A 226,893-nucleotide genomic window follows, 5' to 3' on the forward strand; every position below is an offset into this window, starting at 1 on the left:
CTTGCACGCAGGAGGTCAGCGGTTCGATCCCGCTTGGCTCCACCACCCCCTACCGCTTGGTAGTGCTACCGTGTCAAAGCTTAGAAATGAATATTCGCGTCGAATATTGATTTCTGAACTTTTTCAGAATCGTTCTTTAAAAATTTGGGTATGTGATAGAAATAGACTGAATGACACTTTCACTGGTGTTTATTCAGGCTAAGGTAAAATTTGTGAGTTTCTCTTAAGACTTTAAGAGTATTGCGAATTTTCGGCGAATGTCGTCTTCACAGTATAACCAGATTGCTTGGGGTTATATGGTCAAGTGAAGAAGCGCATACGGTGGATGCCTTGGCAGTCAGAGGCGATGAAAGACGTGGTAGCCTGCGATAAGCTTCGGGGAGTCGGCAAACAGACTTTGATCCGGAGATCTCTGAATGGGGGAACCCACTCAGCATAAGCTGAGTATCTTGTACTGAATACATAGGTGCAAGAGGCGAACCAGGGGAACTGAAACATCTAAGTACCCTGAGGAAAAGAAATCAACCGAGATTCCCTTAGTAGTGGCGAGCGAACGGGGACTAGCCCTTAAGTGGCTTTGAGATTAGCGGAACGCTCTGGAAAGTGCGGCCATAGTGGGTGATAGCCCTGTACGCGAAAATCTCTTAGTCATGAAATCGAGTAGGACGGAGCACGAGAAACTTTGTCTGAATATGGGGGGACCATCCTCCAAGGCTAAATACTACTGACTGACCGATAGTGAACCAGTACCGTGAGGGAAAGGCGAAAAGAACCCCGGAGAGGGGAGTGAAATAGAACCTGAAACCGTATGCGTACAAGCAGTGGGAGCCTACTTTGTTAGGTGACTGCGTACCTTTTGTATAATGGGTCAGCGACTTATATTCAGTGGCGAGCTTAACCGAATAGGGGAGGCGTAGCGAAAGCGAGTCTTAATAGGGCGTTTAGTCGCTGGGTATAGACCCGAAACCGGGCGATCTATCCATGGGCAGGTTGAAGGTTAGGTAACACTGACTGGAGGACCGAACCGACTACCGTTGAAAAGTTAGCGGATGACCTGTGGATCGGAGTGAAAGGCTAATCAAGCTCGGAGATAGCTGGTTCTCCTCGAAAGCTATTTAGGTAGCGCCTCATGTATCACTGTAGGGGGTAGAGCACTGTTTCGGCTAGGGGGTCATCCCGACTTACCAAACCGATGCAAACTCCGAATACCTACAAGTGCCGAGCATGGGAGACACACGGCGGGTGCTAACGTCCGTCGTGAAAAGGGAAACAACCCAGACCGTCAGCTAAGGTCCCAAAGTCATGGTTAAGTGGGAAACGATGTGGGAAGGCTTAGACAGCTAGGAGGTTGGCTTAGAAGCAGCCACCCTTTAAAGAAAGCGTAATAGCTCACTAGTCGAGTCGGCCTGCGCGGAAGATGTAACGGGGCTCAAACCATGCACCGAAGCTACGGGTGTCACTTAGGTGACGCGGTAGAGGAGCGTTCTGTAAGCCTGTGAAGGTGAGTTGAGAAGCTTGCTGGAGGTATCAGAAGTGCGAATGCTGACATGAGTAACGACAATGGGAGTGAAAAACTCCCACGCCGAAAGACCAAGGTTTCCTGCGCAACGTTAATCGACGCAGGGTTAGTCGGTCCCTAAGGCGAGGCTGAAAAGCGTAGTCGATGGAAAACAGGTTAATATTCCTGTACTTCTAGTTATTGCGATGGAGGGACGGAGAAGGCTAGGCCAGCTTGGCGTTGGTTGTCCAAGTTTAAGGTGGTAGGCTGAGATCTTAGGTAAATCCGGGATCTTAAGGCCGAGAGCTGATGACGAGTTGCCTTTAGGCGACGAAGTGGTTGATGCCATGCTTCCAAGAAAAGCTTCTAAGCTTCAGATAACTAGGAACCGTACCCCAAACCGACACAGGTGGTTGGGTAGAGAATACCAAGGCGCTTGAGAGAACTCGGGTGAAGGAACTAGGCAAAATGGCACCGTAACTTCGGGAGAAGGTGCGCCGGTGAGGGTGAAGGACTTGCTCCGTAAGCCCATGCCGGTCGAAGATACCAGGCCGCTGCGACTGTTTATTAAAAACACAGCACTCTGCAAACACGAAAGTGGACGTATAGGGTGTGACGCCTGCCCGGTGCCGGAAGGTTAATTGATGGGGTTAGCTAACGCGAAGCTCTTGATCGAAGCCCCGGTAAACGGCGGCCGTAACTATAACGGTCCTAAGGTAGCGAAATTCCTTGTCGGGTAAGTTCCGACCTGCACGAATGGCGTAACGATGGCGGCGCTGTCTCCACCCGAGACTCAGTGAAATTGAAATCGCTGTGAAGATGCAGTGTATCCGCGGCTAGACGGAAAGACCCCGTGAACCTTTACTATAGCTTTGCACTGGACTTTGAATTTGCTTGTGTAGGATAGGTGGGAGGCTTTGAAGCGTGGACGCCAGTTCGCGTGGAGCCATCCTTGAAATACCACCCTGGCAACTTTGAGGTTCTAACTCAGGTCCGTTATCCGGATCGAGGACAGTGTATGGTGGGTAGTTTGACTGGGGCGGTCTCCTCCTAAAGAGTAACGGAGGAGTACGAAGGTGCGCTCAGACCGGTCGGAAATCGGTCGTAGAGTATAAAGGCAAAAGCGCGCTTGACTGCGAGACAGACACGTCGAGCAGGTACGAAAGTAGGTCTTAGTGATCCGGTGGTTCTGTATGGAAGGGCCATCGCTCAACGGATAAAAGGTACTCCGGGGATAACAGGCTGATACCGCCCAAGAGTTCATATCGACGGCGGTGTTTGGCACCTCGATGTCGGCTCATCACATCCTGGGGCTGAAGCCGGTCCCAAGGGTATGGCTGTTCGCCATTTAAAGTGGTACGCGAGCTGGGTTTAGAACGTCGTGAGACAGTTCGGTCCCTATCTGCCGTGGACGTTTGAGATTTGAGAGGGGCTGCTCCTAGTACGAGAGGACCGGAGTGGACGAACCTCTGGTGTTCCGGTTGTCACGCCAGTGGCATTGCCGGGTAGCTATGTTCGGGAGAGATAACCGCTGAAAGCATCTAAGCGGGAAACTTGCCTCAAGATGAGATCTCACTGGAACCTTGAGTTCCCTGAAGGGCCGTCGAAGACTACGACGTTGATAGGTTGGGTGTGTAAGCGCTGTGAGGCGTTGAGCTAACCAATACTAATTGCCCGTGAGGCTTGACCATATAACACCCAAGCAATCTGCAACGCAGATTGTGGTGGTGAAGACGAAAGTCACCGAAAGTTTGCAAAACCACAAAGTCACATACCCAATTCGCTGGAGTGTCTAACAAGACCTTCTGGCAACAGAATTTCTTGACGACCATAGAGCATTGGAACCACCTGATCCCATCCCGAACTCAGCAGTGAAACGATGCATCGCCGATGGTAGTGTGGGGTTTCCCCATGTGAGAGTAGGTCATCGTCAAGATTAAATTCCGAAACCCCTATCTGCGTACGCAGGTAGGGGTTTTGTCTTTCCCGCGCTAGTAACGCTCTTGCTATGTTTCAGTCATGAAACACAGAGAAATAATCAATCAGTTAGAATAGCGCTCTTATGTAAACTCAGAAGTTCGCTATGTCCGACCCTGTCGATTCACATCAGCTTGCCGACTTACCCCTGGATCAGCTGGTGGGGTGTCACGAATGTGACCTGCTGATGCGCAAGCCAGTGCTCAAGCTGGATGAAAAAGCACACTGCCCACGCTGCGGCTATGAGCTCTATGCCCATCGGCATAACGTCGTCCAGCGCAGCCTGGCATTGGTGATAGCCGCCTTGCTGCTCTACGTCCCGGCAAACTTCCTTCCCATCATGCAACTGCATCTGCTTGGTCAAAGTTCAGACGACACTGTATGGACCGGCGTGGTTGGCTTGTACAACACCGGTATGACCGAAGTGGCGGTGGTGGTATTTCTCTGCAGTATGGCCATTCCTCTGCTCAAGCTGTTGTGTCAGTTGGCGGTACTACTGAGCATTCGCCTGAATATCGGGCGCAGTTACGGTTTGTTGCTTTATCGGATTTATCACCACTTGCGTGATTGGGGCATGCTCGAGGTTTATTTCATGGGCGTGCTGGTTGCCATGGTCAAGCTGGTTGACCTGGCGGAGCTAAGTCTCGGCCTGGGTCTGGTCTGTTTTATCAGCCTGTTACTGGTGCAGGTATGGCTGGAGGTGGTGATGTCGCCCCACCAGATCTGGAGTGCTTTATCGGGGGAAGACCTGCATGCGTGCGATTGATGCCGGGATTCTGATTTGTGGCGAATGTCATGAGCTGAATCGCCAGGAGCCAGAAACTGACTCGCAGACCTGCAGCCGTTGTGGCGCAAAGGTACATGCGCGGCGGCCAAACAGCCTGACGCGGACCTGGGCGCTGCTGCTCACGTCGGCCATTTTGTACATCCCCGCCAACGTGCTACCGATCATGACGGTCAGTGCGCTGGGGCAGGGCAGCCCAGACACCATCATGTCTGGCGTTATCACCTTGATGAAGCACGGCATGTTGCCCATTGCGGCGGTGGTGTTCATCGCCAGTATTCTGGTGCCTACCTTCAAATTGGTCGGTATCGGGCTGCTGCTCTACTCGGTGCAACGGCACCAGCCGTTGTCTGCCCGGCAACGGATTTTGATGTACCGCTTCATTGAATTCATCGGACGCTGGTCGATGCTGGACATCTTCGTGATCGCCATCCTGGTGGCGGTGGTGAATTTCGGCAGGATCGCCAGTGTCGAAGCCAATCTGGGCGCCGTCGCCTTCGCCAGTGTGGTGATTTTGACGATGCTCGCTGCAGTAACTTTCGATCCCCGACTGATTTGGGATAACACGGAGTCGGATGACGACCATGAGTGATTTGCCTACGGCTAGAACCCGCCCAGCGTCTAACTGGTCGGCTATATGGATTTTGCCCCTGATTGCCCTGGTCATAGGGGGCTGGCTCGGCTGGCAGGCCTACAGAGACTCAGGCGTGAACATCCAGGTTCGCTTTGAAAGCGGTGAAGGCATCGTTGCCAACAAGACCGAAGTAGTCTTCAAAGGCATGTCGGTGGGTAAGGTCAAGGAGTTGATACTTGATGCCAGTGGCAGCAAGACGGGTGTCATCGCGACCATCGAGATGAACAAGGAAGCAGAGCCTCACCTCAATACCGGCACACGCTTCTGGCTGGTGAAACCGAGTGTCAGTCTGGCCGGTATCACCGGGCTGGAGACGCTGGTGTCAGGTAACTACATTGCCGTGAGCCCTGGAACGGGGGAGCCGACCAAGCGTTTCAAAGCGTTGGATGAGGCGCCGCCGCTGTCTGATAGCGAGCCTGGTTTGCACCTGACCCTCAAAGCCGATCGGTTAGGTTCGCTCAACCGTGACAGTCCGGTGTTTTATAAACAGATTCAGGTAGGGCGGGTGAAGAGCTATCGCCTTGCAGAAGACCAGGGCACGGTAGAGATCAAAGTCTTTATCGAACCGGCCTACAGCAACCTGGTGCGCAAACACACGCGCTTCTGGAACGCCAGCGGCATCAGTATCGACGCCGGTCTGTCCGGGGTGAAAGTGCGCAGTGAGTCGCTGGCCAGCATCGTCGCCGGCGGTATTGCCTTTGCCACACCAGAGCACCGCAAGGACAGCCCGCCGACGGATCCTAGCCTGCCGTTCCGCTTGTTCGAGGACTTCGATGCAGCGCAGGCGGGTATTAAGGTCAAGGTCAAACTGAGCGATTTTGAAGGCCTGCAGGCCGGACGTACGCCGGTGATGTACAAAGGCATCCAGGTCGGCTCGCTGAAAACCCTGAAAGTCGACGCTGACCTGACCAGCGCCGTAGCTGAATTGACGCTGGACCCTCTGGCAGAAGATTACCTGGTGGATGGCACTCAGTTCTGGGTGGTTAAGCCGTCGATCTCCCTGGCCGGGATCACTGGCTTGGAAGCCTTGGTAAAGGGTAATTACATTGCTATCCGTCCGGGTGACAAGGGTGCCACTCCGCAGCGCGAGTTCGAAGCGCGAGAGAAGGCTCCGCCGCTCGATCTGAAAGCGCCGGGGCTGCACCTGGTGCTGTTCAGTGACAACCTCGGTTCGCTGGAGGTGGGTAGTCCAGTGCTCTACCGTCAGGTCAAGGTCGGTACCGTGCAGAGCTACCAGTTCTCGAAAAAGAGTAAGCGCCTGCTGATCGGTGTGCACATCGAGAAGGAGTATGCCAACCTGGTAAACGGTTCGACGCGCTTCTGGAATGCCAGCGGTATCACCCTTACCGGTGGATTGTCGGGTATCCAGATCAAGAGCGAATCGCTGCAGAGTCTGATGGCCGGTGGTATCGCGTTTGATACGCCAACCCCGAATGTACCGCTCAAGCGCCGTATTCCAAGTTTCCGCTTGCATGAAAACCAGGAGTCGGCAAACCGCAGTGGCACCACGGTAACCATTCGAGTGGAGCGTGCGGACGGTCTCAAGGTCGGCACCCCGGTGCGCTTCAAAGGCCTTGATGTCGGCAAGGTCGAGCAGGTCGATCTGACCGATGACCTGCAGGCAGTTGTGCTCAAGGCGCGTATTACTGAAGTGCCAGAGCGTATTGCGCGCGAAGGTACGCAGTTCTGGGTGGTCAAGCCGGCCTTGGGTATCGTTAAGACCGCGAACCTGGAAACCTTGGTGACCGGGCAGTATCTGGAAGTACAGCCTGCAGCGAAGAATCTGGGACCTCAACGGGTGTTCACCGCCTTGGCGCAGGCGCCAGACTTCTCGGCGCGTGAGCCGGGGTTGGCATTGGTACTAAGTGCGCCGCGGCGTGGGTCGATCAAGCCAGGTGTGCCGGTGACCTATCGCGAGATTCCGGTTGGCAAGGTCACTGGATTCGAGTTGGGGCAGACTGCAGACCGGGTGCTCATTCATATCCTGATCGAGCCGCGCTATGCCGCGCTGGTGCGTGGTGGCAGCCGCTTCTGGAACAGCAGTGGCTTCGGCTTTGACTTTGGCTTGTTCAAGGGCGCTACGGTGCGTACCGAGTCGTTGGAAACCCTGATCGAGGGTGGTATTGCCTTCGCGACGCCAGATGGCGAGAAGATGGGCAATCCGGCTCGGCCGCAGCAGACGTTCGCCTTGTTCGATAAGGCTGAAGATGAATGGCTGCAGTGGGCGCCGAAGATTCAGATTGGTAAGTAATCTATCGCGGGGCAAGCCCGCTCCTACAGGATTTCCTCCTGTAGGAGCGGGCTTGCCCCGCGAAGACAAATCGCAGGCAATAAAAAACCGACCCTAGGGTCGGTTTTTTAACAAGCGTGTCGCTTAGGCAGCTGCAGCTTCTTTCAGCGCCTTGATGTGGCCATTCAGACGGCCTTTATGGCGAGCAGCCTTGTTCTTGTGGATGATGCCTTTATCGGCCATACGGTCGATAACTGGCACAGCCAGGATGTAAGCAGCTTGCGCTTTTTCGGCGTCTTTTGCGTCGATGGCTTTAACTACATTCTTGATGTAGGTGCGAACCATGGAACGCAGGCTGGCGTTGTGGCTGCGACGCTTCTCAGCCTGTTTTGCACGTTTTTTGGCGGAAGGTGAGTTGGCCACCGTCGAGCTCCTCGAAAGACTTGGTAAATAGCAAACAAAATAGGCCGCGAATCATGCCGATGAGTTAATCGGTTGTCAAGGGCACTTGCATGGATCCGCTGAGTGGTTGTTCCTGAGAAGGGAGTGATTCCCTTCTGCGGTACGACCTGTAAACTCGGGAGTTTTTGCTCTGCTTGCGTTGCGGCGCGGAGTATCGCACAACTGAGCGCTTTCCGGCACAGCCCTTTATCTTAAGGCGTAAAAATCTTTCAATGAATCTTCTGAAATCCCTGGCCGCCGTCAGCTCCATCACCATGATTTCCCGGGTATTGGGCTTTGTCCGCGACACTATCCTGGCGCGGGTGTTCGGTGCCGGTGTGGCAACCGACGCCTTCTTCATTGCCTTCAAACTGCCCAACCTGCTGCGCCGGATATTCGCCGAAGGCGCGTTTTCCCAGGCTTTCGTACCCATTCTGGCCGAGTACAAAACTCAGCAGGGCGAGGAAGCGACGCGTACCTTCGTTGCCTACGTCAGTGGTCTGCTGACCCTGGTGCTGGCACTGGTCACCGCGCTCGGCATACTGGCGGCGCCCTGGGTGGTGTGGGTCACGGCGCCGGGCTTTGTCGACAACAGCGAAAAATTTCAGCTCACCACTGACCTGCTGCGGGTGACCTTTCCTTATATATTGCTGATCTCGCTGTCGTCGCTGGCCGGGGCGATCCTCAATACCTGGAACCGCTTTTCGGTACCCGCCTTTGTCCCGACCTTGCTCAACGTGGCGATGATCGCCTTCACCCTGTTCCTCACGCCGTACTTCGATCCGCCGATCATGGCGTTGGCCTGGGGTGTGCTGGCAGGTGGCCTGGCACAGCTGTTGTACCAACTGCCGCACCTGAAAAAAATCGGCATGCTGGTACTGCCGCGCCTGAATCTGCGCGATACCGGCGTCTGGCGGGTGCTCAAGCAGATGTTGCCGGCCATCCTCGGGGTGTCGGTGAGCCAGATCTCGTTGATCATCAACACTATCTTTGCCTCGTTCCTGGTCGCAGGTTCGGTGTCCTGGATGTACTACGCCGACCGCCTGATGGAGTTGCCTTCCGGGGTGCTTGGTGTAGCCCTTGGCACCATTTTGCTGCCGACCCTGGCCAAGACCTACGCCAACCGCGACCGTCAGGAGTACTCGCGGATTCTCGACTGGGGCCTGCGCCTGTGTTTCCTGCTGGTGCTACCGTGCACTCTGGCGATGGCGATCCTGGCTGAACCGTTGACCGTGGCGCTGTTTCAGTACGGCAAGTTCTCGGCATTCGATGCCGCCATGACCCAGCGTGCGTTGATCGCCTATTCGGTCGGCCTGCTGGCAATCATTCTGGTCAAGGTGCTGGCACCTGGCTTCTATGCGCAGCAGAACATTCGTACTCCGGTTAAAATCGCCATCTTTACCCTGGTCTGCACCCAGCTGTTCAACCTGATGTTCATTACCCACCTGCAACACGCGGGCTTGGCACTGGCCATCAGCCTCGGCGCCTGCTTGAATGCCGGCCTGTTGTACTGGAAGCTGCGTCAGCAGCAACTGTTCCAGCCGCAACCGGGCTGGGGCAAATTCCTGAGCAAGCTGGTGCTGGCCGTGGTGTTGATGTCGGCGGTATTGCTGGTAGGGATGCATTACATGCCGGCCTGGGTAGAAGGGCAGATGCTTGAGCGTTTCCTGCGCCTGGGCGTGCTGATTCTGGCCGGTGTACTGACTTATTTCGGCAGTCTGTTTGTGTTCGGTTTCCGCCCGCGCGACTTCGCGCGCAAGGCATTGCATTGAGCCGCGAACATGGCCAGACGTCGGTTTTATCTATTCCACACCTCGGGGTGACGCTGCTGCCTGTCGCCAGCGCCCGGGTGTGGTTATAATCGACCACTTTATGAGCAAGAAGCGCGTTATGCAGCTGGTTCGAGGCCTTCACAACCTACGCCCCCAGCACCGGGGCTGTGTCGCCACCATTGGCAACTTCGACGGTGTTCACCGTGGCCACCAGGCAATCCTGGCGCGCCTGCGTGAGCGTGCGGTAGCGCTGGGCGTGCCCAGCTGCGTGGTGATTTTCGAGCCGCAACCGCGCGAGTACTTTGCTCCGGACACCGCGCCGGCCCGCCTGGCCCGCCTGCGTGACAAAGTCGCGCTGCTGGCCGCCGAAGGCGTAGACCGGGTGTTGTGTCTGGCGTTCAATCAGCGCCTGAGCAAACTCAGCGCCGCCGAGTTCGTCGACACCATTCTGGTCGATGGTCTGGGTGTCAAACACCTGGAAGTCGGTGATGATTTCCGTTTTGGCTGTGATCGGGTCGGTGACTTCGAGTTTCTCCAGCAAGCCGGGCTGAGCCAGGGCTTCACCGTAGAAGCCGCGCAAACCGTCGAGCAGGAAGGCCTGCGCATCAGCAGCACACAGGTGCGTAATGCCCTGGCCAAGGCTGATTTCGCGCTGGCTGAACGCCTGCTCGGGCGCCCGTACCAGATCAGCGGCCGCGTGCTGCATGGGCAGAAGCTGGCTCGCCAGCTCGGGACGCCGACAGCCAACATACAACTCAAGCGCCATCGTGTGCCGCTGACCGGCGTCTATCTGGTCAGCGTCGAACTTGATGGCAAAGCCTGGCCAGGCGTCGCCAACATCGGCGTACGGCCAACCGTTTCCGGTGATGGCCGTGCCCACCTGGAAGTGCATATCCTGGATTTTGCCGGCGATCTTTATGGCCGGCGTCTGACGGTGGAGTTCCACCACAAGCTGCGCGACGAGCAGCGTTTCGCCTCCCTGGAGGCGCTGAAGTCGGCGATCGATGCGGATATCGCCGCCGCACGTGCCCATTGGCACGCTCAACCGCTAACGAAGAGCCTGAAATGACCGACTATAAAGCCACGCTAAACCTTCCGGACACCGCCTTCCCAATGAAGGCCGGCCTGCCACAGCGCGAACCGCAGATTCTGCAGCGCTGGGACAGCATTGGCCTGTACCAGAAGCTGCGTGAAATTGGCAAGGATCGTCCGAAGTTCGTGCTGCACGACGGCCCGCCTTATGCCAACGGCAAGATTCACATCGGTCATGCGCTGAACAAGATTCTCAAGGACATGATTGTCCGTTCCAAGACCCTCTCCGGTTTCGACGCCCCGTACGTCCCGGGCTGGGACTGCCACGGTCTGCCGATCGAGCACAAGGTGGAAGTCACCCACGGCAAGCACCTGACTGCCGACCAGACCCGCGAGCTGTGCCGCGCCTACGCCGCCGAGCAGATCGAAGGCCAGAAAACCGAGTTCATCCGCCTGGGTGTACTGGGTGATTGGGACAACCCATACAAGACCATGAACTTTGCCAACGAGGCCGGCGAAATCCGCGCCCTGGCCGAGATGGTCAAGCACGGATTCGTGTTCAAGGGCCTCAAGCCGGTCAACTGGTGTTTCGATTGCGGTTCGGCCCTGGCTGAAGCCGAGGTTGAATACGCCGACAAGAAATCGCAGACCATCGACGTCGCCTTCCCGGTTGTCGACCAGGACAAACTGGCCAACGCCTTCGGCCTGGCTGAGCTGGCCAAGCCGGCGGCGATCGTGATCTGGACCACCACCCCGTGGACCATCCCGGCTAACCAGGCGTTGAACGTTCATCCAGAGTTCAAATACGCGCTGGTCGATGTTGGCGACAAACTGCTGGTGCTGGCTGAAGAGCTGGTCGAGTCTTGCCTCAAGCGTTACGCGCTGGAAGGTTCGGTCGTTGCTACCGCTGCGGGTTCGGCCCTGGAGCTGATCAACTTCCGTCATCCGTTCTACGATCGCCTGTCGCCGGTGTACCTGGCTGACTACGTAGAGCTGGGTGCCGGTACCGGTGTGGTTCACTCCGCCCCGGCGTACGGTGAAGACGACTTCGTCACCTGCAAGCGCTATGGCATGGTCAATGACGAGATCCTGACCCCGGTACAAAGCAACGGCGTCTACGTTCCGTCGCTGGAATTCTTTGGCGGCCAGTTCATCTGGAAAGCCAACCCGGCGATCGTCGACAAGCTCTCGGAAGTCGGTGCGCTGATGCACACCGAAACCATCAGCCACAGCTACATGCACTGCTGGCGTCACAAAACCCCGTTGATCTACCGCGCTACCGCGCAGTGGTTTGTCGGTATGGACAAGCAGCCAGACAACGGCGACACCCTGCGCAAGCGTGCGGTCAAAGCCATCGAAGAAACCAAGTTCGTGCCGGCCTGGGGCCAGGCGCGCCTGCATTCGATGATCGCCAACCGCCCAGACTGGTGCATCTCGCGTCAGCGTAACTGGGGTGTGCCGATTCCGTTCTTCCTCAACAAGCAAACCGGCGAGCTGCACCCGCGCACCGTCGAGCTGATGGAAGAAGTGGCCAAGCGCGTCGAGAAAGAAGGTATCGAAGCCTGGTTCAAGCTCGACGCCGCCGAACTGATCGGTGAAGAAGCCGCTCAGTACGACAAGATCGCCGACACCCTCGACGTCTGGTTCGACTCCGGTACTACGCACTGGCACGTACTGCGTGGCTCGCACAGCATCGGCCACGAAACCGGCCCGCGTGCCGACCTGTACCTGGAAGGTTCCGACCAGCACCGCGGCTGGTTCCATTCCTCGCTGCTGACCGGCTGCGCCATCGACAACCATGCGCCGTACCGCGAACTGCTGACGCACGGTTTCACCGTTGACGAAAACGGCCGCAAAATGTCCAAGTCGCTGGGTAACACCATCGAGCCGCAGAAGGTCAACGACACCCTCGGCGCCGACATTCTGCGCCTGTGGGTTTCGGCCACCGACTACTCCGGTGAAATGGCGGTTTCCGAGCAGATCTTGCAGCGCAGCGCCGACGCCTACCGGCGTATCCGCAACACTGCGCGCTTCCTGCTCTCCAACCTGTCCGGCTTCGACCCGGCGCGCGATCTGCTGCCGGCCGAAGACATGCTGGCGCTGGACCGTTGGGCCGTCGACCGTACCCTGCTGCTGCAGCGTGAGCTGGAAGAGCACTACGGCGAATACCGCTTCTGGAACGTCTACTCGAAGATCCACAACTTCTGCGTGCAGGAGCTGGGTGGCTTCTATCTGGACATCATCAAGGACCGTCAGTACACCACTGGTGCCAACAGTGTTGCCCGCCGTTCCTGCCAGACCGCGCTGTACCACATCAGCGAAGCGCTGGTGCGCTGGATCGCGCCGATCCTGGCGTTCACCGCTGACGAGCTGTGGCAGTACCTGCCGGGCGAGCGCAACGAGTCGGTCATGCTCAACACCTGGTACCAGGGTCTGACCGAGCTGCCGGAAGGCTTCGAACTGGGTCGCGCCTACTGGGACCGCGTCATGGCTGCGAAAACCGCAGTCAACAAAGAACTGGAGAACCAGCGTTCGGCCAAGGCCATCGGTGGCAACCTGCAAGCCGAAGTCACGCTGTTTGCCGACGAAGGCCTGAGCGCCGATCTGGCCAAGCTTGGCGATGAGCTGCGCTTCGTGCTGATCACCTCGGCGGCAAGCGTTGCGCCGTTTGTTCAAGCACCGGCCGATACCGTTGAAACCGAAGTCCCGGGCTTGAAGCTCAAAGTGGTCAAGTCCGGTCATGCCAAGTGCGGCCGTTGCTGGCACTTCCGGGCTGACGTCGGGGCTAACCCAGAGCATCCGGAAATCTGCGCCCGTTGCGCTGACAACATCAGCGGTAAAGGCGAGGTGCGCCACTATGCCTAACCCTGCCGCAGGGCGCTTCGGGCGCCTTGGCTGGCTCTGGCTGAGCCTGCTGGTCCTGGTCCTTGACCAGGCCAGCAAGTTCTACTTCGAGAGCACACTGAGCCTGTACCAGCAGATCGTGGTCATTCCTGACTATTTCAGCTGGACCCTGGCCTATAACACCGGTGCAGCCTTCAGCTTCCTGGCCGACAGTTCCGGTTGGCAGCGCTGGTTGTTTGCCCTGATCGCCCTGGTGGTCAGCGCTGTACTGGTGGTCTGGCTCAAGCGCCTGGGGCGCAACGAGACCTGGCTGGCGGTGGCGCTGGCATTGGTGCTGGGCGGTGCGCTGGGTAACCTGTATGACCGCATTGTGCTTGGCCATGTGGTCGACTTTATCCTCGTCCATTGGCAGAACCGCTGGTATTTCCCGGCCTTCAACGTCGCCGACAGTGCCATTACCGTCGGTGCGGTGATGCTGGCGCTGGATATGTTCAAGAGTAAGAAGTCCGGAGAACCCGTCCATGACTGAGACCCGAATCGGCCAGAACACCGAAGTCAAATTGCACTTCGCGCTGCATCTGGAAAACGGCGATACCGTCGATAGCACCTTCGACAAGGCGCCAGCGGTGTTCAAAGTGGGCGACGGTAACCTGCTGCCTGGTTTTGAAGCGGCGATCTTCGGCTTCAAGGCCGGCGACAAGCGCACCGTCACCGTCGCACCGGAAAACGCCTTCGGTCAGCCCAATCCGCAAAACGTGCAGGTTATGCCACGCTCGCAGTTCAACGACATGGAGCTTTCCGAAGGTCTGCTGGTGATCTTCAACGACGCTGCCAATGCCGAGCTGCCCGGTGTGGTCAAGGCCTTTGACGATGCCCAGGTGACCATCGATTTCAATCATCCACTGGCCGGCAAGACCCTGAGCTTCGAGGTACAAATCCTCGAAGTCACGGCGCTTTGAGCCTGGAGCCGAGCATGCAAATCAAACTCGCCAACCCCCGTGGCTTCTGCGCGGGCGTGGATCGGGCGATCGAGATCGTCAACCGCGCCCTGGAAGTGTTCGGCCCGCCGATCTATGTGCGTCACGAAGTGGTGCACAACAAGTTCGTGGTCGAAGACCTGCGCGCCCGCGGTGCCATTTTTGTCGAAGAACTGGATCAGGTGCCGGATAACGTCATCGTTATCTTCAGCGCCCACGGCGTTTCCCAGGCGGTCCGCCAGGAAGCCGCCGGGCGTGGCTTGAAGGTCTTCGATGCCACCTGCCCGCTGGTGACCAAGGTGCATATCGAAGTCGCGCGCTACAGCCGCGACGGTCGCGAATGCATCCTGATCGGCCACGAAGGCCACCCGGAAGTCGAAGGCACCATGGGTCAGTACGACGCCAGCAATGGCGGCGCGATCTATCTGGTCGAAGACGAAGACGATGTCGCCACGCTGCAGGTCAATGACCCGGACAAACTGGCGTTCGTTACCCAGACCACCCTGTCGATGGATGACACCAGCCGCGTCATCGATGCTCTGCGTAAGCGCTTCCCGAATATCGGCGGGCCGCGCAAAGATGACATCTGCTATGCCACCCAGAACCGTCAGGATGCGGTCAAGCAATTGGCCAACGAGTGCGATGTGGTCCTGGTTGTCGGCAGCCCAAACAGCTCCAACTCCAACCGCCTGCGCGAACTGGCCGAGCGCATGTCGACCCCTGCCTACCTGATCGACGGTGCCGAAGACCTGCAGAAAAGCTGGTTCGACGGTGTCGAGCGCATCGGTATCACCGCAGGTGCTTCGGCACCGGAAGTGTTGGTGCGCGGGGTGATCGAGCAGCTCAGAGCCTGGGGTGCTACCGGCGCTGAAGAGCTCGATGGCCGTGAAGAGAACATCACCTTCTCAATGCCCAAGGAATTGCGCGTTCGTTCACTGACCTGACCCGGCAGCCGCGCACAGCGGCTGTTCGATCAAGTCGTCACGCAGGCTGACCCGTCCGCTGCGTGACAGCACCACCCGGTACTGACTCAGTGCTTCGGGACGTTGGCAAACATACAACGTCCCGGCCTGAAACCCACCCGATTCCAGCACCGCTACACCCAGGCCACTGAAGCGTACTTGGCGGGCCACCGGTCGATTGCCAACGATCACCGTTCTTCCGTTGTTGCGCCGTTCAAGCAATAGTTCCGCGCTGTCGTGCTCATCCAGCAGCATCCTCCAGCCTTTGCTCCAATCTGATTCCAGTGCCTCCAGGCGCACTGTGCTATTGCGCGCCAGTGCTTCGCTGCGCGCGCTACGCAGTGCCTGCGCCAGATCATTGGCCACAGCCTGCCGCTGTAGCCCGGCACTCATGTTGTTGTAGGCCGGAATACCCAGCTGTGTCAGCAGCCCCAGCAGGGCCAAAGCGAGCAATAGCTGGATCAGTGTTACGCCCTGTTGCTTCACCGTGCATTCCTCCCTGGAAGTGCTTCGCTATAGATTCGAAGCGCGTGACGCTGGCGTCCAGTCAGCCGGATTGGCAAAGGGTTGTTGAAAAGTCGCGGGAGGTTGGCCATGGATGGCGGGCAACAACAAGGTATGACGTTGATTGAAGTGTTGGTGGCAATGACGGTGCTGGGGTTGGGACTGTTTGCGGCCGCTGGCTTGCAAGTAAGGGCACTGCAGACGACTGAAAGCGCGTTGCACACCACTCAGTCGGCTTATGTTGAATACGGCACGCTTGAGCTGAACCGTGCTGGCGCAGCGCTGAACGATGAGGCGCAGCGGCCATGAGCAGACAAATGGGTTTCAGCCTGCTGGAGGTGCTGCTGGCCCTGAGCCTGGGGTTGCTGTTGTTACTGGGTGCCACCCGCCTGTTTGTTGCAGCGAGTCAGTCCTGGCAGGCACAAGCAGCCTCGGCACATATGCAGGAGGATGCCCGTCAGGCCTTGCAGCGCCTGGCCCAGAGCATTCGCATGAGCGCAATGTTCGGCTGCTTGCGCGACGATGCCATGGTTTTTCACGATCCCTCGGCTCGCGAGGCCTTTGCGCAGCCGCTGCGGCTAATGCGTGGTGTGGATGGGCGTTTACAGCGCTTAAGCCTGATCAGTGCCGATGTCGCCCACACCACTGGCGAACCTGACTGGACCCTGGTGACCGATTGCCAGACGCAGGCCAGCGTGCATGCTGGTGTGATGGCGCCTGGACCGGGACAGTTTGCCGTGCCCCTGCGCCGCCAGCACTATCGCCTGGTCGCCAATGAACTGCATCTGCGTAGCGCTGCGGCCAATGGTGTATTGGTCGAGGGCGTTGGTGATCTACAGATCGAGCTGCTCAGGGACAGCAATCTGGCCATCGCCGCTGTGCGCCTGGAATTGACCATGATCGACCCGCAGCAACGGGTCAGGCCACAGACTTACCGAATGAGCATCGCTCTGGGTAACCCGGTATTTGGCTCATGACGCTGTGCGCCAGGGGTTTGCAGCGCGGCCTGGTATTGCTGGTGAGCCTGACCTTGGTCCTGTTGCTGGGGCTGCTGGGGATGTCAGCGATGGGCAGTGCGACCCAGCAGGAACGCATGACGCGTAACCTGCTGAGCAGCCTGCAGGCGTTCGAGCAGGCGCAGCAGTTGCTACAGCAGGTAGAGGCGAAAGCGCCGGTTCAGGGTTTACCGCGCTGCGGGTTTTGCCTGCCGCCGCCGGAAGCCGGGTTCGTTATCCACAGCGGTGTCTATTCAGGCAAAGGGGCCAGTTCCGGTTTGCTTTGGCAGGCAACTGACAGCGGCTTTTATCTCATTCAGCCTTTGGGGCAGAGCAGCCAGGCCAGAAATATGCCGCAGGGGCAGGAGGTCAATCTCTATCGCGTCACTGTGGTCGGGCGAAGCGGCACCGGCCGTAGTGTCTTGGAGAGTGTGCTTGCCCAGCCGGTTGGGCCACAACCAGCACCGGCGCGGCGTATTCTCTGGCGACAGCGGTACTGAGGATTGAACTCATGAAGAAGCAGAAAGGATTGAGCCTGATCGAACTGTTGATTGTCATCGCTGTGGTCGGCATTCTGGCGAGCATTGCTTTCCCCAGTTACCGCGACCAGGTCCGAAAAGCGGCGCGCACAGAAGTCGTTGGTGTGCTGCTAACCACTGCCCAGCAACTTGAACGCCACTACACGCGTGCGGGCCAGTACAGCGACACGGACGAACTGGTGTTGCCTTTGACCGCTGGCACCGCTCATTACCGCTTGCAGGCGGTGCGCGACACGACGTCATTCACCCTGTTGGCACGACGCCTGCCCGGTGGCCTGATGATGGCCGACGTCTGTGGTGACTATGCGCTTGACCAGGCGGGCGTGCGCGGCAATCCCGGCAGTCCCGGGGATTTCACTGATGGTTGCTGGGGTGGCTGAAGCCTTTCGCGATTTACTTTAGAAGTTGGATCGATAGATGACCAAGCAAGTAGTAATAGTCGGCGGTGGCGTAATCGGCCTGCTGACGGCGTTTAACCTGGCCGCCGAGGTCGAGCAGGTGGTGCTGTGTGATCGCGGTGAGCTGGGGCAGGAGTCGTCCTGGGCTGGCGGCGGCATCGTTTCACCGCTCTATCCTTGGCGCTATAGCCCGGCGGTGACTGCGCTGGCGCACTGGTCGCAGGACTTTTATCCACAGCTGGGTGAGCGTCTTTTTGCCAGCACCGGCGTTGACCCCGAAGTGCATACCACCGGCCTGTACTGGCTGGATCTGGACGATGAGGCCGAGGCCCTGGCCTGGGCCGAGCGGGAAGGGCGCCCACTGAGCGCAGTGGATATCGCTGCCGCTTATGACGCCGTGCCGGTGATCGGCCCAGGCTTCCAGCGGGCCATCTACATGGCGGGCGTGGCCAATGTGCGTAACCCGCGCTTGGTCAAATCGCTCAAGGCAGCCTTGCAGGTAATGCCGAACGTCAGTATTCGCGAACACTGTGAGATTAGCGGCTTCAGCCGTCAGGGCGAGCGAATTACCGGTGTCGAAACCACTGATGGGGTCATTGAAGGTGACCACGTAGTGCTGACGGCTGGCGCCTGGAGTGGTGACCTGCTGCGTCCACTGGGCCTGGAGTTGCCGGTTGAGCCGGTGAAAGGGCAGATGATTCTGTATAAGTGCGCGGAAGATTTCCTGCCGAGCATGGTGCTGGCCAAAGGGCGTTACGCCATCCCGCGGCGTGACGGGCATATTTTGGTGGGCAGTACCCTGGAACATGCCGGCTACGACAAAACCCCGACTGCAGAGGCGCTGGAGAGCCTCAAGGCTTCGGCCATCGAACTGCTTCCGGCCCTGGCTAACGCCACGCCGGTTGGGCATTGGGCTGGTTTGCGCCCCGGCTCGCCTGAAGGTATTCCGTACATCGGCGAAGTGCCGGGCTGGCAAGGCTTGTGGCTGAACTGCGGGCACTATCGCAACGGCCTGGTGCTGGCGCCGGCCTCCTGCCAGTTGTTTGCCGACCTGTTGCTGGGCCGAGAGCCAATCATCGACCCGCAGCCCTACGCGCCAGCAGGCCGACTCGAGAAGGCATAGATACGCCTGTAGGAGCGGGCTTGCCCCGCGATTGCGATCTGTCTGTCACATCGCATCGCGGGGCAAGCCCGCTCCAACCAGCGCTCAGCGTTTGTCGCCAGGCCCTTGTTCCAGGTGCGCCTGGCTGCAATACCACTGGCTACCCCGGTGCAGGGCGCGGTCATTGGGCAGGTGCACGCCGCAATGGGCGCAACGCACCATCTTCAACGGGTCTTCCAGGCTGTTATCGGGGGAGGCTGCGTTGCTGGCCTTGAACTTGCGCCACAGCCAGAAAGCAGCGGCAATCAGGGCGATCCAGAAAAGTAGGCGAACCATGGTGTCCAGCTTTGTCAGTGTAGAGCTCCAATTCTAGGGCTCAGGCATAAAAAAAGGGAGGCCTGGGCCTCCCTTTATCTGTTGCAGTTGTAATCAGTCGAACACGCCAAAGGTCATGTAGCTGAACCAGGAGCGGTCGTCGTTGTTGCCTTCCGCTTCGTGTTCCTCTTCTTCGACGGCATCACCGTCTTTAGGCAGTAGTTCGGCCGGAATCGCTTCCTTGGCGTCTTCGTACTGCTTGATCACGTCCTGGTTGGCGCGGGTTTCGCCCGGCGGCAGCGGCGTTTCGGTTTCGATCAGGCCCAGGGTGGCCTTGGACAGCCACGAACGGTTGTCGGCTTCATCCTGCTTAGGCTGGAACTGACCATCGACCAGGCTCGGGTGATCCGGGTAGTTGAGTTTCAGGGTTTCCAGGCTGGTAGCCGCCAGTTCGTCCAGGTGCAGGCGCATGTAGGCCTCGGTCATCACCGCCAGGCCGTCGCCGACCGATGGGGTTTCCTGGAAGTTCTCTACCACATAACGGCCACGGTTAGCCGCAGCGACATAGGCCTGACGGCTCAGGTAATAGTCGGCAACGTGGATCTCGTAGGACGCCAACAGGTTGCGCAGGTAGATCATGCGCTGTTTGGCGTCTGGCGAGTAACGGCTGTTAGGGAAGCGGCTGGTCAGCTGGGCGAACTCGTTGTACGAGTCGCGGGCAGCGCCCGGGTCACGCTTGGTCATGTCCAGCGGCAGGAAACGCGCCAGCAGGCCACGGTCCTGGTCGAAAGAGGTCAAGCCCTTGAGGTAGTAGGCGTAGTCGACGTTCGGGTGCTGAGGGTGCAAACGAATGAAACGCTCGGCGGCCGACTTGGCGGCTTCAGGTTCGGCGTTCTTGTAGTTCGCGTAGATCAGCTCAAGCTGTGCCTGATCGGCATAGCGACCAAACGGATAGCGCGATTCCAGCGCTTTGAGCTTGCTGGTGGCGCTGGTATAGCTATGGTTGTCCAGATCGGCCTGCGCCTGCTGGTACAGCTCGGCTTCGCTCAGGTTTTCGTCGACGACTTCCTTCGAAGAACAAGCAGCGGTCAGTCCGAGGATGGCGATCAGCAGCAGGTGTTTCACTTGCATGGCGGCTTGCGTCCCTATGACGGCCGCTGTCTTGGGCGTGGCCGTCCTGTTATGATGAGCACCCCGATGAAACTTGCGGGGCAAAAGACGTCGTATTTAACCACAAGCGTGCAGCCGAAACCAAAGGCTGTGCCGCCCGCTGATTCGAGCATGTCCGAGATCATTCAACTTAGCGCAGAGGTGCCGTCCGAATTGGGCGGGCAACGCCTCGACCAAGTCGCCGCCCAATTGTTCGCTGAGCACTCGCGCTCGCGCCTTTCCACCTGGATCAAGGAGGGGCGCCTGACGGTCGATGGCGCGGTCCTGCGTCCACGCGATATCGTCCATGGCGGCTCGCTGCTGGCCCTTGAGGCCGAGCAGGAAGCCCAGGGCGAGTGGGTGGCCCAGGATATCGAACTGGATATCGTCTACGAAGACGACCACATCCTGGTGATCAACAAGCCGGCCGGGCTTGTCGTGCACCCGGCTGCCGGTCACGCCGACGGTACCCTGCTCAACGCCTTGCTGCACCACGTGCCGGACATCATCAACGTACCGCGTGCCGGTATCGTCCATCGGCTGGACAAAGACACCACTGGTCTGATGGTGGTGGCCAAGACCATCCAGGCGCAAACCCAGCTGGTTGCCCAGTTGCAGAGCCGCAGCGTCAGCCGCATCTATGAATGCATCGTGATCGGTGTGGTCACGGCAGGCGGCAAGATCAACGCGCCGATCGGTCGTCACGGTGGCCAGCGCCAGCGCATGGCGGTCACCGAGGGCGGTAAGCCAGCGGTCAGCCACTACCGCGTGCTGGAGCGTTTCCGTTCGCACACGCATGTGCGGGTCAAGCTGGAAACCGGGCGTACCCACCAGATTCGCGTGCACATGGCCCATGTGAACTTCCCGCTGGTCGGCGATCCGGTCTACGGTGGTCGCTTCCGTATTCCACCGGCAGCCAGCCAGACCATGGTCGAAGCGCTCAAGACCTTCCCGCGTCAGGCCCTGCATGCGCGTTTCCTGGAGCTGGATCACCCAGTGACCGGCGAGCGCATGGGCTGGGAGTCGTCGCTGCCGGACGATTTTGTCTGGCTGCTGTCGCTGCTCAAGCAAGACCGTGAGGCGTTCGTCGGATGAGTGAGCTGACGCATGCGCTGCTGACCCCGGACTGGCCTGCGCCAGCCTCGGTGCGCGCGTGCGTCACCACCCGAGAGGGCGGGGTCAGCCTGCCGCCCTATGAAAGCTTCAACCTTGGTGACCACGTGGGTGATGAGCCCGCTGCGGTCGCCGAGAACCGCCGCCGCCTGACAGCCGAGTTCAACATCCAGCCCGCCTGGCTCAAGCAGGTGCATGGTGTGGTAGTGGCCGATGCCAACCCGGCGGTTATCGCCGAAGCCGACGCCAGTTGGACCGCCACGCCCGGTATCGCCTGTACGGTGATGACCGCTGATTGCCTGCCATTGCTGTTTTGCGACCGTGCCGGCACTCGCGTTGCGGCGGCTCATGCTGGCTGGCGCGGCTTGGCCAACGGCGTAATCGAAGCCACCCTCGACCGTTTGGCTGTGCCGCCGGAAGAGGTATTGGTATGGCTGGGCCCGGCAATTGGCCCGCAAGCCTTCGAGGTTGGGCTGGAGGTGCGCGATGCGTTCACGACCGTTCATCCGGAAACTGCCCAAGCCTTCGTCCCCGGTGTACGTGCCGATAAGCTGATGGCCGACATCTATAAGCTGGCGCGCCTGCGCCTCGCTGCACGCGGCGTACAGGCCGTGTATGGCGGTGGTTTCTGCACCGTCAGCGACCCACGCTTCTATTCTTACCGGCGCACCCCGCAAGGCGGGCGCTTCGCCTCATTGATCTGGCTGGCGCCACGCTGACCTGAATCAACCCCGCTAAGCTTGAATCCTCCAGAATCACCCTTATCTAATGGGGTATCTCTGGCAGGTTTATCTTCATCAGGTGTGTCCATCGCTCCGGCCTGCCCATAAAGGAAGGTAACTTATGCGAATAGACCGTTTGACCAGCAAGCTACAGTTAGCTTTATCCGATTCCCAATCCCTGGCCGTTGGTATGGACCATCCCGCCATCGAGCCTGCGCACCTGTTGCAAGCCTTGATCGATCAGCAAGGTGGCTCGATCAAGCCGCTGCTGATGCAGGTCGGCTTTGACGTCAACAGCCTGCGCAAAGCGCTGAGCAAAGAGCTCGACCAACTGCCGAAAATCCAGAACCCGACCGGTGACGTGAACATGTCGCAGGATCTGGCGCGTCTGCTCAACCAGGCAGACCGTCTGGCCCAGCAGAAGGGCGACCAGTTTATCTCCAGCGAACTGGTGTTGCTCGCCGCCATGGACGAGAACAGCAAACTGGGCAAATTGTTGCTCAGCCAGGGTGTCACCAAAAAAGCCCTGGAAAACGCCATCAGCAACCTGCGCGGTGGCGAAGCTGTCAACGACCCGAACGCCGAGGAGTCGCGTCAGGCCCTGGACAAGTACACCGTCGACCTGACCAAGCGTGCCGAAGACGGCAAGCTTGACCCAGTCATCGGCCGTGACGACGAAATCCGCCGCACCATTCAGGTGTTGCAACGCCGGACCAAAAACAACCCGGTGCTGATCGGTGAGCCAGGTGTGGGTAAAACCGCCATCGCCGAAGGCCTGGCCCAGCGCATCATCAATGGTGAAGTGCCCGATGGCCTGAAAGGCAAGCGTCTGCTGTCGCTGGACATGGGGGCGCTGATTGCCGGTGCCAAGTTCCGCGGTGAGTTCGAAGAGCGCCTTAAAGCACTGCTCAATGAACTGTCCAAGCAGGAAGGGCAGATCATTCTGTTCATCGACGAACTGCACACCATGGTCGGCGCCGGTAAGGGCGAAGGCTCCATGGATGCCGGCAACATGCTCAAACCCGCCCTGGCGCGTGGTGAGCTGCATTGTGTCGGTGCAACGACGCTGAACGAGTACCGTCAGTACATCGAGAAAGATGCCGCCCTTGAGCGACGCTTCCAGAAAGTACTGGTAGAAGAGCCGAGCGAAGAAGACACCATTGCCATCCTGCGTGGCCTCAAAGAGCGTTATGAGGTGCACCACAAGGTGGCGATCACCGACGGCGCGATCATCGCCGCGGCCAAGCTCAGCCATCGTTACATCACTGATCGGCAGTTGCCGGACAAGGCGATCGACCTGATCGACGAAGCGGCCAGCCGCATTCGTATGGAGATCGACTCCAAGCCTGAAGTGCTCGACCGTCTGGAGCGCCGCCTGATTCAACTGAAGGTTGAATCCCAGGCGCTGAAGAAAGAAGACGACGAAGCGGCGCTCAAGCGTCTGGAGAAGCTCACCGAAGAAATTGCCCGGCTGGAGCGTGAGTACGCTGATCTGGAAGAAGTCTGGACCTCGGAAAAAGCCGAAGTACAGGGTTCGGCACAGATCCAGCAGAAAATCGAACAGGCCCGCCAGGAGCTGGAAACCGCACGACGTAAAGGCGACCTCAGCCGCATGGCCGAGCTGCAGTACGGGGTGATCCCGGATCTGGAGCGCAGCCTGCAGATGGTTGACCAGCACGGCAAGGCCGAGAACCAGTTGCTGCGCAACAAGGTGACGGAAGAAGAGATTGCCGAAGTCGTGTCCAAATGGACCGGTATTCCTGTGGCCAAGATGCTGGAAGGCGAGCGGGAAAAACTGCTGAAAATGGAAAGCCTGCTGCACGAGCGCGTGATTGGTCAGGAAGAAGCCGTTGTCGCGGTCTCCAACGCCGTACGCCGTTCGCGCGCTGGGTTGTCGGACCCGAACCGGCCTAGCGGCTCGTTCCTGTTCCTCGGCCCGACCGGGGTGGGTAAAACCGAGCTGTGCAAAGCCCTGGCCGAGTTCCTGTTCGACACCGAAGAGGCGATGGTGCGTATCGACATGTCCGAGTTCATGGAGAAACATTCCGTGGCACGGCTGATCGGTGCTCCACCAGGCTATGTCGGCTATGAAGAGGGCGGTTACCTGACTGAAGCGGTACGCCGTAAGCCTTATGCTGTAGTGCTGCTCGATGAAGTCGAGAAGGCGCACCCGGATGTCTTCAACGTGCTGCTGCAGGTACTGGAAGACGGTCGCCTGACCGACAGCCACGGACGCACGGTGGACTTCCGCAATACCGTGATCGTGATGACCTCCAACCTGGGGTCGGCACAGATCCAGGACCTGGTGGGTGATCGTGAAGCGCAACGGGCGGCAGTGATGGACGCAGTGGGCTCGCATTTCCGCCCCGAGTTCATCAACCGTATCGATGAAGTCGTGGTGTTCGAGCCGCTGGGACGCGATCAGATTGCCGGCATCACCAAGATCCAGTTGGGCCGTCTGCGTAGCCGTCTGGCTGAGCGCGACCTGAGCCTGGAGCTGAGCGACGAGGCGCTGGATAAACTGATTGCGGTTGGCTACGACCCGGTCTACGGCGCACGGCCACTGAAACGGGCAATTCAGCGCTGGATCGAAAACCCGTTGGCGCAGCTGATTCTGGCGGGCAAGTTCTTGCCGGGCACAGTAATTACTGCCAAGGTCGAGGGCGAGGAAATCGTCTTCGCCTGACCTTTCATAGGGTTAAATCAAGGCCTCGATATTCGAGGCCTTTTTTTTCTTTGCATTTTTTCTCCAGTGCTTGTAAAGTGCGCCCCGCTGTATGTCACCCCGCAGCTTCCCAGCAAAATCGGGAATCTGAAAAAAAGTTGCAAATCAGTAAGTTGAATGCAAATTAGGGGTTGACAAGGGTTTTGAAGGTTGTAGAATAGCGCGCCTCAGAGACATGAACGCAGCGATGCACAAGGTCGAAGAGTTCGAAGCGGTAGAGATACAGTTTTCGAAATTGCTGTAACGAAGTTTGTAGTTCCGCGATAGCTCAGTCGGTAGAGCAAATGACTGTTAATCATTGGGTCCCTGGTTCGAGTCCAGGTCGCGGAGCCAATTTCGGGGTGTAGCGCAGTCCGGTAGCGCGCCTGCTTTGGGAGCAGGATGTCAGGAGTTCGAATCCCCTCACCCCGACCATATTTGGGTCGTTAGCTCAGTTGGTAGAGCAGTTGGCTTTTAACCAATTGGTCGTAGGTTCGAATCCTACACGACCCACCATTTTCGAGTCCGGTTCGCTGGATTTGGATCTTAAAAGATCAGTTCGCCATTAGCGGCTGGTCAACGAAAAAAAGGCGCCGTAACGGGTGCTTTTTTTTTACCGGGGTGTAGCGCAGTCCGGTAGCGCGCCTGCTTTGGGAGCAGGATGTCAGGAGTTCGAATCCCCTCACCCCGACCATATTCAGAAAAAAGGGCACCTTGCAAAAGGTGCCCTTTTTTCGTTTCTGCATTACCTCCGCTGTAGGAGCGGGCTTGCCCCGCGAACGCGGTGTGTCAGGCAAACCGCGATCGCGGGGCAAGCCCGCTCCTACCGGTGTGTAGGCGTTAGTGCAGCTTCAGGCGTGGTTCGGTACCGCGACCAATCCGGCTACCCAGCATCAACATCAACGTACGGAACGTGCCATATAGCGCCATCTGGTGCATGCGGTACAGCGACACGTAGAACATCCGCGCCAACCAGCCTTCAAGCATCACGCTACCGGTCAGGTTGCCCATCAGGTTACCCACCGCCGAGAACCGCGACAGCGATACCAGCGAGCCGTAGTCGCGGTAGGCGTAGGTTGGCAACGGCTTGCCCTCCAGGCGCGCCTTCAACGACTTGGCCAGCATCGAGGCCTGCTGGTGAGCCGCCTGGGCCCGTGGCGGCACGTTGCGGTCGCTACCCGGCTGCGGGCAAGCGGCGCAGTCGCCAAAGGCAAAGATATCGTCATCCAGGGTGGTCTGCAGGGTAGGGCGCACCACCAACTGATTGATCCGGTTGGTTTCCAGGCCATCGATGTCCTTGAGGAAGCCTGGTGCACGAATACCCGCCGCCCAGACTTTGAGGCTCGCCGGGATCACATCGCCATTGCTGGTTTTCAGCTCGGTTGCCGTCACTTCACTGACCGAGGCATTGGTCATCACCGTAACGCCGAGTTTTTCCAGGGTCTGGTGCACCGGCACGCTGATGCGCTCAGGCAGCGCCGGCAGCACCCGCGGGCCTGCTTCGATCAGGGTAATGTGCATGTCCTTGGGCTGGATGCGATCCAGGCCATAGGCGGCCAGTTCGTGCGCGGCGTGGTGCAGTTCGGCAGCCAGTTCCACGCCCGTGGCACCGGCACCGACAATCGCCACGCTGATGGTTTCGTTGGCCTGATCTCCGGCATGGGCGCGCAGGTAGTGGTTGAGCAGTTGCTGATGGAAGCGCTCTGCCTGCTTGCGGGTATCGAGGAACAGGCAGTGCTGGGCCGCGCCGAGGGTGCCGAAATCGTTGGTGTTACTGCCTACAGCAATCACCAGCGTGTCGTAGCCCAGCGTGCGCGCAGGCAGCAGCTCGCGGCCCTCTTCATCGAGGGTAGCGGCCAGCTGGATCTGTTTGCCCTCGCGGTCCAGGCCACTCATGCGGCCGAGTTGGAACTGGAAGTGATTCCACTTGGCCTGAGCCACGTAGTTCAGTTCGTCTTCCGAGGAGTTCAGCGAGCCTGCGGCCACTTCGTGCAGCAGGGGTTTCCAGATGTGAGTCAGGTTGGCATCGACCAGGGTGATGCTGGCGCTGCCTTTTTTGCCCAGGGTTTTACCCAGGCGGGTCGCCAGTTCCAGGCCGCCAGCGCCGCCGCCGACAATCACGATACGGTGAGTCATGGAGATATCTCATAAGGTTTACGGAATTCTGGTCGTGAGTCATCGGCCGCTCAGGGCGGGCGGTTTGGGCGAGCGCTAGGCAGCTCATAGCACCAGGTTACTCAGGAGGCGGCTCAACAGGCCCAGGCCAACGGTCACGAGCACCACCATCCAAAGGAGCAGCCACGGCCGAAAAGGCTTGCGCTCGACTTGATGTTGGGGTGCTTGCAGGTATTGATCGACACGACGTTGGTCTTCGGGATTCAGGCGGCTGGTCATGAGGGCCTCGTCAGGTAGACGCTTGTGACTGAAGGGACGCTACAGGGTTCACTGTAGTTGTTTACGCAAGCCCCATCGTGCAGTCACGCACGGTCGTGATGACGAATGATTGCGCTTTGTATCACCGCCGGGCAATTTATGCCATTACGCGTTGGCAGGGGGCCAGCTCAGAGGCTGATTCCAACATCGAAAACAATGCTGCGCCCCAGGTTGCTGCGCAGAAAGTCGGGTGCATCGGGGTGGGCGAACAGCACCCTGGCGAAGGTTGGCCCCACTAGCGAAAGCGAACGCCAGCCCTGGCGCAGGTATTCGGTGGGCGGTGGAAAGTGGCTGTTCAGATCGAGCACTTCGCGCTTGAGGCTGGCGAAGGCGATGATATCCAACTCGCTCAGGTCAAGGCCGCGTTCCTGATAGTTATGGGACTTCTTGCGCAAGGTCGGCGCCAAACGCTGTAACAATTCCTGAGCGCTGATCCGCCGTGGCCGGGCCTCGCGGCGCACCAACTGGCTCAACGAAAAGGCACTGCGTCGCCGCTGCAACTCTTCGCGCCATTCGTCGTTAAGGCGGCGGCCTTCGTCGAGGACGAAAAACACCTCAAAGGCCGCATCGCGAAACAATACGTCAGGCGGCTCTTGCCCGGCGGGGGTGAAGTCCTCGCTACGGTAAGGAATGTTCAAGCCTTGCAACAGGCGCTGGCAAACCCAACGCTCGCGTTCCCACTTGCGGGCATTGGAGAGAAACGCATTGGCTTGTTCGGCCTGAATGGTAAGCAGGCGCAGGTAATCTGAGTCGTCCATGGGGACAAGCTTAGCGTTCAATTGTGTCTGCATGAACAAAGTCGCTTACATGCCTTCTGCTGGGCCAGTTGGCGCGCGGTAGATTTGCTGTGTTCGTTGACGATCAAACTGCGTACCAGTTGGTTTCTGAATTTCCAGGCTTTCTTGTCTTTGCACTTTGGACGCTACTTTTCCCAGGTTGTACTCATTGGTGATGGCGTTAAAGTTGATCGCTTGAGCGCTTTGTTTTCTTTCGATCAGGATCTGCAGATTGCTGCGCACCCCGGTCGGTAAGTTCTGGATTTTGTCGACGTCCTTGCCGTTGTTATCAACGATGTTTTTGGTGCACTCCATATAGCAGGGCGGGGCTGGTTCGAAGGGGTAGGACAAGCAGTAACAGTCGGCTTGGGCATGTGAGTTCAAAAGGCCGAGGCCCAGAAGTGTCCAGGGCAGTATTTTCATTGCTTGTCTCCTGCACGCAGCTTTGTGAGAAATATCCAGGCCAGGGTGTACCCGGTGAGCCAGATGGCAAAAAAAGCCAGTGACCACAGCAAGTAGGAACGTTGATCGGCATACAAATTGTTGATCAGCTCGGAAATAACATCGATGGAGCTGGGGTTGAAGCGTGTTGCCAGGTAACTACCGACTAGCTGATTTCCCAGATAAATGGAGTAGGCAAGACCAGCCCAGCCGGGTAAGAACAACAGGTAAAGCAATCGGAGGGGCCAGCTGTCAGGCCGGTTGTGCGACGTACCAATGATGACGGCCACTGTGGCTCCGCCGATTGCCACCGCCCAGCCGGAAAGCACGGTGGAGCTGTCGAGAACTTCTTTGAGAATGCTGGGTAAGTCAGTCATGGTGTATCCCTCCTGGCATTATTTGTTTACCGTCGGCAGGGCGATTTCACTAAACGGCATGGGCATCACAATCTCTGAATCCTTTGGCAGGGTGGTGCGCACAATCCGGTACATCGCCGGTTCGTCTTTCTCGCCGCGTAACACTTTGGGATCGTCCAGTTCGCCGCCAAAGAAATCTTCCCAGTGACACAGCACCACCAGCCGCGGTTGAGTCAGTGCGATCAGCGCCTGTGGATATTTTTTCACGTTGACCCACGATGCCACTGGCAAGATGGCGACATCGATGCGTCGCTTATCACCCAAATCGGGAGGGAAACCGTAAGGTGCATCGCTTGAGCTGTCCTGAAAGTGGATGCGATATGCGGTTTTACCGCTTTCATCCAGCAGGTCCACCAGCCAGGCCAGGGTCTGGCCTTCCTTCCAGTTCCAAAAGGCCTTGGGCAATGCCTTCAGGTCTTGGCTGTAGCTGCCGCCCATCAAGTCCACACCGGTGACATTCGGGGCATGACTGCTCTGGATCGGCATGGCGCGGATGGCGCCTTTGCTTGAGGTGAACCAGCCGTTGTCACGGGCAACCGGGCGCGGGCCGTTGGGGCCGGGTAGCCAGGCCATTTTCGCCTCGGCGTCTTCGAACTTGCGCGTAGCCGGCACTTCGGCTCGTAGGATGTGCCCGGCGGTACGGGAACCATAGAAGGTGGCGTTGGGCGTTTTATGGTTCATCACCCAGGCCACATCGAGCAGGTGATCGTAGTGGGCGTGGCCGACCAGCAGCATGGTTGCTTCCGGGATGTTCGGCATCCTTTCGTCGATCTGCTGGATATCGGGCCTTAGCCAGAACAGTTGCAGCAGTGAAGGGCGGCTGAAGAACGGATCAAACACCACCGCTTCATCACGCCAGCGCAGCACAAACCCGGCCACGCCAAAGAACTCCAGCTTAGGCTTGGCCAGATTTTGCTGATCCGCTGGTTTAATCGAGCCAAGTTCGCTCAGGTCCTGGGCGCACCCGGTCGTGATCAGTACCAGCACCATGAACATCCAGCGCATTGCAGTTCCTCCGACGCCTATTCAACGCGATTCGCTCACCGTGACGCGTGCGCAGCCCTGGTTGTTGCCGTACAGGTAGGTGGTAAAAAACGGCCAGTTCACCGATTCATTGACGTAAAAGAACAGCGGGCCATCCGCCTGTGCGGTAAAGCTGCTGCTGAACACCCGGCCACCTTCGACGGGTACTGCGTCAGGCGGGCAGCGCCAAGCCTTGGGCCATTTTGTGATGGTTGGCCCGCCATTTTCGCAAAGCTCCGGCGGCAGAGCGGGGGGCGGCCTGATTGCAAGTGCATAGCTGTTGCTGTCGTTGGCGCCGACTTGCACCATGGTCAGGAACCACGGCTGGTCAGTGTGCCGGCGTGTCGGGCCTGAGATTGCGATGGCCCACGAGGTGGGGAACTTGAGCGGGCATTCGTAGCCGCCCGGATTGGCTGGCGTGTTTTTATCGCTCCAGCGCCATTGCTCGGGTACTTGCAGGGTGACCTGATAGGTGTGGCCCTTGTGCACCTGCAGGCCGGAATAGGCGCAAGGGTCACGGGTGTCGAACCAGAAGGTGGTCTGCCCGTTGTCGCTACCACCTTGCGCCTGGCACAGGTCGCTTGACGAAGCGCCCCAGGCGAACAGCGGCTGGCCCAGCAGCATCATGCCACCGGCCAGAATGGCCAGTACAAACACAAAGGGCAGCAGCTGATAGCCAAGGAAATACATGAACGCCTTGTAGGCCGCATGCGTGCGTAACTGATGGATGGCCCGGTCGCGCAGCGTAGGTTTTTTCAGCGCTGGCATCGCGGCTACTGAGCTGGGTTTGAGTGGTGCAATGCCGTACCAGACCCGGCGCATCTTGTCCCGGATCATCGTGTCCAGGCGCTTACCCCAGGCCATGCAGATCAACAGCGCCAACAGCAGCGGCAAAAACACATTCGGGTTGCTGGCAAAAGAGGCCGTCCAGGTACTGGCGAATGCAGGCAGCACATAATCGAGCAGGCGCACAGGTTTGCTCAGCATGCACAGGGTTTCCTGACAACTGCCCCGTGCAGGCGCAAACAGCGGCATGGCCACCAGCGCCAACGACACGAACAGTGTCAGAAAGTACGCAACACGGCGCCGCCACACGGTGTTGTAAACATCTTCGCGGGCCGCCCTGAAGCCCTTCATCCAGCGCCTGGGTACGCCATCTGGATGGACATTGCCTTGCCTGGCATCCATCTGCGTCAGGTATTGCTCGACATTGCAGATGCTGCCGTCGATGCGTACCACGGAAAAATTCGGCGGCAGGCTAATCGGCGCGTAGCCGTCGGGATCGACCCTGATGCGCCGCAACACGCTTTCATGCACCTTGGTCCTGGGTACCCTGACCATATCGGTGCGATTGAGCCGGTCGATGCGCCGCGGGTTGTAGCAGTAGTAACTGGCGATACCGTGGCGCGAGTCATAGAGCTTGCCGTTCTCGTCCGACAGGGCGATCAGTTCGTTCCAGATCGAGGGTTCCAGGCGCAAACCGTGTTTGTCGGCCTCGCTCATGATCCACTGCAACGGCACATAAGACAGGCTGTCGTCGGCGTAGCCGCCACCAACGTTGGCGTGCATACCGCAAAACCACACCTGGCTGATGCGTTCACCGTCAATGTGGCGGCTGCGCCGGTTGGCATTCGGCACGCCCTGCTCGGGGTATTGCGGGTCGGGCGCTTCGTTCCACAAGCGTGGGTAAAAGGCATTGCGCTCGTCATCCAGCGCCAGTGCATGGCGCGCGTGGCGAACCCTGGGGCTGAGGTTGTAATCGCGCATGGTCAGCGGCCAGATGAACTTATCGATGGCGCGCGTGAGTTGATCCACCGGCAAGCCGTAAGCATCAACGGTGTCCCACAAGCCAAGGAATTCGACTTCTATCGGCGCGTCAGAGTCTGGCAGGCCAATACGTTCGGCCTCACGGTAAGGGGTATTGCCACGGACTAGATCCTTGACTGCAAGGAAGCGGTCGCGCAAGTCCCTGAGTAGTTTTATCCCCCAGTGGCTGGGGAAGCGCTCACGGCGAAAGGCGCGATAGGCGTCCCAGGCCAGACGCTCAAGGTCGCTCTCGCTGCCGCGATAGCGCAGCAGGCCTTGGGTCATGATCAGGCCGATCAACACCCTGACGGTAAACGCACCGCGGCTGAAGCCGAACACGTAGATCTTGTCGCCCGGCGTATACATTCGGCAGAGGAACAGGTACAGGTCGATGACATTGCGCGCCAGCCCGACACCAAAACCACCGCCCGCCAGCGCCAGCGGCTTGAACGCCGAGGTGCCGACACCGTCATCGTAGAAGGCGAACTGCCTGGGTTGTTGCGGATTGGCTGGGTCGCTGAGATCGACTGCCTGGTACAGCCGCCAGACATTGGTCTTGAACAGTTTCCCGGCGCTGTTGCCGGTACCGTCTGAAAACAGCACAAGATGCTTGGGCATGACCAACTCCTTGCAAAGGAGCGTCAGGACTGCCCACGACTGCTTATCCAGTGGCCTGCGCCAGTGTCGATAGTCTGAGCATAGTCGAAGGCCAACGCCGTGAGCGCGTGGCTTGAGGTGTAGACTGCCGATAAAGTCTTGGAAGAAGGGCTGCGCGACCGTGATTGATGCTCAAGTGCTGTCTGACCTTAGCCTGACCGTCGGGTGGGTCGGCTATGTCGTTGTGCTGGTGTGGGCAATGGCGCGTACGCGCTGGGTCGAGCTGTTCACCGACAGCCGCCGTCAGCACTTGCTGTTCGGCACGGTGTTCGCGCTGTTTGCCTTGTGGCTGGTACGTCGCGACTTCGACAACGGTGTGTCGTACCACTTCATCGGCATGACCGCCGTGACCTTGCTACTGGACTGGCCGCTGGCAATTGTTGGCGGCTTGCTGGCGCAGATCGGGTTGATCTTGCTTGGCCGTCAGGACCTCGCCGCCATGGGCGTCAACGGCCTGTTGTTCATCGGCCTGCCGGTGCTGGTCACCGAGGTCTGCGCAATCCTTGTGGAGCGCGCGCAGCCACGCAACCTGTTCGTGTACATCTTCTGCTCGGGATTTTTTGCCGCTGCCCTGGCGGCACTGCTGTGCCTGCTGCTTGGCCTGGGGCTGCTGTGGTTCGACGGGCGCTTCGTGATGCCGGAGTGGATCGAAGACTTTATCGGCTACCTGTGGCTGATCATCTTTCCCGAGGCCTTTATCAACGGCATGGTGGTCAGCGCACTGGTGGTGTTTTGCCCGGAGTGGCTGGAAACCTTCAACCGCACCCGCTATTTGCAGGCGCCGTGGAAGGATGACGACTCCGGGCGCTGAGGATCAGTGGTGAGCGCGCGGATCGAGCTCGCCGGAAAACAGCTCGTCTTCAGCGTCCGGGGCTACCGGGATCTTGTGTTCTTCAGCGGCCCAGGCGCCCAGGTCGATTAACTTGCAGCGATCGGAACAGAACGGCCGGAACGGGCTGGCTGCGTTCCATTCAACGGGGGCGCCACAGGTTGGGCATTCAACGGTCAGGGGTTGGCTCATGCTTGGCCTCCTCGCAAAGTCAGGTAAAAGTGGTGCAGGCGGTCGACCTCCGAGTGCAGCCAGTTCAGGTCGCGGTCATTGACCAGCACATCGTGGGCATGGCGCAGGCGCTCTTCACGGCTGGCCTGGGCCTTGAGAATGGCCTCGACCTGCTCGGGGCTGGTCTGATCGCGTAGCAGGGTGCGCTGTACCTGCAATTCTTGCGGGGCATCAATAACCAACAGACGCTGGGTGCGCTGGTACTGCCCCGACTCGACCATCAGCGGCGAGACGAACACCGCATAAGGCGACTCGGCCTTGGCCAGGTAACTGAAAATCTCCTGACCGATCAACGGATGCAGCAGCGCTTCCAGCCAGCGCCGTTGCTCCGGGTTGCTGAAAATCAGCTGGCGCAGTGCCGCGCGGTCCAGTTGCCCGTCTTCCTGTAGCACGCCGGGGCCGAAGTGCTCGACGATCCGCGCCAGCGCCGGACGCCCGGGCTCGACCACCCAGCGTGCTGCCTGATCGGCATCGACCAGATGCACACCCAGTTCGACAAAACGTTGGGCAGCGGCGCTTTTGCCACTGCCGATGCCGCCGGTAAGGCCGAGAATCCAGGGAGTGAAAGCAGCGGTGGTCATCACAATCCAGAGAATTTCAGATAAGAAGCGGTTATTTGACCACCCCAGAGCAGCGCGATCCAGCCCGCGATGGCCAGATAAGGACCAAAGGGAATCGGCGTGCTGGTCTTCAATCCTTTCGCGCGCAACAGAATCAGGCCAATCAGCGCGCCCAACAGCGACGACATCAGCAATGTCTGCGGCAGAATCTGCCAGCCGCCCCAAGCCCCAATCAGCGCCAGCAACTTGAAGTCGCCGTAGCCCATGCCTTCTTTACCGGTGATGAACTTGAACAGCCAGAACACCGACCACAGGCTCAAATAGCCCGCAACCGCACCCCACAGCGCATCTTCCAGTGGCACGAACAGCTCAAAGGCATTGACGATAAGCCCCAGCCACAACAGCGGGAATACCAGAGCATCGGGCAGTAACCGGTGCTCGATATCGATCAGGCTCATCGCCAGTAGCCCCCAGCTGAGGAGCATCAGCGCCAGTGCTGCAGCGCTGGCGCCCAGCCTCCAGGCAACAAATACCGTCAGCACCGCACAGCCCAGTTCCACCAGCGGATAGCGCGGACTGATGGCGCTGCGGCAACTGCTGCAGCGCCCGCGCAGTAACACATAACTGAGCAGCGGAATATTTTCCCAGGCGCGAATACGGTGGCCACAGTGCGGGCAATGTGAGGCGGGGAGGAACAGATCGTAGCGCTCGGCGGCCTGCACTTCGGGCAAATCCAGCACCTCCCGAGCCTCTGCCTGCCACTGGCGTTGCAGCATCAGCGGCAAGCGATGCACCAGCACATTGAGAAAGCTGCCGACGATCAGCCCCAGCAGCAGGGCAACGCTCAAGTACAACAGCGGCTGGCTGGCCAGCGTATCCATCAAGTCCATGTTCAGATCACACTACCCAACTGAAAGATTGGCAGGTACATGGCGATCACCAGGCTGCCCACCAGCAGCCCGAGAATCAACACGATCAGAGGTTCGAGCAAACTGGCCAGGTTATCGAGTGAGCGTTCGATGGCGCTTTCATAATGGCTGGCGACTCTGGCGAGCATATCGTCCAGCGTACCGCCTGTCTCGCCAATGGCGCACATCTGTTGCATCAGCCGCGGAAACAGCCCGCTGTAAGCCATCGTCTGACTCAACGACTGACCACTGGCCAGATCCTTGCGCAAGCGCAGTACCGCTTGTTCATATAACGGATTACCACAGGCACCGGCCACCGGCCCCAGCGCCTCCAGCAGCGGTACACCGGCCGCGTACGAGGTGGCCAGGGTACGAGCGAAACGGGCCAGCGCAGCATGGCTGAGCAAAGCGCCGAACACCGGCAGCTTCAACGCCTGATGCAGGCACCACAAACGAAACCCGGGCTGGCGCTGATAGGTGCGGTGCAAACCCCAGGCACCCGCGAGCACACACAGCAATAACCCGCCAGCGTACTGCCCCAACCAGTCGGAAAGGCCAATCACCCGCCGGGTGAATGCTGGCAGCTCAGCGCCGAAGCCGTTGAACATCGCCTGAAACTGCGGCACCACCTCAAGCAGCAACAGCGCGGAAACGCCAAGCCCGGTCAGCAGCACAATCAGTGGATAACGCATCGCCTTGTTCAACCGTGCCCGCAGTGCCTGGCGTTGCTCCTGTAGGTTGGCGACCTGTTCAAGCACCGTGTCCAGGCTGCCGGATTGCTCACCGGCGGCAATCAGATTGCAGTAGAGCGCATCGAAATACTGAGGGTGTTTGCGCAAGGTATCCGCCAGATTACATCCCGCACTGATATCGGCCTTCAGCGTACCCAGCAGCGCAACCAGTGCCGGATTGCTGCTGCTCTGGGCAATCACCTCGAACGCCTGCAGCAGCGCGATCCCCGAGCCGATCAAACTGGCCAGCTGGCGGCTGAACTGGCTGAGCTCGCGAGCACCCAGCTTGCCCTGCCTGCGCCACAGTTGCGTCCGCACCCGCTCGATGTTGCCGGGGCGAATGCCGCGCTTGCGCAGTTCCACACGCAGCAGGGCAGGACTGTGCCCGCGGCTTTCGCCTCGCACCAATGCGCCCTGCGCCGTCGTGCCTTGCCAGGTGTAGCTGTAGGTTTTCTTGGTCATCGCGACATCCTTGTGGCGTGGCCCGCACAAACCCGGAAACAGCTTCGCGGCTCGTGCGGCGGGCAGGAGTGCCCGCTGCTCACTAGAGTAGTCGAGCCGGTATGAATGAATGACAGGCGCAGGGTGACAAAAAGTGTCTATTCGGGCCTACTGGCGCGCTTGTTGGCAGCCTGCGCCGAAGTGCGGCTGAGCAGAACCAATTTTGTGAGGGAGACCGTCCATGAAAGGGCAACGTGGCATTACCTTGATCGAACTGATGATCGTCGTAGCGATCATCGGCATCCTGGCGACCATCGCCTTACCGATGTACACCAACCACCAGATCCGCAGCAAAGCGACCTCCGCCCTGGTGGAAATCAGCGCGCTGAAAACCCCGTTCGACCTGCGCATGAACGAAGGCAAAGACGTCACCGATGTCACCGCCCTGGGCGGCCAGGCCACCACCAGCAACTGCAGCATCACCGCCACCGGTACAGCCGCCACAGGCGTTGGCAGCATCGTCTGCACCCTGGTAGACGCCCCAGCCATCGCCGTCGGCAAAACCCTCACCTGGGCCCGCACCAGCACAGGCTGGACCTGCACCAGCACCCTCGAAGAAGACCTCGCCCCCGCCGGCTGCAAGCCCGCAAAAAGCGCCCCGGCACAGTGAGCAATAGCTGTTATTAAACAGTGATTTGCGTAAGTGATTCGGCAGTGGTAGCGTTGGTGCCACGCCGGTGTAGCTCAGTCGGTAGAGCAGCGCACTCGTAACGCGAAGGTCGCAGGTTCGATTCCTGTCTCCGGCACCACATCCAGCTCCGATGCAGCTTTTGTTGCAGTCGAGCCCCCCAAAAGCCCGCCTCACGCGGGCTTTTTTGTCTCTTCTAGGCTCCGCCCCGCGAATTGTCTTGGCTGGCAGTTAGCACCCGGTGGGCAACTGTCTTGCACTACCTGTGGGAGCGGGCTTGCCCCGCGAACACGGGCGAAGCCCGTGCCTTTCACCGCAGTGCCTGCTTCGCGGGTCAAGCCCGCTCCCACTGACCCGTGCTGCCCACTGCTATGGCGGGACGATGTAGGGAGGGGGGAGAAGAAGTAGATATGGCAGCGTTGATCTAAATTGTTTAATGAAACCAACTTATGTAAGTCGCTTCGCACTACATAAGTCGCTGTTGCCTGACTTTCTATTCTCAAGAATGTAGCTAGAATGTTGATGTGGCAGGAATCAATAACACATTTATTAATTTTTGCATGGCTTCTAATCGCTGGTTATAAATACGCACATAAGTAGCGAGCAGCTGTAGCGAACCGTAGACAACAAGTTACGGTCTTCTTTCGAGGGCCCGAGAGTCTGTTGGGTTCGCTCAATAGAACCAATAACTCGTGTCCTTAGGGGCTGTTTTTCATCGATTGTGTGGGTCGACGCATGGCAGTGAGGCTGAAGTTTCTAACCGAGGATGAGCAAGAGATCGCGCTTGCGCTGAGGTATTGGGCCATGGACGAGGAGGGGGCCTATCTTGAGCGTGTGAGCGATCTAGTGCCCTTTCGAGAGATCACTCAACCTGGTGCAGTCGCTAAGTTTGTTCGTCAGATTTGTTGGGCCTATGACGAGAATCAAGTTTGCCGGGTGTGTAATAAGGCAATGCGAGTTAATGGCCGAACCGATGCCAAAAAAACACCTCAGCGATCCTATCACCCTTGTCACGACTGTCAGGAGCGCGAACGGGAAGAACAAGATAAAAGAGCGGCTGCGCAAAGGGCCGAGCTGGAAAAACAGCTTGCACCTTATATCGCACGCGCTCGGACTATAGCGATTTCCTACATTGATTTGACTGATGACGCGGCACTTATCCTTCAGGCAATTCACGCGTTGGTCGGGCAACGACTTACTCAGGGGACATTCAATCGGGTCGACTGCGATGAGTTAACCCCAATGGGGGCGGATGACTTCATTGATCGCTTGTATGCGCAAGATATTCTTGAAGACGATCCCACTGCTGCCTGCGCTGAGGCCTATTTTATTAAAGATGGGACGGTCTGGCACAAAAAATCTCTGGCGCACTATTTTCTTCCGCCAGATACCAGGCTAGGAGGAGCAGAGGATGCTTTCAGCTTATTGCTTGAACGAGAATTTTCTGATGCAGAGGCACTGACTAATCTCTGGCTAGACTACGCTGTTACCGACGTGATGAGGTACCTACACTATCAATGTTCGATGCATAACCAAATCCTTGAATTTGAGGCTATTAAAAAGATCGAGGGTACGGCACGGCACGGGCTGCGAAAATATAGCGTCGCGCAATTGTGGTTCATTATGTGGAAGGTTGTCCGGGATGCCGCTGCACTAGCGAGTCGTAGTTATTACAGTCGAGAGAAAGCGGTAGCAACGATACCGACTAAGGTTCGAAAGCAATTGGAAATTGCAGACCAAGGCAGCGAGCTGCGTAATGACTGGTCTCGTCCTGAATCTCACATCACCGGTTCGTTAGGAATGATATTCAACTCTAAATTTGATTTAGATGAGTTTTCCACGGGGGCAAAGGTTATTGAAATGTTCACCCGCCTTGGGAATAAAAAAAGAGGTGGTGTTGAACTCAATGAATTGGCTGTAGCGTTTATGAAGGGAACGTTGGAAAACCAGAGCTCACTCCCAGCGTTGGAAGCGTTCACTGAAATGGTTCGGGCTGGGTTGTCGACCGGGGATGCGCTGATGGAAACTATTACTCGCAATCCAGAGTTGTTTCGGTAAGTTAATTTATCGCTTTGACCTGGAAGTTGTACGAGTCCCAATGCTTATTGAGTGACGTGTTTTGGATTTTCAGTCACCGAAAGTGTTTGATATATGGTGTGCTGATTTGCTCTCATATTCTCCTCGGTACTGTGAATTGGAACATAAATAAAGTCAGGGAGACGTTACATGTTTTTAGGTCGAGTGCCGTCATGGCAGCAGATTGAAGACCGTATAACCAGCCAGATGGGTTACCAAGGGGGGGCGAGTTTTCGAACCCACTTCAACGAATACGTGGCCTCCGTGTCGCTGAACATTCGTCGCGTCAACAGTGTCAGAACTGCATTCATCCACGCGGAATGGAAAGCCGCCGAGCTGTTACGGAAACGTTTTTCCGAGCTTGATATTTCCAGCATCCTTCACGAGCTGCTAAGTGTCGTTACTCAAATGGCGATGATTGTCGCGGGCAGCGTTCTTACCGGGGGAGCAATCGGCGCAGGCGTAGGGGCTTTTGCTGGTGGTGCAGGTGCCATCCCAATGGGAGCTGCAGGTGCCGCAATGGGCCTTCAAGTCAGCACCTGGATCTTGGGAGTATTGGGCTTAACGTCCATTGCTGAATTTTTCGTAGAGGGTTTGCCTGCCATTGGCAAATACTACGTGGACGGCATCAATATCGCATGGGAGGGCACACAGGGGGATGATGGATTAAGTCCATACAGCCGCGATGACCCCTTCGCGCAGCACAGAGCGACTCATCAGATTGCATTAGGGCATGTAGAGGTGGTTGCCCTGCTGCTGGGTGCCATCGTCGATTACCTTACCCGTGGTCGGGGAAATGCACATGTTCTTGCCCAGGAAATGCGCGCCAGTGGTAAAGGGGCACGGTTAGGCGAATGGATGCTCAAGCATGAAGACGCGCTGAAAAAGCGCCCCGACCTGCAATCCTCATCATCTCGCAAAGCTACGATTGGTCGGCAGGAGCCGCCGCCGAGCCGTCCAGTTGAAAAAGACAATGGCCCGACCAAAGGCAAGCCATACACTATGCCGCACCATGACGTCGAGTGCTTCAAGGCTGACAAGATGCCGGCCTCTAAAGTTGGAGAATTCGAGCGACAGTTAAAGGGTCAAGAGGACGGGCTGAATCGGCTGACGGTTGATGAGTATTTAGAGAATATCGCCAATCCGGTTAAGCGTAGCCAAACGGCTGCCAGACGGGCTCGAAAAGATTTACAAGCCAGCTTGCAAACACGACTTCAAAGGGAATATTCGAAAACGATGGGCCCCGTAGCTGCGAAAGCAGAGAGTGTAAAAAAAGCCAAGGAAACGATGTCAAACCTTGCAGGACTTCACAACCCTGATCTGAGCGCTGGCGGGAACGATATCATCGCTGATTTCGGTGATCGACAAGTAAATTCCAGTATAGGCCCTCAGTGGGGACCAAAAATAAAAAATTTGAAGAGGGCAGTGGAGGCCGTGCCAGAAACTTTGCGCGGTGACACCTATCTAAATGTCAAGCTTCATAAATGTTAAGGGGAAAAGCAATGGATGAAGTGTTTTCAATTTTTTTAAAAAACTTTGGCGGACGTATTGACCGGCAGGAAGTACCACTGTCAAGCATTGAGTTCTATAGAGGCAAGCTGCCCAATAAGTTGTTGGAATATTGGGCCGAACACGGTTGGTGCGGTTACGGTGAGGGAATTTTCTGGATAGTGAACCCGCAAGAGTACGATGGGGTGGTAGCGTCCTGGATTGAAGGGACGAGTTTTGAAGAGCGAGATACCTACCACCTGATTGCCCGCAGTGCCTTTGGCGACTTGTACCTATGGGGAGAAAAAACAGGATTTTCGCTTAAAATTACCAGCTGTATTTCTCGGTGTGTTATTCACGACTTTGAAATTACAAGTGAGGAAATGGATAGAGAGCTACAAAATTTTCTTCTATCTACAGAAGTTGAGTACAACGATTTCGATGATTTGTTCAAGCCGACGAAGAAAAAGCTCGGCACGTTGCGCCATGATGAAATGTATGGTTTTGTTCCAGCGTTAATGCTTGGTGGATCGGCATCCCTTGATCATGTTGAGAAACTAAAAGCAGTCGAGCATTTAATCCTGCTGTCCCAGCTTGCAGAGCTTGAGCCATATAGCTTTTAAGGCATACATTCGGGCACGCAGCCTGAAGTATTAAATCCAGTTGCCACTTATGCAGCAGCAACTGATCGATTTCACTCGCCCGCTGCGTCGGCAGGCGTGTGTGGATCGCTCAACGTCAGCTTACATAAATGCTAGCCGGAAAAGGTGATGCCAATGGATAGAGTGTTTGCCAGGATCATAGAAAAATTTGGTGCTCCGATTGACCGACAGGAGGTGCCATCGTCGAGTATTGAGCGTTATCGAGGAAAGTTGCCAGACCAGCTATTGGTGTATTGGGCCGAGCATGGATGGTGTGGTTATGGTGATGGTGCTTTCTGGCTGGTCAACCCACAAGAGTATGAGGGGGTTGTGGCATCTTGGCTTGAAGGGACGCCGCTTGAAAAACTTGACTCGTATCACTTGATTGCCCGAAGCGCCTTTGGTGACCTTTATTTTTGGGGAGAAAAAACAGGCGCCTCCTTAAATATAACAAGCATTCTTTCTAGGTATTTGACTTTTAGCTCCGCTCTTGGCGATGAGCAAATGGACAAGCAGTTGAGAAACTTCTTGCTCACAAGGGATTTAGAGAGCAATGATTATGGCCGGCTATTGAAGCCGGCGAAGAAAAAGCTTGGAGTATTAAGTCACGATGAAATGTATGGTTTTGTTCCTGCATTGATGCTTGGTGGGGCGGATACTCTCGAACATCTTGGGAAGGTAAAAGCGGTAGAGCATCTTACGCTACTTTCACAGATCGCCGAGCTTCAGCCTTATGGTTTTTCAGATATTTAAGTCGGCGGACTGGAGTAGAATTTAAAATCCTTTAGAGCATACGCCGCTAAGTTACAAGAAAAGCCAAGCAGAAATGGACACGCCGCCCCACTGCTTGAGGATGTGCTATCAACGACAAGGAGTCCGTTTATGAAGATGAATACGTTGGTTCCAGAGATGATTGTCTCTGACTTAAAACGAAGCCTGGATTTTTACTGCCAGATCCTGGGCTTCCAAGTTGAATACGAACGCCCAGAAGACAACTTCACCTTCCTGTCCTTTCAAGGGAGCCAATTGATGCTGGAGCAGGATGACATGGAGGAGTCTCCATGGCGTGTTGGTCCTCTTTTAGCTCCCTATGGTCGAGGGATGAATCTTTCAATTCGGTGCTCTGATGCCAACGCGTTGGCCAAGACCATCGAAGATGCTGGTATTGAATTGCGCAGACCCATTCAAGAGTGTTGGTACCGAGATAACGAGCGTCTGCACGGCGAGCTGAATTTCTTGGTACTCGATCCAGATGGCTATCTTTTGCGTTTCGCTCAAAGCTTAGGCTTCAGAGCCGTCGAGCATCAATCGAGCACGCCATAGCGGATCTATGAAACGCGGAGTTGACGCGAGCCGTTTCGCGGCAGGATCAGCGCCTGGCATGAAACCAAACGCTCAGCGTGGGGCGGTGCACTTCCGTCTCCGCCCTGGTGGCGTTATCCCGGGCGATGCTTCAAGCCTGAACCGCCTCCACCCTATTGCGCCCAGCCGATTTGCCCTTGTAAAGCGCAAGATCAGCCCGCGCAATGGCAGTACTGAGTGCCTCTTCAGCTCTGTACTGAGTGATGCCGATGGACAGTGTCACACCAACTTTGGTGTCGGCACTGTCCAACCGCATCGCTTGTATCGTGTTGCGTATACGTTCAGCAGTTTCCGCAGCCTGCTCAAGATTGGTATCCGGCAATACCGCAAGAAACTCCTCACCACCCCAGCGGCCAATAAAATCCTGTTCGCGCATCAAGCTCTGGAATAAACGGCTTACTGCAGTCAGCACCCGGTCACCCACATCATGTCCGTGCCGATCGTTGATCTGTTTGAAGTGATCTATGTCCATCAACATCAAAGTGAGGTTAGTGGGGCGTCTGTTGTGGCGCGCCAGTAGTTTTTCGGTGAGTGCAATCATCTGGCGGCGGTTGAGCAGGCCGGTCAGTGAGTCTGTGGTTGCCATCTGCGACAGGCTGTTATGCGCGCGGGTAACGGTGATCACGTAGAACAATGCGAGGTAGCTGAACATGAAGAACACAACGGTCAAGTTGAAGATGTTCACACCCAACAGAGCGTTTGAAGGGATCGGTTGTAGGGGTTCGATGTACCACATGAGCACATGCAACCCGGCATAGTAGGACCACAGGCAGGCCGCGAGGATCCAGGCGCTGCGGGCCTGCATGGTGACGAACAGGGCGGGCACGAACATAAGCAGATAGTAGTGAAAGCCACTGTCCCAGCCGATCAGTACCGTTCCCAACCCTACATGCACCAGCACTTCTGTTTGTATCAGGCGGAATGCAAGCAGGTTACGTCGGCGCTTGAAGGCGCGATAGGCGCACACGTACATAGTGACGCTGATCACGTTGATCCAGGCCAGGATCGGTGAGTCCAGAAACAGGAAGATGAAGAAAAAGGCGACATCCACGCTGCCGGCTAACTGGCAGCAACGCATGGACAGTTGCCAGAATTCGGGGCGTGCGTTGCGCTTGTAGGGCGTGTTGGGCGGCAATCCTTGCATGGCATTCGCTTCCTCGAGTCCGGTGATGAGTCCCGGTTTCAAGAGGTGACTGCATGCCCGGTGGCCAAAGTGTAAAAATCGCGTTACACCAGGAATGTAGGCCAACAATACGAGGCGCGGCCGGTAATATCCAGCGCTACAAAAACGGGAACGATTCAGTAATGAGTCGGTGCGTGGGGCGTGCCAGCTCAGGCGTGACCGCTAAGTCATGGCGTAGAGCCTTGCAGCAATCAAAAGGACTGAATGTGAGTGAGTTACCGGCGGCCAATGCTGGCCATGATGATGTGACGCGCAAGAAGATCCGGGCGGCCGTCTTATCGTTACAAGTTGGTGATGGGCCATATTTCGGGCTGGGATACGGAGTGGTTTTACCATTTGCCGTTTCCGTTTGCGTCGGTTGAATGGTTTGACATTGGTTTGACGGAGTTGGCGCCTTCGCAGGGGCGGTTGCTTGCACGGGCAGTCATTGACCATAGCGATGATATTGCGCAGGTGGTTACGCGGATTGGTTTCGAGTCTGAAGTGCGTGCGGATGTGCTGAGGATCTGGGGATATCTGCCCAAGTCGTTTGAAGATTTTCCGCCGGTATGATCCAGGCTTGGGGTAGGAGCGGGCTTGCCCCGCGATTGCGCTATGACTGACAAATCTTAATCGCGGGGCAAGCCCGCTCCTACCGATCCGCGAAGCTCGCATCGAGCGGGCTTCGCTGGGCTCCGGTCTTCATCACCACGGCGAGTACCACCGCCTGAGTTCCCACCCCACTGGGTTAGCGAAGCAATGCAGGATCAAACACCCAAAAATCAGCCACTGCAGTGATGGGGACCCAATGTAAAGATCAGGAACGTACCCAATAAACAAAAGATATTCTCTTTTAAACCACCTCAGATGATAGGTTAAGAAGAATAGATTGAAGGCCAGGCAAGCGAAAGACTTCAGATAGCCTAACTTCGGCCCAGAAAGCCGGAATCTCAAGTAGTAAGCCACTGCTACAGCTATAAGCGAAACACTTATGTACAGCGACAGAATCATTTTTTTGTCTCTACGTAAACCTGCTCACCGGTCAACATATCGATACCTACTTCAAACACAATTGCCCCTTTGCTCATGTTTGTGTAAGAGCGAACGTAGTCAGATGGCATATATTTGAACAGTCTCCATGCATCTAGTTTTAATACCATCCGGGTCATCCCATAAACGGACAGCCCAATATCTAACACCCCATAAGCGATATTTCCGTCTCGCGTGGTACCGCCCATAGACTTCGAAACGGCCTGATACCCTTTTCGAACCAAACCCTCACTGTCCGAACGCCCTGTTAATAAGTTTTCACCATTCTCGTAAACGTTGTTCGCACCATGCGCAATCATCGGGAGGCCCGCCACACCGCAAAGCACAATCGCTGGGCTGGCGCAGATTGTCGCTCCAGCAGCTAACTGGAATAACCCCGCAATCAGCCCGGCGCCTTTCCTGCCAATTTCCACTGATTGGTCGATCAGGCTCCTCTGTTCGTTCTGGATCTCCAGCAGAGCCTCATCCGGTGTTTTCTTCCCGTTGGCTACATCATCGATGATGCTTTTGGCGTAATAGGCTATTTCTCGGTTGAACTGCGTGCGAACTACACCATCCTTGATATGCATTGCGGCGAGTGTGCAGGCCTGTTTGGTCAGCACGCTTGCGGCTTCGCAGGCCTCCCAGTAGTCATTGGGTTCAACTTGTAATGGGGAAGGGCGTGGAGTCATTGATCCGCGCCCCAGTAGGCATAAGCACTGGTACCGGCGATGTGATGGGTCCAGCGGATGGTCTGATAACGTAGCGAGAGTACTTCCTGGCCTTCCGTTTCGTTCTGCAGAATCGCGTGAGGGACATCCGATACCAGTTCGGCTACCTGGCCGCCTTTAATCTCGACGCTGTAGTAGTTCTCCTGTCCGCCGTTTGCACCGACCCGATAGAAGTGGATCTTGCATTCGACCTCTTCTCGGGAGGCCAAGGCCTGAGCAAGCAAGGGCGATGACTTGTCGATAGCCTTGGTAATGACTATGGGGAGATGAGTGGGATGAGTGGAATTATCGACATTGATCATGCTGTGGCTGAACGACAACACCATGATTTCATCGGTATGCCCGCTCTGGCATTTGTTACCGATGGAGTCGGGGGTTGAACAACCAGCGGAAATCAAACCTTGTTGCTTACCGGTTATAGTCATGTAGCCGTGACTGGCCATAGGCGCCACTCCTTGTAATCGAAGTAGGCAGGCTAGCCATGTAGGCGGATCTCTGTATGTAGGCATCATCCTTGTGGCCGGTAGGACGATGCCTTAATGATAAGTACCCCCATTCCGGCGCAATATGAATTGCGAGCACTCCGGGCCTCTTAAGAGTGGTGGCCTGCGAAATGTTCTTTTGCTTTGGGATTATGGTTGTGTGGGAGTGTTGGTGCTGGGCGTGACAGATTCTGGTAGGAGCGGGCTTGCCCCGCGATTGCGATGTGCCTGACAAAACGCTATCGCGGGGCAAGCCCGCTCCTACCAACAGTGGTGGGCTGCATGTAACATCTGCGCTTTTCACCGCAAGCTGCTTCGAGTCAGGCTATGCGGGGTATTCGAAGGGCATTATAAGCCCTCATTTTTTTGCTGGGGCGATGGATGAAACAAGGGCCAGTTTGGGCACTGATAGTGATGGTCGTGATGTTGGCGGGCTGCGCTACTGCACCACCTCGAGATCAGAACAATCTCTGCAATATTTTCCGCGAGTACCCCGATTGGTATGAAGACTCGCTGGAGATGCAACAGAGGTTCGGTACGCCACAAAATGTGGCAATGGCAATCATGAAGCAGGAAAGCAGTTTCGTGCACGACGCGCTGCCACCCCGTGATTATCTGCTGTGGGTCATTCCGTGGGGGCGGGTAAGTTCGGCTTACGGTTATGCACAGGCCCAAGATCCGGTCTGGGGCGAGTACAAAGATGACGGCAATGGCGGCTCGCGTGACAACTTTGACGACGCGATCATGTTTATTGGCTGGTACACCGCAGGCACCCAGAAGCAACTGGGAATTTCCAAGTGGGACACCTATAACCAGTACCTGGCGTACCACGAGGGGCGCGGTGGTTTTAGCCGCGGCAGTTATCGCAGCAAACCCTGGCTGATGCAGGTTGCGCGTAAAGTCGAGCAACAGTCGAAGATTTACGGCGCGCAACTCAAGCAGTGCAGAGCAGAGCTTGAGGACAACAGCGGCTGGTTCTGAAGCAATGCATTGGGCCTCTGCTATTATCGCGCCATCATGGATTGGAGGTAGCGATGCTCATTGGTGATCATCTGGTATCAGCGCGGTGCGGTTACACCCACCATGGCTTGTATCTGGGCGGTGGCATGGTCATTCATTACTCGGGGTTGGCAGATGGCCTGTCCAGTGGCCCGATTGAAATCACCACTATGAACGCGTTCAGTGGAGGAGGCAGTGTCTCCATTTTCCCGCACCCACGCGCTTTGCATAACCTTGCGCAACGGCTGGCACGGGCGATGAGTAGGCTCGGGGAAAACCGCTACAACCTGGTCACCAATAACTGCGAGCATTTCGTTAATTGGTGTATCGACGGGATATCTGTCAGTGAACAGGTAAATCGCGGATGGCGGATCGTGGCCATGACTGCGGCGACGGCAAGTCCAATCGCTGGCGTGTTGGTAGGTGGGGTGGGCGCTCTGATCACCGCTAAGAAAGCGGCTCTGTCATCGGATCAATCCGTTTAAGTTGATGTGCTTGATTCGGTCTTTGAACCTTCAAGTACCGGCACTTCCATCATTGCATGCGCGACATCTTCAACTAACGCTTTGGCCATGCCGCTCAGATAATGAGCGGCCAAAACCATGGCCTCGTCCTGCTCGAACAACACATGCTGGGTGAGTTTGCTTACACAGCCCATCAGTAAAGCCGCTTGTTCCATCACAAACTGCGCATCGTGCCCTGGCTCCACGCGGAACAAGCGTTCAGTTCGGCTTTCGTGCTCGCCTTCACCAAACATTCCGACGCCGGTTGTTTTAAAACCTTCTTCGCTCATTTGTTGCGCTCCTGGCATGCGCCAAGCGGCCAGCCTTGCCGCAGCAAGGCTGGCGCTCAAACTCAGTGCTGTGACTGAACCTTGCTCAACGCCAGTTCCACCAGGCGGTGGGCGTTGTCGATTTCGTGCAGGGCGGCCAAGCTCAATGCCTGGCAAGAGGCGCAGGAGTGAAGCAGGACTGTTTGATGCGACACCGTCAGTGCGCACACGAGGTATTCGGAGATCTGGACGAGTATGTCTTCGAGGGTGTGGTGAGTATGGATGGGTGGGTCAGGAACGATTTTTAGCATGGCAAACTCCGACATCGGTGGAGCTGCCACGTCTCTGCTGTCAAACAAATGGGTGGCAGCTGTACGCGGGTTGACAGACCGAGGATATCGGAACTCGGCGCACACGAATGTGCCCCACGCACAGCCGCCATAAAGCGATGAGCATGTGATCCGAACTCAGAAATCGGCCTGTCAAAACCGGTCGTTGAAATTGACAACGACAGGCCGAGACTAGAACCCAAGCGGGATCACTGCAATGCCTTGAAGGCGGCAAAAGTATGCTTGGGAAATGGACTACATGGAATCAGGAAAATACGACAACTTCACAGGTTTCTTCGGTCTGCGTGGTAGGAGCGGGCTTGCCCCGCGATAGCGATTTGTCGGTCAGATCGCATCGCGGGGCAAGCCCGCTCCTACCGAGTGTTACCAGCCGAATAGCTCAGAGGAATTGCGGGTACTTACTTCGGCCAACTGTTCCACCTCAATCCCGATAATCGCTGCCAGCGCCGCCGCAATCTGCGGCAGGTGTTCGGGGCTGTTGCGCTGCCCGGCAAACATCGCCGGGGCCATGTCGGGGGCGTCGGTTTCCAGCACCAGGCTGTCCAGTGGCAACTGCGGCAGCACTTTGTGCAAACGCAGGGCCTGAGGCCAGGTGGCAGCGCCGCCGAGGCCGAGTTTGAACCCCAGTTTGTGGTATTCGCGGGCTTCTTCAACGCTGCCGGCAAAGGCGTGGATGATGCCGCCCCGTGGCAGTTTGAAGCGTTTGAGGGTGGCAATCACCGCAGCATGGCTGCGGCGCACGTGGAGCAGGGCAGGCAGGTTGAAGTCGACGGCCAGTTGCAGCTGGGCTTCGAAGCACTGCTGCTGGCGTTCGCGGTCCAGCTCCGGCAGGTAGTAGTCCAGGCCGAATTCGCCGACGGCACATAGCTGGCGCTCACCACGCAGACGGCTCAGCCAGTCGCCGAGTTGTTGAACGTGTTCGGGGCGGTGCTGATCGATGTACACCGGGTGCAGGCCGAACGCGGCGTACAGCTGCGGGTCGCTTTGTACCAGCTCCCACACCCGCTGCCAGTTGCTCTGGTACACCCCCAGCACCACCATGCGCTCGACACCCGCAGCCCTGGCGTTGGCCAGCAGGGCCGTGCGGTCAGGGTCGAAATCCGGAAAATCCAGATGGGTGTGGGTGTCGATCAGGCGCATGTTCAGGCCTTGATGATTCGCTGTTTGAAGGTTCGACTTACGGCATGTACGCCGGGTTCGTAGTGCTTGTCTTCAACGGCGGCCAGGGCCAGCTTGAGGGCGATCTCGGCCATGACGCCATGTTGCTGGGCCATGGCGTTGACCGGCAGCGGCAGGAAGTCGAGCAACTGGTTGTCACCGAAGGTACCCAACTGCAGGCTGCGCGAGTCTTCCGGGCGCGCTTGCAGTACGTCGAACACGCCTTGCAGCAGCACGTAGGAGGTGGTCACCAGAGCGTCCGGCAGGCCGCCCAGTTCGCTGATCAGTTGGGTCATCAAGCGCTGGCCGCACTCGCGGCTGAAGGCTTCACCCTGGTAGCGGCTGACGTTGCCGTTGAAACCCTGCAGGGCATCGTCGAAACCACCGGCACGTGCCTGGCTGACACTCAGCTCTGGGCGGGCGCCGATCAGGGCGATGTGCGCAGGCTCGGTAGCGAGCAGGCTGCGGGTCAGTTGCTGACTGGCGTTACGGTCGTCGCTGACTACCGAGCAGAAATGCGCCGGGTCCAGGCTACGGTCGATGGCGATAACCGGCAGGCCTTTGGCTTGCAGTTGGCGATAGCTGTCGTCATCGGCCGGCAGGCAGCTGGCCACAAACAGCGCATCGCAACGCCGGGCACGGAACAGCTGCTGCAACTGGCGCTCGCTGTCGGGCTGGTCGTCGCTGCTGGCAATCAGCAGTTGATAGCCTTTGGCCCGGGCACCTTGTTCCAGTTGCTTGGCAATGCGTGCGTAGCTGGGGTTTTCCAGGTCCGGGAGAATGAACCCCAGGGTCTTGGTGTGTCGGCTACGCAGGCCGGCAGCCTGTGGGTTGGGGGTGAAGCCATGGGCTTCCACCACCGCACGCACACGTTCCACCGTGCTGCTGCTGATGCGTTGCTGTTCGGCCTTGCCATTGATGACATAGCTGGCAGTGGTCACGGACACACCGGCCAGACGCGCGATATCGCTGAGTTTCACCGCAAATTCCTTGTTATACCGGGGCTGTTTGCACAGCCTGACCGGGGATTGTCGCCGATTCTGCGATCACGGCGCAGACGACCATTGTCGCAATTGTCCGACAAGATGGGGCTTCATTGATCGAAGATTATCGAGTAACGTGCTCACAATTCTAGATTAAACGTTTCAGCAGGCGACTTTTCTGCCCAACCATCGCCTGCCAAGGGCTCAGTGCAACTGGCCCTGTGCTGAATAATTCACAACAATACCTCAGTACCCACCTGGTGCTGTAAAGGAGAAGGACATGCTCGAGCTCACTGTAGAGCAGATATCCATGGGCCAGTCGGCTGTGGATAAGGCCGCGGCGCTGCAGCTTTTAGCCGAGCATCTGGTCCGTGACGGCCTGGTGGCCGACGGTTATCTGGCCGGCCTGCAGGCCCGTGAGGCGCAGGGTTCGACTTTTCTTGGCCAGGGCATTGCTATCCCGCATGGCACCCCGCAAACCCGTGACCAAGTGTTTACCACCGGCGTGCGTTTGCTGCAGTTTCCCGAGGGTGTGGACTGGGGCGATGGCCAGCGGGTGTACCTGGCCATTGGTATCGCTGCGCGCTCCGATGAACACCTGCGGTTGTTGCAACTGCTGACCCGCGCCCTGGGTGAAACCGATCTGGCCGAGGCGTTGCGCCGGGCCAGCAGCGCTGAGGCGCTGCTCAAACTGCTGCAAGGCGCGCCGCAGGAGCTGGCGCTGGATGCGCAGATGATCGGCCTGGGGGTTGCTGCCGAAGACTTCGACGAGCTGGTCTGGCGCGCCGCCCGTTTGTTACAGCGTGCCGATTGCGTCAGCGGCGGCTTTGCCGGGGTGCTGCAACAGGTTGAACCGTTGCCGCTGGGTGAAGGCCTGTGGTGGCTGCACAGCGAGCAGGCCGTGCGTCAGCCGGGGCTGGCTTTTGTCACACCGCAGCAGCCGCTGCGTTTCCGTGATCAACCGCTGCTTGGCGTGTTCTGCCTGGCCAGCCTGGGCGCGGCCCATCAGGCGCTGCTTGAGCGCCTGTGCACCCTGCTGATCGAAGGCCGTGGCCAGGAGCTGTGCCGCGCAACCAGCAGCCGAACGGTATTGGAGGTGCTGGGCGGTGAAGTGCCGGCCGACTGGCCCAGCGTGCGCATCGGCCTGGCCAATGCTCACGGCTTGCACGCGCGCCCGGCCAAGGTGCTGGCGCAATTGGCCAAAGCTTTTGACGGTGAAATCCGTCTGCGGTTGGTCGACAGTGGCCAAGCCGCAGTATCGGCAAAAAGCCTGAGTAAGCTGCTGAGCCTCGGTGCGCGGCGCGGTCAGGTGCTGGAGATCATAGCCGAACCGCATGTGGCCGCCGATGCGCTGCCGGCCTTGCGCGCGGCCATTGAAGAGGGCCTGGGCGAAGAAATCGAGGCGCTGGCGGCAGCTCCTGAAGCAGTGCCTGAGCCGTTACCGGAGCCTGAGCTGCAGGCACCTGCAGAAGGTGCCGTGATTCAGGGTGTGGCTGCCGCACCGGGTATCGCCTGCGGTCCGGCGTACATTCAGGTGCAACGTGAGTTCGACTATGCGCTGCGCGGTGAATCGCTGCCGGTTGAGCGCACGCGTTTGCAGCAGGCGCTGGCGGCGGTGAATGCCGAGATCGCCGCGCTGATCCAGCGCAGTCAGGCCAAGGCGATTGGCGAGATCTTTATCACCCATCAGGAAATGCTCGCCGATCCCGAGCTGGCCGACGAAGTCGACCTGCGCCTGCGCCAGGGCGAAAGTGCGCCAGCGGCATGGATGGCAGTGATCGATGCCGCAGCACGCCAGCAAGAAGCCTTGCACGACGCCTTGCTCGCCGAGCGTGCCGCCGACCTGCGTGACATTGGTCGCCGCGTGCTCGCCCAGCTGTGTGGTGAGGCGGATCAGCCTGCGCCCGAACAACCTTATGTGCTGGTGATGGAGGAGGTTGGCCCCTCGGATGTCGCCCGCCTGGACCCAACGCGGGTGGCCGGCATCCTCACCGCGCGTGGCGGTGCCACCGCGCATAGCGCCATCGTTGCCCGTGCACTGGGCATACCGGCGGTGGTCGGTGCCGGTGATGCGGTGCTGTTGATTGCATCGGGTACCGAGCTGTTGCTCGATGGTCAGCGCGGGCGCTTGCAGGTAGCGCCGCCAGCCGATGAACTGCAGCGCGCCCTGGCCGAACGCGAACGCCGCGAACAGCGTCTGCAACAGGCCCGCGCCCATCGCCTGGAACCGGCAGTTACCCGTGACGGCCACGCCATCGAGGTGTGCGCCAACATCGGTGAAAGCAAAGGCATCGAGGCGGTGGTCGATCACGGTGCCGAAGGCGTCGGCCTGTTACGCACCGAGCTGATTTTCATGGCGCACCAACAGGCGCCGGACGAAGCCGTGCAAGAGGCCGAGTACCGCCGCGTGCTCGATGGTTTGGACGGTCGGCCGCTGGTGGTGCGTACCCTGGACGTCGGCGGTGACAAGCCGCTGCCGTATTGGCCGATTGCCCAGGAAGAAAACCCGTTTCTCGGCGTGCGCGGTATTCGCCTGACCCTGCAGCGTCCACAGGTGATGGAAAGCCAGTTGCGCGCCTTGCTGCGTGCAGCCGGTGATCGGCCGCTGCGGATCATGTTCCCGATGGTCGGCCAGCTTGAAGAATGGCGGCAGGCGCGGGCCATGGTCGAGCGCCTGCGTGAAGAAATCAGCGTCACGGATTTGCAACTGGGCATCATGGTCGAGGTACCGTCAGCGGCGTTGCTGGCCCCGGTGCTGGCGCAGGAAGTGGATTTCTTCAGCATCGGCACCAACGACCTGACGCAATACACCCTGGCCATCGACCGCGGGCATCCGAGCCTCTCGGCACAGGCCGACGGTCTGCACCCGGCGGTGCTGCAACTGATCGACATCACCGTACGCGCCGCCCATGCCCACGGCAAATGGGTGGGCGTGTGCGGCGAGCTGGCGGCTGATCCGCAAGCAGTCGCGGTATTGCTGGGCCTGGGCGTCGATGAGTTGAGCGTGGCGGCGCGCAGCATTGCCGAGGTCAAGGCCCAGGTACGAGAACTGAATTTTGAACACGCCCGGCAGCTTGCTCAGCAAGCCTTGCTGCAGGGCAGTGCCAGCGCCGTACGGGCGCTGGTGGAGAGCAATTGAATGGCCAGGATACTCACCCTCACTCTCAACCCGGCACTGGATCTGACGGTCAGCCTTGATGCGCTGCACAGCGGTCAGGTCAATCGCAGTCAGGCTCAGCACAGCCATGCGGCGGGCAAGGGCCTGAATGTTGCGCAGGTGCTGGCTGACCTTGGCCACCAGGTGACCGTCGGCGGTTTTCTCGGCGCCGATAACCTGCAGCCGTTCGAGGCGCTGATCACCCGCCGAGGCTTTGCCGACTGCTTTGTACGCGTGCCCGGTGAAACCCGTTGCAACATCAAACTGGTCGAAGCCGATGGCCGTGTCACCGACATCAACGGGCCCGGCCCACAGGTGGATGAGCAAGCCTGTGAGCAATTGCTGGCCAAGCTTGCGTACCTGGCGCCGGGGCACGATGCGGTGGTGGTGGCAGGCAGTTTGCCGCGTGGTATCAGCCCGCAATGGTTGCAGCAGTTGCTTGCGCAGCTCAAGGCCATGGGCATGAAGGTCGCCCTCGACAGCAGCGGTGAAGCCCTGCGTGCCGGGCTGCGCAGTGCGCCTTGGCTGGTCAAACCCAATACCGATGAGTTGGGCGAAATGCTTGGCCGAGGCGTGCACAGTTTTGCCGAGCAGCAGGCCGCGGCCCGTGAGCTGATCGCCCAAGGCGTGGAGCATGTGGTGGTGTCCCAGGGTGAGCAGGGGGTCAATTGGTTCCAGCCAGGGCGAGCGCTCAGCGCGGTGCCGCCACGGGTAAAGGTCGCCAGCACGGTTGGTGCGGGTGATTCGTTGTTGGCGGGCATGGTCCACGGCCTGCTCAGTGCCGCTAGCTCGGAAGCCACGTTGCGCCTGGCCACCGCGATTGCCGCGCAGGCGGTTACCCAGATCGGATTTGGCATCAACGACCGGGCGCAGCTGGCGCAACTGCAACACGACGTGCGCCTGAGCGAAGAACAACAAGAGGGTTGCAGATGAACATCGCCATCGTCACCGCCTGCCCCAATGGCCAGGTTTCCAGCGTGCTCAGTGCGCGTTTGCTGGAGGCCGCCGCGCAACGTCTGGGCTGGAGCACCAGTGTTGAAGTGCATGATCCGCAACAACCGCAACGCCAATTGTCGGCAGCGGTGATTGCTGCGGCTGATTGGGTGCTGGTGGTCAGCACAGGTCCTCTGGACTTGCAGCGCTTTGCCGGCAAACGCTTGTTCCAGAGCACCCCAGCCCAGGCGTTGAGCGATACGCAACATTACCTCACTCAGGCGGCATCGCAGGCTGAGGTGTATCAGCCCACCACCCAGACGCAACCGAGCGCTCAGCCGCGCAGCGCCAAAATCGTCGCCATCACCGCCTGCCCGACCGGTGTCGCGCACACCTTCATGGCTGCCGAGGCGTTGCAGCAGGCGGCACAGCAACTGGGTTATCAACTCACGGTCGAGACCCAGGGCTCGGTCGGTGCGCGTAACCCATTGCCGCCTGCGGCCATCGCTGAGGCGGATGTGGTGCTGCTTGCCGCCGATATCGAGGTGCCAACCGAACGCTTTGCCGGTAAGCGCATTTATCGCTGCGGTACCGGCGTTGCCTTGAAACAGGCCCAGGCCACCTTGAACAAGGCCCTGGCGGAAGGCCGTGAAGAGTCCGCCGCGCAAAGCACCGCTGCCAGCACCACTGGAAGCGAGAAAACCGGGGTGTACAAGCATCTGCTGACCGGTGTGTCGTTCATGCTGCCGATGGTGGTAGCGGGCGGTTTGCTGATCGCCTTGTCGTTCGTATTCGGCATTGAAGCGTTCAAAGAGCCCGGTACCTTGCCTGCGGCACTGATGCAGATTGGCGGTGAGGCGGCGTTCAAACTCATGGTGCCGCTGCTGGCCGGGTACATCGCCTACTCGATTGCCGACCGCCCAGGGCTTGCGCCCGGGATGATCGGCGGCTTGCTGGCGAGCACCTTGGGTGCCGGGTTTATTGGCGGTATCGTCGCCGGTTTTCTAGCCGGTTACAGCGCCAAGGCCATCAGCCGTTGGGTGCGTTTGCCCAGCAGCCTGGAGGCGCTCAAACCGATCCTGATCATTCCGCTGCTGGCCAGCCTGTTCACCGGCCTGGTGATGATTTATGTGGTGGGCCAGCCGGTGGCGGGCATGCTGGCCGGGCTTACACATTTTCTCGACAGCATGGGCACCACCAATGCGATTCTGCTCGGTGTGCTGCTGGGCGGGATGATGTGTGTAGACCTGGGCGGGCCGATCAACAAGGCCGCGTATGCGTTCTCGGTGGGCCTGCTGGCGTCGCAGAGCTATGCACCGATGGCGGCGACCATGGCGGCCGGGATGGTGCCGCCGATTGGCCTGGGCATTGCCAGTTTTATCGCTCGGCGCAAATTTGCGCAGAGTGAGCGCGAGGCGGGTAAAGCGGCGTTTGTACTGGGCTTGTGCTTTATCTCCGAAGGCGCGATTCCGTTTGCCGCCAAAGACCCGCTGCGGGTGATTCCGGCGAGTATTGCCGGTGGTGCGCTGACCGGGGCGCTGTCGATGTATTTTGGCTGCAAGCTGATGGCACCGCATGGTGGGCTGTTCGTCATGCTGATACCTAATGCCATCAACCATGCCTTGCTGTACCTGCTGGCGATCGTTGCGGGCAGCCTGCTGACGGCCTTGCTGTATGCCGTACTCAAACGCAGCGAAGTACAGGAGCTGGCGGTACAACCAGGGTAGGTGGGAGCGGGCTTGCCCCGCGAGGCGATGTGGCTGACAGACCGCTATCGCGGGGCAAGCCCGCTCCTACCGTGTCTTATCGTTTTGCGTTTCTTAGTGGCACCAGCAGATCACCGAGGCCGTTGTGGTCGATCTCGTGCATCAAGGCCAACAAACCACCCAGTTCACCCTGGGGAAAACCCTGGCGGGCAAACCAGGCCAGGTAATGGCCGGGCAGGTCGGCGATCAGCCGGCCTTTGTATTTGCCAAACGGCATTTCACGGGTAACCAACAGTTGCAGCTTCTCGGGGTTCATGCACGCGGATTCTCAAGAGGATGCCGCGAACATACATGCAATCTGCATGAAGGCCAAAGGACAGTTCATGCAGATCGCTTGCACCTTGAGAGTTCAATTAATCGTAAGTCGTTGAAAATTATAGAGATAATTCGAAGCAACAGGCTGGCATGAACACTGCTCCGTATTCCTGCATCTTTTCTCGTGCAAAGGAGTAATGGTCATGACCAATCCCAACAAAGACGCTGTTTCGGTACTCAACGACCTGATCGAATTCAGCAAGGATGGCGAGAAGGGTTTTAAAACCTCGGCCGAAGATGTGAGCAATCCTGAGCTGAAAACCTTCTTCCTCAAGCTCGCCAGCGATTGCGGCACCGCGGCTTCCGAACTGCAGCATCAGGTGCGAGCCCTGGGCGGCGATCCAGAGACTTCCACCAGCATCAGCGGTGATCTGCACCGCAAATGGGTCGACCTCAAGTCGAAGCTCACCGGCAAGGATGAAGAAGCCGTGCTCAATGAGGTGGAGCGCGGTGAAGACCACGCCCTGAAGGCCTACAAGCATGCGCTGGAGAAACTCACCAAGCTGACCCTGGCACCAGGTAGTGAGGTCTATGCCTTGGTCGAGCGTCAGTACCATGGCGTGCAGCGCAACCATGATCAGGTCAAGGTCTTGCGTAACAACGCGCGGGCGCGCTCTTAAACCGCCGTTTCCACCCGGTTGCGGCCGTTGCGTTTGGCGCAGTACAGCGCTTCGTCAGCATTGCCCAGCAAGGTCGCCAGGTCTTGCTGGGTATCGGGGGTGTAGCAGCCAATGCCAATGCTGACGGTCACCGGGGCGGTGTCATCACCGAACAGCGGCAAGGCTTCGATACTGCGACGAATACGCTCAGCCAGGATCTGCGCGCCCTGGCGTTCGGTCTCTGGCAATACCACCAGAAACTCTTCGCCGCCGTAACGCGCGGCCAGGTCGGCCGGGCGGCGGATGCTGCGAGCGATGGCGCTGGCCACCTGACGCAAGGCGTCGTCACCGCCCTGATGGCCATGACGTTCGTTGAACGCTTTGAAGTGATCGACATCCACCATCAACACTGCCAGCGGTCGCTGGTTGCGTTGTGCCCGTGACCATTCGCGGCGCAGCACCTGGTCGAGTTGGCGACGGTTGGCAAGGCCGGTAAGGCTATCGGTGGCGGCCAGTTCTGCCAGGTCTTGCTCAGCGCAATGGCGACGACGCAGCTCGCGGCCCAGCAGCAAGGTCAGCCAGAGAATGCCCACGCACAGCACCCCCGTGGCACCGCCCACCAGCAAGGCGGTGCGCCGCCATGCCTCGAACACTTCGTCACTGGAGCGCGCCACCACCACGATCAGCGGCAGGTCGGCGACCCGGGCAAAAGTGTAGAGCCGGGGCTTGCCGGTACTCCCGGAGAAACCGGCAAAGCTGCCGCTACCATCGGCGATCAGGCGTTTGAAGTTGGGGCGGTCGGCGAAGTTGGCGCCGACCCGTGCTTCTTCGGGGATGTTCGATTGCCGTGCCAGCAGCACCCCGTCGGTGTTCATCAGGTTGATGCTGCTCTCATTACCGATGTCCAGGCGTTTGAACAAGTCGGTGAAGTACGACAGGCGCAGGGCGCCTGCAGCCACCCCGGCAAAGTCGCCGTTGGCATCGGAAATGCGCCGGCTGAAGCTGATGCACCAGTCCAAATCGCCCAGGCGTGCCTTGAACGGTGGGCTGATCACCATGCCCAGGTCGGCATGTTGGCGATGCGCCTGAAAGACTTTGCTGTCGGCAAAGTTGGCCTGGCGCGGCGTCATGCTGGTGGAGTCGGCCACCACATTACCTTGCGCATCCAGCCAGAGCATGTCGCCACGCACCGGCATGGCGAAGGCCTGATTGAACAACAGATTTTGTCGCAGCGCAGGCGACAGGGTATTCAGGTCGGGCTGTTGCACCGCCCAGATCAGGCCGCGGAGTGACAGGTCGTAGAGTTCGACATTGCGCTGAATGTCGCTCTCGATCAGTTGCACGATGTTGCTCGCCGAACGGCTGGCGCTTTGTTCAACGTTGATCCGCTCGCGCATCAGCAGGTAGCTGACGATGGCGACAATGGCGAGCACCGCAAGGCAACTGCCCAGGTTCAGGATCAGCTCCGGATGAGACTTGTAAAGTGCCGATCGCTGGGATCGAGAGGGCAAAGTCATGGTCGCTGCAGCGGAAAACCCCGAAAAGAGTGGCGGCGCAGGTGCGCGGCGGCGGTATTTTAGGGGGCACAGGATTGTCGGACAAGGACTTTGGTCGGCGGGAGGATAGAGCTGGCGAGATCGCCAGCTCTGGTACGGCAAGGATCAGAAAATGTTCAGCGGGTAATCGATGATCACCCGGTACTCGTCAACATCGTTGTCGATCTGCGAGTAACCCTGGCTGCCACGGTGGCTGGCCCAGCGCAGCAACACCGAGAGGTCTTTGAGCTGGCCTTCCTGGAAGACGTACTGCAGGTCGAAGTCGCGTTCCCAGTGCTGGGCGTTTTCGCCTTCGGGGTTATACCAGTGCTCGCCGTAGCCGACGCTGTTGGGATCGACCTTGGTCAGGTCCAGCTCACCGCGGGAGTAGGAAATGATCGAGGTCAGGCCGGGAATGCCCTGACCGGCGAAGTCGTAGGCGTATTTAAGCTTCCACGAGCGCTCGTTGGGGCCGTTGAAGTCCGAATACATCTGCGAGTTGTCCAGGTACACGCTGTCGCCCTGGTTGATGTAGTCGAATGGCGTGTTGCCGTTGACCCGCTGGTACACCGCGGTCAGGCTGTTGTAGCCGACGTTGACGGTGAAGTGCAGGCTGTAGGTGTTGTTGTCGATGTTGCCCAGCAGCGCCTGGCCGGTGTCCTGGGTGTGGTAGAAGTGCAGGCCCGGGTTGAGGCTGACCAGGTCGTTGACCTTGTAGGTGTAGTCGAGGTCGAAGTAGTACTGGTTCCAGATGTCCTTGAGCTCGGAGGCGTACAGGCTCGAGGTCAGGTTCGGCGTGCCGCTCCAGGCCATGCCGGCCCAGCTCAGGTGGCTGCTCTCACGGTCGTCCGGCAGGGCGCCGTAGAACGTATCGATACGGCGGTGGCCGCTCTGGTTGTACGGCTTGGTGAAGCTGGCTTGACCGCCTTCAAGCATCAGGCCCTCGATGCTGTTGTTGGTCAGGCTCACGCCGCGGAAGGTTTGCGGCAGCATGCGCGACTCACCACCGGCGATCACCGGGTTGGTCAGAAACAGGTCGCCAGCCTTGAGTTCGGTGTCGAACGCTTTGAGTTTGACCGCTGCACCCGCCGTCGAGAACGAATCGGGGGCTTTGCCCGGTTCGCCATCGCCCTGGGTGTTGATCGGCAGGATGCTGCTACCGGAAGTGCCTGCGCCGCCGTCGAGTTTCAAACCGAGCATGCCATGCACATCCAGGCCGAAGCCGACGGTGCCTTGGGTATAACCCGATTCAAATTTACCGAGAAAGCCCTGTCCCCATTCCCGATTGTCATTCACGCCACGGTTCAACTGGTTACGGTTGAGGTAGTAGTTGCGTGCATGCACGTTCAGGCTGGACCCTTCGATAAAACCGTCGGCCTTTTCCTCTTCGGCCTGTACGTTGAAGGGGATCGTTGCAGCCAGTGCAACGAACAGGGGGGTGAAGCGTAAAGCAGTGTTCACCGGGTGGTACTCCTTGAGGTGAAAGTAAGGCAGTTTTTATTGTGCGAAAGGTGATCTTGTTTTGAACAAACGAACCCGCAGACCGGTACTTTTCGACACACGAAAAAAAGCCGCTAATAAATAGCGGCTTTGAAAGACAACCGTACTGGCGCTCAAGTCACCTGTGCGATCACCAAAGGAGTCGAAGGGTACAACGGCGTGTCGCTCAGCTCTCGGCGGCGTCACGCGAGGAAGCCTTGGAAACGGTCTGTTCTGCGGTCTCGGAGGCTTGCTCGGACTGGGCGGCAAAGGCCTCGCGCGCTTGTTCGTGAACAGCGGCCAGTTCAGCATTGCGAGCAACGAACGCCTGGGATTCCTCGGCCATGGCCAGAGGCGACAATAACAGGGAAGACAGGACGAAAACGCTGGCAACACCCATACTGTTGGACATTTGAAACAACCTTCTTGCGGTGTAAGTGTTAAGTAGGTCCGAGTAAATTAGTCGGAAACACCGGCAAGAAAAAGTTACTTTTTCGAGAAGTACTATTGCGTTTAGGGTAATAGTCGATCATCTGGTGGGAGCGGGCTTGCCCCGCGATGCATTTTGCCTGACACACCGCAATCGCGGGGCAAGCCCGCTCCCACAGGGGTTCAGGTCGGCAGCACAATTCCGAAGGTGTTGGCCCCCGCCTGGCTACGCACGAACACGCTGCCACCATGCATCAGCGCAATGGCCTTGACGATCGCCAGCCCCAGGCCGTGGTTGCCACTGCCGCTGCTGCGCGCCGCATCTACTCGGTAGAAGCGTTCGAACAGCATCGGCAAATGTTCCTGATCGATAGCCGGTCCCGGATTGCTCACGGCAATGCTGATCTGCCCGTCTTGCTGCTCGATCCGTACCTGTATCACCTGCTGTGGCGCGGTGTGTTGCACGGCGTTGTTCAGCAGGTTGATCAACGCCCGGCGCAGTTGCGCCTTCTCGATATGCGCCTGGGCATCGCCACTGACCTCAACCCGTACCTGGGCATCCTCAAGGATGTAATCCAGGTAATCGAGGGTTGCCGCCACTTCGTCAGCCAGCGAACTGCAGGTCAGTGCGGTGGCTTTGCTGCCCTGGTCGGCGCTGGCCAGGAACAGCATGTCGTTGATGATGGTGCGCAGGCGTTCCAGTTCTTCCAGGTTCGATTGCAGCACCTCGAAGTAATGCTCGGCACTGCGTCCCCGGGTCAGCGCTACTTGGGTCTGGCCAATCAGGTTGGTCAGCGGCGAGCGCAGTTCGTGGGCCACGTCGGCGTTGAACGCTTCAAGGCGTGTATAGGCTTGATCGACGCGCTCCAGTGTGGAGTTGAAGGCGCTGGCGAACTGCGCCACTTCCGGCGGCAGGTCGGCTAGCTGCAGGCGCCCGCTCAGGCGTGGTGGCGCCAGTTTCTGCGCTTCGGCCGAAAGGCTGCGCAGCGGCCTCAGGCCGATCCGTGCCACCCAGTAGCCAAGCAAGGAGGCCAGCAACACACCGAACACCGACAGGCTGATAATCGCCACCAGCAGGGTGTGTTGGGTTTGCCAGAAGGTCTCGGTGTCGATGGCAATCAGAAAGCGAAGCGCTGGGCGCACACCCATCGGCGGCAGTTCACTGACCAGCACTTTGTACGGGTAGGGGCTGTCGGCCAGGCGCAGGTCGCGCATGCCCAGCGAGCCTTGGGCGAAGTCACGGAGGCTGGCGTCGGGTTGGCCGAACTCGTACGGGCTGTGCCCACTGACCACCCAGAAACGGATGCGGCGGTCTTCTTCACCCAGCAGGTTGAGCTTGTTGGTGATCTTGGCCCAATGCTCGGGTGTGTCGTAGCGGGTCAGCGATGATTCCAACACGCTGAAGCGCGCTTCCAGTTCGGCAGCCGGCAACAGGTCGAGGCTGCGGTCTACCTGTTTGTACAACGCGCTGCCGATCAGCAGGAATACACCTAGCGCCACCAAGGTGAACAACGCGCTCAGGCGCAGGGCGATGGAGTTAGTCGGCACGGCTTTCCAGAACATAACCCATGCCTCGGATGGTGTGCAGCAGCTTGGTCTCGAACGGGCCGTCGAGCTTGGCCCGCAGGCGTTTGATCGCCACTTCGACAACGTTGGCGTCACTGTCGAAATTGATGTCCCAGACCAGCTCGGCGATGGCGGTCTTGGAAAGAATTTCGCCCTGGCGCCGGGCCAGGACGCTGAGCAGCGAGAACTCTTTGGCGGTCAGTTCCAGGCGTTGCCCGGCACGGCTGGCCTTGCGGCTGATCAAGTCTACCCAGAGGTCGGCGACCTGGATCTGTACCGGCTCGTGGCTACCGCTGCGGCGGGTCAGGGCTTGCAGGCGGGCGACCAGTTCGAGGAACGAGAACGGCTTGCCGAGGTAGTCATCGGCGCCTTCGCGCAGGCCGTGAATGCGGTCTTCCACGCGTTCGCGGGCGGTGAGCATGATCACCGGGGTTTGCTTGCGCGCACGCAGGGCACGCAGCACGCCGTAACCGTCCAGGCCGGGAAGCATGACGTCGAGGACGATCACCGCATAGTCACCTTCCAGCGCCAGGTGCAGGCCATCGATACCGTCGCGGGCCAGGTCGACGGTAAAGCCTTGTTCAGTCAGACCGCGGTGCAGGTAATCGGCGGTCTTTTCTTCATCTTCAATAATCAGCACACGCATAGTCGTTTCTCAACTGGCAGTGGCCTGCGCCACTTTTTCAGGCGCCTGACGCCGGTGGAACAGCCGTTCCAGGGCCAAGTATATGATCGGTGTGGTGAACAGTGTCAGCGCTTGGCTCACCAACAAACCGCCGACCACGGCGATGCCCAGCGGCTGGCGCAGCTCCGCCCCGGCACCCACGCCGAACATCAGCGGCACCGCGCCGAGCAGCGCGGCGAGGGTGGTCATCATGATCGGCCGGAAGCGGGTCAGGCAGGCTTGATGGATGGCCTGCTCGGGGCTCATGCCCAGGGTGCGTTGAGCATCGAGGGCAAAGTCGATGAGCAGGATGCCGTTTTTCTTGACGATCCCAATCAGCAGGACGATGCCGATCAGGCCCATGATGCTGAAGTCCTGGCCGCTCAGCCAGAGCAACGCCAAGGCGCCGAGCCCGGCGGAGGGCAGGGTGGAGATGATGGTCAGCGGGTGCACGAAGCTTTCGTACAGCACGCCAAGGATGATGTACACCGCCACCAGCGCCGCGAGGATCAGCCAGGGTTGGCTCGACAGCGAACTCTGGAAGGCCTGCGCTGCGCCCTGGAAGTTGCCAATGATCGAGTCGGGCATGCCCAGCTCGCGCTGGGTGCGTTCGAGGATCTGCACCGCATCGCCCAGCGCCACGCCGGGGGCCAGGTTGAACGACAGGTTGGCCGCCGGGAACAGGCCGTCATGGCTGATCGACAACGGCCCGGTGCTCGGTGGTGCGACTTTGGCCAGCACCGACAGCGGCACCATTTCGCCGCTCAGCGGTGAGCGCAGGTAGAAATAGTTCAGGCTTTCCGCTTTGCCGCGCTGGCGGGCGTCGAGTTCAAGGATCACCTTGTACTGGTTGGTCTCGGTCTGGAACTCGCTGATCTGGCGTTGGCCAAAGGCGTCGTAGAGTGCCTGGTCGATGTCGGTGGTGGTCAGGCCGAAGCGCGCAGCGGCGCGGCGGTCGATATCGATGCGGGTGACGCTGGCGCCCAGTTGCAGGTCGTTGGACAGGTCGCGAAAGGCCGGATTGGCCTTCAGGCGTTCGGTCAGACGTTGGGTCCACAGGTTCAGGGCGGCACCGTCGTTGCTCTTGAGCACGTACTGGTATTGACTGCGAGTGGGCCCGGAACTGAGGTTGATGTCCTGACCGGCGCGCAGGTACAGCACCACGCCCGGCACCTTGGCCAGTTTCGGGCGCAGGCGATCGATGAACTCGCTGGCGGAAACATCGCGGTCGCCCCGGTCTTTGAGGGCGATCCAGAAGCGGCCGTTGGCGATGGTCTGGTTGCTGCCGGTGACCCCGACCGCATGGGAGAAGGCTTTTACCGCCGGGTCGGCCTCGATGACTTTGGCCAGTGCCTGGTGTTTTTTGATCATGTCCGGGTAGGAGATGTCGGCAGCGCCTTCGGAAGTGCCGAGGATGAACCCGGTGTCTTGCACCGGAAAGAAGCCTTTGGGTATCGCCACATAACCCACCACCGCCAGCGCCAGGGTCACGGCGAAGATCCCCATCATCAGTCGTTGGTGCGCCAGGGCCTTGATCAGCACCCGCTCGTACCAGGCCAGCAGGCGCTCGCCGAAGCTGGCCTTCTGCTGCGCGCGGTGTTGCGGGCGCTCCATGAACAGGGCGCAGAGGGTCGGTGCCAGGGTCAGTGACACCACCACTGAAATCAGGATGGTCGAGGTGGCGGTGAGGGCGAATTCCTTGAACAGACGCCCGACCACACCGCCCATGAACAGCAATGGAATGAACGCCGCCACCAGCGAAAAGCTGATCGAGACCACGGTGAAACCGATCTCTCCGGCCCCCTTGATCGCCGCCTCGCGTTTGCTGTCGCCCGCCTCCAGATGACGGTGGATGTTCTCCACCACCACGATCGCATCGTCGACCACAAAGCCTACGGCAATAACGATGGCCACCAGGGTCAGGTTGTTCAAGCTGAAGCCGAACAGGTACATCAGGGCGAAGCTGGCGGTCAGCGAGACACCGAGCACGCTGGAGACAATCAAGGTTGCCGACCATTGCCGCAGGAACAGCGCCATCACGCCGATCACCAGGGCAACGGCGATCAGCAGGGTGATTTCCACTTCGTGCAGCGAGGCGCGAATGGTCTGGGTGCGGTCGTTGAGCACGGAAACCTGGACCGAGGCGGGCAGCATTTGCTCAAGCCGTGGCAACGCCTCCATCACGCCGTCCACGGTTTCGACAATGTTGGCGCCCGGCTGGCGGAACACCACTAGGTTCAGGCCCTGCTGCTCGCCGGACCAGGCTTTGACGTAGGCGTTTTCCGCGCCGCTGATAACCTTGGCGACATCCTTCAGGTGCACTGGCGCGCCGTCGCGGTAAGAGACGATCAGCTGGGCATATTCATCCGGGTGGAACAGTTGATCGTTGGTGGCCAGGGTCGAGACGCTGCTGTCGCCATACAGCGCACCTTTGGCCAGGTTCAGGCTGGTCTGCTGGATGGCCTGGCGCAGATCGGCGAGGGTCAGGCCGAGGGCGGCGAGTTTTTCCGGCTGCGCTTGCACGCGGATCGCCGGGCGCAATTGGCCGGTAATGTTGATCAGGCCGACCCCTTCGATCTGGCTGAGCTGCCTGGCCAACAGGGTTTCGGCGTAGTCACTCAATTCGTTGGCGGGCATTTGCGCGGAACTGACGGTGAGGATCAGCACCGGGCTGTCGGCCGGGTTGACCTTGCGCCAGGTTGGCGGGCTGGGCATGTCCTGAGGCAGGCGGGCGGTGGCGGTATTGATTGCCGCCTGAACTTCCTGGGCGGCAGTGTCGATGCTTTTTTCCAGGCTGAACTGCAGGATCAGGTTGGTCGAGCCCAGCGCGCTGCTGGAGGTCATCTGGGTCATGCCGGGAATGGCACTGAATTGCACCTCCAGCGGGGTGGCCACTGACGAGGCCATGGTCTCGGGACTGGCGCCGGGTAATTGCGCGGTCACCTGAATGGTCGGGAAGTCGGCCTCGGGCAAGGGCGCGACCGGCAGACGCGGGAAGGCGATAACCCCGAGCAGTACCAGGGCGAAGGTCAGCAGCAGCGTGGCAATCGGGCGGTCGATACACCAGGCCGAAATCGAGCCACGGCTGTTCATGGCTGCTCCCGGCGATTGACCACTTCTTCGGTGGCAGCGTTGTCGGCAGCCACCTCCACCGTGGCGCCCGGCTTGAGCCGTGACTGGCCATCGGAGACCAGCGTGTCACCTTTGCCGATCCCGGCGATGATGTTCAGTGTGCTGTCTTGATACAGCACTTTGACCGGCACACTTTCGACCTTGTTGCCAACCAAGCGGTAAACGAAGTGGCCGTCGATTCCGCGTTGCACCACTTGCGGGGGTACCACCAGGGCATCCTGGTCCAACGCGGTCTGCAGTTTCAGGGTCACCAGTTGCCCGGGCCACAGGTGTGCATCGGGGTTGGCGAACTCGGCTTTGACCCGAATGGTCCCGGTGTTGGCAGCCACCTGATTGTCGATCAGGGTCAGGTGCCCTTCAGCCAGCAACGTGCCGCTGCTGTCGCCATCGCCCTCCAGATAGGCCTGCACAACGGCCGGCGGTTGCGCATGCAGCAGCCCCTGCAAGGTCGGCAGCATGGCTTGTGGCAGGGAAAACTCGACACCGATCGGGTCGATCTGGGTGACGCTGAACAGGCCTTGGGTATCGGTCACCCGTAGGAAGTTACCTTCATCGACGTTGCGGATACCGACCCGGCCGGTCACCGGCGACGCAATCTGCGTGTAAGACAACTGCACCTGGGCTGCAGCAATCGCCGCCTGATTGCCCAGCACCGTGGCTTGCAACTGATTGAACAGGGCTTGCTGTTGATCCAGGGTCTGGCGCGATACGCCATTGTCGGTGCTGAGCAGCTTGTAGCGTTTCAGATCGACACCGGCCACCTGCAACTGCGCCTGGCTCTGGCCTAACTGGGCCTTGGCCTGCTCCAGACTGGCGCGTATGGCGCGGTCATCGATGGTTGCCAGCAGGTCCCCCTGCTTGACCCACTGCCCCTCCTTGACCAGCAAGCGGGTCAGCACCCCTTCAACTTGCGGGCGGATGACCACACTGTGCAGCGACAGCACCGAGCCAATGCCGCTGACATAGCGCGGCACATCCTGCTGCTTGACCGCGACGACCCGCACCGGCACGGCGGGGTTGTGCGCGACTTTCTCATCCCGCGCGCCACCGAACCACCACAAGGCGGCCCCGGCCAGCGCAAACAAGGCAGCACAGATCACAACAGAGCGGGTCTTGATACGCATACAAAAAGTCTCAGGGCGATCCTTACTGTATAGCGGCTGGATCGGGTCAGCAGCGTGACCGCTAACTGACAGCGCTGACAGAAACCCGGTAGGAGCGGGCTTGCCCCGCGATTGCGGTGTGCCAGCCAAATCGCTTCGCGGGGCAAGCCCGCTCCTACAGGAAACGGTGGTGGCAAAGTGCCAAAATCCTGCGCTGGATCAAGGAATCGCGCTTATTTGTCACTAGAGTCGTATGCCCTGCCGATTCTCCCAAAAAACAACGAGTGCCTCCGATGAAGTGCAATATGCCTGTGACCGGTCGCAATGTGGATTATCCCGGTGACGCCAACATCCTTTCTACTACCGACCTCTCCAGTGGGATCACCTATGCCAACGACGACTTCGTCAAGGTCAGTGGTTTCAGCCGTGAAGAGTTGATGGGCAGCGCCCACAACATCGTGCGTCATCCGGATATGCCGCCTCAGGCATTCGAACAGATGTGGCAAACCCTCAAGCGTGGCCAGTCATGGATGGGGCTGGTGAAAAACCGTTGCAAGAACGGTGACCACTATTGGGTCAGTGCCTTTGTTTCGCCGATCGCCAGCCAGGGCCAGACCGTGGAGTACCAGTCGGTGCGCACCAAGCCCAGTGCCGAGCAGATCGAAGCCGCCGAGCGTTGTTATGCACAGCTGCGCAGCGGCAAACGGCCTTGGTGGCAGCGCTTGCCGGTGCTGGGGCTTGGCTGGCAATTATGGGCGGGGGTGACGCTCGGGGTGATGCTGGCCACCGTGCTCAGCCGTTTTCTCCTGCCGGTGTTGCCCTGGCAAGGCCTGGTGGAAGTGCTGCTGGCCAGTGGCTTGAGCGCGCTGGTGATCCTGGCCGTGCTCAAGCCGTTCCAGCGTTTGTGTGCCGAGGCCCTGAGCATCGCTGACAACCCGCTGAGTCAGCAGTTGTACACCGGCAGGCGCGACGGCATCGGCCAGATCGATTTTGCCTTGCGCATGCTCAAGGGCCAGCTCGGCGCGGTGGTCGGGCGGATTGGCGATACTTCCCGGCGCCTGGCCGGGCATACCGGTTCGCTGGCGCAGTCACTGCACAGCAGCCATAGCAGCCATCTGGAGCAGCAGGGCGAAGCGGATCAGATCGCCACGGCGATCCATCAGATGGCGGCCAGCGTCGCCCAGGTGGCCAACAACGCCCAACAAGCCTCGCAAGCAGCCGATCAGGCTGAAGACGAAACCCGCGCCGGCCACCAGTTGGTCGACCTCAATCGCAGCGCCATCCAGAACCTGGCCGACTCGCTGGGCGCCGCCACCGAGGTTATCCACAACCTGCAAAATCACAGCAGCGAGATTACCGGGGTGGTCGAAGTGATTCGCGGGATTGCCGAGCAAACCAACCTGTTGGCGCTCAACGCCGCCATCGAAGCGGCCCGCGCCGGTGATCAGGGCCGTGGTTTTGCCGTGGTCGCCGATGAAGTACGCGGCCTGGCGCAGCGCACGGCGCAATCGACCCATGAGATACAGCGGATGATCAGCGTGTTGCAGGGGGTGGCGCGCGATGCGGTGCAGGTGATGCAGCAGAGCAGCGAGCATGCCGATCACAGTGTCGATCAGGCCCGGCAGGCCGCCAGTGCGCTGGATGGCATCAGCCTGCGGGTCAACCAGATCAGCGAGATGAGTGTGCAGATCGCCGCGGCGGTGGAGCAGCAGAGCCAGGTCAGCGAAAGCATCAACCGCAACATCATCAGTATTCGTCAGGCCAGCGAGTCAACCGTGCAGGTCGGTCAGCAAAGCCACCTCAGTGCCAGTGACGTCGCGGCGCTGGCCGAGGATTTGCGCCGCCTGGCTGCGGAGTTCTGGCGGCGCTGTCACTGAGGTTTTTCAGAAACCGATAAAGGCGTAGTGCCCGGCGGCTTCGCTGTACACCTGGGCACCGTTGGCCTGCAGTTGTTCGCACAGTGCCGGGTCAATCACATGCAAGGTCCAGGGCGTGATCGGCGCTTGTGTGTCTACTTGCTGCAGTGCCTGATCCAAGGCTTGGGTGTCGGGCAGGTAGGCGGTGAAACCGTTGCCTTTCAGGGCACTGGTGTCGATACCCAGGGCCTGGCAGATGGCGACTTTACTGCGGATATCGTCGCGGTCGGCCTGGCGTGAGCGTTCAATCAATTCGGCCAGGCGCCGGTCGACCAGCTGTTGGCCATGTATCAGCACCGGGCCGCTTTGCCAGGCTTCACTGGGGCAGTCTTTGCCTTCAGGGCGCAAGGGAATATGCGGGTTGATTTCCATTGGGTAAATGCGGCACACCAGCGGCCGGCTGTCGTAGATGGTGCACAGGTCGTTGGCGTCCAGGTTGCGGCAACGCTCGGGGTTGAAGGCCGCGAAGGTGATCGCCACCTGCACCTCGGTGCTGCCACAAGGTACCGGCCAGGAGCGGCGCAAGGCGTGTTCGCGTTGATCGGCAGGCAAGCCCAGGCCGTTGGCCAGGAAGGCTTCGATCAGGACGATGACCTGGCCACCCGAGCCCGTCCACTGGCGCGCTTCGCTCAAGGTCAGGGGCACATGGTGGCCAGTGCAGCACTTGCCACAGCCGGTGCAGTCGAAGCGGATATCAGCGGTTTGTGCGGTATTCACGGTTTGGCGGGGGCCCATTCAGTCACGAAGGCCAGGTTGCGCTGGCGCTCGTACAGGCACAGTTCGGTGCCTTTGCGGTTGTTCATGTGTTTTTGCGGGTAACGGCCTTCCAGCAGCAGTGCGCTGTAGCCGACGCGGTCGTCGAATTCGGCAGGCTCGCCCAGCACCTTGACGTTTTTCAGGGTGCTGGCGGCGATGCAGCGCTCGCTCATCTGTGCGTTGTGGTCGTTCCAGGCTTGATCGCTGGAGGCGTGGGCCAGGGAGGTCAAGGCGCTGCAGGCAAGCAGCAGGCTAACAAAGGCTTTCATGAGCGGTACCCCGGTAGGCGATGGGCTCAATTGTGCCTGAGGTTCAGGCACATTCAAGCACGCCGCTCATGAGGTGTGTTTCAGCTTTCTTCGAAGGCAACCGCGCGCGCCGCGACGATCAGGCAGTCGGTCAGTTCCGGTGAGGAGAACTTGGTCAGCACGGCGTTGGCTCCGGCGAGCCGCGCCTTCTCACTGTTCATGGCGCTGTCCAGCGAAGTGTGCAGCAGCACGTAGAGGTGTTTGAAGTCCGGGGTTTCGCGCAGGGTACGGGTGAAGGCAAAGCCGTCCATCTCGGACATTTCGATATCCGAGACCACCACGTTGATCTCCTGGTCAGTGCCTTGCAGCTCCAGCAGGGTGTTGATCGCATCCTTGGCACTGCGTGCAGTGTGGCATTCGATCCCCAGGCCGCGCAGGGTGTGCACCGATTGCTGCAGGGCCACCTGGCTGTCATCGACCACCAAAATGTTGGTGGCAGCCAGCACGGCGGCATCATCGGCGCTCAGTTCGCTGCTGATGGGGTCATGGGCAGGCGGGGAGATGCCATGAATGACTTTCTCGATGTCCAGCACCTGCACCAGGGTGTTGTCGACCCGGGTCACGCCGGTGATAAACGACTTGTTGCCCGAGCCATAGGGCGGCGGTTTGATGTCGGTGCTCAGGCAGTGAACGATCTTGCTCACCGCCTGCACATGCAGGCCCTGCTTGGAGCGGCTGATATCGGTGACGATCAGGCAGCCGCCCTGTGGGTCGAGCAGCGGCTGTTCGCCGATGGCGCGAGACAGGTCGATCACCGACAGCGAGTTGCCGCGCAAGGTCGCCACGCCTTTGACGTGCGGGTGCGACTCCGGCAGTTTGGTCAGCGGCGGGCAGGGGATGATTTCACTGACCTTGAGCAGGTTGATCGCCATCAGCTTGCCGCTGCGCAGGGTGAACAGCAGCAGCGACAGCGAATCGGCGCGGGCATTGTGCGAGGCCATAGGCACCTTCAGGACAGATTCAAAGGGGGGATATGCCGGGTTATCGACCCGCCAGCCCGTGGCTTTAATCGGTTGGCCAAATCAGCGTAGACCCAGACGTTTGGCCAGGCGACCGAGGTTGGCCCGGTCCAGGCCCAACTCGCGGGCGGCGCTGGCCCAGTTGTGCTGATGGCGTTCCAGGCAGCCCTGAATGAGCTGGCGTTGGTAGTCGTCGAGGGCCTGGCGCAGGTCACCCATAGGCAACGAGGTGATTGCCGGCCCCGCCTGCGGTTCAGGGCTGGCCTGCGCTTCGACCGGCTTGAGGTCCAGGTCAGCGGCGTCCAGCGTCAGAATTTTCGGGCGCTGGCGGTGTTGGCCCAGGGCTTTGAGCGCCGAGCGGCCGATCAGGTGCTCCAGTTCGCGCACGTTGCCGGGCCAGTCATAGGCCAGCAATGCCGCCTGTGCTTCTGCGCTCAGGCGCAAACTGCCCAGGCCCATGCGTGAGCGGTTCTGTTCGAGGAAGTAACCGCTGAGCAGCAACACATCGCGCCCGCGTTCACGCAGGGCTGGAACCAGCAGCGGGTAGACACTCAGGCGGTGATAGAAGTCGGCACGGTAGCGCCCGGCGCGCACTTCGTCTGCCAGGTCACGGTTGGTCGCGGCGATCAGGCGCACATCGACGCGGTGCTCCTGGTCCGAGCCCAGGCGTTGCAGCTGACCACTTTGCAGCACGCGCAGCAGCTTGGCTTGCACGGTCAGCGACAGTTCACCGACTTCATCGAGAAACAGCGTACCGCCGTTGGCCAGTTCGAACTTGCCACGGCGTTCACCGACCGCGCCGGTGAAGGCACCGCGCACATGGCCGAACAGCTCGCTTTCCACCAGGGTGTCGGGCAAGGCGGCGCAGTTGAGGCTGATCATCGGTTTGTCGGCACGGCTTGAAGCCTGGTGGATGGCCTGCGCTACCAGCTCCTTGCCGACGCCGGTTTCGCCGTTGATCAAGACGGTCAGGTCACTGCTGCCAACCAGTTGGATTTCTTCAAGCAGGCGCTTTTGCGCTTTACTCTGGCCGATCAGTTCTTTGTATTGCTGGCCGCTGGCCTGGCGATAGACCTCCGCACGCTCATGTTCATCTTCGGCGCGTAACGCCAGGCGTTCGATGCGCTCGGCCACATTGACCGTGGCGGCGGCGAGGCTGGCAAAGGCTTGCAGGGCATCGAGTTCGACCTGCTGAAACTGCTCAGGGTCCAGCGCATCGAGGGTGATCAGGCCCCAGGGTTGCTCATCGACGAACAGCGGGCAGCCCATGCAGTCGTGGACTTCCAGGTGCTGGTGCAGGCCTTCGACCAGCCCGTCATACGGGTCGGGCAGCTCGCTGTCGCTGGCAAAGCGGGTGGGGGCGCTGTGGCTGAGAATGGCCTGGAAGCGCGGGTGTTCGTTGACCTTGAAGCGGCGCCCGAGGGTGTCGGTACTCAAGCCATCGACCGCCAGCGGCACCAGCCACTCGCCATCCAGACGCAGCAGGGCGGCCGCGTCGCAAGGCAGCAGGCTGCGCATGGCTTCCAGCAAACGCCGGTAGCGCTCGCGCTCGGGCAGGTCGCGGGCCAGATCGCTGACCAATGGCAGTAAGGCGGTGAGTAGGGATTTTGCAGTCATAAAGACTCCTGTTGGTCTTATTGACTATATATCAGGGCTAGTCTTTATGACTCATATATTTTTAAGCCATTGATTTTAAACAATAAAAAAGTTGGCACAGAATCTGAATTAGCTCAGGCATTCATCAGAAGCCACAGGCTCAGGAGTCATCCATGCTCAATGCCCAGGATCGTGCAATCGTTAAAGCCACTGTTCCCCTGCTGGAAAGCGGCGGTGAAGCGCTGACGACTCACTTCTACAAAATGATGCTCAGCGAATACCCGCAGGTGCGTCCACTGTTCAACCAGGCTCACCAGGCCAGCGGTGATCAACCGCGCGCCCTGGCCAACGGCGTACTGATGTATGCCCGGCACATCGACCAGCTGGAACAGCTGGGTGGCCTGGTGGGGCAGATTATCAACAAGCATGTGGCCTTGCAGATCCTGCCGGAGCATTACCCGATTGTCGGTAGCTGCCTGTTGCGCGCCATTGAAGAAGTGCTTGGTAAAGAAGTTGCCACCCCTGAAGTCATCGCCGCGTGGGGCGCTGCTTACCAGCAACTGGCCGATATCCTGATTGGTGCCGAGGCCGAGGTTTACGCCCAAAAAGAGGCCGCACCGGGCGGCTGGCGCGGTGCGCGTGAGTTCAAGCTGGCGCAGCGAGTGGAAGAAAGCAGCGAGATCGTGTCCTTCTACTTCGCCCCGGCGGATGGCGGCGCGATTCTCAAGGCCGAACCGGGCCAGTACATCGGCCTGCAGTTGATCATCGATGGCCAGGAACAGCGTCGCAACTATTCGCTGTCGGCGCTGAGCGATGCCGGTCAGTACCGGATCAGCGTCAAGCGCGAAGCCGGTGGCAAGGTGTCGAACTACCTGCACGAGCAACTGGCCGTGGGCGACAGCATCAAACTGTTCCCGCCATCAGGCGAGTTCACCCTGAGCGCCAGCGACAAACCACTGGTGCTGATCAGCGGTGGCGTCGGTATCACCCCGACCTTGCCGATGCTCGAAGCTGCACTGGAAAGTGGCCGGGTGGTGCACTTTATCCACTGCGCACGCAACGGTGCGGTACATGCCTTCCGTGATTGGGTCGACGGCCTGGCGGCGCGTCATCCGCAGGTGAAGCGCTTCTACTGCTACGCCGAAGACGATGGTGTCAGCGAGCCGGCAGATGCCCTGGGCCTGCTCAGTGCAGAACAGCTCAACGCCTGGCTGCCTGCGGAGCGTGACCTGGACGCCTATTTCCTTGGCCCTAAAGGCTTCATGGCGACCATCAAGCGTCATCTCAAAGGCCTCGGTGTGCCTGAACAGCAGAGCCGTTACGAGTTCTTCGGCCCGGCGTCGGCGCTGGAATAAACCGGTTTTCGCACTTTACGCTTGAAAGGACAAGGCACAGCCAGCGATGGCTGTGCCTTGCGGCATTTGGCCGCCTTCTCAAACAGGGCGTCTGGCCTTTTAACTGCATGCAGATAAACCGTCATGCGTGTGGCGCATCATCCTTTCAGCCGTATCAAGGAAACCGAAATCGTGAGCAATAACTGGGCAGATAAAACGCGCAAGGGCTTGCATAGCTCGGCTGATTCGTTGGGCAATTTGTGCGTTGAAGCATTCCACTACCTGGCGCTGTTCGGCATTGGTGCGATTACGGCCTATGCTGCGGTGGCGACCTTCATCGACATGCTCAGCAAAGGGGGCGTGAGTGTCGATGACATTCTCTTGCTGTTTATCTACCTCGAGTTGGGGGCGATGGTTGGGATTTACTTCAAGACCAACCACATGCCGATCCGCTTTCTGTTGTATGTGGCGATTACTGCATTGACTCGCCTGCTGATCGGCGATGTTTCGCACCACAAGGCGCCGGATGTTGGGCTGCTGTATGTGTGTGGCGGTATCTTGCTGTTGGCATTTGCGATTCTGGTGGTGCGCTATGCCTCGTACCAGTACCCCTCGACCAAAGCGATTGATGCCAGCGGCAAAGAGATCGAAGAAAGCAAATAAAACTGTCTTGCACCCTCGGTGGGAGCGGGCTTGCCCCGCGAGGCGATGTGGCTGGTAAACCGCAATCGCGGGGCAAGCCCGCTCCTACCGGCCATAAAAAAGGCGAGCCCAGTGGGCTCGCCTTTTTACCGTCTGCGTCAGGTTGTTCAGCTAATGCTGCGAGCTTGTTCGTTCTCCAGGAATTCTTCCTGCAACAGCCCGTCGTTCTGGGCGCCGTTAACGCTTTGTTGGGCAACCGCACGTTTGCTGCGCAGTTTGCCGTAGAAGTGCTCCAGGGCATGGTTGAGCTTGGTCGCAGCACCCTCGACAGCCTGGTCGAGCGATGCGCAGGTGTGGCTCACGGAAATCGGTTGATGGCCTTTTGGGCGTGCCTCCATCTGGCAGCGTTTGTCGTGCGGACCTGGCTTGGCGCCATTCTCGTCGCGCAGGTGAACCTCAATGCGGGTGAGGTCTTCATCAAATCGTTCGAGCGTGCTTTCTACGGTGCTACGGACCCACTCTTCCAGTCGAATGTTGCCTTGAATATGGTTGTCGCTATTGACTTGGATTTGCATAGTTCAATCCCTTATTCAGCTAGCTCGCAAGAGAATCGATGGGGCCTTTGCGGCCTGTGGAAACCATCGCCTCTTGACTACAAGGTCAGGCACTTGGCGCAACATTTCAAGTCCTTTTGAAAGATAAATTTCTTGTTGCAAAAAGCCCGGCGTCGGCCGGGCTTTTGCATGCGCTGGATCAAAACGCGACGGAAGTCTGCAGGTATACCGTACGAGGCTCACCGACATACTTGCCCTTGTTGTTGTCGTCAAAGGAGCGTGTGTAGTACTGGTGATTGAAGATGTTCTTCACCCCAACGGCGACGTTCAGGTTCGACAGTTGCGGGCCAAAATCATAGCCCGCGCGGCTGCTGAACAGCATGTAGCCGGGGATGCGTCCGGTGCTGCCGTCGGCACTTTCGCTCGAGGTGTTGGCGTTGTCGGCGTACTGGTCGCTCTGGTAGGTGCTGTCCAGATTCAGCTGCCATGGGCCCTCGGTGTAACCGATGCCCAAGGTGCCTTTGTGGCGTGAGGAGAACGGCACACGATTGCCCTTGTTCGGCCCGTCTTCGCGGATTTTCGCATCGACAAAGGCATAGGTCGCATACACGTCGAATCCGGCCAGGGCCGGGTTCAGGCCTTCGAGTGCGTACTTGACGCTGGTCTCGATACCCTGGTGGCGGGTTTCGCCACGGGCAATCACCGAATCGTTGGTCTGGTTGCTTTCGTACTGGTTGTCGAAGTTGATCAGGAACGCGCCGATTTCGGCCTGCAACACCCCATCGTCATAGCGTGTACCCAGTTCCCAGGTGCGCGCTTTTTCCGGTTTGACTTCGCCGCTGCTGACCCGGTTGGGCATCTGGCTGTACTGCACGCTGCCGAACGAGCCTTCGGTATTGGCGTACAGGTTCCAGCTGTCGGTCAGGTGGTACATCACGTTCAGCGCAGGCAGTGCGGTGTTGTAGTCGCCCTGGTAGCGCACGCCGCTGATTTTATTGGCCTGCTCGGAGTCGATCATTTCGTAGCGGATGCCCGGGGTGATGGTCCACTGGCCAATGTCGATGCGGTCATCGAGGAAGATCGCGTGAGCATCGGTGCTGCCCCGGGTGTCTCGGTCTTTGCGGCTGGCGGTGGTAGGCAGTTGATCGGCGCTGATCGGCTCACGGTAGCGCAGTTCGTGGCTGGCTTCGTTGACGTAGCGGTAGCCGACACCCACTTCGTGCCAGCTTTCACCGAGGGCGAAACCTTGCGAAAAGCGTGTCTCGATGCCACGTACCCAGTACTCGCGTGGCGACAGCGAAATGAAGCTGCCCTGGTCCAGGTAGCCGCTGCGCAGGGTCTTGGTGAAGAAGCTGTTGACGCTGAACTGGCGGGCGTCTTCCTTGTAGTCGTAACCGAAGTTGAACATGGTCCGGCGGCCCCAGAACTTGTCTGACAGACGCGTCGACTGATACGGGTCGGCATCGTAGTCGGCGACGCTCAGGCCACCGGGCATCTGCGCTTCACCTTCGTAGTACTGGGCCATGGCGTGCAGGCTGTTGGCTTCGTCGAGTTGCAGCTTGCCTTTGAGGATCAGGTCGTCGATCTGTGTGTCGCTGTGTTCGCGCCAGTCGCCGCCACGGGTGCCGGAGTAGAGCAGGGCGCCGCCCAGGCCGTTGTCGTTGGTGCCGCCAGCGAGCAGGTTGGCGCTGGTCTTGAAGCCGTCATGGCTGGACGACGGGCTGGTCTGGGTCTGGAAACCGGCCTTGACGGTCGGCTCATCAGGAATCGCCCGGGTCACGAAGTTGACGATGCCGCCGACGTTCTGTGGGCCGTAGCGGACCGCACCGCCACCGCGTACCACGTCCACGGCGTCCATGTTGCCCATGCTGATCGGCGCGAACGACAGCTGTGGCTGGCCGTAAGGGGCGAAGGGCACCGGGATGCCGTCCATCAACACCGTGGAGCGCGAGGCCAGGCGCGGGTTGAGGCCGCGAATACCGAAGTTCAGCGCCATGTCGTGGCTGCCGGTGCCGTTGTTGTCGGGGGCGTTGACCCCGGGAATACGGTTGAGCACTTCGCGGGCGGTGGTGGCGCCCTGGCGCTCGAACTCTTCGCGACGAATCACATCGCGGGCGCCGGGGTGTTCGAAGACGTTGTCTTGCTGAGCAACGCCCAGCCAGTCACCGACTACGGTCGAGGTTCCCAGCTCTACCGGGGCATTGGCCGCCGTTGCCGGTTGCAGGCTGAAGGCGTTTTCACCTTCGGCGCGCGCTTGCAGGCCTGTGCCTTGCAGCAATGCATCCAGCCCCTGCTGCGGGCTGTATTGACCCTGCAGGCCGGGGCTTTGCACACCGCTGGTCAACTGCGAGCCAAACGAAATCAGCACGCCACTTTCTCGCCCGAACTGGTTCAGCGCGTTTTCCAGCGACATTGGTGCAATCTGGTAGCTGCGTGCGGCGGCCTGTTCAGCCATGGCGGGAACGGCGGCAACGCTCAGGCCGATACCGAACAGCAGTGTGCGAAGGGCCTGGGCCAACGGGCTTGGTCGAAGGGGCATGCAAGGTGTCCTTGAGAAGGTCAAAGCAAAGGGTTCTGCCTTCTCTGTCACGCGAGATGAAAAAACAGCTCAGCGGATTTGAATTTTTTTCAGGCCCGGGCTTCGACCGTCACCCAGTAGCGGGTAAAGCGTCGCACCCGTACTGGCAGGGCGACTTCCAGCAGGTCGAGAATGCGCTCGCTGTCGGCCAGCGGGTAGCTACCGGAAATCAGTAGTTCGGCCACCTCGGGGGCGCAGTTGAGCTGGCCGCGTCGATAGCGGCCCAGCTCGTCGAGGAAGTCGCCAAGGCGCATGTGCGCGGCCACCAGCATGCCATCGACCCAGGCTCCGGCATTGCTGTCGATTAACTGCGTAGCCTGCCATTGCGGGCCGTTGAAGCGGGCCTGACGACCGGCGCCCAAGGGCTGACCGGCAAGGCTGGCGCTGCCCTGGTGCACACTGAGCTGGCTGTACTGCGGGTACTGGCGCAGGTTGTAGCGGCCCTGCTCGAGCTGCAGCAAGCCGAAGTCAGTCAACAAGCGAAGCGGGCGGGCATCGTCGGCGACGGTCAGTTGAATTTCACCCTCAAGCAGGTGCACCAGGCGTTGCATTGCGTCGAAGCGCACGTCGGCGGCACTGCGGGTATTGAGGTGCAACAGGCTGCCATCGTCGAGTGGCTGGCGACGTCGCTCACCCACCGGGCTGCGGTAGTCGGCGAGCAGGGTTGGCAGCGCGTTGTGCTGCTGCAAGGTCAGGCCCAGGCTGCCGCCCACACCGAGAATCAGCAGGGTCTTGAGCGCCCGGCGGCGGCTGGCCGAATGCGGCGCCTGCAACGCGGCATGGGCCAGCGGTGACGACAACCCGCGCAAGCGCTGGTTGACGTGCTGGATATGCTCCCAGGCCCGGCGGTGTTCTTCATGGGCTTGCAGCCACTGCTGCATGGCCTGCTGCTGACGCGGGTCGAGGGCACCGCTCTGCAGTTCGATCAGCCAGTGCACGGCTTGCTCGGCCACCTGCGGCGAGAACGTCTGTTGGGCGTTGTTCACAGGGCAAAGTAACAGCGCATGGCTGCCTTGTTCAGGTAACGCTTGACCGTGGCCAGCGAGATGTTGAGCTGTGCGGCAATCTCGCCATAACTCAGGCCGTCGACCTGGGCCAGCAGGAAGGCGCGCTTGACCAGCGGCGCCAGGCCATCGAGCAGACGGTCAAGCTCCAGCAAGGTCTCGAAAATGATCGCCCGGTGTTCCTCCGAGGGCGCCAGTTCTTCTGGCAATTGCGCCAGCGCCTGGTAGTAGGCGCGCTCCAGGTCCTGACGGCGGTAGTGGTTGAACAGCACGCGCTTGGCCACGGTGGTGAGGAACGCCCGTGGCTCGTTGAGTACCGGCGTTTCGCGGGCCTGCAGCAGGCGCATGAAGGTGTCTTGTGCCAGATCCGCTGCATTGTCCGGGCAGCCCAGGCGCTGACGCAGCCAGCCGGTCAGCCAGTTGTGATGGGCGTGGTAAAGGCCTTCGAGCAAGGAAGAAGGGGAGGCACTGGGCACCGTGAACACTCCGGCGCCAGGATGCGCAACAGAATAAGAATTGTTCGCATTGTAGTGTTTTCGCTGCCGGTTCGGCAATCAGACGCTGACTGGCGGCAAAACCGGAGGGCTGAAAATGTAAATAACGTAAATAAGCTGTACTCTCATTTGAGAATAAATAGCATTCGCTCCCTGAGAACCTTTACCCAATCTTTACACACTCAGGGAGAGCTCTACGTGTACCCGCTTTTTACCCGATCCTGTCTCGCGCTCACCCTTTGCTCGCTGTACACCAGCCACGCCAGTGCCGATCAGCAGAAACCGATGGAACTGGACAACGTGGTGGTCACCGCCTCCGGTTTCTCCCAGCAGATCAAGGACGCGCCGGCGTCGATTTCGGTAATTACCCGCGAGCAGATCGAGAACAAGTCCTACCGTGATGTCACCGATGCCCTGAAAGATGTACCGGGCGTGGTGGTTACCGGTGGCGCCAGTTCCAGCGATATCAGCATCCGTGGCATGGCCTCCAAGTACACGTTGATGCTGGTCGATGGCAAACGCCAGGACTCGCGGGCCACCCGTCCGAACAGTGACGGAGCCGGGATCGAACAAGGCTGGATGCCGCCCCTTGAGGCGATCGAGCGTATTGAAGTGGTGCGCGGGCCGATGTCGTCGCTGTACGGCTCCGACGCCATGGGCGGGGTGATCAACATCATCACCCGTAAAGTCACGCCGAACTGGTATGGAGGCGTGCGCAGCGAAGCCACCTTCCAGGACCGCTCCGATTCAGGCGACTACAACAGCACCAGCGCGTTCGTCTCCGGGCCGTTGATCGAGAACCTGGTCGGTTTGCAGCTTTATGGGCAAACCTCGAACCGTGACGAAGACGACTTTGCCAACGGCTTCAACGAGCAGAGCACCGACAGCGGTACCGCCAAACTGTCGTTCACTCCTGATGAACATAACGACATCACCTTCGAGGCGGGCAAGTCCGAGCAGGAACGTAATGCGCACAAAGGAAAGTCGGCGCGTTCTTCCGACAGTTTCAGTGACTACGAGCGCACCAACTTCGCGATCAGCCACTCCGGGCGTTGGGACAGCATCACCACCGACAGCTACCTGCAACGCGAGAAGATCGAGAACCCGGGTCGGCGCATGGAGTTGGAGAACACCGTGCTCAATTCGCAGGTGTCATTCTTCAGTGATTCGCACATCACCACCTTTGGCGGCTCGTACAAATACGAAGACCTGAGCGATGAAGGTAACCAGCTGGCCGCGGCCTCCGACGTCAACCAGCTGACCCGTTGGTCCTGGGCATTGTTTGCCGAAGATGAATGGCGTCTGACCGAAACCTTCGCCTTGACCGGCGGCATTCGCATGGACAAAGACGAAAACTACGGTACGCACTGGTCACCACGTTTGTACGGGGTGTATCACCCGACCGAGCACTGGACCGTCAAGGGCGGCGTCTCCAGCGGCTATCGCTCGCCGGATATCCGCGCGGCAGTGGATGACTGGGGGCAGATCACCGGCGGCGGTGGCGATCCGGCAATCATCGTCGGCAACTCCAACCTCAAGCCAGAGAAAAGCCTGAGCCAGGAGATCGGCGTGATCTGGGACAGCCTGGAAGGCTTCTCCACCGGCTTGACCGTGTTCAACACCGACTTCAAAGACAAGATCACCGAAACCCGGCGCTGCACCGACAGCACCGGCGGTGCCTCGGGTCAGTGCCAGATCGGCGGCACCTCGTACAAGTTCATCAGCGACCGGGTGAACGTCGATGAGGCGCAAATGCGTGGTATCGAAGCGACCCTGGACTGGGAAATCACCCAGGCGCTGAAACTCGCCACCAACTACACCTTCACCGACTCCGAGCAGAAGAGCGGCCCGCAGAAGGGCAAGGCCCTGAACCAGATGCCGCGGCACATGGTCAACGCCACCCTCGACTGGCAGACCACCGATCAGCTGGGGACCTGGGCGCGCCTGAACTATCGCGGCAAAACCTCCGACTACCTGGGGCGCACCACCATGTCCGATGGCACACCGTCGTACACCTTCGTTGACCTCGGTGGCACCTATCGGCTGACCAAGAACGTCAAGCTGCTGGCTGGCGTGTACAACGTGTTCAACAAGGAAGTCGACTACGAGAACTACCAGACCGTGCTCGATGGTCGTCGCTACACCGTAGGTATCGACCTGTCGTTCTGACGTAGTGGGCTGCGGCTTTGCTTGTGAGAATATAAATCATTATTATTGGTGACTCTTCACAAGGAATGGATGCCATGAAAAGCAAAGCCGCCGGCTTGCCCCTGAGTTATCGCCTGGCTGTGACTTCACGCTGCCTGGCCGCCGTATTCGGTGGTTATCTGCTGGCGGCCATGGCCAGTGTCTGCGTCACCTTGCTGGCACCGATGCCGAAAGCTGAAGCGGTGCTCAGCGGCATGATGCTGTCATTCCTGTTCTACCTGGTGGCGTTTCTCTGGTGCTTTGCCAGTCGCAGCGCCTGGCAGGCCTGGCAGGGGGTGTTGCTGCCGAGCCTGGTGCTCGGGGTGATCAACGGCCTGGCCTACTGGATGAAGAGCTGATGAAAGAGGGCTTTCGCCAGGCGATGTCCTGGCTGCATACCTGGACCGGACTGATTTTCGGCTGGCTGCTGTTTGCGATTTTCCTGACCGGGACCATGTCTTACTTCAAGGAAGAGATCAATCACTGGGCCAAGCCCGAGGTCAAAGCGCGGGCGCTGGAGCCAATGACCAGCCTGGCCTTGGCGCAAGACTACCTGCAGCAGCACGCACCCAACGCGCGCAGCTGGTTTATCCGCCTGCCCGAGGCGCGTGAACCGGGCTTGAGTGTCGGCTGGAGCGCCGCAGGGGCCGGGCCGCGCGGCTTCATCGACAAAACCCTCGACCCGGCCACCGGCGCTGAGGTGCAGGCGCGGGAAACCCGCGGCGGTGAGTTCTTCTATCGCTTCCACTTCCAGCTGGAAATGCCACACCCCTGGGGCCGCTGGTTGTCGACCTTTGCCGCGCTGATCATGTTCATCGGGCTGGTCACCGGGATCATCATCCACAAGAAGATCTTCAAGGAGTTCTTCACCTTCCGTCCCGGCAAGGGCCAGCGCTCCTGGCTGGACGGGCATAACGCGATTGGCGTTCTGGCGTTGCCGTTTCACTTGATGATCAGCTACAGCAGCCTGGTGATCTTCATGTCGCTGGTGATGCCAGCGAGCATCATTGCCAGCTATGGCGACAACACCCGCGGCTTTTTCAATGACCTGTTCGGCGCGCCTGAACAGCTCAAGGCAGCTGGCACTGCCGCGCCGCTGTTGCCATTGCCGACGCTGTATCAGCAAGTCCAGGAGCAGGCGCCCGGCACTCGCGTGGGCTGGATTGAAGTGCAAAACCCCGGTGATCAGCACGCTCGCGTGCGCTTCTCGTACCATGGCGGTGATCGTATTGCCTACAAGCGTGGCGGTGGCTGGACCTTCGATGGCGTCAACGGCAACCTGCTCGGCGGTAGCAAAGCCGAATCTGCGCCGGTGCTGATCGTCGGCGGCATGTACGGTTTGCACATGGGCAAGTTCGCCGAGCCCTGGCTGCGCTGGTTGTACTTCTTCTTTGGCGTGCTCGGCACGGCAGTCATCGGCACCGGCCTGGTGATGTGGCTGGGCAAGCGTCAGCTCAAACATGCCAAGAGCGGTACGCAGCCGTTCGAGTTGCGTCTGGTGGAAGTGTTGAACATCGCCAGCATGAGTGGCTTGTTGCTGGGCGTGGCGGCGTTCTTCTGGGCCAACCGTTTACTGCCGGTTGGCCTTGAAGGCCGGGCGGGTTGGGAGGTCAACAGCTTCTTCCTGCTGTGGCTGCTGGCGCTGGTACACGCCAGTGTGCGCCCGGGCCGTCGCGCCTGGGCTGAACAACTGTGGCTGGCGGCGCTGCTGTGGGCTGGCTTGCCGCTGCTCAATCAGTTGACCACCGATCAAGGCCTGATGCAGTCGATTCCAGCCGGTGACTGGGCCATGGCCGGCTTCGATCTGACCGCACTGGGCTGCGGCCTGTTCTTTGCCTGGGGCGCGCGCACGATGCAGCGCCCGCCGGTGGTCGCCGCTAAGCGCGCGCCTAAGGCGGCAAAAGCCGCCAACGCCACCCTGATCGAAAGTGAGGCCAGTTGATGCTCGCCGTTACCCTGTTCGGTTTTGCCGGCTTTGCCTGCCTGTGCCTGGCCATGGAAAAGCACTACAAGGAGCTGCTGGGCAGCACACCCAGCGTTATGCGCCTGCGTGTGCTGCGGGTCGGCGGCTGGTTGTTGCAACTGCTGGCCCTGTCTTTGGCGGTGCATTACAGCGGTTGGGCCATGGGCCTGGTTGAATGGTCTGCGGTGTTGATGGCTGGCGTCACCTTGTGGGTGTTCCTGCTGCCGTATCAACCACGGCTGTTGCTCGGGCTGCTTGGCCTGAGTCTGGTGCTGGGGCCGGTGTTGTTGATACTGCCCCAGTAACTTATGGCCGGAAGGCTGCCCGGTACTCACCGGGCGTCGCGCCTAGCGCCTGGCGAAAGCGGTTACTGAAATGGCTGGCACTGGCGAAGCCGCAGCGCAGGGCGATGTCGCCCAGGGCCAGGTCGCCGAAGCGCAACAACTGCCGTGCCGTGGCCAGGCGCCGCGCCAACAGGTATTGGTGCGGCGGCAGGCCGAAGCTGGCACGGAACATCCGCGCGAAGTGGTATTCGGATAGGTTGCACAGTGCCGCCAGCTCACCCAGGCTCAGCGGCTGGTCGAGATGCGCTTCCACGTAATCACTCAGTAGACGGCGTTGATGCGCGGCCAGGCCACCTTTGAGGCGCAAGCCCTGACGCAGGCCAACCTGGCTGAGCACGGCATGGTCGAGAATCTCGTGGGCCAGGGTGCTGGTCAGCAGGCGTTCGCCCGGTTCGTCCCATTCCATGGCAATCAAGTCACGAAAACGCTGCGCCTGCGCGGGGTCGTCGAGGAAGGTCGCTTCCTGCAATTGCAATTCGCGCGGTTCGCGGTCGAGCAGGCGGATGCAACCGAGGGCGAACTGTTCCTGGCTGATGTACAGGTGGGCCAGGCGGATCGAGCCATTGACCACCCAATGCGACGCCGAGCCTGCGGGCATGATGCACAGCTTGTCTGGCGCGCCTTTGTGGCTGGGCTGATCGCGGCGGAAGGTGCCGGTGCCGTCGGCGATATAGCACGACAAGGTGTGGTGCGTCGGCGCTTCGTAGTCGCGGGCATCGTGGCGGTTGTTCCACAGGGCTGCGGCCAGGCCATCGCCCAGTTGCGCGCTGTGTTCCAGACGGGCGTGGGGCGAGTCGTGCATGGCTTTGAAAACTTGCAGTTGATCCAATGCGTTCATCAGCGACTCCTCTGACCGCCATCCTACGCTGGCGGGCAACGTCTGACAGCAGTGGTACATGTAAAAGCGCAAGAATCTGCAAGCGCGCACGCTGCTGACGGCAGGAGACTTAAGGCCTGAAGTCGAGGAGTGTGGCCATGAACCTGTCGTTGTATCTGCTCACCGTATTGATCTGGGGTACCACCTGGATCGCCCTGAAACTGCAGTTGGGCGTGGTCGCCATTCCGGTGTCGATTGTTTATCGCTTCGCCCTGGCGGGGCTGATTCTGTTTGCCATCCTGCTGCTCAGCCGGCGTCTGCAGCCGATGAACCGGCGTGGCCACGGGATCTGCTTGGCGCAGGGCTTTTGCCTGTTCTGCGTGAATTTCATGTGCTTTCTCACCGCCAGCCAGTGGATTCCCAGTGGCCTGATTGCCGTGGTGTTCTCCACCGCCACCTTGTGGAATGCGCTGAACGCGCGGGTATTTTTCGGCCAGAAGATTGCCGCTAATGTCCTGGGTGGCGGGGCGTTGGGTTTGATCGGCTTGGGCCTGTTGTTCTGGCCGGAGCTGGCGGGCCATACCGCCAGCCGTGAAACCGTGATTGGCCTGGCCCTGGCCTTGCTCGGCACCTTGTGTTTTTCGGCCGGCAACATGCTCTCGAGCTTGCAGCAGAAGGCCGGTTTGCGGCCGATGACCACCAACGCCTGGGGCATGCTGTACGGGGCCGGGATGCTGGCGGCGTACTGCCTGGTTAGCGGCATTCCGTTCGATATGGAATGGAACACGCGCTACATCGGCTCGTTGCTGTACCTGGTGATTCCGGGGTCGGTGATCGGTTTTACCGCCTACCTGACGTTGGTCGGGCGCATGGGGCCGGAGCGTGCGGCGTATTGCACCGTGCTGTTCCCGCTGGTGGCGTTGAATGTATCGGCGTTGTATGAGGGCTATCAGTGGACAGCCCCGGCCTTAGCGGGGTTGGTGCTGGTGATGTTGGGCAATGTGCTGGTGTTCAGAAAACCCAAGCCTGTAGGAGCGGGCTTGCCCCGCGAGGCGATGTGACAGACAGACCGCAATCGCAGGGCAAGCCCGCTCCTACAGCGCGAGGCGACGTGACAGACAGATCGCGATCGCGGGGCAAGCCCGCTCCTACAAGGCTATTACTTCCAGACCTGCGGGTTAACCAAATCCCGCGGCCGCTCACCCAGCAGGGCGCTGCGCAGGTTGTCGATGGCGCGGTTGGCCATGGCGTCACGGGTTTCGGCGGTGGCCGAGCCCACGTGCGGCAAGGTCAGGGCATTGGGCAGCTGGAACAGCGGCGATTCGGCCAGCGGCTCTTTCTCGTACACGTCCAGGCCAGCGCCGCGAATGGTGCCGTTGCGCAGGGCTTCCACCAGTGCCGCTTCGTCAACCACCGGGCCACGGGACACGTTGATCAGGAACGCGCTGGGTTTCATCAGTTGCAGTTCGCGGCTGCTGATCAGGTGCTTGGTCTGCGCGCCCAGTGGCACCACCAGGCACACGAAATCGGCTTCGGCCAGCAACTCGTCGAGGCTGCGGAACTGGGCGCCGAGTTCCTGTTCCAGCGCGGTCTTGCGTGAATTGCCGCTGTAGATGATCGGCATGTTGAAGCCAAAGCGGCCACGGCGAGCGATGGCCGCACCGATATTACCCAGGCCGACAATACCAAGGGTTTTGCCATGCACATCGCTGCCGAACTGCGCCGGGCCTACGGTGCCCTGCCATTGCCCGGCCTTGGTCCAGGCGTCGAGTTCGGCGACGCGCCGGGCGCTGCCCATGAGCAGGGCAAAGCCCAGGTCGGCGGTGCTTTCGGTGAGTACGTCGGGGGTGTTGGTCAGGGCAATGCCGCGTGCATTGAGGTAGTTCAGGTCGTAGTTGTCGTAGCCCACCGAAACACTCGACACCACTTCCAGCTTGGCGGCAGCGGCCAATTGCGCTTCACCGAGCTTGCGGCCCACACCGATCAGACCGTGCGCTTCGGGCAAGGCTTCATTGAACTGCGCGCTGATATCGCCGAGCTTGGGGTTGGGGACGATTACGTTGAAATCTTGCTGCAGGCGTTCGACCATCGCCGGGGTGATGCGGCTGAAGGCAAGTACGGTCTTTTTCATCGACGAAATCTCTGCTGGCGGGGGAGAATGGGTAGCACGCTATCATTCTCCACTGCCTCTGTGCAGCAAGATTTCTGTACTGACCCCTGGTAGGAGCGGGCTTGACCCGCGAAGCAGTTTCAATGACACACCGCAATCGCGGGGCAAGCCCGCTCCCACCGAGGGCAGCCCGGCCAGATGTCAGTTGGCGATCAGCAACTCGTGGGTCTTGAGGTCGGCCTCGTGGGCGGCGAGGATTTCCGGCAATGAGTTGCGCAGGTACTCAACCCAGGTTTTGATCTTGGCATCCAGGTACTGGCGCGACGGGTAGATCGCATACAGGTTCAGCTCCTGCAGGCGGTAGTCCGGCATGACCCGTACCAGCGAGCCGTCACGCAGCCCGTCTATGGCCGAATAAATCGGCAATACGCCAACGCCCATGCCACTGCGGATCGCGGTTTTCATCGCGTCGGCCGAATTCACCTGGAATGGCGCCTGGGTGATGTTGACCATCTCCTGGCCTTCCGGGCCGTCGAACAGCCATTTCTCCAGAGGGATCACCGGGCTGACCATGCGCAAGCAGGCGTGCTTGAGCAAGTCGCTGGGTTTATGCGCGACGCCGTGCTGTTTCACGTAGTCGGGCGAGGCGCAGACGATGCTGTAGGTAATGCCCAGGCGCTGGGAGACAAAGCCCGAGTCCGGCAGCTCGCTGGCCAGTACGATGGACACGTCGTAGCCTTCGTCGAGCAGGTCCGGCACACGGTTGGCCATGGTCAGGTCGAAGGTTACGTCCGGGTGGGTTTCGCGGTAGCGGGCAATCGCATCGATGACGAAATGCTGGCCAACGCCCGTCATTGAATGCACCTTCAACTGCCCGGCCGGACGGGCATGGGCGTCGCTGGCCTCGGCCTCGGCTTCTTCGACATAGGTAAGAATCTGTTCACAACGCATCAGGTAACGCTTGCCCGCTTCGGTCAGGGCGATACGTCGGGTGGTGCGGTTGAGCAGGCGCGTTTGCAGATGGGCTTCAAGATTGGAGACCGCCCGCGAGACGTTGGCGGTGGTCGTATCCAGTTGCACGGCTGCGGCAGTGAAGCTGCCGACTTGCGCTACGCAACTAAAAGCACGCATGTTTTGCAGGGTGTCCATGGGTCGCTCTCAAAGTAGACGACAAATTGTGACATGAAGTAACCGAGGCGGTCTTCAGACTAAAGCCGGATTATCGCTGTTTTCGTAACAAAGATTCGCAGTAATACACGCTTATCGCCAGTGCAGCGGCCCCCTAGAATTGCGTCTCCAAGCGTCATCCACCTATTACGTCAGGAATTCGCAGCTGTGCCGCGTCGCATCATCAGAGCGCTCAATGCGCTCAGTGTCTGTGCCTTTAGCTTGACCTTGAGCGGCTGTATCGGAACCTGGGGCATTGCCCCGCAAAGCAAGACGCTGCAAGCCAATACCCTGACCACCTCCGAGGCGATCCGTGAGGCCGGCAAGGATGCCCACTGGCCTGACCAGCAGTGGTGGCGCGCCTATGGCGACCCACAACTGGACCGCTGGATCGCCTTGGCCGTGGACAACAGCCCGAGCCTGGCCATGGCCGCCGCCCGGGTGCGTGAGGCCAAGGCCATGGCCGGCGTGGTCGAGTCGGCCGAAAAACTGCAGGTTAATGGCGAGTCGACCCTCAAGCGCCATAACTGGCCGGAAGATCAGTTCTATGGCCCGGGCGCCTTGTCGGGCGCCAACACCTGGGACAACAACGCCGCGCTGGGCTTCAGCTACGCCCTCGACCTCTGGGGCCGTGAGCGCAATGCCAGTGAGCAGGCCGTGGACATGGCCCACATGAGTGCGGCGCAGCTACGCCAGGCGCAGCTTGAGCTGCAGAACAACATCGTCAAGGTGTACATCCAGCTGTCGCTGCACTTTGCCCAGCGCGATATCGTCAAAGCCGAACTGGCGCAGCAAGAGCAGATTCTGGCCCTGGCCGAACGGCGTCTGGCTGGTGGCATCGGTACCCATTTCGAAGTCAGTCAGGCGCAAACCCCGCTGCCGGAAACCCATCGTCAGCTCGATGCCTTGAATGAAGAAATCGCCCTGGCGCGTAACCAGCTGGCCGCATTGGCCGGTAAAGGGCCGGGCGAGGGCGCACAATTGCAGCGTCCGCAACTGGCCCTTGGCGCGCCTTTGAAACTGCCCTCGGCGTTGCCTGCAGAATTGGTCGGCCAGCGTCCGGACGTGGTCGCCAGCCGTTGGCAAGTGGCGGCGCAGGCGCGCGGTATCGATGTCGCCCACGCCGGTTTCTTCCCCAACGTCGACTTGGTCGGTGGCCTCGGCTTCATGGCCACCGGCGGGGGGGCGCTGGAGTTTCTCACCGGACGCAAGTTCAACTACAACGTCGGCCCGGCCATCAGCCTGCCGGTATTCGATGGCGGCAGGCTGCGTTCGCAATTGGGTGTGGCCTCGGCCGGTTATGACATCGCGGTGGCGCAGTACAACCAGACCGTGGTGAACGCCCTCAAGGGCATTGCCGACCAGTTGATTCGCCGTGAGTCGATGAACGAGCAGCAGCACTTTGCTGCCGAGTCGGTGGCTTCTGCGCAGAAGACTTACGACATCGCCTTGATCGCCTTCCAGCGTGGCCTGACCGACTACCTCAATGTACTTAACGCGCAGACCTTGCTGTTCCGTCAGCAGCAGATCCAGCAGCAGGTCCAGGCCGCGCGCCTGAGTGCGCACGCCGAGTTGGTTACCGCGCTGGGCGGTGGCTTGGGCGCCGGTAATGATGTGCCGGACGAAGACAAGCAACAGGCGCCGAAAACCCCGGCTACCCTGGCGATTTTCGATAAGCCGGACCACGCCGAATGAGCGCACTGACACTGCCTTGGCGCTGGTTGGCAAGCCTGGAATGGCGCCGCGGCTTCTTCGAGTGGGCACGCACCGACGGCGTGACCTGGGTGTACATCTTCAAGGTGCTCAGCGCGGCGTTCCTGACCCTGTGGCTGGCCATGCGCCTGGAATTGCCGCAGCCGCGCACGGCGATGATCACCGTGTTCATCGTCATGCAGCCGCAGAGCGGGCATGTGTTTGCCAAGAGCTTCTGGCGCTTGCTCGGCACCTTGGCCGGCTCGTCGATGATGGTGCTGTTGATTGCCTTGTTTCCGCAGAACACCGAGTTGTTCCTGCCGAGCCTGGCGATCTGGGTGGGCCTGTGCTCGGCCGGAGCCATGCGCTACCGGACCTTCCAGGCCTATGGTTTCGTACTCGCCGGTTACACCGCGGCCATGGTCGGCCTGCCGGCCTTGCAACACCCCGACGGCGCGTTCATGGCGGCGGTCTGGCGGGTGCTGGAAATCTCTTTGGGGATTCTGGTCTCGACCCTGGTCAGCGCTGCGATCCTGCCGCAGTCGGCCAGTGCCGCCATGCGTAATGCCCTGTATCAGCGCTTTGGTGTGTTCGCCGGTTTCGTTGTCGAGGGGCTGCGCGGCGACAGCCAGCGCGACCGCTTTGAAAGCAGCAACGTGCGCTTTATCGCCGAGGCGGTCGGGCTGGAGAGCCTGCGTAATGTCACTGCCTTCGAAGACCCGCACATGCGCCGGCGCAATGGCCGTCTGGGGCGGATGAACAGCGAGTTCATGGCCATCACCACACGCTTCAACGCCTTGCACCAGTTGCTTGAGCGCTTGCGCCTGCGTGGCCCGCTGCAGATCGTCACGGCAATTGAACCCGGCCTTGCGGCCCTGGCCGAACTGCTCGACGCCTACTCAGGGCGGGCCCTGACCAGCCCGGACGCGGCACGCCTGGCCGAGCAACTGGCAGCTTACAAGGAAGGCTTGCCGGAGCGGGTACGCAGCCTGCGTGCGGCTTATGTCGAAACCGGGCCGAGCGATGCCGATTTGCTCGATTTCCATACGGCTTATGAGCTGCTCTATCGCTTTGTCGATGACCTGCACAACTACGCCCTGACCCACGCCTCGCTGGCCGAGCACAACCATGCCCGTGAGCAGTGGGACGAGCCTTATGTGGCGCAAACCAACTGGATGGTGTCGCTGGCCGCCGGGTTGCGGGCATCGTTTATCTTGCTGGTGCTGGGCAGCTTCTGGATCCTCACCGCCTGGCCGAGCGGGGCGATGATGACCTTGATCGCTGCCGCTACCGTCGGCTTGTCAGCAGCGTCGCCGAACCCCAAGCGCATGTCATTCCAGATGGCCTGCGGCACCTTGCTCGGCGCCTTCATCGGCTTTTTCGAAACCTTTTTCGTGTTCCCCTGGATCGACGGCTTTCCGTTGCTGTGCCTGGTGCTGGCGCCGGTGTTCGTGCTCGGTGCATTTCTGGCGTCGCGCCCGGCCTATGCCGGGGTTGGTCTGGGCCTGCTGATCTTTTTCGCCACCGGTTCGGTGCCAGACAACCTCACGGTGTACAACCCGTACAACTTCATCAACGACTACATCGCCATGGTCATCGGCATGCTGGTGTGCGCTGCCGCTGGCGCGATCATCCTGCCGCCGAACAGCCGCTGGTTGTGGAGCCGCCTGGAGCATGACTTGCGTAGCCAGGTGCTGTTCGCTATTACCGGGCGCCTGCGCGGCCTGGGCTCGGCGTTTGAAAGCCGTACCCGCGACCTGCTGCACCAGGCCTATGGCCTGGCCGCCGGTAAACCGCAGGTGCAGAGCAGCCTGCTGCGCTGGATGTTCCTGGTGCTTGAGGTTGGGCACGCGATCATCGAGCTGCGCAAAGAGCAAGCGATCCTGCCGGTGCACCCGTGTTATGCCGAGTCGCAACCCTGGCGCCAGGCCATCCGGGTCATGGGCCGGGCGCTGGCGCGGTTGTTCCTGCAACCGAGCGCGAGCAACCACGAACGTGCCCTGGTTGCGGTAGACCACGCCATCAGCCGCGTGCTGGCCACCGACGAACCGTTCGCCCGCCACTTCGACACCTCGGCCCTGCGCCGGGTGCAGAGTTACCTGCATTTCATCCGTACCTCGTTGCTCGACCCCCAGTCGCCGCTGGCTGCATTGGCCCCGGCCCAAGGACTGCCCCATGCCTCGTGAAATCGCCTTCCACGGCGTCTACATGCCGACCATGACCCTGATGTTCCTGTTCGCCGCCGGGCTGGCCTGGGGCCTTGACCGGTTCATTGCCAGCTATGACGGCTACCGCTTTTTCTGGCACCCGGCGTTGCTGCGCCTGTGCTTGTTTATTTGCTTGTTCGGATCCATCGCCCTGACTCTCTACCGTTGAGACCCCTGTTGATGAAAAAGTTTTTCAGCCTGATCGCCACCTTGCTTGTACTGGCTGCTGCCGTGGTGATCGGCCGCCAGCTCTGGGTGCATTACATGAACACCCCCTGGACCCGCGACGGGCGGGTGCGCGCCGATATCATCAACGTTGCCGCAGACGTGCCGGGGTATGTGGTCGATGTGCCGGTGCGCGACAACCAGTTGGTGAAGAAGGGCGACCTGCTGATGCAGATCGACCCCGAGCACTACGAAGTGGCGGTGAAACAGGCGCAGGCGCTGGTGGCCTCACGCAAGGCCACCTGGGAGATGCGCAAGGTCAACGCGAACCGACGTGCCGACCTCGACAACCTGGTGATCTCCCGCGAGAACCGTGACGACGCCAGCAACATCGCCAACTCGGCCCTGGCTGACTACCAGCATGCCCAGGCGCAGCTAGCCGCGGCTGAGCTGGACCTCAAGCGTACAAAAATCCTTGCCACCGTCGACGGCTACGTCACCAACCTCAACGTGCACCGCGGCGACTATGCGCGCACCGGCGAGCCGAAAATGGCGGTGGTCGATAAAGACTCGTTCTGGGTGTATGGCTTCTTTGAAGAAACTAAACTGCCGCGGGTGAAGGTTGGGGATCAGGCTGAACTGCAAATGATGAGCGGCGAAGTGCTCAAGGGTCATGTCGAGAGTATCTCGCGGGGTATTTATGACCGCGACAACCCGGAGAGCCGTGAACTGATCGCCGACGTCAACCCGACCTTCAACTGGGTGCGCCTGGCCCAGCGGGTGCCGGTGCGCATCCATATCGACGAAGTGCCGGAGGGCTTTTTGCTGGCTGCCGGTACCACCTGTACGGTGGTGGTGAAGCCGTCGCAGGGCAAGCCAGCTCCCACAGAAGGATGACATCCAACCCCGTGGGAGCGGGTTTGCCCCGCGATAAGTTGTTCAGACAGACCGCGAATCGACCAGCACCGGGCACGCCACCTGATCAATCACCTTGTTGCTGATCGACGGATCAAGCAAGCGCCCCAGGCGGCTCAGGTGGCGGTGGCCCATGATGATCAAGGCGCAGCCGAGCCGCTGTGCTTCACTGACAATGACCGTCACCGGCTCGCCCTGAACCAGACTGCCGTCACTGTCGAAGCCCATGTCCCGCAGTTGTTGTGCTACCGACTGCACGGCAAGGTTGGCATGCCGCTGTTCGTCGCTGGCCGCCGGGTATTCTTGCTGTTCGTACGCGCCGATGGCGCCCACGGCAAACGCTGCGTCGATGGCCAACACAACATGCAGACGGTGACGAGCGGGCTGGCAGTACTGTTGCGCAAGGTCCAGCAAAGTCTGCGAGGCACTGGAGCCATCGATGGCGATCAACACGGGACTGAGCATGCGCGGCTCCACTGGCCAATGGTTAGCCGGGTATTGTTGGTCAGGTGGCGCTGCGGATAAATGCCCCGGCATGCATTGTGTAGTTGTGTGCGGCGCAACTCGGTGGCTGCTGTCGAGCTGTTAACATCACGGTTTATTAGCCCAAGGAAAATCGCCCATGCAGATTCCGGATATGAACCTGTTGGTTGCCCTCGACGCCTTGCTCGATGAGGGCAGTGTGGTGGGTGCGGCACGGCGCATGAACCTGAGCCCGGCGGCGATGAGCCGCACCCTTGGGCGTATCCGCGAGGCCATCGGCGACCCGATTCTGGTCCGCGCCGGGCGCGGGCTGGTGCCGACGCCACGGGCATTGGCCCTGCACGATCAGGTGCGGGCGCTGGTCGAGCAGGCCGGGCTGGTGTTCCGCAGCCGTGAGGAAGTTGACCTGGCGACCCTGGATCGGGCGTTCAACATCCGCACCAACGATTTGTTCATTGCCCTGTACGGCGCGCAGTTGCTGCGCACCATGCACGAACAGGCACCGCATACGGTGCTGCGCTTTGTACCGGAAGGCGGTGGTGACGACGACTCGGTGCTGCGCGACGGGCGCACCGACCTGCTGGTCAGCTCGACCATCGACCTCGGCCCCGAGATCAAGGTGCAGAGCCTGTTCAACACCATCTACGTGGGCCTTGCCCGTCAGGACCACCCGATCTTCGACGGCGAAATCACCCCCGAGCGATTTGCCGCCTATCCGCAGATCAGTGTCTCGCGGCGTGGCCGCGCCAACGGCCCGATCGATCTGGAGCTTGCCAACTACAAGGTGCAACGACGGGTGGCGCTGATCACTCCGAGTTTTCATTCGGCGATGTTCTCCCTGCCCGAGTCCGACCTGTTGCTGCCGATGCCGGCCAATATCCTCTCCAGTGTGACCAAGCTCGGCCTGCCACTGCGTTCGTTCCGCATCCCGCTGCCGATGGAGCGGGTGACGGTGATGCAAGCCTGGCATCCACGCTTCGATAACGACCCGGCCCATCGCTGGTTGCGCCAGACCCTCAAAGCCTGTTGCAGCGAGAGCCCGTAACGCGCGGAATGCGTTTGCTGCACTAGTAAACTGCCGATATGTCAGTTTTCGACAACATTGACCCTTCAATAGACTTCTCCCGGTAGTTGTTACCCCCCGGAGATGTCTTACATGAGTTCGTTGACTGCGCTGCCCAGCGTTGCCGCGCCTGTGGCCAGCCCTGCCGCGCCGAGTGCGTTTGGCCCGCGCATCGTGGTCGGGCTGCTGGGTGTGTTGCTGGCGGTGTTGTGTGCTGGCCTCAACGAGATGGTCACCAAGGCCTCTCTGGCCGACATCCGTGGTGGCCTGTTTATCGGTGCCGATGAAGGTGCCTGGCTGATCGCGGTGTATGCCGCTGCGTCGGTGTCGGCGATGGCCTTTTCTCCGTGGCTGGCGGCGACGTTTTCCCTGCGCCGTTTTACCCTTTGTGCCATCAGCGCGTTTGCCTTGTTGGGGCTGTTGCAGCCCTATGCCCCGACTCTTTCCAGCCTGATGCTGTTGCGTACTTTGCAGGGTCTGGCATCAGGGGCTTTGCCTCCGATGCTGATGAGCGTTGCCCTGCGTTTTCTGCCGCCGGGTATCAAGGTCTATGGCCTTGCCGGTTATGCCCTGACCGCCACGTTTGGCCCGAACCTCGGCACACCGCTGGCCGGTTTATGGACTGAATACGTCGGCTGGCAGTGGGCGTTCTGGCAGATCGTGCTTCCGTCGCTGCTGGCCATGGCCTGCGTTGCCTGGGGCCTGCCGCAGGACCCGCTGCGCCTGGAGCGTTTCAAGCAATTCGACTGGCGCGGCGTGCTGCTGGGGTTACCGGCGATCTGTTCGCTGGTGATCGGCCTGACCCTCGGTGACCGTATGGGCTGGTTCAATTCCCCGCTGATCTGCTGGTTGCTGGGTGGCGGCCTGCTGTTGCTGGTGTTGTTTCTGTACAACGAGTGGTCCGAGCCGTTGCCGTTCTTCAAGCTGCAGATGCTTAAGACCCGCAACCTCACGCATGCACTGGTGACCTTGTTCGGCGTGTTGATCGTGCTGACCGCGGCGATCCTGATTCCTTCCAGTTACCTGGCGCAGATCCAGGGCTACCGCCCGGCGCAGACTGCCCCGGTGATGCTGCTGGTGGCCGTGCCACAGTTGCTGGCGCTGCCATTGACTGCAGCCTTGTGCAACCTGCGCGCGGTGGACTGTCGCTGGGTGTTGGCCTGCGGCCTGGGCATGCTGGCGCTGTCGAGCCTGCTGGGCAGCCAGCTCACCAGCGCGTGGATTCGCGACAACTTTTACCTGCTGCAGATGCTGCACATCTTCGGCCAGCCGATGGCGGTATTGCCGCTGCTGATGCTCGCCACCGGCGGCATGACCCCGCAGGACGGCCCCTTCGCATCGGCCTGGTTCAACACCGTCAAAGGCCTGGCCTCGGTGGTCGCCGCCGCGCTGATCGAGGCGCTGACCACAGTGCGCCGACATTTTCACTCCAACCACCTGGTCGACAGCCTGGGCAATTCGCCGCTGGCCGACAGCCAGGTGCCGGGCTTGGCCAAACGCATTCATGAGCAGGCGCTGGTGCTGACGTCTGCCGACCTCTACCTGTGCATGGCCGTGCTCGCCGTTGCCTTGATTGCGCTGATTCCTTTTGTGCCTACACGAATCTATCCACCGCGTACCGTGGCTTAGGCTATGTACGAAAAGTATGGTCATCCATCGTTGTGGGAGCGGGCTTGCCCCGCGATCTGCCGCAACGCGGCAGCAAAGCCTGAATTCGCGGGGCAAGCCCGCTCCCACAAAACTTTTCGTACAGAGCTTAGGTTGCTGTTCTGAGAGAACCCCATGACGACAATAACGACCCACCGAAAAACCGCCTTGATCGTTGCCACGCTGGTGCTGGCTGGCCTGCTCGGCGCAGGCGTGCCGCTGCTGCTGGGCGGTGATGAACAGAGCACCAACGATGCCTATGTGTCTGCCGACTACACCGTGGTCGCGCCGAAAGTGGCCGGTTTCATCACCCAGGTGCTGGTTGAGGACAACCAGCAGGTCAAGGCCGGGCAAGTGCTGGCGCTGATCGATGACCGCGATTATCAGGCGGCGCTGGCGGCGGCGCAGGCGCAACTGCTGGTGTCTACTGCGCAGCAGCACAATGCCCGGGCGACCCTGGAACGCCAGGCCTCGCTGATCGCCCAGGCGCAAGCAGCGGTCAGCGCGGATCAGGCCGAGATGGCCTTCGCCAACCATGAGCTGACGCGCTACAGCCGCCTTGCCGAACAAGGCGCCGGTACCGTGCAGAACGCCCAGCAGGCGCGCAGCCGGGTTGACCAGGCCAGCGCACGCCTGAACAACTCGCAAGCGGCGTTGGCAGCGGCACGCAAACAGGTCGATATCCTCCGCGCGCAAATGGACAGCGCCGAGGGCAGCCTCAAGCATGCCCAGGCCAGCCTGGAACGGGCGCAACTGGATGTCTCTTACACCCGCATCGTTGCGCCCATCGACGGCATGGTCGGTGAGCGGGCGGTGCGCGTTGGCGCCTACGTCAATCCCGGGGCGCGGCTGCTGTCGGTGGTGCCGCTCGAGCATGCCTACATCGTCGGCAACTTTCAGGAAACCCAACTGACCCATGTGCAGCCGGGGCAACCGGTACAGATCCGCGTCGATACCTTCGCCGATCAATACCTGCACGGTCGGGTCGAAAGCATCGCCCCGGCCACTGGCGTGACCTTTGCCGCGGTCAAACCCGACAATGCCACCGGCAACTTCACCAAGGTGGTGCAGCGTATCCCGGTGAAGATCGTCTTCGATGCCGATCAACCCTTGCTGCAGCGCTTGCGCGTCGGCATGTCGGTGGTGGCGACCATCGATACCCGCGCCACCCTCAGCAGTGGTAATGAGGTCAGCGCACGATGAAAGCTGCCTTCGCCGCAAGTCCCTTGCTGCTCAGCCTGTTGGCCGGTTGTACCTTAGGGCCGGATTTTCAAACTCCGGCAAATCAGGCCCCGGCCAACTGGGCGCCGTTGCAGGAAACGCCAGCGCCGAGTCAGGCCTTGGCCGAACCGATGGCGCAACGCTGGTGGGAGCAGTTTGACGATGCCAGGCTCAGTGCCCTGATCGAGCGCGCCAGCCAGCGCAACCTCGACCTGCAGATCGCCAGCGCGCGCCTGCTGCAGAGTCGCGCGCTGCGCACCAGCATCGCTGCCGAGCAAACCCCTGGCGTCGATCTCAACGCCGGTTACAGCCGTGCCCGCAACAGCGCTGAAGGCCTGAGCGATCCGTCCGGCAAGGGCGGCAAGTCGGCGTTCAATCTCTGGCAAGGCGATCTGGTCGCCAGCTGGGAACTGGACTTATGGGGGCGTGTGCGGCGTCAGGTCGAAGCCGCCGATGCGGTGGTTGAAGTGGCCGAAAACGACCGTCGTGGTGTGTTGCTGGCGTTGTTGGCGGAAACCGCCGGTAACTACATCCAGTTGCGTGCGGTGCAGAGCACCCTGGCGGTGACCCGAGAGAACCTGGAGGTCTCGCAGCACAGTTTGCGTCTGTCGCAGATGCGCCTGCGCGACGGGGTTGCGACCGCCCTGGATGTGGCCCAGGCCAGCGCTCAGGTGGCCTCGATCGAGGCACGCTTGCCCTCCCTGGAAGAACGTCAGGCGCAACTGATCAACGCCTTGAGCCTGTTGCTGGCCGAGCCGCCACGCAGCTTGCAGGCCGAATTGCTCGCACCGGCAGCGATGCCCGCGCCGCAGCAACGCTTTGCGATTGGCGTGCCTTCCGAGTTGGCCGAGCGCCGCCCGGACATTCTCCAGGCTGCTGCCCAGTTGCATGCAGCCACTGCCAGCATCGGTGTGGCCAAGGCGGATTTTTATCCGAGCATTCGTTTGTCGGGCAATGTCGGTTTTCAATCGATGCAACTGTCTGACTTTGGCGGTTGGGATTCACGTCGTTTCGGCATCGGGCCGCAATTGAGCCTGCCGATTTTCGAAGGCGGGCGGCTGCGCGGCGTGCTGCAGTTACGCGAGGCACAACAGCAAGAGGCCGCCTTGCACTACCAGCAAGTGGTGTTGCGCGCCTGGCACGAGATTGATGATGTGCTGCGCCTGTACAACGCCAGCCAGCTACGCCGCGACCTCCTGGCCGAAGCGGTGCGCCAGAACCGGATTGCCTTGCAGACGGCGCAACAGCAGTACGTGGAAGGGGCCGTGGACTTTCTCAATGTGCTGAGTGTTCAGGGCGCCTTGCTCGCCAGTGAAGAGCAGTGGGTCGAGAGTTCGGCGGCGGTGTCGCAGTCGTTGGTGGGCTTGTACAAGGCGCTGGGCGGAGGCTGGCAGGCGTTCGACCCTGCCAGCTTGAGCGCTGTCGTTACAACGGGCGGTTAAGGCCGAAACGCTTTTTCAGCACCGCATCCAGCAGCGCCTGCGGCAGCAGGCGCGCCATCAATGGCAGCGCGCGGCTGCCGTTACCCAGACGCACCAGGCTTGGCGTCGGTGTTTTTGCCACGGCCGCCAGCAGGCCTTGGGCAAAGTCGCTGGCTGAGGTCGGGTGATCCTGCGAGGCGCGGGCGCGTGCATGAATCTGCTCGCGCAACGGCCACCACGGCGAATCGGCAGCCAGCACCTGTTCCGCCTGGCTCTGGGCGTTGTCGGCAAACTGCGTGGCGATGGCGCCCGGCTGTACCTCCATGACCCGCACGCCCATCGGCGCCAGTTCCAGGCGCAGCGCATCGCACAAGGCATGCACGGCGGCTTTCGACGCGCAGTAGGCTCCGGCAAACGGTGTGACCAGTACCCCGGAAACGCTGCCGATGTTAACCACCAGCCCTTTGTTGCGGCGCAAGGCCGGGAACAGCGCGCGGGTGACGCCGACCAGGGCAAACACGTTGGTCTCGAACTGGCGCTGCATGGCCTCGACACCGCCATCGAGCAGCGGCCCCATGGCGCCGTAACCGGCATTGTTGATGAGGATGTCGAGGCCGCCATGGGCCGTTTCGATCTCAGCGCTCAGGTGTTGCAAGGCCTGCGCATCGTTGACGTCCAGCTGGCGGCCGGTAAAACCTGCGGCCTGCAGGCGCGCGACATCGTCGGTTTTGCGTGCGGTAGCCCAAACCTCATAGCCGGCCTGTTTGAAGCACTCTGCCAGGGCGCGGCCGATACCGCTGGAGCAACCGGTGATGAGAACGATGGGCATGGACGATCCTTCGCGAGGCGGGGGAGGGAAGCCCGATCATACGCAGCTCGCCCGTCGACGCAAATGCCAGCGGTGCTGTGGGAGCGGGCTTGCCCCGCGATTGCGGTGTGTCAGTGGAATTGCATCGCGGGGCAAGCCCGCTCCTACGGCTAATTGCTGAAGCTGCCGCGCAGTTGTTCCGCGTGAAACTCCACCGATTGCGGGCGATAACCAGAGCGCAGCGGTGGCAATGGCAGGCAGTCGCTCCACTCGGCGCCTGGCTGCAGTTCGCCGGGGCCGCGGTAGCGCGGTGCGCTGTAGGTGTTTTCGCTGAGGTTGACGCTGTCGCCCGGTGCATAGGCGGCGACGCGCCAGCGCAAGGTTTGCAGCGGCACATCGTTGCCGTTTTTCAGGTGCACGCGCAGTGGGCGGTCAGCCGGGCATTGCTCGGGGGCGTAGGTCAGGCGCAGGTCCAGGCGCGCCAGTTGGCGGGTTTCGCGGTTGTCCTGCCAGACTACCCAGAGGGCCACCATTGCCAGGCCGAAAACGGCCGCCAGGGAAATCGGCAGGGCTTTGGCGGGGTAGCGCAGCAACAGCACCAGCCAGGTGAGGATGAGTAGGGCACCGATGATCATGGACACGGCCTTGTGGTCGGAAATGCTTTTATCCTAACCAAAAAGCATCGCGGGGCAAGCCCGCTCCCACCGGTTCAGACACAACCGGTGGGAGCGGGCTTGCCCCGCGATAAAGCGCTTACTGCGCGATGGACTTGATCGATACCCCACGCTCAATCGGCGTCGAGCGCCCGTAGATATCTTCGAAACGCTCGATATCGTCCTCACCCAGGTAGCTGCCCGACTGCACCTCGATGATCTCCAGCGGGATCTTGCCCGGGTTGCGCAGGCGGTGCACCGAGGCAATCGGGATGTAGGTGGACTGGTTCTCGGTCAGCAGGAAGACGTTTTCGTCACAGGTCACTTCAGCGGTGCCCGACACCACGATCCAGTGTTCGGCGCGGTGGTGGTGCATCTGCAGCGACAGGCTGGCACCCGGTTTGACCGTGATGTGCTTGACCTGGAAACGTCCGCCCATGTCCACCGAGTCATACGAGCCCCACGGCCGATACACTTCGCAATGATTTTGCGTTTCGCTACGGCCCTGTTCGTTGAGGGTGTTGACCAGTTGCTTGACGCCTTGCACCTTATCTTTGTGAGCAATCATCATGGCGTCTTTGGTCTCGACCACGACGATGTTCTCCAGGCCGATCACTGAGACCAGTTTGCCGTTGCCGTGGATCATGCAGTTGCGGCTGTCTTGTACCACCACATCGCCTTTGGTGACGTTGCCGTTGCTGTCTTTGTCATGCACCTCCCACAGCGACGACCAGCAACCCACATCGCTCCAGCCGGCACTGAGCGGTACCACGCAGGCGCGCTGGGTTTTTTCCATCACCGCGTAGTCGATGGAGTTATCCGGGCAGCAGGCGAAGGTGGCGTCGTCGATGCTCAGGTTATCGCCGTCTTCTTCACTGCGCTCAAGGGTCAGCAGGCAGGTGTCGTAAATGTCCGGGTCGTGCTTTTTCAGCTCTTCGAGGAAGCGGCTGGCACGGAACAGGAACATGCCGCTGTTCCAGAAGTAGCCACCGGCCCGGACGAATTCAGTGGCGCGTTTCTCGTCGGGCTTTTCCACGAACTGGGCGACCCGGCTGACGCCTTCGGGCAGCAGCGCGTCCTGGCTCGATTTGATATAGCCGTAGCCGGTTTCCGGTTTGCTTGCCGGTACGCCGAACAGCACCATCTCGCCACGCTCGGCGGCCACGGTGGCCAGGGCCAGGGCGCGTTGCAGGGCTTTCTGGTCGTCGATGACGTGATCCGCTGGCAGCACCAGCATCAACTCGTCACGCCCTTCATTGAGCAGCTTCATCGCCGCCAGCGCGACGGCCGGTGCGGTGTTGCGGCCAAAGGGTTCGAGCAGAATCGCCTGGGTTTGCAGCTTCAGGTTCTGCAATTGCTCGGTGACGATGAATTTATGGTCCTTGTTGCAGACCACAATCGGTGTGTCCATGCCTTCGAACACCAGGCGCGACAGGGTTTGCTGGAACAGCGTGTGCTCGCCGGTCAGGGCCAGGAACTGCTTGGGGAATTGTTTGCGCGACAGGGGCCACAGACGCGAACCGCTACCACCGGACAGGATGACTGGAATCATGAGTGTTCTCCGAAGTTTGAAAAAGGCAGTTGATTAACGGGTCGATACCGGGCGCTTGACCCAGACCGGCGACAGCGAGTCGCCGGAACCGGTGACGTAGAGCACCGCTGCTTCGCCGCGCTCCAGCGCCACTGGCTTCAGGTCGCTGACTTTTTTGTCGCCTTCGTACAAGGCCAGGCTGACCTTGACCGGATTGATTTCACGCTCGCCGCGGGACTTGGCTGCCACCGGCTTGACCACCTCGGTCTTGCCGTCGGCGGTTTTCAGGGTCAGGGCCTGGTTGCTGAGGTTCTGCACGCGTACCAGGGATTTCTGTTTGTTCTTGAACGGCGGTTCTTCAACCAACTGCGGCGCGCCGGCCGCGTTGTTGACCAGTGTGTAGTAGTGGTCGGCGGCAAGCTTGACCGGCAGGCTCTGGCTACCGAGCTTGGCGCTGTAGTCGCCTTGCGGCATGAAGCTGAAGTCGCTGCTGGCCTGCGCTGCGACGTCATTGATCTGGGTGTTGCCGACGCTGGCGCTGACCGCCTGGTTGCCGGCGTTGTAGATGCGCACGAAGGTTGAACCCTTCGGCGCGCTCGGGCCGTACAGGGCGGCATCGGCGCCGGCCCAGGCCTGCAGCGAGAGCAGGCTCATGCCGGCAGTCAGGGCAAAGGCTTTGGCAATACGGTGCTTGGTGGTCATGTGCGTTACCTCTCAGTGTTCCGTCCGATTGGACGACAGGGCCAGATCGTGATTGGCATTACGGGTTTTCTTCAGCTGGGCGATCCACTGTGGATCGAAGTCGCTGAGGTCGTTCTTCATTGGCAGATAGCGTTCCGGGAACTCCCAGATCAGCACTTGCGGGGCGCTGTCTTTGAAGGCCGCGCTTTGCAGGTACTTGAGCATCGGTAGCAGCGGGCCATGGCCGTCTTCGGCGTAATTGACCACGTCACTGCGCAGGGCTTGCTGCAAGGCGCCGAGGAAGTTCCAGTTGGGGTTAGCGCTGTAGCTGGTGCCTACCAGAGCCACCGGGATTTGGTTGTCAGCAAACAGCGCGTCAGGGTTTTGTGCTGCGCTCTGCGCCGGGCGGGTGCTGCGTGCCTGCAGGGTGTCCGGTGGCGGCAGCAGGTTGCTGAACAGCGGGTCGAGCGGCAGGAAGTTGGTCAGGTCGCCTTTGTACGGCGCGCCGGGGCGCTGTTCGGTAATGAACTGCTGCGGTTCGCCGCTGAGCAGGTTCTGGCGGCTGACCGCTTCAGCCAGGTGCTGGGCGGCCACTTCGGCGCCCAGCGGCGTCCAGTGCGTATCGGTGCGCAGGAACACCTGGCCACGATTTTTCGCGGTGGTCAGCGGCGCCAGCAGGTCCGGGGCAAACACGCCGGCCTGACGGGCCTGGGCATGGAACTCGTTGTACAGGTCGTCGTGCAGGCTGGCCGGAGTTTGTTCACCCAGGTACTCGCTGTACAAGCGCGCCTTGGCCGGAACGATCGCCAGCACCAGTTGCACGCCGCGCTGTTGCAGGGTGTCGCGCACACCACGGATCAGGGCGAGGTTTTCCTGTTCGAAATGATCGCTGTTGGCGACCGGTTTGAACTCCTCGTCGCTGAACAGCCACTGCTCGCGGCCCAGTACCACGCCAGGGCGACCTTCGTTGAACAGCTTGAAGTCCAGCGCTGCCCACAGGTTGGTGCCGATGCGTTTGAGCGGAAACTGCTCGTCGTAGTGGGTTTCGGCGGCTTTTGCCAGCTTGCCGTCGAGCACACTCATTTGCGCGGTGCGCTGGAAGCTACCCAAGCCGCCCAGCGACCACAGGCCCAGGCCCAACAGCAGGGCGAGGAACAGCACGGAATAGAGTTTGCGTAATGATCGGGTCATGGTCGCCTCACTCAGAACTGGAAGTAGAGAAACGGTGAGTAGCTTTGCGCCGAGAGCTTGAGGATCGAGGCGACAAACAGCAGCAGCACCAGGGCACGGGTGGCGTACAGCCCCCAGTCCAGGCTCAGGCTGCCGTCAGCATGCACGGCCACCGGCTGCGCCTTGGGTTCGGGCTTGGCGTTGCGATAGAAGTCGCGCAGGCCGAAGAACGCCAGGCTCGCGTAGGCCACCAGCAGGGTGGCGACTTGCAGGCCGGTGAGGTTGGCGCGATTGAGTTCCGACAGCTGCCAGTCGGCGAAGCTGAACATGGCGCCGTACATGCGCGCAGCGACATCGAGGTTCTCGGCGCGGAAGATCACCCAGCCGATCACCACCAGCAGGAAGGTGAAGGCCCATTTGACCGGATTGAAGCGCTGCGGGTTGGTGTCCAGGCCCAGGGCGCGCTCGATGGCCAGCCACATGCCATGCCAGGCACCCCAGATGATGTAGGTGAAGTTGGCGCCATGCCACAGGCCGCCCAGCAGCATGGTCAGGAACAGGTTGCGGTAGGTGGCGAAGGTGCCGCCACGGTTGCCGCCCAGGGTGATGTACAGGTAGTCGCGCAGCCAGGTCGACAGGCTGATGTGCCAGCGCCGCCAGAACTCGGTGATCGACTGGCTGATGTAAGGCTGCTTGAAGTTTTCCATGAAGCGGAAACCCATCATCAAGCCCAGGCCGATGGCCATGTCGCTGTAGCCGGAGAAGTCGAAATACAGCTGCGCGGTGTACGCCAGGGCGCCCAGCCAGGCGTCGCCGGTGCTCGGGTTCTGCAGGGCGAAGCAGTGGTCGGCGACCACCGCCAGGGTGTCGGCGATGAATACCTTTTTGATAAAACCCTGCATGAACCGCGTGCAGCCCTCGGAGAACTTGTCGAGGGTATGGGTGCGGTGATTGAACTGATCGGCCAGGTCGCGAAAGCGCAGCACGGGGCCGGCGATCAGGTGCGGGAAGATCGCCACGAAGGCCGCGAAGTCGATCAGGTTGCGCGTGGCTGGGGTGTCGCCGCGGTACACGTCGATGATGTAGCTGATCGATTCGAAAATGTAGAACGAGATACCGATCGGCAGCAGCACGTGGGTGAGGATGAACGGCTCAAGCCCGAACGAAGTCATGATCGCGTTGAGGCTGTCGACCCCGAAGTTGGCGTATTTGAAGTAGCCGAGGATGCCCAGATCGACGGCCACCCCGAGCAACAGCCAGCGCTGCGCCGATTGGGTACGCACACCGGCGGCACCGACTTTCAGGCCGATCCAGTAGTTCCACAGGGTAACCCCGGCGAACAGCGCCAGGAAGTCCACGCGCCACCAGGCGTAGAACAGGTAGCTGGCCAGCAGCAACAGGGCGTTGCGATAGCGTTGCCCGCTCAAGTAGTACAAGCCGAGAAAGATCGGCAGGAACAGGAACAGGAACACATTGGACGAAAACACCATCCCGATCTCTCCTTGTCGTTATCCATATAGGGGCAGCAGCCCCCCAAACCCCCCGTGAACAATCACCGGGGAAACCGTTGCGGTGGGAGCGGGCTTGCCCCGCGATTGCGGTGTGTCAGCGACATCGCATCGCGGGGCAAGCCCGCTCCTACCGGTGTTCGTAAACTCGGGTCAGGTCGCCGCCCAGGCGGAAGTTTCTGAACGGCTGCATGTCGTGCTTTTTCTCCAGGGCATCGGCACTGCAGCGGTAGAGGCTGCACCAGGGTTCGAGCCAGGCGTATTTGCTCTCGACTTTCAGGTCGTTCATGTTCTGTTTTTCGCCGCTCTTGGCCTTGAACGGGCCAGGATCCTTGGCCCCGGACAGCACCCGATCACCCAGGCGTTTCAGGGCGCCATGGTTTTCGGGGCGCACATCGACGCCATTGGCCTGGGCGAAGCTGGCGATCATTGCCAGCGGTGGCAGGGCATAGTTGTGGTAGGCCAGGGCACGTTGCTTACGCTTGAGCTCGTTGGGTAAGAAGCCCTGGTCATCGACCTGGTTGGCGGCGACCCGGTACTCTTTCACCGACCAATCGAACAGGTCGCGGCGGTCGGTGGCGACGGCGGTGGCCATCACCGACCAGGCAGCCCAGTAGGAGTGATTGTTGATCTTCTCCAGGGGCAGGTTGCTCCAGTCGTTGACCACTTGATCGGCCAGGCGGGCAAACCATTTTTCGATCAGTTCGGCTTCTTGCTGGTGCGCCGCCAGCGGCTGGGAATTGGAGAACTTCAGGTGCAGCCACGAACCGCTGAGGCTGCCTAGCGCCCATTTGCGCATGGACTTGCCGGTGTGGTTGTAGTCGTTCGACATCAACGCATCGGCACGCGCCCAGGTACCCAGCCATTTCAGGGTGCAATCGAGTTGCTGCGGGCGGCCGTCGCGCATGTACTGCATCACCTGTTTGCTGACCCCGCGCTCCAGCGTGGTGATGCTGGCGGTGGAGTCGCGGAAGGCTTTTTCCGAAGCCTTGTTCAGGGTCGCACGGGCGCTGTCCGAGCCTTCGTACTTGCTGCGAAATTGCAGCTTGCCGGTGTAGGGCTTGGGCACAGCTTCGCAGGTGTAGTTGCCAGGGCCGGTTTTGAGTTTCTCGATGCCGGCGTAGTAACCCGGTGGCGGGACCAGCCCGGCGGCGTGTGCAGCCGGACCAAACAGGGCCAATGCCAATCCAAGTGCCTTGAGGTGTGAACAGGCACTGTGGGAGCGGGCTTGCCCCGCGATAGCTGTTCCGGCTTTTTCGCGGGGCAAGCCCGCTCCCACAGAGGTGGGTAGGATATTGAGCATGTTCATTAGTGGCTCACTTTCGTTGGCACAGCGTGGCTTCGACGTTCTGGGTGCCGCTTTGCGGGCCCTGGACTTCCACTGCGAGCAAGGTCTGGCTGGCCCAGTCCTCGTCTTCGCGCAACTGGAAGGCGAAGCGGCCATCGGTGTCGGCGGTTTCCGGCTTTTCGATTTTCAGGTCTTCGTGACGGCCATTGAGGTACCAGAGGGTAGCCTGCAGGACCTTGACCGAGGTGTCTTCGAAGCGGATATCCAGCTGGTGACGCTTGTTGGTCAGGTCTTTGATCACCCCACCTTTGCCGTTGACCATCAGCTCGTTCTTGCCCGACTTTAGGGCAGTCTTGGCGTGCATCAGCGCCGGTTTGCCCTCGCAGCCGTTATCGAGCAGGGCGAGCATCTGCCGCCAGATGGTTTCCTGGTCCAGGCGATACAGTGGTGAGAATTCCCAGATGAGGATCTTCGGCGGATTGTTCTTGAAGTCGTCGCTGCCCAGGTACTGGATCATCGAGCCTTCAAGGCCGCCACCGGGGAAGGCGACGTTGAGCACGTCGGCGCCGATGTACTGTTCAAGGAAGCCGGAGAAGTTGTAGTTCTTGCCGCTGTGGCTGGTGCCGACCAGGGTGATTTTTGGGTTACCGGAGTCGCCGAACAGGTCGTCACTGCCACTTTCGCCTTTCGGTTCGGTGACGAACTGGTCCATGTACTGCACCGCATAGCTGGTGCCGCACAGCTGCCCGGCAACGTTGTGCAGGGTGCCGGTTTTACCCATGCGTCCGGACTTGTGGCTTTCGAATTCGCGGCGCGGAATGTCGGCGAAGGCCGGCATGTTGTGCACGGTGTCGGCGACGATTTTCGCCGCCCGCTCAGCGCCGTATGGCGTCCAGTGCTGGTCGCCACGGAAGTAGAAGTCTTTGCCCTGGTCTGCTGCGGCCAGTTGCTCGTTGGTCAGGGGCGACAGGTCCGGCACGTTGTAGCCCATCTTGCTGAAGCGGGCGAGCATCGCCTGATAATTGCCCAAAGCTTTCTCGTAGTTGAACGCGGCTTTCTCGGCGGGGTTGAGCATGTTGCGGTTCACCAGGCCACGGGTGGGCTGATACACCACCACCAACTCGATACCCCGCGCCTTGAAGGCGTCGTGCAGCTGCTGTAGGCGTTTGTAGCCGGCCGGGGTGGTCTGGAATTCGGTGCGCAGGTCTTCACGGGTACGGAACAGCCAGTCGCCCTGCGCCTGCACCAGGGTGGTGAAGTTCTGCTGATAGCGTGTGGTGTAGCGACTGGCGTCGTGCGCTTCGGGGCACAATTGGCAGCAGGGTTCGGCGCTGAAGCTTGGGGCCTGCGCCGTTTCGGCCTGCGCGCCGTTGCTGAGCGCCATCAGGGCCGCACTCAGGCCCAGCAGTTTCATCAGGTGTGGGGTCATGTCGTGGCTTCCTCAATCCGCCATTTCGGTCTGGCGTTCGACCGGGTCGATCAATACGGCTTTCTGCTGGCGCACCATCAGGTCGAGGATTTCGTCCTGACGTTCCCCCAGCACACCGGAAAAGCTGATACCGCTGGCCTTGCTCGGGGCCAGCATCGAGACCCGGTACAGCTCGACGCTCAACGGCGAGTCGATCGACAGCGGCCCACTGCGGTTGGCTGCCAGCTCGCCACCGACGACGATCAGCGAAACCTTGGTGTCGAACGGGTCGAGGGCGATGTCGCGATCGGTGTCGGAGAGGTCTTTGATGTGCCCGTACACACCCACCAGGCCGTTGGCCATGGCGACGTTTTCGTACAGGCGGATGTTGACGCTGTTGCGCACGCGAATGCCGTGGCGGCGGTTGCTGATGACCTTGTTGCCCCAGATCAGGTTGTCGCCGCTCTCATACAGGGTGATGCCGTCGGTGTGGTTGCGGTAGATCTCGTTGTAGGCGATCAGGTTGTTGACGCTGTTACGGTCGATCACCACGCCCGAGAGCTTGTTGTCGTAGCTCTTGTTGTTGATGATCCAGCTGTCGTTGACCTCACGGGAAATAATGATCCCGTGCTTCTTTTTCGTGCCATAGACGGTGTTGCCGGCAATGATCAGCCGGTGCGAGCGGTCGTGCGGGTCGATGCCGTAGACGATGTTGTCGCGGTAGGTGCTGTCTTTGACCACAAAGTCGCTGGTTTCGTAGCAGTAGAAGCCGTACCACATGTCGCTGAACTCGGAGCCGATGATCCAGCCGGTCGGCTCCGGGCGGCCCATCTGCTTGGCCATGTTCGGCGTGTACTGGGAAATACTCACGCCGTAGGATTTACTTTTGGCGTAGCCGAAGCTGGCCATCTGGCTGTTGACGATATACGTCTCGGTACCGCCCCACGACAGCAGAAACGGGCGGAACTCATTGGCTGAGCGGAAGGTGGCCGGGCCGTTGTCCTTCTCGCGCCAGCCGGTGACCTTGGTGTCGGTGACGAACAGTTTGCCGTCGTTGACGATAAACGAGCCGCCTTCCTGCGACAGGCGCAGCGCTTTGACCTTGGCGTCGATTTCCAGCACACCTTTGGCCCCCACCACAATCGGCAGGCGCGCCAGGTACACCCCAGGCGAGGTTTCGCTCAGGTACTGCTTGGGCACGCGCTTGCTCAGTTCGGTGAAATCGACATGGCCGTCATCGATGAAAATCGCCTGGGGAATGCCGTGCTGACGCGCCACCCATTCGGCCATTTTGTTGTCGCCACCGATGAACTCCTTGAGCGCGTTTTCTTGCAGCATGCGCCGCACCGAGACCTTGCCCTTGTGCGCACGCTGGATCTTGTTCTGCACCGCCTCGGCGGTATAGCCAGACAGATCGGGCAGGGTCGGCGCTGGAATCTGCAGCGGTTCGATCGGCGCACTGCTGACGGTGTAGGTCTTGGCCTGCTGCAGCCCTTTGGCCACCGGTGCAGCCGCCTGGGCGTTGGCCAGGGCGATGCTGCTGGCCAGCAGCAGGGTGCCGGCCAGCAAGCGCTGCAGGCTATTTGTTTGAAGGCTCATATCAGTGCACTCCCGGCATCAGAACCGCCAGATCACGTCGACGAAGGCGCGATGCATGTACGAGTCGGTGTCTTTGCCATAGGCGTCGCCTGGCTTGAACACACCGGCACGCAGGCGTACCAGTGCCGATGGCTCATCAACCGACTGGCTCAGGGCCGCTGGCAGCAGACCTTGTTTGAAGTACTTGGTGACCACCACGTCCATTTCCTGGCCGAGGTCTTTCTCGCCCTGAATCAACGGACGGTTGATGCCGTTGTCCTCGACCACGGCGTTGATGCCGCTGCTGCCGATGTTCTGGTCGCCATCGACGCGCCAGAACTTGTGGTAGATCAGGCTGGCGTCGTAGTCGTCACGCAGTTGCCAGGAGGTGAACAGGGTCGCAGCCTGCAGGTTGCCCAGTTCGCCACGGAAGGCTTCGCCGAAACGGTGCACACGTGAACGGGTGCCGGTGAAGTTCGAGCGGTTGCTCTCCAGCCCGGTTTGCTCGTAGTTGCCGGAACCATCGCTGCCACCGCCGCCGCTCCCGCGGGCATAGGCGGCACCGACTTGCCAGTTCGGGTCCAGGCGCAGGCGGATGCCGAGGTCGGTGGCCCAGGCGTTGACGTCGCCACTTTGTTTGCCGCTGGCGACCTGTTCGCCGTTGACCGTGGTGGTGTTGAGGCTGTCGCGATCACCGCTGAGCCAGGTCACGCTACCCCAGTAGTTGACGCGGTTCTGGTTGCGCCAGTTGTAGGCGTCGCTGTTGGCTTCAAGGCCGAGCCAGGTCAGGTCGCCGGTGCGGGTCTTGTCCAGCTCGTCCACGCGTTCGCCAGGATTTTTCAGGTTGCCGTCATCATGGGTGTGGTGCGCGCGCAGGCCCACCCAGTGGCCGGGCGTCCATTGCGTGGCGATGTCGCCGTACACGTGCAGGCGGTCCTTGTCTTCCGGGGCCAGCTCGGTGAGGTCGGTGCGGTATTCGCTGAAGCGCTCGGCAACCCCGAGGTTGGCACGCAGCAAGGTGGTGTCGAAGGTCCAGTTCAAAGCTTCGATGTTGGTGTCGCGCCACATGCCGTCTTCATTGCGCAGGCGTTGGCGACCGAAACGCAGTTGCTCGCCGGGGTAGGCGGTCAGGCCGCTGTAACCGACCCAGAATTCACGCATCGCCAGGTAGCTTTTGTCGGCCTCGCGACCGTCGGCATTGCCGCTGTCGGTTTCCGCTTCGTCGCCGGACTGGCGCAGGGTGTCGGTTTCGATGATGTCGGTGGCGGTAACCGCTTGGCCCATGGCAAAGGCGCTCCAGTTGCCGCGTTCGCCATAGACCCAAGGGCGCAGGTCCAGACCCAGGCCATTGACGTCACCGCCGGAACGGGTGCCGAGGTCGCGATCGTCTTCCGATTGGCCGGTGATTTTCACATCGAGGCCGAAGTTCTTTTCAGCGGTCATGGCCGCCAGGGTCGGGCACGACCACAGCAGGGCGAAGCCCAGGCCGAGGCCGGCTTTCATCCACGGATTGAGTGTCATAGGGAGTCCTCGCCTTGTTCGGGTGCTGGCACGGCCTGCAGGGCCAGGGCGTCGATGCCTTGGCCGCGGGCGCCACGGGCCTGGCGCTCCTGTTGCAGCAGGCGCTGGCCTTGGGCCTTTTGCGCCGGGGAGAGTTGCTGGTCGAGCTGGGCAGCCAGCTCACGCGATTGATCGCTGGGGTTGGCTTGTGCCAGTTGGCTGAACACCCAGGCATTGACCGGGTCCTGGCGGATGCCGTGGCCTTCGCTGAACAATTGGGCCAGGGCATAGTCGGCGCTGAGCTGGCCACCACGGGCGGCGGTCAGCAGGTGGTCGACGGCTTTTTGTGGCTCGACAGTGCCCAGGTAGCCGCGGCGGTACAGCTGCCCCAGGTAGTAGTGGGCGCTGATTTCGCCAGCGTTGGCCGCGCTGAGCAGGTGGGTTTCGGCCTTCTCGGAATCGGCCGGCACGCTTTTGCCTTCGTAGTACAGGCGCCCGAGCAGCAGCTCGGCACGCGGCAGTTGGGCGCTGCGGCCTTTGTCGATGTAGGCCAGCAACTGCTCGCTGTCACCCAGTTCGGGGAAGTCGTAGAGCAGCTGCGCCAGGCTGACCCAGGAAGCGGGGTTGGCCGGGGCAATCTGTTCGAGCAGGGCCTGGGCGGTTTTCTCGTCGGTCGGGCCAAGGCTGCGGTCAGCCAGAACGCGGGCCACACTGTCGACCCGCGTGGCCGGGATCGCGCCGCGTTGGTAAGCGCTGTTCATCTGCGCCAGCAGGGCGGCCTGCTGCTCAGGTTGGCTGCGTTTCTGGTAAACCGTGGCCAGCTCGAGGTAGCAGATGTCGGTGCTGCTCAGTGCTGCCTTGCAGATCCGCTCGACCTCGGCCAGGTGCTGGTCGTAGGTGTTCTGGGTGCGGTACAGCAGAATCTGCGCCAGGCCCGCTTCCGGGTAACCGGCGGCGCGCCACTGATCGATCTGCTGTTGCGCGTTGGTGCTCGGGAAGCTCTGCGGGTATTGCAGGTAGAGCATGGCCAGCGGGATCAGGGTATTGCTCTCACCGTTGGCGAAGGCTTTTTTCAGCAGGGTTTCGGCTTCTTCGCGTTCGGCTTGCGAGGCATCCGGCTTGGCGGCCAGCAGGCGGCCAAGGCGGGCCTGGGCGCGCGGCGAAATCGCTGCGGCGGCGCGGTAGGTGGCCTCGGCTTGCTTGAGCTTGGCCGGGTCGAGGGTTTGTACCTGAATGTCGGCCAGGCCTACCTGCGCTTCGCTGTAGCCGAGATCGGCCAACTGCCGGTAGTTCTGTTCGGCCAGCGCGGTGTCGCCGCGCTTGAGGGCTTCATTGGCCAGACGCTGGTCGGGCAGCCCGGCGCAACCGGCCAGGCTGATGGCCAATGCCAGCCCTAGCACCACACACCGGTGGGAGCGGGCTTGCCCCGCGATTCGGGTTGTCAGGCTGCAAACGCTATCGCGGGGCAAGCCCGCTCCTACAGGGGGAAAGGTGGTGGTCATGGGCTTGTCCTCTTAGAGCCCACGGGCCACGGCTTTGTCGATCAGCCAGTCCAGCGATGGACCGCTGTCGCTGTCTACCGCAACCGGGCGGCCCACCAGTTCAGCGGGCAGGGCACCTTGCGGTTTGATCTGCACGCGAATGTCCGAGGACAGGTCTTCGCTGTTCAGGCTGGTGCTGCTGACGATTTCGCCAGTGCGCCAGGCTTCGTCGCCAGCAATCTGGAAGTTGACCTGGGTACCCGGCTTGACGTCGTTGAACTGGCGATAGCTGAAGCGCGCTTCGATGGTCGGGTTGGCGGTACGTGGGATCAGCTGGAAGATCACCTGACCTTTGCTGGCGTACTGGCCGTCATCCACCAGTTGGCGGCTGACCACGCAATCGCACGGGCTGGTCAGGGTGCCGCTCATTTGCTTGCCGAACAGTTCTTCCACCTTGCTCGGCTCAAGCTGTTGGTCGTCGAGGTGACCTTTGAGCATGTCCAGCATGCTGGTGCTGAACGAGGCCAGCGGCGCTCCCTTGAGCACACGGCCACCGTCTTCGACCAGGCTTTGCACGGTACCGTCGCGAGGCATGGTGACGTTGGTGGTCGGCACGCTGACCACACCCGCCTGGGCGTGGCTGACGAAGTACACGCCGTACACCGACTTGGCAATAAAGCCGAACGCCGCCACGCCAACCACGAACACGCCAAGGCTGAAGGTCACTGCGCGCAGGCGGCCGAAGGCACTCATGCCGGCGCCGGCGTCTTTCTGCTTGCGGGCTTTGGTGAAGTTGTCGCGCTGCAGGGTGCTCAGTACGTCGCCGACGGTAATCAGCTCACCCGACAGGTGTGAGGTGATGATGTGGCGCAAGGTGGCGATGTCACGTGGCTCGAGGTTCTGGAACTGCACGCCGGTGCGCCCGCTGGCGCTGTCGAACGAGCGCACCTGGAACTCGATGTCCATGGCCAGACCGAGCTTGTCGACGGTGAACTGCAAGCGGCCGCGCAGCACTTCGCCAACTTTCAGCGGGTGCTTGGCATGGAAGCTCAGGCCCCCGGCAGACAGGTCGTCAACCTTCACTTCCAGGGTTTCGCGGCTGCTGCCCAGGTAGCGCAACTTGGCTGGGATACGCACCCGGGCGTGCTGACGCTGGGCTTCTGACTCATGCACGACATTGACGTTCACGGCGGTATTCATGGCGATTTGTTCCTGTTTAATCCAATCGGGTTCCGGCTCACACGACCATGAACAGCACAGCAATGAAGATGCTGGCCGCCGAGAAGGTCATGGTCCGGGAGGACCAGGTGTTGAACCATTGTTGAAAGCTGGCGAGATCGCGTTTGAGTGCAGTGGGCTGGCGGGTCCAGGACTGCTTGTCGAGGCGGAAGAACACGTAGATCTTCATGATCGCGCCGACGATCTGGTTGTAATAAAGAATCAGCGGGTAGGCCGGGCCGATGTTGTGCCCCGAGCACAGCAGCATCAGGGTCAGGATCAGGCGGGTGATGCCGATCCACAGCAGGTACACCAGCAAAAAGCCCAGGCCGAATTGCAGGCTGGCAATCACTGCCACGGTCAGGCCGAGCAGGCTGGTCCACATCGACACGCGCTGGTCGAACAACACCACGCTGGTGAACAAGCCCAGACGGCGGATACCCAGGCCCAGGGCCCGTGAGTTCTGCCGCAGGTTGTTGCCGTACCAGCGGTACATCAGCTTGCGGCTGGCTTTGATGAAGCTTTTTTCCGGCGGGTGCTCAACCGTGTTGATCGCTGCATCTGGCACGTAGAAGGTGTCGTAGCCCAGGCGCATGAGGCTGAACCAGCTGGACTTGTCGTCGCCGGTGAGGAATTTGAAGCGGCCCAGGCGCCAGTGCTGCAGCGAGTCGTTCTCGACGTCGGCAATGAACTCGGGGTTGGTCACCACTGCGGCGCGGAACACCGACATGCGCCCGGTCATGGTCAACACGCGCTTGGACAGGGCCATCGAGCACATGTTGATGTGGCGTTGGGCGAAGCGCAGCTTGTGCCACTCGCTCATGATGTAGCCGCCGCGCACTTCGCAGAATTCGTTGGTGGTCAGGCCGCCAACGTTGGCGAACAACTTGAACCACGGCACGGTCTTGCGCACCACACCTTCGCCCAGCACGGTGTCACCGTCGATCACGGCCACCACGGCGTTGTCGTCGGGCAGGTGACGGGAGATGGCGCGAAAACCGTAGGCCAGGCCGTCACGCTTGCCGGTGCCGGCGATCCGCACGAAATCCAGGGTGACGCGGTCGGGCGGATTGAATTTTTCCCAGAGACTCTTCACCAGCAGTTCGTCGGACATTTCCACCAGCGAACAGACCACGGTGGTTGGGTAACCGCAGGCAATCGCCTCGCGAATCACCGAGCTGTAGACCTGGGCAGTGGTCAGGGCGTCGATGCGAAAACTGGTGACCATCAGGTAAACGTGGGACGGATCGGCGGCGCTGCCCAGCTTGCGCACTTTGCGCCGCAGCATCGGGTAGACCACGTAGAGGAACACCATGCCGCGCACGAAGTGGGTGGCGCCCATCGAGTAACGCCAGATACCGACCGCACCGACGAGGAAAATGAAATCCTTCGAGTCGGGATCGAAAATGGAGTTGGGCAAGGCCAGGGCGATCAGCATGAGCAGGCTCACGTAGAACAGCCAACCGGCGACCTGTAGCAGGCCGTGCTTGAGCCTTTGCATGTTCTGCATCCGTATCCAGTGAAAAAGAGAAGGGGCAGGGCCCGAAGGCCCTGCGCCGCCTGCCGGGTTACCAGCAGATGCCTTCGGTGCGGGTGGCAGGCGAGCTGGTTTTGCTCATGAAGCCGACCAGGTCGATGACCTGCTTGCCTTCGGGGGCCTGCTGGGCAAGGGCGCGGAACTTCTCGTCGCGGTTACCCAGAATGATCACGTCGGCGTGGTGGATGACCTGGTCGAAGTCGGCATTGAGCAGCGACGAGACGTGGGGGATCTTCGACTCGATGTAGTCTTTGTTCGCCCCGTGAACGCGGGCGTACTCGACGTTGCTGTCGTAGATGTTCAGCTCGTAGCCTTTGCCGATCAGGCGCTCGGCCAGCTCTACCAGCGGGCTTTCGCGCAGGTCATCGGTACCGGCCTTGAAGCTCAGGCCGAGCAGGGCGACTTTGCGCTTGTCGTGGCTTTCGATGATGTCGAAGGCGTTTTGCACCTGCGATTCGTTGCTGGTCATCAGCGAGTTGAGCAGCGGTGCCTTCACGTCCAGGCTGCTGGCGCGGTAGGTCAGGGCGCGTACGTCTTTGGGCAGGCACGAGCCGCCGAAGGCAAAGCCCGGGCGCATGTAGTACTGCGACAGGTTCAGGGTTTTGTCCTGGCAGACCACATCCATCACTTCGCGGCCATCGACACCCACGGCTTTGGCAATGTTGCCGATCTCGTTGGCGAAGGTCACTTTCGCCGCGTGCCAGACGTTGCAGGTGTACTTGATCATCTCTGCCACTTCGATGGCCTTGCGGATGATCGGTGCGTCGAGTTCTTCGTACAGCGACTGCAGAACGTCGCCGCTGGCGGTGTCCAGTTCGCCGATAACGGTCATGGGCGGCTGGTCGTAATCTTTGATGGCGGTACTTTCGCGCAGGAACTCCGGGTTGACCGCAACACCGAAATCAACCCCGGCTTTTTTCCCCGAGCAGTCTTCCAGAATCGGGATCACCACATTTTTCACCGTGCCTGGCAGTACCGTGCTGCGTACCACGATGGTGTGGCGGCTGGACTTTTCGCGCAGCACATAGCCGATTTCGCGGCACACCGACTCGATGTATTCCAGGCCCAGGTCACCGTTCTTTTTGCTCGGCGTACCAACGCAGATCATCGACAGATCGCTGTCACGGATGGCTGCGGCAAAGTCGGTGGTGCCACGCAGGCGACCGGTGTTGATGCCTTGTTGCAACAGTGCTTCCAGCCCGGGTTCGACAATTGGCGACTTGCCCTGATTGATCAGGTCGATCTTGGTCTTGGAAACATCCACACCAATCACGTCATGACCCCGTGCGGACAGGCAACCGGCACAGACTGCACCTACATAACCCAAACCAAAGATGCTGATACGCATCGCTATCACCTCATGTGTTTATCATGCCGGCTCAACTAGCAGAGCCAGACCGGATTGATTAACCAGCAATTTACGGGCGAGCGGAGTTGTGGCAAAAAGATGTCACTTCACCGATCGCAGGCATATAAATAGGGAGTGCAAAGGTAATTCGCACTCAAAGTTGGCAGTCAATGGCCAAAGTTATGGACGTGCCCTGAAATGCAGCCGTCTTTATTGCAGCGCGGTATTCCGATACTGCAGTGCTTGCTCTTTCAAGTGGATTAAATCCTTTGAAATCAACCACTAGGACGAATTGTTAGGGCGCGGCTCTCCTGCTCTTGATTGAAAGTACGCTTGTCGACTTCCAAGTTTCAGTTGTTGTGCTGCACACAGGTTGTGCATCGCAACTGTTTTGTAAGTCATCTCTTACATACGGTGCGAGAATCGTTACGGGTGGTATGAGCGATGCGCGAGGGGATAAGTTCCGAACGCGGTTCGCTGAAGGTGAAAGATTTCTAAATATTTTTTCAAGTGCCATTACTTCCACTTTGATAGCACTTGTTGGTTTCGACCCTGTATATAAAGGGCGAACTCGGGGTGGGATGTTTTTGTGCCAGTACTGAAATTATTTTTCGAATTTTTTCAAAATAATTGCGCTTCGCCGGTGAGATTTTCTGCCGATTCATCGCTCGACTGAATGCTGGCGTTATGTGCATGGCCAAAATGTCCATGACGCTCCGAGACTGGACACCTAGGTGTTCGCGTCGCACGGCCTGGACTTATGGCGGGAGCAGGTCCGGCTCAAGCCCAGGGGTGCCCAGGTGTTTTTTGTCCGCATTCTGGTGTACGAAAAATCAATCTAACTCACTGATAAATAACATAAATAATTTTTGTGGCGAGTCGCGTGCGAAGGCCATTCCGGATTCGCCGCGAAGGCGCGAAATTCAAGGCACGAGCGTCGTACACTCGCGCTCGCACATTCATATTCTCGGACAAGCAAGCTGCCACGCAGACGCCCATTGGCTGAGGCGCGCGGCCGGTGCATGAGCGTGGAAATCGCCAGAAAAAAAACAACAGTGCAATACACCTACTCGTGAGGCTTCCATGTTGAAATTGGTGTTTCGAACCACTCCATCAATGATCATCGAGCAGGGTGCTTCAACCCGGCTCGCCAGCCACGTACGCGCGTTGGGCGGCACCTCGGTTCTGTTGGTAACCGATGCCGGGGTGATTGCTGCGCGGCTGCTGGATGCGGTGCTTGCCGGGCTGCAGGAGCAGGGGGTCAGTGTCACCGTGTTTTCCCAGGTGCAGGCCGACCCGCCGGAGTCGGTGATCGAGGCCGCAGTCAGTGCCGCCAAAGCCTGTGGCGCCGATTGTGTGGTGGGCCTCGGTGGCGGCAGTTCGCTGGATGCCGCCAAACTGGCGGCCCTGTTGGCGCGTAGTGGTGAATCCTTGAGCGAGGCCTATGGCATCAACAACGCCAAGGGCCCGCGCCTACCACTGATTCTGGTGCCGACCACGGCAGGCACCGGTTCGGAAGTGACGTCGGTGTCGGTGGTAACCACCGGCGCCGGAGAGAAGAACGTGGTGTATTCGCCGCTGTTGCTACCCGATCTGGCCGTGCTCGACGCCCAGCTCACGTTGGGCCTGCCACCGCACGTCACGGCGGCAACCGGTATCGATGCCATGGTGCATGCCATCGAGGCCTATACCACCAAGCACCTGAAGAACCCGATTTCCGACGGCCTGGCCAAGGAGGCACTGAGGTTGTTGTCGGGCAGCCTGTTCAAAGCCTGCCAGGACGGTAGCAACCTGCAAGCGCGCGAGGACATGCTGCTGGGCGCCTGCCTGGCGGGCATGGCCTTCGCCAACGCTCCGGTGGCGGCGGTGCATGCTCTGGCGTATCCATTGGGTGCTCGCTTTCATGTGCCACACGGGCTTTCCAATGCCTTGGTGCTGGGCCCAGTGATGCGCTTCAACCTTGAGGCGGTGGCACCGCTGTATGCGCAACTGGCCGATATCGTTCTGCCAGGCACTTTGGGTAGCGATACAGAAAAAGCCACGGCACTGGCCAGCTATCTTGGCAGCCTGGCCGGGGAACTGGGACTGGCAACCTGCTTGCGTGACCTGGGCATCGCCGAGTCCGACATCGAGGCACTGGCAGTTGATGCGATGAAGCAGCAGCGCTTGCTCAGCAGCAACCCCCGGGAACTTGGTCTGGCCGATGTGCGTGCGATCTACCGGGAGATCCTGTGAGCGGCTAACGCAATCGCCTTGAATGCCATGTGCCTTATGGTGAATACCAAGTAACTGCGGACCGCCACCGCCAGTTCAGCCTTGATGGCACGTTTTTTCCGATGACATTCGTAAAGACCGGGAGATGGCCGAGTTTTTGGTGTACCAGACCTGGAGGGTGCAACTGGTAAAAATGTCAGGTTACGTCTGCCCAGGGATGGAGTGAAATGAGCGCTCACATACGTATCTGAGGGCGTGACGATGGACCGTATTTCAGCATGGGAGCAAGTATTCCTTCCGCATTCAGGTGAGTTTAGCCTTGATAGTCCTGAGCTTTTGGCGGATGGCTATTACTATTCGACAGGGGTAGCGGAGCAGTGCCTCGCAGTCTGGAAACATCATCAGGACGGTTCGCCAGCAAGCGAATTCGGTACGCAGGGAAAGAGCGAAATTGCCTGGCCGGGGGAAGAGGGATTTTGGCCGGATATTGCGCTGATTGGCGAGCATTTGTACGGTGGTGCAGCCTTGCGAGGCAGTCAGAATTTCGTCCTTTACCGCTTGGACAGTACAACCGGAGCGCTGGATTTAAGCTTTGGCAATAAAGGCTTGAAGATCATTCCGTACCCCGACGAGCCTGGGGTGCCCTCAGATCAGTATCCTGACACTGAGAACGTCGCTGACTACAACCAGAAACCTGGCGCGGAACCGTTCAACGTTGAGCTGCAAGGCCGTGCACCGCAGGTACCAGACAACAAGTTCCGTCAGGCGGTGAACTCGGGGTTGGCCCAGTTCGACAGCAGTGGCGAGTTGGATCGTTCATACAATGAGGTAGGGATGCGGCGCTTCTTCGTCCGCAACGGCCGCTTGCATTTCACCCTCCGATTAGCTGCGCGTCATGACAATGGCCAACACGCGGGATTCTACTACGGTGGTATGTATCGCTATCTGGGTGATGATGTGCAAGCGTGGGTAGGGGCTGTTGATCAGTATGGCAGCGTGGTTACCGATTTCGCCGATAACGGTGTTTGGATTGTTTCTCGGTTACCTGGCTTGCCCGATATCGCTCACGTTTCCACTCATGCCATCCTGCAGACTCGCAACCACCTCTATTGCGGTGGAACCGTGGGTGATGATGCCTTTGTCCTGCGTCTGAACCTGGATGGCAGTGTCGACAGTACCTTCAACAATGGTAACGCGGTGCGTTTTGAGGGTGGATTTGACGAGGAGCGCACCCGTACCTTTGACCTGGCTGAGGACGGTGACGGTGTGCTGGTTGGATTGCGGCCACAAACACAAGCAAGCATGCTCCGTTGTCTGGTACGGCTCGATGGCGCAGGGCAGATTGACAGGCAGTTCGCACAAGAGGGCTATTTGATGTTCCCTGAAAACTGGCCTGTGGATAAGCTGCTGGTCAGAGAAATTGGCGGGCTCAGGACGTTGGAGATTTGCGCTCCAGGCTACATAGGGCGCTATACCCTCGCTCCCAATCGCTCGATGTAGCCGGTCCAGGGGCGCCGCCAGAGGTGTATTGAGCTTCTGGCGGCGAGGAACCAAGCCCGGGCCGTCAGGCGTCCGGATGATCGCGCAGGAATACCAGGTTGTCTGGCTTCGACTGCTCGGCACTGTAGTAGTAACCCTGCACATCGAACTGCTTGAGCTGTTCAGGGTCGTTGATGCGCTCCTGGATCACGAAGCGGCTCATCATGCCGCGGGCTTTCTTGGCGTAGAAGCTGATGATCTTGTACTGACCGTTTTTCCAGTCGCGGAACTCGGTGTTGATGATCCGCGCCTTGAGGGCGTTGCGCTTGACCGCACTGAAGTACTCGTTGCTGGCCAGGTTGAGCAGCACGTCGTCACCTTGTTCGGCCAGGGCCTGGTTCAGCCATTCGCTGATGCGCGTGCCCCAGAAGGCATACAGGTCTTTACCGCGGGCGTTGGCCAGCTTGGTGCCCATTTCCAGGCGGTACGGTTGCATCAGGTCGAGCGGGCGCAGCAGGCCGTACAGCCCCGAGAGCATGCGCAGGTGCTGCTGGGCGTAGCTGAAGTCGTCTTCGCTGAGGCTTTCGGCATCCAGACCGGTGTACACATCACCCTTGAACGCCAGCAGGGCTTGTTTGGCGTTGTCTGGGGTGAACGCCGGCGTCCAACTGCCAAAACGCGCGGCATTGAGGCCGGCGAGTTTATCGGACAAGTGCATCAGCTCGCTGATTTGCGCTGGCGACAGTTCGCGCAGTTGCACGATCAGTTCCTGGGAATCGTCCAAATACTGCGGCTGGGTGTAGCGCTGGGTTACCGGCGGGGTGTCGTAATCGAGGGTCTTGGCGGGGGAAATCACCGTCAGCATCGGTCGGGCTCCTGAAATCGTGAGCCCGATTCTACGGGGCGAGCGCGCGGATCTCCACCTATGAGCTCGATAGCCACAGACCATCCCGACGCTTGACGCTATAGTGCGCGGCGAGGAAACCGGAGAGTTCGACCGTGCGCATTGCTTTTCTACTACTGAGCGGCCTGTTGAGTGCAGCGGTGCACGCTGCACCTGTGGCGCCGACCACCTTCGATCGCGCCTACTGGCCCGAGCAACTCGAAAGCCCGACTTTGTTCGATGTCGCTTCGCGTGCCGAAATCCTGGGGTTTGCCCAGGCCCTGGAAGCCAGTGAAGCACTGGATGAACCGGCGCTGGCAGCGCGCCTGGGGCTCAAGCAGATCAACCTGGCTTCGATCAACCAGGTGCGCGAGCGTCTGTGGCAGCAGTTGTGGCGCAACTATGCGCTGGCGCAGCAAAGCTGCGAGCAGGATGCATCGTTCTGCTATGCCATCGACTCGCAAACCGAGCTGCGCCAGCAGGCGGCCAAATTCGAAGTGGCCAGCGACTCGTTCTACGCCGGTTGGGCCGAACCCAGCCGCGAATTTCACCAGCGCTACCTGAACGAATTGTTGCGAAAAGCGGCGCTGTTTCCGCAAAACGCCAGCGAAATTGCGCGTTACTCCGAGATCGAGCGCAACGGCGATGAACTCAATGACCGCCTGTTCATGCTGACTTTCGACGCCGGCCCGAGCCTGGGTACCGAAGCCTTGGCCGACTACCTGCGCCGGCAGAAACTCGCGGCGACCTTCTTTGTGCTGGGCAACAGCCTGCAAACCCGCCGCGACAAGACCTCCCTGACACAATTGCGCGCTCTCTACAAAGGCCAATGCGTTGGCACTCAAGGCTGGCAATACCGCTCCCATGGCCAATGGCAGGACTGGCAAAATTCGGTTATACGCAGCCAGGCGCAAGTGCAGGCAGATTTGCCCGAGCAATACGTGCCATTGTTCAGGCCGCCCTATGGCCAACGCCGCGCCGACAGCCAGGGTTTCTTTGCCAGCCAGGGGCTTGAAGTGGTGCTGTGGAACATTGATGCCCAGGACCTGAGCGCGCTGAGCGCCGAACAATCGGCGCAACGGGTATTGACCCTGATGCTGCTGTGGCGGCGTGGCGTAATTCAGTTCAACGATGCGCAACCGAAGGCTCAGGAAGCGCTCGCCTGGCTGCTCAAGCAAACGGCACAAAGCGGAATTGGCTGGGAAGACTGTCGACACTACGCCGCGCGGGGCTGAAAACTCGCCGCTAAAAACGTGCAGCTGATTTATGACTGTAGCGGTGCTTAGACCCTGCGCCAAGCGCAAAATGCCCTGTCGAAAAATAAACTTCAAAAATACGTAAAAGTGCTTTTTTCGGTCATGGGTTTTGCGGTATCAAGAAGACAGACCGCCGAACCCTGCAGCACAGGTGGCGTCATTGGGCACCCATTCTGTGAGGGCTGCTTCCCACCCGTAACGACGCGGACACGGGAAGTACCGGCGGCCACTTCACGGCGCAACACCGTTCAGGTTTTGCGTTGTATGGCTTCCACAAAGGTGACCGAGTATGGATGATCAAGGACGCACCAATTCCTCCAACCAGCCAATCCTTTATGTGCTCGATACCAATGTACTGATTCACGATCCCAACGCCTTGCTCAATTTCGAGGAGCACCACGTCGCTATCCCGATGACGGTGCTGGAGGAGCTCGACAAACTCAAGACCGGCAAGCAGACCATCGCCGCTGAATGCCGCCAGGCCATCCGCCTGATCGACCAGACACTGGGCGATGCCACACCCGCTGACGTCGAGCAGGGCGTGCCGATCCAGCGTGGCAAGAGCGGGCCCAAGGGCTTTCTGTCTATCCTGATGACCGCGCGCAACGAACCGAACCGTCTGCTGCCGGAAACCCTCAACGACAACATCATCATCAACCAGTTGCTGGAACTGCGCAGTCGGCGCAAAGACCTCGACGTGGTGCTGGTGACCAAAGACATCAACATGCGCCTCAAGGCCCGCGCGTGTGGGATCGCGGCCGAGGACTACAGCACCGACCAACTGGTTGACGACGTGTCCCTGCTGTCCAAGGGCTATCACAGCGTTACCGGCTCGTTCTGGGACCGCGTCAGCAAGGTCGAGACCCGCCAGGAGCGTGGCCGTACCTGGCACCGGGTGCAGATGACCGACAACCTGCCAGCGGTGCACATCAACGAGTTCATCATCGATGAGCAGGGCTTTGTCGGCTGGATCAAAGGCATCCGCGAAGACGAACTGCTGCTGCTCGACCTGCACCAGGAACCGCTGCTGCATCAGGAAGCCTGGGGCCTGAAACCGCGTGATATCCATCAAAGCCTGGCGTTGTTCGCGCTGCTCGACCCGGACATTCACCTGGTCAACCTGACCGGCGCGGCCGGTTCCGGCAAAACCATCCTGGCCCTGGCGGCGGCGATCGAACAGACCATGGTCAGCAAGCGTTACCGGCGCATCATCGCCACCCGTAGCGTGCAGGGGCTGGATCAGGAGATCGGCTTCCTGCCCGGTACCGAAGCCGAGAAAATGGAGCCTTGGCTCGGCGCGATCACCGACAACCTCGAAGCACTGCACATGGATGATGAAAGCACCCACGGCAGTGTCGACTACATCCTTGAGCGGGTACCGCTGCAATTCAAATCGCTGAACTACATTCGCGGTCGCAGCTTCCAGCAAAGCCTGATCCTGATCGACGAATGCCAGAACCTTACGCCGCACCAGATGAAAACCATCATCACCCGTGCCGGTACCGGTTCGAAAGTGATCTGCCTGGGTAACCTGGCACAGATCGACACCCCTTACCTGTCCGCCACCAGCTCGGGCCTGACCTACCTGACCGAGCGCTTCAAGGACTTCCCTAACGGCGTGCACATCACCCTGCAGGGTGTGCCGCGTTCGATTCTGGCCGAATACGCCGAATCGCATCTGTAACCCTTCATCACCGGGCGGCCAGGCCGCCCGGCTTTTTTCGCTGCGAATTCCTGACTCCTGGGTTTACACTCAGCATTCCTGAACAGGAGGAAGGCTGTGCTGACTCATCTCGATTCCCAAGGTCGGGCCAATATGGTCGACGTCACCGAAAAAGCCATGACCTCGCGTGAGGCTGTGGCCGAAGCGCGGGTGCGCATGCTCCCGCAAACCCTGCAAATGATTGTCGATGGTGAGCATCCCAAGGGCGACGTGTTCGCGGTTGCGCGCATTGCCGGTATTCAAGCGGCGAAGAAGACCAGTGACCTGATCCCGTTGTGCCACCCGCTGATGCTGACCAGCGTTAAAGTCGAACTCAGCGCTGAAGGCACCGACACCGTTCACATCGTTGCGCGCTGCAAGCTGGCCGGGCAGACCGGTGTGGAAATGGAAGCCCTGGCCGCTGCCAGCGTGGCGGCGTTGACGATCTATGACATGTGCAAGGCGGTTGACCGCGGCATGGTCATCGACAGTGTACGGGTGCTGGAAAAGCTCGGCGGCAAGAGCGGCCATTACCAGGCGGACGCTGCGCAATGAAGGTTCAGGTGATGTACTTCGCGCGGTACCGGGAGGTGCTGGGCTGCGACGGGGAGACCCTCGAAGGTGAGTTTGCCACCCTCGACGCAGTGCGCCGGGCATTGCTGGAGCAAGGCGAGCGTTATGCGGTACTGGCTGAGCAAAACCTGATGTGCGCGCGCAATGAGGAGTTGTGCAAGCCTGAAGAGCCGGTCAGTGACGGCGACGTAGTGGCGTTCTTCCCGCCCGTGACCGGAGGTTGAGATGAGTGTTCGAGTGCAGACCACCGCGTTTGATCCGGGCGCTGAGGTCAACGCCATGCACGCCGCCAACGTCGGTGTTGGCGCGGTGGTCGGTTTTGTCGGCTATGTGCGCGACTTCAATGATGGCCGGGAAGTGGCGGGCATGTTCCTTGAGCATTACCCGGGCATGACCGAAAAAGCCTTGGCCAAGATTGTGCTTGAAGCCGAGCAGCGCTGGCCGCTGCTCAAGGTCGAGGTGCTGCACCGCATCGGCGCCCTCGAACCGGGCGAGCCGATTGTGTTTGTCGGCGTCGCCAGTGCCCATCGCCAGGCAGCGTTCGATGCCTGCAACTTCATCATGGATTATCTCAAGACCCGTGCACCGTTCTGGAAGAAAGAACAGACCGCTGACGGCCCGCGTTGGGTCGAAGGCAAGCAGAGCGACGAGGATGCTGCAGGACGCTGGTAGCTAGACACATCGTATCGCGGGGCAAGCCCGCTCCCACCGAGTAGGAGCGGGCTTGCCCCGCGATACAGGCCCACCGACACACCAGTGCTTGAGTTTTTGTACAACAAAGTCCAGTATGGAATTATAAGTACAAAATAATTCCAGGCGGACGCGTGCCTGCCCCCTTTTCTCTGTCTTGCAACACACCTCCAATAACGAGCGAGAGAGACCCAGCATGAAGAAGTTCACCCTGATCAGTGGTCTGGCCCTGAGCCTGTTGACCAGCAGTCTGTTCGCTGCCGAAGACACATTGCGCATTGGCATTGAAGCGGCCTACCCACCCTTCGCTTCGAAAAACGACAAAGGTGAGATCGTCGGCTTCGACTACGACATTGGTAACGCCTTGTGCGCGCAGATGCAGGTCAAGTGTGTGTGGAACGAGGTGGAGTTCGACGGCCTGATTCCTTCGCTGAAGGTGAAGAAAATCGACGCCGCGCTGTCGTCGATGACCATCACCGACGAGCGCAAGAAGTCGGTCGATTTCACCCACAAGTACTACTTCACCTCATCGCGCCTGGTGATGAAGAAAGGTGCGCAGGTCGATGACCAGTACGCCAGCCTCAAGGGCAAGTCGGTAGGGGTGCAGCGCGCGACCACCACCGATCGCTACGCCACCGAGGTGCTGGAGCCCAAGGGCATCACCATCAAGCGCTACAGCAATAACGAAGAAATCTACATGGACCTGGCATCCGGACGGGTCGATGCGATTTTCGCCGACACCATTCCCCTGGATGATTTCCTGTCGATGCCACGCGGCGCTGATTACGCCTTTGTCGGCCCGGAGCTCAAAGACCCGAAATACGTCGGTGAAGGCGCCGGGATCGCCGTGCGCAAGGGCAACGAGGTGCTGGTGAGCAAACTCAACAAAGCCATCGACGACCTGCGCGCCAACGGTGAGTACCAGAAAATCCAGGCCAAGTACTTCAAGTCGGACATCTACGGCGACTGATCGCCAGCCTCAAGGCCTGAAGCTTTTCAGGCCTTGAGTTCCTTCAGGTGTTTGTACACCGTCGCACGTCCCATCCCCAACACATTGGCCACGTAGTTGGCGCTGCTCTTGCCCTTGAAGGCGCCTTCGGCGTGCAAGGCCAGCACCAGCTCGCGCTTGTGATCACGGGTCAGCAGATTGAGGCTCAACTGGCGCTGGCGTAACCAGGCGTTGAGGAAGGTATTGATCCGTTCCTGCCAGTCGTCGCGAAACAGCGCATCGGGCTGGGGAATCAGCTTGCTCGGTGACAGGAACAAGTCCAGCGCCGCTTTGGCGTTTTCAAACAGGGTGATGTTCAGGTTGATGCACAGCACCGCCTGCGGGGTGCCGGCCGCATTGCGCAATACTGTGCTCAGCGAACGGATTTTCTGCCCGTCCCAGTTGAGCTTTTCATAAGGACCGATGTTGGTTTCCTCGCTGCCGGTCTCGAGCATGTCTTCCAGTGCAGCGTCATCACCGACCTGGCGTTTGGACAGGTTATTGGCGATGTAGTCGATCTTCTGGCTGCGCAAATCGTGCAGCACCACCTCGGCATGGGGGAAGAACAGCGTGGCGATGGCATCGGCAATGGCCCGGTAATTATCCAGGGCAGGGTCGGGGCGGGGTGTCGACATTCGGGCAGGCTCCAAGCGGTGTCAGCGCCCTTGGCACAAGGGCGCTGCGAGTGTGCCGTAATCGCTGCGGCGCGTCACCTTTGCAGGCGTTGCGGTGACAGGATCCGGGCGTCCAGGCCAAAGCCCTTGAGAGCCTCGGGCAGGTCTTCGCCGCGAACCAGCGCGGCGCTGGCCTGACCCATTGCCGGTGAGGTCTGGATGCCGTAGCCACCTTGCGCCGCGACCCAGAACAGCCCGGGCACCTGCGCATCGAACCCGGCGACCAGATCGCCATCGCTGACGAAGCTGCGCAGGCCGGCCCAGGTGCGGGTAGGGCGGCGAATGCTCAGGGTGGTGGCTTCTTCGATCTGGTAGATGCCCATGGCAATGTCCAGCTCTTCAGCCTGCACGTCATGCGCGTCGACCGGGTCGGCATTGGCTGGCGAGCCGAGCAACATGCCGGCGTCGGGCTTCATGTAGAACGACTCGTCGAGGCTGACCAGCATTGGCCAGGCATGCGTGTCGATGCCTTCCGGCGCGGCGAAGATGAACGCCGCGCGGCGTTTGGGCTGCAGGCCAAGGGGCTGAGCCCCGGCCATCACCCCGAGCTGGTCGGCCCAGGCGCCAGCGGCGTTGATCAGCACCGGGGCGCTGAACAGGCCACGGCTGGTCTGCACCTGCCACAAGCCATCGCTGCCGCGGCTCAGTTGCTGAACTTCACAGTCGCTGTGCACTTCGCCCTGCTGGCGGCGGATACCGCGCAGGTAGCCCTGGTGCAGGGCATCGGTGTCGATGTCACTGGCGCTCGGGTCGTAGAGGGCGCCGTGGACTTTGTCGCGACGCAGTACCGGCACGCGCGCGCAGGCCTGGTCGGCGCTGAGCAGTTCGACTTCGGGCACGCACGCCTTGGCACTTTCATACTGGCGTAGCAGTTCTTGCGGGTCGCCAGTGAGGTCGACGGTCATTTCACCGCGCGGGCTGAGCAAGGGGTGTTCGGCAAAGCCTGCCGGTGGATGATCGAAGAACGCGCGGCTGGCCAGGGTCAGTGCGCGCACTTGTGGTGTGCCGTAGGCGGCGGTGTACAGCGCTGCCGAGCGACCGGTGGAGTGGTAGCCCGGTTGCGACTCGCGTTCGAGCACAATCACCCGGCCGTGGCTGGCCAGCCAGTAGCCGGTGGAAGCGCCAGCGATACCGGCGCCGATGATGATGAAGTCAGCCTGTTGCATGAAGCTCTCCTCAGTCGGCACGCGGCAAACGGTACAGGGCGTTGGCCAGGGCGATGTCTTCCAGGCCCAGGCCGATGGAGCGGAAGAAGGCGTGGCGCTGGTAAGTCGGGAGCGGCGCCTGATTGCTCAGGACCTCTGGCAGATCACCGACGATGGCCTCTGCCTGCCAGCCGTGCTGTTCGGCGGCAATGCGCATCTCGCCTGCGCTGCCAGGGGTGGTAACCCGGTAGTCACAGTACACATCCATGGTGGCAAGGCTGGCGGGCGGCACTTCATGGGCGCGCACGGCATTGGTGCTGATAGAGGTGATCAGGGCGGGTTTGCTCAAGGTAGCCGGGTCGATGACCGGGGTGGCCGACGAGGTACACAGCATGATCACGTCGGCATCGGCTACCGCTTGTTCGAGGCTGTCGCTGAGCACCAGGCGTGGGTCGAGGTCGGTCAGTGCCTGGCGCTGTTCGGCACGTTGCTCGGCCAGGCTCGGGGAGTACAGGCGGATGTCCTGCCAGGCGCGCAGGCCGCGCACATAGTGCAGGTGCGCGCGGGCAATCGGGCCGCTGCCAATCAGGGTAAGGCGCCGGGCGCCGCTGGCTGCGAGGGCGTCGACCGCAACGGCGGTGGTCGCGGCGGTACGCGCGGTGGTCAGTTCACCGGCGTCGCACAGCAGCAGGGGCTGGCCGCTGTCCATGGACATCAGCAAGGTCCAGGCAGTCACCAGCGCGCCTTGTTCGCGGACGATGTAGGGCGAGGTTTTGACCCCGTATACCCGCTGTTGCGCCAGCACACCGCCGTAATTGATGAAATCGCCCTGGCCCGCCGGGAACTCCACCAGTTGCTGGGGCGGTTGTACCGCTTGCCCGGCCGCCAGGTCACGGAACAGGGTACGCAGGATCTGCGGGACATCCACTTGCGTCAGCAGGTGGCGGGCGTGCTGTTGATCGATGACGAGAGGCGCGGACATACGAGACTCCAAATAAACTATTTTGTCTATTATGGACTCTTTGTATATTTGAGCAATATCCGGCTGTACAAAAGCATCGCGGGGCAAGCCCGCTCCCACAGAGATGATCCTGTAGGAGCGGGCTTGCCCCGCGATTACTGAAGCAAAAATCAGTGATGCTTGCGCGGTACCGGCTTGAGCAACTCGGTCGGCGGCATTTCGCAGCTGATCTTGCGGCCCAGCAGTTCTTCGATCGCTGGCAACTGGTAGGAGTCATCCTCACCGGCAAAGCTGATCGACACGCCGCTGGTGCCAGCACGCCCGGTACGGCCGATACGGTGTACGTAGTCGTCCGGATCTTCCGGCAGGGTGAAGTTGATGACATGGCTGATGCCATCAATGTGGATGCCACGCCCGGCCACGTCGGTAGCCACCAGCACGGTAATGCGGCCTTCGCGGAAGTTTTCCAGGGTCTTGATGCGCTTGTGCTGGGGCACGTCGCCCGACAACTGGGCGGCATTGACGCCATCACGCACCAGACGTTCTTCGATGCGCCGCACTTCATCCTTGCGGTTGGCGAAGACCATCACCCGTTCCCACTTGTTCTCGGTTACCAGGTTGTACAGCAGCTTGTACTTGTCGCTGCCAGCCACGGCATAGACGTGCTGTTCGACCGTTTCGCTGGCGACGTTTTCCGGTTCGATCTCGACGATCGCCGGGTTGGTGGTCCACTGCTTGGCCAGGTTCATCACGTCTTCGGTGAAGGTGGCCGAGAACAGCAGGGTTTGCCGTTCGCTCTTCGGTGGGGTCTGGCGGATGATCTGGCGTACCTGCGGGATGAAGCCCATGTCGAGCATGCGGTCGGCTTCGTCGAGCACCAGCACCTCGACCATGTCCAGGTGTGCTTCACCACGCTGGTTGAAGTCGAGTAGACGGCCAGGGGTGGCCACCAGGATGTCGCAGTGGCGGGCTTCAAGCGCCTTGAGCTGCTTGTCGAAGTCCATGCCGCCGACGAAGGTCATCACGTTCAGACCGGTGTACTTGGTCAGCGCCGCAGCGTCTTTGGCGATCTGCACCACCAGCTCGCGGGTCGGGGCGATGATCAGCGCCCGTGGCTCGCCCATGTAGCGCTCTTTCGGCGGTGGGGTCTGCTGCAGCTGGCTAATGATCGAAATCAGGAAGGCCGCGGTTTTACCGGTACCGGTCTGGGCCCGGCCAATGGCGTCCTGGCCACGCAGGGTATAACCCAGCACTTGCGCCTGAATCGGCGTGCAATAAGGAAAGCCCAGGTCGTGGATCGCATGCATCAGCTCGGGCGAGAGCTTGAAGTCATGGAAACGGGTCTTGCCTTCTTGTGGCTCGACCACGAAGTCTTCCAGCTTCCAGGTGGAGGCTGCAGGTTTTGGTTTGCGTGCGCGGCGAGGCTTGGGCTCGGCAGGCTTTTCGCTGCGTGCCGGTGCGCTGGCTTTAGCCTCGGTATTGAGCGGGGCGGCCGGGGCAGGGGCCTGGGGCGCTGCGGGTGGCTGCTCTACGGGGGCAGCGGCTTCGACGGCGAGTTGCTCAACCTCGCTCTTGCCGAACATTTTTTTGAGTGCTTTGAGCACGGTCATCTCATCAATTGGTTAAGGAATGTACGCCGGCCAGTGTAATGCAAGAATCGGGCGCGGCGTAGTGGATTGCATGGGCAACTACCGACCTGTGCGTTTTTAGCGCAGACGGCTGCTCAGCCAGTCAGCAATATCCTGTACTTCGTGTGGCAGTACCTCATGCTCCATCGGGTACTCCTTCCACTCGGCGTCGACCCCCCAGTGCTTGAGGTGTTCGTAGGCGCTGCGGCCCATCGCTGGCACCACTACCGGGTCGTGCACGCCGTGCAGGCACAGGGCCGGCGTACGTTGCTGGCACGCGCTCAGTTCGCGCTCCTGGGCAAAGGTGGGGGCATAGGTCGACAGGGCGATCACGCCACCCAGCGCTTCTTGCCACTTTATATAAGCCGTGTGCAGCACCACCGCGCCGCCCTGGGAGAAGCCAGCGAGGATGATGCGGGCCAGGTCGATGCCTTTGGCCTGTTCGGCCTTGATCAAGGCGATCACCTGATCAGCCGACGCCTGCAGTTGCTCTTCGTCGATGGCCCGGGCCGGGGTCATGGCTTTGATGTCGTACCAGCTGGGCATCTCGTAGCCGCCGTTGATGGTCACCGGGCGGGTCGGGGCCTGAGGCATGACGAAACGGGTGCTCAGCAGCACTTCCTGCAAGGCCTCGGCCACCGGCAGGAAGTCGTAACGATCAGCGCCCAGGCCGTGCAACCAGATCACACAGGCATCTGCAGTTTTTTGTGGTTCAAGAATCAGCGGGTTTGGCATGACTGCTCCGAAAGTGTGCGCGCGCTCTTGTTTGCGTGCATGAAATGAAGGCGCGTTGAGTAAATCCGGGAAGAACCTGTCGCAACGGTGCAAGTTTTCCTATTGACGTTAACTGAAACGCTTTAGCCGCTCAGTGTGGTACGCGCTTTGCTATGAAACTCCTGATGCGAGGTTACACGTTTTGGACGGTAACACCCGTTAGCGGTCCCCAAGGCTGTCACAGAACAGCGCATTGCGCCAATTGACCCAAAAACAAGCCAACACGGGTCGGATGCGCCTCATAAGGGTGCGGTGCAATCCCGGCTCACACAACAAGAGCAAAACTGGAGGTTTGAATGAAGATGTTGAAATCCACCTTGGCAGTGGTTACCGCTGCAACCGTGCTGGGTATCAGCGGTATGGCACAGGCAGGTGCAACCCTGGATGCGGTGCAGAAGAAAGGCTTCGTTCAGTGTGGCGTGAGTGACGGTTTGCCGGGTTTCTCGGTACCTGATGCCAAAGGCACCATCGTCGGTATCGACGCCGACGTCTGTCGCGCCGTGGCCGCTGCGGTATTCGGTGACGCCACCAAGGTCAAATTCAGCCAGCTCAACGCCAAGGAACGTTTCACTGCGTTGCAGTCGGGCGAAGTCGATGTGCTTTCGCGTAACACTACCTGGACCAGCTCCCGCGATGCAGGCATGGGCCTGGTGTTTGCCGGTGTTACCTATTACGACGGCATCGGTTTTCTGGTTAACAAAAAGCTGGGCGTTTCCAGCGCCAAAGAGCTGGACGGTGCAACCATCTGCATCCAGGCCGGTACCACTACCGAACTCAACGTCTCTGACTACTTCCGCGCCAATGGCCTGAAATACACCCCGATCACCTTCGACACCTCCGACGAAAGCGCCAAGTCGCTGGAGTCCGGCCGTTGCGACGTGCTGACGTCCGACAAGTCGCAGCTTTACGCACAGCGCTCCAAGCTGGCCGCGCCGACTGACTACGTGGTACTGCCGGAAACAATCTCCAAGGAGCCACTGGGCCCGGTAGTGCGCAAAGGCGATGAAGAGTGGTTCAGCATCGTCAAATGGACCCTGTTCGCCATGCTCAACGCCGAGGAAATGGGCGTCACCTCGAAAAACGTCGAAGCTGAAGCCAAGTCCACCAAGAACCCTGACGTCGCGCGCATGCTCGGCGCCGACGGTGAATACGGCAAAGACCTGAAACTGCCTAAGGACTGGGTCGTGCAGATCGTCAAGCAGGTCGGCAACTACGGCGAAGTGTTCGAGAAGAACCTGGGCAAGGCAACCCCACTGCAAATCGACCGCGGTCTGAACGCCCTGTGGAACAACGGCGGCATTCAGTACGCGCCACCGGTGCGCTGATGGCTGCGGCCAGCGACGGTTTTGGCCGTCGCTGGCTGTTCGGTTCCCTTTCTTTCGGGGCATTACATGCAAAATCAAATCGGCGCACCCAAGGGGCTCTCCTTCAGCGATCCACGTGTGCGTGCCTGGCTGTTCCAGATTCTCACCGTGGTCGCGGTGGTGGGGCTGGGCTGGTACCTGTTCCACAACACCCAGACCAACCTGCAGCACCGGGGCATCACTTCAGGCTTCGACTTTCTTGAGCGCAGTGCCGGCTTCGGCATCGCTCAGCACCTGATCCCCTATACCGAGCAAGACAGCTATGCCCGGGTATTTGTCATCGGCTTGCTCAATACCCTGCTGGTGACCTTTATCGGCATCGTGCTGGCCACCCTGCTGGGGTTCATCATCGGCGTCGCCCGCTTGTCACCGAACTGGATGATCAACAAGCTGGCCACCGTGTATGTCGAGACGTTCCGTAACATTCCACCGCTACTGCAGATTCTGTTCTGGTACTTCGCGGTGTTCCTGACCCTGCCGGGACCGCGGGGTAGCATCAACATCAACGACGCTTTCTTTATCAGCAACCGGGGCCTGAACATGCCCGGTGCTTCCATGGCCGACGGATTCTGGCCATTCGTTGTCAGCCTGGTGCTGGCCATCATCGCCATCGTGGTAATGGTGCGCCTGGCCAACCGCCGTTTCGAAGCCACCGGCGAGCCGTTCCACAAGTTCTGGGTTGGCCTGTTCCTGTTCTTGGGTATTCCTGCGCTCAGCGTGTTGCTGGCAGGCAGCCCGGTGCACTGGGAGATGCCGCAACTCAAGGGCTTCAACTTCGTTGGCGGCTGGGTGTTGATCCCCGAACTGTTGGCCTTGACCCTGGCGCTGACCATCTACACCGCAGCGTTCATTGCCGAGATCGTGCGCTCGGGGATTCGTTCGGTCAGCCATGGCCAGACCGAAGCCGCCCGTTCGCTGGGGCTGCGTGAAGGCCCGACGCTGCGCAAGGTCATCATTCCCCAGGCATTGCGAGTGATCATTCCACCGTTGACCAGCCAATACCTGAACCTGGCGAAGAACTCTTCGCTGGCGGCCGGTATCGGTTATCCGGAAATGGTCTCGCTGTTCGCCGGGACCGTGCTCAACCAGACCGGTCAGGCCATCGAGGTTATCGCCATCACCATGAGCGTCTACCTGGCCATCAGCATCAGCATTTCCTTGTTGATGAACTGGTACAACAAGCGCATTGCGCTGATCGAGCGGTGAGGACACGCGCATGACTACCCATGTTTTCAAACCTGATATGCCGCCACCGGTGAAAACCGTCGGCGTGCTGGCCTGGATGCGCGCCAACCTGTTCTCCAGCTGGCTCAACACCCTGCTTACCCTGTTTGCGCTGTACCTGGTGTGGCTGATCGTGCCGCCACTGCTGCAGTGGTCGATTTTCGACGCCAACTGGGTTGGCACCACCCGTGCCGACTGCACCAAGGAAGGCGCCTGCTGGGTGTTCATTCAGCAGCGTTTTGGCCAGTTCATGTACGGCTACTACCCAAGCGAACTGCGCTGGCGCGTTGACTTGACCGTGTGGCTGGCAGTGATTGGCGCGGCGCCGTTGTTCATCAAGCGCTTCCCACGCAAGGCGATCTACGGCCTGTGCTTTCTGGTGCTGTACCCGCTCATCGCCTTCACCCTGCTGCATGGCGGTTACCTGGGCCTGAGCACGGTACCGACCAACCAGTGGGGCGGCCTGATGCTGACCCTGGTGATTGCCACAGTCGGCATCGTCGGTGCCTTGCCGCTGGGCATTCTCCTGGCGCTGGGGCGGCGTTCGAACATGCCGGCGGTGAAGGTGGTGTGTGTGACCTTCATCGAGTTCTGGCGTGGCGTGCCGTTGATCACTGTGTTGTTCATGTCGTCGGTGATGCTGCCGCTGTTCCTGCCTGAAGGCATGAGCTTCGACAAGCTGTTGCGGGCGATGATCGGGGTCATCCTGTTCCAGTCGGCGTACATCGCTGAAGTGGTGCGGGGCGGTCTGCAGGCCATTCCCAAGGGCCAGTACGAAGCGGCTGCGGCCATGGGCCTTGGCTATTGGCGTGCGATGGGCCTGGTGATTCTGCCGCAAGCCCTGAAGCTGGTGATTCCCGGCATCGTCAACACCTTCATTGCCCTGTTCAAAGACACCAGCCTGGTCATCATCATCGGTTTGTTCGACCTGCTCAACAGCGTCAAACAGGCAGCTGCCGACCCTACCTGGCTGGGCATGGCAACCGAGGGCTATGTGTTCGCCGCCCTGGTTTTCTGGATTTTCTGTTTCGGTATGTCCCGCTACTCCATGCATCTGGAGCGCAAGCTGGACACAGGCCACAAGCGTTAGGAGTGTTCCCATGAGTGAAGCGATCAAACAGCCTGTGAGCCCTGAAGGCATTATTCAGATGCAGGGTGTGAACAAGTGGTACGGTCAGTTCCACGTATTGAAAGACATCAACCTCAATGTTCGCCAAGGCGAGCGTATCGTGCTGTGCGGGCCGTCGGGTTCGGGCAAGTCCACCACCATCCGCTGCCTCAACCGCTTGGAAGAGCACCAGCAGGGTCGCATTGTGGTCGATGGTGTGGAGCTGACCAACGACCTCAAGCAGATTGAAGCGATCCGTCGTGAAGTCGGCATGGTGTTCCAGCATTTCAACCTGTTCCCGCACCTGACCATCTTGCAGAACTGCACCCTGGCGCCGATGTGGGTGCGCAAGATGCCCAAGCGCAAAGCCGAAGAAATCGCCATGCATTACCTGGAGCGGGTGCGGATTCCTGAGCAGGCCAACAAGTACCCGGGGCAGCTGTCCGGTGGTCAGCAGCAGCGGGTGGCGATTGCCCGTGCGCTGTGCATGAAGCCGAAGATCATGCTGTTCGACGAACCGACCTCGGCGCTTGACCCGGAGATGGTCAAGGAAGTGCTCGATACCATGGTCAGCCTGGCTGAAGACGGCATGACCATGCTCTGCGTGACCCACGAAATGGGCTTTGCCCGGACCGTGGCGAACCGGGTGATCTTCATGGACAAAGGGGAGATTGTGGAGCAGGCAGCGCCGGACGACTTCTTCGACCGGCCGCAGAATGAGCGGACCAAGTTGTTCCTGAGCCAGATCCTGCATTGATGCTCGGCCTGTAGGGGCGGCGGTGCGGCGACCCGACTTGCCCCGCGATTGCGATCTATCTTCGACATCGCATCGCGGGGCAAGCCCGCTCCCACAGGGTTAGTCTTCTTGGGCCACTGGTGCAGGCGCCGGCGGTGGGCGCAGGCCGATTTCGGCGGTCAGCTTCAATTCCTTGCCATTGCGGATGACTTCAATCGCCACTTTGTCGTTGGGTTTGATCCGCGCCACCTGGTTCATCGAGCGACGGCCATCACCGGCCGGTTCACCGTTGATGCTCAGAATCACATCACCCAACTGCAGCCCCGCCTTTTGCGCCGGACCGTCGCGGAAAATACCCGCCACGACAATTCCCGGGCGCCCTTGCATACCGAACGACTCCGCCAGTTCCTGGCTCAGTGGCTGCACTTCGATGCCCAGCCAGCCGCGAATCACCTGACCGTGTTCGATAATCGACTTCATCACCTCCAGTGCCAGCTTGGTTGGAATGGCAAAGCCGATTCCTTGCGAACCCCCGGACTTGGAGAAGATCGCAGTGTTGATGCCGGTGAGGTTACCGTTGGCATCGACCAGCGCACCGCCGGAGTTGCCGGGGTTGATCGCCGCGTCGGTCTGGATGAAGTCTTCGTAGTTGTTTAGGCCAAGCTGGTTTCGGCCGGTGGCGCTGATGATACCCATGGTGACGGTCTGGCCGACGCCAAAGGGGTTGCCGATGGCCAGGGCGACATCGCCGATGTGAATGTTGTCGGAGCGGCCGATGGTGATCGATGGCAGGTTTTTCAGATCGATCTTCAGGACTGCCAGGTCGGTTTCCGGGTCGCTACCAATGACCCGCGCCAGGGTTTCACGGCCATCTTTAAGCGCCACGACGATCTGGTCGGCACCGGCGGTCACGTGGTTGTTGGTCAGCAGATAGCCTTCCGGGCTCATGATCACCGCCGAACCCAGGCTCGATTCCCAACGGCGCTGCTTGGGCAGGTTGTCACCGAAGAAGCGGCGGAACTGTGGGTCTTCGAACAGCGGGTGGGTGGTTTTGTTGACCACCTTGGTGGTGTACAGGTTGGCCACCGCGGGTGCCGCTTTGCTCACCGCGTCGGCATACGACACCGGGCCTTGCATGATGCGCTTGGTCTGCGGCGCCTGCTGCAGGTTGACGTCCTGGCTGGGCAGGCCGACCCATTGCGGAAAACGCTGGATGATCAGCAGGGCGATCAGCACGCCAACCAACAGCGGCCAGCCAAAGTAACGCAAAGCCTTGAACATTGAACGAATCCTGGGTGTGGGCAGAGGGCCGCCAATCTGCGTGGGAGCGAGCGCGCGCGATCATACTGCGCCCAAAGCGGCGCACAAACAGTTAAATCGTAACGCGAGCTGTGAATACAGCGTGCAGGCCCCCAAGCAGCCGCCATCGGTTTCCCCAAACCCGGCGACGGCCCATAATGACGCTCATTATACGGGGCCTTGCGCCGCGCTGAACTGCTGATTTGAGGAGTCTTTTCATGGCTGTTGCCCTGAGCACCCTGGTTGAGGAAGCTGAACGTTACCTTGGCAGCGCAAAAATCCAGGATTACTGCCCCAATGGCCTGCAGGTCGAGGGCCGGCCGCAGGTCACCCGCATCGTCAGCGGCGTGACCGCCAGCCAGGCACTGCTCGACGCGGCCGTCGAAGCCGATGCCGACCTGATCCTGGTGCATCACGGTTATTTCTGGAAAGGCGAAAACCCGTGCATCACCGGGATGAAGCAACGCCGCCTGAAAACCCTGCTAAAGCATGACGTCAGCCTGCTGGCCTACCACTTGCCGCTGGACCTGCACCCCGAAGTCGGCAACAACGTACAACTGGCCCGTCAGCTGGACATCACCGTAGAAGGCCCGCTGGACCCGGACAACCCGCGGGTGGTCGGCCTGGTTGGCTCGTTGGCCGAGCCGATGTCGGCGCGCGATTTTGCCCGCAAGGTGCAAGAGGCCATGGGCCGTGAGCCGTTGCTGATCGAAGGCGAGCAGATCATTCGCCGGGTCGGCTGGTGCACCGGCGGCGGGCAGGGCTACATCGACCAGGCGATTGCCGCTGGCGTCGATCTGTTCCTCAGCGGTGAAGCCTCCGAGCAAACCTTCCACAGCGCACGGGAAAACGGCATCAGTTTCATTGCGGCCGGTCACCACGCTACCGAGCGTTATGGCGTGCAGGCGTTGGGTGATTATCTGGCGCGGCGCTTCGCCCTGGAGCACCTGTTCATCGACTGTCCGAACCCGATCTGAGGCTAAAACGGCAGGGCATATTCTTATACTGTTTCGTTCTAGTTGGGCGCCTAAATAGAATCGAGTGCTGTGATACAGTGGTCCGCTCGAACACGGCCCGCTGGCCGTCCATAAGATCGTATTTCCGTGAGTAGCCATGGTCGACAAACTGACGCATTTGAAACAGTTGGAGGCGGAGAGCATCCACATCATTCGTGAGGTGGCCGCCGAGTTCGATAACCCGGTGATGCTGTACTCGATCGGCAAGGATTCGGCCGTGATGCTGCACCTGGCGCGCAAAGCCTTCTTCCCGGGCAAACTGCCGTTTCCGGTGATGCACGTCGACACCCAGTGGAAATTCCAGGAGATGTACCGCTTCCGCGACAAGATGGTCGAGGAAATGGGCCTGGAGCTGATCACTCACGTGAACCCGGACGGCGTCGCCCAGGGCATCAACCCGTTCACCCACGGTAGCGCCAAGCACACCGACATCATGAAGACCGAGGGCCTCAAGCAGGCGCTCGACAAGCACGGCTTCGATGCCGCCTTCGGTGGTGCGCGTCGTGACGAAGAGAAGTCGCGTGCCAAAGAGCGCGTGTACTCGTTCCGCGACAGCAAACACCGCTGGGACCCGAAGAACCAGCGTCCGGAGCTGTGGAACGTCTACAACGGCAAGGTCAACAAGGGCGAATCGATTCGCGTGTTCCCGCTGTCGAACTGGACCGAGCTGGACATCTGGCAGTACATCTACCTGGAAGGTATCCCGATCGTACCGCTGTACTTCGCCGCTGAACGCGAAGTGATCGAGAAGAACGGCACCCTGATCATGATCGATGACGAGCGCATCCTCGAGCACCTCTCGGATGAAGAAAAAGCCCGTATCGTCAAAAAGAAAGTGCGCTTCCGCACCCTTGGCTGCTACCCGTTGACGGGTGCGGTGGAGTCTGAGGCCGAAACCCTCACTGACATCATCCAGGAAATGCTCCTGACCCGCACTTCCGAGCGTCAGGGCCGAGTCATCGACCACGATGGCGCAGGCTCGATGGAAGACAAAAAACGTCAAGGCTATTTCTAAGTTAGGGTCAGACCATGTCGCACCAATCCGAATTGATCAGCGAGGATATCCTCGCCTACCTGGCCCAGCACGAACGTAAAGAACTGCTGCGCTTTTTGACCTGCGGTAACGTCGATGACGGTAAGAGCACCCTGATCGGGCGCCTGCTGCACGACTCGAAGATGATCTACGAAGACCATCTGGAAGCGATCACCCGCGATTCGAAGAAAGTCGGCACCACCGGTGACGATATCGACCTGGCGTTGCTGGTCGACGGCCTGCAGGCCGAGCGTGAGCAGGGCATCACCATCGATGTCGCCTACCGCTATTTCTCCACCGCCAAGCGCAAGTTCATCATTGCCGACACCCCGGGCCACGAGCAGTACACCCGCAACATGGCCACCGGTGCTTCCACCTGTGACCTGGCGATCATCCTTGTCGATGCCCGTTACGGCGTGCAGACGCAAACCCGCCGTCACAGCTACATCGCGTCCTTGCTGGGCATCAAGCACATCGTCGTGGCGGTGAACAAGATGGACCTCAAGGGCTTCGACCAAGGCGTGTTCGACAGCATCAAGGCCGACTACCTGCAGTTTGCCGAAGCCATCAACATGAACCCGAGCAGCCTGCACTTCGTGCCGATGTCGGCGCTCAAGGGTGACAACGTGGTCAACCGCAGCGAGCGTTCGCCGTGGTACACCGGCCCGGCCTTGATGGAAATTCTCGAAACCGTGGAAGTGGCGGCCGATCGCAACTTCACCGACCTGCGCTTCCCGGTGCAGTACGTGAACCGCCCGAACCTGAACTTCCGTGGCTTTGCCGGTACCCTGGCCAGCGGCGTGGTGCACAAGGGCGATGAAATCGTCGTGCTGCCGTCGGGCAAGAGCAGCCGGGTCAAATCCATCGTCACCTTCGAAGGTGAACTGGAGAACGCCGGCCCGGGCCAGGCCGTGACCTTGACCATGGAAGACGAGATCGACATCTCCCGTGGCGACCTGTTGGTGCATGCCGACAACGTGCCACCGGTGACCGATCAGTTCGATGCCATGCTCGTGTGGATGGCTGAAGAGCCGATGCTGCCGGGCAAGAAATACGACATCAAGCGCGCCACCAGCTATGTGCCGGGCTCGATTGCCAGCATCGCCCACAAGGTCGATGTGAATACCCTGGAGCAGGGTGCAGCCAGCGCGTTGCAGCTCAATGAAATCGGCAAGGTCAAGGTCAGCCTCGACGCGCCGATCGCGCTGGACGGCTATGACAGCAACCGCACCACCGGCGCCTTCATTGTCATCGACCGTTTGACCAACGGTACCGTGGGCGCGGGCATGATCATCGCGCCTCCGGTCGTGCCACACGGCACTGTCGGTCAGCACGGCAAGCTGGCACATGTGGCTACCGAAGAGCGCGCCCTGCGTTTCGGCCAGCAACCTGCCACTGTTCTGTTCAGCGGCCTGTCGGGCGCCGGTAAGAGCACCCTGGCGTATGCCGTGGAGCGCAAGCTGTTCGACATGGGCCGTGCGGTGTATGTGCTCGATGGCCAGAACCTGCGTCATGACCTGAACAAAGGTCTGCCACAGGACCGTGCCGGGCGTACCGAGAACTGGCGTCGTGCTGCGCATGTTGCGCGTCAGTTCAACGAAGCGGGCTTGCTGACCCTGGCGGCTTTCGTTGCTCCGGATGCTGAAGGTCGTGAACAGGCCAAGGCACTGATCGGCAAAGAACGCTTGCTTACCGTTTACGTCCAGGCTTCGCCAATGGCCTGCCGTGAGCGCGACCCGCAGGGTCTGTACGCAGCCGGTGGCGACAACATCCCGGGCGAAAGCTTCCCGTACGACGTGCCGCTGGATGCCGACCTGGTGGTCGACACCCAGAACGTCAGCCTGGAAGAGGGCGTCAAGCTGGTGCTGGAGCTGCTGCGTCAGCGTGGCGCAATCTAAATAGCGGCATCATCGCGGGGCAAGTCCGCTCCTACCGGTAGGAGCGGGCTTGCCCCGCGATGCGTTCAGATATGCTTCTCTGACACCGGAATCACCCGTTTCTCCTTCACCGCCTTGAACGAGAAACTCGAGTAAATCTCCTTCACCCCCGGCAACGTCTGCAACACCTCGCGGGCGAACTCGCCAAACGACTCAAGATCCCGCGCCAGGATTTCCAGCAGGAAGTCATAGCGCCCGGAGATGTTGTGACAGGCAACGATCTCTGGAATCTCCATCAAGCGCTGCTCGAAGGCCCGCGCCATCTCCTTGGAGTGCGAGTCCATCATGATGCTGACAAACGCCGTGACGCCAAAGCCCAGCGCCTTGGGCGAGAGAATCGCCTGGTAACCGGTGATATAGCCGCTGTCTTCCAGGAGTTTGACCCGTCGCCAGCACGGCGAGGTGGTCAGGGCGACGTTGTCGGCCAGTTCGGAAATAGTCAGTCGTGCATTGTCTTGCAGGGCGGCGAGCAAGGCGCGGTCGGTACGGTCGAGGGTGGCAGGCATGTTTTGCCCTCCGTGGCCTGAATTCATAGGTTTTTTGTTAATAACCACGCTGAGCGGTGGTTATATTTGGAAAAAAATCAGCACCTCAGTGGCATAAGCTTATAACAAACCACAAGAGGCTGTTGTCATGAGCGGCTCCACCAAGGATTCAGGTTTCGCGACCCGTGCCATTCACCACGGCTACGACCCACTGGCGAATCAAGGTTCGCTGGTCCCTCCGGTCTACCAGACCGCCACCTTCGCATTTCCCACGGTTGAATACGGAGCTGCCTGCTTTGCCGGCGAGCAGGGCGGGCATTTCTACACGCGAATTTCCAACCCCACCCTGGCCTTGCTGGAACAGCGCATGGCCTCGCTTGAAGGCGGGGAGGCCGGGTTGGCCCTGGCCTCGGGCATGGGCGCGATTACCGCGACGCTGTGGACCTTGCTGCGGCCGGGTGATGAGGTGTTGGTCGGGCGCACTTTGTACGGTTGCACCTTCGCCTTTCTGCACCACGGCATCGGTGAGTTCGGGGTCAAGGTTCGCCATGTCGACATGACCGACCTGCAGGCACTTGAGGCGGCGATCAGCGGGCAAACCAAGGTGATCTACTTCGAAACACCGGCCAACCCGAACATGCAGATGGCCGATATTGCGGCGGTGGCGACTATTGCCCGCAGCCGGGGCATCACGGTGGTGGTCGATAACACCTACTGCACGCCCTACCTGCAGCGGCCGCTGGAACTGGGCGCTGACCTGGTTGTGCATTCGGCGACCAAGTACCTCAGCGGGCATGGCGATATCACTGCGGGCCTGGTGATCGGACGCAAGGCACTGGTTGACCGGATTCGCCTCGAAGGCCTGAAGGACATGACCGGCGCGGTGATGTCTCCACAGGATGCTGCTTTGCTCATGCGTGGCATGAAGACCCTGACCTTGCGCATGGAGCGTCACTGCAGCAACGCCCAAACCATCGCTGAATATCTGCAGCAACACCCGGCGGTGGAGCTGATCAACTACCCCGGCCTGCCCGGTTTCCCTCAATACCAACTGGCCCGGCAGCAGATGCGCTTGCCTGGTGGCATGATCGCCTTTGAGCTTAAAGGCGGGATCAGCGCCGGGCGCCGCTTCATGAACGCCCTGCAATTGTTCAGCCGCGCCGTCAGTCTCGGTGATGCCGAGTCGCTGGCCCAGCATCCGGCGAGCATGACCCATTCCAGCTACACCCCCGAAGAGCGTGCCCAGTACGGCATCTCTGAAGGGCTGGTGCGCTTGTCGGTCGGGCTTGAGGATATTGAGGATCTGTTGGCTGATATCGAGCAGGCCCTGAAGGCCTGTGCCTGAACCCGTCACGGATGAGGTCCAATGCAATGGTGGCAATGATGAGCCTTGTGTCAGGTGATGGTATGCCGCGTGGCCTGGGTGATGATCCACAGGCCGACAGCGACCCGGGCGAAACGGCTGAGTGGCTGGATGCGCTCGATTCGACCCTGCAGCACTGTGGCCCTGAACGCGCGCGATTCCTCCTCGAACAGCTCCAAGCGCATGCCCGTGAACTGGGCCTGGAGCGTGGCGCGCCGGCCTACTCGGCGTACCGCAATACCATTGCGGTGGAGCAGCAGGGCGCCTATCCGGGGGACCTGGAGCTTGAAGAACGGATCACCAGCCTGTTGCGCTGGAACGCCCTGGCCATGGTGGTACGCGCCAATCATGCCTATGGTGACCTGGGTGGGCATATCGCCAGTTACGCCTCGGCTGCGGAAATTTTCGAAGTCGGTTTCCAGCACTTTTTTCGCGGTGAGTCCGCTGCCGGGCAGCGCAATGCCGATCTGGTGTTTTTCCAGCCGCATTCGGCACCTGGCATTTATGCCCGGGCATTCCTTGAGGGGCGCCTGAGTGAAGCGCAACTGGCCAGTTACCGCCAGGAAGTCGCGGGTAATGGCCTGTGCTCTTATCCACACCCTTGGCTGATGCCCGACTTCTGGCAGTTTCCGACCGGCTCCATGGGCATTGGCCCGCTCAATGCGATCTATCAGGCGCGGTTCATGCGCTATCTGAAGCACCGCCAGTTGCTGGACACCGACGGGCGCCATGTCTGGGGTGTGTTTGGCGATGGCGAGATGGATGAGCCTGAGTCGATTGCCGGCCTGACCCTGGCAGCACGGGAGCAACTGGATAACCTCACCTTTGTGGTCAACTGCAACCTGCAGCGTCTGGACGGCCCGGTACGGGGTAACGGCCAGATCATTCAGGAGCTCGAAGCCCTGTTCAGCGGCGCAGGCTGGAACGTGATCAAGGTGCTCTGGGGTTCGGAGTGGGACGCACTGTTCGCCCGGGATCATGAGCATGTGCTGCTACGTCAGTTGGCGGCGACCCCGGATGGCCAGTTCCAGAACCTCGGCGCCAAGGATGGTGCCTACAACCTTGAGCATTTTTTCAATCAGCACCCGGCGCTGCAGAAGCTGGTTGAGCACATGAGCTCCGCCGAGATCAACGCGCTCAAGCGTGGTGGCCACGACTTTCGCAAGCTGTACGCCGCGTTTGCCGCGGCCAAGGCCTGCAAGGGTCGCCCCAGCGTGATTCTGGCCAAGACCAAGAAAGGTTACGGCATGAGCGCTGCGGGTGAGTCGCGGATGACCGCGCACCAGGCCAAGAAGCTGGATGTCGAGGCCTTGCTGGCCTTCCGTGACCGCTTCCACCTGCCGCTCAGTGATGCTCAGGTGGAACAGTTGCAGTTCTATCGCCCGGCCGAAGACAGCGCCGAACTGCGGTACTTGCGTGAACGGCGCGCGGCGCTCGGCGGCCCGTTGCCCGCCAGGCGCAGCGAGGTACGCCCGGTGCCGGTACCGGCGCTGGAGGTGATGGGGGGCTTTGCCTTGCAGGCTGACGGCAAGGAGATGTCGACCACCATGGCCGCGGTGCGCATGCTTAGCGCCTGGCTCAAGGCTCCGGAGCTGGGGCCGCGCGTGGTGCCAATCGTAGCCGATGAGGCACGCACCTTCGGCATGGCCAGCCTGTTCCGGCAGATCGGCATCTATTCGCCGCAGGGGCAGTGCTATGAGCCCGAGGATGCCGGTTCTCTGCTGTCCTACAAGGAAGCCCGTGACGGTCAGTTGCTGGAGGAGGGTATTACCGAAGCCGGGGCTATTTCGTCGTGGGTGGCTGCGGCCACCTCCTATGCGGTGCACGGCGAGCCGATGTTGCCGGTGTACATCTACTACTCGATGTTCGGCTTCCAGCGCGTTGGCGACCTGATCTGGGCTGCCGCAGACCAACGTGCCCGCGGCTTGCTGCTGGGCGCAACGGCAGGCCGTACTACCCTCGGTGGAGAAGGGCTGCAGCATCAGGACGGCTCGAGCCTGGTGATGGCCGCAATGGTGCCCAACTGCCGGGCCTGGGATCCGTGCTTCGCGGGCGAGCTAGCGGTGATTCTGGAACACGCGGCAAGGCGCATGCTCAGCGAGCAGTGCGACGAGTTTCATTACGTGGCGGTAATGAACGAAAACTATCCACAACCCTCCCTGCCTGCGCAGGTGCATCAAGAGGTTTTGCGCGGCATGTACCGTTACGTTGAACAACGCGTTGCAGCTGCCAGAGGGCGCGTGCGTTTGTTGGGTTCTGGCGCGATTTTGCGTGAAGTCATTGCTGCCAGTGAACTGTTGGCGAGCGAATGGCAGATCGACAGTGAAGTGTTCAGCGTCACCAGCTTCAGCGAACTGGCACGTGAGGCGCGGGATATCCAGCGCGCTGATCGCCTGGGTCCGGATACCGGGGCAATCAGTCATGTGCAGCGCTGTCTGGGCGGCAGTGATCCGGTGATCGCCGCCAGCGACTATGTGCGTGCCTGGCCACAGTTGATTGCCGAGTATGTGCGGGCGCCCTATGTCACCTTGGGCACTGATGGGTTTGGCCGCAGTGACACCCGTCAGCAGCTGCGACGCTTCTTCGAGGTTGATCGCTTCAGTATTGTGTTGGCCAGTTTGCACAGCCTGGTGCAGCAAGGGGCAATGGAGCGTTGGGTGCTGGATCAGGCGTTGGCGCGTTATGGTCACAGCGCAACGACTGCCCCTTGGTACAGCTAACCGCAGGTAGGAGCGGGCTTGCCCCGCGAAGCGATTTGGCTGGCAAACCGCAATCGCGGGGCAAGCCCGCTCCCACAAAGTTTAAGACAGCCTTGCAATAAAAAGCCCCGCCGATTGGCGGGGCTTTTTGTCAGTTACGCTTGAGCCCGTAGTGCTCATCCAGCATGCCCGGTGCGTTCGGCGCTTTCGGCGCGTAGTCACGCGGTACTTCGGCATCCTTGGGTGGGGTCAGGCGGTCACGCGGAGCCTGGGTGGCTTCCGAGTGCAGCGAGGCCAGCAGGCGCTGGCGGGTCAGTTCGTCCAGGGCCAGGCGGTTGGCGCCATCGGCCAGGTGGTCCTGAACTTCCTGGTAACTTTGGGTCAGCTTCTTGACCAGCGCAGCCGTACTGTTGAAGTGAGTAACCACCTCGTTCTGGTAGCTGTCGAAGCGTTCCTGGATATCATCCAGCTGACGCTGAGTGCTGCTCGGCGCGGCATTGGGCAGCAAGCGGGCGACCAGGAAACCAACGACAACGCCCACGACGAGGGCCAGGGTCGGCAACAACCAAACTAAGAGCGAGAGTTCCACGAGTCCTTCCTCTATAAACGGCTTTGCTTTACGTTAACGGCTCGGACCTGCGCTGTATACCGCGAACGATCGCAAATATCTCAGACAGAATCATTCAGCTAGACGAGTCGACCCTTTCCGAGGTCACGGAGTTTACCTTTGCTTATCCGCGAAACCCCAGTAATGATCGATGGCCCGGTCGGCCAATTGGAAGCCTTGTACCTCGATGTTGCCGAGCCGCGTGGCCTGGTGCTGCTGTGCCACCCCAACCCGGTGCAGGGGGGGACCATGACCAATAAAGTGGTGTCGATGCTGCAGCGCACCGCTCGTGATGCCGGTTACATTACCTTGCGATTCAACTACCGTGGCGTTGGCGCCAGTGCTGGCAGCCATGACATGGGCAGCGGCGAGGTAGACGATGCCCAGGCAGTGGCGGCCTGGCTGCTCGCTAAATATCCGGATTTGCCGCTGACCCTGATGGGCTTTTCCTTCGGTGGCTTTGTTGCGGGAAGCTTGGGCGGGCGCCTGGAGGCTGCGGGCCAGCCGCTCAAGCAGCTGTTCATGGTGGCGCCGGCGGTGATGCGTTTGCAGGATCACGATGCCCTGCCATTGAACTGCGCCCTGAGCGTTATCCAGCCGGAAACCGACGAAGTGATCGATCCACAGCTCGTCTACGCCTGGTCTGACGCACTCACACGCCCCCATGAGCTGCTGAAAGTGGCAGAATGCGGACACTTTTTCCACGGCAAGCTCACCGACCTCAAAGCGCTGGTGCTGCCACGCCTTTCGAATTGATTGAAGTCTGATAAGCGATTACCCATGACTACGCGCATCCTTACCGGTATCACCACCACGGGCACGCCTCACCTGGGCAACTACGCCGGTGCCATTCGCCCGGCGATCCTCGCCAGCCGTGAGCCAGGCGTCGACTCGTTCTACTTCCTGGCCGACTACCACGCCCTGATCAAATGCGATGACCCGCAGCGCATCCAGCGCTCGCGTCTGGAAATCGCCGCGACCTGGCTGGCCGGTGGCCTGGACCCGGAACGGGTAACCTTTTATCGCCAGTCCGACATCCCGGAAATTCCTGAACTGACCTGGTTGCTGACCTGCGTCGCCGCCAAGGGCCTGCTCAACCGTGCGCATGCCTACAAGGCCTCGGTGGACAAGAACCTGGAGAACGGCGAAGACCCGGATGCCGGCGTCAGCATGGGCCTGTACAGCTATCCGGTGCTGATGGCTGCCGACATCCTGATGTTCAACGCCAACAAGGTGCCGGTCGGTCGCGACCAGATCCAGCACGTGGAAATGGCCCGTGACATCGGCCAGCGCTTCAACCATCTGTTCGGCCAGGGCAAGGAATTCTTTGCCATGCCGGAAGCGTTGATCGAAGAAAGCGTGGCGACCCTGCCGGGCCTTGATGGCCGCAAAATGTCCAAGAGCTATGACAACACTATCCCGTTGTTCACCAGCGCCAAGGACATGAAAGACGCGATCTCGCGCATCGTCACCGACTCGCGTGCCCCTGGTGAAGCCAAAGACCCGGACAATTCGCACCTGTTCACCCTGTTCCAGGCCTTTGCCACTACGGCACAAGCCGAGGAGTTCCGTAGCGAACTGCTGCAGGGCCTGGGTTGGGGCGAGGCCAAGCAGCGCCTGTTCCAACTGCTCGACGGTCAACTGAGCGAGCCGCGCGAGCGCTACCACCAACTGATCAGCCGTCCGGGCGATCTGGAAGACATCTTGCTGGCGGGCGCTGCAAAAGCTCGCAAAGTGGCCACGCCGTTCCTTGAGCAACTGCGTGAAGCGGTCGGCCTGCGTTCGTTCCGTGCCATCGATCAGGGTGCTGCCCAGGTCAAGAAGAAGGCTGCCAAGGCCGCGCGTTTTGTCAGCTTCCGCGAAGACGACGGCAGCTTCCGTTTCCGTCTGCTGGCGGCCGATGGCGAACAGTTGCTGCTGTCGCGCAACTTTGCCGATGGCAAGACTGCCGGTGCGGTGAGCAAGCAGTTGCAGCAGGGCGGTGAGCTGGACGTACGTACCGAAGGCCTGGGTTTCAGCCTGTGGCTGGAAGGTGAATGTGTTGCCGAGGGGCCGCAGCTGGCCGATGAAGCGGCACGTGACAACGCCATCGACAGCCTGCGCGCAGCCTTGCAACCACAGCAGGACTAAACGGCCAGACGCAAGTCTGATTGCCATTATCCGGGGCCGTCGCTACAGTGACGGCCCGCTTTTGTTACCTTGCTAACGAATTATGACGCCCCTAGAACGATATCAAGCAGATCTGAAACGTCCCGAATTCTTCCATGACGCGGCGCAGGAAACAGCGGTGCGTCATCTGCAGCGCCTGTACGACGATCTGATCGCGGCGCAGAACAACAAGCCCGGGGTATTCGGCAAGTTGTTCGGCAAGAAGGATCAGGCGCCGGTCAAGGGCTTGTACTTCTGGGGTGGGGTAGGCCGCGGCAAGACCTACCTGGTCGATACTTTCTTCGAAGCGCTGCCGTTCAAGCAGAAAATGCGCACGCACTTCCACCGCTTCATGAAGCGGGTGCACGACGAAATGAAGACCCTCAAGGGTGAAAAGAACCCCCTGACGGTCATCGCCAAGCGTTTTTCCGATGAAGCACGGGTGATCTGCTTCGACGAATTCTTCGTTTCCGACATCACCGACGCGATGATCCTTGGCACCCTGATGGAAGAGCTGTTCAAGAACGGCGTAACCCTGGTGGCGACCTCGAACATCGTGCCTGATGGTTTGTACAAAGACGGTTTGCAGCGCGCCCGCTTCCTGCCAGCGATCGCCCTGATCAAACAGAACACTGATATCGTTAACGTCGACAGCGGCGTTGACTACCGCCTGCGCCATCTGGAACAAGCCGAGTTGTTCCACTTCCCGCTGGACGAGGCCGCACACGAAAGCCTGCGCAAAAGCTTCCGCGCCCTGACTCCGGAGTGCACCCAGGCGGTCGAAAACGACGTGCTGATCGTCGAGAACCGTGAAATCCGTGCCCTGCGTACCTGTGATGATGTCGCCTGGTTCGATTTCCGCGAACTGTGCGATGGCCCGCGCAGCCAGAACGACTACATCGAGTTGGGCAAGATCTTCCATGCAGTGTTGCTCAGCGACGTTGAGCAGATGGGTGTGGCCACTGATGACATCGCGCGGCGTTTCATCAACATGGTCGACGAATTCTATGACCGTAACGTCAAGCTGATCATCTCGGCTGAAGTTGAACTCAAAGACCTGTACACCGGCGGTCGCCTGACCTTCGAATTCCAGCGTACCCTCAGCCGCTTGCTGGAAATGCAGTCCCACGAATTCCTCGCGCGGGCGCACAAGCCCTGATTCATCGCGGGGCAAGCCCGCTCCCACCGGTGGGAGCGGGCTTGCCCCGCGATAAATTCCTCAAGCCTCCTGCATGAACTGCTGCCGATACTGATTCGGCGACAGCTCGGTGTGCTGCCTGAACAGCCGCGCAAAGAAGCTGGCATCGTCATAGCCCACTTCATAGCTGATGGTCTTGATGCTCTTGCGCGTGCCTGACAACAAGCCCTTGGCCGTTTCGATCCGCAGCCGCTGCAGATAGTGCAGGGGTTTGTCGCCCGTCGCGGTCTGGAAGCGACGCATGAAGTTGCGGATGCTCATGCCGTGATTGCGGGCGACGTCTTCGAAGCGGAACTTGTCGGCAAAGTGTTCTTCGAGCCACTGCTGGATTTGCAGGATGATCAGGTCCTGGTGCAGTTTCTGGCCGCCAAAGCCCATGCGTCCCGGGGTGTAGTTGCGCTGGACTTCGTAGAGGATGTCACGGGCAACCGCCTGGGCCACATTGGCGCCGCAGAAACGTTCGATCAGGTAAATGTACAGGTCGCAGGCTGAGGTGGTACCGCCGGCGCAGTAGAGGTTATTGGCGTCGGTCAGGTGCTTGTCCTGGTTCAGGATGACCTTGGGGAAGCGTTCGCTGAACTGGTTGAAGAAGCGCCAGTAGGTCGTTGCTTCCTTGCCGTCGAGCAAGCCCGATTCGGCCAGCCAGAACACGCCACTGGCCTCGCCACAGAGCACCGCGCCGCGCGCGTGTTGTTCGCGCAGCCAGGGCAGTACTTGAGGGTAGCGCTGGCAGAGCGCGTCGAAATCGTCCCAGAAGGCCGGCAGGATGATCACATCGGCGTCTTCCAGGCCGCTGTCCACCGGCAGCACGACGTCGCTGAAACTGCGCACAGGCTGCCCGTCGGGGCTGACCAGGCGAGTCTCGAATATCGGCTTTAACCCCACGCCCAGCTGCTTGGCATAGCGCAGGCTGGCGAGGTGGAAGAAGTCCTTGGCCTGCGTCACTGTGAAGGCAAAGACGTTATCGATGGCCAGTATGCTGACGCGCCGCAAGGACGCAGAGGGTTGGGTAAACATCATTTTCGTTGTTCTTATAGGGGAGAGTGGTCAATCACCGGCTGGATCGTCTTATTTTTTGGCTGTTGTGTCTACCCTGGGTTGTTGGCGGCAACTCACTCAGCGGTGGGAGCGGGCTTGCCCCGCGAGGCAATGTGACTGACACGCCCAGATCGCGGGGCAAGCCCGCTCCCACCGATTGTTAAGGCGCGGGGTTGGGCTGATCCTGATGAATGGCCTCGATGCCCGCCAGCAGCTCGTCAGACAGCTTGAGGCTGAAGCTCGCCAGGTTGCTGTCCAGTTGCTCCAGGCTGGTCGCGCCGATGATGTTGCTGGTCACGAAGGGCTGCCGGGTGACAAAAGCCAGGGCCATTTGCGCCGGGTCCAGGCCGTGCTCGCGCGCCAGTTGCACGTAGCGGCTGCAGGCCGCGACGGTCTGCGGGTTGGAGTAGCGCGAGAAGCGGCTGAACAAGGTTAGGCGGCCCTTCGCTGGCCGCGCGCCGTTCTCGTATTTGCCCGAGAGCATGCCGAACGCCAGGGGTGAGTAGGCCAGCAGCCCGCATTGTTCGCGGATAGCGATTTCCGCCAGGCCCACTTCGAAACTGCGGTTGAGCAGGTTGTATGGGTTCTGGATCGAGACTGCGCGGCTCCAGCCACGGCTCTCGGCCAGTTGCAGGAACTTCATGGTGCCCCACGGGGTTTCGTTGGACAGGCCGATATGGCGGATCTTGCCCGCTTTCACCTGTTCGTCGAGTACTTCCAGGGTTTCTTCCAGCGGGGTGAAGTGGTCGTTTGGCAGGTGCTGGTAGCCGAGCTTGCCGAAGAAGTTGGTGCTGCGCTCAGGCCAGTGCAGTTGGTAGAGGTCGATCCAGTCGGTCTGCAGGCGTTTGAGGCTGGCGTCGAGGGCGGCAACGATGTGCTGGCGGTTGTGCTTGAGCTGGCCATCGCGGATGTGGTTGATGCCATTGCCAGGGCCGGCTACCTTGCTGGCCAGGATCCAGTCGGCACGATCACCGCTGCGTTTGAACCAGTTGCCGATGATGCGCTCGGTCGCGGCATAGGTTTCCGGGCGGGGCGGCACCGGGTACATCTCGGCGGTGTCGATAAAATTGATGCCTGCGGCTTTGGCGCGGGCGATCTGGCTGAAGGCCTCAGCCTCTTCATTCTGCTCGCCCCAGGTCATGGTGCCCAGGCACAGTGCGCTGACATTGAGGTCGGTACGGCCCAGCTGGCGGTAGTCCATCGGCGTCTCCCTGGCAAAAGAAGCATAAAAGCAGGTTGAATTTTTTTTCGCAATCTGGATAATTCGGCCCCTCTCCGTGTGTGGGAGTGATGCCCCCCACATAGAAGAACCCTGCCGAATATTGGACGCGCTGACCCGAGCCCCCGATAGCGTCCGTGTGCGGCTGTGTCCTTGTATTGTCAAGGTACGCACTATCCAGTAAGATCTGCCGTCTTATTTTCGCTGGGCGGCCCCTGAGGCTATAAAGAATGAAAACTTTTACTGCTAAACCGGAAACAGTAAAGCGCGACTGGTTCGTAGTTGACGCCGCTGGTCAGACCCTGGGTCGTCTGGCTACCGAAATCGCTAGCCGTCTGCGTGGCAAGCACAAGCCAGAGTACACTCCTCACGTTGACACCGGCGACTACATCGTCGTCATCAACGCCGAGCAGATCCGTGTGACTGGTGCCAAAACTTCGGACAAGATGTACTACTCCCACTCCGGCTTCCCGGGCGGTATCAAGGAAATCAACTTCGAGAAGTTGATCGCCAAGGCCCCTGAGCGCGTGATCGAGACCGCGGTTAAAGGCATGCTGCCTAAGAACCCACTGGGTCGCGACATGTACCGTAAGCTGAAAGTCTATGCGGGCGCTACTCACCCTCATACTGCTCAGCAGCCCCAAGAACTGAAGATTTAACGGAATAGTTCATTATGTCGGCGACTCAAAATTACGGCACTGGCCGTCGCAAGACCGCAACCGCTCGCGTTTTCCTGCGTCCAGGTACCGGTAACATCTCCATCAACAACCGTTCTCTGGACGTGTTCTTCGGTCGTGAAACCGCGCGCATGGTAGTTCGCCAGCCGCTGGAACTGACCGAGACCACCGAAAAGTTCGACATCTACGTCACCGTTATCGGTGGTGGTGTCAGCGGCCAGGCCGGTGCAATCCGTCACGGTATCACCCGTGCACTGATGGACTACGACGAGACTCTGCGTGGCGCTCTGCGTCGTGCTGGTTACGTTACCCGTGACGCTCGTGAAGTTGAGCGTAAGAAAGTGGGTCTGCGTAAAGCGCGTAAGCGTCCTCAGTACTCCAAGCGTTAATTTCGCTTCGGCGTTCAAAAAAAGCCCGGTTCCTGGTGGAACCGGGCTTTTTTTATGTCTTGAATAAGTATGTTGGTCTTTACTGTGACAACTTGCCGCATAGACGCAAGTCAAGAGCTACAAGGGATTGCGGCTTGGTCGCGGGCTAATCACCTTGTCAGAGAAGGGTCTTTTCATTACCATGCGGCAAATTTTTAGCAGTTCAGAAATTACTTAGTAGATGCCTGTTGTAACAGGCCATAAAGCTGATGGGAGAGGACTGAATGAGCAATGACGGCGTCAATGCAGGCCGGCGTCGCTTCCTCGTAGCAGCCACATCCGTGGTGGGTGCTGCAGGAGCGGTGGGGGCTGCGGTCCCGTTCGTGGGGTCATGGTTCCCCAGTGCCAAGGCGAAAGCCGCAGGTGCACCGGTGAAGGTCAATATTGCCAAGGTGGAGCCAGGTCAGCAGATGATTGCTGAATGGCGTGGCCAGCCGGTCTTCATCGTCCGTCGCACCGAAGAGATTCTTGGCAACCTCAAGAAGATCACCGGTGACCTCTCCGACCCTGAATCCAAGGCATCGGTTCAACCGACGTACGTCAACCCGGAAAACCGTGCGATCAAGCCGGAAATCCTGGTACTGGTCGGTTTGTGCACCCACCTGGGCTGCTCGCCAACCTTCCGTCCTGAAGTCGCCCCGGTCGACCTGGGTCCCAAGTGGGTCGGCGGTTACTTCTGCCCATGCCACGGCTCCCACTACGACCTGGCGGGTCGCGTCTACAAGGCCCAGCCGGCGCCGCTCAATCTGCCAGTGCCGCCGCACTCTTATGAGTCGGACGACATCATTGTCGTTGGCGTCGATCAGGAGAACGCGTGATGAGTAAGTTCATGGATTGGGTTGACGCCCGCTTCCCCGCGACCAAGATGTGGGAAGACCACCTCAGCAAGTATTACGCACCGAAGAACTTCAACTTCTTCTACTTTTTCGGCTCCCTGGCACTGCTGGTGCTGGTTAACCAGATCGTCACCGGCGTCTGGCTGACCATGAGCTTCACGCCGTCGGCCGAAGAGGCATTCGCCTCGGTCGAATACATCATGCGTGACGTCGAATACGGCTGGATTCTGCGCTACCTGCACTCCACCGGCGCCTCGGCGTTCTTCATTGTCGTTTACCTGCACATGTTCCGCGGCCTGCTGTACGGCTCGTACCAGAAGCCTCGCGAACTGGTCTGGGTGTTCGGCATGCTGATCTACCTGGCGCTGATGGCGGAAGCCTTCATGGGTTACCTGCTGCCGTGGGGCCAGATGTCCTACTGGGGTGCCCAGGTGATCATCTCGCTGTTCGGTGCGATTCCGGTAATCGGCGATGACCTGACCCAGTGGATCCGTGGTGACTACCTGATTTCCGGCATCACCCTGAACCGCTTCTTCGCCCTGCACGTTGTGGCCCTGCCGATCGTGATTCTCGGTCTGGTGGTGCTGCACATCCTGGCGCTGCACGAAGTGGGTTCGAACAACCCTGATGGCGTCGACATCAAGAAGCTTAAAGACGAAAACGGTGTGCCGCTCGATGGCATTGCCTTCCACCCGTACTACACCGTTAAGGACATCGTCGGCGTCGTCGTGTTCCTCTTCGTGTTCTGCGCAGTGGTGTTCTTCTTCCCGGAAATGGGTGGTTACTTCCTGGAAAAACCGAACTTCGAGCAGGCTAACGCCTTCAAGACTCCTGAGCACATTGCACCGGTCTGGTACTTCACGCCGTTCTACGCGATCCTGCGGGCCGTTCCCGACAAGCTCCTGGGTGTCATCGCCATGGGCGCTGCGATTGCCGTGCTGTTCGTCCTGCCGTGGCTCGACCGCAGTCCGGTCAAGTCGATGCGCTACAAAGGCTGGATGAGCAAGATCTGGCTGCTGGTGTTCTGCATTTCGTTCGTGATCCTGGGTGTGCTGGGCGTACTGGCGCCAACCCCGGGCCGTACATTGCTGTCGCAGGTATGCACCTTCCTGTATTTCGCCTACTTCATTCTGATGCCGTTCTACACCAGGCTTGAGAAGACCAAACCGGTTCCGGAAAGGGTGACTGGCTGATGAAAAAGCTATTTGCAGTAATGATCCTGGCATTGATGCCAACACTGAGCTTTGCCGCCTCCGAGCACGGTCCGGTCCTCGACAAGGTCGATATCGACCTCGCCGACAAGGCTGCCATGCAAGATGGGGCGCGCACCTTCGCCAACTATTGCATGGGCTGCCACAGCGCCAAGTTCCAGCGTTACGAGCGGGTTGCCGATGACCTGGGTATTCCTCACGAGCTGATGCTCGAGAAGCTGGTATTCACCGGCGCCAAAATTGGCGACCACATGAAGATCGGCATGCAGCCGCAAGACGCCAAAACCTGGTTCGGTGCGGCACCGCCAGACCTGACCCTGGTTGCGCGTGTTCGTGGTACCGACTGGCTGTACACCTACCTGCGCAGCTTCTATGAAGACAAGTCGCGTCCGTACGGGGTGAACAACAAGGTTTTCCCGAACGTCGGTATGCCTAACGTGCTGGTTGGCCTGCAAGGTAACCAGGTTATCGGGTGCAAGCAGATTCAGACGGTTGTCGATGGCAAGAAGCAATTCGACCCGCTGACCGGTTCGCCGTTGACCCATGAAGCGTGCGACCAGCTGACCGTGGAGCCGAAATCCGGTACCCTGACCGAAGAGCAGTTCGACGAGAAGGTCAAGAACCTGGTGACCTTCCTGGCCTACTCGGCCAACCCGGTCAAACTGGAAAGTCAGCGCATCGGCACCTACGTGCTGCTGTACCTGGCCTTCTTCTTCATATTCGCCTACTTGCTCAAGCGCGAATACTGGAAGGACGTGCACTGATCACGCAGTAGTTTCTGGTAGTTGAACGCGCCCTGGGGTGCCTCCGGATATCGGAGGTGCCCGCAGGGCGCGTTTGCATTTGTAGCTTCTATAATTTCATCTGCGAGGAGGACCACTATGGGCGTGACCAACCGGTTAGCCTGCTACTCCGACCCCGCTGACCATTATTCTCATCGGGTGCGCATCGTTCTCGCCGAGAAGGGTGTCAGCTGCGAGATCATCAATGTCGATCCTGGTCGTCTGCCGCCCAAACTGGTCGAAGTGAACCCCTATGGTGGCGTACCGACCCTGGTCGATCGCGATCTGGCGTTGTATGAGTCGACGGTGGTGATGGAATACCTCGACGAGCGTTATCCGCACCCGCCATTGTTGCCGGTCTATCCGGTGGCACGGGCCAACAGTCGCTTGCTGATGCACCGTATCCAGCGCGACTGGTGTGCGCTGGTTGATCTGATTCTCGACCCGCGGACCAAGGACGCCGCCCGTGCTCAGGCGCGCAAAGAGCTGCGCGAAAGCCTGACCGGGGTGTCACCGCTGTTTGCTGACAAGCCTTGTTTCCTCAGTGAGGAGCAAAGTCTGGTCGATTGTTGTCTACTGCCCATACTCTGGCGTCTGCCGGTGTTGGGAATTGAACTGCCGCGGCCGGCCAAGCCGTTGCTCGATTACATGGAGCGACAGTTTGCCCGCGAAGCTTTCCAGGCAAGCCTGTCCGCTGCTGAACGTGAAATGCGCTAGGTTTTAAGGAGCTGTCGATGAACTCCAGTCGCCCCTATTTGGTACGTGCACTCTATGAGTGGATCGTCGATAACGACTGCACCCCCCACATACTGGTCAATGCCGAGTACCCGGCGGTACAGGTGCCTCAGGGCTTTGCCAGTGATGGTCAGATTGTCCTGAATATCTCGCCCAGTGCAGTGCGTCATCTGCACATGGATAACGACGCGGTGAGCTTTGAGGGTCGCTTTGGTGGCGTTGCTCATACCCTGTTTGTGCCAGCCGGAGCGATTCTTGGTATTTATGCCCGGGAAAACGGTCAGGGCATGGTCTTTGAGCTTGAGCCGCCGCTGCTGGAAGACGATGAGTACGAAGAAGACGAGGGCGTTGAGCCGGACGATGATGGTCCGCCAGCGGGTGGGCAGCCGCCGCGTCCAAGCGGGCGTCCTAGCCTGAAGGTTGTGAAGTAACCCAACTGTCTTGCACCACCGGTGGGAGCGGCGGTGCGGCGACCCGACTTGCCCCGCGATTGCGGTCTGACCGTCGCACCATAATCGGGGGCAAGCCCGCTCCCACAGGATAAAAAAAGGCGATCCATCTGGATCGCCTTTTTTTTGTCCGGCCTGATTACAGGTCGGTGATGGTGCGAACCTGGTCTTTGTTGACGCGGGTTACTTTGCCATCGAGTTGTTCGAACTCGTAGAAGCCGGAGCTGCGCTCGTAGTGAGGTGCGTCGATTGCCTGGAACTCGCGGCCGTCGTTGAGGGTAATCAGGCTGGGGGTGGAGCAGCCGGCCAGGGTGGCGAAAGCGCCGATCAGAAGGGTCGACAACAGGCCGTTTTTCATGGGTACTTCCTTGGCTATGAATGATCGCGGGGCAAGCCCGCTCCTACAGGTGGGAGTGGGCTTGCCCCGCGAAGGGTGGATTAATCAATGTACTCGAACAGCTTGACGATCTTCTGTACGCCCGACACGCCCTGCACCAGGCTGGTGGCGCGGGCCGCTTCCTGTTGGGTCAGCAGGCCGAGCATGTAGACGATGCCGTTCTCGGTGATCACCTTGATCCGCGAGCCGGGGATGTTGGCATCGGTGAGCATCTGGGTCTTGATCTTGGTGGTCAGCCAGGCGTCGTTGTTGCGCGCCAGGATCGAGGAGGGCGGCAGTACCTGCAGCTCGTTGTGCACCTTCTTCACTCGCTGAACCTGGCCTGCGGCTTGTTCGGCCAGGCTTTTCAGGTCGGCGCGTGGGGTTTGTCCGGCGAGCAGGACGATGCCATTGAAGCTGCTGACAACGATGTGCGAGTTCTTGTCCAGGTCAGGGCTGGCCTTGGCAACGTTGACCGAAACCTTGGTTTCGATCAGCGAGTCATCGATTTTGCTGCCGAAGGTGCGGGTGCCCCGGTCATCTTCAATCGGCGTGTCGCGGGTGGCGGTAAGGACCGAGCTGCAGCCGGTCAGGCTCAGGCACAGGGTCAGGGCCATCAGGCCGATGTGCTTAGGGGTCATTCTTCACTCCCGAACAATTGGCTGTCGATCAGATCGCAAAGGCAGTGGATCGCCAGCAGGTGGACTTCCTGGATACGTGCGGTGACGTTGGCCGGTACGCGAATCTCGACGTCTTCTGGCAGCAGCAGCGAAGCCATGCCGCCGCCGTCGCGTCCGGTCAAAGCTACGACAATCATTTCGCGATCATGTGCGGCCTGGATCGCTTGAATGATGTTTGCCGAGTTACCGCTGGTCGAAATTGCCAGTAGCACGTCACCGGGCTGGCCCAGGGCGCGGATCTGCTTGGAAAAAATTTCGTTGTAGCTGTAGTCGTTGGCAATCGAGGTAATGGTCGAACTGTCGGTGGTCAGGGCGATGGCTGGCAAGCTTGGGCGCTCGCGCTCAAAGCGGTTGAGCAGTTCGGAGGAGAAGTGCTGGGCGTCGCCGGCCGAGCCGCCGTTGCCGCAGGCAAGCATTTTGCCCTCGTTGAGCAGCGCATTGACCATGACCTGACTGGCTTGCTCGATGTGGGGTGCAAGGACTTCCATCGCCTGTTGCTTGGTGTTGATGCTGGCCTGAAAAAGCTGGCGAATTCGGGATTGCATGTCCATCAGTGAGACCTTAAGTAGGGCGGCTGGCCGGGCGTGTCGGGAGTGTACAGAAAAGGTCCCGGCACATGACTGTGCAGCCCGCGAAGCAAAGAGCAAAAAAGGTTATAGGGGTAAACGTGCAGGGTCTGGGCGGGCTCAGCATTCAAAAGCGTTTTTCAGCCATTGGAGCGCTTGGCCCGAGTGGCCTCTGCCTTGCACGGCGATTACATCGAAACGGCAGGGGTGGGTGGCCCAGCGTGTTTCCTTGTGCAGAAAAGATTCGGCGGCGAGCACCAGTCTGTTCTGCTTGCGCCCGTCGATACTGCCGAGCGCACCGCCAAAGTTCGCATGCAACCGATAGCGAACTTCGACGAATACTACTGTATCGCTGTCGAGCATGACCAGATCAAGCTCACCACCTTTGCATCGCCAGTTCTGCGCCAGCAGGTTCAGGCCTTGCCCTTGAAGGTACTCAAGGGCGTGCCGTTCGGCGGCCTGGCCGGCGTGCTGGCGCGAACTGTCGGGCATCAGCGCGGGGTATCAGGCAGACGCTTGATTTGCCCGCCAGAGAACTCTGCCCAAGGCAGCTGGCGCTCGATACGCTGGTTAGGGTTCATGCTCAGGCTGCCGGAGAAGCCTTCGATGCGGTTGTCTGGCAGAGCCTTGAGCTGCCCCAGGCGTGGCGCCAGGCTGTAGGCATCGATACCCATGGCATACAGGCGGCCGAGGCTGCCAGCGGCTTGTGGCCACTGGCTGACGACCTGCTGGCGCAGGTTGTTGGTGGTGTCAAGCAGCCACGGGGTTTCGCAGAAGCGAATGCCGTTCATGTCGTTGTACTGGTTGACGTCACCGCTGGCGCTGTACAGGTGCGAGGTGGCGTAGACCGGAACGTCACCCGCGTACTGGAAGTTCAGGGTCGGCTTGATCTGCTGGCCTTGCTGCGGTGTGGCGGCGAGGAAGATGAAGTCGATGTCCTGGCGGCGCGATGGCTGGGCCGAGACGCTGCCGCCTACGGCGTCTTGCAGGCTCTTGGCGCGGCCTTCGCTTTGGCGCAGCTGGAACAGGTCGGCGATCTGCTGGGCCAGTGCTACGGGCTGGTCGATATGTTCAGCGGCGAGCAGGGTGCCGCCGCGGGCTTCCCAATCCTGGCGGAAGGCCTTGAGCACGCGATCGCCCCATTCGCCACGCGGAACCAGGGCAACGGCGCGGACCATGCCATCGGCGTGGGCGCGGCGCGACACTTCGCGGGCTTCGTCTTCGGCGGCGAGACCGAACTGGAACAGTTGCGCCGGGCCTTTCTGGCCAGCGTCGCTGTAGTTCAGGGCCAGGGTGGTGATGGGCAGTTGCGGGCGAGCGGCAAGCTGCTTGACCAGTGGTTTTTCCAGCGGGCCGACGACCAGCTGGGCGCCAGCGGCCTGGGCCTGGCGGTAGAAGTCATCCAGGGACGTCAGGCGTGAGCTGTCGAATACTTCGATGGCCGGTGGTTTCTGTCCGGCTTGCTGGGCCTGGAAGTGCGCGGCCATGAAGCCATCGCGCAGGGCGCGGGCAACACCGGCCAGTTGGCCTTCCTGTGGCAGCAGCAGGGCAATCTTGGTCAGCGGTTGGCTGGCCATTTCCTTGAGCTTGACCAGCGGCAACGGCAATTGCAGTGCAGCAGGATGCTCAGGGTGTTGGCTGCGCCAGGTATCAATGGCGGCTTGCTGCTGCTCCAGGGTGCCGGCGCTTTTTACCGCCAGGGCCAGGCTGGCCCAGCCGGCCAGTGGCTCGCTGCCGGCGCTGGCGCTTTGCAGTTGTTCGGCAGGCAGGGCGGCGACCAGGTTCCAGATGGCGTCCTGGTTGGCGCTGGCGGCGTTGCCGGTCAGCAGCGGTGCCAGGTCTACGCGGGTCTGGGCGGCGGCCAGGGTCTGGCCATTGGCCTCTTGTACGTTGGCCAGGACGCTGCGGGTGCGTCGTTGCTGATCTTCGGGCAGCTCACCCAGGCGCGCCAGGCTTGGATGGCTCAGGGCGGTCAGGGCGGCTTTGGGTTGATTGCGGCTCATGGCCAGTTCAGCGCTCAGCGTGCTGGCGAAGATCTGTTGGGCCGGCTTGAGCTGATCGACCGGTACCTGCTCGAGGATTCGCGCTGAGCGCACATTGTCCTTTTGCTGATACGCCAGGTCGGCGGCGCTCAGGCGCAGCAACGCGGCGTCTTCCGGGGTCTTGCTGGTGTTGGCCTGTTCAAGCAGTTGCTCGATGCTGGCGTCCGGGGTGCGCGGCAGTTCGCCGAGGCTCGACGAGGGCGAGCTGGCGCAGGCTGCCAGCAAGGCGGCGAGGCAAAGGGCTGTGAACAGCCGCAGGCAAGCGATCATGTAAAGGTCCTGTTACTCGATCAAATTAACGGGCAATTGTACCCAAGCACTGGCCGGGGCGCGATGTTGCTGGTGTTAATCCTTCAATATAGGTGGTGCAAAGCAGTCTGCAGGCGGTCCAGGTTACGCATTGTTGCCGTCAGTCGGGCTACAATGGCGCTTTGTTCAAATGACAGGTGTGTGCTGTGACTGATGTTCCAGGGGCTTCCCATTCCACTGCCGGCACGCTTTACGTGGTGGCCACGCCGATCGGCAACCTGGATGACATGAGTGCGCGGGCACTGAAAGTGCTCAGTGATGTGGCGCTGATCGCCGCTGAAGACACCCGTCACTCCGTGCGTTTGCTGCAACATTTCGGGATCAATACGCCGCTGGCGGCCTGCCACGAGCACAACGAGCGGGATGAGGGCAGCCGCTTTCTCACGCGTTTGCTGGCGGGTGACAACGTGGCGCTGATCTCCGATGCCGGCACCCCCCTGATTTCTGACCCGGGCTACCACCTGGTGCGCCAGGCGCGGGCTGCCGGCATTGCCGTGGTGCCCGTGCCAGGGGCCTGCGCCTTGATCGCGGCACTGTCGGCGGCGGGGCTGCCATCGGATCGTTTCATCTTCGAAGGCTTCCTGCCTGCCAAGGCGGTCGGCCGCCGGGCGCGTCTGGAGCAAGTAAGGGAAGATCCGCGTACCTTGATTTTCTACGAGGCGCCGCACCGGATTCTTGAATGCCTGCAGGACATGGAGACAGTGTTCGGCCCCGAGCGCCCGGCATTGCTGGCGCGCGAGCTGACGAAAACCTTCGAAACCCTCAAGGGCTTGCCGTTGGCAGAATTGCGCGCGTTCGTTGAAGCAGACAGCAACCAGCAGCGTGGTGAGTGCGTGGTGTTGGTCGCTGGTTGGACTGCACCGGAAGATGAGCAGGCGGTCAGCAGCGAAGCGATGCGCGTGCTTGATCTGCTGTTGGCCGAGATGCCGCTCAAGCGCGCGGCGGCTTTGGCGGCGGAAATCACCGGCGTGCGCAAGAATGTGCTGTATCAGGTGGCCTTGGAAAAACAGAAAGACAAATAGTGGCTTTGTACTACTATTGGTTTTATCGCTTGTTCTTGGGCCTCCGTACCGTTAACCTTTGCGGCGGAGAGTCGATCGGACAGTCGCTGCCTTCTTTTGTTCCGCAAAAGAGGGGGGAGGAAAGTCCGGGCTCCATAGGGCAGAGTGCCAGGTAACACCTGGGGGGCGTGAGCCTACGGAAAGTGCCACAGAAAATAACCGCCTAAGCACTTCGGTGCCGGTAAGGGTGAAAAGGTGCGGTAAGAGCGCACCGCACGACTGGCAACAGTTCGTGGCTAGGTAAACCCCACTCGGAGCAAGACCAAATAGGGTTCCATATGGCGCGGCCCGCGTTGGAACCGGGTAGGTTGCTAAAGGCGTCCAGTGATGGCCGTCGTAGAGGAATGACTGTCCTCGACAGAACCCGGCTTACAGATCGACTCTCCGCTTTTCCCTCTCCTGCTTGAATCGATAGCAGATGCGCCTTCGTAATATCGAAAAAATCTTACTCTTAATAAATCACTTTAACTTCGGGCTCTATTTGTCTGAATGAGTTTGATTTTTTTTGTAAGAAATCTCCCAAGGTTGTCCTTCCATCTTCCTACAATGCGCTAAATCTCCGTTCTGTAAGGGATTTCCTTATAGGCGTGCCTTGACGGTGTGGTAGGCGGATTCCTATAGTGTGCGCAAGTGGCAGAAAGTGGCATGAAGTGGGTTTTCTGATCACAAAAAAGCTAACAAGTGGGGAATCGCAGCCGTGTTCCGCGGAGCCAACGCCATCAACCTCGACGCAAAGGGCCGTCTCGCAATGCCGAGCCGGTACCGTGACGAGCTCGATTCGCGTAGTTCCGGGCAGTTGATCGTGACCATCGACGCGGTTGACCCCTGCTTGTGTGTATACCCGCTCGATGAGTGGGAACTGATTGAAGCCAAGTTACGCGCGTTGCCGTCATTGCGTGAAGAGAACCGTCGCCTGCAGCGTTTGCTGATCGGCAATGCGGTGGATCTGGAGCTTGATGGCAGTGGGCGTTTCCTGGTGCCTCCGCGTTTGCGCGAATACGCCAAGCTCGACAAGAAGGCGATGCTGGTGGGGCAACTGAACAAATTTCAGCTGTGGGATGAGGATGCCTGGAACGCAGTTTCGGCAGCCGACCTTGCAGCTATTCAACAACCGGGCGCCATGCCTGATGAACTGCGTGATTTGATCCTGTGACTATAAATAGCGGCTTTAACCACATCACCGTACTGCTTGACGAAGCCGTCGAGGCTCTCGCCGTACGCGCCGATGGCTGCTATTTGGATGGCACCTTCGGACGCGGCGGCCATAGCCGCCTGATTCTCAGCAAGCTCGGGCCGCAAGGGCGGCTGCTGGGTTTCGACAAAGATCCTCAAGCGATTGCCACCGGGCAAGCGCTGGCGGCCGAAGACGGCCGCTTTGTCATTGTGCAGCGCAGTTTTGCCGAGCTCGGTGCGCAAGTGCGCGAGCTGGGTATCGACGGCAAGGTCAGCGGCATCCTGCTTGACCTGGGGGTGTCTTCGCCACAGTTGGACGACCCTGAGCGTGGCTTCAGTTTCCTCAATGACGGCCCGCTGGACATGCGTATGGACCCAAGTCGCGGCGTGAGCGCTGCCGAGTTCATTGCCACGGCGCCTGAAGAAGAAATTGCCCGGGTATTCAAGGAATACGGTGAAGAACGCTTTGCCAAGCGCATGGCTCGCGCGGTGGTATTGCGCCGCGAGCAAACTCCTTTCACCCGTACCGCAGACCTGGCCGAAGTGCTCAAGGTCGCCAACCCTGCCTGGGAAAAGGGCAAGAACCCGGCGACCCGTGCGTTCCAGGGCCTGCGTATTCACGTCAATAACGAGTTGGGCGACCTCGAAGCCGGTCTTGAAGCCGCACTTGATGCCCTGGAAATCGGTGGCCGCCTGGTGGTCATCAGCTTCCATTCGCTGGAAGACCGCATCGTCAAACTGTTCATGCGCAAGCTGGTCAAGGGCGAGGCCGACAACCTGCCGCGCAACCTGCCGGTTCAACACAAAGCGTTTGAACCTCGTATCAAAGTACATGGCAAAGCGCAGTTCGCCTCTGAAGCTGAACTCAAGGCCAACCCACGTTCGCGCAGTGCTGTGATGCGCGTTGCCGAGAAGCTGCGGTGAGCCGCCTGTTCGCCAAGCCTTTGCCAGGCGGAAGCTTCCTGATGCTTCTGCTGTTTATTGCCGTGCTCGTTTCTTCGGTGGCGGTGTCGTACAGCGCGCACTGGAACCGCCAACTGCTCAATGCCCTGTATGGCGAACTCAACGAACGTGACAAGGCCCAGGCCGAATGGGGTCGGCTGATCCTTGAGCAAAGCACCTGGACGGCACACAGCCGTATCGAGAACCTCGCCAGTGAGCAGCTGAAAATGCGCATCCCGGCCGCTGACGAAGTGCGGATGGTGGCGCCATGATGAAGCTCGAAGGTGCACTCTATCCGTGGCGGTTCCGTGTGGTCATTGCCCTGCTGGCGTTGATGGTCGGCGCGATTGCCTGGCGCATCATCGACCTGCAAGTGGTCGATCGTGACTTCCTCAAAGGCCAGGGCGATGCCCGTAGCCTGCGCCATATCCCGATTCCTGCACACCGCGGGCTGATCACCGACCGTAACGGTGAACCGCTGGCGGTCAGTACGCCGGTCACGACCTTGTGGGCCAACCCCAAGGAAATGCAAGCGTCCAAAGAACGCTGGCCAGCGTTGGCTGCTGCGCTCAAGCAGAACCCGCAGCAATTGGCGCAGCGTCTGGAGCAATCGGCCAACAAAGAATTCATCTACCTGGTGCGTGGCTTGACCCCGGAACAGGGGCAAGTGGTGCTCGATCTCAAGGTTCCTGGTGTCTACGGCATCGAGGAATTTCGTCGTTTCTACCCGGCCGGTGATGTTGCCGCGCACATGGTTGGCTTTACCGACCTGGATGACCATGGCCGTGAAGGGGTGGAGCTGGCCTACGATGAGTGGCTGGCCGGCGTGCCCGGCAAGCGGCAAGTGATCAAGGACCGGCGTGGCCGGCTGATCAAAGACATTCAGGTAACCAAAAACGCCAAGGCCGGAAAGACCTTGGCGTTGTCCATCGACCTGCGCCTGCAATACCTGGCCACGCGCGAGCTGCGCAATGCCATTGCCGAGCAGGAAGCCAAGGCCGGCAGCCTGGTGATTCTCGATGTGAAAACCGGTGAAGTGCTGGCCATGGTCAACCAGCCCACCTACAACCCCAACAACCGTCGCAGCATGTTCCCGGCGGCCATGCGTAACCGCGCGATCATCGACGTCTTCGAGCCTGGTTCCACGGTCAAGCCGTTGTCCATGAGTGCGGCCCTGCAAAGCGGGCGCTGGAAGCCGACCGACAAAGTCGAAGTCTATCCGGGCACCTTGCAACTGGGGCGTTACACCATTCGTGACGTGTCCAGGAGTGAGGGGCCGATCCTTGACCTGACCGGCATTCTGATCAACTCCAGTAACGTCGGCATGAGTAAGATCGCCTTCGATATCGGTGGTGAGTCGATCTACCGGGTGATGTCCCAGTTGGGTCTGGGCCAGTACACCGGTCTGGGCTTCCCGGGTGAGCGGGTCGGTAACCTGCCCAATCACCGTGAGTGGCGCAAGGCTGAAACGGCGACCTTGTCTTATGGCTATGGCCTTTCGGTAACCGCGCTGCAGCTGGTTCACGCCTACGCGGCGCTGGCCAACGACGGCAAGATGGTGCCGCTGAGCATTCTCAAGGTCGACAAAACCCCAGAGTCCACGCAGGTTGTGCCGGTCGAAGTCGCCAAGACCATTCAAGGCATGGTGCAGCAAGTGATCGAAGCGCCGCGCGGTGTATTCCGCGCCCAGGTGCCGTTCTACCACGTCGGTGGCAAGAGTGGTACGGCGCGTAAGGCGACCATTGGCTCCAAAGGCTACACCGAGAATTCCTACCGCTCGCTGTTCGCTGGCTTCGGGCCGATGAGCGATCCGCGTTACGCCGTGGTCGTGGTGATCGACGAGCCGAGCAAGGGTGGCTACTTCGGTGGCCTGGTCTCGGCCCCGGTATTTAGCAAGGTCATGTCTGGCACGTTGCGCCTGATGAATATTCCGCCGGATAACCTGCCGCCGGCGACTCCACAGCAGCAAGCCGATGCTGCGCCCGCCAAAGGAGGGCGCGGTTAATGACGATGCCATTGAGTAAACTTTTCGCCCAGGCCAGCCGCGATCCGTTGATCCGCGAGTTGACCCTGGACAGCCGTAAAGTACGCCCGGGCGACCTGTTCCTGGCGGTGCCGGGTGCGCTGGTCGACGGTCGTGAGCACATTGCCGATGCACTCAAGCGTGGGGCGGCGGCGGTGGCTTATGAGGCTGAAGGTGCCACCGTACTGCCGATCACTGAAGTCCCATTGATCCCGGTGAAGGGCTTGATCGCACAGCTTTCGGATATAGCCGGGCGCTTTTATGGCGAGCCAAGCCGACAGTTGAATCTGGTCGGTGTGACCGGTACCAACGGTAAAACCAGCGTCACTCAGTTGGTGGCGCAAGCGCTGGACAAGCTTGGTCAGCGTTGCGGCTTGATCGGCACCTTGGGTACTGGGTTTTATGGCGAACTGCAAAGCGGTCGCCTGACGACGCCGGATCCGATTGCGGTGCAGGCGACACTGAATGATCTGAAAAAGGGCGGTGCCAAGGCCGTAGCGATGGAGGTTTCCTCGCATGCGCTGGAGCAAGGACGGGTTGCGGCGCTGGACTTCGATATTGCGGTGATGACCAACCTGTCGCGTGATCACCTGGACTATCACGGCAGCATGCAGGCCTATGAAGCCGCCAAGGCACGTCTGTTTGCCTGGTCGAGCCTGAAATGCCGGGTAGTTAACCTGGATGACGATTTCGGTCGTCGTCTGGCGGCTGAAAAGGGCGAATCGCGTCTGATCAGCTACAGCCTCAAAGACAGCAGTGCTTCTCTGTACTGCCGCGAAGCGCATTTTGACGATGATGGCGTGCGCGCGGTGATTGTCACTGCACAGGGCGAACGCACCTTGCGTAGCCGCCTGCTCGGCCGCTTCAACTTGAGCAACATGCTGGCCGCCGTCGGCACCTTGCTGGCGCTGGACTATGCGCTGGATGAAATCCTCAAGGTCACCCCGCTGCTGGAAGGGCCGGTCGGCCGTATGCAGCGCCTCGGGGGCGGTAGTAAGCCGCTGGTGGTCGTTGACTACGCCCACACACCGGATGCCCTGGAGCAAGTGCTGCAGGCTCTGCGCCCGCACGCCAAAGGCCAGCTGCTGTGCTTGTTCGGTTGCGGTGGTGATCGTGATCGCGGCAAGCGCCCGTTGATGGCCGAAGTGGCCGAACGCCTGGCCGACCGCGTGCTGGTCACCGATGACAACCCGCGCACGGAAGACCCACAACAGATTTTTGCCGACATCCGCCCTGGTTTTGCCAATGCCGATGCCGTCCAGTTCGTCGCCGGGCGTGGTGCGGCCATTGCCCAGCTGGTCGCTGGTGCAGGGGTTGATGATGTGATTGTCCTGGCCGGTAAAGGGCATGAGGACTATCAGGAAATCAACGGCGAGCGCCACGATTTCTCCGATCTGGTCGAGGCCGAGAAAGCCCTTGCTGTCTGGGAGGCTCCCCATGCTTAAGCCTTTGACCCTCAGCCAACTGACCGCGCCACTGCAAGGCCGTCTGCTGGGTGCTGATGCTCAATTTGATGGTGTCAGCATCGACAGCCGCGCAATCGTTGCCGGGCAATTGTTTGTTGCCCTGGCCGGGCCGCGCTTCGATGGCCACGACTATTTGAATGAGGTTCAGGCCAAAGGCGCCGTTGCCGCGCTGGTCGAGCGTGAAGTGCCCGGCAGCAGCCTGCCGCAGTTGCTGGTTGCCGATTGCCGTCTGGCCCTGGGCCAGTTGGGTGCGCTGAACCGCGCTGCGTTCGACAAGCCTGTCGCCGCCATCACCGGTTCCAGCGGCAAGACCACGGTCAAGGAAATGCTCGCCAGCATTCTGCGCACGCGTGGCCCGGTTCTGGCAACCCGTGGCAACCTGAACAACGACCTCGGCGCGCCACTGACCCTGCTCGAAATTGCGCCTGAGCACACTGCCGCAGTGATCGAACTGGGTGCCTCGCGCATCGGTGAAATCGCTTATACCGTCGGTTTGACCAAGCCGCAGGTGGCGGTGCTCAACAACGCCGGGACCGCGCATGTCGGCGAGTTCGGCGGGCCGGAAAAAATTGTCGAAGCCAAAGGCGAAATCATTGAAGGCCTGGATCAGGATGGCACGGCCATATTGAATCTGGATGACAAGGCCTTTGGCATCTGGAAACAGCGTGCTGGCAAGCGCCGTGTGCTGAGCTTTGCCCTGAGCAACCCGGCTGCTGACCTGTACGCCGCGAACATTGCCCCGGATCAGCGCGGTTGCCCGGCATTCGATCTGCACAGCCCGATGGGTGTCGAGCGGGTTCAACTGAATTTGCTCGGTACCCACAACGTTGCCAACGCACTGGCCGCCGCGGCTGCCGCACATGCCTTTGGTCTGACGCTGGACGGTATCGTCGAGGGCTTGAATAACGTGCAACCGGTCAAGGGCCGCACTGTCGTGCAGATGGCTGCCAACGGTGTACGGGTGATCGATGACACTTACAACGCAAACCCCACCTCGATGTGCGCTGCCGTTGATATACTTGCCGGCTTTTCCGGGCGCACCGTTCTGGTGCTCGGGGATATCGGTGAATTGGGCCAGTGGGCCGAGGAAGGCCATCGGCAGGTAGGCGAGTACGCCAAAGACAAGGTATCGGCACTCTACGCGGTGGGCCAGAACATGGCACATGCGGTAGCAGCGTTCGGTGCCAATGCCCGACATTTCGCTAATCAAGCTGACCTGATCGACGCCGTTCGCGCCGAACAGGCCACCAATACCACTATTTTGATCAAGGGCTCGCGTAGCGCTGCGATGGAGAACGTCGTAGCGGCTTTGTGTGGTTCCAGCGGGGAGAAACATTAATGCTGCTGCTGTTGGCTGAGTATCTGCAACAGTTTTACAAAGGCTTCGCGGTCTTCCAGTACCTGTCCCTGCGCGGGATTCTTGGTGTACTGACCGCGTTGTCGCTGGCCCTGTGGCTGGGCCCGTGGATGATTCGCACCCTGCAGATTCGTCAGATCGGCCAGGCAGTTCGTAACGACGGCCCGCAATCGCACCTGTCCAAATCCGGCACCCCGACCATGGGGGGTGCACTGATTCTTTCGGCGATCGGTATCAGCACCTTGCTGTGGGCCGACCTGACCAACCGCTACGTCTGGGTGGTGTTGATCGTTACCCTGCTGTTTGGCGCGATCGGCTGGGTCGACGACTACCGCAAAGTCATCGAGAAGAACTCGCGTGGCTTGCCAAGCCGCTGGAAGTACTTCTGGCAATCGGTGTTCGGCCTGGGCGCCGCGATTTTCCTTTATGTAACTGCACCGAGCAGCGTCGAAACCACGCTGATCGTACCGATGCTCAAGGATGTCACCATCCCGCTGGGTATTGGCTTCGTGGTGCTGACCTACTTCGTGATCGTCGGTTCGAGTAACGCGGTGAACCTGACCGACGGCCTCGATGGCCTGGCAATCATGCCAACGGTCATGGTCGGTGGTGCGCTGGGTATCTTCTGCTACCTGTCGGGCAACGTGAAATTTGCCGAATACCTGCTGATTCCGTACGTGCCGGGCGCCGGTGAGCTGATTGTGTTCTGCGGCGCTTTGATCGGTGCCGGCCTGGGCTTCCTGTGGTTCAACACTTACCCAGCCCAGGTGTTCATGGGCGACGTCGGTGCGCTGGCACTGGGCGCTGCTTTGGGCACCATCGCCGTGATCGTTCGTCAGGAAATCGTCCTGTTCATCATGGGCGGCGTGTTCGTCATGGAGACCTTGTCGGTGGTGATCCAGGTCGCTTCGTTCAAGCTGACCGGCAAGCGTGTGTTTCGTATGGCCCCGATCCATCACCACTTTGAACTCAAGGGTTGGCCCGAGCCGCGGGTGATCGTCCGTTTCTGGATTATCACCGTGATTCTGGTGCTGATCGGCCTTGCCACCCTGAAACTGAGGTAGAAACGCGTGTCACTGATCGCTTCTGACCACTTCCGCATCGTTGTCGGCCTCGGCAAGAGCGGCATGTCCCTGGTTCGCTTCCTGGCGAACCGGGGCGTTGCCTTTGCGGTCGTCGACACCCGTGAACAACCGCCGGAACTGGAAACCCTGCGTCGCGATTACCCGCAGGTAGAAGTGCGCTGTGGTGAGCTGGACGTAGAGTTCCTGTGCCGCGCCGACGAGCTGTACGTCAGCCCAGGCCTGGCCCTGGCCACTCCGGCGCTTCAGCAGGCAGCGGCCCGTGGCGTGAAGCTGTCCGGTGATATCGAACTGTTCGCACGCAATGCCAAGGCGCCGATCATCGCGATCAGCGGTTCCAACGCGAAAAGCACCGTGACCACCCTGGTTGGCGAAATGGCCGCAGCGGCCGGCAAGCGCGTTGCCGTGGGCGGCAACATTGGTACGCCAGCGCTGGACCTACTCAGCGACGACGTCGAGCTGTACGTCATGGAGTTGTCGAGCTTCCAGCTGGAAACCACCGATCAGCTCAACGCTGAAGTCGCGACTGTGCTCAACGTCAGCGAAGACCACATGGACCGCTACAGTGGCCTGCCGGCCTATCACCTGGCCAAGCACCGGATCTTCCGGGGCGCGCGGCAAGTGGTGGTCAACCGTCAGGATGCCCTGAGCCGTCCGTTGCTGGCAGAAGGTCAGCCGTGCTGGACCTTCGGTTTGAATACCCCTGATTTCAAAGCCTTCGGCTTGCGCGAAGAAAACGGTGAGAAGTTCCTGGCGTTCGAGTTCCAGAACCTGATGCCGGTGCGCGAACTGAAAATCCGTGGTGCGCATAACCAGTCCAATGCCCTGGCGGCGCTGGCGCTGGGGCATGCCGTAGGCTTGCCGTTTGACGCCATGCTCGCCAGCCTGCGCACCTTTTCCGGCCTCGCCCATCGCTGCCAGTGGCTGCGCGAACGCGACGGCGTGAACTGGTACGACGATTCCAAGGCCACCAATGTCGGGGCTGCGCTGGCGGCCATCGAAGGCCTGGGTGCCGACATCGATGGCAAGCTGGTGCTGGTTGCCGGTGGTGATGGCAAGGGTGCTGATTTCAGCGCGCTGCGGGCACCTGTTGCGGCGCACTGCCGTGCGGTGGTGCTGCTCGGGCGCGATGCCGAACTGCTGGCTCAGGCCTTGGGCGATGAGGTGCCACTGATCCGCGTCAAAACCCTGGATGAAGCCGTACAACAGTCGGCTGCCCTGGCGCAGCCTGGCGATGCCGTGTTGCTTTCCCCGGCGTGCGCGAGCCTCGACATGTTCAAGAACTTCGAAGAGCGCGGGCGTCTGTTCGCCCAAGCGGTAGGGGGGCTGGCATGATCTTCGGCATCATCAAGCCGTATCCGTCGCCGCTGATCAGCGGTCGTGGTATCGACCTGGATTTCGCCATGCTCGCCGGCTGCCTGGCGCTGCTCGGCCTTGGCCTGGTGATGATCACCTCGGCGTCCTCGGAAGTGGCCGCCGCGCAGTCGGGCAACCCGCTGTACCACATGTTCCGCCACCTGGTGTATGTCGCCATTGGTGTGGTCGCCTGCATTGTCACCATGATGGTGCCGATCGCCACCTGGCAGAAGATGGGCTTCGCCATGCTGGTCGGTGCCTTCGCCTTGCTGGTGTTGGTGTTGGTGCCGGGTATCGGTCGTGAAGTGAACGGTTCGATGCGCTGGATCGGCTTTAGCTTCTTCAACGTTCAGCCTTCGGAAATTGCCAAGGTGTTCGTGGTGATCTACCTGGCCGGCTACCTGGTGCGTCGCCAGACCGAAGTGCGCGAAAGCTGGATGGGCTTCTTCAAGCCCTTCATCGTTTTGCTGCCGATGGCGGGTCTGCTGCTGATGGAGCCGGACTTCGGCGCCACTGTAGTAATGATGGGCGCCGCCGCCGCGATGCTGTTCCTCGGCGGGGTGGGCCTGTTCCGCTTCAGCTTGATGGTGGTGCTGGCGGTGGCCGCGGTGTTCGTTCTGGTACAGGCCCAGCCTTACCGGATGGCGCGTCTGATTACCTTTACCGACCCATGGTCCGACCAGTTCGGTTCCGGCTACCAGCTGACCCAGGCGCTGATTGCCTTCGGGCGTGGCGAGTGGCTGGGCGTGGGCCTGGGCAATAGCGTGCAGAAGCAGTTCTACCTGCCAGAAGCGCACACCGACTTCGTGTTCTCGGTACTCGCCGAAGAACTGGGCGTGGTCGGCTCGCTGGTGACTGTGGCGCTGTTCGTGTTCGTCACCGTGCGTGCCTTGTACATCGGCTTGTGGGCCGAGAAAGCCAAGCAATTCTTTGCGGCCTACGTGGCCTTTGGCCTGGCCTTCCTGTGGATCGGCCAGTTCCTGATTAACATCGGCGTGAACGTCGGCCTGCTGCCAACCAAGGGCCTGACCTTGCCGTTCCTCAGCTACGGCGGTAGCTCGCTGGTGATCTGCTGCGCCTGTGTCGGGCTGTTGCTAAGGATCGAGTGGGAGAGTCGTACCCATTTGGGTAGCGAAGAGCACGAATTCAATGAAAGCGATTTTGCCGAGGAGCCGAATCATGGCCGCTGACGGCAAGAATGTTTTGATCATGGCAGGCGGTACCGGGGGCCACGTGTTCCCGGCCCTGGCCTGCGCCCGTGAGTTCCAGGCGCGCGGTTACACCGTGCACTGGCTGGGCACCCCGCGTGGTATCGAGAACGAACTGGTGCCGCAGGCGGGTTTGCAACTGCACCTGATTCAGGTCACCGGTCTGCGTGGCAAAGGTAAGTTGTCGTTGCTCAAGGCGCCGTTCACCTTGGTGAAAGCGGTGCTGCAGGCGCGGCGCATCATTCGTCAGCTCAAGCCGGTCTGCGTGATCGGCTTTGGCGGTTACGTGACCGGCCCAGGCGGCGTGGCTGCGCGGCTCTGTGGAGTACCGGTGGTGGTGCACGAACAGAATGCCCGTGCCGGTACCGCCAATCGGCTGCTGGTGCCGTTGGCTGGCCGAGTCTGCGAAGCTTTCCCCGGCACATTTGCGACTTCGCAAAAGTTGCGTACCACTGGCAACCCGGTGCGCAGCGAGCTGTTTCTGCAAACCCCGCGCGAGCCTCTGGGCGCGCGTCGGCCACGTTTGTTGGTGCTGGGCGGAAGCCTGGGCGCCGAACCGTTGAACAAACTGCTGCCCCAGGCCCTGGCCCAGGTGCCCGCGGACATTCGTCCCGAGGTGTTCCACCAGGCTGGCAAGCAGCACGATCAGATTACCGCCGAGCGTTATCGCGAGGCCGGAGTCGAGGCTCAGGTAGAGCCGTTTATCAAGGACATGGCCAAGGCATATGCCTGGGCCGATCTGGTGGTCTGCCGCGCAGGCGCGCTGACCGTCAGTGAGCTGGCTGCAGCCGGCTTGCCCTCGATGCTGGTGCCTTTGCCCCATGCCATCGACGATCACCAGACCCACAACGCCCATTATCTGGCCCGTGAAGGCGCTGCCTTCCTGATGCCACAAGCGACAACTGGCGCAGCGCAACTCGCTGAACGCCTGAACGAGGTGCTGATGCAACCGGAAAAACTCTCCACCATGGCCGCCACTGCCCGGCGCCTGGCCAAACCTGCAGCAACCCGCACCGTGGTCGATATTTGCCTGGAGGTGGCCCATGGTTGAACGCCAGAAAGCCATGCCACAACCAGAGATGCGCCGTATCCGCCGTATCCACTTCGTCGGTATCGGCGGCGTGGGTATGTGCGGGATTGCCGAAGTACTGCTGAACCTGGGTTATCAGGTATCGGGCTCGGACCTCAAAACCTCGCCGGTCACTGAGCGTCTGGAATCCTTCGGTGCACAGATTTTCATCGGCCACCGTGCCGAGAACGCTGCCAGCGCTGACGTGCTGGTGGTGTCCAGCGCCATCAATCCGGCCAACCCGGAAGTTGCCACGGCCCTTGAGCGCCGTATCCCGGTAGTACCGCGTGCGGAAATGCTCGCTGAGCTGATGCGCTATCGCCACGGCATCGCCGTCGCCGGTACCCACGGCAAAACCACCACCACCAGCCTGCTGGCGTCGGTGTTTGCTGCCGGAGGCCTGGACCCGACGTTCGTCATCGGTGGTCGTCTGAATGCAGCGGGCACCAATGCCCAGTTGGGCACCAGCCGCTACCTGATCGCCGAAGCCGACGAAAGCGACGCCAGCTTCCTGCACCTGCAGCCGCTGGTAGCGGTGGTCACCAACATCGACGCCGATCACATGGCCACCTACGAAGGCGACTTCAACAAGTTGAAGAAAACCTTCGTCGAGTTCCTGCACAACCTGCCGTTCTACGGCCTGGCGGTCATGTGCCTGGACGACCCGGTAGTGCGCGAGATTCTGCCGCAGGTCAAACGCCCGGCGGTGACCTACGGCTTCAGCGAAGAAGCCGACGTGCGCGCCATCAATGTGCGTCAGTCGGGTATGCAGACTCACTTCACCGTGCTGCGTCGCGACCGCGAGCCACTGGATGTCTCGGTCAACATGCCGGGTAACCACAATGTGCTCAATGCCCTGGCGACCATCGCTATTGCCACCGACGAAGGCATCAGCGACGACGCCATCGTCAAGGGCCTGTCGGGCTTCCAAGGGGTAGGGCGGCGCTTCCAGGTGTACGGCGAACTGCCGGTCGACGGCGGCAGCGTGATGCTGGTGGACGACTACGGTCATCACCCGACCGAAGTGGCGGCGGTGATCAAGGCCGTGCGTGGTGGTTGGCCTGAGCGGCGCCTGGTGATGGTTTATCAGCCGCACCGCTACAGCCGTACCCGCGACCTGTACGACGACTTCGTCCAGGTGCTGGCCGACGCCAACGTACTGCTGCTGATGGAAGTCTACCCAGCCGGCGAAGAGCCGATCCCGGGCGCCGACAGCCGTCAGCTGTGCCACAGCATCCGTCAGCGCGGTCAGCTCGACCCGATCTACATCGAGCGTGGTATCGAACTGGCGCCGCTGGTCAAGCCGCTGCTGCGCGCCGGGGACATCCTGCTGTGTCAGGGCGCCGGTGACATCGGTGGCCTGGCTCCGCAACTAATCAAGAGTCCGTTGTTCGCTGGTGCCGTTGCCAGTCAGGGGAAGTCGAAATGACTGATAACCAATACGCCAAGCTGCATTCGACCATTGCCGTAAAAGACTTCGGCCGTGTTGCCGTGCTCTACGGTGGCAAAAGCGCAGAGCGAGAGGTATCGCTGAAATCCGGCGCGGCGGTCATCGACGCGCTGACCAGCGCCGGTGTTGACGTCGTGGCGATTGATGTCGGCGACGACCTGCTCGACCGTCTGCAAAGCGAGAAGATCGACCGCGCCTTCATCATCCTTCACGGCCGTGGCGGTGAAGACGGCAGCATGCAGGGCCTGCTCGAGTGCCTGGGTATCCCGTACACCGGCAGCGGCATCCTGGCGTCGGCCTTGGCGATGGACAAACTGCGCACCAAGCAGGTGTGGCAGAGCTTGGGTATTCCGACCCCGCGTCACGCCGTGCTGAGCAGCGAAGCTGACTGTATTTCTGCCGGCGCGGAACTGGGCTTCCCTTTGATCGTCAAACCGGCCCATGAAGGCTCTAGTATCGGTATGGCGAAAGTGACCGGCGTCGACGAATTGATCGCTGCCTGGAAAGATGCCGCCACCTACGATTCGCAAGTGTTGGTCGAACAATGGATTCACGGTCCGGAGTTCACCGTCGCGACCCTGCGTGGCCAGGTGTTGCCACCGATCGCCCTGGGTACGCCGCACACCTTTTACGACTACGACGCCAAGTACATCGCCAACGATACCCAGTACCGCATTCCGTGCGGTCTGGACGCGGCCAAAGAGCAGGAACTGATCGACCTGACCGCCCGCGCCTGTGATGCCGTTGGCATTGCCGGCTGGGGACGTCTGGATGTCATGCAGGACGAGCAGGGGCGTTTCTGGCTGCTCGAAGTCAACACCGCACCAGGCATGACCGATCACAGCCTGGTCCCTATGGCGGCACGTGCGGCCGGTCTGGACTTCCAGCAGTTGGTGCTGGCGATCCTGGCGGCCAGTGTCGAGGCGCGAGGTTAAGCCCATGCAAGGCGCGATGTTACGTCATCAGCAACCCGCCACCGGCCGTAACAAGCCGGTGCCGCGTGGTGCCAGCCGGATGGTGGCCAAGGAGCCATTGTCGGCGCGCCTGCCCAAGGCCAACTTCAGCATCTTCAAGCGTCTGCTCTGGCCGGTGCTGCTGGTGGCGGCAGGCTTTGGTGCCTATGAAGGTGCGCAACGCCTGATGCCGTACGCCGACCGGCCGATCACCAAGATCGCCGTGCAAGGGGACCTGAGCTACATCAGCCAGCAAGCGGTGCAGCAGCGAATCGCCCCGTACGTGGCGGCGAGCTTCTTCACCGTCGATCTGGCCAGCATGCGCGCCGAGCTGGAAACCATGCCCTGGATTGCACACGCCGAGGTACGGCGGGTGTGGCCGGACGAAGTGGTGATCCGCCTGGAAGAACAGTTGCCGGTGGCGCGTTGGGGTGAGGAGGCCTTGCTCAATAACCAGGGCCAGGCCTTCACCCCGCGCGAACTGGCCAACTATGAGCACCTGCCGCAGCTGTTCGGGCCGCAGCGGGCGCAGCAACAAGTGATGCAGCAATATCAGGTACTGAGCCAGATGTTGCGGCCAATGGGCTTTTCGATTGCCCGCCTGGAAGTGCGTGAACGCGGCAGCTGGTTCCTGACCACTGGCGCCAGTAGCACCGGGCCAGGCATCGAGCTGCTGTTGGGGCGCGATCATCTGGTGGAAAAAATGCGCCGCTTCATTGCCATTTACGACAAGACACTTAAAGAACAGATCACGAACATCGCCCGCATCGATCTGCGTTACGCCAACGGCCTGGCCGTGGGCTGGCGGGAACCGATTGCACCGACGACGGCCCAACCCGCCGTTGCGAAGAATTAGAGAGAGGCAGGACCATGGCAAATGCGCATAGCGGCAAAATGATCGTCGGGCTCGATATCGGCACCTCCAAGGTTGTGGCGCTGGTAGGTGAAGTCAAAGACGACGGCTCCCTGGAAGTCGTCGGTATCGGCACCCATCCTTCGCGCGGGTTGAAGAAGGGCGTGGTGGTCAACATCGAGTCGACCGTACAGTCGATCCAGCGGGCGGTGGAAGAAGCCCAGCTGATGGCCGGCTGCCGGATCCACTCGGCGTTCGTTGGCGTGGCCGGCAATCACATCCGCAGCCTGAACTCCCACGGCATCGTGGCGATTCGCGACCGTGAAGTCAGCTCGGCTGACCTTGAGCGCGTGCTCGACGCCGCGCAGGCTGTTGCCATTCCGGCCGATCAGCGCGTTCTGCACACCCTGCCGCAGGACTACGTGATCGACAACCAGGAAGGCGTCCGCGAACCGCTGGGCATGTCCGGTGTGCGTCTGGAAGCCAAGGTTCACGTGGTCACTTGCGCCGTCAATGCCGCACAGAACATTGAAAAATGTGTGCGCCGCTGCGGCCTGGAAATCGACGACATCATCCTTGAGCAACTGGCATCGGCCTATTCGGTGCTCACCGATGATGAGAAAGAGCTGGGCGTGTGCCTGGTGGACATCGGCGGTGGTACCACAGACATCGCCATCTTCACCGAAGGCGCGATCCGTCACACCGCGGTGATCCCGATTGCCGGTGATCAGGTGACCAACGACATCGCCATGGCCCTGCGCACGCCGACCCAGTACGCCGAAGAGATCAAGATCCGTTACGCCTGCGCCCTGGCCAAGCTGGCCGGTGCTGGCGAAACCATCAAGGTGCCAAGCGTCGGCGATCGTCCACCGCGCGAACTGTCGCGCCAGGCCCTGGCTGAAGTGGTCGAGCCACGTTACGACGAACTGTTCACCCTGATTCAGGCCGAACTGCGTCGCAGCGGCTACGAAGACCTGGTGCCTGCGGGCATCGTCCTGACCGGCGGCACCTCGAAGATGGAAGGTGCGGTAGAGCTGGCCGAAGAGATTTTCCACATGCCGGTGCGCCTGGGCGTGCCGCATAGCGTGCGCGGTTTGAGTGACGTTGTACGCAACCCGATTTATTCCACCGGTGTGGGCCTGCTGACCTACGGCTTGCAGAAGCAGTCCGACGGCGTGTCCCTGACCGGTACCAGCAGCAACAACTATGGCGATGAACCCAAGGCACCGGCGTTCGAGCGTTTCACACGCTGGGTCAAAGGCAACTTTTAAAGTTTCAAAGCAGTAGTAGTAGGCGCAAAAACTAGAGAACTGTAAGGAGAGGGAAAATGTTCGAGCTCGTAGACAACGTCCCGCAAAGTCCGGTCATTAAAGTGATCGGCGTCGGTGGCGGCGGTGGCAACGCCGTCAATCACATGGTCAAGAGCAACATCGAAGGCGTCGAGTTCATCTGCGCCAACACCGATGCTCAAGCGCTGAAAAACATCGGCGCACGCACCATTTTGCAACTGGGCACCGGCGTAACCAAGGGACTGGGTGCTGGCGCTAATCCGGAAGTGGGCCGTCAGGCCGCTCTGGAAGACCGTGAGCGTATTGCCGAGGTACTGCAGGGCACCAACATGGTGTTCATTACTACGGGCATGGGCGGTGGTACCGGTACCGGTGCTGCGCCGATCATCGCCGAAGTGGCCAAGGAACTGGGTATCCTCACCGTTGCGGTGGTGACCCGTCCGTTCCCGTTCGAAGGCCGCAAGCGAATGCAGATCGCCGATGAAGGCATCCGTGCACTGGCAGACAGCGTCGACTCGCTGATCACCATCCCGAACGAAAAACTGCTGACCATCCTCGGCAAAGACGCCAGCCTGCTGTCCGCCTTCGCCAAGGCTGACGACGTACTGGCCGGTGCCGTTCGCGGTATCTCCGACATCATCAAGCGTCCGGGCATGATCAACGTCGACTTCGCCGACGTTCGTACCGTGATGAGCGAAATGGGCATGGCAATGATGGGCACTGGCTGCGCCAGCGGTCCGAACCGTGCACGTGAAGCCACCGAAGCGGCGATTCGCAACCCGCTGCTCGAAGACGTCAACCTGCAGGGCGCCCGCGGTATCCTGGTCAACATCACCGCAGGTCCTGACCTGTCGCTGGGTGAATACTCGGATGTCGGTAGCATCATCGAAGCCTTCGCTTCCGATCACGCCATGGTCAAGGTCGGTACCGTTATCGATCCGGACATGCGTGACGAATTGCACGTGACCGTGGTTGCCACTGGTCTGGGCGCGAAAATCGAGAAGCCGGTCAAGGTTATCGATAACACCATGCAAACGGCTGCCATGCAGACTGCCGCCCCAGCCCCTGTTCGTCAGGAGCAATCGTCGGTGAACTACCGCGATCTGGAGCGTCCGACCGTCATGCGCAATCAGGCGCACGCCGGTGCTGCCGCGGCTGCCAAGCTCAATCCGCAAGACGATCTGGACTATCTGGACATTCCAGCTTTCCTGCGTCGTCAGGCCGATTGATGAAATTTATCAGGGGTATAAGGGTGATTGGTGTTCAGCAAAGGCCGGGTCTGGTATTATCCTCAGCCTTTGTTGATACCAGTTCGCAATTTGCGCTGAAGCGGCCAATGCCATGATTAAACAACGCACCCTGAAGAATATTATCCGTGCCACAGGTGTCGGCCTGCACTCCGGGGAAAAGGTTTACCTGACCCTCAAACCTGCACCTGTGGATACCGGCATCGTATTTCGCCGTGCCGACCTCGACCCCGTGGTGGAAATTCCTGCCCGCGCGGCAAATGTCGGTGAGACCACCATGTCCACGACACTGGTCAATGGCGATACCAAGGTAGACACGGTTGAGCACTTGCTCTCGGCCATGGCTGGCCTGGGCATCGATAACGCCTACGTCGAGCTCTCCGCGTCCGAAGTGCCGATCATGGACGGTAGCGCAGGACCCTTCGTATTCCTGATTCAATCTGCCGGCCTGGAAGAACAGGACGCAGCCAAGAAATTCATCCGCATTCTGCGCGAAGTGACAGTGGAAGATGGCGACAAGCGCGCTACTTTCCTGCCGTTCGACGGATTCAAGGTGAGTTTCGAGATCGATTTCGATCACCCGGTGTTCCGTAACCGGACTCAAAGTGCCAGCGTGGACTTTTCCAGCACCTCGTTCGTGAAGGAAGTCAGCCGCGCCCGTACCTTCGGGTTCATGAGCGATATCGAGTACCTGCGCAAGCACAACCTCGCACTCGGCGGCAGCGTGGAAAACGCCATTGTGGTCGACAAGGACGGCGTGCTCAATGAAGACGGCCTTCGTTACGAAGACGAATTCGTCAAGCACAAGATCCTCGACGCCATCGGCGACCTCTACCTGCTGGGCAACAGCCTGATCGGCGAGTTCAAGGGCTACAAGTCCGGACACGCGCTGAACAACCAGCTGCTGCGCAAGCTGATCGAGGAAACAGATGCCTGGGAAGTGGTGACTTTCGAAGATGCCAGTACGGCACCGATCTCTTACATGCGTCCGGTTGCGGCAGTGTAAGTTCGAACACTCTCTCTAGTGATTAAGGCCACCTTCGGGTGGCCTTTTTTATTGGCGGCTCAAGCAGCCCCGGTGGGAGCGGGCTTGCCCCGGTACAAACCGCAATCGCGGGGTAGTGCGCTTCAGCCTGTGGGAGCGGGCTTGCCCCGCGAAGCGATGTGACTGGCAAATCGCAATCGCGGGGTAAAACCCGCTCTTACCGGTCTGTTTTGCGGGTATGGCTGGCCAGGCGCTCCAGCGCTGCGCGCAGTTTCGGGTCGCTGATGCCTTCAGCCGTTGCCTGAATGCTCTCCACGGCCTGGCTGGAAAGGTCAACCGTATGACCGGTCGCACGACTTTGGGTAACCGGCGGCTGCACTTTGAACAGAATGCGTGTCAAACCGGCAAAGGCTTCCAGCTCCTGTAACTGCCGCTGCAGGCGTTTTTGCTGGTAGCGCAGGCGGGTCGCCCAATGGCCATCGGTGACCACCAGCAGCAGTACACCTTCGCGCCAGGAGGCAATGTGACAATGCTCACGTGCTGCGGGCTGCAGCTGGCTGTCGAGCAGTTTTTGCAGTTGTGCCAGACGCTGGGCCCGGCTGAACAAGGCTTTGAGCGGCCGGGCTTCGCGCAGCAGTACGGCGGGGGCACGGGCCGGCAGGGGGCGAAAAGCCATGTAGGGACACCTGAAGTTACAGTTCCGCCATCTTATCAGATACCCCGGCATGCGCCTTGTCTGGGGGCCCGCTGAAAAACTTCATGTTGCCAATGGGTTGAAGTTGTGAAAAAAGCCCTTATTGTTTAAAAGCCCCGTCAAAGGCGCTGTGCCAGCATCGTGGAAATCCGCCACTTTCCTCACCGTCGTTTCCGGGTAGAATGCTCGTTCGCATGCGGCCATAAGGGCTGCACGGGCGACTCACGGGGCCGCCCTCCATCCCTATGTGTGGAAGATCCTGCCGATATGTTTGCGCCTTTGTTAAAAAAACTTTTTGGAAGCAAGAACGAGCGTGAGGTGAAACGCCTGCTCAAGGCGGTGCAGTCCGTCAATGCCTTCGAAGAGAAGATGGTGGCCCTCTCGGACGAACAGCTGCGCGGCAAAACCGCAGAGTTCAAAGAGCGCCTGGCCAAAGGCGAGACCCTCGACCAACTGCTGCCAGAAGCCTTCGCCGTCGCGCGTGAGGCTGGCAAGCGGGTCATGGGCATGCGCCACTTCGACGTCCAGTTGATCGGCGGCATGGCCTTGCACGAAGGCACTATCGCAGAAATGCGCACCGGTGAAGGCAAGACCTTGGTCGCAACCCTGGGCGTGTACCTCAATGCACTGTCCGGCAAGGGTGTGCACGTGGTCACGGTCAACGACTACCTGGCCCGCCGTGACGCCAACTGGATGCGCCCGCTGTATGAATTCCTCGGCCTGACTGTCGGCGTCGTTACGCCGTTCCAGCCGCCGGAAGAAAAGCGCGCTGCCTATGCTGCCGATATCACCTACGGTACCAACAACGAATTCGGTTTCGACTACCTGCGCGACAACATGGCGTTCAGCATGGAAGAGAAATTCCAGCGCGAGCTGAATTTCGCCGTGATCGACGAAGTCGACTCCATCCTGATCGACGAAGCCCGTACTCCGCTGATCATTTCCGGTCAGGCTGAAGACAGCTCCAAGCTGTACATCGAGATCAACAAACTGATCCCGCGCCTGAAGCAGCACATCGAAGAAGTCGAAGGCCAGGTTACCCAGGAAGGCCACTACAGCATCGATGAGAAAAGCCGTCAGGTCGAACTCAACGAAGCCGGTCACCAGTACATCGAAGAGATGCTCACTCAGGTCGGCCTGCTGGCTGAAGGCGAGAGCCTCTACTCCGCGCACAACCTGGGCCTGCTGACCCACGTTTATGCCGGCCTGCGCGCGCACAAGCTGTTCCATCGCAACGTCGAATACATCGTCCAGGACGGTCAGATTCTGCTGATTGACGAGCACACCGGCCGTACCATGCCGGGCCGCCGTCTGTCCGAAGGCCTGCACCAGGCCATCGAAGCGAAGGAAAACCTGAACATCCAGGCCGAAAGCCAGACCCTGGCATCGACCACCTTCCAGAACTACTTCCGTCTGTACAACAAGCTGTCCGGCATGACCGGTACCGCTGACACCGAAGCCTTCGAGTTCGCCCAGATCTATAACCTCAACGTTATGGTCATTCCGCCGAACAAGCCGCTGGCCCGTAAGGACTTCAACGACCTGGTTTATCTGACTGCCGACGAGAAGTACGCGGCGATCATTGCCGACATCAAGGAAAGCATGGCGCAGGGTCGCCCGGTGCTGGTCGGTACGGCCACCATCGAAACTTCCGAGCACATGTCCAACCTGCTCAAGAAGGAAGGCATCGATCACAAGGTACTGAACGCCAAGTACCACGAAAAAGAAGCCGAGATCATTGCCCAGGCCGGTCGTCCGGGGGCGCTGACCATCGCTACCAACATGGCCGGTCGTGGTACCGACATCCTCCTGGGCGGTAACTGGGAAGTGGAAGTCGCGGCCATGGAAAACCCGACCCCTGAGCAGATCGCGCAAATCAAGGCCGACTGGCAGAAACGTCACCAGCAGGTGATCGAGTCCGGTGGCCTGCATGTCATCGCTTCCGAGCGCCACGAATCGCGCCGTATCGACAACCAGCTGCGTGGTCGTGCCGGCCGTCAGGGTGACCCGGGTTCCAGCCGCTTCTACCTGTCGCTGGAAGACAGCCTGATGCGTATCTTCGCCTCTGATCGGGTGAAGAACTTCATGAAGGCACTGGGCATGCAGTCCGGTGAAGCGATCGAGCACCGCATGGTCACCAACGCCATCGAAAAAGCGCAGCGCAAGGTCGAAGGTCGCAACTTCGACATTCGTAAGCAACTGCTCGAATTCGACGACGTAGCCAACGAACAACGTAAAGTCATCTACCACATGCGTAACAGCCTGCTGGCCGCTGACAACATTGGTGACACCATCGCCGAGTTCCGTCAGGAAGTGCTCGACGCCACCGTCGCCCAGCACATTCCACCGCAGTCGTTGCCTGAACAATGGGACGTGGCGGGTCTGGAAGCGGCGCTGGCCAGCGATTTCGGGGTCAAGCTGCCGATCCAGCAATGGCTCGACGAAGACGATCACCTGTACGAAGAAACCCTGCGCGAAAAACTCATGACCGAGCTGTTGGCGGCCTACAATGAGAAAGAAGAGCAGGCCAGTGCCGAAGCGCTGCGTACCTTCGAGAAGCAGATTCTGCTGCGCGTACTGGACGACCTGTGGAAAGACCACCTGTCGACCATGGACCACCTGCGTCACGGTATCCACCTGCGCGGCTATGCGCAGAAGAACCCGAAGCAGGAGTACAAGCGCGAGTCGTTCGCACTGTTCCAGGAACTGCTCGATTCGATCAAGCGCGACACCATTCGTGTGCTCTCGCACGTTCAGGTACGCCGCGAAGATCCGGCCGAAGAAGAAGCCCGTCTGCGCCGCGAGGCCGAGGAGCTGGCAGCACGCATGCAATTCCAGCACGCTGCAGCACCGGGCCTTGAGCAAAACCAGGAGCAGGAAGAGGGCGCTGAAGTCGCCGTCGCCGCCGCTCCGGTGCGCAACGACCTGAAACTGGGCCGTAACGAACTGTGCTGGTGTGGTTCGGGCAAAAAGTTCAAGCACTGCCACGGCCAGATCAACTAACGTCGTCTGCCCGGCCGTTCACTGACTCACGAACACCACGCCGCGCCGGTCTTGACCGTCGCGGCGTTGTTCCATCTCAAGCACCGGCCTATTCGCCCCGGTGTACTTTTTTCTAGGAGCGCTTTCATGGCTGTTGGTCTTGGTCCTTTGCCAACGTTGCACCCGGTTCCAGGTTTTGAACTCGGCATCGCCTCTGCGGGTATCAAGCGCCCGGGGCGCAAGGATGTAGTGGTCATGCGCTGCGCCGAAGGCTCCAGTGTGGCTGGCGTGTTCACCCTCAACGCCTTTTGCGCAGCGCCAGTGATCCTCGCCAAGCAGCGCGTGCAGGGCACCGTGCGTTACCTGCTGACCAACACCGGTAATGCCAACGCCGGTACCGGCGCTCCGGGCCTGGCCGCTGCCGAGCGCACCTGCGCCAAACTGGCCGAGCTGACCGGGGTCGATGCCAGCGCCGTGCTGCCATTCTCCACCGGTGTCATCGGTGAACCGCTGCCGGTGGAAAAAATCGAAGGCGCGCTGCAGGCGGCCCTGGATGACCTGTCGGAAAACAACTGGGCCGCTGCCGCCACCGGCATCATGACCACCGACACCCTGCCTAAAGGCGCCAGCCGCCAGTTCCAGCATGATGGCGTGACCATCACTGTCACCGGTATCAGCAAGGGCGCCGGGATGATCCGTCCGAACATGGCCACCATGCTTGGCTACATCGCCACCGACGCCAAGGTTGCCCCGCAGGTGCTCAAGGACCTGATGCTCGATGGCGCCAACAAGTCGTTCAACCGCATCACCATCGATGGCGATACCTCGACCAACGATTGCTGCATGTTGATCGCTACCGGCAAGGCCAACGTCGCTGAAGTGACCGAAGCCCGCGGCCCATTGTTCGAAGCGCTGAAAAAAGCCGTGTTCGAGGTGTGCATGGAAGTGGCCCAGGCCATCGTTCGTGACGGTGAAGGCGCGACCAAGTTTGTCACCGTTGAAGTCAACGGCGGCGGCAACCACCAGGAGTGCCTGGACGTCGGTTATGCGGTGGCCCACTCGCCACTGATCAAGACTGCGCTGTTCGCCTCTGATCCGAACTGGGGCCGCATTCTCGCCGCGGTAGGTCGTGCCGGTGTGCCGGAGCTGGATGTCAGCCTGATCGACGTGTACCTGGGAGATGTGTGCATCGCCAGCAAAGGCGGGCGCAGCGCCACCTACACTGAAGCGCAGGGTGCAGCGGTGATGGCTGAAGAAGAAATCACCATCCGTATCGAACTGGGCCGTGGCCAGTGCAGCGAAACCATCTGGACGACTGACCTGTCCCACGAGTACGTGAAGATCAACGCTGAGTACCGTACCTGACCTTTTCGCGGGGCAAGCCCGCTCCCACAGTAATTGGTGGGAGCGGGCTTGCCCCGCGATCGTCCCCCCTGATGGAGCCGAACCATGAGCTACCACCTGATCATCGGCGACAAGCTTTACTCCTCCTGGTCGCTACGCGCTTTCCTGGCCCTTGAGCTGGCTGGCGCTACCTTTGAAGAAACCCTGATCAAACTCAACCAGCCCGACACCCGTGCGCGGCTGCTGAAGTACTCGCCGACTGCCAAAGTGCCGCTGCTCAAGTGTGAGCACGGCACCATTGCCGATTCCCTGGCGATTGCCGAATACCTGGCCGAGCGTCATCCACAGGCCAACCTGTGGCCGACCGACGTCGCCGCCCGGGCCCAGGCACGCTCTGCCTGCGCGCAGATGCACAGCGGCTTCTTTGCCCTGCGTGGCAACATGCCGTTTGACCTGTCTCGCGACCAAGCACTGGAAAGCATGCCGCTTGAAGTGCAGGTCGAAATCGACCGCATTGTTGCGCTGTGGTCGGAATGCCGTTTGGCGGCCAAAGCAGCCGGTCCGTTCCTGTTCGGCACGCCGAGCCTGGCGGATGCCTTCTTCGCCCCGATTGCCGTGCGCTTGCGTACCTATCGGGTGGACGTGCCCGCCGAAGCGGCTGCCTATATCGAAACTATCTACCAGTGGCCGGCCTTCCAGGCCTGGCAGAAGGCTGGCCTGGCGGAGCGTGAAGGGTGAAACGCATACATGTAGCCGCTGCCGTGATTCGCGGCGCCGATGGCCGAATCCTGATTGCCCGTCGTGCCGATAGCCAGCACCAGGGCGGTCTGTGGGAGTTCCCGGGCGGCAAGGTTGAAGACGGCGAGGCTGTGGACGTTGCCTTGGCCCGTGAGTTGAATGAAGAGCTGGGCATTGTCGTCACCCGCGCGCGGCCCTTGATCAAGATCTACCACGACTACTCGGACAAGCAGGTATTGCTGGATGTTTGGGAAGTCGATGGCTTTACCGGCGAACCCCATGGCGCCGAAGGCCAACCACTGGCCTGGGTCACCACCCGTGAGTTGCCGCAGTATGAGTTCCCGGCGGCCAATCAGCCGATCGTCGCAGCGGCACGCTTGCCGGGTGAGTACCTGATTACCCCGGACGGCCTGGAAGTGCCGCACATGCTGCGCGGTATTCAAAAGGCCATTGCTGGCGGGATCAAACTGGTTCAACTGCGTGCGCCGAACATGTACGACCCCAAGTACCGTGACGTGGCGGTGGATGCCGTAGGCCTGTGTGCAGGCAAGGCGCAACTGATGCTCAAAGGGCCGCTGGAGTGGCTGGGGGACTTCCCTTCGGCGGGCTGGCACCTGACCTCCGAGCAACTGCGCAAGTACGCCAGCAAGGGCCGACCGTTCCCCAAAGAACGCTGGTTGGCGGCTTCTTGCCACAGTGCTGAGGAACTGGCATTGGCCGAGCAGATGGGTGTGGATTTCGTCACCTTGTCGCCAGTGCAGGCAACCCAGACCCATCCTGACGCTCAGCCGCTTGGCTGGGAGCAGGCCCGGCAGTTGATCGACGGTTTTAGCAAGCCGGTGTATCTGCTCGGTGGTGTTGGTGCAGCCGAGCGTGAGAAAGCCTGGTTGCATGGTGCTCAGGGCGTGGCTGGGATTCGCGCGTTCTGGCCTGAGGTTTGACTGCATCGCGGGGCAAGCCCGCTCCTACAGTGTTCGGTGGGAGCGGGCTTGCCCCGCGATGAGGCCCTCAAGGCTTCGCCGCCGCCTGCCAAAGCACCTCAGCCACCCCCTGGCGCCGCCCGATCAAGCGCGCTGCCACAAACAGCAAATCCGACAACCGATTGATATAAGCCAGGCCAACCCCGGCCAGCGGCTCAACGCTGTTCAATTGCTGACACCGCCGTTCGGCACTACGTGCCAGGCTCCGGCACACATGGGCCTGGGCGATCAGCGCAGAACCACTGGGCAGGATGAAGTTTTCCAGCGGCCCCAGCTCTTCATTCCAGCGGTCGATAGCGGCTTCCAGGCGCTCCACTTCGATGCTGTTCAGTGCCTGGTAGCTGGGCATCGCCAATTCACCACCCAGGTCGAACAGCCGATGCTGGCAAGGTGCCAAAACCTCGATGACTTCTTCCAGGCCGTGTTCGGCCAGCCCGGCCAGCAGCAGGCCGAGCTGGCTGTTGAGGCTGTCGACCTCGCCAATCGCCTCGATACGCGGGTGATCCTTGGGCACCCGGCGGCCATCGCCCAGGCCGGTTTCGCCCTTGTCGCCGGTGCGGGTGTAGATTTTCGACAAGCGAAAGCCCATGTTCATGACTCCCTTTTCAGTGGCTCGGCCCCGGTCGGCGAGCTGTTGGCCAGTGGCAGGCGCAAGGTAAAGCAGGTGCCCTGACCCGGTGCCGACTGCACTTCCATCTGGCCTTTGTGGTTGTTGGTAATGATGAAGTACGACACCGACAGGCCCAACCCTGTGCCCTGGCCGATTTCCTTGGTGGTGAAGAACGGCTCGAAGGTCCGTTTGCGCACCGCCTCAGGCATGCCGACACCGTTGTCTTCCACCTGAATCTCTGCCCACGGCGGGTTGAGCCGGGTGCGCAGAATAATGCGCCCCGGTTCGCTGTCGTCTTCGCGCAGGTGGATGGCCTGGGCGGCGTTTTTCAACAGGTTGAGCAGCACTTGCTCCAGTTCGTTGGCGGTGCAGGGCACCGGCCCCAGGTTAGGGTCGAACTGGCGGATGATGGCTTGGCCTTTGAAGTCGAAGCCAATGGTCAGGTCGAAGTCGTTACCGGCAATTTCTACCGCCTGGTCGATCAGTGCAGGCAGGTCGCAAGGCGCCAGCTGGCGGTTGCTGCGACGGCTGAAGCTGAGCATGTGGGTGACGATTTTCGCCGCACGCGCCCCGGCTTGTTGGATGCCGTCGAGCAACTGCGGTACTTCGCGGCTTTCCAGGTAGCGGTTGACCACCGGCAGGTCGATGCCCAGTTCGTCTGCCTGTTCCTGATTTTTCGCAAGGTCCGGCGACAGGCGCCGACGGATGTTCTGCACGTTGTGCAGGATCGCCCCCAACGGGTTGTTGATTTCGTGAGCCATACCGGCCGCCAGGCCGCCCACCGAAAGCATCTTCTCCGACTGCACCATCATTTCTTCCAGTGACAGGCGCTGGGTAATGTCGTCGATACGGATCACCACGCCGCGTCCGCCGCCGCCCATCAACGGGTAGAAGGTCAGGGCGTAGTGGCGGGCATCCTCGCCTTTGGTCCAGGTCACCCGTTCAATTTTTGCTACCCGGTGCTTCTCGACGCTTTCCTTGAGCTGTGGCAAGAACGGCTTGAGCGGCTCGAAGGCGAGGAAAATCGGCTGGTTCAGCGCTTCGTCCAGCGGTGTGCCAGACAGGGCACTGGCTTCCTGGTTCCACTGGGTCACGTACAGCTGTTCGTCGAGAGCGATCAGCGCCGACGGCATGGAGTCGATGATGCTGTTGAGGTAGTTCTGGAATCCGGTGAGCTTTTTCTCGATTTTGCTGCGCACCTGAACTTCAAGTTCCAGTTTACGGTTGGTGTGGCGGGTCTCCACGGCCAGGCCCTGGGCTTGGTCGTAAGCCTCCTGGAACTCGTCACGGGCGCGCTTGAGCTGCTGCTCGCGGGCTTCGATACGTGAAAGCATGGTGTTGAACGCATCGGCCAGGCTGCCGATTTCGTCGTCATTGCCGCGCTGGGCGCGCAGCGCGTAATTCTCTTCGCGGGTGACCTGGCGCGAGAGCTGTTCGAGCTGGTTGATCGGTTGGGTGATCAGGCGCTTGATCTGCCGGGCGATGATCATCCACAGCAGCACACTGAACACCAGAATGCCCAGGCTGGCGGTGAGAATGCCGGTGTAGAAGGCCATCGGCAGTTCGCTGCTGGCAACCATCAGCAGGTAGCCGGGAGGGCTGCCCGGTCGCGGCAGCTTGGTCAACTGCGTGCTGCGAAACTCGGTGACGCGCCAGTTCTCAATGTGCCGGTAGCGGGTGGGCAGGGGCAGTTGCTCACCGTGTTGCAGCTGCGCGAGCAGTTTGCCGTCGCTGCCATACACGGCCGCTGCACGCAGCGGGGTGTAGCTGTCGAGCTCTTTGAGCAGGGCGTCAGCCGCTTCGGGGGAGTCGGCGGCCTTGCTGGAAAGCTCAGGATTGGCCACCAGCCGACCGATGGTCTGCAGGGCTTGTGGCGCCATGCTTTCCTGGGAAATCCAGTAGGCGGCGCTGATGAAGGTCAGGTTGGCCACCAGCAAAATGGTGATCAACAGTACCAGCAGGGCGGCCAGCAGTTTCTGGCCGACCGGCAGGTTCTCCAGGCGTTCGCGCAGCGTCATGTGAAAGCGGGATCCTGGTCTGTTGGTGAGAGGGCAGGGTAACGCTGCGTTCAGTCGCAGGGCAATCCGCGCGCGTTCAGGTGCTCAAGCAGGCGCCGATAGAGGCGCTCCAGGTGCGCAAGCTCAAGACCATGGCGGCTGGCGACGCGGCAGGCGTGACCGAGCAGGTAGTGGATTTCGGTGCGCCGACCCTGGCGAACATCCTGATACATGGAAGAGTAGTTGGCGGCGGTGGCCTTGATCACGCGTTCGACTTCTTCACTCAAGCCCTCGGCTGCCTGCGGTTGACCACAGCATCGCAGCAATTCAGTGAGTTCGGCGCACAGCGTGGCCACTTCACAGTGGTGCAACTCCAGGCCACCGTTGCGGCAGTCGTGCAGCACGGTCAGCGGATTGATCGCGCAGTTCAGGGCCAGTTTGCGCCACAGGCGGGTGAGGATGTCGGGCGTCCACTGATGGGGAATACCGGCATCAGACAGATCGTCGAGCCATTCGGGCAATGCTGGATTGGCCTGATCGCCCAACCAGTTGAAGCCGTGCCCGGCAAAGTTGACCTGCCAGTCTGCTTCGCGAAAAGCGCCTTCGGTGCTGGAGGCAAAAATGCAGCGGGCGTGGGGTACTTGGTTGGCCACCGCATCCTGGCTGCCCAGGCCGTTCTGTAACAGAATCAGATCGGCGCCATGGGCCAGGCGAGGCGCTATCTGGGCCACGGCCTGTTCGGCATCGTAGGCTTTGCACGCCACCAATAAGCGATGAATGGGCGTGTTGTCGTCTGCGGTTTGGGCCGGAATGGCGTGCTGTTGTGCCTGGCCCTTTTCGATCAGGGTCAGCCCGCCGCTGGCCTCGTACGCCTCAAGCCGCGCGGTGTCTCGCAGGATCAAACGGACCGCTTTACCTGCACGGGCCAGTCGGCAGGCCCAGAGGCTGCCCAGACTGCCTGCGCCGAGAATATGCCAGGTGCTGCTCATCAGCGTTTCGCAACCGTTATAATGAGCCGGTATTTTAACCGTCAAACCCTGCGCGCTCCATCGCGCTCTTTCGTTAGAGCCAGGTGCGTGCGTTTATTTTTTGGAGAGAAGGTATGCCGTCGTTCGACGTGGTATCGGAACTGGACAAGCACGAAGTCACCAACGCCGTAGACAACGCGATCAAAGAACTGGACCGTCGTTATGACCTCAAGGGCAAGGGTAGCTTCGATTTCAAAGAGAAAGAGCTGACGGTTGGCCTGACCGCCGAAGCTGAGTTCCAGCTCGAAGCGATGATCGAAATCCTCAAGATGGCCCTGATCAAGCGCAAGATCGACGTTCAGTGCCTGGAAGTGAAGGATGCCTACCCATCGGGCAAGGTGATGAAGCAGGAAGCCACCCTTAAAGAAGGCATCGATAAAGAGCTGGCGAAGAAGATCGTCGCGCATATCAAAGAAGCCAAGCTCAAGGTTCAGGCCGCCATTCAAGGCGAGCAGGTACGGGTCACCGGCAAAAAACGTGACGACCTGCAGGAAGCCATCGCTGCACTGCGCGCCAAGGAATTCGGCATGCCGCTGCAGTTCAACAACTTCCGCGACTGATCGATGCACTTCGGAACCTTGGCGCCGTTTTGGCGTCCGAGGTCTCTGGTGCCGCTGAAACGATTGCGGCGTGATTTATACAGCTTTTGCCGCTCGGCATCAGGAGAACATTATGGATTTAAGTGCTGAAGTCGATCAGCTGGTGAAAACCTCGCAAACCTGGCTGCCGTTGATCATGGAGTACGGCAGCCGCTTTTTGCTGGCATTGCTGACCCTGGCGATTGGCTGGTGGGTGACCAACAAAGTGTCCGCCCATCTGGGCAAACTGGTGGCATTGCGTAATACCGACCGCGCGCTGCAGGGCTTTATCACCAGCCTGGCCAATATCATTCTGAAGATTCTGCTGGTCATCAGCGTCGCTTCGATGATTGGTATCGAAACCACGTCGTTCGTTGCCGCTATCGGTGCGGCGGGTCTGGCCATTGGTCTGGCCCTGCAAGGCAGCCTGTCGAACTTCGCCGGTGGCGTGTTGATCCTGTTGTTCCGTCCGTTTCGTCTGGGTGACTGGATTGAAGCCCAAGGCGTTGCCGGGACCGTGGACAGCATCCAGATCTTCCACACCGTGCTGCGTACCGGTGACAACAAAACCGTGATCCTGCCTAACGGCAGCCTGTCCAACGGCATCATCACCAACACCAACCGTCAGCCGACCCGCAAGGTGGTGTTCGATGTCGGTGTTGATTACGAAGCCGACCTGCAGAAGGCCCGTCAGGTGTTGCTGGAGCTGGCCAAAGACCCACGCGTGCACCAGGATCCGGCGCCTCAGGCGGTGGTTTCGTTGCTGGGTGACAGCTCGATCACCTTGTCGTTGCGGATCTGGGTCAATACCGCTGACTACTGGGATGTGATGTTCATGCTCAACGAGCATGCGCGTGACCGTCTGAAGGAAGAGGGGATCGACATCCCGTTCCCGCAGCGGGTTATCCGCGTGGTGCAAGAAGCAGCAGTGTAAGGGGTCTGTGGGAGCGGGCTTGCCCCGCGATGCGGTGTTGGCTGACACACCGCTATCGCGGGGCAAGCCCGCTCCTACAGCCGGGGGATTACACTTGTTCACGTCTTCCCGCTACCTGCCCCCCGGTGTTTCTGGCATATAGGCTGGCTTACTTCTGTTTGTCCGGTCTTTCCATGCTTACCCCTCTGATCAATATCACACCCTTGCGTGCCTTGTGCTTCGCAATGACCCTGGCGCTGTTCGAGCTGCTGACTTACCTCGCCAGCGATGTGGTGATGCCGGCGATGCCGGTGGTGGTCGCTGATCTCAATGCCAGCCCCGCCTACATTCCCCATGCGCTTAACCTGTACCTGCTGGGCGGTGTGCTGCTGCAATGGCTGATCGGCCCGCTGGCGGATCGCTATGGCCGCAGACCCCTGCTGTTGCTGGGCTGTGCGATTTTCTGCGTCACCTGTCTGGCAGCCTTCTGGGTACAGGGCATTGAACTGTTCAACCTGCTGCGGCTGTTACAGGGTATTGGCCTGGGCTTTGTCGTGACGGTCAGCTATCCGGCGCTGAACGAGGCATTCAGTGAAGCCGATGCGGTACGCATGATGGCGTTGTTGGCAAACATCGCGCTGCTTTCGCCATTGCTCGGCCCATTGGTCGGCACCTTGTTGCTGGAGTGGGTGTCGTGGCGTTGGTTGTTCGTGATCTTCGGCGCCTGTGCGGTGCTGTCGTGGTTTGCGCTGTACCGCTTTATGCCAGAGACCCTCGGCGTCGAGCGCCGTGACGGTTCGCGCCTGGCGTTCCAGCCTATTCACGTGAAGGCATTGCTAACCGGCTATGCCCAATTGCTCAGCAATCGCCGCTTTGTTGCTGGCAGTGCAGCGCTGGGGCTGGTCGGTCTGCCGCTGATCGGCTGGATTGGCTTGTCGCCGGTGCTGCTGATTCACGATGAAGGCCTGAGCACTTTGGACTATGCCTTGTGGCAGTTGCCGGTGTTTGGTGGCCTGATCCTCGGCAATCTGATCATCAACCGTATCGCCGACCGTTACTCGCTCAAAGGCTTGGTGCGGCGTGCGCTTTGGCCGTACCTGAGCGGTATTCTGGGCATGCTGCTGGCCACCTGGTTGTTGCCCAGCGTAGCCAGCCTGGTGGCGGGGATGTCGGTGTATGCCCTGGGCCTGGGCATCGCCAATGCGGTGTTGTACCGCATGACCCTGTTCTCCAGCGAGCAGAGCAAGGGCCTGGTATCGGCCATGCTGGGGATGATCACCATCGCCTTGTTGGGCCTGGGCGGTGCGCTGCTGGCAGTGCTCGGCGCAGGCGACAGCCTGTTGAGCTTTGCGGTGGCGGCGGGGGCGGCGGGGGTATTGGCGCTGTGGCCGCTGCAGGTCGTTCTCAGGGCGTCCAGCGAACAGGCCGAGGCGATGCCGGGGTAATCCCGGCAATGGCCTCAGGCAGGCTCAGGGGCGTTGCTCGGCTACAGGATTTTCGGCAGGTTCTTGCTTACCCTTATCTGTCTCCTGGCGCCACTGCAGGGCGATCAGAATCAGGGTCGGCACGCCGAGCAAGGCGGTGATCAGGAAGAAGTCGTGGTAGCCGAACTTTTCTACCATCACCCCTGAGTAGCCACCGATCAGGCGCGGCAACAGCAGCATGATCGAGCTCAGCAAGGCATATTGGGTGGCGGAGAACTTGAGGTTGGTCAGGCTCGACAGGTAGGCCACGAAGGCCGAGGTCGCCAGGCCCGAGCTGAAGTTGTCGAGCGAAATGGTCACCACCAGCATCTGCAGGTTCGGGCCCATGTCGGCGAGCATCAGGAACAGGATGTTGGTGGCTGCCGAGGCGGCACCGCCGATGAACAGGATCGGCAGGATACCGAAGCGCACAATCAGCAAGCCGCCCATGCCGGCGCCGACCAGGGTCATGATCAGGCCGAAAATCTTGCTGACACTGGCGATCTGGTCCTTGGTGAAGCCCTGGTCGATGTAAAACACGTTGGCCATGACGCCCATGACCGTATCGGACATCCGGTAGGTGGCGATCAGGCCGAGCAGCAGCAATGCCTGCCAGCGGTAGCGCAGGATGAAATCGTTGACCGGCGTCAGCACCGGCGCCAACCCGCGACGGCCCAGAGACGACAGGCACAGTGTCGTCAGGGTGATGTAGAGGATCGCACGCAGGAACGCGCGGTCTTCAAGCAGCAGGTCGAGCAGGCTGACGCCGTCGAACAGCACGCTGGCGAAGTCGGTGTTGTACAGCTGGGTGAAGGTCGCAGGTACCGAAACCAGCAGAATGATCAGCACGAACACCGATACCAACTGATGGGCCAAACCGTAACGGGCGGCGGACAACTGGGTGCGCAACGGCACCGGCGGTTCGCGCATGAGCAGGGTGGTAATGACTGCGGGCAGCATCAGTACGCCGAACAGCACATAGGTGCCGGTCCAGGCTTTGTGCAGGTAGCTGAAGCCGGTGGAGCCGAAGCCTTCGGCAAAGAACAGGGCACCGGCGGTGGCTAACAGCGCGGCAACCCGATAGCCGGCCATGTAGCTGGCGGCCAGTGCGGCCTGGCGTTGGTCGTCGGCGATTTCCAGGCGATAGGCGTCAACGGCGATGTCTTGAGTGGCCGAGGCGAAAGCGACCAGTACCGCCAGGGCGATCAACCAGGACAGATGTTTTTGCGGATCACAAAAGCCCATCCCCACCAGACCGATGACCACCAGCACTTGCGACAGCACCAGCCAGGAGCGACGTCGACCCAGTTTGCCGAGCAGCGGCAAGCGCCATTGGTCGAGCAGCGGTGACCAGACCCATTTGAAGGCATAGGCCAAACCGATCAAGCTGGCATAGCCGATGGTTTCACGGGCCACCCCGGCCTCGCGCAGCCACACCGACAGGGTTGAAAACACCAGCATGTAGGGCAAGCCGGCCGCAAAGCCGAGCAGCAACAGCACCAAGGTAGACGGGCTGGCATAGGCAGCGAGCGCAGCGCGCCAGGTTTTACGGGGCATGGGCCAACATCTGCCTCAAGTTTACGAAAACAAAGCGCGCACTCTAACCGCTGTGCTCCATCGGGCGCCAGCCATGACGCAACATATCCACACGATTATTGTGCACGGTGATGCCTTCTGCCCGTAAGCGTGCACGTTGTTCGTCGCCTGACGGCGTGCCCAGCGCCAGGCTCAAACGCCCACCAGCGCCTAACACCCGATGCCAGGGGAGTTGGGTGTCTGCGGGCAACTGGCTCAGGATACGCCCTACCCAGCGCGCGGCGCGGCCCAGCCCGGCCAGTTCGGCAAGCTGGCCGTAGGCGACGACCTTGCCAGCGGGCACTTGGCCAAGCACCAGATAAAGCGCCATTCGTCGGGCTTGGGCGTGTTCCGTCGGATCGCCAGGGGGCACTGTCATCGCGGCCTCGCAGGTATTTGCAGTGAAGTCGGTGTGATCGGGTTACAAACAGGAATTGAACTCATTGGCCTGAGCTGGGTCAGTCCTTGCTCTACGAGCGGGTATCTGGATAATGCCCGACTTTTTTGCAAACCAGAGTCCGCATTTGCTTATGTTTTCCAGAGTTTTGTTGTGCCTTGCCTTAGTTTCCGCTTGCTCTGCGGCTGTTGCAGATACCGTATGGATGAAAAACGGCGATCGGCTCAGCGGCAAGATCACCGTGTTTGACGGCGGCAAGCTGTTGCTCAAGACCGAATACGGTGGCTCCATTGCCCTGGACTGGAAGCAGGTCAAGACCCTGGAAAGCGATCAGGAACTGCTGGTCAAGCAGGATGCCTACACCGGCGAGAAAGCCAAATCGCTCAGTGCTGCCGAAGATGGCAAGGTGATCCTGGCCAACGGCGAGGCGCCGAAAACCGTCGAACTGGCGAGCATCCAGCAAATCATGAAGCCTAAGCCGGTGATCGAAGACCTGTCGTGGAAGGGTAACGTCGATGTGGCCATGGACTACAAACGCGCCGAGTCCGACAGCGATGACTATGACATCGACTTCAAGACCATTGCACGCCACGGGCGCTGGCGCCATCAGGCCGAAGGCGAGTACAACCGCGAAAGCAAAGACGACCTGACCACCACCAACAACTGGAGCGCGGAATATGCGCTGGACCGCTTCCTTACCGAGAAGTGGTTCTGGCAAGGGCGCCTTGAGTACAAGCGTGATCATATTGAAGACCTGGCACGCCAACGTACCGTGGGTACCGGCCCGGGTTATCAGTTCTGGGACGATGAGCTGGGGGCCTTCTCCCTCGGTTCGCTGGTCAACCGTACCGACTATGAATACGCCGACGGTGGCAAAGACAATTTCTACTCCCTGGCCATGAAGTGGGACTACAACCGCTACCTGATCGGCAAGCGCGTCGAGCTGTTCACCAGTGGCGAAGTCGGCAAGCCGCTCGATGGCGTGGCCAACTATGCGCTGGATGCCGAAGTCGGCTTGCGTTACAAAGTCACCGAGTGGGCGTCGCTGAACCTCAAAGCGGAAAAAGATGTGATCAGCGGTACCCGCGACAGCGACCTGGACAAAACCCGCTACACCGCAGGCTTCGGCGTGACGTGGTAAGTCTTCTGGCAACCGACGCCGATAATGATTATTTTGACGGTGCTGCATAGGGCCGGAGCTCACCTCCGGCCAGCCCTCAGAACATTATCGAGTCGGGAGTCACACCGTGAGCGCTAAAGTCGCACAACAGGCCCGCGAGCTGCTGCTCAAGGAATACCGTGGAGTGCTGTCTACGCATTCCAAGTCGATGCCAGGCTTCCCCTTTGGCTCGGTAGTGCCGTACTGCCTGGATGCCGAAGGCAATCCGCTGATTCTGATCAGCCGCATTGCCCAGCACACCCACAATCTGCAAAAAGACCCCAAATGCTCCTTGCTGGTAGGCGAGCGCGATGCTGAAGACGTACAGGCCGTGGGTCGCCTGACCGTCCTGGCCAACGCGCAAAAGCTCGATGAGCCGGCCCAGATCGAAGCCGCAGCCGAGCGTTACTACCGCTACTTCCCGGAGTCGAGCAATTACCATAAGGCCCATGATTTCGACTTCTGGGTACTCAAACCGGTGCGCCATCGCTACATCGGTGGCTTCGGCGCGATCCACTGGGTTGATCACCTGAGCCTGGCCAATCCATTTGCCGGTAAAGCCGAGCTGAGCATGATCGAGCACATGAACAGCGATCATGCCAACGCCATTGCCCATTACGTCCAGCTCAGCGGCCTGCCGCAAGGCACGGCGCAGATGGTCGGGATCGACAGCGAAGGCATGCACCTGCGCATCGGTCAGGGCGTACACTGGCTGCCGTTTGCAGTGCCTTGCAACACGCCGATACAAGTGCGCGAAGCCCTGGTTTTTCTGGCGCGCGCCGATCAATGGCCGGCGCGTGAAAGCGCTCAGGGTTGAAATAGCGCTTGAGCGCAACCATTAAAGGTCTACTGCAAGGGCTACTTGCGTAGAGGATCCATTGATGCGTGCTTTTCTATTGCTGTTTCTGATTTTTCCGGTGCTGGAGTTGTATGTGTTCTTCAAGGTCAGCACCGCGATCGGCTTCTTTCCGGCGCTGCTGCTGATCATCGCCGGCTCCGCCCTGGGTGTGCTGGTCGTACGGGTGGCCGGCCTGGCCACTGCGCTGCGTGCCCGCGAGAGCTTGCAGCGCGGTGAACTGCCTGCTGAAGACATGTTCCAGGGCCTGATGCTGGCGCTTGGCGGTGGTTTGCTGCTGCTGCCAGGTTTTATCAGCGACGTGATCGGCCTGATCTGCCTGTTGCCGTTCACCCGCCGTCTGGTCGGGCGCAAGATGCGCGAACGCGCCGAGGCCCAGGCCATGCGCCAGCGCGCCTTCAGCGATGATCCGTTCATGGCGCGTCCGGGCAACCCTGGCAGCTCGCCGCGTCAGCCCAACGTCATCGAGGGTGAGTACGAACATCGCGACTCGCGTCCCACCCGTGATCCGCGGGATCTGTAAGCACCGCAACGCTCACCACAACGGTCCCGAAAGGGGCCGTTGTGCGTTATGCGACACGATCGCTAAAAATTTTCATCAGCAAGCCTTGTAATTGATCTTGGCGACCCTATGTAGGGGTTACCGCAAGGTTTCCGTGGGAATGCCCCGGACATTACATGCGTGGTTCGCATTGCGAGCTACGAGCGGCTACGCCGCAAGCATCAACCTGCCGGTGTCGATACCGGCCGATGAAAACCACAATTAGGAGAGATCGACAATGAAGCTTCGTCCTCTGCATGACCGCGTCGTTATCCGCCGCAGCGAAGAAGAATCGAAAACCGCTGGCGGTATCGTGCTGCCAGGTTCGGCTGCTGAAAAACCTAACCGTGGCGAAATCGTCGCTGTAGGTACCGGTCGCATCCTGGACAACGGTGAAGTGCGTGCGCTGGCCGTGAAAGTGGGTGACAAGGTGGTTTTCGGCCCTTACTCGGGCAGCAACACTGTGAAAGTTGACGGCGAAGACTTGCTGGTAATGGCTGAGAACGAAATTCTCGCCGTTATCGAAGGCTGATTCTGCTGGTTTCCCGTTACTCCAAAGTATTCAAGGATTAAACGATCATGGCTGCTAAAGACGTAAAATTCGGCGATTCCGCCCGCAAGAAAATGCTCGTTGGTGTCAACGTTCTGGCTGACGCTGTAAAAGCGACCCTCGGCCCGAAAGGCCGTAACGTTGTTCTGGCCAAGAGCTTCGGCGCTCCGACCATCACCAAAGACGGTGTTTCGGTTGCCAAAGAAATCGAACTCAAAGACGCCTTCGAAAACATGGGCGCCCAGCTGCTCAAAGACGTTGCCTCGAAGGCCAACGACGAAGCCGGTGACGGCACCACCACCGCCACCGTTCTGGCTCAAGCCATCGTTAGCGAAGGCCTGAAAGCCGTTGCTGCCGGCATGAACCCGATGGACCTCAAGCGCGGCATCGACAAGGCCACTGTTGCCATCGTCAAAGAGCTGCAAGCCCTGTCCAAGCCATGCGCCGACTCCAAGGCCATCGCTCAGGTGGGTACCATCTCGGCCAACTCCGACAACTCCATCGGTGACATCATCGCCGAAGCCATGGAAAAAGTCGGTAAAGAAGGCGTGATCACCGTTGAAGAAGGCTCGGGCCTGGAAAACGAACTGTCGGTTGTAGAAGGCATGCAGTTCGACCGTGGCTACCTGTCCCCTTACTTCGTCAACAAGCCAGACACCATGGTTGCCGAGCTGGAAGGCCCGCTGCTGCTGCTGGTTGACAAGAAAATCTCCAACATCCGCGAACTGCTGCCAGTTCTGGAAGCCGTTGCCAAGGCCGGCCGTCCACTGCTGATCGTTGCTGAAGACGTTGAAGGCGAAGCGCTGGCTACCCTGGTCGTCAACAACATGCGCGGCATCGTTAAAGTTGCTGCGGTCAAGGCACCAGGCTTCGGCGACCGCCGTAAAGCCATGCTGCAGGACATCGCCGTCCTGACCGGCGGTACCGTCATCTCCGAAGAAATCGGCCTGAGCCTGGAGTCCGCGACTCTGGAGCACCTGGGCAACGCCAAGCGCGTAACCCTGTCGAAAGAAAACACCACCATCATCGATGGTGCTGGCCAGGAAGTTGACATCGAAGCACGCGTCAAGCAGATCCGTGCCCAGATCGAAGAAACCTCTTCGGACTACGACCGTGAAAAACTGCAAGAGCGTCTGGCCAAACTGGCTGGCGGTGTTGCCGTGATTAAGGTCGGTGCTGGCACCGAAGTTGAAATGAAAGAGAAGAAAGCCCGCGTTGAAGACGCTCTGCACGCTACCCGTGCAGCCGTTGAAGAAGGCGTGGTGCCTGGCGGTGGTGTTGCCCTGGTTCGCTCGCTGCAAGCGATTGCCGAGCTCAAAGGCGACAACGAAGACCAGAACGTTGGTATCCAACTGCTGCGCCGTGCTGTTGAAGCACCTCTGCGTCAGATCGTTGCCAACGCCGGCGATGAGCCAAGCGTAGTGGTCGACAAGGTCAAGCAAGGTTCGGGCAACTTCGGTTACAACGCTGCTACTGGCCAGTACGGCGACATGATCGAAATGGGTATCCTCGACCCAGCCAAAGTAACCCGTTCGGCCCTGCAAGCTGCTGCTTCGATCGGTGGTCTGATGATCACTACCGAAGCCATGGTTGCTGATGCTCCGGTTGAAGCTTCTGCTGGCGGCGGCATGCCAGACATGGGCGGCATGGGTGGTATGGGCGGCATGGGCGGCATGATGTAAGCCAGCCTTACCCGCTTGAGAAAAAGCCCCGCTATATGCGGGGCTTTTTTTTGGGTTTTTCACGGGTTGCCGGGGAAGGATTGGCTTTGGCTTTGGCTTGGGGGCTGGGCTGGCGCCTACATCCGGCCCTACCGGTGGGAGCGGGCTTGCCCCGCGATTTGCTGTATCGGGCCAGATCGCGGGGCAAGCCCGCTCCTACAGCAACCCGCGATGAGCTTTTTGGTGCCTATTGTAGGCGCGGCGGTGCAGCGACCCGATTTTCCCGTTCCCACTGAGCCGCCTCGACAGGTTTGCGGTACAGCACCCAGTAATAGCAACCCAGGCTGATCAGCCAGCAAAACACCGCAGTCCACACGTTGTGCGAGAAGAAGTGCGCGCCTTGCAGCATGCGCCCAATCGAAAACACGGTGCCTAGGCCAAAGGCGAACAGCAGCGCGGCGCGGGCCAGTCGCGGGCGTCGGTCGCGCAGGGCGAAGAACAGCGCAAACAAGGTAAACCCAGTCGCTGCATGACCGCCCGGCCAGCACCGCCCAGGCTTCTCAGTGGCTGGCCGAGGGCTGAGCAATTCGCTGTAGGTTTCCTTGCCACCAAATTCTTTGAGGCTCCACGGGCACTGCACCGCAGTCACCGCTTTTACTGGCGTAACAAAACTGGTCGACAGCCCCATGGCCAGCACCAGATAGCCCAGTTCGCGCCGCCAGCCTTTCAGAGGCTGCCAGAAGAAACTGCCGATGAAGGCGACAATGGCACCCAGGGCCAAGACAATAACCGCTTGTTTGGCACGGTCATGCAGAATGTCTTCCAGGAAGTAGCTGTGCCGACCTATGAACTGCCCGGCAACCGGGTCGAAGGCCAGGTTGGCCAGGTCCATATCCAGTGAGGTCAGTTCCAGCAGGATTAGCAGCAGTGCGGTAACCACAGGGATGCCGAGGGCAATCCACAGGTTGAGCGGGCGAGAAGGGGCAGATAGCGGCATGGTAGGTCCAGGCAGGTCAAAGGGGCAGTCCCGACCGGCAATTCTCGGGGAGTCGCTATAACCTGTCTGTGAAGACTAAGTGAAAAAAACGTCAGCCAGCATTAAAGTTGCGCCGCCCTAGCCGAGCGTGGCTGTTGGCCTTAAGCTGCGCCTGCCAAGCAGGCAAATGCCCCGGACGGGAGAACCCCACATGCGCATTCTTTTGGTTGAAGACAACCGCGATATTCTGGCCAACCTCGCCGACTACCTGGGCCTTAAAGGCTACACCGTAGACTGCGCCCAGGACGGCTTGTCGGGTTTACACCTGGCCGCCACCGAACACTATGACCTGATCGTACTCGACATCATGTTGCCGGGTATCGATGGCTACACGTTATGCAAACGTTTACGCGAGGACGCGCGACGTGACACTCCAGTGATCATGCTCACCGCCCGCGATCAACTCGACGACCGCCTGCAGGGCTTTCGTTCTGGCGCTGATGACTACTTGCTCAAGCCCTTTGCCTTGTCGGAGCTGGCTGCGCGTATTGAAGCGGTACTGCGGCGTGCCCAGGGTGGCGGTCGACGCACGCTGCAAGTCAGCGATCTGGTGTATGACCTCGACACGCTTGAGGTAACCCGCGAAGGCAAACTGCTCAAGCTCAACCCGGTGGGCTTGAAGTTGCTGGCGGTGCTCATGCAGAAAAGCCCTCACGTATTGCGCCGTGAGGTGCTGGAGGAAGCGCTGTGGGGCGACGATTGCCCAGACAGCGACAGCCTGCGCAGTCACGTCCACCAGTTGCGTCAGGTGATCGACAAGCCATTTGAGAAGCCGTTGCTGCATACCGTCCATGGCGTGGGTTACCGCCTTGCCGAGGGCCGTGATGGAGTTTAAGCAAAGCCTTGCCCAGCGGATCATCATTGCCTTCGCACTGATGAGTGCGCTGGTGGCCGGCGCATTCGCCTTTGGCATCGTGGCTACGGTGCATCTGGTTGAAGAACGCCTGATTTCGGCGGTGCTGGGCGGTGACTTGCAACGCTTGCTGCGCATGGACAGCGTCAGCGACTGGAGCCACCGGCCGCGGCCGGATCAATTGTTCTACTACAGCGGCGGGCGCGGCGAGTTCGATATGCCCAAAGACCTGCGTCACCTGACGCCGGGTTTTCACGAAGTGTTTCGTGAGCAGTTGTCTTATCACGCCATGGTCGAGGTGGTGGACGGCCGGCATTACGTCTTGCTGCAGGATCAGAGCGATTTCGAAGAACGTGAGCGCGTGCTGTTTGCCGTGGTCGTGGTGGGCTTTGTGCTCAGCCTGGCCCTGGCAGTGTTTCTAGGTTGGGTATTGGCGCGCAAGGTGATGGCACCGGTGATCCGTCTGGCCCATCAGGTGCGTCATCGCGATCAGCTACTGGGCCTGGCGCCGCCGCTGGCACCCGACTATGCCGCCGACGAAGTTGGCCAGCTGGCCATGGCGTTTGACGACACCCTGGGACGTCTGCGCGATGCCTTGACGCGTGAGCGCCTGTTCACCAGTGATGTGAGTCACGAACTGCGTACACCGTTGATGGTGTTGGCCAGTTCCTGTGAGTTGCTGATGGTCAACCCCAACATCGACCCGCGTGCCCGCTCGCAGATCGAGCGGATCGCCAGGGCCACGGAGGAGATGCAGGAGCTGGTGAAAACCTTCCTGATGCTCGCCCGCGCTCAGCGAGATGTGGGTGCCGTGGCATCGCGCGCCACCCTCAAGGAAGTGGCTGATGATCTGATTGGCGTATGGCGAGACACCATTGAGCAGAAAGGTCTGTCGCTGATCTACGACTGCAAGGTCTTTCCCTCGACCCTGTTTAACGCCACTTTCCTGCAGGCGGTGATGGGCAACTTGTTACGTAACGCCGCCCATTACACCGATTACGGCTTTATCCGTCTGACACTGGATACCAATGGCTTCACCGTCGAAGACAGTGGCGTAGGGATCCCGGAGGAGCAGCGCGAGGCGATGTTCCGCCCATTTGTGCGTGGCGATGAGCGCCGTGGTGAAGGCCTGGGCCTGGGCCTGTCGCTGGTGCAGCGTATTTGCGACGACCAGGGCTGGACGGTGCAGCTGTCGGCCATGGTGCCCAATGGCTGTCGTTTTCACGTTGATCTGAGCCGTGCACCAGAGTGTTTGCTCGACGCGGAATGAGGGGGCAACGCCCCTCACGCATGGTCACTTCTTGTAACTTTTCTCATGCGTGCTCACAATTTTTTCACATCCGCATGACCTGACGACAACGCTTGCCCGCCTAAGGTGGGCGAATTGGAGTCAGGAGATGCACCATGCGTAGCCCCATCAAGCTTGAATTTTCCGAGAAGTACGACCAGCAGCACGCGCAAGACTACTTTCTCAAGCATCAAGACGGCCTGGCTCGGCGTTTGTCCCACCAACGTGATGAACAACTGGCCCGCCGTGCCCTGGCCCTGGCCGGAGAGCCTGGCCTGGTGCTCGACCTGCCGTGTGGCGCCGGTCGTTTCTGGCCGATGCTGGCAGAAAAGCCAAATCGGGTAATCATTGGCGCGGACAACTCTGAAGCGATGCTGGAGACCGCCACCAAGTCGCAACCTGCCCATATCGTGGAACGGGTACGGACTTTGCAAACTTCAGCGTTCGCCATCGACTTGCCGGACAACTCAGTCGATAGCATTTTCTGCATGCGGCTGATGCACCACATTGGTGAGGCCGAGCATCGGAAAACAATTCTCTCGGAATTTCAACGTGTTACCCGCGACAGCGTGATTCTGTCGTTGTGGGTCGATGGCAATTTCAAAGCTTGGCGTCGTCAGAAACTCGAGCAACGCCGCTACGCAGAAACGGGTAAACCCAGCTATCAGAACCGTTTTGTGTTACCGGTTGCTACGGTTGAAGAAGAGTTTCAGGCAGCAGGCTTCCGAATTCAGGAACGTTTGGACTTTTTACCGTTCTATGCCATGTGGCGAGTATACGTATTGCGTAAGGGGTAGTAAGGCATGGCGGTAGAGCGCTCCGGAACAACGGCGGGAAACAACAGTTTTAACCATTTCTGGCAGCAGCAGGGTGAATGGGTCGAGGCGCCTAACCAGCGACGGGGCGGCGAAAGTGGTGTACAGCGGCTGAGCGATGAAAATGGCCAGGTGCTGTATTCCAAACGCCAGATTGGCCATATCTACCGCAGCTTGATGCACCCGTTCGGGCGTCCGACGGTGTTGCGTGAGTACGATGCAATCAACAGTTTTGAGCAATTGGGTGTGCGGGTGCCGCACATCGTCTATTGCGGTGTCGAACGCGATGCCGATCACCAGTGGCGCGCCCTGCTGGTGAGCGAAGCCCTGGATGGCTTTGAAGACTGCGACAACTGGTACGCCAGCGGCGCACGCGAGCGTTACAGCGAAGCGTTGCACGAGCGTATGTTGCAGGACCTGGCGCAGAACCTTGCGCGGATGCACCGCGGTCACTGGCAGCACGGTTGCCTGTATGGCAAGCACGTGTTTATCAAGGTTATCGGTGAAGGCGATGAGGCACGCGCCGAAGTGGCATTGCTGGACCTGGAAAAGTGCCGCCGACGCATCAGCTGTCAGCGCGCAGCGGCAAATGACCTGAAGCAATTGCGCCGCCATTCGTCATTCAATGACGCAGAGTGGCGAAAGCTGCTCTATTTTTACCAAATGGCGTTTGGCAGCGTTGTCAAAGGTTTAGCGTAATGAAACTAGAAATAGCTCGAGGTTTGTTTCTCCTGGCCGCCCTTGGGGTGGCTACGGCTGCTGTGGCGGCTTGGGAAGAGCCCGGGCCTGTGGTGGTCAGCCATGGCGACAGCGCGCCGCTGCCGAGAGTGGCGAAGGTGCAGACCCCCGTCAGCCCCGATCACGACTTGTTGCTGTTCATGTTTGGCATGAGCCAAGGCTTGCGTTCGCAAAACTGACACGCCTCGGTGGGAGCGGGCTTGCCCCGCGATTGCGGTTTGGGTGTTACACCGCTTCGCGGGGCAAGCCCGCTCCTACTGGGTGTTTGTGTGCCAGCAGGGTGTATACGCAGGGCAACACGAACAGGGTAAACAGGGTGCCCACCGACATCCCGGTGGCAATCACCGTGCCGATATCAAAACGGCTTACTGCCCCAGCGCCACTGGCGAAAATCAACGGCACCATGCCAAAGACCATCGCCGCCGTGGTCATCAGTACCGGGCGCAGGCGTATCGCCGCCGCTTCTTCTACCGCCTCACGGGCGCTCAAGCCTTTCTGCTCACGCAACTGATTGGCGAACTCGACCACCAGAATGCCGTGCTTGCTGATCAGGCCGATCAGTGTCACCAGGCCGACCTGGGTGTAGATGTTCATGCTGGAAATCCCCAGGAACAGTGGTATCAGCGCACCGCAGATCGACAGTGGGACGGTTACCAGGATCACCAGCGGATCGCGGAAACTTTCGAACTGTGCAGCCAGCACCAGGAAGATGATCGCCAACGCCAGGCCGAACGTTACCCACAGGGCACTGCCTTCCTGCACAAACTGGCGTGCGGCACCGGCGTAGTCGAAGGCGTAGCCTTGCGGCGCCTCTTCGCGGGCAATGTTGCGCACGGTGTCCAGCGCTTCGCCCATGCTGACCATGGGGAAGCCCTGGATGATCGCTGAGTTCAATTGCTGGAACTGGTTCAACTGGCGTGGCCGCGCGCGGTCGCTGATGCTGATCAGTGTCGACAGCGGCAGCATCTGCCCCTGTTGGTTTTTCACGTAGTAGTTGCTCAACCAGTCGGGGTTATCGCGGTAGGGCCGCTCGACCTGAGCGATCACCTTGTAGCTGCGGCCATCGATGGTAAAACGGTTGATTTCTGCCTCCCCGAGCAGGGTCGCCAGGGTGCCACCCAGGGCGTCCATGGACACCCCCATCTGCGCCGCCTTGGCGCGGTCGATATCGACTACCACCTCGGGTTTGTCGAAGGCCAGGTCGATGTCGAGGAAGGCAAATTTGCCGGAGGCCTGGGCGCGTTCCTTGACCCGTTCGGCGACCTCCAGCAGAGACTCATAGTCGTTGGCGGTGTTGATCACAAACTGGAACGGCAGGCCTTCGCCAGTGCCGGGCAAGGAGGGCAAGTTGAAGCCGAAAATCTGCAGGCCGGCGATACTTTCAAGCTTGCTTTGCACCAGCGGCAGTAGTTCCATCTGGGTGCGCTCGCGTTCGTTCCAGGGCTTGAGCAAGAAGCCGCCGATACCCGACTGCACCCCGTTGAAACCGTTGATCTGGAACGAGGAGTAGTACTCGGGGAACGCCTTGAAGATATCGATGAACTCGTCGGTGTAGGTGTTCAGGTAATCGAGGTTGGTCGGTTGTGGCGCAGTGGCCATCATGAAGATCACGCCCTGGTCTTCATCCGGTGCCAGTTCGTTTTTGGTGAACATCAGGAACACCGGGATCAGGCACAGCACGATCACGGCGAACACCAGCACCACTGGGCGGGTGTTGAGGGTCGCGTGCAGCAGCTTCTGGTAGCGCACCTTGAGGCCTTCGAACATCTGGTCGAGGCGGTGGGCCAGGCCACTGGGGTTGACGTCGTGGCGCAACAGCAGGGCGCACATCATCGGTGACAGGGTCAGGGCGATGATCCCGGAAATGATCACCGCACCGGCCAGGGTCAGGGCGAACTCTTTGAACAAGGCCCCGGTCAGGCCCTCGAGAAAGCCGATAGGCGCATACACCGCAGCCAGGGTGATGGTCATCGACACCACCGGCATGGCGATCTCCCTGGCGCCTTCCAGCGCCGCTTCGAAGGGGGTCTTACCTTCTTCGATGTGCCGATGAATGTTTTCCACCACGACAATCGCGTCGTCTACCACCAGGCCGATGGCCAGCACCATCGCCAGCAAGGTCAGCAGGTTGAGCGAGTAGCCCATCAGTTGCATGAAGAACAGCACGCCGATCATCGAAAGCGGAATGGTGATCACCGGGATCAGCACGGAGCGCAAGGCGCCGAGGAACAGGAACACCACGACGATGACGATCAGTACTGCTTCGACCAGGGTCTTGACCACCTCGTCGATCGACGCCTGGATGAACAGGGTCGCGTCGTAGGCGATCGAGGCCTTGAGGTTGGGTGGCAGCTGGCTTTGTAGCTCCGGCATCAGCTTGCGCACCTCCTTGATCACATCCAGCGGGTTGGCGCCCGGCGTGGCCTTGATGCCGATGTACACCGAGGGCGTGCCATCGAAGGAACTGACGGTGTCGTAGTTTTCCGCGCCCATCTCCACCCGTGCCACGTCACCCAGCAGCACACGGCTGTCGCCGCTGGTTTTCAGCGGGATGTTGGCGAACGCCTCGGCGGTTTTCAGCTCAGTAGTGGCGTTGATACTGGTGACAATGTATTCGCCTTTGACCTCACCGGCAGCCGAGAGGAAGTTGTAGCGGCGCACGGCATCGGTCACTTCATTGGCGCTGAGGCCGTAACCGGCGAGTTTCACCGGGTCGATCCACAGGCGCATGGCAAACAGCTGGTTGCCGAGGATTTCCGCCTCGGCCATGCCCGGCAGGGTGGCCAGCTTGGGCTGGATCACCCGCGACAGGTAGTCGGTGATCTGCGGATTGCTCAGCTCGCTGCTGAAGAAGCTGATGTACATCAGCGCCGAGGCATCGGCGGCTTCCTTGCTCAGTACCGGGTCTTCGGCGTCTTGTGGCAGTTTGTTTTTCACCTCGTTGGCCTTGGCCAGCAGCTCAGTGAACAAACGGTCGCTGTCGGCGCCGATCCGCGCATAGATGGAAATCACTGAGAAGTTCTGGCGACTCACCGAAGTCATGTAGTCGATGCCTTCGGCACTGGCCAGGCTTTGCTGCATCGGCTGGGTGATATAGCCCTGGATGGTTTCGGCGTTGGCACCGGGGTAGGCGGTGGTCACCGTGATCAGGGCGTTTTCCATCTGTGGGTACTGGCGGATGGGCAATTTGCTCCAGGCCTGGAAGCCCAGCAGCACAATCAACAGACTGACGACGCTTGCCAGCACCGGACGACGGATGAACGGGTCGGTAAAAGCCATGATGCATCCTCGGTCAGTTGGCGCGCGACTGCTGGTTGCTCGATGGGGCCTGGGTTTTGTCCGGGCTGATGGTGATCGACGCACCCTGGGTCAGTTTCAACTGGCCGGCAGTTACCACCTTCTCGCCCGCTTGCAGGCCTTTGTGAATCACCACCAGGCCGTCACGGCGCTCGCCGGTCTCGACAAATCGGCGCTCGGCGATCAGCTCCGGCTGACCTTGAGGATTATTCTGCACCTGGCCGTCTTCGGCTTTTTTCGGTACTACCACGTACACCGAGTTGCCGTAGAGGGTGTAGGTCACGGCACTTTCCGGTACCACCACCTGTGGCTTGGGATCTGGCAGCAGCACCTGCAAACTGCTGAACATGCCCGGCAGCAGCTTGCCTTCAGGGTTGGCCAGGGTGGCGCGCACGCGCACGTTACGGGTGCTGTCTTCAACCTTGGGGTTGATGGCGCTGATGGTGCCGGGGAAGGTTTGCTGCGGATACGCCGCGACGGTGACCAGCACTTGCTGGCCAATGTTCAGCTTGGGAATCGCCTGTTCGGCGACAAAGAAATCGACATACAGGCTGCTCAGGTCTTGCAGGGTCGCGATCACTGTGCCGCTGGCCAGGTAGTCGCCGATATCGACCTGGCGGATGCCGATGGTGCCACTGAAGGGCGCGCTGATGCTTTTCTTGGCCAGGGCGGCCTTGAGCTGATCGACGACTGCCTTGCTGCGTTTGTACTGCGCGTTGAGGCGGTCGTACTCGCCGCGCGAAATGGCCTGGCTGCCGACCAGTTGGCTGCCGCGATTGAAATCCACCTGCGCCAGGCCCAGGTCGGCCATGGCCGTGCCTAGCAGTGCGGTCTCGACATCACTGTCCAGTTGCAACAGCGGCTGGCCTTTGCTGACTTTCTGCCCGGACTCAAACTGCAGCGCCTTGACTGTGCCAGCGGTTTCCAGGCTCAGGTCGACACCTTGAAACGCCGTGAGGCTACCGACGGCGGGCAGGCGATTTTGCCAGGCGCGTTCGCTGGACTCGGTCGCCGCCACACTGATCGGTGGTTTCGGAGCCGAGAACATCTGCACCTGCTGATAGATGGAGAAGGCCTTGTAGCCCCCCAGTATCAACACCAGCAGCACAACAACACCTAACATGATCAGCATGCGGCGGCGCAGCATAGTCCAGTTCCTTGGATACGATTTATTGTTTGACGCGCACGACGACGGGCGATCCTGCCCACATGCGCTGTAGCCGAATATTACTCGTTTGACCGGGGCAGGGAAGCCTGTGTTCCCAGGTATTTGGTAGGAACGGGCTTGCCCCGCGATGCGCTGCAACTGACTTGTGGGAGCGGGCTTGCCCCGCGATGCGTTGCAACTGACCTGTGGGAGCGGGCTTGCCCCGCGATACGTTGCAACTGACGAAACGCAATCAACGGGGCCACAGATGTCAGGCCAAGTGCAGGTGATTGTCCCAAAGCCCGGAAGGCAGCTGCAGCGGCTGGCCGATCAATTCAGTCTTGCGGCAATCGTACAGCCGGCAACGGCCCTGACCGGAGGTGACGACAAAGCCATCGGCCACCGCGCCCACGCCAGCGCAATCGGGCATTGGTGCATCGACGCGTATTTGCGCGGTGTCCAGGTCCCAGATGAACAGGCGATTGGCCCGTGGTGCCGTCAGGGCAACCAGGCGCAGTTCGTTATGAATGGCCACGCTGGCGGTGTAGTTGGCCATAGACTGCAACTGCTGCTCGGGCACCGGGAAGGCCTGGAAGGCTTGCCCAGGCCGCTTGATCGCCAACAGCTCGGCGGTTTCATCGCCCGATCCCATGAACTGTTGACCGGCGACGATGGTGCCGTCGCTGGCGATCGCCAGGTGGCGCACGCTGTTCATTTGTTGCGCCAACACCTCCTTGCTGATCAGCGTACCGTCACGCTGCATCAGCACCAGGCTTGGCTGCATGGCGTCGAGGTTCATTTCCACCCGGCTTTCGGCTTCGGTACGAATACCCCCGTTGGCCACCACCAGGGTTTCGCCATCGGGCATCCACGACACCTGATGCGGGCCGATACCGTGGGTGGAAATTTCACCACTATGGCTCAGGCGCTCACCCTCGAAGCGGTAGACCCCCAACACACCACGACCGGGATCTGTGGTGTCGTTCTCGGTGGCGTACAGCCATTCACCGCTCTTGTGGATCACCGCATGGCCATAGAAATGCCGGTTCGGCTGCGAGGCGAGGGTCTGGATCAAGCGGCCATCGCGCAGGTCGATCAGGTAGCTCTCGGTGCCAGGGCGGCGAGCGACGAACAGGGCAATTGGCTGCTCTGGGTGGTTGATGATGTCATGGCAACGCTGGGCAACTTCGGTGGCGAACACCTGGGTGCCGTCCAGACGATAGCCGACGGCATAGTGTTTGCCGTCGCTATCGTCGCGGGCCGACAGCAGCAACGGGCTGCCGTTTTTGCCGCGAAACAGCGTCCAGCCGCCCAACGTGAGGGCGCTGAGCAGAACGCTACCGAGTTTGAGAGCCTGGCGTCGCAACATGATCAGTCACCGTCGTTGGCATTGAAGCCCAGCTGAATGCCCAGCGCCTTGGCCAGTTCGCCTTCGTGCAGGCGGTGGACGGCGTTGAGGCTGTCGTAGATGTCGTTCAGGCGCTGACGGCCGGTTTCGTCGTCCAGCAGTTCACCCAGCGGCTGCTGATTGGCGTTTAGCAGTTTGAGGGCGTTGGCGTAGGCAGCATCGATCTTGTCGGCCAGGGCCTTCTGATCCTTGCCCAGCAGGCCACGCAGGCCCTGGTTATCGACACCCACCCAAACGGCTTGTGCGGCGGTCAGGCTGGCTTCCAGGCTCTTGAGCGAGGACTGGCTGCGCCAGGCTTCAGCTTGCAGCGGCTGTGGAATGCCCTTGCTCAGGCGACCCATGGGTGCACCCAGCTTTTTCTTCAGGGTATCGAGGGCCGTTACCTGGGCACGCAGCAAATCGGCGATCGCTTCGTGGGAGTCGGCATAGCGCTGGTTGGGGAATTTGGTCAGTTGCGCCAGCATGCCGTCGGTGCTGTTCCAGCCTTTGAGGATGTCTTCGGCCAGGGCTTTCTGGTGTTCGCCGATGGCCACCAGCAGCGGGCAGTAACGGGCCTTCTGTTCGGCGCTGGCGACGTCTGGCTTGCTGTCGAAGAGGATGTATTCGTAGGCGGAGAGGCCACGCACCACAACGCTGGATTTGCCCAGGCTGGCGGCATCGATGGGCTTGTCGCCATTGACCAGTTGCTCAACCTGACGGCCCACCAGGTTCTTCTTGTCGGGCCAGAACTGCACCTGCCAGGCGCGGTTGCCTTCAGCCAGCGGGCCGATCAGCAGGGGCTGCAGCTCAGCCCAGGCTTTTTGCGCGTGGAGGAAGTCGGCGCGGGCGGTTGCCAGCTCAGCCTTGCCTTCGCAGTAGGCCAGGGCGCTGACGGCCAGCTGGCGGTCGGCTTCGACCCAGCGGCTGTAGGTGGGCAGGATCACCTGCTTGGCAATGGCAGCGGAGGTAACAGCCTGTGGATCTTGTGGCGAACAGGCGCCCAGGGCGAGGGCGGCAAGGCTGGTGAACAACAGTTTGGGACGGAACATGCCCGGCTCCTCTCTCTTAGAGTGAATTCAGAAACGCCAGCAACGCAGCGCGTTGGTCGGCATTGAAGGTCAAAACATGTTGCTTGGCCGTTTCCGCCTCGCCAGCGTGCCACAGCACGGCTTCGAGAAGATTGCGGGCACGGCCATCGTGAAGGAATCCGGCTTGGGCATTGACCGTCTGGGTCAGGCCGATGCCCCACAGCGGTGGCGTGCGCCAGTCCTGGCCACTGGCTTTGAACTCGGTGCGGTTATCCGCCAGGCCCGGGCCCATGTCATGCAACAGCAGGTCGCTGTAAGGGCGGATCAACTGGTTGGCCAGCTCCGGTTCAGCGGCGGTGGCTGCGGTGGTGAAGCTTGGGGTATGGCAGCTCTGGCAACCGGCCTGGTGAAACAGGTTCTTGCCGGCCAGTACTTGTGGCGAGTCGACATCCTGACGGATCGGTACCGCCAGGTTGCGGGTGTAGAACAGCACCAGGCGGGCAATATTGTCGCTGACTTCCTGCTCGCCATTGGCGCCGTTGCCGTTTGGCGCGTTGAGGCAGTCGACTTGTGCCGGCGTACAGTCGTCCATCGGCCGCAGGCTGGTGGTCAGGCCCATGTCGCCGGAAAACGCATGGACGTTCTGCTGGTTGATGTTCGGTTGCCCGGCTTTCCAGCCGAAGCGGCCCAAGACGGTTTTGCCCAGAGCGTCGTCCCAGACCTGATTGGGCCGGCCACGGATGCCGTCGCCGTTGCGGTCGTCAGGGTCGGCGTTGGCCAGAATTGCCGACTCGGGTATGGCTTCAAGCAGGCCCAGGCCGATCATCGGCGGGGCAACACGGGCGGAAAAGCGCGTATCGGGATGCATCGGGCCATAGCCCAGCTGACTGATTTGCAGCGTTGGCTGGCGCAGCTCGACCTGGGTGCCGTCCTTGAAGGTTACTGGCACCGGGGTGTACTCGACCCGCACTTTGCCTTCCGGGGCGACGCCAGGTACGGCCATGTCCTGGAACTGCCCGCCATAGACTGGCTCGGGCACGATCCCCAGCTGCTCGATGACCTTGGCGTACTGTGGCTGGTCGGGAATCGACAGGCGCACCAGCATTGACACTGCATGACGCGCATTGGGGCCGGGCGGGTGACCGCGGCCATCCTTGATATGGCAGTTCTGGCAGGCGTTGGCGTTGAACAGCGGGCCCAGGCCGTCACGGGCAGTGGTGGTCGACGGTGCGATCACCCACGGGTTGCGAAAGAAACTGTTGCCGACGCTGAAGTCCAGGCGCCGGCTTGGCGCGAGGTTGGCCGAAGGCATGGAGTAGGCGTTCTGGTCGCGCTTGTTCACCGTTGTCTTGCCGCCGCCCAAGGCTTCGCCGGGTTCTGCCTGGGTGAAACGCGGGGCGTCATCACAGGCGACCAGGGTCATGGTCAAAACCAGCGGGCTGAGACGGAGCAGCAACGAAGACATCAAGAATCCTGAGCTTGAGCAAAAAACCGGCGTGCAAGCTTAGCAGGCTCAGGATTCTGGAATAAGAGGGATTTGCGTTCGCTAGATGAAATCGTCGGCAGTTCCCGGTCTGTCTCAAGCCATGATCAGGCTGAAATCCCGATTGACCAGGTTGATGATCAGGTTTTTGTTACCGCCGCCGCGGTTAGTGCCAGGTACCTCATTGGTTGTGCCAGCGTAATCCATCTCGGTGGCGGTGATGTATTTGACCGCGTCCTTGTGGGCCGGCAGCCAATAATCCTGAAACAGCCAGATCCTGGTTTCCGAGCGCGGCCCGAGGATCAGTTGCAGGGCCTTGTAGTTTTCATCGGTTTTGCCGACCCAGGGCACGGCCATTGAGCCGTTCCACGCGCTTTGTGCGCCGATGGCGAACATGTAGCTGGAGTTCTCGCCATTAATCAGCGTCAGGGTGTAGGGCGTGTTGTTGGCGATCGATTTGAGGTAGGTAACGCTAGCCATGGTGTTCTTCCTTGAAGGTAGGCGTTCAGGCGTTGAGCTGAGGTTTGTCCAGCGGCACGCGCGGGCTCATGTAGACATACACGGCCTGCAGTGAGATTTCGTTGAACGGTGGTTGCAGTTCCGACGGTTTGAAGCGTCCGTGCAAGGTAATGCGGTGCTCGCTGGCAACCGCTTCGAAAGTCCGGCGATCGAAATCATTGGGGTCATAGAGGTAAATCGTGCCGGGCAACGACAGCACCCGACACATCTCCTTGGCCGTGCCGGTGGTGATCGGTGCGCCCATCAAGGTGATGTGCGGTACCGATCGGCTATCGACGGGAAACACCGGATTATCGTATTCGGTCACCGGCAGTAGGTGGGGAATGGGCCGGCCGGTGTGGGGACCATTGGAAATGTGCTGGCCGATTTTGTTGAGGTTGTAGGCGTGGGTGAACCCTGTAACGACTGCAGGCTTGGTCGACGTGTCAGTGATTCGGCCTTCACCCCATACATCCAGTATCTGCTGCATTGATCTTCCTCTTTGAGCCTGGGGGAGGCATGAGGATGACCCTTGGCTGGCGCGCTGTTCAGCGGGCAAGGTTTCACCGGCAATAAAGCAGAACGCCCGGTACAAAGACCGGGCGTTCGCTTAGTCAGACGCGGGATCAGAACTCGTGATCAGCGGTGTCCGGGTTCAGGTTGGCGATACCCAGCTTGCCAGCGGCTTGCTCGATGGCGCCGGTCTGCTTGACCAGGGCGGCGATGGCGTCGCGGACGATCTGGTTGCCGGCAGCGTTGTCGGCGGCAATCAGTTGGTCGTAGTGCTCACCTTTGGCAGCGTGGTCGACCATGACCTGGATCTTCGCTTCGGTGGCTTCAAGGTCGGCCTTGAGGGTAGTGTCGGTGGCCGGATCGACCTTGGCGACCAGCGACGACAGGCTTGGGCCAGTCAGCTTGCTGCCATCAGCGCGGGTGTATTCGCCCAGGTAGACGTTGCGGATGCCCTTGGCGTCGTAGAAGTGCGAGTTGTGGGTGTTGTCGCTGAAGCAATCCTGCTCGTCTTCAGGCGAGTTGGCCTCCAGGGAAACCTTCATGCGCTCGCCGGCCAGTTCGCCCAGCGACAGGCTACCCATGCCGAACAGCATTTTGCGCAGGCCGTCGGTAACTGGCTCTGCTTCCAGGGTGGCGCGGTAGTTGTCGGCAACGTTTGGCTTCCAGTTGCCGACCATTTCTTCCAGGTCGTTGACCAGCAGTTGGGTCACGGCCTTGAGGTAAGCACGGCGGCGCTCGTTGTGACCGCCGGTTGCGCCTTTGCCTTCCAGATAGTCGGAGGCAGGACGGGCGCCAGCACCTGGGCCGGTGCCGTTGAGGTCTTGGCCCCAGAGCAGGAATTCGATGGCGTGGTAGCCGGTGGCGACGTTGGCTTCGGAGCCGCCCAGCTCGTTCAGGCTGGCGAGTTTCTCAGGGGTGATGTCTTTGACGTCGACTTTGTCTTCGCCGACCTGAATTTCGGTGTTGGCGATGATGTTGGCGGCGGCACCCGGGTTACCCAGGGCGTGCTCGTAGCTGGCGTCGACGTAGTCGATCAGGCCTTCGTCCAGTGGCCAGGCGTTCACCTGACCTTCCCAGTCGTCGATGATGGTGTTGCCGAAACGGAACACTTCGCTCTGCAGGTAAGGCACGCGTGCGGCGGTCCAGGCGGCCTTGGCGGCTTTCAGGGTTTCGTCGTTGGGGGTAGCGAGGAAGGCATCGATCGCGGTTTGCAGGGTTTTCGCGGTGCTCAGCGAGTCGCTGTACACAGCATGGACCATGTCGGCGTAGTGCTTGACCACGGCCTTGGCGGCGGCCTCGTCGACCGCGCCTGCGGCGGGGGCTGCCGGTGCTGCTGCAGTGGCCGCTGGAGCTTGCGGTGCGGCGGCCTTGTCCTTGTCGTCGCCGCAACCGGCGAGAGAGATGGCAATGGCCAACAGACTGGCGGTGGCCAGAGGCATACGAATCATGGTGAATTCCTGCGTCGAGAGGTTGGACAGGCGTACCGGGGTACGCAAAACTGCAACATAATGCGAAAGATTTGCATTTTGTGTAAAGAGGTAGCCACGTAAATATTCAAATGCGTGTTTCTGCCCGATTGCCCACGGTCTGCAAGGGGTTAGAGAATCGAAACCTGATTACGCTGGGCCTGTTTGAGGAACACCGTCAGCTCCCGGGCTGGCAGGGGTTTGCTGTAGTGGTAGCCCTGACCTTCATGACAACCCTGGGCAATGATGTAGGCCTCTTGTTCTGCGGTTTCCACGCCTTCGGCGATCACCTGCATGCCAAGGCTCTTGCCCAATTGGATGATGGCGCGAACGATGGTGGCATCGTCGTCGTCATCGAGCAGGTCCTGAACGAAACTCTTGTCGATCTTGATCTTGTCCAGCGGCAGCGATTTCAGGTAGCTGAGCGAGGAATAGCCGGTACCAAAGTCGTCAATGGCGATCATCGCGCCAGAGCGGCGCAGGCTCAGCAGGTGCTGGGCGGCGGTGCTGATGTCCTCCATCAGGCCGGTTTCGGTCACTTCCAGTTCCAGGCTGCGTGGCGGCAAGCGGTAGATCTGCAGCAGGTTGTTGACCACCCGCGGCAGTTCATTGTGGTGCAACTGCACGGTCGACAGATTGACCGCCATGCGCAGCTCGCTGAAGCCCTGGTCGTGCCATTCGCGCAACTGACGGCAGGCCTGATCGAGTACCCATTCGCCGATGGCAATGATGCTACCGTTTTGTTCGGCCAGGGGGATGAACTGGTCTGGCGGAACCATGCCCAGCTCGGGGTGGCGCCAGCGCAGCAGCGCTTCGACGCCGACCACACGGTGGTCGCGGTAGCTGATTTGCGGCTGGTACACCAGGTACAACTGATTGCGCGGCAGGGCTTCGCGCAGGTCCTTTTCCAGCTCGCGGCGCCGACGCATTTCGCTGTCGACACTGGCGATGTAGAACTGATAGCGGTTGCGTGAGCGTGCCTTGGCCAGGGTCATCGTCTGTTCGGCTTTTTGCAGCAGCTTTTCTGTGCTGTCGCCGTCTTCCGGGAACAGGGTGATACCGATGGTCGCCCGCAGGCGGATTTCATGATGGTCCAGGGCGAAGGGCGCCTCCAGGTCATCGAGAATGCTCTGGGCCAGTTCTGCGGCTTCGTAGGGCTGCTCGATATCGGCCTGGACCAGGGCGAACTGGTCGCCGCCAAGCCGCGCCAGGGCACCAAGCCGGCCGCTGTGGGCGCGCAGGCGATCGGCCAGGGCCAGCAGCAATTGGTCGCCCGCCTGGTAGCTGAACTGTTCGTTGATGCTTTTGAAATCATCGAGACCGACGCACAGCACCGCGACCTGACGTTGCAGGCGGCCAGCATCGACGAGGATTTTGTCTAGCTGTTGTTGCAGTTGCTGGCGGTTGGGCAGGCCGGTGAGGAAGTCATACTGAGCCATGCGCAACAGGCTGTTTTCGGCCTCATGGCGCAAGTGGGTATTGCGCTCGATCGAGGCCAGCAACTGGTTAGCGGTATTGACCCACAAGCCCAGCTCGTTGCGTTCGTGGCCTTTGAGCAAGGGCAGTTGATGCTGGCTGGGGCGGTCGGGATTGATCTGGGTGAGATGCTCGATGATTTTTGACAGCGGCTTGGTCAGCATCCAGTGATACACCAGGTACAGCACCAGGCCCATGGCCAGGGCGCGCAGAACCCCGGAAACAAAAATGATGACCGAGTTGACCAGAAAGCCTGCGCCGTAAGACGCGGTGTCGAGGGTGATGCTCAGGTCGCCGTAGTACTCGCTGTAGGGGCCGCGGCCGACCAGTTGCGTGGTAAAGGTGCGTTCCTGGTCAAGAATCAGGTCGGTCAGCCAGCGCGTTGACGATTCCTGCAGCGGCCGGGATTTTTCGGCGAGCATGGTTTCGTTGGGATGGCCGATGGAGGCCATGCGCACCGACTCGTCCTGGAACAGCCCTTCCATGACCTGCATGCCCATTTCCTTGTCCAGGCTGTACACCGCCTGGGTGGAAGGGTCGCGGAACATATCGAGGATTCGCTGGGCGTCGCTGGCTACTGCCTGGCGGGTCTTGTAGGCATCAAAGACGATCTGCGCACAGCTGAGCACGACACCGACCACCAGTGCCGAGAGCAGTACGACCCTGAGCAACTTAACCGATAAGCTGTTCTTGAGTTCCAGCTTCAATGGGGTTTCCTTAATCCATGCGCATGGCATCATTTTGCCATCATTCGTGGCAATCCACTATCGGCCGATGGCAGAACTTACCTCACTTGTTGGTGAGGGTCTTCCTGCTGTCTCTGTATCGGTTGCCTGGCCTTGCGACTTTAGTGCTGCAACTAAACTTCTCAAGGTTTGATGTTAGCGCGGTATCAGCTTGGGGCAAGAGCCGAAACCCGTCTTGCAGACGAAAAAAAACCCGGACAAACCGGGTTTCAGAACCTGTAGGAGCGGGCTTGCCCCGCGATTGCGGTCAATCTGTCTAACCGCATCGCGGGCCAAGCCCGCTCCTACCATCGCTTAAGCGGTGAAGGTCTTGCCTTCGAACTGCTCAGCGACGAATTTCCAGTTAACCAGGTTCCAGAACGCCTCAACGTACTTAGGACGCAGGTTACGGTAGTCGATGTAGTAGGCGTGTTCCCACACATCGCAGGTCAGCAGCGGGGTGTCGCCGCTGGTCAGCGGGCAGCCGGCGCCGATGGTGCTGGCCAGGGCCAGGGAACCGTCAGCCTTTTTCACCAGCCAGCCCCAGCCGGAACCGAAGGTGCCGACGGAAGTCTTGGTGAACTCTTCTTTGAACTTGTCGAACGAGCCGAACGCAGCGTTGATGGCATCAGCCAGGGCGCCGGTAGGTTGGCCGCCAGCGTTTGGCGCCAGGCAGTTCCAGTAGAAGGTGTGGTTCCAGACCTGAGCGGCGTTGTTGAAGATACCGCCCGAAGAGGACTTGACGATCTCTTCCAGGGTTTTGCCTTCAAACTCGGTGCCTGGCACCAGGTTGTTCAGGTTCACGACGTAGGTGTTGTGGTGCTTGTCGTGGTGGAACTCCAAGGTTTCCTTGGAAATGTGCGGCTGCAGGGCGTCGTGTGCGTAAGGCAGCGGCGGCAATTCAAAAGCCATGGTGATTCTCCTAATCAGGTCTGTTGCGGTGAGCGCAAGGCCGATCACGGGCGGCCGGTGTGCGTCGGGGAGTTTGTACTCTTTGCGACGCAAGGGCTGGATCATAGCACCCGGCCCTGTGCTTAACCACGCAACAAGTGTACGGGAAAGAGGTTCCAGAGCCTTCGAGCGCGCCTGACCAATGGTAATCAGGTGAAGATCAGTTGCGCCGCCACGGCGAACATCATTACCGCCACCATCAGGTCCAGCAGGCGCCAGGTACCGGGGCGTGCCAACCACGGGGCCAGCCAGGCGGCTCCGAGGGCGAGGGTAAAGAACCACAACAGCGAGGCACTGGCGGCACCGGCCACATAAGCACCGGGAACGGTTTGCTGGGCGCCGAGCGAGCCGATCAGCAGGACGGTGTCGAGGTACACGTGAGGGTTGAGCAGAGTCACCGCCAAGGCGCTGAGCAGCACCGCGCGGCGCGAGCGCAGGCCCTGGCCTTCATTCTGCTGCAGGCTCTGCTGCGAGCAGGCGCGCAGCAAGGCTTTGCTGCCGTACCAGATCAAAAACACGGCACCGCCCCAGCGCGCGACCGCCAGCAAGGTCGGGTTCTGTGCCAGCACGGTAGCCAGGCCAAACACCCCTGCCGCAACCAGCAGGGCATCACACAGTACACAGAGCGCGGCCACCGGCAAATGATGTTCACGGCGCAGGCTTTGCGCCAGGACGAATGCGTTCTGGGTGCCGATCGCCATGATCAGGCCGAAGGCGACCAGCAGGCCGTTCAGATAGCTTTGCCACATAGGGGGACGCTCCGCAGGCACCAGCCGGGCACTGGTGGATAAAACCGAAGAAGATGCTGGCTATTTTGCGGCGCAGAGCGGTATAAGAAAAACAAATAAACCTGATCAGGCATTAGGAAAAATAATGTTCGATTACAAATTGCTGTCAGCCCTTGCAGCGGTCATCGAGCAGGCCGGTTTTGAGCGTGCAGCGCAGGTGCTGGGGCTGTCGCAGTCGGCGATTTCCCAGCGCATCAAATTGCTGGAAGCACGGGTCGGGCAGCCGGTGCTGGTGCGTGCCAATCCACCCAGTCCTACAGATGTTGGCCGCCGTTTGCTCAACCATGTACAGCAGGTGCGGCTGCTGGAGCGCGACTTGCAAAGCCAGGTGCCGGCGCTGGACGAGGAGGGCATGCCGGAGCGCTTGCGCATTGCCCTGAACGCCGACAGCCTGGCCACGTGGTGGGCGGCTGCGGTCGGCACCTTCTGTGCCGAACAGCAGGTGTTGCTGGATATGGTGGTAGAAGACCAGGAAGTCGGCCTTAAACGCATGCGCGCCGGTGAAGTGGCCGCATGCCTGTGTGGCAGCGAGCGGCCAGTGGCCGGTGCCCGCAGCATGCTGTTGGGGGCGATGCGTTACCGCGCCTTGGCCAGCCCGGCGTTCATGGCCCGCTACTTTGCCCAAGGCTTTGACGCTACACGCTTGGCGCGCACGCCAGCACTGGTGTTTGGTCCGGATGATTTTCTTCAGCACCGTTACCTGGCGTCGTTGGGGATCGACGGGGGCTTCATGCATCACCTGTGTCCATCTTCCGAAGGCTTTCTGCGCATGACCGAAGCCGGTCTGGGCTGGGGGCTGGTGCCGGAGCTGCAGGTGCGCGAGCAACTGGCCAGTGGTTGTTTGGTAGAAATTTCGGCGGATAAGCCCATCGACGTGCCTTTGTACTGGCATCATTGGCGCAATGGCGGACAACTGCTCGGGCAACTGACCGAACACCTGCGGCAAACCTCGCGGCAATGGCTGGTGCCGTTATGAGGTTGAGCAGCGTCAGCAGCATCTGAAATTTGGCAAGGCGGAGTGGTACATGCGAATTCTGGTTACCGGCGCAAGCGGCTTCATTGGCGGACGCTTTGCGCGTTTTGCCCTGGAGCAAGGCCTTGAGGTTCGGGTCAACGGCCGTCGTGCCGAAGGCGTTGAGCACCTGGTGCGGCGTGGGGCACAGTTCATCCCCGGCGACCTCGGTGACGCGGAGTTGGCCCGGCGCTTGTGCCAGGGTGTCGATGCCGTGGTGCATTGCGCTGGCGCGGTGGGCAACTGGGGGCGCTACCAGGATTTTTACCAAGGCAATGTGGTGGTGACCGAAAACGTGGTCGAGGCCTGCCTCAAAGAGCACGTGCGGCGTCTGGTCCACCTGTCGTCACCCTCGATCTACTTCAATGGCCGTTCGCAGCTGAACATCCACGAAGAGCAGGTGCCGCGGCGCTTTTACGACCACTATGGAGCCACCAAGCACCTGGCCGAGCAGAAAGTCTTCGGTGCTCAGGAGTTCGGCCTTGAGGTGCTGGCCTTGCGTCCACGCTTTGTAACCGGGGCTGGCGACGTGAGCATTTTCCCGCGCTTGATGCAGATGCAGCGCAAGCGTCGCCTGGCCATCATCGGTAACGGCTTGAACAAGGTCGACTTCACCAGTGTGCAGAACCTCAACGAAGCGTTGTTGAGTGCATTGTTTGCAGATGAGCAGGCACTGGGGCAGGCCTATAACATCAGCAACGGTCATCCGCTGCCGTTGTGGGATGTGGTCAACTATGTGATGCGCCAGATGCAACTGCCGCAAGTCACTCGCTACCGCTCCTTCGGCTTGGCCTATAGCCTTGCCGCGCTCAATGAAGGGGCTTGTATGCTCTGGCCAGGCCGTCCACAGCCGACCTTGTCGCGCTTGGGCATGCAGGTGATGAGCAAGGATTTCACCCTGGACATCAATCGCGCGCGTCAACAGCTGGACTACCGGCCTGCGGTCAGCGTGTGGACCGCACTCGACGAGTTTTGCGCCTGGTGGAAGGCTCAAGAGCCGCAGTAGTGAACCCTTAGGCGGGTTTGCGATCGACTAGTGCGCGGTGTAAGCGGTTTATACTAGTGCCCATTTGCTATTACAGCGGTTGAAGGTTCTCATGCGTAACGAAGCTCAAGACAATTTCGACAATGTCCCGACCTTGCGTGTCAGCACGCGCGATGACGATGACTTTGACAACCTGCCGCCGCTGCGCAGCGGTGCCGTTGCAAACGCTGGCAAGGCGCCGCGCGCGGCTAATACCGGGCCGTTGTGGGCGTTGCTGGGCGCGTCGTTCATTGCCTTGGCGGGGCTAGGCTGGTGGAGCTTCCAACAGGTAAACCTGATGGAGCAGCAACTGGTGGCCACCCAGGAAAGCTTTGCCCGTATCAGCGAAGAAGCGGCTGGTCGCCTGCAAGCCATCAGTGGCAAGGTCGCCGCCAGTGAGTCCAGTGCCACCACCGGTAGCGAAGCGTTGAAACTGCAGATCAAGCAACTGCAAGCCAATCTGGTTGAACAGAAACAGCTGCAGCAGGGCGTGGCCGGGCAAGCGGGTGACCTGGGCAAGCGTCTGGAGCAGGTGTTGGCACAGGCCAGCGAACAGCAGGCGGCCACGGCCAAGTTGCAGGCCGAATTGCAGGCGCAGCTTAAAGCGGTGAATGAACAGCTGGCAGCGTTGAAAGCGGCTCAGGTCGATGGTGGCAAGCTCGACAGCCAGATCAGCAGCCTGAATGCTGAGGTTGCGGCGTTGAAGAAGCAGGGCAACCCCAATGCCGCCATCGAGCGTCTGGAGCAGGACCTGTTGGTGCTGCGCAGCGAGCAGGACAATCGTCCTGCCGCGCCCGTTGCAGCGGGTGCCTCGGTGGCCGAGTTTGACGCCTTTCGCCGGCAGATGAGCCGCAGCATCAACACCCTGCAGAGCCAGGTGCAGAACCTGCAACAACAGATCAACACCCGGCCGTGATCAATCCGTAGGAGCGGGCTTGCCCCGCGATGGCGGTCTATCTGACACACCGCCATCGCGGGGCAAGCCCGCTCCTACCGTTTTACATCCGTGGGTAGTCGATGTAACCGACCGGCCCTTTGGCGTAGAAGGTTTCCGGACGTGCTTCGTTCAATGGCGCATCCGCCGCCAGCCGGGCCGGCAGGTCAGGGTTGGCGATGAAGGGAATGCCAAAGGCCACCGCATCGGCATTACCGCTGGCCAGCGCAGCATTGGCCGTGTCTTTGGTGAAGCGTTCATTGACGATGTAAGGGCCGCCGAAGGCTTCCTTGATCAACGCGCCGATGCTGTCATCACCTTCTTTCTCACGCGAGCAGATAAAGGCAATACCACGCTTGCCCAGCTCGCGGGCGACGTAGGTGAAGGTTTCGCCACGGTTGGCATCTCCCATGTCATGCGAGTCGGCCCGCGGTGCCAGGTGTACGCCGACACGCTCTGCGCCCCACACGTCGATGACCGCATCGGTCACTTCCAGCAACAGCCGTGCACGGTTTTCCAGTGCCCCCCCGTATTGGTCGTTGCGCTGGTTGGTGCTGCTTTGCAGGAACTGATCCAGCAGGTAGCCGTTGGCAGCGTGCACCTCTACACCATCAAAACCGGCCGCCTTGGCGTTCTCGGCACCGGTGCGGTAGGCCTCGACAATGTCGGCGATTTCCGCAGTTTCCAGAGCGCGTGGGGTCGGGTAATCGGCCATCGGGCGCACCAGGCTGACGTGGCCTTTAGGCTGGATCGCGCTAGGTGCCACCGGGGCTTCACCGTTGAGGTAGATCGGGTGCGAGATACGCCCGACATGCCACAGCTGCAGGAAAATACGGCCACCGGCAGCATGGATAGCCTTGGTCACGTTGGTCCAGCCACGGACCTGGTCGTCGGACCAGATGCCCGGGGTGTCGGGATAACCAACGCCCATCGGCGTTACCGAGGTGGCTTCGCTGAGGATCAGGCCGGCGCTGGCACGTTGTACGTAGTACTCGGCCATCAGCGCATTGGGCACGCGGCCTTCATCGGCGCGGCAACGGGTCAGCGGCGCCATGATGATGCGGTTGGGCAACTGCAGGTCGCCCAGGGTGATCGGATCGAAAATAGTCGTCATACAAACCTCAAGGCTGATTAATGCGTGGCAGGTGCCAGTTCGGCGTTGTTGCCGCGCTGGCTGAAGGTAATCAGGGTGACAATCAGGGCCAGCACCGCCAGGGCGGCAGCGGCCAGTGGTACGCGCGTCAGGCCCAGTCCTTGAGCAATCACAGTGCCGCCTACCCAGGCGCCCAGGGCATTGCCCAGGTTGAAGGCGCCAATGTTCAGGGTCGACACCAGGTTCGGTGCAGCTTTACCAAAGGTCACCACGTTGACTTGCAGCGCCGGTACGGCGGCAAAGGCGGCGGTGGCCCAGAGGAACAGGGTGATTTCGGCCGGGACCAGGAAGGCGCTGGTCCAGCTCAGCACGGTGGAGACCACCGCCATGCTGACGAACACGCCGACCAGGGTGGCGCCCAGGCGCTTGTCGGCCAGCTTGCCGCCGACGATATTGCCCAGGGTCAGGCCAACACCGATCAACAGCAGGGTCCAGGTCACGCCCCGTGGCGAAACGCCGGTGACATCGCCGAGCAGCGGCGCGACATAGGTGAACAGGGCGAACATCGACGCCGAGAACAGCACCGTCATCGACAGCGACAGCCAGATACCTGCGCCTTTGAGGGCAGCCAGTTCAGCGCGCATGTCGAGTTTTTCTTCGTCATGGCGAAACGGCAGGAAACGGATCAGGCCGATCAGGGCAATCACACCGATCACGGTTACCGCCCAGAAGGTCGAGCGCCAGCCGTATTCCTGGCCCAGGGCCGTACCCAGCGGTACGCCCAGCACGTTGGCCAGGGTCAGGCCGGTGAACATCAGGGCCACGGCCGAGGCGCGGCGGTTGGCCGGAACCAGGCTGGCAGCCACCACCGAACCAATGCCGAAGAAGGCACCGTGGCACAGGGCGGTCACCACCCGGGCGAACATCAGCAGGTTGTAGTCGGCGGCGACGGCACACAGCAGGTTGCCGACGATAAACACGCCCATCAGTGCAATCAGCGCGGCTTTACGCGGCAACCGTGAAGTGGCCAGGGCCATGAACGGGGCACCGATGGCCACGCCCAGGGCGTAACCGGTGACCAGCCAGCCGGCACCTGGAATCGATACGCCCAGGTCGCTTGCAACATCGGGCAGCAGGCCCATGATGACAAACTCGGTCGTGCCGATGGCAAAGGCGCTGAGCGCCAGAATGATGAGTGAAAGGGGCATTGCAATGTCCTTGTCAGAGCTCTTGGCTCATCTGCTTGAGGAAGGCCTGAATGGTTTCCTCATTGCGCTTGAAAAAATGCCACTGTCCGATCTTCTGGCTGCTGATCAGCCCCGCACGTTGCAAAGTGGCCAGGTGGGCCGAGACCGTGGACTGCGACAGGCCGCAGCGTTGGTCGATCTGACCGGCGCAGACACCGTGTTCGGTGCTGTGGTGTTGGTCAGGAAACTGAACGTCGGGGTCCTTCAGCCAGTTGAGGATTTCTCGCCGTACTGGGTGGGCCAGGGCTTTTATTATTTCGTCGAGATCGAGAGGCATGGTTGGGCTCATGGTTGTGTAGCGGTATATCGCGATGTGGCGAAATATAAATCGGTATTTCGCGATATACAAATATGAAGAGGTTCTTAGCTCAGCGTAAATCGCTATATCGGGTTATAACGATATGGGCGTACCCAGTGCTAGACTGCGCACATGAATTACCTCGCGCACTTACATCTGGGCGGCCAACAACCCGAGCAATTGCTCGGCAGCCTGTATGGCGATTTCGTCAAAGGACCGTTGGCCGGACGTTTTCCCCTACCGCTGGAAGCGGCGATCCGCCTGCACCGGCAAATCGATGTGTTCACCGACAGTCACCCGCTGGTGCTGCAGTCGCTCGCGCGTTTCCCTCGTGAGCGGCGGCGCTACGCCGGGATCATCCTCGATGTGTTTTTCGATCATTGCCTGGCGCTGCACTGGCAGGACTATGCCGAGCAACCGCTGGAGCAGTTTACCGGCCGGGTTTATCAGGTATTGGCGGCGCAAGCGGATCTGCCCGGTCGACTGGCGCAGATTGCGCCCTACATGGCAGCGGATGACTGGCTGGGCTCGTACCGCGAGTTTGCGGTGTTGGGGCCGGTGTTTCGCGGGATCGCCCGGCGCTTGTCGCGCCCCGAAGGGATGGACGGCGCCCTGGAGCTGGTCGAGACCTTGTACGCCCCGTTGATGGAAGACTTCCGCGCCTTCTACCCTGAACTGCAAGCCTTCGCCGGCAACGCCCGGGCTCAGGTCTAGGCGGCTTTGGCCCGGCGTTGTGGCTGAATGATAGGTTGCTCGGCGCCAAACAGCGCGACCTGGATCGCCTGTTGGGCCTTGAACGCCAGCGCTGCGCGTTCTTCCCCAGCACTGGCAATCGGAGGCAGCAGCTGGATCTCGACCTCGGCGCAGTCCTGGGTGAACAGCCGCATCAGGTGTGAGAGCAGGTCGTCATCACCGATGAACGGCGCCACTGGATCGGTCTGGCCATTGCGCAGGTAACGCAGCGCTACCGGTTGCACGGGCACCTGAGTGTCGATGGCACCGGCCAGCAGGCGGCCGTGGAAGGTGCGCAGGCTGCGACCGTCGGTGGTGGTACCTTCCGGAAAAATCAGCAGGGCGCAAGCCTGTTGCAGATGCTGGCTGATCTGTTGACGTAGCTGCTGGCTGTCGTTGCCGCCACGGCGAATGAACAGGGTACCGGCCTTCAGGGCCAGCCAGCCGGCAACAGGCCAACCGCGAACTTCGGCTTTGGACAGGAACGACAGCGGGGTCAGCATGCCCAGCAGCGGGATGTCGGTCCACGACACGTGGTTGCTGACCCACAGCATCGGTTGTTGCGGCAACTTACCCACTACACGGACCTTGAAGGGCAGGGCGTTGCTGAGCTTGCGCATGAACAGCTGCGACCAGCGCTGGCGCCGTTCGCGGGAGGCAGCGATTCCCAGGCGTTCATACACCGAAAACAGCGCGGCCATGGCCAGGCCGAGCAACACCACCAGCAGTACCCGCAGCAGGCGTGCAACCACACGCAGACGCCGCATCACACCGCTGCCTTGAAGTGACGGGCATAGCGCGGGCACAGCTCGTCACGTTTGAGCAGGATGAACACGTCGGCGACCTGGAAGTCTTCATCCCAGCACGGTTCGCCGCAGATTTTTGCCCCCAGGCGCATGTAGGCCTTGAGCAGCGGTGGCATTTCAGTAATGACGTTGCCGGGCAGGGCCAGGCTGGGCAGTGGTTTCTTCGGTTCGGCGCGCAGGTGCTCGGTGCACAGGTAGCGTTCGCGCAGGCGCTGCATGATGGCATGGGCCTGCACACCGCCGTCTTGCATGGGAATGCTGGCGCAACCCATCAGGTAGCTGTAGCAGCCCTCGTTGAGTACCTCGGCCAGCTCCGCCCAGAGCACGGCAATGGTGCCGCCGTTGCGGTAA

Annotated in this window: 207 protein-coding genes, 6 tRNA genes, 2 rRNA genes, 1 other RNA gene and 1 pseudogene (2 of these 217 running past the window's edge); 122 read left to right on the forward strand and 95 right to left on the reverse strand. The window is 60.3% G+C overall.

All coding sequences use genetic code 11. From position 1 onward, the window contains the following. From ACP6KB_RS04220 to ACP6KB_RS04245, 6 genes are all read left to right on the forward strand, one after another. A tRNA-Ala gene (locus ACP6KB_RS04220) sits at positions 1–45 on the forward strand (it extends 31 nt beyond the left edge of the window). Positions 46–298: 253 nt separating this feature from the next. Continuing rightward, positions 299–3,189 (forward strand): 23S ribosomal RNA (locus ACP6KB_RS04225). Positions 3,190–3,318: 129 nt separating this feature from the next. Beyond that, positions 3,319–3,434, forward strand: a 5S ribosomal RNA gene (gene rrf, locus ACP6KB_RS04230). Between the two features lie 147 nt (positions 3,435–3,581). Continuing rightward, positions 3,582–4,241, forward strand: coding sequence for a paraquat-inducible protein A (locus ACP6KB_RS04235; RefSeq protein WP_442112188.1), 660 nt, complete (start codon positions 3,582–3,584; stop codon positions 4,239–4,241). Continuing rightward, positions 4,228–4,851 (forward strand): paraquat-inducible protein A, encoded by a 624-nt coding sequence (locus tag ACP6KB_RS04240; RefSeq protein ID WP_442112189.1) that lies wholly within the window; start codon positions 4,228–4,230, stop codon positions 4,849–4,851. The genes ACP6KB_RS04235 and ACP6KB_RS04240 overlap by 14 nt, the downstream gene beginning before the upstream one ends. Beyond that, positions 4,844–7,144 carry an MlaD family protein gene (locus ACP6KB_RS04245; RefSeq protein ID WP_442112190.1) on the forward strand — a complete coding sequence of 767 codons (2,301 nt, stop codon included), beginning with the start codon at positions 4,844–4,846 and terminating at the stop codon, positions 7,142–7,144. Before ACP6KB_RS04240 ends, ACP6KB_RS04245 begins: the two co-directional genes overlap by 8 nt. Before the next feature lie 123 nt (positions 7,145–7,267). Here the strand turns inward: ACP6KB_RS04245 and rpsT are convergent, their stop codons facing one another. Continuing rightward, positions 7,268–7,546, reverse strand: a complete 279-nt coding sequence (rpsT, locus tag ACP6KB_RS04250) for a 30S ribosomal protein S20 (protein ID WP_133216804.1) — start codon at positions 7,544–7,546, stop codon at positions 7,268–7,270. Positions 7,547–7,797: 251 nt separating this feature from the next. Here rpsT and murJ point away from each other — a divergent pair, with 251 nt between their 5' ends. The 6 genes from murJ to ispH all read left to right on the forward strand — a co-directional run bounded on the left by murJ (position 7,798) and on the right by ispH (position 15,133). Continuing rightward, positions 7,798–9,336, forward strand: a complete 1,539-nt coding sequence (murJ, locus tag ACP6KB_RS04255) for a murein biosynthesis integral membrane protein MurJ (protein WP_442112191.1) — start codon at positions 7,798–7,800, stop codon at positions 9,334–9,336. A gap of 118 nt (positions 9,337–9,454) precedes the next feature. Next, on the forward strand, positions 9,455–10,405 hold the full coding sequence (ribF, locus tag ACP6KB_RS04260) for a bifunctional riboflavin kinase/FAD synthetase (RefSeq protein WP_442112192.1): 951 nt from the start codon (positions 9,455–9,457) through the stop codon (positions 10,403–10,405). Beyond that, entirely contained in the window at positions 10,402–13,233 is a 2,832-nt protein-coding gene (ileS, locus tag ACP6KB_RS04265) for an isoleucine--tRNA ligase (protein ID WP_442112193.1), read from the forward strand. Before ribF ends, ileS begins: the two co-directional genes overlap by 4 nt. Beyond that, complete coding sequence (gene lspA, locus ACP6KB_RS04270) at positions 13,226–13,741, forward strand: signal peptidase II (RefSeq protein ID WP_442112194.1); 516 nt, start codon at positions 13,226–13,228, stop codon at positions 13,739–13,741. Before ileS ends, lspA begins: the two co-directional genes overlap by 8 nt. Next, the gene (gene fkpB / locus ACP6KB_RS04275; protein WP_442112195.1) at positions 13,734–14,171 is read left to right on the forward strand and encodes an FKBP-type peptidyl-prolyl cis-trans isomerase; all 438 of its coding nucleotides are present in this window, start codon (positions 13,734–13,736) and stop codon (positions 14,169–14,171) included. Before lspA ends, fkpB begins: the two co-directional genes overlap by 8 nt. Before the next feature lie 14 nt (positions 14,172–14,185). Further along, on the forward strand, positions 14,186–15,133 hold the full coding sequence (ispH, locus tag ACP6KB_RS04280; RefSeq protein WP_442112196.1) for a 4-hydroxy-3-methylbut-2-enyl diphosphate reductase: 948 nt from the start codon (positions 14,186–14,188) through the stop codon (positions 15,131–15,133). On the opposite strand, the gene ACP6KB_RS04285 is transcribed toward ispH, so the two are convergent. Next, on the reverse strand, positions 15,122–15,637 hold the full coding sequence (locus tag ACP6KB_RS04285) for a GspH/FimT family protein (RefSeq protein WP_442112197.1): 516 nt from the start codon (positions 15,635–15,637) through the stop codon (positions 15,122–15,124). The genes ispH and ACP6KB_RS04285 overlap by 12 nt on opposite strands. Positions 15,638–15,745: 108 nt before the next feature. Between ACP6KB_RS04285 and ACP6KB_RS04290 the strand changes: the two genes are divergently transcribed. From ACP6KB_RS04290 to thiO, 5 genes are read left to right on the forward strand one after another with little or no spacing between them, the layout of a single operon-like run. Further along, positions 15,746–15,964, forward strand: coding sequence for a type IV pilus modification PilV family protein (locus tag ACP6KB_RS04290; RefSeq protein ID WP_442112198.1), 219 nt, complete (start codon positions 15,746–15,748; stop codon positions 15,962–15,964). Next, on the forward strand, positions 15,961–16,632 hold the full coding sequence (locus ACP6KB_RS04295; protein WP_442112199.1) for a hypothetical protein: 672 nt from the start codon (positions 15,961–15,963) through the stop codon (positions 16,630–16,632). Before ACP6KB_RS04290 ends, ACP6KB_RS04295 begins: the two co-directional genes overlap by 4 nt. Continuing rightward, positions 16,629–17,150, forward strand: coding sequence for a pilus assembly PilX family protein (locus ACP6KB_RS04300; RefSeq protein ID WP_442112200.1), 522 nt, complete (start codon positions 16,629–16,631; stop codon positions 17,148–17,150). Before ACP6KB_RS04295 ends, ACP6KB_RS04300 begins: the two co-directional genes overlap by 4 nt. Before the next feature lie 11 nt (positions 17,151–17,161). Then, on the forward strand, positions 17,162–17,569 hold the full coding sequence (locus tag ACP6KB_RS04305; RefSeq protein ID WP_442112201.1) for a type IV pilin protein: 408 nt from the start codon (positions 17,162–17,164) through the stop codon (positions 17,567–17,569). A 37-nt stretch (positions 17,570–17,606) separates the two neighbouring features. Then, positions 17,607–18,710: a glycine oxidase ThiO gene (gene thiO, locus ACP6KB_RS04310; protein ID WP_442112202.1), complete on the forward strand. Its 1,104-nt coding sequence runs from the start codon at positions 17,607–17,609 to the stop codon at positions 18,708–18,710. Positions 18,711–18,794: 84 nt separating this feature from the next. On the opposite strand, the gene ACP6KB_RS04315 is transcribed toward thiO, so the two are convergent. Together ACP6KB_RS04315 and ACP6KB_RS04320 are read right to left on the reverse strand one after the other, a co-directional pair. Beyond that, complete coding sequence (locus ACP6KB_RS04315) at positions 18,795–19,025, reverse strand: PP0621 family protein (protein WP_442112203.1); 231 nt, start codon at positions 19,023–19,025, stop codon at positions 18,795–18,797. A gap of 93 nt (positions 19,026–19,118) precedes the next feature. Continuing rightward, positions 19,119–20,135 carry an outer membrane protein assembly factor BamD gene (locus ACP6KB_RS04320; RefSeq protein ID WP_442112204.1) on the reverse strand — a complete coding sequence of 339 codons (1,017 nt, stop codon included), beginning with the start codon at positions 20,133–20,135 and terminating at the stop codon, positions 19,119–19,121. Positions 20,136–20,285: 150 nt separating this feature from the next. Here ACP6KB_RS04320 and rluD point away from each other — a divergent pair, with 150 nt between their 5' ends. The 7 genes from rluD (at position 20,286) to ACP6KB_RS04355 (ending at position 25,386) form a co-directional block, all read left to right on the forward strand. After that, entirely contained in the window at positions 20,286–21,248 is a 963-nt protein-coding gene (rluD, locus tag ACP6KB_RS04325) for a 23S rRNA pseudouridine(1911/1915/1917) synthase RluD (RefSeq protein ID WP_038606900.1), read from the forward strand. Further along, a complete protein-coding gene (pgeF, locus tag ACP6KB_RS04330) occupies positions 21,245–21,985 on the forward strand; it encodes a peptidoglycan editing factor PgeF (RefSeq protein ID WP_442112205.1) in 741 nt (246 codons plus the stop codon). The genes rluD and pgeF overlap by 4 nt, the downstream gene beginning before the upstream one ends. A gap of 124 nt (positions 21,986–22,109) precedes the next feature. Further along, positions 22,110–24,674 carry an ATP-dependent chaperone ClpB gene (gene clpB, locus ACP6KB_RS04335; RefSeq protein WP_442112206.1) on the forward strand — a complete coding sequence of 855 codons (2,565 nt, stop codon included), beginning with the start codon at positions 22,110–22,112 and terminating at the stop codon, positions 24,672–24,674. A 296-nt stretch (positions 24,675–24,970) separates the two neighbouring features. After that, positions 24,971–25,046 (forward strand) — tRNA-Asn (locus tag ACP6KB_RS04340). A 4-nt stretch (positions 25,047–25,050) separates the two neighbouring features. Next, positions 25,051–25,127 (forward strand) — tRNA-Pro (locus tag ACP6KB_RS04345). A gap of 5 nt (positions 25,128–25,132) precedes the next feature. Beyond that, positions 25,133–25,208 (forward strand) — tRNA-Lys (locus ACP6KB_RS04350). A gap of 101 nt (positions 25,209–25,309) precedes the next feature. After that, positions 25,310–25,386 (forward strand) — tRNA-Pro (locus tag ACP6KB_RS04355). Positions 25,387–25,532: 146 nt separating this feature from the next. Here ACP6KB_RS04355 and ACP6KB_RS04360 read toward each other — a convergent pair. From ACP6KB_RS04360 to ACP6KB_RS04390, 7 genes are all read right to left on the reverse strand, one after another. Continuing rightward, the gene (locus ACP6KB_RS04360) at positions 25,533–26,828 is read right to left on the reverse strand and encodes an NAD(P)/FAD-dependent oxidoreductase (RefSeq protein WP_442112207.1); all 1,296 of its coding nucleotides are present in this window, start codon (positions 26,826–26,828) and stop codon (positions 25,533–25,535) included. A gap of 84 nt (positions 26,829–26,912) precedes the next feature. After that, positions 26,913–27,086: a DUF3094 family protein gene (locus ACP6KB_RS04365; protein WP_133216309.1), complete on the reverse strand. Its 174-nt coding sequence runs from the start codon at positions 27,084–27,086 to the stop codon at positions 26,913–26,915. A gap of 167 nt (positions 27,087–27,253) precedes the next feature. Next, positions 27,254–27,883 carry a DUF1780 domain-containing protein gene (locus ACP6KB_RS04370; protein WP_442112208.1) on the reverse strand — a complete coding sequence of 210 codons (630 nt, stop codon included), beginning with the start codon at positions 27,881–27,883 and terminating at the stop codon, positions 27,254–27,256. Positions 27,884–27,928: 45 nt separating this feature from the next. Beyond that, positions 27,929–28,324: a hypothetical protein gene (locus ACP6KB_RS04375; RefSeq protein ID WP_442112209.1), complete on the reverse strand. Its 396-nt coding sequence runs from the start codon at positions 28,322–28,324 to the stop codon at positions 27,929–27,931. Then, the gene (locus ACP6KB_RS04380) at positions 28,321–28,719 is read right to left on the reverse strand and encodes a hypothetical protein (RefSeq protein WP_442112210.1); all 399 of its coding nucleotides are present in this window, start codon (positions 28,717–28,719) and stop codon (positions 28,321–28,323) included. The genes ACP6KB_RS04375 and ACP6KB_RS04380 overlap by 4 nt, the downstream gene beginning before the upstream one ends. Positions 28,720–28,737: 18 nt before the next feature. Continuing rightward, positions 28,738–29,763, reverse strand: a complete 1,026-nt coding sequence (locus ACP6KB_RS04385) for an MBL fold metallo-hydrolase (protein WP_442112211.1) — start codon at positions 29,761–29,763, stop codon at positions 28,738–28,740. Between the two features lie 21 nt (positions 29,764–29,784). Continuing rightward, positions 29,785–32,205, reverse strand: coding sequence for a DUF2235 domain-containing protein (locus tag ACP6KB_RS04390; protein ID WP_442112212.1), 2,421 nt, complete (start codon positions 32,203–32,205; stop codon positions 29,785–29,787). A 160-nt stretch (positions 32,206–32,365) separates the two neighbouring features. On the opposite strand from ACP6KB_RS04390, the gene ACP6KB_RS04395 reads away from it, so the two are divergent. Further along, a complete protein-coding gene (locus ACP6KB_RS04395; protein ID WP_442112213.1) occupies positions 32,366–33,055 on the forward strand; it encodes an energy-coupling factor ABC transporter permease in 690 nt (229 codons plus the stop codon). A gap of 3 nt (positions 33,056–33,058) precedes the next feature. Here the strand turns inward: ACP6KB_RS04395 and yacG are convergent, their stop codons facing one another. From yacG to ACP6KB_RS04415, 4 genes are read right to left on the reverse strand one after another with little or no spacing between them, the layout of a single operon-like run. Beyond that, a complete protein-coding gene (yacG, locus tag ACP6KB_RS04400) occupies positions 33,059–33,265 on the reverse strand; it encodes a DNA gyrase inhibitor YacG (protein WP_442112214.1) in 207 nt (68 codons plus the stop codon). Further along, the gene (gene coaE / locus ACP6KB_RS04405) at positions 33,262–33,885 is read right to left on the reverse strand and encodes a dephospho-CoA kinase (RefSeq protein WP_442112215.1); all 624 of its coding nucleotides are present in this window, start codon (positions 33,883–33,885) and stop codon (positions 33,262–33,264) included. Before coaE ends, yacG begins: the two co-directional genes overlap by 4 nt. Further along, positions 33,885–34,754 carry a prepilin peptidase gene (locus ACP6KB_RS04410; protein ID WP_442112216.1) on the reverse strand — a complete coding sequence of 290 codons (870 nt, stop codon included), beginning with the start codon at positions 34,752–34,754 and terminating at the stop codon, positions 33,885–33,887. The genes coaE and ACP6KB_RS04410 overlap by 1 nt, the downstream gene beginning before the upstream one ends. A gap of 2 nt (positions 34,755–34,756) precedes the next feature. After that, positions 34,757–35,965 (reverse strand): type II secretion system F family protein, encoded by a 1,209-nt coding sequence (locus ACP6KB_RS04415; RefSeq protein WP_442112217.1) that lies wholly within the window; start codon positions 35,963–35,965, stop codon positions 34,757–34,759. A gap of 220 nt (positions 35,966–36,185) precedes the next feature. Between ACP6KB_RS04415 and ACP6KB_RS04420 the strand changes: the two genes are divergently transcribed. From ACP6KB_RS04420 to ACP6KB_RS04450, 7 genes are all read left to right on the forward strand, one after another. Then, entirely contained in the window at positions 36,186–36,614 is a 429-nt protein-coding gene (locus ACP6KB_RS04420) for a pilin (protein WP_442112218.1), read from the forward strand. A 63-nt stretch (positions 36,615–36,677) separates the two neighbouring features. Beyond that, a tRNA-Thr gene (locus tag ACP6KB_RS04425) sits at positions 36,678–36,753 on the forward strand. A 614-nt stretch (positions 36,754–37,367) separates the two neighbouring features. Continuing rightward, positions 37,368–38,690 (forward strand): hypothetical protein, encoded by a 1,323-nt coding sequence (locus ACP6KB_RS04430; RefSeq protein WP_442112219.1) that lies wholly within the window; start codon positions 37,368–37,370, stop codon positions 38,688–38,690. 168 nt (positions 38,691–38,858) lie between these two features. Further along, positions 38,859–40,199: a DUF6861 domain-containing protein gene (locus ACP6KB_RS04435; protein ID WP_442112220.1), complete on the forward strand. Its 1,341-nt coding sequence runs from the start codon at positions 38,859–38,861 to the stop codon at positions 40,197–40,199. Positions 40,200–40,210: 11 nt separating this feature from the next. Then, positions 40,211–40,819, forward strand: coding sequence for a GAD-like domain-containing protein (locus tag ACP6KB_RS04440; protein WP_442112221.1), 609 nt, complete (start codon positions 40,211–40,213; stop codon positions 40,817–40,819). A 153-nt stretch (positions 40,820–40,972) separates the two neighbouring features. Beyond that, the gene (locus ACP6KB_RS04445) at positions 40,973–41,590 is read left to right on the forward strand and encodes a GAD-like domain-containing protein (RefSeq protein WP_442112222.1); all 618 of its coding nucleotides are present in this window, start codon (positions 40,973–40,975) and stop codon (positions 41,588–41,590) included. 129 nt (positions 41,591–41,719) lie between these two features. After that, positions 41,720–42,160 (forward strand): bleomycin resistance protein, encoded by a 441-nt coding sequence (locus ACP6KB_RS04450; protein WP_442112223.1) that lies wholly within the window; start codon positions 41,720–41,722, stop codon positions 42,158–42,160. 130 nt (positions 42,161–42,290) lie between these two features. Here ACP6KB_RS04450 and ACP6KB_RS04455 read toward each other — a convergent pair whose 3' ends face one another. Next, positions 42,291–43,343 carry a GGDEF domain-containing protein gene (locus tag ACP6KB_RS04455; RefSeq protein WP_442112224.1) on the reverse strand — a complete coding sequence of 351 codons (1,053 nt, stop codon included), beginning with the start codon at positions 43,341–43,343 and terminating at the stop codon, positions 42,291–42,293. A 333-nt stretch (positions 43,344–43,676) separates the two neighbouring features. Here ACP6KB_RS04455 and ACP6KB_RS04460 point away from each other — a divergent pair, with 333 nt between their 5' ends. Continuing rightward, positions 43,677–43,934, forward strand: coding sequence for a DUF6678 family protein (locus ACP6KB_RS04460; protein ID WP_442112225.1), 258 nt, complete (start codon positions 43,677–43,679; stop codon positions 43,932–43,934). A gap of 434 nt (positions 43,935–44,368) precedes the next feature. On the opposite strand, the gene ACP6KB_RS04465 is transcribed toward ACP6KB_RS04460, so the two are convergent. Together ACP6KB_RS04465 and ACP6KB_RS04470 are read right to left on the reverse strand one after the other, a co-directional pair. Beyond that, positions 44,369–45,082 carry a DUF4225 domain-containing protein gene (locus ACP6KB_RS04465; RefSeq protein WP_442112226.1) on the reverse strand — a complete coding sequence of 238 codons (714 nt, stop codon included), beginning with the start codon at positions 45,080–45,082 and terminating at the stop codon, positions 44,369–44,371. Next, positions 45,079–45,564 (reverse strand): Hcp family type VI secretion system effector, encoded by a 486-nt coding sequence (locus ACP6KB_RS04470; protein ID WP_442112227.1) that lies wholly within the window; start codon positions 45,562–45,564, stop codon positions 45,079–45,081. Before ACP6KB_RS04470 ends, ACP6KB_RS04465 begins: the two co-directional genes overlap by 4 nt. 420 nt (positions 45,565–45,984) lie before the next feature. On the opposite strand from ACP6KB_RS04470, the gene ACP6KB_RS04475 reads away from it, so the two are divergent. Next, complete coding sequence (locus ACP6KB_RS04475; RefSeq protein WP_442112228.1) at positions 45,985–46,584, forward strand: transglycosylase SLT domain-containing protein; 600 nt, start codon at positions 45,985–45,987, stop codon at positions 46,582–46,584. Between the two features lie 53 nt (positions 46,585–46,637). Further along, positions 46,638–47,087, forward strand: a complete 450-nt coding sequence (locus ACP6KB_RS04480; protein ID WP_442112229.1) for a lecithin retinol acyltransferase family protein — start codon at positions 46,638–46,640, stop codon at positions 47,085–47,087. Here ACP6KB_RS04480 and ACP6KB_RS04485 read toward each other — a convergent pair. The 4 genes from ACP6KB_RS04485 to cra all read right to left on the reverse strand — a co-directional run bounded on the left by ACP6KB_RS04485 (position 47,084) and on the right by cra (position 49,862). Continuing rightward, the gene (locus ACP6KB_RS04485; RefSeq protein ID WP_442112230.1) at positions 47,084–47,395 is read right to left on the reverse strand and encodes a DUF3077 domain-containing protein; all 312 of its coding nucleotides are present in this window, start codon (positions 47,393–47,395) and stop codon (positions 47,084–47,086) included. The two genes, ACP6KB_RS04480 and ACP6KB_RS04485, sit on opposite strands and share 4 nt — an antisense overlap. A 62-nt stretch (positions 47,396–47,457) precedes the next feature. Beyond that, positions 47,458–47,685, reverse strand: a complete 228-nt coding sequence (locus tag ACP6KB_RS04490) for a hypothetical protein (protein WP_442112231.1) — start codon at positions 47,683–47,685, stop codon at positions 47,458–47,460. 402 nt (positions 47,686–48,087) lie between these two features. Beyond that, positions 48,088–48,864 (reverse strand): TatD family hydrolase, encoded by a 777-nt coding sequence (locus ACP6KB_RS04495; protein WP_442112232.1) that lies wholly within the window; start codon positions 48,862–48,864, stop codon positions 48,088–48,090. A 2-nt stretch (positions 48,865–48,866) separates the two neighbouring features. Then, positions 48,867–49,862, reverse strand: a complete 996-nt coding sequence (gene cra, locus ACP6KB_RS04500; protein ID WP_442112233.1) for a catabolite repressor/activator — start codon at positions 49,860–49,862, stop codon at positions 48,867–48,869. A gap of 283 nt (positions 49,863–50,145) precedes the next feature. Between cra and ptsP the strand changes: the two genes are divergently transcribed. Genes ptsP through ACP6KB_RS04515 form a run of 3 tightly spaced genes read left to right on the forward strand, consistent with a single transcriptional unit; the run spans position 50,146 to position 55,682 of the window. Next, positions 50,146–53,004, forward strand: coding sequence for a phosphoenolpyruvate--protein phosphotransferase (gene ptsP, locus ACP6KB_RS04505; RefSeq protein WP_442112234.1), 2,859 nt, complete (start codon positions 50,146–50,148; stop codon positions 53,002–53,004). After that, on the forward strand, positions 53,005–53,955 hold the full coding sequence (pfkB, locus tag ACP6KB_RS04510) for a 1-phosphofructokinase (protein ID WP_442112235.1): 951 nt from the start codon (positions 53,005–53,007) through the stop codon (positions 53,953–53,955). It abuts the gene before it with no gap. Then, a complete protein-coding gene (locus ACP6KB_RS04515; protein ID WP_442112236.1) occupies positions 53,952–55,682 on the forward strand; it encodes a PTS fructose-like transporter subunit IIB in 1,731 nt (576 codons plus the stop codon). The genes pfkB and ACP6KB_RS04515 overlap by 4 nt, the downstream gene beginning before the upstream one ends. 76 nt (positions 55,683–55,758) lie before the next feature. Here ACP6KB_RS04515 and ACP6KB_RS04520 read toward each other — a convergent pair whose 3' ends face one another. Beyond that, a complete protein-coding gene (locus ACP6KB_RS04520; protein ID WP_442112237.1) occupies positions 55,759–55,977 on the reverse strand; it encodes a DUF3820 family protein in 219 nt (72 codons plus the stop codon). Positions 55,978–56,179: 202 nt separating this feature from the next. Here ACP6KB_RS04520 and ACP6KB_RS04525 point away from each other — a divergent pair, with 202 nt between their 5' ends. After that, the gene (locus tag ACP6KB_RS04525; RefSeq protein ID WP_442112238.1) at positions 56,180–56,656 is read left to right on the forward strand and encodes a PA2169 family four-helix-bundle protein; all 477 of its coding nucleotides are present in this window, start codon (positions 56,180–56,182) and stop codon (positions 56,654–56,656) included. Here ACP6KB_RS04525 and ACP6KB_RS04530 read toward each other — a convergent pair. The 7 genes from ACP6KB_RS04530 to ACP6KB_RS04560 form a co-directional block, all read right to left on the reverse strand. After that, positions 56,653–58,146, reverse strand: coding sequence for a diguanylate cyclase domain-containing protein (locus tag ACP6KB_RS04530; RefSeq protein ID WP_442114253.1), 1,494 nt, complete (start codon positions 58,144–58,146; stop codon positions 56,653–56,655). The two genes, ACP6KB_RS04525 and ACP6KB_RS04530, sit on opposite strands and share 4 nt — an antisense overlap. 150 nt (positions 58,147–58,296) lie before the next feature. Beyond that, entirely contained in the window at positions 58,297–59,631 is a 1,335-nt protein-coding gene (locus ACP6KB_RS04535; protein ID WP_442112239.1) for an OprD family porin, read from the reverse strand. A gap of 205 nt (positions 59,632–59,836) precedes the next feature. Then, on the reverse strand, positions 59,837–60,061 hold the full coding sequence (locus ACP6KB_RS04540; protein WP_442112240.1) for a hypothetical protein: 225 nt from the start codon (positions 60,059–60,061) through the stop codon (positions 59,837–59,839). Positions 60,062–60,261: 200 nt separating this feature from the next. After that, the gene (locus tag ACP6KB_RS04545) at positions 60,262–61,641 is read right to left on the reverse strand and encodes a heavy metal sensor histidine kinase (protein ID WP_442112241.1); all 1,380 of its coding nucleotides are present in this window, start codon (positions 61,639–61,641) and stop codon (positions 60,262–60,264) included. Next, entirely contained in the window at positions 61,616–62,290 is a 675-nt protein-coding gene (locus ACP6KB_RS04550) for a heavy metal response regulator transcription factor (RefSeq protein WP_442112242.1), read from the reverse strand. Before ACP6KB_RS04550 ends, ACP6KB_RS04545 begins: the two co-directional genes overlap by 26 nt. A 9-nt stretch (positions 62,291–62,299) precedes the next feature. Next, entirely contained in the window at positions 62,300–65,401 is a 3,102-nt protein-coding gene (locus ACP6KB_RS04555; protein WP_442112243.1) for a multidrug efflux RND transporter permease subunit, read from the reverse strand. Beyond that, on the reverse strand, positions 65,398–66,564 hold the full coding sequence (locus ACP6KB_RS04560; RefSeq protein WP_442112244.1) for an efflux RND transporter periplasmic adaptor subunit: 1,167 nt from the start codon (positions 66,562–66,564) through the stop codon (positions 65,398–65,400). Before ACP6KB_RS04560 ends, ACP6KB_RS04555 begins: the two co-directional genes overlap by 4 nt. Positions 66,565–66,848: 284 nt before the next feature. On the opposite strand from ACP6KB_RS04560, the pseudogene ACP6KB_RS04565 reads away from it, so the two are divergent. Together ACP6KB_RS04565 and ACP6KB_RS04570 are read left to right on the forward strand one after the other, a co-directional pair. Continuing rightward, positions 66,849–67,118: pseudogene (locus ACP6KB_RS04565) on the forward strand (PAS domain-containing protein); the annotation flags it as partial. Positions 67,119–67,319: 201 nt separating this feature from the next. Further along, on the forward strand, positions 67,320–68,420 hold the full coding sequence (locus tag ACP6KB_RS04570; RefSeq protein WP_442114254.1) for a methyl-accepting chemotaxis protein: 1,101 nt from the start codon (positions 67,320–67,322) through the stop codon (positions 68,418–68,420). Positions 68,421–68,426: 6 nt separating this feature from the next. Here ACP6KB_RS04570 and ACP6KB_RS04575 read toward each other — a convergent pair whose 3' ends face one another. The 4 genes from ACP6KB_RS04575 to norR all read right to left on the reverse strand — a co-directional run bounded on the left by ACP6KB_RS04575 (position 68,427) and on the right by norR (position 72,099). Continuing rightward, complete coding sequence (locus ACP6KB_RS04575) at positions 68,427–69,194, reverse strand: YkgJ family cysteine cluster protein (protein WP_442112245.1); 768 nt, start codon at positions 69,192–69,194, stop codon at positions 68,427–68,429. After that, positions 69,173–69,484 carry a hypothetical protein gene (locus ACP6KB_RS04580; RefSeq protein ID WP_442112246.1) on the reverse strand — a complete coding sequence of 104 codons (312 nt, stop codon included), beginning with the start codon at positions 69,482–69,484 and terminating at the stop codon, positions 69,173–69,175. Before ACP6KB_RS04580 ends, ACP6KB_RS04575 begins: the two co-directional genes overlap by 22 nt. An 80-nt stretch (positions 69,485–69,564) precedes the next feature. Then, entirely contained in the window at positions 69,565–70,464 is a 900-nt protein-coding gene (locus tag ACP6KB_RS04585) for a chemotaxis protein CheW (RefSeq protein WP_442112247.1), read from the reverse strand. An 81-nt stretch (positions 70,465–70,545) separates the two neighbouring features. Then, positions 70,546–72,099: a nitric oxide reductase transcriptional regulator NorR gene (gene norR, locus ACP6KB_RS04590; protein WP_442112248.1), complete on the reverse strand. Its 1,554-nt coding sequence runs from the start codon at positions 72,097–72,099 to the stop codon at positions 70,546–70,548. Positions 72,100–72,251: 152 nt separating this feature from the next. Here norR and hmpA point away from each other — a divergent pair, with 152 nt between their 5' ends. Both hmpA and ACP6KB_RS04600 read left to right on the forward strand, forming a co-directional pair. Then, positions 72,252–73,433: an NO-inducible flavohemoprotein gene (gene hmpA / locus ACP6KB_RS04595; protein ID WP_442112249.1), complete on the forward strand. Its 1,182-nt coding sequence runs from the start codon at positions 72,252–72,254 to the stop codon at positions 73,431–73,433. Positions 73,434–73,604: 171 nt separating this feature from the next. Then, the gene (locus ACP6KB_RS04600; protein ID WP_442112250.1) at positions 73,605–74,075 is read left to right on the forward strand and encodes a phosphate-starvation-inducible protein PsiE; all 471 of its coding nucleotides are present in this window, start codon (positions 73,605–73,607) and stop codon (positions 74,073–74,075) included. Positions 74,076–74,221: 146 nt separating this feature from the next. Here the strand turns inward: ACP6KB_RS04600 and ACP6KB_RS04605 are convergent, their stop codons facing one another. From ACP6KB_RS04605 to ACP6KB_RS04620, 4 genes are all read right to left on the reverse strand, one after another. Next, a complete protein-coding gene (locus tag ACP6KB_RS04605) occupies positions 74,222–74,629 on the reverse strand; it encodes an HPF/RaiA family ribosome-associated protein (RefSeq protein WP_442112251.1) in 408 nt (135 codons plus the stop codon). A 178-nt stretch (positions 74,630–74,807) separates the two neighbouring features. Further along, entirely contained in the window at positions 74,808–77,147 is a 2,340-nt protein-coding gene (gene fecA / locus ACP6KB_RS04610; RefSeq protein WP_442112252.1) for a TonB-dependent Fe(3+) dicitrate receptor FecA, read from the reverse strand. 89 nt (positions 77,148–77,236) lie between these two features. Beyond that, the gene (locus tag ACP6KB_RS04615) at positions 77,237–78,172 is read right to left on the reverse strand and encodes a DUF4880 domain-containing protein (protein WP_442112253.1); all 936 of its coding nucleotides are present in this window, start codon (positions 78,170–78,172) and stop codon (positions 77,237–77,239) included. After that, entirely contained in the window at positions 78,169–78,666 is a 498-nt protein-coding gene (locus tag ACP6KB_RS04620) for a sigma-70 family RNA polymerase sigma factor (RefSeq protein ID WP_442112254.1), read from the reverse strand. The genes ACP6KB_RS04615 and ACP6KB_RS04620 overlap by 4 nt, the downstream gene beginning before the upstream one ends. Before the next feature lie 216 nt (positions 78,667–78,882). Between ACP6KB_RS04620 and ACP6KB_RS04625 the strand changes: the two genes are divergently transcribed. The 4 genes from ACP6KB_RS04625 (at position 78,883) to ACP6KB_RS04640 (ending at position 83,139) form a co-directional block, all read left to right on the forward strand. Continuing rightward, entirely contained in the window at positions 78,883–80,853 is a 1,971-nt protein-coding gene (locus tag ACP6KB_RS04625) for a ligand-gated channel protein (protein WP_442112255.1), read from the forward strand. A gap of 74 nt (positions 80,854–80,927) precedes the next feature. Further along, complete coding sequence (locus ACP6KB_RS04630; protein WP_442112256.1) at positions 80,928–81,230, forward strand: DUF3649 domain-containing protein; 303 nt, start codon at positions 80,928–80,930, stop codon at positions 81,228–81,230. After that, the gene (locus tag ACP6KB_RS04635; RefSeq protein ID WP_442112257.1) at positions 81,230–82,813 is read left to right on the forward strand and encodes a PepSY-associated TM helix domain-containing protein; all 1,584 of its coding nucleotides are present in this window, start codon (positions 81,230–81,232) and stop codon (positions 82,811–82,813) included. The genes ACP6KB_RS04630 and ACP6KB_RS04635 overlap by 1 nt, the downstream gene beginning before the upstream one ends. Next, positions 82,813–83,139: a DUF3325 domain-containing protein gene (locus ACP6KB_RS04640; RefSeq protein ID WP_442112258.1), complete on the forward strand. Its 327-nt coding sequence runs from the start codon at positions 82,813–82,815 to the stop codon at positions 83,137–83,139. Before ACP6KB_RS04635 ends, ACP6KB_RS04640 begins: the two co-directional genes overlap by 1 nt. Position 83,140: 1 nt before the next feature. On the opposite strand, the gene ACP6KB_RS04645 is transcribed toward ACP6KB_RS04640, so the two are convergent. Continuing rightward, positions 83,141–84,016, reverse strand: coding sequence for a helix-turn-helix domain-containing protein (locus ACP6KB_RS04645; RefSeq protein ID WP_442112259.1), 876 nt, complete (start codon positions 84,014–84,016; stop codon positions 83,141–83,143). A gap of 137 nt (positions 84,017–84,153) precedes the next feature. Here ACP6KB_RS04645 and ACP6KB_RS04650 point away from each other — a divergent pair, with 137 nt between their 5' ends. Continuing rightward, positions 84,154–85,056, forward strand: a complete 903-nt coding sequence (locus ACP6KB_RS04650) for a DMT family transporter (protein WP_442112260.1) — start codon at positions 84,154–84,156, stop codon at positions 85,054–85,056. A 98-nt stretch (positions 85,057–85,154) separates the two neighbouring features. Here ACP6KB_RS04650 and ACP6KB_RS04655 read toward each other — a convergent pair whose 3' ends face one another. Together ACP6KB_RS04655 and ACP6KB_RS04660 are read right to left on the reverse strand one after the other, a co-directional pair. Continuing rightward, on the reverse strand, positions 85,155–86,126 hold the full coding sequence (locus tag ACP6KB_RS04655; protein ID WP_442112261.1) for a 2-hydroxyacid dehydrogenase: 972 nt from the start codon (positions 86,124–86,126) through the stop codon (positions 85,155–85,157). A 180-nt stretch (positions 86,127–86,306) separates the two neighbouring features. Continuing rightward, entirely contained in the window at positions 86,307–87,254 is a 948-nt protein-coding gene (locus tag ACP6KB_RS04660; protein WP_442112262.1) for a LysR family transcriptional regulator, read from the reverse strand. Positions 87,255–87,440: 186 nt separating this feature from the next. Here ACP6KB_RS04660 and ACP6KB_RS04665 point away from each other — a divergent pair, with 186 nt between their 5' ends. The 4 genes from ACP6KB_RS04665 to ACP6KB_RS04680 are packed head-to-tail and all read left to right on the forward strand — an operon-like array spanning position 87,441 to position 92,233. After that, positions 87,441–88,967: an efflux transporter outer membrane subunit gene (locus ACP6KB_RS04665; RefSeq protein WP_442112263.1), complete on the forward strand. Its 1,527-nt coding sequence runs from the start codon at positions 87,441–87,443 to the stop codon at positions 88,965–88,967. After that, complete coding sequence (locus ACP6KB_RS04670) at positions 88,964–91,150, forward strand: FUSC family protein (protein WP_442112264.1); 2,187 nt, start codon at positions 88,964–88,966, stop codon at positions 91,148–91,150. Before ACP6KB_RS04665 ends, ACP6KB_RS04670 begins: the two co-directional genes overlap by 4 nt. Beyond that, positions 91,140–91,340 (forward strand): DUF1656 domain-containing protein, encoded by a 201-nt coding sequence (locus tag ACP6KB_RS04675; protein ID WP_442112265.1) that lies wholly within the window; start codon positions 91,140–91,142, stop codon positions 91,338–91,340. The genes ACP6KB_RS04670 and ACP6KB_RS04675 overlap by 11 nt, the downstream gene beginning before the upstream one ends. Before the next feature lie 11 nt (positions 91,341–91,351). Next, the gene (locus ACP6KB_RS04680; RefSeq protein WP_442112266.1) at positions 91,352–92,233 is read left to right on the forward strand and encodes an efflux RND transporter periplasmic adaptor subunit; all 882 of its coding nucleotides are present in this window, start codon (positions 91,352–91,354) and stop codon (positions 92,231–92,233) included. Positions 92,234–92,275: 42 nt separating this feature from the next. Here the strand turns inward: ACP6KB_RS04680 and ACP6KB_RS04685 are convergent, their stop codons facing one another. Then, positions 92,276–92,716, reverse strand: a complete 441-nt coding sequence (locus ACP6KB_RS04685; protein WP_442112267.1) for a universal stress protein — start codon at positions 92,714–92,716, stop codon at positions 92,276–92,278. A 157-nt stretch (positions 92,717–92,873) separates the two neighbouring features. Between ACP6KB_RS04685 and ACP6KB_RS04690 the strand changes: the two genes are divergently transcribed. The 4 genes from ACP6KB_RS04690 (at position 92,874) to ACP6KB_RS04705 (ending at position 98,107) form a co-directional block, all read left to right on the forward strand. Further along, a complete protein-coding gene (locus ACP6KB_RS04690) occupies positions 92,874–93,779 on the forward strand; it encodes a LysR family transcriptional regulator (protein ID WP_442112268.1) in 906 nt (301 codons plus the stop codon). Between the two features lie 111 nt (positions 93,780–93,890). Then, positions 93,891–95,426, forward strand: a complete 1,536-nt coding sequence (locus tag ACP6KB_RS04695; RefSeq protein ID WP_442112269.1) for an MFS transporter — start codon at positions 93,891–93,893, stop codon at positions 95,424–95,426. A 162-nt stretch (positions 95,427–95,588) separates the two neighbouring features. Then, positions 95,589–96,647, forward strand: a complete 1,059-nt coding sequence (locus ACP6KB_RS04700) for an HlyD family secretion protein (protein ID WP_442114255.1) — start codon at positions 95,589–95,591, stop codon at positions 96,645–96,647. Next, a complete protein-coding gene (locus ACP6KB_RS04705) occupies positions 96,644–98,107 on the forward strand; it encodes an efflux transporter outer membrane subunit (protein WP_442112270.1) in 1,464 nt (487 codons plus the stop codon). Before ACP6KB_RS04700 ends, ACP6KB_RS04705 begins: the two co-directional genes overlap by 4 nt. Here ACP6KB_RS04705 and ACP6KB_RS04710 read toward each other — a convergent pair. The 14 genes from ACP6KB_RS04710 to ACP6KB_RS04775 all read right to left on the reverse strand — a co-directional run bounded on the left by ACP6KB_RS04710 (position 98,091) and on the right by ACP6KB_RS04775 (position 115,795). Beyond that, positions 98,091–98,915 (reverse strand): SDR family oxidoreductase, encoded by an 825-nt coding sequence (locus ACP6KB_RS04710; protein WP_442112271.1) that lies wholly within the window; start codon positions 98,913–98,915, stop codon positions 98,091–98,093. The genes ACP6KB_RS04705 and ACP6KB_RS04710 overlap by 17 nt on opposite strands. 149 nt (positions 98,916–99,064) lie before the next feature. Continuing rightward, the gene (locus tag ACP6KB_RS04715; protein WP_442112272.1) at positions 99,065–99,529 is read right to left on the reverse strand and encodes a multidrug transporter; all 465 of its coding nucleotides are present in this window, start codon (positions 99,527–99,529) and stop codon (positions 99,065–99,067) included. A gap of 118 nt (positions 99,530–99,647) precedes the next feature. Beyond that, the gene (locus ACP6KB_RS04720; RefSeq protein WP_442112273.1) at positions 99,648–101,099 is read right to left on the reverse strand and encodes a mannose-1-phosphate guanylyltransferase/mannose-6-phosphate isomerase; all 1,452 of its coding nucleotides are present in this window, start codon (positions 101,097–101,099) and stop codon (positions 99,648–99,650) included. Positions 101,100–101,132: 33 nt separating this feature from the next. Continuing rightward, positions 101,133–101,780, reverse strand: a complete 648-nt coding sequence (locus ACP6KB_RS04725) for an alginate O-acetyltransferase AlgF (RefSeq protein WP_442112274.1) — start codon at positions 101,778–101,780, stop codon at positions 101,133–101,135. A 12-nt stretch (positions 101,781–101,792) separates the two neighbouring features. Then, positions 101,793–102,950 carry an alginate O-acetyltransferase gene (locus ACP6KB_RS04730; RefSeq protein WP_442112275.1) on the reverse strand — a complete coding sequence of 386 codons (1,158 nt, stop codon included), beginning with the start codon at positions 102,948–102,950 and terminating at the stop codon, positions 101,793–101,795. An 11-nt stretch (positions 102,951–102,961) separates the two neighbouring features. Continuing rightward, on the reverse strand, positions 102,962–104,419 hold the full coding sequence (locus ACP6KB_RS04735; protein WP_442112276.1) for an MBOAT family O-acyltransferase: 1,458 nt from the start codon (positions 104,417–104,419) through the stop codon (positions 102,962–102,964). Between the two features lie 148 nt (positions 104,420–104,567). Then, positions 104,568–105,623, reverse strand: a complete 1,056-nt coding sequence (locus ACP6KB_RS04740; protein ID WP_442112277.1) for a mannuronate-specific alginate lyase — start codon at positions 105,621–105,623, stop codon at positions 104,568–104,570. Between the two features lie 130 nt (positions 105,624–105,753). Next, positions 105,754–107,154, reverse strand: a complete 1,401-nt coding sequence (locus ACP6KB_RS04745) for an alginate O-acetyltransferase (RefSeq protein ID WP_442112278.1) — start codon at positions 107,152–107,154, stop codon at positions 105,754–105,756. Between the two features lie 12 nt (positions 107,155–107,166). After that, on the reverse strand, positions 107,167–108,732 hold the full coding sequence (gene algG / locus ACP6KB_RS04750; RefSeq protein WP_442112279.1) for a mannuronan 5-epimerase AlgG: 1,566 nt from the start codon (positions 108,730–108,732) through the stop codon (positions 107,167–107,169). An 18-nt stretch (positions 108,733–108,750) separates the two neighbouring features. Further along, the gene (locus ACP6KB_RS04755) at positions 108,751–110,232 is read right to left on the reverse strand and encodes an alginate export family protein (protein ID WP_442112280.1); all 1,482 of its coding nucleotides are present in this window, start codon (positions 110,230–110,232) and stop codon (positions 108,751–108,753) included. Then, positions 110,229–111,713: an alginate biosynthesis TPR repeat lipoprotein AlgK gene (gene algK, locus ACP6KB_RS04760; RefSeq protein WP_442112281.1), complete on the reverse strand. Its 1,485-nt coding sequence runs from the start codon at positions 111,711–111,713 to the stop codon at positions 110,229–110,231. Before algK ends, ACP6KB_RS04755 begins: the two co-directional genes overlap by 4 nt. A 12-nt stretch (positions 111,714–111,725) precedes the next feature. Continuing rightward, positions 111,726–112,892, reverse strand: coding sequence for a PilZ domain-containing protein (locus ACP6KB_RS04765; RefSeq protein WP_442112282.1), 1,167 nt, complete (start codon positions 112,890–112,892; stop codon positions 111,726–111,728). 37 nt (positions 112,893–112,929) lie between these two features. Beyond that, on the reverse strand, positions 112,930–114,420 hold the full coding sequence (gene alg8, locus ACP6KB_RS04770) for a mannuronan synthase (protein WP_442112283.1): 1,491 nt from the start codon (positions 114,418–114,420) through the stop codon (positions 112,930–112,932). 58 nt (positions 114,421–114,478) lie between these two features. Continuing rightward, positions 114,479–115,795, reverse strand: coding sequence for a nucleotide sugar dehydrogenase (locus tag ACP6KB_RS04775; RefSeq protein ID WP_442112284.1), 1,317 nt, complete (start codon positions 115,793–115,795; stop codon positions 114,479–114,481). 1,083 nt (positions 115,796–116,878) lie between these two features. On the opposite strand from ACP6KB_RS04775, the gene ACP6KB_RS04780 reads away from it, so the two are divergent. Together ACP6KB_RS04780 and ACP6KB_RS04785 are read left to right on the forward strand one after the other, a co-directional pair. Further along, positions 116,879–118,030, forward strand: a complete 1,152-nt coding sequence (locus tag ACP6KB_RS04780) for an iron-containing alcohol dehydrogenase (RefSeq protein WP_442112285.1) — start codon at positions 116,879–116,881, stop codon at positions 118,028–118,030. A 240-nt stretch (positions 118,031–118,270) separates the two neighbouring features. Next, positions 118,271–119,509 carry a hypothetical protein gene (locus tag ACP6KB_RS04785; protein WP_442112286.1) on the forward strand — a complete coding sequence of 413 codons (1,239 nt, stop codon included), beginning with the start codon at positions 118,271–118,273 and terminating at the stop codon, positions 119,507–119,509. Positions 119,510–119,573: 64 nt separating this feature from the next. Here the strand turns inward: ACP6KB_RS04785 and yaaA are convergent, their stop codons facing one another. Then, positions 119,574–120,353 carry a peroxide stress protein YaaA gene (yaaA, locus tag ACP6KB_RS04790; RefSeq protein ID WP_442112287.1) on the reverse strand — a complete coding sequence of 260 codons (780 nt, stop codon included), beginning with the start codon at positions 120,351–120,353 and terminating at the stop codon, positions 119,574–119,576. Positions 120,354–120,487: 134 nt separating this feature from the next. Here yaaA and ACP6KB_RS04795 point away from each other — a divergent pair, with 134 nt between their 5' ends. The 6 genes from ACP6KB_RS04795 (at position 120,488) to ACP6KB_RS04820 (ending at position 125,562) form a co-directional block, all read left to right on the forward strand. Next, positions 120,488–121,606 (forward strand): polysaccharide deacetylase family protein, encoded by a 1,119-nt coding sequence (locus tag ACP6KB_RS04795; protein WP_442112288.1) that lies wholly within the window; start codon positions 120,488–120,490, stop codon positions 121,604–121,606. A 310-nt stretch (positions 121,607–121,916) separates the two neighbouring features. After that, positions 121,917–123,311, forward strand: a complete 1,395-nt coding sequence (locus tag ACP6KB_RS04800; RefSeq protein WP_442112289.1) for a PhoH family protein — start codon at positions 121,917–121,919, stop codon at positions 123,309–123,311. Between the two features lie 96 nt (positions 123,312–123,407). Next, the gene (gene moaC / locus ACP6KB_RS04805; protein ID WP_442112290.1) at positions 123,408–123,884 is read left to right on the forward strand and encodes a cyclic pyranopterin monophosphate synthase MoaC; all 477 of its coding nucleotides are present in this window, start codon (positions 123,408–123,410) and stop codon (positions 123,882–123,884) included. Continuing rightward, a complete protein-coding gene (locus tag ACP6KB_RS04810) occupies positions 123,881–124,126 on the forward strand; it encodes a MoaD/ThiS family protein (RefSeq protein ID WP_442112291.1) in 246 nt (81 codons plus the stop codon). The genes moaC and ACP6KB_RS04810 overlap by 4 nt, the downstream gene beginning before the upstream one ends. A gap of 1 nt (position 124,127) precedes the next feature. After that, entirely contained in the window at positions 124,128–124,574 is a 447-nt protein-coding gene (gene moaE, locus ACP6KB_RS04815) for a molybdopterin synthase catalytic subunit MoaE (protein ID WP_442112292.1), read from the forward strand. 214 nt (positions 124,575–124,788) lie between these two features. Then, positions 124,789–125,562, forward strand: a complete 774-nt coding sequence (locus tag ACP6KB_RS04820) for an ABC transporter substrate-binding protein (protein WP_442112293.1) — start codon at positions 124,789–124,791, stop codon at positions 125,560–125,562. A 26-nt stretch (positions 125,563–125,588) separates the two neighbouring features. On the opposite strand, the gene ACP6KB_RS04825 is transcribed toward ACP6KB_RS04820, so the two are convergent. From ACP6KB_RS04825 to ACP6KB_RS04845, 5 genes are all read right to left on the reverse strand, one after another. Beyond that, the gene (locus ACP6KB_RS04825; protein WP_442112294.1) at positions 125,589–126,215 is read right to left on the reverse strand and encodes a helix-turn-helix transcriptional regulator; all 627 of its coding nucleotides are present in this window, start codon (positions 126,213–126,215) and stop codon (positions 125,589–125,591) included. 74 nt (positions 126,216–126,289) lie between these two features. Then, the gene (locus tag ACP6KB_RS04830; RefSeq protein ID WP_442112295.1) at positions 126,290–127,420 is read right to left on the reverse strand and encodes an NAD(P)/FAD-dependent oxidoreductase; all 1,131 of its coding nucleotides are present in this window, start codon (positions 127,418–127,420) and stop codon (positions 126,290–126,292) included. A gap of 10 nt (positions 127,421–127,430) precedes the next feature. Beyond that, positions 127,431–128,381: an ornithine cyclodeaminase family protein gene (locus ACP6KB_RS04835; RefSeq protein WP_442112296.1), complete on the reverse strand. Its 951-nt coding sequence runs from the start codon at positions 128,379–128,381 to the stop codon at positions 127,431–127,433. Between the two features lie 149 nt (positions 128,382–128,530). Further along, positions 128,531–129,964, reverse strand: a complete 1,434-nt coding sequence (gene rhlB / locus ACP6KB_RS04840) for an ATP-dependent RNA helicase RhlB (RefSeq protein WP_442112297.1) — start codon at positions 129,962–129,964, stop codon at positions 128,531–128,533. Between the two features lie 102 nt (positions 129,965–130,066). Next, complete coding sequence (locus tag ACP6KB_RS04845; protein WP_442112298.1) at positions 130,067–130,723, reverse strand: alpha/beta hydrolase; 657 nt, start codon at positions 130,721–130,723, stop codon at positions 130,067–130,069. Positions 130,724–131,058: 335 nt separating this feature from the next. On the opposite strand from ACP6KB_RS04845, the gene ACP6KB_RS04850 reads away from it, so the two are divergent. From ACP6KB_RS04850 to ACP6KB_RS04865, 4 genes are all read left to right on the forward strand, one after another. Next, positions 131,059–132,087 (forward strand): amino acid ABC transporter substrate-binding protein, encoded by a 1,029-nt coding sequence (locus tag ACP6KB_RS04850; protein WP_442112299.1) that lies wholly within the window; start codon positions 131,059–131,061, stop codon positions 132,085–132,087. Between the two features lie 66 nt (positions 132,088–132,153). Next, positions 132,154–133,332: an amino acid ABC transporter permease gene (locus ACP6KB_RS04855; RefSeq protein ID WP_442112300.1), complete on the forward strand. Its 1,179-nt coding sequence runs from the start codon at positions 132,154–132,156 to the stop codon at positions 133,330–133,332. 10 nt (positions 133,333–133,342) lie between these two features. Next, positions 133,343–134,440, forward strand: coding sequence for an amino acid ABC transporter permease (locus ACP6KB_RS04860; protein ID WP_442112301.1), 1,098 nt, complete (start codon positions 133,343–133,345; stop codon positions 134,438–134,440). A 10-nt stretch (positions 134,441–134,450) separates the two neighbouring features. After that, positions 134,451–135,215, forward strand: coding sequence for an amino acid ABC transporter ATP-binding protein (locus ACP6KB_RS04865; protein ID WP_274295875.1), 765 nt, complete (start codon positions 134,451–134,453; stop codon positions 135,213–135,215). Between the two features lie 99 nt (positions 135,216–135,314). On the opposite strand, the gene algW is transcribed toward ACP6KB_RS04865, so the two are convergent. Then, a complete protein-coding gene (gene algW / locus ACP6KB_RS04870; protein ID WP_442112302.1) occupies positions 135,315–136,475 on the reverse strand; it encodes a Do family serine endopeptidase AlgW in 1,161 nt (386 codons plus the stop codon). 236 nt (positions 136,476–136,711) lie between these two features. Here algW and ACP6KB_RS04875 point away from each other — a divergent pair, with 236 nt between their 5' ends. The 3 genes from ACP6KB_RS04875 (at position 136,712) to cysN (ending at position 140,440) form a co-directional block, all read left to right on the forward strand. Beyond that, positions 136,712–137,470 (forward strand): Nif3-like dinuclear metal center hexameric protein, encoded by a 759-nt coding sequence (locus tag ACP6KB_RS04875; RefSeq protein ID WP_442112303.1) that lies wholly within the window; start codon positions 136,712–136,714, stop codon positions 137,468–137,470. A 136-nt stretch (positions 137,471–137,606) separates the two neighbouring features. Next, positions 137,607–138,524: a sulfate adenylyltransferase subunit CysD gene (cysD, locus tag ACP6KB_RS04880; RefSeq protein ID WP_133209497.1), complete on the forward strand. Its 918-nt coding sequence runs from the start codon at positions 137,607–137,609 to the stop codon at positions 138,522–138,524. Positions 138,525–138,538: 14 nt separating this feature from the next. Continuing rightward, a complete protein-coding gene (gene cysN / locus ACP6KB_RS04885; RefSeq protein WP_442112304.1) occupies positions 138,539–140,440 on the forward strand; it encodes a sulfate adenylyltransferase subunit CysN in 1,902 nt (633 codons plus the stop codon). 65 nt (positions 140,441–140,505) lie between these two features. Here the strand turns inward: cysN and ACP6KB_RS04890 are convergent, their stop codons facing one another. Beyond that, positions 140,506–140,985 (reverse strand): Lrp/AsnC family transcriptional regulator, encoded by a 480-nt coding sequence (locus tag ACP6KB_RS04890; protein WP_442112305.1) that lies wholly within the window; start codon positions 140,983–140,985, stop codon positions 140,506–140,508. Between the two features lie 127 nt (positions 140,986–141,112). Between ACP6KB_RS04890 and ACP6KB_RS04895 the strand changes: the two genes are divergently transcribed. Next, positions 141,113–142,309, forward strand: a complete 1,197-nt coding sequence (locus ACP6KB_RS04895; protein WP_442112306.1) for a methionine gamma-lyase — start codon at positions 141,113–141,115, stop codon at positions 142,307–142,309. Between the two features lie 62 nt (positions 142,310–142,371). Then, positions 142,372–145,047, forward strand: a complete 2,676-nt coding sequence (gene mdeB, locus ACP6KB_RS04900; RefSeq protein ID WP_442112307.1) for an alpha-ketoglutarate dehydrogenase — start codon at positions 142,372–142,374, stop codon at positions 145,045–145,047. A 130-nt stretch (positions 145,048–145,177) separates the two neighbouring features. On the opposite strand, the gene ACP6KB_RS04905 is transcribed toward mdeB, so the two are convergent. Further along, positions 145,178–145,615, reverse strand: coding sequence for a YhcB family protein (locus tag ACP6KB_RS04905; RefSeq protein WP_442112308.1), 438 nt, complete (start codon positions 145,613–145,615; stop codon positions 145,178–145,180). A 138-nt stretch (positions 145,616–145,753) separates the two neighbouring features. Here ACP6KB_RS04905 and ACP6KB_RS04910 point away from each other — a divergent pair, with 138 nt between their 5' ends. From ACP6KB_RS04910 to zapE, 3 genes are all read left to right on the forward strand, one after another. Next, the gene (locus ACP6KB_RS04910) at positions 145,754–146,389 is read left to right on the forward strand and encodes an alpha/beta hydrolase (protein ID WP_442112309.1); all 636 of its coding nucleotides are present in this window, start codon (positions 145,754–145,756) and stop codon (positions 146,387–146,389) included. Positions 146,390–146,413: 24 nt separating this feature from the next. After that, on the forward strand, positions 146,414–147,763 hold the full coding sequence (locus ACP6KB_RS04915; protein WP_442112310.1) for a tryptophan--tRNA ligase: 1,350 nt from the start codon (positions 146,414–146,416) through the stop codon (positions 147,761–147,763). 82 nt (positions 147,764–147,845) lie between these two features. After that, on the forward strand, positions 147,846–148,940 hold the full coding sequence (gene zapE, locus ACP6KB_RS04920; RefSeq protein ID WP_442112311.1) for a cell division protein ZapE: 1,095 nt from the start codon (positions 147,846–147,848) through the stop codon (positions 148,938–148,940). Between the two features lie 60 nt (positions 148,941–149,000). Here the strand turns inward: zapE and ACP6KB_RS04925 are convergent, their stop codons facing one another. After that, a complete protein-coding gene (locus ACP6KB_RS04925; RefSeq protein WP_442114256.1) occupies positions 149,001–149,996 on the reverse strand; it encodes a GlxA family transcriptional regulator in 996 nt (331 codons plus the stop codon). A 181-nt stretch (positions 149,997–150,177) separates the two neighbouring features. Then, positions 150,178–151,218: an NADP(H)-dependent aldo-keto reductase gene (locus ACP6KB_RS04930; protein ID WP_442112312.1), complete on the reverse strand. Its 1,041-nt coding sequence runs from the start codon at positions 151,216–151,218 to the stop codon at positions 150,178–150,180. 248 nt (positions 151,219–151,466) lie between these two features. On the opposite strand from ACP6KB_RS04930, the gene rplM reads away from it, so the two are divergent. The 7 genes from rplM to ACP6KB_RS04965 all read left to right on the forward strand — a co-directional run bounded on the left by rplM (position 151,467) and on the right by ACP6KB_RS04965 (position 156,336). Then, complete coding sequence (rplM, locus tag ACP6KB_RS04935) at positions 151,467–151,895, forward strand: 50S ribosomal protein L13 (protein WP_038607182.1); 429 nt, start codon at positions 151,467–151,469, stop codon at positions 151,893–151,895. A gap of 14 nt (positions 151,896–151,909) precedes the next feature. Then, complete coding sequence (gene rpsI / locus ACP6KB_RS04940) at positions 151,910–152,302, forward strand: 30S ribosomal protein S9 (RefSeq protein WP_036996798.1); 393 nt, start codon at positions 151,910–151,912, stop codon at positions 152,300–152,302. A 263-nt stretch (positions 152,303–152,565) separates the two neighbouring features. After that, complete coding sequence (gene petA, locus ACP6KB_RS04945) at positions 152,566–153,159, forward strand: ubiquinol-cytochrome c reductase iron-sulfur subunit (RefSeq protein ID WP_133209521.1); 594 nt, start codon at positions 152,566–152,568, stop codon at positions 153,157–153,159. Next, positions 153,159–154,370 (forward strand): cytochrome b, encoded by a 1,212-nt coding sequence (locus tag ACP6KB_RS04950; RefSeq protein ID WP_133209523.1) that lies wholly within the window; start codon positions 153,159–153,161, stop codon positions 154,368–154,370. The genes petA and ACP6KB_RS04950 overlap by 1 nt, the downstream gene beginning before the upstream one ends. Next, positions 154,370–155,152, forward strand: a complete 783-nt coding sequence (locus ACP6KB_RS04955; protein WP_442112313.1) for a cytochrome c1 — start codon at positions 154,370–154,372, stop codon at positions 155,150–155,152. The genes ACP6KB_RS04950 and ACP6KB_RS04955 overlap by 1 nt, the downstream gene beginning before the upstream one ends. A gap of 117 nt (positions 155,153–155,269) precedes the next feature. Further along, positions 155,270–155,887 (forward strand): glutathione S-transferase N-terminal domain-containing protein, encoded by a 618-nt coding sequence (locus ACP6KB_RS04960; protein WP_442112314.1) that lies wholly within the window; start codon positions 155,270–155,272, stop codon positions 155,885–155,887. 17 nt (positions 155,888–155,904) lie between these two features. Then, a complete protein-coding gene (locus ACP6KB_RS04965) occupies positions 155,905–156,336 on the forward strand; it encodes a ClpXP protease specificity-enhancing factor (protein ID WP_442112315.1) in 432 nt (143 codons plus the stop codon). A 157-nt stretch (positions 156,337–156,493) separates the two neighbouring features. Here the strand turns inward: ACP6KB_RS04965 and ACP6KB_RS04970 are convergent, their stop codons facing one another. The 5 genes from ACP6KB_RS04970 to ACP6KB_RS04990 form a co-directional block, all read right to left on the reverse strand. Beyond that, positions 156,494–156,712: a YgdI/YgdR family lipoprotein gene (locus ACP6KB_RS04970; RefSeq protein ID WP_442112316.1), complete on the reverse strand. Its 219-nt coding sequence runs from the start codon at positions 156,710–156,712 to the stop codon at positions 156,494–156,496. An 80-nt stretch (positions 156,713–156,792) separates the two neighbouring features. Next, positions 156,793–157,371 carry a BON domain-containing protein gene (locus tag ACP6KB_RS04975; protein WP_442112317.1) on the reverse strand — a complete coding sequence of 193 codons (579 nt, stop codon included), beginning with the start codon at positions 157,369–157,371 and terminating at the stop codon, positions 156,793–156,795. Next, on the reverse strand, positions 157,368–157,961 hold the full coding sequence (locus ACP6KB_RS04980; protein WP_026001179.1) for a phosphoheptose isomerase: 594 nt from the start codon (positions 157,959–157,961) through the stop codon (positions 157,368–157,370). Before ACP6KB_RS04980 ends, ACP6KB_RS04975 begins: the two co-directional genes overlap by 4 nt. A 135-nt stretch (positions 157,962–158,096) precedes the next feature. Continuing rightward, complete coding sequence (locus tag ACP6KB_RS04985) at positions 158,097–158,468, reverse strand: YraN family protein (protein ID WP_442112318.1); 372 nt, start codon at positions 158,466–158,468, stop codon at positions 158,097–158,099. After that, positions 158,468–160,288: a penicillin-binding protein activator gene (locus ACP6KB_RS04990; protein ID WP_442112319.1), complete on the reverse strand. Its 1,821-nt coding sequence runs from the start codon at positions 160,286–160,288 to the stop codon at positions 158,468–158,470. The genes ACP6KB_RS04985 and ACP6KB_RS04990 overlap by 1 nt, the downstream gene beginning before the upstream one ends. A 185-nt stretch (positions 160,289–160,473) precedes the next feature. Between ACP6KB_RS04990 and rsmI the strand changes: the two genes are divergently transcribed. From rsmI to lpxC, 18 genes are all read left to right on the forward strand, one after another. Then, complete coding sequence (gene rsmI, locus ACP6KB_RS04995) at positions 160,474–161,349, forward strand: 16S rRNA (cytidine(1402)-2'-O)-methyltransferase (protein ID WP_442112320.1); 876 nt, start codon at positions 160,474–160,476, stop codon at positions 161,347–161,349. 67 nt (positions 161,350–161,416) lie between these two features. Continuing rightward, an RNA gene (gene rnpB / locus ACP6KB_RS05000) (RNase P RNA component class A) lies at positions 161,417–161,776 on the forward strand. 309 nt (positions 161,777–162,085) lie between these two features. Beyond that, on the forward strand, positions 162,086–162,541 hold the full coding sequence (gene mraZ / locus ACP6KB_RS05005; RefSeq protein ID WP_010220775.1) for a division/cell wall cluster transcriptional repressor MraZ: 456 nt from the start codon (positions 162,086–162,088) through the stop codon (positions 162,539–162,541). Next, positions 162,538–163,485 (forward strand): 16S rRNA (cytosine(1402)-N(4))-methyltransferase RsmH, encoded by a 948-nt coding sequence (rsmH, locus tag ACP6KB_RS05010; protein ID WP_442112321.1) that lies wholly within the window; start codon positions 162,538–162,540, stop codon positions 163,483–163,485. The genes mraZ and rsmH overlap by 4 nt, the downstream gene beginning before the upstream one ends. Beyond that, positions 163,482–163,775: a cell division protein FtsL gene (gene ftsL, locus ACP6KB_RS05015; protein WP_442112322.1), complete on the forward strand. Its 294-nt coding sequence runs from the start codon at positions 163,482–163,484 to the stop codon at positions 163,773–163,775. Before rsmH ends, ftsL begins: the two co-directional genes overlap by 4 nt. Then, on the forward strand, positions 163,775–165,508 hold the full coding sequence (locus ACP6KB_RS05020; RefSeq protein ID WP_442114257.1) for a peptidoglycan D,D-transpeptidase FtsI family protein: 1,734 nt from the start codon (positions 163,775–163,777) through the stop codon (positions 165,506–165,508). Before ftsL ends, ACP6KB_RS05020 begins: the two co-directional genes overlap by 1 nt. Next, entirely contained in the window at positions 165,508–166,971 is a 1,464-nt protein-coding gene (locus tag ACP6KB_RS05025; protein ID WP_442112323.1) for a UDP-N-acetylmuramoyl-L-alanyl-D-glutamate--2,6-diaminopimelate ligase, read from the forward strand. Before ACP6KB_RS05020 ends, ACP6KB_RS05025 begins: the two co-directional genes overlap by 1 nt. Next, complete coding sequence (locus ACP6KB_RS05030; protein ID WP_442112324.1) at positions 166,964–168,331, forward strand: UDP-N-acetylmuramoyl-tripeptide--D-alanyl-D-alanine ligase; 1,368 nt, start codon at positions 166,964–166,966, stop codon at positions 168,329–168,331. The genes ACP6KB_RS05025 and ACP6KB_RS05030 overlap by 8 nt, the downstream gene beginning before the upstream one ends. Continuing rightward, positions 168,331–169,413 carry a phospho-N-acetylmuramoyl-pentapeptide-transferase gene (gene mraY, locus ACP6KB_RS05035; protein WP_442112325.1) on the forward strand — a complete coding sequence of 361 codons (1,083 nt, stop codon included), beginning with the start codon at positions 168,331–168,333 and terminating at the stop codon, positions 169,411–169,413. The genes ACP6KB_RS05030 and mraY overlap by 1 nt, the downstream gene beginning before the upstream one ends. A gap of 6 nt (positions 169,414–169,419) precedes the next feature. Beyond that, positions 169,420–170,766 carry a UDP-N-acetylmuramoyl-L-alanine--D-glutamate ligase gene (murD, locus tag ACP6KB_RS05040; RefSeq protein WP_442112326.1) on the forward strand — a complete coding sequence of 449 codons (1,347 nt, stop codon included), beginning with the start codon at positions 169,420–169,422 and terminating at the stop codon, positions 170,764–170,766. Next, the gene (gene ftsW, locus ACP6KB_RS05045; protein ID WP_442112327.1) at positions 170,763–171,977 is read left to right on the forward strand and encodes a putative lipid II flippase FtsW; all 1,215 of its coding nucleotides are present in this window, start codon (positions 170,763–170,765) and stop codon (positions 171,975–171,977) included. The genes murD and ftsW overlap by 4 nt, the downstream gene beginning before the upstream one ends. Beyond that, a complete protein-coding gene (gene murG, locus ACP6KB_RS05050) occupies positions 171,967–173,046 on the forward strand; it encodes an undecaprenyldiphospho-muramoylpentapeptide beta-N-acetylglucosaminyltransferase (RefSeq protein ID WP_442112328.1) in 1,080 nt (359 codons plus the stop codon). Before ftsW ends, murG begins: the two co-directional genes overlap by 11 nt. Further along, the gene (murC, locus tag ACP6KB_RS05055; RefSeq protein WP_442112329.1) at positions 173,039–174,493 is read left to right on the forward strand and encodes a UDP-N-acetylmuramate--L-alanine ligase; all 1,455 of its coding nucleotides are present in this window, start codon (positions 173,039–173,041) and stop codon (positions 174,491–174,493) included. The genes murG and murC overlap by 8 nt, the downstream gene beginning before the upstream one ends. After that, on the forward strand, positions 174,490–175,449 hold the full coding sequence (locus ACP6KB_RS05060) for a D-alanine--D-alanine ligase (protein ID WP_442112330.1): 960 nt from the start codon (positions 174,490–174,492) through the stop codon (positions 175,447–175,449). The genes murC and ACP6KB_RS05060 overlap by 4 nt, the downstream gene beginning before the upstream one ends. Before the next feature lie 4 nt (positions 175,450–175,453). Next, positions 175,454–176,323: a cell division protein FtsQ/DivIB gene (locus ACP6KB_RS05065; protein ID WP_442112331.1), complete on the forward strand. Its 870-nt coding sequence runs from the start codon at positions 175,454–175,456 to the stop codon at positions 176,321–176,323. Between the two features lie 14 nt (positions 176,324–176,337). Beyond that, positions 176,338–177,591 carry a cell division protein FtsA gene (gene ftsA / locus ACP6KB_RS05070; RefSeq protein WP_442112332.1) on the forward strand — a complete coding sequence of 418 codons (1,254 nt, stop codon included), beginning with the start codon at positions 176,338–176,340 and terminating at the stop codon, positions 177,589–177,591. A gap of 56 nt (positions 177,592–177,647) precedes the next feature. Next, on the forward strand, positions 177,648–178,838 hold the full coding sequence (gene ftsZ / locus ACP6KB_RS05075) for a cell division protein FtsZ (RefSeq protein ID WP_045183523.1): 1,191 nt from the start codon (positions 177,648–177,650) through the stop codon (positions 178,836–178,838). Positions 178,839–178,950: 112 nt separating this feature from the next. After that, positions 178,951–179,862, forward strand: a complete 912-nt coding sequence (lpxC, locus tag ACP6KB_RS05080; RefSeq protein ID WP_028943297.1) for a UDP-3-O-acyl-N-acetylglucosamine deacetylase — start codon at positions 178,951–178,953, stop codon at positions 179,860–179,862. Positions 179,863–180,058: 196 nt separating this feature from the next. Here lpxC and ACP6KB_RS05085 read toward each other — a convergent pair whose 3' ends face one another. After that, positions 180,059–180,517 (reverse strand): DUF721 domain-containing protein, encoded by a 459-nt coding sequence (locus ACP6KB_RS05085; RefSeq protein WP_442112333.1) that lies wholly within the window; start codon positions 180,515–180,517, stop codon positions 180,059–180,061. A gap of 285 nt (positions 180,518–180,802) precedes the next feature. Here ACP6KB_RS05085 and secA point away from each other — a divergent pair, with 285 nt between their 5' ends. The 4 genes from secA to ACP6KB_RS05105 all read left to right on the forward strand — a co-directional run bounded on the left by secA (position 180,803) and on the right by ACP6KB_RS05105 (position 186,540). Then, positions 180,803–183,538, forward strand: a complete 2,736-nt coding sequence (secA, locus tag ACP6KB_RS05090) for a preprotein translocase subunit SecA (RefSeq protein WP_442112334.1) — start codon at positions 180,803–180,805, stop codon at positions 183,536–183,538. A gap of 126 nt (positions 183,539–183,664) precedes the next feature. Continuing rightward, positions 183,665–184,882 (forward strand): bifunctional glutamate N-acetyltransferase/amino-acid acetyltransferase ArgJ, encoded by a 1,218-nt coding sequence (argJ, locus tag ACP6KB_RS05095; protein ID WP_442112335.1) that lies wholly within the window; start codon positions 183,665–183,667, stop codon positions 184,880–184,882. 84 nt (positions 184,883–184,966) lie between these two features. Next, a complete protein-coding gene (locus ACP6KB_RS05100) occupies positions 184,967–185,599 on the forward strand; it encodes a glutathione S-transferase family protein (protein WP_442112336.1) in 633 nt (210 codons plus the stop codon). Then, the gene (locus ACP6KB_RS05105; RefSeq protein ID WP_442112337.1) at positions 185,596–186,540 is read left to right on the forward strand and encodes a Nudix family hydrolase; all 945 of its coding nucleotides are present in this window, start codon (positions 185,596–185,598) and stop codon (positions 186,538–186,540) included. The genes ACP6KB_RS05100 and ACP6KB_RS05105 overlap by 4 nt, the downstream gene beginning before the upstream one ends. A gap of 67 nt (positions 186,541–186,607) precedes the next feature. On the opposite strand, the gene ACP6KB_RS05110 is transcribed toward ACP6KB_RS05105, so the two are convergent. From ACP6KB_RS05110 to ACP6KB_RS05120, 3 genes are read right to left on the reverse strand one after another with little or no spacing between them, the layout of a single operon-like run. Continuing rightward, positions 186,608–187,168, reverse strand: coding sequence for a cob(I)yrinic acid a,c-diamide adenosyltransferase (locus ACP6KB_RS05110; RefSeq protein ID WP_442112338.1), 561 nt, complete (start codon positions 187,166–187,168; stop codon positions 186,608–186,610). Between the two features lie 2 nt (positions 187,169–187,170). Continuing rightward, positions 187,171–189,207, reverse strand: coding sequence for a sensor histidine kinase (locus ACP6KB_RS05115; protein WP_442112339.1), 2,037 nt, complete (start codon positions 189,205–189,207; stop codon positions 187,171–187,173). Between the two features lie 50 nt (positions 189,208–189,257). Then, positions 189,258–190,175: a putative 2-dehydropantoate 2-reductase gene (locus ACP6KB_RS05120; RefSeq protein ID WP_442112340.1), complete on the reverse strand. Its 918-nt coding sequence runs from the start codon at positions 190,173–190,175 to the stop codon at positions 189,258–189,260. 113 nt (positions 190,176–190,288) lie between these two features. Here ACP6KB_RS05120 and ACP6KB_RS05125 point away from each other — a divergent pair, with 113 nt between their 5' ends. The 3 genes from ACP6KB_RS05125 (at position 190,289) to ACP6KB_RS05135 (ending at position 193,150) form a co-directional block, all read left to right on the forward strand. Continuing rightward, a complete protein-coding gene (locus ACP6KB_RS05125) occupies positions 190,289–190,774 on the forward strand; it encodes a YajQ family cyclic di-GMP-binding protein (protein ID WP_442112341.1) in 486 nt (161 codons plus the stop codon). Positions 190,775–190,886: 112 nt separating this feature from the next. Then, positions 190,887–191,726: a mechanosensitive ion channel family protein gene (locus ACP6KB_RS05130; protein ID WP_442112342.1), complete on the forward strand. Its 840-nt coding sequence runs from the start codon at positions 190,887–190,889 to the stop codon at positions 191,724–191,726. A 173-nt stretch (positions 191,727–191,899) separates the two neighbouring features. After that, on the forward strand, positions 191,900–193,150 hold the full coding sequence (locus tag ACP6KB_RS05135; RefSeq protein WP_442112343.1) for an MFS transporter: 1,251 nt from the start codon (positions 191,900–191,902) through the stop codon (positions 193,148–193,150). A gap of 24 nt (positions 193,151–193,174) precedes the next feature. On the opposite strand, the gene ACP6KB_RS05140 is transcribed toward ACP6KB_RS05135, so the two are convergent. Both ACP6KB_RS05140 and ACP6KB_RS05145 read right to left on the reverse strand, forming a co-directional pair. Further along, positions 193,175–194,725, reverse strand: a complete 1,551-nt coding sequence (locus ACP6KB_RS05140) for an AmpG family muropeptide MFS transporter (protein ID WP_442112344.1) — start codon at positions 194,723–194,725, stop codon at positions 193,175–193,177. 43 nt (positions 194,726–194,768) lie between these two features. After that, on the reverse strand, positions 194,769–195,122 hold the full coding sequence (locus ACP6KB_RS05145) for an MGMT family protein (protein ID WP_442112345.1): 354 nt from the start codon (positions 195,120–195,122) through the stop codon (positions 194,769–194,771). Positions 195,123–195,273: 151 nt separating this feature from the next. Between ACP6KB_RS05145 and ACP6KB_RS05150 the strand changes: the two genes are divergently transcribed. The 5 genes from ACP6KB_RS05150 (at position 195,274) to groL (ending at position 199,928) form a co-directional block, all read left to right on the forward strand. Further along, entirely contained in the window at positions 195,274–196,281 is a 1,008-nt protein-coding gene (locus ACP6KB_RS05150; protein ID WP_442112346.1) for a DUF481 domain-containing protein, read from the forward strand. A gap of 106 nt (positions 196,282–196,387) precedes the next feature. Further along, entirely contained in the window at positions 196,388–197,116 is a 729-nt protein-coding gene (locus ACP6KB_RS05155; protein ID WP_442112347.1) for a HugZ family pyridoxamine 5'-phosphate oxidase, read from the forward strand. Between the two features lie 64 nt (positions 197,117–197,180). Beyond that, positions 197,181–197,678 carry an FxsA family protein gene (locus ACP6KB_RS05160; RefSeq protein WP_442112348.1) on the forward strand — a complete coding sequence of 166 codons (498 nt, stop codon included), beginning with the start codon at positions 197,181–197,183 and terminating at the stop codon, positions 197,676–197,678. 256 nt (positions 197,679–197,934) lie between these two features. Next, complete coding sequence (locus ACP6KB_RS05165) at positions 197,935–198,228, forward strand: co-chaperone GroES (RefSeq protein WP_009050540.1); 294 nt, start codon at positions 197,935–197,937, stop codon at positions 198,226–198,228. Between the two features lie 47 nt (positions 198,229–198,275). Next, entirely contained in the window at positions 198,276–199,928 is a 1,653-nt protein-coding gene (gene groL / locus ACP6KB_RS05170) for a chaperonin GroEL (protein WP_442112349.1), read from the forward strand. A gap of 226 nt (positions 199,929–200,154) precedes the next feature. Here the strand turns inward: groL and ACP6KB_RS05175 are convergent, their stop codons facing one another. Next, entirely contained in the window at positions 200,155–200,904 is a 750-nt protein-coding gene (locus ACP6KB_RS05175; RefSeq protein ID WP_442112350.1) for a phosphatase PAP2 family protein, read from the reverse strand. A 190-nt stretch (positions 200,905–201,094) separates the two neighbouring features. On the opposite strand from ACP6KB_RS05175, the gene colR reads away from it, so the two are divergent. The 5 genes from colR to ACP6KB_RS05200 all read left to right on the forward strand — a co-directional run bounded on the left by colR (position 201,095) and on the right by ACP6KB_RS05200 (position 204,816). Continuing rightward, positions 201,095–201,778 (forward strand): two-component system response regulator ColR, encoded by a 684-nt coding sequence (colR, locus tag ACP6KB_RS05180; RefSeq protein ID WP_442112351.1) that lies wholly within the window; start codon positions 201,095–201,097, stop codon positions 201,776–201,778. After that, on the forward strand, positions 201,768–203,066 hold the full coding sequence (locus ACP6KB_RS05185) for a sensor histidine kinase (RefSeq protein ID WP_442112352.1): 1,299 nt from the start codon (positions 201,768–201,770) through the stop codon (positions 203,064–203,066). Before colR ends, ACP6KB_RS05185 begins: the two co-directional genes overlap by 11 nt. A gap of 134 nt (positions 203,067–203,200) precedes the next feature. Next, positions 203,201–203,881, forward strand: coding sequence for a class I SAM-dependent methyltransferase (locus ACP6KB_RS05190; protein WP_442112353.1), 681 nt, complete (start codon positions 203,201–203,203; stop codon positions 203,879–203,881). A 6-nt stretch (positions 203,882–203,887) separates the two neighbouring features. Then, positions 203,888–204,598, forward strand: a complete 711-nt coding sequence (locus ACP6KB_RS05195) for a lipopolysaccharide kinase InaA family protein (protein WP_442112354.1) — start codon at positions 203,888–203,890, stop codon at positions 204,596–204,598. Then, positions 204,598–204,816 (forward strand): hypothetical protein, encoded by a 219-nt coding sequence (locus tag ACP6KB_RS05200; RefSeq protein ID WP_442112355.1) that lies wholly within the window; start codon positions 204,598–204,600, stop codon positions 204,814–204,816. Before ACP6KB_RS05195 ends, ACP6KB_RS05200 begins: the two co-directional genes overlap by 1 nt. 46 nt (positions 204,817–204,862) lie before the next feature. Here ACP6KB_RS05200 and ACP6KB_RS05205 read toward each other — a convergent pair whose 3' ends face one another. The 11 genes from ACP6KB_RS05205 to ACP6KB_RS05255 all read right to left on the reverse strand — a co-directional run bounded on the left by ACP6KB_RS05205 (position 204,863) and on the right by ACP6KB_RS05255 (position 219,357). Then, complete coding sequence (locus tag ACP6KB_RS05205; protein ID WP_442112356.1) at positions 204,863–207,916, reverse strand: multidrug efflux RND transporter permease subunit; 3,054 nt, start codon at positions 207,914–207,916, stop codon at positions 204,863–204,865. 13 nt (positions 207,917–207,929) lie between these two features. Then, positions 207,930–209,081, reverse strand: coding sequence for an efflux RND transporter periplasmic adaptor subunit (locus ACP6KB_RS05210; RefSeq protein ID WP_442112357.1), 1,152 nt, complete (start codon positions 209,079–209,081; stop codon positions 207,930–207,932). Between the two features lie 271 nt (positions 209,082–209,352). Beyond that, positions 209,353–210,450 (reverse strand): DUF1513 domain-containing protein, encoded by a 1,098-nt coding sequence (locus ACP6KB_RS05215; RefSeq protein WP_442112358.1) that lies wholly within the window; start codon positions 210,448–210,450, stop codon positions 209,353–209,355. A gap of 2 nt (positions 210,451–210,452) precedes the next feature. Further along, entirely contained in the window at positions 210,453–211,517 is a 1,065-nt protein-coding gene (locus ACP6KB_RS05220; protein WP_442112359.1) for an imelysin family protein, read from the reverse strand. 16 nt (positions 211,518–211,533) lie between these two features. Beyond that, positions 211,534–212,961, reverse strand: coding sequence for a di-heme oxidoreductase family protein (locus tag ACP6KB_RS05225; RefSeq protein ID WP_442112360.1), 1,428 nt, complete (start codon positions 212,959–212,961; stop codon positions 211,534–211,536). Positions 212,962–213,075: 114 nt separating this feature from the next. Continuing rightward, on the reverse strand, positions 213,076–213,459 hold the full coding sequence (locus ACP6KB_RS05230; protein WP_442112361.1) for a hypothetical protein: 384 nt from the start codon (positions 213,457–213,459) through the stop codon (positions 213,076–213,078). Between the two features lie 25 nt (positions 213,460–213,484). After that, positions 213,485–213,967 (reverse strand): hypothetical protein, encoded by a 483-nt coding sequence (locus ACP6KB_RS05235; RefSeq protein ID WP_442112362.1) that lies wholly within the window; start codon positions 213,965–213,967, stop codon positions 213,485–213,487. 136 nt (positions 213,968–214,103) lie between these two features. After that, positions 214,104–215,438: an imelysin family protein gene (locus tag ACP6KB_RS05240; protein WP_442112363.1), complete on the reverse strand. Its 1,335-nt coding sequence runs from the start codon at positions 215,436–215,438 to the stop codon at positions 214,104–214,106. A 149-nt stretch (positions 215,439–215,587) separates the two neighbouring features. Further along, positions 215,588–217,639 (reverse strand): putative bifunctional diguanylate cyclase/phosphodiesterase, encoded by a 2,052-nt coding sequence (locus tag ACP6KB_RS05245; protein WP_442112364.1) that lies wholly within the window; start codon positions 217,637–217,639, stop codon positions 215,588–215,590. A gap of 333 nt (positions 217,640–217,972) precedes the next feature. Then, entirely contained in the window at positions 217,973–218,569 is a 597-nt protein-coding gene (locus ACP6KB_RS05250; RefSeq protein ID WP_442112365.1) for a superoxide dismutase, read from the reverse strand. A 188-nt stretch (positions 218,570–218,757) separates the two neighbouring features. After that, positions 218,758–219,357: a LysE/ArgO family amino acid transporter gene (locus ACP6KB_RS05255; RefSeq protein WP_442112366.1), complete on the reverse strand. Its 600-nt coding sequence runs from the start codon at positions 219,355–219,357 to the stop codon at positions 218,758–218,760. Between the two features lie 124 nt (positions 219,358–219,481). Between ACP6KB_RS05255 and ACP6KB_RS05260 the strand changes: the two genes are divergently transcribed. From ACP6KB_RS05260 to ACP6KB_RS05270, 3 genes are all read left to right on the forward strand, one after another. Then, a complete protein-coding gene (locus ACP6KB_RS05260) occupies positions 219,482–220,372 on the forward strand; it encodes a LysR family transcriptional regulator ArgP (RefSeq protein ID WP_442112367.1) in 891 nt (296 codons plus the stop codon). A gap of 49 nt (positions 220,373–220,421) precedes the next feature. After that, positions 220,422–221,414 carry an NAD-dependent epimerase/dehydratase family protein gene (locus ACP6KB_RS05265; RefSeq protein ID WP_442112368.1) on the forward strand — a complete coding sequence of 331 codons (993 nt, stop codon included), beginning with the start codon at positions 220,422–220,424 and terminating at the stop codon, positions 221,412–221,414. 91 nt (positions 221,415–221,505) lie between these two features. Beyond that, complete coding sequence (locus ACP6KB_RS05270) at positions 221,506–222,348, forward strand: ATPase (protein WP_442112369.1); 843 nt, start codon at positions 221,506–221,508, stop codon at positions 222,346–222,348. Positions 222,349–222,430: 82 nt separating this feature from the next. Here ACP6KB_RS05270 and ACP6KB_RS05275 read toward each other — a convergent pair whose 3' ends face one another. From ACP6KB_RS05275 to ACP6KB_RS05285, 3 genes are read right to left on the reverse strand one after another with little or no spacing between them, the layout of a single operon-like run. Beyond that, entirely contained in the window at positions 222,431–223,480 is a 1,050-nt protein-coding gene (locus ACP6KB_RS05275; RefSeq protein WP_442112370.1) for an alkene reductase, read from the reverse strand. A gap of 17 nt (positions 223,481–223,497) precedes the next feature. Further along, on the reverse strand, positions 223,498–224,667 hold the full coding sequence (locus ACP6KB_RS05280) for an MFS transporter (RefSeq protein ID WP_442112371.1): 1,170 nt from the start codon (positions 224,665–224,667) through the stop codon (positions 223,498–223,500). A gap of 13 nt (positions 224,668–224,680) precedes the next feature. Next, entirely contained in the window at positions 224,681–224,983 is a 303-nt protein-coding gene (locus ACP6KB_RS05285) for an ArsR/SmtB family transcription factor (RefSeq protein ID WP_038607345.1), read from the reverse strand. 153 nt (positions 224,984–225,136) lie between these two features. Here ACP6KB_RS05285 and ACP6KB_RS05290 point away from each other — a divergent pair, with 153 nt between their 5' ends. Beyond that, on the forward strand, positions 225,137–225,718 hold the full coding sequence (locus ACP6KB_RS05290; RefSeq protein WP_442112372.1) for an ACP phosphodiesterase: 582 nt from the start codon (positions 225,137–225,139) through the stop codon (positions 225,716–225,718). Here ACP6KB_RS05290 and ACP6KB_RS05295 read toward each other — a convergent pair. Beyond that, positions 225,715–226,503, reverse strand: a complete 789-nt coding sequence (locus ACP6KB_RS05295; RefSeq protein ID WP_442112373.1) for a lysophospholipid acyltransferase family protein — start codon at positions 226,501–226,503, stop codon at positions 225,715–225,717. The two genes, ACP6KB_RS05290 and ACP6KB_RS05295, sit on opposite strands and share 4 nt — an antisense overlap. Further along, a protein-coding gene (olsB, locus tag ACP6KB_RS05300) for an L-ornithine N(alpha)-acyltransferase (RefSeq protein WP_442112374.1) crosses the window boundary here: on the reverse strand, positions 226,503–226,893 show its 3' portion. 365 nt of this gene lie beyond the right edge of the window; 391 of the gene's 756 nt are visible here — the last part of the coding sequence; the start codon falls outside the window, past its right edge — the gene reads right to left on this strand; its stop codon occupies positions 226,503–226,505. Before olsB ends, ACP6KB_RS05295 begins: the two co-directional genes overlap by 1 nt.

Origin of the sequence: Pseudomonas sp. NUPR-001 (assembly GCF_052147955.1) — a bacterium.
Lineage (GTDB): Bacteria > Pseudomonadota > Gammaproteobacteria > Pseudomonadales > Pseudomonadaceae > Aquipseudomonas.

Coding starts and splice junctions, on each gene's coding strand:
- ACP6KB_RS05130 (WP_442112342.1), top strand. CDS start 190,887: ATGGATTTAAGTGCTGAAGTCGATCAGCTGGTGAAAACCTCGCAAACC.
- yaaA (WP_442112287.1), bottom strand. CDS start 120,353: ATGCTGACGGTGATTTCCCCCGCCAAGACCCTCGATTACGACACCCCG.
- pgeF (WP_442112205.1), top strand. CDS start 21,245: ATGAGTGAGCTGACGCATGCGCTGCTGACCCCGGACTGGCCTGCGCCA.
- ACP6KB_RS05110 (WP_442112338.1), bottom strand. CDS start 187,168: ATGGGCTTTCGCTTGTCGAAAATCTACACCCGCACCGGCGACAAGGGC.
- ACP6KB_RS04985 (WP_442112318.1), bottom strand. CDS start 158,468: ATGCCCGACAGTTCGCGCCAGCACGCCGGCCAGGCCGCCGAACGGCAC.
- ACP6KB_RS04390 (WP_442112212.1), bottom strand. CDS start 32,205: ATGCCCAAGCATCTTGTGCTGTTTTCAGACGGTACCGGCAACAGCGCC.
- ACP6KB_RS04990 (WP_442112319.1), bottom strand. CDS start 160,288: ATGATCGCTTGCCTGCGGCTGTTCACAGCCCTTTGCCTCGCCGCCTTG.
- ACP6KB_RS04785 (WP_442112286.1), top strand. CDS start 118,271: ATGGACCGTATTTCAGCATGGGAGCAAGTATTCCTTCCGCATTCAGGT.
- ACP6KB_RS05285 (WP_038607345.1), bottom strand. CDS start 224,983: ATGCCTCTCGATCTCGACGAAATAATAAAAGCCCTGGCCCACCCAGTA.
- ACP6KB_RS04675 (WP_442112265.1), top strand. CDS start 91,140: ATGCCTCGTGAAATCGCCTTCCACGGCGTCTACATGCCGACCATGACC.
- ACP6KB_RS04680 (WP_442112266.1), top strand. CDS start 91,352: ATGAAAAAGTTTTTCAGCCTGATCGCCACCTTGCTTGTACTGGCTGCT.
- ACP6KB_RS05120 (WP_442112340.1), bottom strand. CDS start 190,175: ATGAGCAGCACCTGGCATATTCTCGGCGCAGGCAGTCTGGGCAGCCTC.
- ACP6KB_RS04605 (WP_442112251.1), bottom strand. CDS start 74,629: ATGCAAATCCAAGTCAATAGCGACAACCATATTCAAGGCAACATTCGA.
- ACP6KB_RS04440 (WP_442112221.1), top strand. CDS start 40,211: ATGGATGAAGTGTTTTCAATTTTTTTAAAAAACTTTGGCGGACGTATT.
- rluD (WP_038606900.1), top strand. CDS start 20,286: ATGTCCGAGATCATTCAACTTAGCGCAGAGGTGCCGTCCGAATTGGGC.
- ACP6KB_RS04385 (WP_442112211.1), bottom strand. CDS start 29,763: ATGCGCTGGATGTTCATGGTGCTGGTACTGATCACGACCGGGTGCGCC.
- ACP6KB_RS04315 (WP_442112203.1), bottom strand. CDS start 19,025: ATGGTTCGCCTACTTTTCTGGATCGCCCTGATTGCCGCTGCTTTCTGG.
- ACP6KB_RS04655 (WP_442112261.1), bottom strand. CDS start 86,126: ATGAAAAAGACCGTACTTGCCTTCAGCCGCATCACCCCGGCGATGGTC.
- ACP6KB_RS04380 (WP_442112210.1), bottom strand. CDS start 28,719: ATGACTGACTTACCCAGCATTCTCAAAGAAGTTCTCGACAGCTCCACC.
- ACP6KB_RS05135 (WP_442112343.1), top strand. CDS start 191,900: ATGCTTACCCCTCTGATCAATATCACACCCTTGCGTGCCTTGTGCTTC.
- ACP6KB_RS04630 (WP_442112256.1), top strand. CDS start 80,928: ATGAAAAGCAAAGCCGCCGGCTTGCCCCTGAGTTATCGCCTGGCTGTG.
- algW (WP_442112302.1), bottom strand. CDS start 136,475: ATGTTCAAGGCTTTGCGTTACTTTGGCTGGCCGCTGTTGGTTGGCGTG.
- ACP6KB_RS05280 (WP_442112371.1), bottom strand. CDS start 224,667: ATGCCCCTTTCACTCATCATTCTGGCGCTCAGCGCCTTTGCCATCGGC.
- ACP6KB_RS04735 (WP_442112276.1), bottom strand. CDS start 104,419: ATGGTGTTTTCGTCCAATGTGTTCCTGTTCCTGTTCCTGCCGATCTTT.
- ACP6KB_RS04360 (WP_442112207.1), bottom strand. CDS start 26,828: ATGACTCACCGTATCGTGATTGTCGGCGGCGGCGCTGGCGGCCTGGAA.
- ACP6KB_RS04555 (WP_442112243.1), bottom strand. CDS start 65,401: ATGAACAGCCGTGGCTCGATTTCGGCCTGGTGTATCGACCGCCCGATT.
- ACP6KB_RS05290 (WP_442112372.1), top strand. CDS start 225,137: ATGAATTACCTCGCGCACTTACATCTGGGCGGCCAACAACCCGAGCAA.
- ACP6KB_RS04800 (WP_442112289.1), top strand. CDS start 121,917: ATGGATGATCAAGGACGCACCAATTCCTCCAACCAGCCAATCCTTTAT.
- ACP6KB_RS05195 (WP_442112354.1), top strand. CDS start 203,888: ATGGCGGTAGAGCGCTCCGGAACAACGGCGGGAAACAACAGTTTTAAC.
- ACP6KB_RS04465 (WP_442112226.1), bottom strand. CDS start 45,082: ATGACTCCACGCCCTTCCCCATTACAAGTTGAACCCAATGACTACTGG.
- mraY (WP_442112325.1), top strand. CDS start 168,331: ATGCTGCTGCTGTTGGCTGAGTATCTGCAACAGTTTTACAAAGGCTTC.
- ACP6KB_RS04370 (WP_442112208.1), bottom strand. CDS start 27,883: ATGGACGACTCAGATTACCTGCGCCTGCTTACCATTCAGGCCGAACAA.
- ACP6KB_RS04580 (WP_442112246.1), bottom strand. CDS start 69,484: ATGAAAGCCTTTGTTAGCCTGCTGCTTGCCTGCAGCGCCTTGACCTCC.
- ACP6KB_RS05140 (WP_442112344.1), bottom strand. CDS start 194,725: ATGCCCCGTAAAACCTGGCGCGCTGCGCTCGCTGCCTATGCCAGCCCG.
- ACP6KB_RS04860 (WP_442112301.1), top strand. CDS start 133,343: ATGACTACCCATGTTTTCAAACCTGATATGCCGCCACCGGTGAAAACC.
- ACP6KB_RS05030 (WP_442112324.1), top strand. CDS start 166,964: ATGCTTAAGCCTTTGACCCTCAGCCAACTGACCGCGCCACTGCAAGGC.
- ACP6KB_RS04925 (WP_442114256.1), bottom strand. CDS start 149,996: ATGTTTACCCAACCCTCTGCGTCCTTGCGGCGCGTCAGCATACTGGCC.
- ACP6KB_RS05215 (WP_442112358.1), bottom strand. CDS start 210,450: ATGTTGCGACGCCAGGCTCTCAAACTCGGTAGCGTTCTGCTCAGCGCC.
- ACP6KB_RS04955 (WP_442112313.1), top strand. CDS start 154,370: ATGAAAAAGCTATTTGCAGTAATGATCCTGGCATTGATGCCAACACTG.
- ACP6KB_RS04450 (WP_442112223.1), top strand. CDS start 41,720: ATGAAGATGAATACGTTGGTTCCAGAGATGATTGTCTCTGACTTAAAA.
- ACP6KB_RS05190 (WP_442112353.1), top strand. CDS start 203,201: ATGCGTAGCCCCATCAAGCTTGAATTTTCCGAGAAGTACGACCAGCAG.
- ftsA (WP_442112332.1), top strand. CDS start 176,338: ATGGCAAATGCGCATAGCGGCAAAATGATCGTCGGGCTCGATATCGGC.
- ACP6KB_RS04485 (WP_442112230.1), bottom strand. CDS start 47,395: ATGAGCGAAGAAGGTTTTAAAACAACCGGCGTCGGAATGTTTGGTGAA.
- alg8 (WP_442112283.1), bottom strand. CDS start 114,420: ATGCAGAACATGCAAAGGCTCAAGCACGGCCTGCTACAGGTCGCCGGT.
- ACP6KB_RS04375 (WP_442112209.1), bottom strand. CDS start 28,324: ATGAAAATACTGCCCTGGACACTTCTGGGCCTCGGCCTTTTGAACTCA.
- ACP6KB_RS04660 (WP_442112262.1), bottom strand. CDS start 87,254: ATGGACACCCTGCAAAACATGCGTGCTTTTAGTTGCGTAGCGCAAGTC.
- ACP6KB_RS04820 (WP_442112293.1), top strand. CDS start 124,789: ATGAAGAAGTTCACCCTGATCAGTGGTCTGGCCCTGAGCCTGTTGACC.
- colR (WP_442112351.1), top strand. CDS start 201,095: ATGCGCATTCTTTTGGTTGAAGACAACCGCGATATTCTGGCCAACCTC.
- ACP6KB_RS05150 (WP_442112346.1), top strand. CDS start 195,274: ATGTTTTCCAGAGTTTTGTTGTGCCTTGCCTTAGTTTCCGCTTGCTCT.
- zapE (WP_442112311.1), top strand. CDS start 147,846: ATGACGCCCCTAGAACGATATCAAGCAGATCTGAAACGTCCCGAATTC.
- argJ (WP_442112335.1), top strand. CDS start 183,665: ATGGCTGTTGGTCTTGGTCCTTTGCCAACGTTGCACCCGGTTCCAGGT.
- ACP6KB_RS04520 (WP_442112237.1), bottom strand. CDS start 55,977: ATGAACCCCGAGAAGCTGCAACTGTTGGTTACCCGTGAAATGCCGTTT.
- ACP6KB_RS04420 (WP_442112218.1), top strand. CDS start 36,186: ATGAAAGGGCAACGTGGCATTACCTTGATCGAACTGATGATCGTCGTA.
- ACP6KB_RS05085 (WP_442112333.1), bottom strand. CDS start 180,517: ATGGCTTTTCGCCCCCTGCCGGCCCGTGCCCCCGCCGTACTGCTGCGC.
- fkpB (WP_442112195.1), top strand. CDS start 13,734: ATGACTGAGACCCGAATCGGCCAGAACACCGAAGTCAAATTGCACTTC.
- lpxC (WP_028943297.1), top strand. CDS start 178,951: ATGATTAAACAACGCACCCTGAAGAATATTATCCGTGCCACAGGTGTC.
- ACP6KB_RS04495 (WP_442112232.1), bottom strand. CDS start 48,864: ATGCGCCTGATCGACACCCACACCCATCTGGATTTTCCGGATTTCGAC.
- ribF (WP_442112192.1), top strand. CDS start 9,455: ATGCAGCTGGTTCGAGGCCTTCACAACCTACGCCCCCAGCACCGGGGC.
- murJ (WP_442112191.1), top strand. CDS start 7,798: ATGAATCTTCTGAAATCCCTGGCCGCCGTCAGCTCCATCACCATGATT.
- ACP6KB_RS05225 (WP_442112360.1), bottom strand. CDS start 212,961: ATGTCTTCGTTGCTGCTCCGTCTCAGCCCGCTGGTTTTGACCATGACC.
- ACP6KB_RS04875 (WP_442112303.1), top strand. CDS start 136,712: ATGGCTGTTGCCCTGAGCACCCTGGTTGAGGAAGCTGAACGTTACCTT.
- ACP6KB_RS05165 (WP_009050540.1), top strand. CDS start 197,935: ATGAAGCTTCGTCCTCTGCATGACCGCGTCGTTATCCGCCGCAGCGAA.
- rpsI (WP_036996798.1), top strand. CDS start 151,910: ATGTCGGCGACTCAAAATTACGGCACTGGCCGTCGCAAGACCGCAACC.
- ACP6KB_RS04975 (WP_442112317.1), bottom strand. CDS start 157,371: ATGACCCCTAAGCACATCGGCCTGATGGCCCTGACCCTGTGCCTGAGC.
- ACP6KB_RS05220 (WP_442112359.1), bottom strand. CDS start 211,517: ATGTTCCGTCCCAAACTGTTGTTCACCAGCCTTGCCGCCCTCGCCCTG.
- ACP6KB_RS04575 (WP_442112245.1), bottom strand. CDS start 69,194: ATGGGCCCCCGCCAAACCGTGAATACCGCACAAACCGCTGATATCCGC.
- ACP6KB_RS04635 (WP_442112257.1), top strand. CDS start 81,230: ATGAAAGAGGGCTTTCGCCAGGCGATGTCCTGGCTGCATACCTGGACC.
- pfkB (WP_442112235.1), top strand. CDS start 53,005: ATGGCCAGGATACTCACCCTCACTCTCAACCCGGCACTGGATCTGACG.
- ACP6KB_RS04730 (WP_442112275.1), bottom strand. CDS start 102,950: ATGACCCGATCATTACGCAAACTCTATTCCGTGCTGTTCCTCGCCCTG.
- ACP6KB_RS05145 (WP_442112345.1), bottom strand. CDS start 195,122: ATGACAGTGCCCCCTGGCGATCCGACGGAACACGCCCAAGCCCGACGA.
- ACP6KB_RS05175 (WP_442112350.1), bottom strand. CDS start 200,904: ATGCCGCTATCTGCCCCTTCTCGCCCGCTCAACCTGTGGATTGCCCTC.
- ACP6KB_RS04290 (WP_442112198.1), top strand. CDS start 15,746: ATGGATGGCGGGCAACAACAAGGTATGACGTTGATTGAAGTGTTGGTG.
- murC (WP_442112329.1), top strand. CDS start 173,039: ATGGTTGAACGCCAGAAAGCCATGCCACAACCAGAGATGCGCCGTATC.
- ACP6KB_RS05275 (WP_442112370.1), bottom strand. CDS start 223,480: ATGACGACTATTTTCGATCCGATCACCCTGGGCGACCTGCAGTTGCCC.
- ACP6KB_RS04585 (WP_442112247.1), bottom strand. CDS start 70,464: ATGGCCTCGCACAATGCCCGCGCCGATTCGCTGTCGCTGCTGCTGTTC.
- ACP6KB_RS04455 (WP_442112224.1), bottom strand. CDS start 43,343: ATGCAAGGATTGCCGCCCAACACGCCCTACAAGCGCAACGCACGCCCC.
- ACP6KB_RS05235 (WP_442112362.1), bottom strand. CDS start 213,967: ATGCAGCAGATACTGGATGTATGGGGTGAAGGCCGAATCACTGACACG.
- ACP6KB_RS04435 (WP_442112220.1), top strand. CDS start 38,859: ATGTTTTTAGGTCGAGTGCCGTCATGGCAGCAGATTGAAGACCGTATA.
- ACP6KB_RS04475 (WP_442112228.1), top strand. CDS start 45,985: ATGAAACAAGGGCCAGTTTGGGCACTGATAGTGATGGTCGTGATGTTG.
- ACP6KB_RS04915 (WP_442112310.1), top strand. CDS start 146,414: ATGACTACGCGCATCCTTACCGGTATCACCACCACGGGCACGCCTCAC.
- ACP6KB_RS05100 (WP_442112336.1), top strand. CDS start 184,967: ATGAGCTACCACCTGATCATCGGCGACAAGCTTTACTCCTCCTGGTCG.
- rplM (WP_038607182.1), top strand. CDS start 151,467: ATGAAAACTTTTACTGCTAAACCGGAAACAGTAAAGCGCGACTGGTTC.
- fecA (WP_442112252.1), bottom strand. CDS start 77,147: ATGCCCCTTCGACCAAGCCCGTTGGCCCAGGCCCTTCGCACACTGCTG.
- ACP6KB_RS04930 (WP_442112312.1), bottom strand. CDS start 151,218: ATGGACTACCGCCAGCTGGGCCGTACCGACCTCAATGTCAGCGCACTG.
- mdeB (WP_442112307.1), top strand. CDS start 142,372: ATGCCGCGTGGCCTGGGTGATGATCCACAGGCCGACAGCGACCCGGGC.
- ACP6KB_RS04320 (WP_442112204.1), bottom strand. CDS start 20,135: ATGCAAGTGAAACACCTGCTGCTGATCGCCATCCTCGGACTGACCGCT.
- ACP6KB_RS04245 (WP_442112190.1), top strand. CDS start 4,844: ATGAGTGATTTGCCTACGGCTAGAACCCGCCCAGCGTCTAACTGGTCG.
- ACP6KB_RS04745 (WP_442112278.1), bottom strand. CDS start 107,154: ATGACCCCACACCTGATGAAACTGCTGGGCCTGAGTGCGGCCCTGATG.
- ACP6KB_RS04850 (WP_442112299.1), top strand. CDS start 131,059: ATGAAGATGTTGAAATCCACCTTGGCAGTGGTTACCGCTGCAACCGTG.
- ACP6KB_RS04460 (WP_442112225.1), top strand. CDS start 43,677: ATGGGCCATATTTCGGGCTGGGATACGGAGTGGTTTTACCATTTGCCG.
- ACP6KB_RS04515 (WP_442112236.1), top strand. CDS start 53,952: ATGAACATCGCCATCGTCACCGCCTGCCCCAATGGCCAGGTTTCCAGC.
- ACP6KB_RS04365 (WP_133216309.1), bottom strand. CDS start 27,086: ATGACCAGCCGCCTGAATCCCGAAGACCAACGTCGTGTCGATCAATAC.
- ACP6KB_RS04715 (WP_442112272.1), bottom strand. CDS start 99,529: ATGATCATCGGTGCCCTACTCATCCTCACCTGGCTGGTGCTGTTGCTG.
- secA (WP_442112334.1), top strand. CDS start 180,803: ATGTTTGCGCCTTTGTTAAAAAAACTTTTTGGAAGCAAGAACGAGCGT.
- ACP6KB_RS04810 (WP_442112291.1), top strand. CDS start 123,881: ATGAAGGTTCAGGTGATGTACTTCGCGCGGTACCGGGAGGTGCTGGGC.
- ACP6KB_RS04540 (WP_442112240.1), bottom strand. CDS start 60,061: ATGTCCAACAGTATGGGTGTTGCCAGCGTTTTCGTCCTGTCTTCCCTG.
- ACP6KB_RS05250 (WP_442112365.1), bottom strand. CDS start 218,569: ATGGCTTTTGAATTGCCGCCGCTGCCTTACGCACACGACGCCCTGCAG.
- ACP6KB_RS04890 (WP_442112305.1), bottom strand. CDS start 140,985: ATGCCTGCCACCCTCGACCGTACCGACCGCGCCTTGCTCGCCGCCCTG.
- algK (WP_442112281.1), bottom strand. CDS start 111,713: ATGACCACCACCTTTCCCCCTGTAGGAGCGGGCTTGCCCCGCGATAGC.
- petA (WP_133209521.1), top strand. CDS start 152,566: ATGAGCAATGACGGCGTCAATGCAGGCCGGCGTCGCTTCCTCGTAGCA.
- ACP6KB_RS05025 (WP_442112323.1), top strand. CDS start 165,508: ATGACGATGCCATTGAGTAAACTTTTCGCCCAGGCCAGCCGCGATCCG.
- clpB (WP_442112206.1), top strand. CDS start 22,110: ATGCGAATAGACCGTTTGACCAGCAAGCTACAGTTAGCTTTATCCGAT.
- cysD (WP_133209497.1), top strand. CDS start 137,607: ATGGTCGACAAACTGACGCATTTGAAACAGTTGGAGGCGGAGAGCATC.
- ACP6KB_RS04695 (WP_442112269.1), top strand. CDS start 93,891: ATGAGTTCGTTGACTGCGCTGCCCAGCGTTGCCGCGCCTGTGGCCAGC.
- ACP6KB_RS05185 (WP_442112352.1), top strand. CDS start 201,768: ATGGAGTTTAAGCAAAGCCTTGCCCAGCGGATCATCATTGCCTTCGCA.
- ACP6KB_RS04765 (WP_442112282.1), bottom strand. CDS start 112,892: ATGAATACCGCCGTGAACGTCAATGTCGTGCATGAGTCAGAAGCCCAG.
- ACP6KB_RS04480 (WP_442112229.1), top strand. CDS start 46,638: ATGCTCATTGGTGATCATCTGGTATCAGCGCGGTGCGGTTACACCCAC.
- ACP6KB_RS04705 (WP_442112270.1), top strand. CDS start 96,644: ATGAAAGCTGCCTTCGCCGCAAGTCCCTTGCTGCTCAGCCTGTTGGCC.
- ACP6KB_RS05205 (WP_442112356.1), bottom strand. CDS start 207,916: ATGGCTTTTACCGACCCGTTCATCCGTCGTCCGGTGCTGGCAAGCGTC.
- ACP6KB_RS04645 (WP_442112259.1), bottom strand. CDS start 84,016: ATGAACGCATTGGATCAACTGCAAGTTTTCAAAGCCATGCACGACTCG.
- ACP6KB_RS05255 (WP_442112366.1), bottom strand. CDS start 219,357: ATGTGGCAAAGCTATCTGAACGGCCTGCTGGTCGCCTTCGGCCTGATC.
- ACP6KB_RS05230 (WP_442112361.1), bottom strand. CDS start 213,459: ATGGCTAGCGTTACCTACCTCAAATCGATCGCCAACAACACGCCCTAC.
- ACP6KB_RS05115 (WP_442112339.1), bottom strand. CDS start 189,207: ATGACGCTGCGCGAACGCCTGGAGAACCTGCCGGTCGGCCAGAAACTG.
- ACP6KB_RS04825 (WP_442112294.1), bottom strand. CDS start 126,215: ATGTCGACACCCCGCCCCGACCCTGCCCTGGATAATTACCGGGCCATT.
- ACP6KB_RS04980 (WP_026001179.1), bottom strand. CDS start 157,961: ATGGACATGCAATCCCGAATTCGCCAGCTTTTTCAGGCCAGCATCAAC.
- ftsW (WP_442112327.1), top strand. CDS start 170,763: ATGATCTTCGGCATCATCAAGCCGTATCCGTCGCCGCTGATCAGCGGT.
- ACP6KB_RS05065 (WP_442112331.1), top strand. CDS start 175,454: ATGCAAGGCGCGATGTTACGTCATCAGCAACCCGCCACCGGCCGTAAC.
- ACP6KB_RS04710 (WP_442112271.1), bottom strand. CDS start 98,915: ATGCCCATCGTTCTCATCACCGGTTGCTCCAGCGGTATCGGCCGCGCC.
- cysN (WP_442112304.1), top strand. CDS start 138,539: ATGTCGCACCAATCCGAATTGATCAGCGAGGATATCCTCGCCTACCTG.
- ACP6KB_RS04300 (WP_442112200.1), top strand. CDS start 16,629: ATGACGCTGTGCGCCAGGGGTTTGCAGCGCGGCCTGGTATTGCTGGTG.
- ACP6KB_RS04640 (WP_442112258.1), top strand. CDS start 82,813: ATGCTCGCCGTTACCCTGTTCGGTTTTGCCGGCTTTGCCTGCCTGTGC.
- ACP6KB_RS04845 (WP_442112298.1), bottom strand. CDS start 130,723: ATGCCAAACCCGCTGATTCTTGAACCACAAAAAACTGCAGATGCCTGT.
- ACP6KB_RS04720 (WP_442112273.1), bottom strand. CDS start 101,099: ATGATTCCAGTCATCCTGTCCGGTGGTAGCGGTTCGCGTCTGTGGCCC.
- ACP6KB_RS05210 (WP_442112357.1), bottom strand. CDS start 209,081: ATGCTGCGCCGCCGCATGCTGATCATGTTAGGTGTTGTTGTGCTGCTG.
- ACP6KB_RS04970 (WP_442112316.1), bottom strand. CDS start 156,712: ATGAAAAACGGCCTGTTGTCGACCCTTCTGATCGGCGCTTTCGCCACC.
- ACP6KB_RS04490 (WP_442112231.1), bottom strand. CDS start 47,685: ATGCTAAAAATCGTTCCTGACCCACCCATCCATACTCACCACACCCTC.
- ACP6KB_RS04430 (WP_442112219.1), top strand. CDS start 37,368: ATGGCAGTGAGGCTGAAGTTTCTAACCGAGGATGAGCAAGAGATCGCG.
- ACP6KB_RS04725 (WP_442112274.1), bottom strand. CDS start 101,780: ATGACCACCAAGCACCGTATTGCCAAAGCCTTTGCCCTGACTGCCGGC.
- ACP6KB_RS04685 (WP_442112267.1), bottom strand. CDS start 92,716: ATGCTCAGTCCCGTGTTGATCGCCATCGATGGCTCCAGTGCCTCGCAG.
- ACP6KB_RS05060 (WP_442112330.1), top strand. CDS start 174,490: ATGACTGATAACCAATACGCCAAGCTGCATTCGACCATTGCCGTAAAA.
- ileS (WP_442112193.1), top strand. CDS start 10,402: ATGACCGACTATAAAGCCACGCTAAACCTTCCGGACACCGCCTTCCCA.
- ACP6KB_RS04755 (WP_442112280.1), bottom strand. CDS start 110,232: ATGACACTCAATCCGTGGATGAAAGCCGGCCTCGGCCTGGGCTTCGCC.
- ACP6KB_RS04670 (WP_442112264.1), top strand. CDS start 88,964: ATGAGCGCACTGACACTGCCTTGGCGCTGGTTGGCAAGCCTGGAATGG.
- ACP6KB_RS04960 (WP_442112314.1), top strand. CDS start 155,270: ATGGGCGTGACCAACCGGTTAGCCTGCTACTCCGACCCCGCTGACCAT.
- ACP6KB_RS04295 (WP_442112199.1), top strand. CDS start 15,961: ATGAGCAGACAAATGGGTTTCAGCCTGCTGGAGGTGCTGCTGGCCCTG.
- ACP6KB_RS04650 (WP_442112260.1), top strand. CDS start 84,154: ATGAACCTGTCGTTGTATCTGCTCACCGTATTGATCTGGGGTACCACC.
- yacG (WP_442112214.1), bottom strand. CDS start 33,265: ATGAGCCAACCCCTGACCGTTGAATGCCCAACCTGTGGCGCCCCCGTT.
- ACP6KB_RS04570 (WP_442114254.1), top strand. CDS start 67,320: ATGCTGGCCACCGTGCTCAGCCGTTTTCTCCTGCCGGTGTTGCCCTGG.
- ftsZ (WP_045183523.1), top strand. CDS start 177,648: ATGTTCGAGCTCGTAGACAACGTCCCGCAAAGTCCGGTCATTAAAGTG.
- ACP6KB_RS04690 (WP_442112268.1), top strand. CDS start 92,874: ATGCAGATTCCGGATATGAACCTGTTGGTTGCCCTCGACGCCTTGCTC.
- ACP6KB_RS04305 (WP_442112201.1), top strand. CDS start 17,162: ATGAAGAAGCAGAAAGGATTGAGCCTGATCGAACTGTTGATTGTCATC.
- ACP6KB_RS05270 (WP_442112369.1), top strand. CDS start 221,506: ATGCGTAACGAAGCTCAAGACAATTTCGACAATGTCCCGACCTTGCGT.
- ACP6KB_RS04855 (WP_442112300.1), top strand. CDS start 132,154: ATGCAAAATCAAATCGGCGCACCCAAGGGGCTCTCCTTCAGCGATCCA.
- ptsP (WP_442112234.1), top strand. CDS start 50,146: ATGCTCGAGCTCACTGTAGAGCAGATATCCATGGGCCAGTCGGCTGTG.
- ACP6KB_RS05265 (WP_442112368.1), top strand. CDS start 220,422: ATGCGAATTCTGGTTACCGGCGCAAGCGGCTTCATTGGCGGACGCTTT.
- ACP6KB_RS05295 (WP_442112373.1), bottom strand. CDS start 226,503: ATGCGGCGTCTGCGTGTGGTTGCACGCCTGCTGCGGGTACTGCTGGTG.
- thiO (WP_442112202.1), top strand. CDS start 17,607: ATGACCAAGCAAGTAGTAATAGTCGGCGGTGGCGTAATCGGCCTGCTG.
- ACP6KB_RS04780 (WP_442112285.1), top strand. CDS start 116,879: ATGTTGAAATTGGTGTTTCGAACCACTCCATCAATGATCATCGAGCAG.
- ACP6KB_RS04865 (WP_274295875.1), top strand. CDS start 134,451: ATGAGTGAAGCGATCAAACAGCCTGTGAGCCCTGAAGGCATTATTCAG.
- ACP6KB_RS04235 (WP_442112188.1), top strand. CDS start 3,582: ATGTCCGACCCTGTCGATTCACATCAGCTTGCCGACTTACCCCTGGAT.
- ACP6KB_RS05200 (WP_442112355.1), top strand. CDS start 204,598: ATGAAACTAGAAATAGCTCGAGGTTTGTTTCTCCTGGCCGCCCTTGGG.
- murG (WP_442112328.1), top strand. CDS start 171,967: ATGGCCGCTGACGGCAAGAATGTTTTGATCATGGCAGGCGGTACCGGG.
- ispH (WP_442112196.1), top strand. CDS start 14,186: ATGCAAATCAAACTCGCCAACCCCCGTGGCTTCTGCGCGGGCGTGGAT.
- ACP6KB_RS04835 (WP_442112296.1), bottom strand. CDS start 128,381: ATGTCCGCGCCTCTCGTCATCGATCAACAGCACGCCCGCCACCTGCTG.
- coaE (WP_442112215.1), bottom strand. CDS start 33,885: ATGACCACCGCTGCTTTCACTCCCTGGATTCTCGGCCTTACCGGCGGC.
- ACP6KB_RS04560 (WP_442112244.1), bottom strand. CDS start 66,564: ATGCGTATCAAGACCCGCTCTGTTGTGATCTGTGCTGCCTTGTTTGCG.
- ACP6KB_RS04410 (WP_442112216.1), bottom strand. CDS start 34,754: ATGGACTTGATGGATACGCTGGCCAGCCAGCCGCTGTTGTACTTGAGC.
- hmpA (WP_442112249.1), top strand. CDS start 72,252: ATGCTCAATGCCCAGGATCGTGCAATCGTTAAAGCCACTGTTCCCCTG.
- ACP6KB_RS05260 (WP_442112367.1), top strand. CDS start 219,482: ATGTTCGATTACAAATTGCTGTCAGCCCTTGCAGCGGTCATCGAGCAG.
- ACP6KB_RS05240 (WP_442112363.1), bottom strand. CDS start 215,438: ATGATTCGTATGCCTCTGGCCACCGCCAGTCTGTTGGCCATTGCCATC.
- ACP6KB_RS04545 (WP_442112241.1), bottom strand. CDS start 61,641: ATGTTCTGGAAAGCCGTGCCGACTAACTCCATCGCCCTGCGCCTGAGC.
- algG (WP_442112279.1), bottom strand. CDS start 108,732: ATGAGCCTTCAAACAAATAGCCTGCAGCGCTTGCTGGCCGGCACCCTG.
- ACP6KB_RS05125 (WP_442112341.1), top strand. CDS start 190,289: ATGCCGTCGTTCGACGTGGTATCGGAACTGGACAAGCACGAAGTCACC.
- ACP6KB_RS04550 (WP_442112242.1), bottom strand. CDS start 62,290: ATGCGTGTGCTGATTATTGAAGATGAAGAAAAGACCGCCGATTACCTG.
- groL (WP_442112349.1), top strand. CDS start 198,276: ATGGCTGCTAAAGACGTAAAATTCGGCGATTCCGCCCGCAAGAAAATG.
- ACP6KB_RS04895 (WP_442112306.1), top strand. CDS start 141,113: ATGAGCGGCTCCACCAAGGATTCAGGTTTCGCGACCCGTGCCATTCAC.
- ACP6KB_RS05020 (WP_442114257.1), top strand. CDS start 163,775: ATGAAGCTCGAAGGTGCACTCTATCCGTGGCGGTTCCGTGTGGTCATT.
- ACP6KB_RS04445 (WP_442112222.1), top strand. CDS start 40,973: ATGGATAGAGTGTTTGCCAGGATCATAGAAAAATTTGGTGCTCCGATT.
- ACP6KB_RS05160 (WP_442112348.1), top strand. CDS start 197,181: ATGCGTGCTTTTCTATTGCTGTTTCTGATTTTTCCGGTGCTGGAGTTG.
- moaE (WP_442112292.1), top strand. CDS start 124,128: ATGAGTGTTCGAGTGCAGACCACCGCGTTTGATCCGGGCGCTGAGGTC.
- ACP6KB_RS04240 (WP_442112189.1), top strand. CDS start 4,228: ATGCGTGCGATTGATGCCGGGATTCTGATTTGTGGCGAATGTCATGAG.
- ACP6KB_RS04950 (WP_133209523.1), top strand. CDS start 153,159: ATGAGTAAGTTCATGGATTGGGTTGACGCCCGCTTCCCCGCGACCAAG.
- ACP6KB_RS04470 (WP_442112227.1), bottom strand. CDS start 45,564: ATGGCCAGTCACGGCTACATGACTATAACCGGTAAGCAACAAGGTTTG.
- ACP6KB_RS04415 (WP_442112217.1), bottom strand. CDS start 35,965: ATGACCAAGAAAACCTACAGCTACACCTGGCAAGGCACGACGGCGCAG.
- ACP6KB_RS04830 (WP_442112295.1), bottom strand. CDS start 127,420: ATGCAACAGGCTGACTTCATCATCATCGGCGCCGGTATCGCTGGCGCT.
- ACP6KB_RS04775 (WP_442112284.1), bottom strand. CDS start 115,795: ATGCGTATCAGCATCTTTGGTTTGGGTTATGTAGGTGCAGTCTGTGCC.
- norR (WP_442112248.1), bottom strand. CDS start 72,099: ATGACTGCAAAATCCCTACTCACCGCCTTACTGCCATTGGTCAGCGAT.
- ACP6KB_RS04525 (WP_442112238.1), top strand. CDS start 56,180: ATGACCAATCCCAACAAAGACGCTGTTTCGGTACTCAACGACCTGATC.
- ACP6KB_RS04965 (WP_442112315.1), top strand. CDS start 155,905: ATGAACTCCAGTCGCCCCTATTTGGTACGTGCACTCTATGAGTGGATC.
- lspA (WP_442112194.1), top strand. CDS start 13,226: ATGCCTAACCCTGCCGCAGGGCGCTTCGGGCGCCTTGGCTGGCTCTGG.